Annotated in this window: 171 protein-coding genes, 1 other RNA gene, 1 pseudogene and 1 riboswitch (1 of these 174 only partly in view); of the genes and pseudogenes, 66 read left to right on the top strand and 107 right to left on the bottom strand. The window is 64.8% G+C overall.

The features are described 5' to 3' along the window. Positions 1–450 precede the first annotated feature (450 nt). Both ACNFBT_RS19690 and ACNFBT_RS19685 read right to left on the bottom strand, forming a co-directional pair. Positions 451–2,490, bottom strand: a complete 2,040-nt coding sequence (locus tag ACNFBT_RS19690; protein ID WP_416752183.1) for an acyltransferase family protein — start codon at positions 2,488–2,490, stop codon at positions 451–453. Positions 2,491–2,909: 419 nt separating this feature from the next. Beyond that, complete coding sequence (locus ACNFBT_RS19685) at positions 2,910–3,509, bottom strand: FMN-dependent NADH-azoreductase (RefSeq protein ID WP_416752181.1); 600 nt, start codon at positions 3,507–3,509, stop codon at positions 2,910–2,912. Between the two features lie 111 nt (positions 3,510–3,620). Here ACNFBT_RS19685 and ACNFBT_RS19680 point away from each other — a divergent pair, with 111 nt between their 5' ends. After that, positions 3,621–4,538 (top strand): LysR family transcriptional regulator, encoded by a 918-nt coding sequence (locus ACNFBT_RS19680; RefSeq protein ID WP_416752179.1) that lies wholly within the window; start codon positions 3,621–3,623, stop codon positions 4,536–4,538. Positions 4,539–4,556: 18 nt separating this feature from the next. Here the strand turns inward: ACNFBT_RS19680 and ACNFBT_RS19675 are convergent, their stop codons facing one another. Next, on the bottom strand, positions 4,557–5,006 hold the full coding sequence (locus ACNFBT_RS19675) for a nuclear transport factor 2 family protein (protein ID WP_416752177.1): 450 nt from the start codon (positions 5,004–5,006) through the stop codon (positions 4,557–4,559). Between the two features lie 255 nt (positions 5,007–5,261). Between ACNFBT_RS19675 and ACNFBT_RS19670 the strand changes: the two genes are divergently transcribed. The 3 genes from ACNFBT_RS19670 (at position 5,262) to ACNFBT_RS19660 (ending at position 9,275) form a co-directional block, all read left to right on the top strand. Beyond that, complete coding sequence (locus ACNFBT_RS19670; protein WP_416752175.1) at positions 5,262–6,422, top strand: aromatic ring-hydroxylating oxygenase subunit alpha; 1,161 nt, start codon at positions 5,262–5,264, stop codon at positions 6,420–6,422. 30 nt (positions 6,423–6,452) lie between these two features. Next, on the top strand, positions 6,453–8,114 hold the full coding sequence (locus tag ACNFBT_RS19665) for a choline dehydrogenase (RefSeq protein WP_416752173.1): 1,662 nt from the start codon (positions 6,453–6,455) through the stop codon (positions 8,112–8,114). 111 nt (positions 8,115–8,225) lie between these two features. Further along, positions 8,226–9,275, top strand: a complete 1,050-nt coding sequence (locus tag ACNFBT_RS19660; RefSeq protein WP_416752171.1) for a GlxA family transcriptional regulator — start codon at positions 8,226–8,228, stop codon at positions 9,273–9,275. 43 nt (positions 9,276–9,318) lie between these two features. On the opposite strand, the gene ACNFBT_RS19655 is transcribed toward ACNFBT_RS19660, so the two are convergent. Continuing rightward, entirely contained in the window at positions 9,319–10,080 is a 762-nt protein-coding gene (locus ACNFBT_RS19655; protein ID WP_416752169.1) for a class II aldolase and adducin N-terminal domain-containing protein, read from the bottom strand. 207 nt (positions 10,081–10,287) lie between these two features. Here ACNFBT_RS19655 and ACNFBT_RS19650 point away from each other — a divergent pair, with 207 nt between their 5' ends. Continuing rightward, on the top strand, positions 10,288–10,752 hold the full coding sequence (locus ACNFBT_RS19650; RefSeq protein WP_416752167.1) for a nuclear transport factor 2 family protein: 465 nt from the start codon (positions 10,288–10,290) through the stop codon (positions 10,750–10,752). Positions 10,753–10,877: 125 nt separating this feature from the next. Here ACNFBT_RS19650 and ACNFBT_RS19645 read toward each other — a convergent pair whose 3' ends face one another. Beyond that, a complete protein-coding gene (locus ACNFBT_RS19645) occupies positions 10,878–11,633 on the bottom strand; it encodes a DUF899 domain-containing protein (RefSeq protein ID WP_416752165.1) in 756 nt (251 codons plus the stop codon). A 105-nt stretch (positions 11,634–11,738) separates the two neighbouring features. Here ACNFBT_RS19645 and ACNFBT_RS19640 point away from each other — a divergent pair, with 105 nt between their 5' ends. Then, positions 11,739–12,959 carry a helix-turn-helix domain-containing protein gene (locus ACNFBT_RS19640; protein ID WP_416752163.1) on the top strand — a complete coding sequence of 407 codons (1,221 nt, stop codon included), beginning with the start codon at positions 11,739–11,741 and terminating at the stop codon, positions 12,957–12,959. A gap of 36 nt (positions 12,960–12,995) precedes the next feature. Next, a complete protein-coding gene (locus ACNFBT_RS19635) occupies positions 12,996–13,640 on the top strand; it encodes a DUF5074 domain-containing protein (RefSeq protein ID WP_416752161.1) in 645 nt (214 codons plus the stop codon). An 8-nt stretch (positions 13,641–13,648) separates the two neighbouring features. On the opposite strand, the gene ACNFBT_RS19630 is transcribed toward ACNFBT_RS19635, so the two are convergent. Genes ACNFBT_RS19630 through ACNFBT_RS19615 form a run of 4 tightly spaced genes read right to left on the bottom strand, consistent with a single transcriptional unit; the run spans position 13,649 to position 16,026 of the window. After that, a complete protein-coding gene (locus ACNFBT_RS19630; RefSeq protein WP_416752159.1) occupies positions 13,649–14,125 on the bottom strand; it encodes a DoxX family protein in 477 nt (158 codons plus the stop codon). A gap of 11 nt (positions 14,126–14,136) precedes the next feature. Next, positions 14,137–14,892, bottom strand: coding sequence for a putative DNA-binding domain-containing protein (locus ACNFBT_RS19625; RefSeq protein WP_416752157.1), 756 nt, complete (start codon positions 14,890–14,892; stop codon positions 14,137–14,139). Next, a complete protein-coding gene (locus ACNFBT_RS19620) occupies positions 14,889–15,704 on the bottom strand; it encodes a DUF692 domain-containing protein (protein ID WP_416752201.1) in 816 nt (271 codons plus the stop codon). The genes ACNFBT_RS19625 and ACNFBT_RS19620 overlap by 4 nt, the downstream gene beginning before the upstream one ends. 34 nt (positions 15,705–15,738) lie before the next feature. After that, the gene (locus tag ACNFBT_RS19615; protein ID WP_416752155.1) at positions 15,739–16,026 is read right to left on the bottom strand and encodes a DUF2282 domain-containing protein; all 288 of its coding nucleotides are present in this window, start codon (positions 16,024–16,026) and stop codon (positions 15,739–15,741) included. A 231-nt stretch (positions 16,027–16,257) separates the two neighbouring features. Here ACNFBT_RS19615 and ACNFBT_RS19610 point away from each other — a divergent pair, with 231 nt between their 5' ends. Continuing rightward, complete coding sequence (locus ACNFBT_RS19610) at positions 16,258–16,845, top strand: sigma-70 family RNA polymerase sigma factor (protein ID WP_416752153.1); 588 nt, start codon at positions 16,258–16,260, stop codon at positions 16,843–16,845. After that, positions 16,832–17,473: a DUF1109 domain-containing protein gene (locus ACNFBT_RS19605; RefSeq protein ID WP_416752150.1), complete on the top strand. Its 642-nt coding sequence runs from the start codon at positions 16,832–16,834 to the stop codon at positions 17,471–17,473. Before ACNFBT_RS19610 ends, ACNFBT_RS19605 begins: the two co-directional genes overlap by 14 nt. A 131-nt stretch (positions 17,474–17,604) precedes the next feature. On the opposite strand, the gene ACNFBT_RS19600 is transcribed toward ACNFBT_RS19605, so the two are convergent. Beyond that, positions 17,605–18,108: a Bro-N domain-containing protein gene (locus tag ACNFBT_RS19600; protein ID WP_416752148.1), complete on the bottom strand. Its 504-nt coding sequence runs from the start codon at positions 18,106–18,108 to the stop codon at positions 17,605–17,607. Positions 18,109–18,369: 261 nt separating this feature from the next. Here ACNFBT_RS19600 and ACNFBT_RS19595 point away from each other — a divergent pair, with 261 nt between their 5' ends. The 3 genes and pseudogenes from ACNFBT_RS19595 (at position 18,370) to ACNFBT_RS19585 (ending at position 19,035) form a co-directional block, all read left to right on the top strand. Then, entirely contained in the window at positions 18,370–18,576 is a 207-nt protein-coding gene (locus ACNFBT_RS19595) for a DNA-binding protein (protein WP_243434487.1), read from the top strand. Positions 18,577–18,625: 49 nt separating this feature from the next. Next, positions 18,626–18,853: pseudogene (locus ACNFBT_RS19590) on the top strand (transcriptional regulator); the annotation flags it as partial. A gap of 14 nt (positions 18,854–18,867) precedes the next feature. Further along, the gene (locus tag ACNFBT_RS19585) at positions 18,868–19,035 is read left to right on the top strand and encodes a DNA-binding protein (RefSeq protein WP_416752146.1); all 168 of its coding nucleotides are present in this window, start codon (positions 18,868–18,870) and stop codon (positions 19,033–19,035) included. Between the two features lie 39 nt (positions 19,036–19,074). Here the strand turns inward: ACNFBT_RS19585 and ACNFBT_RS19580 are convergent, their stop codons facing one another. Beyond that, positions 19,075–20,295 carry a cytochrome c biogenesis protein DipZ gene (locus ACNFBT_RS19580; RefSeq protein WP_416752144.1) on the bottom strand — a complete coding sequence of 407 codons (1,221 nt, stop codon included), beginning with the start codon at positions 20,293–20,295 and terminating at the stop codon, positions 19,075–19,077. Between the two features lie 89 nt (positions 20,296–20,384). After that, on the bottom strand, positions 20,385–20,657 hold the full coding sequence (locus ACNFBT_RS19575) for a DUF2790 domain-containing protein (protein WP_416752142.1): 273 nt from the start codon (positions 20,655–20,657) through the stop codon (positions 20,385–20,387). Positions 20,658–20,881: 224 nt separating this feature from the next. On the opposite strand from ACNFBT_RS19575, the gene ACNFBT_RS19570 reads away from it, so the two are divergent. The 4 genes from ACNFBT_RS19570 (at position 20,882) to ACNFBT_RS19555 (ending at position 24,305) form a co-directional block, all read left to right on the top strand. Beyond that, complete coding sequence (locus ACNFBT_RS19570) at positions 20,882–21,622, top strand: response regulator (RefSeq protein ID WP_015475989.1); 741 nt, start codon at positions 20,882–20,884, stop codon at positions 21,620–21,622. Further along, positions 21,619–22,926, top strand: coding sequence for an ATP-binding protein (locus tag ACNFBT_RS19565; RefSeq protein ID WP_416752140.1), 1,308 nt, complete (start codon positions 21,619–21,621; stop codon positions 22,924–22,926). The genes ACNFBT_RS19570 and ACNFBT_RS19565 overlap by 4 nt, the downstream gene beginning before the upstream one ends. A gap of 138 nt (positions 22,927–23,064) precedes the next feature. Then, entirely contained in the window at positions 23,065–23,712 is a 648-nt protein-coding gene (locus ACNFBT_RS19560; protein WP_416752138.1) for a hypothetical protein, read from the top strand. 77 nt (positions 23,713–23,789) lie between these two features. Then, on the top strand, positions 23,790–24,305 hold the full coding sequence (locus tag ACNFBT_RS19555; RefSeq protein ID WP_416752136.1) for a DoxX family protein: 516 nt from the start codon (positions 23,790–23,792) through the stop codon (positions 24,303–24,305). 143 nt (positions 24,306–24,448) lie between these two features. Here the strand turns inward: ACNFBT_RS19555 and ACNFBT_RS19550 are convergent, their stop codons facing one another. The 6 genes from ACNFBT_RS19550 to ACNFBT_RS19525 all read right to left on the bottom strand — a co-directional run bounded on the left by ACNFBT_RS19550 (position 24,449) and on the right by ACNFBT_RS19525 (position 29,092). After that, positions 24,449–25,096, bottom strand: a complete 648-nt coding sequence (locus ACNFBT_RS19550; protein WP_416752134.1) for an SGNH/GDSL hydrolase family protein — start codon at positions 25,094–25,096, stop codon at positions 24,449–24,451. Positions 25,097–25,596: 500 nt separating this feature from the next. After that, complete coding sequence (locus ACNFBT_RS19545; protein WP_416752132.1) at positions 25,597–26,019, bottom strand: organic hydroperoxide resistance protein; 423 nt, start codon at positions 26,017–26,019, stop codon at positions 25,597–25,599. A 12-nt stretch (positions 26,020–26,031) separates the two neighbouring features. Continuing rightward, positions 26,032–26,805 (bottom strand): DNA-binding domain-containing protein, encoded by a 774-nt coding sequence (locus ACNFBT_RS19540; RefSeq protein WP_416752130.1) that lies wholly within the window; start codon positions 26,803–26,805, stop codon positions 26,032–26,034. Next, positions 26,798–27,643 (bottom strand): DUF692 domain-containing protein, encoded by an 846-nt coding sequence (locus tag ACNFBT_RS19535; protein WP_416752128.1) that lies wholly within the window; start codon positions 27,641–27,643, stop codon positions 26,798–26,800. The genes ACNFBT_RS19540 and ACNFBT_RS19535 overlap by 8 nt, the downstream gene beginning before the upstream one ends. Positions 27,644–27,707: 64 nt before the next feature. Further along, entirely contained in the window at positions 27,708–28,178 is a 471-nt protein-coding gene (locus ACNFBT_RS19530; protein ID WP_416752126.1) for a hypothetical protein, read from the bottom strand. Positions 28,179–28,702: 524 nt separating this feature from the next. Next, complete coding sequence (locus ACNFBT_RS19525; RefSeq protein ID WP_152220920.1) at positions 28,703–29,092, bottom strand: RidA family protein; 390 nt, start codon at positions 29,090–29,092, stop codon at positions 28,703–28,705. A 445-nt stretch (positions 29,093–29,537) separates the two neighbouring features. Between ACNFBT_RS19525 and ACNFBT_RS19520 the strand changes: the two genes are divergently transcribed. The 5 genes from ACNFBT_RS19520 to ACNFBT_RS19500 all read left to right on the top strand — a co-directional run bounded on the left by ACNFBT_RS19520 (position 29,538) and on the right by ACNFBT_RS19500 (position 35,532). Next, positions 29,538–30,866, top strand: a complete 1,329-nt coding sequence (locus tag ACNFBT_RS19520; RefSeq protein WP_416752124.1) for an OprD family porin — start codon at positions 29,538–29,540, stop codon at positions 30,864–30,866. A gap of 375 nt (positions 30,867–31,241) precedes the next feature. Beyond that, positions 31,242–31,586: a hypothetical protein gene (locus ACNFBT_RS19515; protein WP_416752122.1), complete on the top strand. Its 345-nt coding sequence runs from the start codon at positions 31,242–31,244 to the stop codon at positions 31,584–31,586. A gap of 196 nt (positions 31,587–31,782) precedes the next feature. Then, positions 31,783–33,435 carry a diguanylate cyclase gene (locus ACNFBT_RS19510; protein WP_416752120.1) on the top strand — a complete coding sequence of 551 codons (1,653 nt, stop codon included), beginning with the start codon at positions 31,783–31,785 and terminating at the stop codon, positions 33,433–33,435. 373 nt (positions 33,436–33,808) lie between these two features. Then, positions 33,809–34,612: a gamma-glutamyl-gamma-aminobutyrate hydrolase family protein gene (locus tag ACNFBT_RS19505; RefSeq protein ID WP_416752118.1), complete on the top strand. Its 804-nt coding sequence runs from the start codon at positions 33,809–33,811 to the stop codon at positions 34,610–34,612. Between the two features lie 146 nt (positions 34,613–34,758). Beyond that, on the top strand, positions 34,759–35,532 hold the full coding sequence (locus ACNFBT_RS19500; protein WP_416752117.1) for an SDR family NAD(P)-dependent oxidoreductase: 774 nt from the start codon (positions 34,759–34,761) through the stop codon (positions 35,530–35,532). A 15-nt stretch (positions 35,533–35,547) separates the two neighbouring features. On the opposite strand, the gene ACNFBT_RS19495 is transcribed toward ACNFBT_RS19500, so the two are convergent. The 5 genes from ACNFBT_RS19495 to ACNFBT_RS19475 form a co-directional block, all read right to left on the bottom strand. Beyond that, positions 35,548–36,810 carry an RNA polymerase sigma factor gene (locus ACNFBT_RS19495; RefSeq protein WP_416752115.1) on the bottom strand — a complete coding sequence of 421 codons (1,263 nt, stop codon included), beginning with the start codon at positions 36,808–36,810 and terminating at the stop codon, positions 35,548–35,550. Between the two features lie 275 nt (positions 36,811–37,085). Next, entirely contained in the window at positions 37,086–37,526 is a 441-nt protein-coding gene (locus ACNFBT_RS19490) for a YybH family protein (protein WP_416752113.1), read from the bottom strand. A gap of 26 nt (positions 37,527–37,552) precedes the next feature. After that, on the bottom strand, positions 37,553–38,335 hold the full coding sequence (locus tag ACNFBT_RS19485) for a DUF899 domain-containing protein (RefSeq protein ID WP_416752111.1): 783 nt from the start codon (positions 38,333–38,335) through the stop codon (positions 37,553–37,555). A gap of 184 nt (positions 38,336–38,519) precedes the next feature. Then, positions 38,520–39,062, bottom strand: coding sequence for an SRPBCC family protein (locus ACNFBT_RS19480; protein WP_416752109.1), 543 nt, complete (start codon positions 39,060–39,062; stop codon positions 38,520–38,522). A gap of 27 nt (positions 39,063–39,089) precedes the next feature. Then, positions 39,090–39,458 (bottom strand): YciI family protein, encoded by a 369-nt coding sequence (locus ACNFBT_RS19475; protein WP_416752107.1) that lies wholly within the window; start codon positions 39,456–39,458, stop codon positions 39,090–39,092. Between the two features lie 298 nt (positions 39,459–39,756). Here ACNFBT_RS19475 and ACNFBT_RS19470 point away from each other — a divergent pair, with 298 nt between their 5' ends. Next, on the top strand, positions 39,757–40,089 hold the full coding sequence (locus ACNFBT_RS19470) for a DUF1508 domain-containing protein (protein WP_416752105.1): 333 nt from the start codon (positions 39,757–39,759) through the stop codon (positions 40,087–40,089). A 63-nt stretch (positions 40,090–40,152) separates the two neighbouring features. Here the strand turns inward: ACNFBT_RS19470 and recD are convergent, their stop codons facing one another. From recD to ACNFBT_RS19450, 4 genes are all read right to left on the bottom strand, one after another. Beyond that, a complete protein-coding gene (recD, locus tag ACNFBT_RS19465; protein WP_416752103.1) occupies positions 40,153–42,189 on the bottom strand; it encodes an exodeoxyribonuclease V subunit alpha in 2,037 nt (678 codons plus the stop codon). After that, a complete protein-coding gene (recB, locus tag ACNFBT_RS19460; RefSeq protein WP_416752102.1) occupies positions 42,186–45,893 on the bottom strand; it encodes an exodeoxyribonuclease V subunit beta in 3,708 nt (1,235 codons plus the stop codon). Before recB ends, recD begins: the two co-directional genes overlap by 4 nt. After that, positions 45,890–49,357: an exodeoxyribonuclease V subunit gamma gene (gene recC, locus ACNFBT_RS19455; protein ID WP_416752100.1), complete on the bottom strand. Its 3,468-nt coding sequence runs from the start codon at positions 49,355–49,357 to the stop codon at positions 45,890–45,892. The genes recB and recC overlap by 4 nt, the downstream gene beginning before the upstream one ends. Positions 49,358–49,473: 116 nt before the next feature. Further along, a complete protein-coding gene (locus ACNFBT_RS19450; protein ID WP_416752098.1) occupies positions 49,474–50,316 on the bottom strand; it encodes a DUF535 family protein in 843 nt (280 codons plus the stop codon). Between the two features lie 267 nt (positions 50,317–50,583). Here ACNFBT_RS19450 and ppk2 point away from each other — a divergent pair, with 267 nt between their 5' ends. Both ppk2 and ACNFBT_RS19440 read left to right on the top strand, forming a co-directional pair. After that, on the top strand, positions 50,584–51,402 hold the full coding sequence (ppk2, locus tag ACNFBT_RS19445) for a polyphosphate kinase 2 (protein WP_416752096.1): 819 nt from the start codon (positions 50,584–50,586) through the stop codon (positions 51,400–51,402). Positions 51,403–51,664: 262 nt separating this feature from the next. After that, positions 51,665–52,267 (top strand): glutathione S-transferase family protein, encoded by a 603-nt coding sequence (locus ACNFBT_RS19440; protein ID WP_416752094.1) that lies wholly within the window; start codon positions 51,665–51,667, stop codon positions 52,265–52,267. Here ACNFBT_RS19440 and ACNFBT_RS19435 read toward each other — a convergent pair whose 3' ends face one another. Beyond that, positions 52,268–53,470 carry an MFS transporter gene (locus tag ACNFBT_RS19435; protein WP_416752093.1) on the bottom strand — a complete coding sequence of 401 codons (1,203 nt, stop codon included), beginning with the start codon at positions 53,468–53,470 and terminating at the stop codon, positions 52,268–52,270. A 190-nt stretch (positions 53,471–53,660) separates the two neighbouring features. Here ACNFBT_RS19435 and ACNFBT_RS19430 point away from each other — a divergent pair, with 190 nt between their 5' ends. After that, the gene (locus ACNFBT_RS19430; protein WP_416752091.1) at positions 53,661–53,891 is read left to right on the top strand and encodes a DUF2789 domain-containing protein; all 231 of its coding nucleotides are present in this window, start codon (positions 53,661–53,663) and stop codon (positions 53,889–53,891) included. A gap of 9 nt (positions 53,892–53,900) precedes the next feature. On the opposite strand, the gene ACNFBT_RS19425 is transcribed toward ACNFBT_RS19430, so the two are convergent. Beyond that, positions 53,901–54,176, bottom strand: coding sequence for a metal/formaldehyde-sensitive transcriptional repressor (locus ACNFBT_RS19425; RefSeq protein ID WP_416752089.1), 276 nt, complete (start codon positions 54,174–54,176; stop codon positions 53,901–53,903). Between the two features lie 59 nt (positions 54,177–54,235). On the opposite strand from ACNFBT_RS19425, the gene dmeF reads away from it, so the two are divergent. From dmeF to ACNFBT_RS19410, 3 genes are all read left to right on the top strand, one after another. Further along, on the top strand, positions 54,236–55,201 hold the full coding sequence (gene dmeF / locus ACNFBT_RS19420) for a CDF family Co(II)/Ni(II) efflux transporter DmeF (protein WP_416752087.1): 966 nt from the start codon (positions 54,236–54,238) through the stop codon (positions 55,199–55,201). A gap of 83 nt (positions 55,202–55,284) precedes the next feature. Beyond that, on the top strand, positions 55,285–56,214 hold the full coding sequence (locus ACNFBT_RS19415) for a pseudouridine synthase (RefSeq protein ID WP_416752085.1): 930 nt from the start codon (positions 55,285–55,287) through the stop codon (positions 56,212–56,214). 78 nt (positions 56,215–56,292) lie between these two features. Beyond that, entirely contained in the window at positions 56,293–56,427 is a 135-nt protein-coding gene (locus tag ACNFBT_RS19410; protein WP_268173190.1) for a hypothetical protein, read from the top strand. A 335-nt stretch (positions 56,428–56,762) separates the two neighbouring features. Here the strand turns inward: ACNFBT_RS19410 and ACNFBT_RS19405 are convergent, their stop codons facing one another. Next, the gene (locus ACNFBT_RS19405; protein WP_416752083.1) at positions 56,763–57,068 is read right to left on the bottom strand and encodes a PsiF family protein; all 306 of its coding nucleotides are present in this window, start codon (positions 57,066–57,068) and stop codon (positions 56,763–56,765) included. A gap of 235 nt (positions 57,069–57,303) precedes the next feature. Here ACNFBT_RS19405 and ACNFBT_RS19400 point away from each other — a divergent pair, with 235 nt between their 5' ends. The 3 genes from ACNFBT_RS19400 to ACNFBT_RS19390 all read left to right on the top strand — a co-directional run bounded on the left by ACNFBT_RS19400 (position 57,304) and on the right by ACNFBT_RS19390 (position 60,561). Then, the gene (locus tag ACNFBT_RS19400; protein WP_416752081.1) at positions 57,304–58,380 is read left to right on the top strand and encodes a sigma-54 interaction domain-containing protein; all 1,077 of its coding nucleotides are present in this window, start codon (positions 57,304–57,306) and stop codon (positions 58,378–58,380) included. A 198-nt stretch (positions 58,381–58,578) separates the two neighbouring features. Continuing rightward, positions 58,579–58,800: a hypothetical protein gene (locus tag ACNFBT_RS19395; protein ID WP_416752079.1), complete on the top strand. Its 222-nt coding sequence runs from the start codon at positions 58,579–58,581 to the stop codon at positions 58,798–58,800. Between the two features lie 291 nt (positions 58,801–59,091). Continuing rightward, a complete protein-coding gene (locus ACNFBT_RS19390; RefSeq protein ID WP_416752077.1) occupies positions 59,092–60,561 on the top strand; it encodes an inorganic phosphate transporter in 1,470 nt (489 codons plus the stop codon). A gap of 54 nt (positions 60,562–60,615) precedes the next feature. Here ACNFBT_RS19390 and ACNFBT_RS19385 read toward each other — a convergent pair whose 3' ends face one another. Together ACNFBT_RS19385 and ACNFBT_RS19380 are read right to left on the bottom strand one after the other, a co-directional pair. Beyond that, positions 60,616–63,393 carry a PAS domain-containing sensor histidine kinase gene (locus ACNFBT_RS19385; protein WP_416752075.1) on the bottom strand — a complete coding sequence of 926 codons (2,778 nt, stop codon included), beginning with the start codon at positions 63,391–63,393 and terminating at the stop codon, positions 60,616–60,618. An 8-nt stretch (positions 63,394–63,401) separates the two neighbouring features. Further along, complete coding sequence (locus ACNFBT_RS19380; protein WP_416752073.1) at positions 63,402–63,869, bottom strand: TadE family protein; 468 nt, start codon at positions 63,867–63,869, stop codon at positions 63,402–63,404. A 209-nt stretch (positions 63,870–64,078) separates the two neighbouring features. Between ACNFBT_RS19380 and ACNFBT_RS19375 the strand changes: the two genes are divergently transcribed. Beyond that, on the top strand, positions 64,079–64,558 hold the full coding sequence (locus ACNFBT_RS19375) for an A24 family peptidase (protein ID WP_416752071.1): 480 nt from the start codon (positions 64,079–64,081) through the stop codon (positions 64,556–64,558). Positions 64,559–64,706: 148 nt separating this feature from the next. Further along, positions 64,707–65,528, top strand: a complete 822-nt coding sequence (locus ACNFBT_RS19370) for a response regulator transcription factor (RefSeq protein WP_416752069.1) — start codon at positions 64,707–64,709, stop codon at positions 65,526–65,528. Between the two features lie 15 nt (positions 65,529–65,543). On the opposite strand, the gene ACNFBT_RS19365 is transcribed toward ACNFBT_RS19370, so the two are convergent. The 9 genes from ACNFBT_RS19365 to cpaB all read right to left on the bottom strand — a co-directional run bounded on the left by ACNFBT_RS19365 (position 65,544) and on the right by cpaB (position 74,874). After that, complete coding sequence (locus tag ACNFBT_RS19365; protein WP_416752067.1) at positions 65,544–67,262, bottom strand: pilus assembly protein TadG-related protein; 1,719 nt, start codon at positions 67,260–67,262, stop codon at positions 65,544–65,546. 17 nt (positions 67,263–67,279) lie between these two features. Further along, a complete protein-coding gene (locus tag ACNFBT_RS19360; protein WP_416752065.1) occupies positions 67,280–67,561 on the bottom strand; it encodes a DUF3613 domain-containing protein in 282 nt (93 codons plus the stop codon). A gap of 20 nt (positions 67,562–67,581) precedes the next feature. Continuing rightward, the gene (locus ACNFBT_RS19355) at positions 67,582–68,406 is read right to left on the bottom strand and encodes a tetratricopeptide repeat protein (RefSeq protein WP_416752063.1); all 825 of its coding nucleotides are present in this window, start codon (positions 68,404–68,406) and stop codon (positions 67,582–67,584) included. Continuing rightward, complete coding sequence (locus ACNFBT_RS19350) at positions 68,403–69,311, bottom strand: type II secretion system F family protein (protein WP_416752061.1); 909 nt, start codon at positions 69,309–69,311, stop codon at positions 68,403–68,405. Before ACNFBT_RS19350 ends, ACNFBT_RS19355 begins: the two co-directional genes overlap by 4 nt. Positions 69,312–69,321: 10 nt before the next feature. Continuing rightward, positions 69,322–70,212 (bottom strand): type II secretion system F family protein, encoded by an 891-nt coding sequence (locus ACNFBT_RS19345; RefSeq protein ID WP_416752060.1) that lies wholly within the window; start codon positions 70,210–70,212, stop codon positions 69,322–69,324. Further along, positions 70,209–71,459 carry a type 4b pilus Flp biogenesis ATPase TadA gene (gene tadA / locus ACNFBT_RS19340; RefSeq protein ID WP_416752058.1) on the bottom strand — a complete coding sequence of 417 codons (1,251 nt, stop codon included), beginning with the start codon at positions 71,457–71,459 and terminating at the stop codon, positions 70,209–70,211. The genes ACNFBT_RS19345 and tadA overlap by 4 nt, the downstream gene beginning before the upstream one ends. After that, positions 71,456–72,640 (bottom strand): type 4b pilus Flp biogenesis protein TadZ, encoded by a 1,185-nt coding sequence (tadZ, locus tag ACNFBT_RS19335; protein ID WP_416752056.1) that lies wholly within the window; start codon positions 72,638–72,640, stop codon positions 71,456–71,458. Before tadZ ends, tadA begins: the two co-directional genes overlap by 4 nt. A gap of 65 nt (positions 72,641–72,705) precedes the next feature. Next, a complete protein-coding gene (locus ACNFBT_RS19330; RefSeq protein ID WP_416752054.1) occupies positions 72,706–73,944 on the bottom strand; it encodes a type II and III secretion system protein family protein in 1,239 nt (412 codons plus the stop codon). A gap of 15 nt (positions 73,945–73,959) precedes the next feature. Further along, entirely contained in the window at positions 73,960–74,874 is a 915-nt protein-coding gene (cpaB, locus tag ACNFBT_RS19325; protein WP_416752052.1) for a Flp pilus assembly protein CpaB, read from the bottom strand. A gap of 362 nt (positions 74,875–75,236) precedes the next feature. On the opposite strand from cpaB, the gene ACNFBT_RS19320 reads away from it, so the two are divergent. The 3 genes from ACNFBT_RS19320 (at position 75,237) to ACNFBT_RS19310 (ending at position 79,848) form a co-directional block, all read left to right on the top strand. After that, a complete protein-coding gene (locus ACNFBT_RS19320; protein ID WP_416752050.1) occupies positions 75,237–75,437 on the top strand; it encodes a Flp family type IVb pilin in 201 nt (66 codons plus the stop codon). A 168-nt stretch (positions 75,438–75,605) separates the two neighbouring features. Further along, positions 75,606–77,501, top strand: coding sequence for a methyl-accepting chemotaxis protein (locus ACNFBT_RS19315; protein ID WP_416752049.1), 1,896 nt, complete (start codon positions 75,606–75,608; stop codon positions 77,499–77,501). Positions 77,502–77,958: 457 nt separating this feature from the next. After that, a complete protein-coding gene (locus ACNFBT_RS19310; RefSeq protein ID WP_416752047.1) occupies positions 77,959–79,848 on the top strand; it encodes a methyl-accepting chemotaxis protein in 1,890 nt (629 codons plus the stop codon). A gap of 361 nt (positions 79,849–80,209) precedes the next feature. On the opposite strand, the gene ACNFBT_RS19305 is transcribed toward ACNFBT_RS19310, so the two are convergent. The 7 genes from ACNFBT_RS19305 to ACNFBT_RS19275 form a co-directional block, all read right to left on the bottom strand. Next, a complete protein-coding gene (locus ACNFBT_RS19305; RefSeq protein ID WP_416752045.1) occupies positions 80,210–81,697 on the bottom strand; it encodes a helicase HerA-like domain-containing protein in 1,488 nt (495 codons plus the stop codon). 82 nt (positions 81,698–81,779) lie between these two features. Then, positions 81,780–82,973, bottom strand: coding sequence for a nicotinate phosphoribosyltransferase (gene pncB / locus ACNFBT_RS19300; protein WP_416752043.1), 1,194 nt, complete (start codon positions 82,971–82,973; stop codon positions 81,780–81,782). A gap of 92 nt (positions 82,974–83,065) precedes the next feature. Beyond that, complete coding sequence (locus tag ACNFBT_RS19295; protein ID WP_416752041.1) at positions 83,066–83,290, bottom strand: hypothetical protein; 225 nt, start codon at positions 83,288–83,290, stop codon at positions 83,066–83,068. After that, positions 83,287–83,991: a lipopolysaccharide kinase InaA family protein gene (locus ACNFBT_RS19290; RefSeq protein WP_416752039.1), complete on the bottom strand. Its 705-nt coding sequence runs from the start codon at positions 83,989–83,991 to the stop codon at positions 83,287–83,289. The genes ACNFBT_RS19295 and ACNFBT_RS19290 overlap by 4 nt, the downstream gene beginning before the upstream one ends. Before the next feature lie 2 nt (positions 83,992–83,993). Continuing rightward, positions 83,994–84,665: a class I SAM-dependent methyltransferase gene (locus ACNFBT_RS19285; protein WP_416752037.1), complete on the bottom strand. Its 672-nt coding sequence runs from the start codon at positions 84,663–84,665 to the stop codon at positions 83,994–83,996. Between the two features lie 82 nt (positions 84,666–84,747). After that, positions 84,748–86,022 carry a sensor histidine kinase gene (locus tag ACNFBT_RS19280; RefSeq protein WP_416752035.1) on the bottom strand — a complete coding sequence of 425 codons (1,275 nt, stop codon included), beginning with the start codon at positions 86,020–86,022 and terminating at the stop codon, positions 84,748–84,750. Continuing rightward, on the bottom strand, positions 86,012–86,695 hold the full coding sequence (locus ACNFBT_RS19275) for a response regulator transcription factor (RefSeq protein ID WP_207883849.1): 684 nt from the start codon (positions 86,693–86,695) through the stop codon (positions 86,012–86,014). The genes ACNFBT_RS19280 and ACNFBT_RS19275 overlap by 11 nt, the downstream gene beginning before the upstream one ends. Positions 86,696–86,882: 187 nt before the next feature. Here ACNFBT_RS19275 and ACNFBT_RS19270 point away from each other — a divergent pair, with 187 nt between their 5' ends. After that, positions 86,883–87,632: a phosphatase PAP2 family protein gene (locus tag ACNFBT_RS19270; protein WP_416752033.1), complete on the top strand. Its 750-nt coding sequence runs from the start codon at positions 86,883–86,885 to the stop codon at positions 87,630–87,632. Positions 87,633–87,639: 7 nt separating this feature from the next. Here the strand turns inward: ACNFBT_RS19270 and ACNFBT_RS19265 are convergent, their stop codons facing one another. The 6 genes from ACNFBT_RS19265 to ACNFBT_RS19240 all read right to left on the bottom strand — a co-directional run bounded on the left by ACNFBT_RS19265 (position 87,640) and on the right by ACNFBT_RS19240 (position 92,063). Then, positions 87,640–87,960, bottom strand: a complete 321-nt coding sequence (locus ACNFBT_RS19265; RefSeq protein WP_416752031.1) for a DUF190 domain-containing protein — start codon at positions 87,958–87,960, stop codon at positions 87,640–87,642. Positions 87,961–87,976: 16 nt separating this feature from the next. Continuing rightward, on the bottom strand, positions 87,977–88,360 hold the full coding sequence (gene crcB, locus ACNFBT_RS19260) for a fluoride efflux transporter CrcB (protein WP_416752029.1): 384 nt from the start codon (positions 88,358–88,360) through the stop codon (positions 87,977–87,979). A gap of 65 nt (positions 88,361–88,425) precedes the next feature. Beyond that, a riboswitch (Fluoride riboswitch) is annotated at positions 88,426–88,488 on the bottom strand. Between the two features lie 73 nt (positions 88,489–88,561). Then, positions 88,562–90,202 carry a chaperonin GroEL gene (groL, locus tag ACNFBT_RS19255; protein ID WP_207883835.1) on the bottom strand — a complete coding sequence of 547 codons (1,641 nt, stop codon included), beginning with the start codon at positions 90,200–90,202 and terminating at the stop codon, positions 88,562–88,564. A gap of 49 nt (positions 90,203–90,251) precedes the next feature. Continuing rightward, a complete protein-coding gene (locus ACNFBT_RS19250; protein ID WP_009617968.1) occupies positions 90,252–90,545 on the bottom strand; it encodes a co-chaperone GroES in 294 nt (97 codons plus the stop codon). Between the two features lie 236 nt (positions 90,546–90,781). After that, a complete protein-coding gene (locus ACNFBT_RS19245) occupies positions 90,782–91,249 on the bottom strand; it encodes an FxsA family protein (RefSeq protein WP_416752027.1) in 468 nt (155 codons plus the stop codon). A gap of 76 nt (positions 91,250–91,325) precedes the next feature. Continuing rightward, positions 91,326–92,063, bottom strand: coding sequence for a HugZ family protein (locus ACNFBT_RS19240; protein ID WP_416752025.1), 738 nt, complete (start codon positions 92,061–92,063; stop codon positions 91,326–91,328). A 108-nt stretch (positions 92,064–92,171) separates the two neighbouring features. Here ACNFBT_RS19240 and ACNFBT_RS19235 point away from each other — a divergent pair, with 108 nt between their 5' ends. Next, positions 92,172–92,930 (top strand): SDR family oxidoreductase, encoded by a 759-nt coding sequence (locus ACNFBT_RS19235; protein ID WP_416752023.1) that lies wholly within the window; start codon positions 92,172–92,174, stop codon positions 92,928–92,930. A 98-nt stretch (positions 92,931–93,028) separates the two neighbouring features. Here ACNFBT_RS19235 and ACNFBT_RS19230 read toward each other — a convergent pair whose 3' ends face one another. Then, positions 93,029–94,030, bottom strand: coding sequence for a DUF481 domain-containing protein (locus tag ACNFBT_RS19230; protein ID WP_416752021.1), 1,002 nt, complete (start codon positions 94,028–94,030; stop codon positions 93,029–93,031). Positions 94,031–94,225: 195 nt separating this feature from the next. On the opposite strand from ACNFBT_RS19230, the gene ACNFBT_RS19225 reads away from it, so the two are divergent. Both ACNFBT_RS19225 and ACNFBT_RS19220 read left to right on the top strand, forming a co-directional pair. After that, positions 94,226–94,600, top strand: coding sequence for an MGMT family protein (locus ACNFBT_RS19225; protein WP_416752019.1), 375 nt, complete (start codon positions 94,226–94,228; stop codon positions 94,598–94,600). Between the two features lie 41 nt (positions 94,601–94,641). Next, on the top strand, positions 94,642–96,447 hold the full coding sequence (locus ACNFBT_RS19220; protein WP_416752017.1) for an AmpG family muropeptide MFS transporter: 1,806 nt from the start codon (positions 94,642–94,644) through the stop codon (positions 96,445–96,447). Positions 96,448–96,501: 54 nt separating this feature from the next. Here ACNFBT_RS19220 and ACNFBT_RS19215 read toward each other — a convergent pair whose 3' ends face one another. Next, on the bottom strand, positions 96,502–97,344 hold the full coding sequence (locus tag ACNFBT_RS19215) for a mechanosensitive ion channel family protein (RefSeq protein WP_416752015.1): 843 nt from the start codon (positions 97,342–97,344) through the stop codon (positions 96,502–96,504). A gap of 150 nt (positions 97,345–97,494) precedes the next feature. Then, complete coding sequence (locus tag ACNFBT_RS19210; RefSeq protein ID WP_416752014.1) at positions 97,495–97,974, bottom strand: YajQ family cyclic di-GMP-binding protein; 480 nt, start codon at positions 97,972–97,974, stop codon at positions 97,495–97,497. Positions 97,975–98,134: 160 nt separating this feature from the next. On the opposite strand from ACNFBT_RS19210, the gene ACNFBT_RS19205 reads away from it, so the two are divergent. Genes ACNFBT_RS19205 through ACNFBT_RS19190 form a run of 4 tightly spaced genes read left to right on the top strand, consistent with a single transcriptional unit; the run spans position 98,135 to position 102,738 of the window. Further along, complete coding sequence (locus ACNFBT_RS19205; RefSeq protein WP_416752012.1) at positions 98,135–99,100, top strand: response regulator; 966 nt, start codon at positions 98,135–98,137, stop codon at positions 99,098–99,100. A 39-nt stretch (positions 99,101–99,139) separates the two neighbouring features. Further along, entirely contained in the window at positions 99,140–100,051 is a 912-nt protein-coding gene (locus ACNFBT_RS19200) for a putative 2-dehydropantoate 2-reductase (RefSeq protein WP_416752010.1), read from the top strand. 59 nt (positions 100,052–100,110) lie between these two features. Next, entirely contained in the window at positions 100,111–102,162 is a 2,052-nt protein-coding gene (locus tag ACNFBT_RS19195) for an ATP-binding protein (RefSeq protein ID WP_416752199.1), read from the top strand. Positions 102,163–102,165: 3 nt separating this feature from the next. Continuing rightward, positions 102,166–102,738: a cob(I)yrinic acid a,c-diamide adenosyltransferase gene (locus tag ACNFBT_RS19190; protein WP_416752008.1), complete on the top strand. Its 573-nt coding sequence runs from the start codon at positions 102,166–102,168 to the stop codon at positions 102,736–102,738. A 291-nt stretch (positions 102,739–103,029) separates the two neighbouring features. Here the strand turns inward: ACNFBT_RS19190 and ACNFBT_RS19185 are convergent, their stop codons facing one another. From ACNFBT_RS19185 to secA, 4 genes are all read right to left on the bottom strand, one after another. After that, positions 103,030–103,980 carry a Nudix family hydrolase gene (locus ACNFBT_RS19185; protein ID WP_416752006.1) on the bottom strand — a complete coding sequence of 317 codons (951 nt, stop codon included), beginning with the start codon at positions 103,978–103,980 and terminating at the stop codon, positions 103,030–103,032. A 213-nt stretch (positions 103,981–104,193) separates the two neighbouring features. Next, positions 104,194–104,823 (bottom strand): glutathione S-transferase family protein, encoded by a 630-nt coding sequence (locus tag ACNFBT_RS19180; RefSeq protein ID WP_416752004.1) that lies wholly within the window; start codon positions 104,821–104,823, stop codon positions 104,194–104,196. Positions 104,824–104,971: 148 nt separating this feature from the next. Further along, positions 104,972–106,189, bottom strand: a complete 1,218-nt coding sequence (argJ, locus tag ACNFBT_RS19175) for a bifunctional glutamate N-acetyltransferase/amino-acid acetyltransferase ArgJ (RefSeq protein WP_416752002.1) — start codon at positions 106,187–106,189, stop codon at positions 104,972–104,974. 105 nt (positions 106,190–106,294) lie between these two features. Then, on the bottom strand, positions 106,295–109,045 hold the full coding sequence (gene secA, locus ACNFBT_RS19170) for a preprotein translocase subunit SecA (protein ID WP_416752000.1): 2,751 nt from the start codon (positions 109,043–109,045) through the stop codon (positions 106,295–106,297). Positions 109,046–109,348: 303 nt separating this feature from the next. On the opposite strand from secA, the gene ACNFBT_RS19165 reads away from it, so the two are divergent. After that, positions 109,349–109,804 (top strand): DUF721 domain-containing protein, encoded by a 456-nt coding sequence (locus tag ACNFBT_RS19165; RefSeq protein WP_416751999.1) that lies wholly within the window; start codon positions 109,349–109,351, stop codon positions 109,802–109,804. Positions 109,805–109,885: 81 nt separating this feature from the next. Here ACNFBT_RS19165 and lpxC read toward each other — a convergent pair whose 3' ends face one another. From lpxC to rsmI, 18 genes are all read right to left on the bottom strand, one after another. Continuing rightward, on the bottom strand, positions 109,886–110,797 hold the full coding sequence (lpxC, locus tag ACNFBT_RS19160; protein WP_416751997.1) for a UDP-3-O-acyl-N-acetylglucosamine deacetylase: 912 nt from the start codon (positions 110,795–110,797) through the stop codon (positions 109,886–109,888). Between the two features lie 112 nt (positions 110,798–110,909). After that, positions 110,910–112,094 carry a cell division protein FtsZ gene (gene ftsZ, locus ACNFBT_RS19155; protein ID WP_416751995.1) on the bottom strand — a complete coding sequence of 395 codons (1,185 nt, stop codon included), beginning with the start codon at positions 112,092–112,094 and terminating at the stop codon, positions 110,910–110,912. 53 nt (positions 112,095–112,147) lie between these two features. Next, positions 112,148–113,398, bottom strand: a complete 1,251-nt coding sequence (gene ftsA, locus ACNFBT_RS19150) for a cell division protein FtsA (RefSeq protein WP_152220768.1) — start codon at positions 113,396–113,398, stop codon at positions 112,148–112,150. A gap of 21 nt (positions 113,399–113,419) precedes the next feature. Beyond that, positions 113,420–114,283 (bottom strand): cell division protein FtsQ/DivIB, encoded by an 864-nt coding sequence (locus ACNFBT_RS19145; RefSeq protein WP_416751993.1) that lies wholly within the window; start codon positions 114,281–114,283, stop codon positions 113,420–113,422. 3 nt (positions 114,284–114,286) lie between these two features. Continuing rightward, positions 114,287–115,234 (bottom strand): D-alanine--D-alanine ligase, encoded by a 948-nt coding sequence (locus tag ACNFBT_RS19140; protein ID WP_416751991.1) that lies wholly within the window; start codon positions 115,232–115,234, stop codon positions 114,287–114,289. Continuing rightward, complete coding sequence (gene murC, locus ACNFBT_RS19135) at positions 115,231–116,688, bottom strand: UDP-N-acetylmuramate--L-alanine ligase (RefSeq protein WP_416751989.1); 1,458 nt, start codon at positions 116,686–116,688, stop codon at positions 115,231–115,233. Before murC ends, ACNFBT_RS19140 begins: the two co-directional genes overlap by 4 nt. After that, the gene (gene murG, locus ACNFBT_RS19130; protein ID WP_416751987.1) at positions 116,681–117,754 is read right to left on the bottom strand and encodes an undecaprenyldiphospho-muramoylpentapeptide beta-N-acetylglucosaminyltransferase; all 1,074 of its coding nucleotides are present in this window, start codon (positions 117,752–117,754) and stop codon (positions 116,681–116,683) included. The genes murC and murG overlap by 8 nt, the downstream gene beginning before the upstream one ends. Continuing rightward, the gene (ftsW, locus tag ACNFBT_RS19125) at positions 117,744–118,943 is read right to left on the bottom strand and encodes a putative lipid II flippase FtsW (RefSeq protein ID WP_416751985.1); all 1,200 of its coding nucleotides are present in this window, start codon (positions 118,941–118,943) and stop codon (positions 117,744–117,746) included. Before ftsW ends, murG begins: the two co-directional genes overlap by 11 nt. Then, positions 118,943–120,289 carry a UDP-N-acetylmuramoyl-L-alanine--D-glutamate ligase gene (gene murD / locus ACNFBT_RS19120; protein ID WP_416751983.1) on the bottom strand — a complete coding sequence of 449 codons (1,347 nt, stop codon included), beginning with the start codon at positions 120,287–120,289 and terminating at the stop codon, positions 118,943–118,945. Before murD ends, ftsW begins: the two co-directional genes overlap by 1 nt. Before the next feature lie 13 nt (positions 120,290–120,302). Next, complete coding sequence (mraY, locus tag ACNFBT_RS19115; protein ID WP_275610391.1) at positions 120,303–121,385, bottom strand: phospho-N-acetylmuramoyl-pentapeptide-transferase; 1,083 nt, start codon at positions 121,383–121,385, stop codon at positions 120,303–120,305. Next, positions 121,386–122,750, bottom strand: coding sequence for a UDP-N-acetylmuramoyl-tripeptide--D-alanyl-D-alanine ligase (locus ACNFBT_RS19110; protein WP_416751980.1), 1,365 nt, complete (start codon positions 122,748–122,750; stop codon positions 121,386–121,388). Then, positions 122,743–124,206, bottom strand: coding sequence for a UDP-N-acetylmuramoyl-L-alanyl-D-glutamate--2,6-diaminopimelate ligase (locus ACNFBT_RS19105; RefSeq protein WP_416751978.1), 1,464 nt, complete (start codon positions 124,204–124,206; stop codon positions 122,743–122,745). Before ACNFBT_RS19105 ends, ACNFBT_RS19110 begins: the two co-directional genes overlap by 8 nt. Next, positions 124,206–125,954 (bottom strand): peptidoglycan D,D-transpeptidase FtsI family protein, encoded by a 1,749-nt coding sequence (locus ACNFBT_RS19100; RefSeq protein ID WP_416751976.1) that lies wholly within the window; start codon positions 125,952–125,954, stop codon positions 124,206–124,208. Before ACNFBT_RS19100 ends, ACNFBT_RS19105 begins: the two co-directional genes overlap by 1 nt. After that, on the bottom strand, positions 125,951–126,244 hold the full coding sequence (gene ftsL / locus ACNFBT_RS19095) for a cell division protein FtsL (RefSeq protein WP_416751974.1): 294 nt from the start codon (positions 126,242–126,244) through the stop codon (positions 125,951–125,953). The genes ACNFBT_RS19100 and ftsL overlap by 4 nt, the downstream gene beginning before the upstream one ends. After that, the gene (rsmH, locus tag ACNFBT_RS19090) at positions 126,241–127,182 is read right to left on the bottom strand and encodes a 16S rRNA (cytosine(1402)-N(4))-methyltransferase RsmH (protein ID WP_416751972.1); all 942 of its coding nucleotides are present in this window, start codon (positions 127,180–127,182) and stop codon (positions 126,241–126,243) included. Before rsmH ends, ftsL begins: the two co-directional genes overlap by 4 nt. An 8-nt stretch (positions 127,183–127,190) precedes the next feature. Continuing rightward, a complete protein-coding gene (gene mraZ, locus ACNFBT_RS19085; RefSeq protein ID WP_371233446.1) occupies positions 127,191–127,646 on the bottom strand; it encodes a division/cell wall cluster transcriptional repressor MraZ in 456 nt (151 codons plus the stop codon). A 308-nt stretch (positions 127,647–127,954) separates the two neighbouring features. Next, positions 127,955–128,311, bottom strand: an RNA gene (gene rnpB / locus ACNFBT_RS19080) — RNase P RNA component class A. A 40-nt stretch (positions 128,312–128,351) separates the two neighbouring features. After that, positions 128,352–129,200, bottom strand: a complete 849-nt coding sequence (gene rsmI, locus ACNFBT_RS19075) for a 16S rRNA (cytidine(1402)-2'-O)-methyltransferase (protein WP_416751970.1) — start codon at positions 129,198–129,200, stop codon at positions 128,352–128,354. Positions 129,201–129,326: 126 nt separating this feature from the next. Between rsmI and ACNFBT_RS19070 the strand changes: the two genes are divergently transcribed. From ACNFBT_RS19070 to ACNFBT_RS19055, 4 genes are read left to right on the top strand one after another with little or no spacing between them, the layout of a single operon-like run. Next, entirely contained in the window at positions 129,327–131,141 is a 1,815-nt protein-coding gene (locus ACNFBT_RS19070; RefSeq protein ID WP_416751968.1) for a penicillin-binding protein activator, read from the top strand. Then, a complete protein-coding gene (locus ACNFBT_RS19065; RefSeq protein ID WP_416751966.1) occupies positions 131,138–131,515 on the top strand; it encodes a YraN family protein in 378 nt (125 codons plus the stop codon). Before ACNFBT_RS19070 ends, ACNFBT_RS19065 begins: the two co-directional genes overlap by 4 nt. A 28-nt stretch (positions 131,516–131,543) precedes the next feature. Continuing rightward, positions 131,544–132,137, top strand: coding sequence for a phosphoheptose isomerase (locus tag ACNFBT_RS19060; protein ID WP_017518113.1), 594 nt, complete (start codon positions 131,544–131,546; stop codon positions 132,135–132,137). Then, positions 132,134–132,712 (top strand): BON domain-containing protein, encoded by a 579-nt coding sequence (locus ACNFBT_RS19055; RefSeq protein WP_416751964.1) that lies wholly within the window; start codon positions 132,134–132,136, stop codon positions 132,710–132,712. The genes ACNFBT_RS19060 and ACNFBT_RS19055 overlap by 4 nt, the downstream gene beginning before the upstream one ends. 60 nt (positions 132,713–132,772) lie before the next feature. On the opposite strand, the gene ACNFBT_RS19050 is transcribed toward ACNFBT_RS19055, so the two are convergent. The 7 genes from ACNFBT_RS19050 to rplM all read right to left on the bottom strand — a co-directional run bounded on the left by ACNFBT_RS19050 (position 132,773) and on the right by rplM (position 137,560). Next, entirely contained in the window at positions 132,773–133,177 is a 405-nt protein-coding gene (locus tag ACNFBT_RS19050; protein WP_207883732.1) for a ClpXP protease specificity-enhancing factor, read from the bottom strand. An 11-nt stretch (positions 133,178–133,188) separates the two neighbouring features. Beyond that, a complete protein-coding gene (locus tag ACNFBT_RS19045) occupies positions 133,189–133,806 on the bottom strand; it encodes a glutathione S-transferase N-terminal domain-containing protein (protein ID WP_416751962.1) in 618 nt (205 codons plus the stop codon). A gap of 88 nt (positions 133,807–133,894) precedes the next feature. Next, on the bottom strand, positions 133,895–134,674 hold the full coding sequence (locus ACNFBT_RS19040; protein ID WP_416751959.1) for a cytochrome c1: 780 nt from the start codon (positions 134,672–134,674) through the stop codon (positions 133,895–133,897). Then, entirely contained in the window at positions 134,674–135,885 is a 1,212-nt protein-coding gene (locus ACNFBT_RS19035) for a cytochrome b (RefSeq protein ID WP_416751957.1), read from the bottom strand. Before ACNFBT_RS19035 ends, ACNFBT_RS19040 begins: the two co-directional genes overlap by 1 nt. Continuing rightward, complete coding sequence (petA, locus tag ACNFBT_RS19030; RefSeq protein WP_152220724.1) at positions 135,885–136,475, bottom strand: ubiquinol-cytochrome c reductase iron-sulfur subunit; 591 nt, start codon at positions 136,473–136,475, stop codon at positions 135,885–135,887. The genes ACNFBT_RS19035 and petA overlap by 1 nt, the downstream gene beginning before the upstream one ends. Positions 136,476–136,724: 249 nt before the next feature. Further along, positions 136,725–137,117 carry a 30S ribosomal protein S9 gene (gene rpsI / locus ACNFBT_RS19025; protein ID WP_259759389.1) on the bottom strand — a complete coding sequence of 131 codons (393 nt, stop codon included), beginning with the start codon at positions 137,115–137,117 and terminating at the stop codon, positions 136,725–136,727. A gap of 14 nt (positions 137,118–137,131) precedes the next feature. Further along, complete coding sequence (gene rplM, locus ACNFBT_RS19020) at positions 137,132–137,560, bottom strand: 50S ribosomal protein L13 (RefSeq protein ID WP_015475857.1); 429 nt, start codon at positions 137,558–137,560, stop codon at positions 137,132–137,134. A gap of 245 nt (positions 137,561–137,805) precedes the next feature. Between rplM and ACNFBT_RS19015 the strand changes: the two genes are divergently transcribed. Then, positions 137,806–138,843 (top strand): NADP(H)-dependent aldo-keto reductase, encoded by a 1,038-nt coding sequence (locus ACNFBT_RS19015; protein ID WP_416751954.1) that lies wholly within the window; start codon positions 137,806–137,808, stop codon positions 138,841–138,843. Between the two features lie 55 nt (positions 138,844–138,898). On the opposite strand, the gene ACNFBT_RS19010 is transcribed toward ACNFBT_RS19015, so the two are convergent. Then, positions 138,899–140,044, bottom strand: a complete 1,146-nt coding sequence (locus ACNFBT_RS19010; RefSeq protein ID WP_416751952.1) for an acyl-CoA dehydrogenase family protein — start codon at positions 140,042–140,044, stop codon at positions 138,899–138,901. Positions 140,045–140,296: 252 nt separating this feature from the next. Between ACNFBT_RS19010 and ACNFBT_RS19005 the strand changes: the two genes are divergently transcribed. Together ACNFBT_RS19005 and ACNFBT_RS19000 are read left to right on the top strand one after the other, a co-directional pair. Further along, positions 140,297–141,196, top strand: coding sequence for a GlxA family transcriptional regulator (locus ACNFBT_RS19005; RefSeq protein WP_416752197.1), 900 nt, complete (start codon positions 140,297–140,299; stop codon positions 141,194–141,196). A gap of 91 nt (positions 141,197–141,287) precedes the next feature. Next, positions 141,288–142,250, top strand: a complete 963-nt coding sequence (locus ACNFBT_RS19000) for a hypothetical protein (protein WP_416751951.1) — start codon at positions 141,288–141,290, stop codon at positions 142,248–142,250. A 149-nt stretch (positions 142,251–142,399) separates the two neighbouring features. Here the strand turns inward: ACNFBT_RS19000 and zapE are convergent, their stop codons facing one another. The 3 genes from zapE to ACNFBT_RS18985 all read right to left on the bottom strand — a co-directional run bounded on the left by zapE (position 142,400) and on the right by ACNFBT_RS18985 (position 145,616). Beyond that, positions 142,400–143,494 carry a cell division protein ZapE gene (gene zapE, locus ACNFBT_RS18995; RefSeq protein WP_243805402.1) on the bottom strand — a complete coding sequence of 365 codons (1,095 nt, stop codon included), beginning with the start codon at positions 143,492–143,494 and terminating at the stop codon, positions 142,400–142,402. A gap of 94 nt (positions 143,495–143,588) precedes the next feature. Next, positions 143,589–144,929, bottom strand: coding sequence for a tryptophan--tRNA ligase (locus ACNFBT_RS18990; RefSeq protein WP_416751948.1), 1,341 nt, complete (start codon positions 144,927–144,929; stop codon positions 143,589–143,591). A gap of 60 nt (positions 144,930–144,989) precedes the next feature. Further along, complete coding sequence (locus tag ACNFBT_RS18985) at positions 144,990–145,616, bottom strand: alpha/beta hydrolase (protein ID WP_416751946.1); 627 nt, start codon at positions 145,614–145,616, stop codon at positions 144,990–144,992. A gap of 139 nt (positions 145,617–145,755) precedes the next feature. Between ACNFBT_RS18985 and ACNFBT_RS18980 the strand changes: the two genes are divergently transcribed. After that, positions 145,756–146,196 carry a YhcB family protein gene (locus tag ACNFBT_RS18980; RefSeq protein WP_416751944.1) on the top strand — a complete coding sequence of 147 codons (441 nt, stop codon included), beginning with the start codon at positions 145,756–145,758 and terminating at the stop codon, positions 146,194–146,196. Between the two features lie 163 nt (positions 146,197–146,359). On the opposite strand, the gene cysN is transcribed toward ACNFBT_RS18980, so the two are convergent. After that, a complete protein-coding gene (gene cysN / locus ACNFBT_RS18975) occupies positions 146,360–148,261 on the bottom strand; it encodes a sulfate adenylyltransferase subunit CysN (RefSeq protein ID WP_416751942.1) in 1,902 nt (633 codons plus the stop codon). A 12-nt stretch (positions 148,262–148,273) separates the two neighbouring features. Further along, positions 148,274–149,191 carry a sulfate adenylyltransferase subunit CysD gene (gene cysD, locus ACNFBT_RS18970; protein WP_416751940.1) on the bottom strand — a complete coding sequence of 306 codons (918 nt, stop codon included), beginning with the start codon at positions 149,189–149,191 and terminating at the stop codon, positions 148,274–148,276. 359 nt (positions 149,192–149,550) lie between these two features. Between cysD and mltB the strand changes: the two genes are divergently transcribed. After that, positions 149,551–150,657, top strand: a complete 1,107-nt coding sequence (gene mltB, locus ACNFBT_RS18965) for a lytic murein transglycosylase B (RefSeq protein ID WP_416751939.1) — start codon at positions 149,551–149,553, stop codon at positions 150,655–150,657. 31 nt (positions 150,658–150,688) lie between these two features. Here the strand turns inward: mltB and ACNFBT_RS18960 are convergent, their stop codons facing one another. Further along, positions 150,689–151,447: a Nif3-like dinuclear metal center hexameric protein gene (locus ACNFBT_RS18960; protein WP_416751937.1), complete on the bottom strand. Its 759-nt coding sequence runs from the start codon at positions 151,445–151,447 to the stop codon at positions 150,689–150,691. A gap of 113 nt (positions 151,448–151,560) precedes the next feature. Between ACNFBT_RS18960 and algW the strand changes: the two genes are divergently transcribed. Further along, a complete protein-coding gene (gene algW, locus ACNFBT_RS18955; protein ID WP_416751935.1) occupies positions 151,561–152,709 on the top strand; it encodes a Do family serine endopeptidase AlgW in 1,149 nt (382 codons plus the stop codon). A 53-nt stretch (positions 152,710–152,762) separates the two neighbouring features. Here algW and hisC read toward each other — a convergent pair whose 3' ends face one another. The 10 genes from hisC to ACNFBT_RS18905 all read right to left on the bottom strand — a co-directional run bounded on the left by hisC (position 152,763) and on the right by ACNFBT_RS18905 (position 160,654). Then, positions 152,763–153,818 carry a histidinol-phosphate transaminase gene (gene hisC / locus ACNFBT_RS18950; RefSeq protein WP_416751934.1) on the bottom strand — a complete coding sequence of 352 codons (1,056 nt, stop codon included), beginning with the start codon at positions 153,816–153,818 and terminating at the stop codon, positions 152,763–152,765. A gap of 3 nt (positions 153,819–153,821) precedes the next feature. Then, positions 153,822–155,141: a histidinol dehydrogenase gene (gene hisD / locus ACNFBT_RS18945; RefSeq protein WP_416751932.1), complete on the bottom strand. Its 1,320-nt coding sequence runs from the start codon at positions 155,139–155,141 to the stop codon at positions 153,822–153,824. A gap of 175 nt (positions 155,142–155,316) precedes the next feature. Further along, positions 155,317–155,952 (bottom strand): ATP phosphoribosyltransferase, encoded by a 636-nt coding sequence (gene hisG, locus ACNFBT_RS18940; protein WP_416751930.1) that lies wholly within the window; start codon positions 155,950–155,952, stop codon positions 155,317–155,319. A 14-nt stretch (positions 155,953–155,966) separates the two neighbouring features. Further along, complete coding sequence (gene murA, locus ACNFBT_RS18935; RefSeq protein ID WP_416751928.1) at positions 155,967–157,235, bottom strand: UDP-N-acetylglucosamine 1-carboxyvinyltransferase; 1,269 nt, start codon at positions 157,233–157,235, stop codon at positions 155,967–155,969. A 19-nt stretch (positions 157,236–157,254) separates the two neighbouring features. Further along, entirely contained in the window at positions 157,255–157,494 is a 240-nt protein-coding gene (locus tag ACNFBT_RS18930; protein ID WP_207883669.1) for a BolA family protein, read from the bottom strand. A gap of 110 nt (positions 157,495–157,604) precedes the next feature. After that, positions 157,605–157,913: an STAS domain-containing protein gene (locus ACNFBT_RS18925; RefSeq protein WP_416751926.1), complete on the bottom strand. Its 309-nt coding sequence runs from the start codon at positions 157,911–157,913 to the stop codon at positions 157,605–157,607. Next, entirely contained in the window at positions 157,910–158,563 is a 654-nt protein-coding gene (locus ACNFBT_RS18920; RefSeq protein WP_416751924.1) for an ABC transporter substrate-binding protein, read from the bottom strand. The genes ACNFBT_RS18925 and ACNFBT_RS18920 overlap by 4 nt, the downstream gene beginning before the upstream one ends. Positions 158,564–158,574: 11 nt before the next feature. Beyond that, positions 158,575–159,048 carry an outer membrane lipid asymmetry maintenance protein MlaD gene (gene mlaD, locus ACNFBT_RS18915; protein ID WP_416751922.1) on the bottom strand — a complete coding sequence of 158 codons (474 nt, stop codon included), beginning with the start codon at positions 159,046–159,048 and terminating at the stop codon, positions 158,575–158,577. Continuing rightward, complete coding sequence (mlaE, locus tag ACNFBT_RS18910) at positions 159,048–159,845, bottom strand: lipid asymmetry maintenance ABC transporter permease subunit MlaE (protein ID WP_416751920.1); 798 nt, start codon at positions 159,843–159,845, stop codon at positions 159,048–159,050. The genes mlaD and mlaE overlap by 1 nt, the downstream gene beginning before the upstream one ends. After that, complete coding sequence (locus ACNFBT_RS18905) at positions 159,845–160,654, bottom strand: ATP-binding cassette domain-containing protein (protein WP_152220680.1); 810 nt, start codon at positions 160,652–160,654, stop codon at positions 159,845–159,847. The genes mlaE and ACNFBT_RS18905 overlap by 1 nt, the downstream gene beginning before the upstream one ends. A gap of 240 nt (positions 160,655–160,894) precedes the next feature. On the opposite strand from ACNFBT_RS18905, the gene ACNFBT_RS18900 reads away from it, so the two are divergent. The 10 genes from ACNFBT_RS18900 (at position 160,895) to ACNFBT_RS18855 (ending at position 167,993) form a co-directional block, all read left to right on the top strand. Then, positions 160,895–161,869, top strand: a complete 975-nt coding sequence (locus ACNFBT_RS18900) for a KpsF/GutQ family sugar-phosphate isomerase (RefSeq protein ID WP_416751917.1) — start codon at positions 160,895–160,897, stop codon at positions 161,867–161,869. Next, positions 161,870–162,394 carry a KdsC family phosphatase gene (locus ACNFBT_RS18895; RefSeq protein ID WP_416751915.1) on the top strand — a complete coding sequence of 175 codons (525 nt, stop codon included), beginning with the start codon at positions 161,870–161,872 and terminating at the stop codon, positions 162,392–162,394. A gap of 8 nt (positions 162,395–162,402) precedes the next feature. Further along, positions 162,403–162,975 (top strand): LPS export ABC transporter periplasmic protein LptC, encoded by a 573-nt coding sequence (lptC, locus tag ACNFBT_RS18890; RefSeq protein ID WP_416751913.1) that lies wholly within the window; start codon positions 162,403–162,405, stop codon positions 162,973–162,975. Beyond that, positions 162,962–163,498, top strand: a complete 537-nt coding sequence (lptA, locus tag ACNFBT_RS18885; protein ID WP_416751911.1) for a lipopolysaccharide transport periplasmic protein LptA — start codon at positions 162,962–162,964, stop codon at positions 163,496–163,498. The genes lptC and lptA overlap by 14 nt, the downstream gene beginning before the upstream one ends. Next, positions 163,498–164,223 (top strand): LPS export ABC transporter ATP-binding protein, encoded by a 726-nt coding sequence (lptB, locus tag ACNFBT_RS18880; RefSeq protein ID WP_416751909.1) that lies wholly within the window; start codon positions 163,498–163,500, stop codon positions 164,221–164,223. The genes lptA and lptB overlap by 1 nt, the downstream gene beginning before the upstream one ends. Before the next feature lie 244 nt (positions 164,224–164,467). Next, positions 164,468–165,967 (top strand): RNA polymerase factor sigma-54, encoded by a 1,500-nt coding sequence (locus tag ACNFBT_RS18875; RefSeq protein ID WP_416751907.1) that lies wholly within the window; start codon positions 164,468–164,470, stop codon positions 165,965–165,967. A gap of 78 nt (positions 165,968–166,045) precedes the next feature. Continuing rightward, entirely contained in the window at positions 166,046–166,354 is a 309-nt protein-coding gene (hpf, locus tag ACNFBT_RS18870; RefSeq protein WP_017518151.1) for a ribosome hibernation-promoting factor, HPF/YfiA family, read from the top strand. Positions 166,355–166,363: 9 nt separating this feature from the next. Next, entirely contained in the window at positions 166,364–166,828 is a 465-nt protein-coding gene (gene ptsN / locus ACNFBT_RS18865; RefSeq protein WP_416751905.1) for a PTS IIA-like nitrogen regulatory protein PtsN, read from the top strand. Positions 166,829–166,830: 2 nt separating this feature from the next. Beyond that, entirely contained in the window at positions 166,831–167,688 is an 858-nt protein-coding gene (gene rapZ, locus ACNFBT_RS18860; RefSeq protein WP_416751903.1) for an RNase adapter RapZ, read from the top strand. Between the two features lie 32 nt (positions 167,689–167,720). After that, a complete protein-coding gene (locus ACNFBT_RS18855) occupies positions 167,721–167,993 on the top strand; it encodes an HPr family phosphocarrier protein (RefSeq protein ID WP_416751901.1) in 273 nt (90 codons plus the stop codon). A gap of 65 nt (positions 167,994–168,058) precedes the next feature. On the opposite strand, the gene pmbA is transcribed toward ACNFBT_RS18855, so the two are convergent. Then, entirely contained in the window at positions 168,059–169,408 is a 1,350-nt protein-coding gene (gene pmbA, locus ACNFBT_RS18850) for a metalloprotease PmbA (protein ID WP_416751900.1), read from the bottom strand. Positions 169,409–169,529: 121 nt separating this feature from the next. Here pmbA and yjgA point away from each other — a divergent pair, with 121 nt between their 5' ends. Further along, a complete protein-coding gene (gene yjgA / locus ACNFBT_RS18845; protein WP_416751899.1) occupies positions 169,530–170,054 on the top strand; it encodes a ribosome biogenesis factor YjgA in 525 nt (174 codons plus the stop codon). 40 nt (positions 170,055–170,094) lie between these two features. Here the strand turns inward: yjgA and tldD are convergent, their stop codons facing one another. The 3 genes in view from tldD to ACNFBT_RS18830 are tightly spaced (at most 54 nt apart) and all read right to left on the bottom strand, a layout consistent with a single transcriptional unit that may run on beyond the window. Then, positions 170,095–171,537 (bottom strand): metalloprotease TldD, encoded by a 1,443-nt coding sequence (tldD, locus tag ACNFBT_RS18840; protein WP_416751898.1) that lies wholly within the window; start codon positions 171,535–171,537, stop codon positions 170,095–170,097. 2 nt (positions 171,538–171,539) lie between these two features. After that, complete coding sequence (locus ACNFBT_RS18835; protein ID WP_416751896.1) at positions 171,540–172,388, bottom strand: carbon-nitrogen hydrolase family protein; 849 nt, start codon at positions 172,386–172,388, stop codon at positions 171,540–171,542. Positions 172,389–172,442: 54 nt separating this feature from the next. After that, positions 172,443–175,709, bottom strand: the 3' portion of a protein-coding gene (locus ACNFBT_RS18830; RefSeq protein ID WP_416751894.1) for a YhdP family protein. The gene runs 540 nt beyond the window's last position; 3,267 of the gene's 3,807 nt are visible here — the last part of the coding sequence; the start codon falls outside the window, past its right edge — the gene reads right to left on this strand; it ends in the stop codon at positions 172,443–172,445.

The raw sequence follows: 175,709 nt of genomic DNA, 5'->3' as shown, positions 1-175,709 counted from the left end.
CTGATAATCAGTCGATCATCAGTCTTACATCACAAGCACCCACACGAATTGCTTGATTCGACTTGTTAAAGAGCAGTTGGTTGATTCTTTCGTCTCAACCGAGGCGCGCATCTTAAAGCTTCCATTTTTTTCGTCAAGCCCAAATTAAAAATTTCTTTTTAATTCAAGCCGTTACACCGAAAATCCCGGAGCTAGCTGCAGCGAGGTGCGAAATAATACAGCAATCGAGAATGCTGTCAACACCCCTCAGTGAAAATGCTGGGGACCACCGCCTCCTAGAACCAAACCTGCACATCGGCGCCAGCCAGGCTGTGAACAAGCCAGGAAGCAATGGCGACAAACCGTACTTCATGCCTAGTCAGCTAGCTGACTAGGCGGCCCATCGAGGCATGCTGGTCGTTACTCGTGAATGTCCGCTTCTGATAAGCGCCATAGCCGTGCTGCCAACAGTCAATTAGCAGCGATAGGGGCTGCTTCGGTATTTGGCGCAGTGCTGTTGGTTGCCACTGGCGTGTTGTTGTCATTCGCAGCCAATGGATTGCCCCATCGCTTCAGATATTGCTGGCCAAAATGACGTGATGCGTAATCGGTAAGATGGCCTACGTCGCGGTAAACCGGTACGTCATCGACGCTCGCGCTGCAGCTTCCCCCGACACATTGCACTCGTTTCGGATCTATGACCAACAGACGGGGGTGCTCCTTGGCTAACCGCCGGAACAATGCCGAAAGCCATACCTCATTGGCATCGTTGGAGGGCCGGCTCATGCAAGCGTCCTCTGGAAATTTCGTACGCAACTTGTAGTGCCCATAGAAGCAGTCTTCGTAGTTCGCCGGCATGCTACTGCTGGCTTCCACCAGCACTGGGCGCGCGCCACTGCTTTCAATGAGAACCAAGGCGTCCCGTAGCGCCTTCTCCAATCTCTTTCGTCCAAGCTCGAGGCTGCGTTCATCACCCGGCGCATTGACGACATGCTCACCGACGTAGTTTCCCCAGATCTGCCCAATGATCACGTACCGATAATGGGACTGGGTGATCTGCTGGTAATAACTGGCGGTGTTGTCATGGCAGCGCTGGTAGACGTCGTTCTTGTACCGCCACCAGTCGAACAGGTAGATCCCCGGAAGGGCGAGGCAGGAAGAATTGCCCTGAGCACGGATCGATAGTCCAGCGCTCTTGCCCAACTCGTCGAAGAAACCCATGTAGTGGTTGGAGAATGAGTCACCTATCAGCAAGGCGTCGGGCTCGGCCTTTTCTAGCCCCACCAGACAGGCGCGATCCGTACCCACTCCGTCTTCTTGCAGGCAGCGCTCTCGATCAGGAAGCTCGGCTCCGCGCAGCTTGGCTTGCATGTTAATGAAAGGGGCGCCAAAGCGAGCAGGGAAACCCTCTCGTGAATTGGCGAATGAGTACAACCCGCAACTCAATACGATAGGCAACAGTACGAGAGCCATCACCGCCCGCCCCAGCGAGGGGGTTAGACGGCGACAGGGTTGTTCAATCAGGCAGTAGGACAGGTAGCTGAGCCCAAAGGCCACTACCAGGTAGAGAAGGCTGAACGCGGCCGACTGTGGCAATCCCAGATAGCGCGTAAGTGCGAAAATTGGCCAATGCCAGAGATAGAGCGAATAGGACAGTCCGCCGACGAATACAAGTGGTCGAACCGTGAGCAGGCGGGTAGCCGGGTTGCCGTTGCTCCTTCCCAGATGCAGCAGCATTGCAGTTGCCAGGCAGACAGCTACTGCATGGTATTCAGGGAAGCCCAGCAGGATCTCGTTGCGGGTTGCGCAGTAGCCGATAACTGCCAGGCTGGCGATTCCTGCGGCAGTTCCAAGTCGGCCCTGCAGATGGGACGGTTCCGCGAAACGCGCGACGCATCCTCCAATCAGAAACTCAAACGCACGCGAAACGAAGAAGTAGTAGCTCTTGTCCGGAAAGTGCCGCGACAGCCACATCGCCACACACACCGATCCGAAGGTGAGCCCCACTAGCAGCACGCCTTGATAGCGCTGAGGCAGCCAGCGCAGCATCGCCCAGAGCATGAGAGGCAAGAACAGGTACCACTGCCACTCGATTGCAAGGGACCAGGTGTGCAGGAGCATCAGATACTCGGTATCCGGACCGGCGTAGGCTGTAGTGGTCCGCTCGAAGAACTGGTTCGCGGTCATCAGGCTGAGGTATTTGACGCTTTTCAGGTAGCGCAAGTAGTCATCGGGCAAGTAGAAGATCGTTGCCAGGACCAAGCTGAATAGCACGACTGCGAGAATCGCCGGCTGCAAGCGCAGGAGGCGACGCACGTAGAAGGCGCTGAATGAGAATGTCCCTGCGGCGTGCTGCCCAGTGATGATCGAGGTGATCAAATAGCCGGAAATAACGAAGAAGATATCGACCCCGATGAAACCAGAAGAAATCTGAGTGAAACCGGCGTGGAACGTGAGGACTAGCAGTACTGCGATAGCACGCAAACCATCAATGTCAGGCCTGTACTTCATGGACGAACCGAGCGCTCCGTGCAAAAGGCGCGGATTCTACATAGCGGCCATAAGCCATCAAAGCGCTATCAACACCAATTGCATGGAGAAATTGTGGGGATGCTCCGAAACCTCCTCATAGAGACTTCTTGAAGCTGACTGCCGTGATGCTGGCCGACGCCAAGCGCGCTATCCATTCGCAGAAGCAGTCGCCATGCGGTCTAGAGGGAATGGTTACATTTCCCTTCGCCCGCTCCAGAATCCCATGCAAAAGCCCCCGGCAGCGTTCGTTGCCGGGGGCTTTTGTTTTTCCAGGGCGCTGCCGCTGCTGGTCGGGACAATAGCCGCATCGCTACACCTCATTGCGCATACGGCGACCAGTTCCTAGTCAGGATATGCCCGAGCGCTCCAGGTGTTGCCATCCAGCGCCCCGCCTCCACTCAGGCGTGAAGTGCCTCCATCTGCCTGCGGGCGTTTGCCAATCCGGCGACGACGCCATGGGGTTTGATATCGAGCCCTTCGGCGTAGACGAACTTCACGTCGGTAATGCCCATCAGGCCCAGCACCGCCCGCAGGTATGGCGTGACTGCATCGGTGTCCTGGCCGACGTGCACCCCGCCGCGCGAGCTGAACGCAATGGCCTTCACGCCCTCGACAAGCCCCATCGGGTAGGTTTCGGTGTAGCGGAAGGTCATCCGCGACCGCGCCACCAGGTCGAACCAGTTTTTCAGCGGGGTCGGCACGTTGAGGTTGTACATGGGCGCGCCGATCAGCAGCAGGTCGCTGCCCTTGAGTTCGGCAATGAGTTGGTCGGACAGGGCCACCGCCTGCCGGATCCGTTCGCTGGATTGCTCGGCGCCTCGCAGCGCGTGGAACAGCTCACTGTCGAGAACCGGCAGGTCGAGGTTCGCGAGGTCGCGCACTTTCACTTCGTCCTGATGCCCCTTGGCCATGCGCTCCGCCAGGAAGCTGTCGATCAGGGCATTGGTTTGCGACTGGCTGCCGTTGATGCTGGATTTGAGCGCGAGAATACGGGCCATGCAGGGGCTCTCCGTTTCGATAATGGGGAATGGAAAGAATCCTAACATTCACCATTCCCTTCAATAACGGATAAAATCTACGCACAATGTAGACTTTTTATACCCACTGATATGCGCAACAACCTGAAAGGCATCGACGTATTCGTTGCTGCGGTGGAGGCGAAGAATTTCGCCCAGGCCGCCGAGAAGCTTCACATCACGCGCTCCGCGGTGGGCAAGAGCATTGCTCGCCTCGAAGAGAGGCTGGGCGTCGTATTGTTCCAGCGCACGACCCGCAGCCAGAGCCTGACGGATGAGGGCACGCTGTTCTACGAATACTGCCTGCGGGCCGTGGAGGAGATCCGGGCGGGAGAGACGCTGCTGGAAAGCGGCAAGTGGCAGATGAAGGGGCGCTTGCGGGTGTCCATGCCCGCGCTGTTCGGCCACCTGTGCCTGGCACCGATCCTGATGGAACTGGCGCTGGAGAACCCTGAGCTGAATCTGGACTTGTCGTTCAGCGACCGGGCCGTTGACCTGGTGGAGGAAGGCTTCGACCTGGCGATTCGCGTCGGCACGCTCCCCAACAGCAGTGCGCTCGTGGCGCGCCCGCTGGGTGAGCACACGATGGCATTCTGCGCATCGCCCACTTACTTGCAGCGATTCGGAGAACCCCGGACCGTCGAGGAGCTGTCGCAGCACAAGGCCCTGGCCTATGCGCGCTTCGGCCAGGTGTACCCGTGGCGAGTGCTGGTCGATGGGCAATCCGTGGAGCTTCAGCCCGAGGTTCGTCTGCTCTCCGACGACATGCAAGCGCTGATGGATGCCGCCCTCAGGGGCCTGGGGGTAGCCTGGCTACCGCACTGGCTGGCCCGTGATGCGCTGCGCGACGGCACCTTGCGAGAGCTGCTGCCTGACGCGCCGGGCGTCACCTACGCCATACATGCCGTATGGCCCTACACGCTTCACCTTCCGGTGAAGGTCCGGGTCGCCGTGGACGCCCTGTTGCAACAACTTCCCGCGCGACTGGCCGAGGTCGATGCCCGCGCCTGACGGGGGATAGCTGCCGCATCATCGCTGACTCGATCGGTCACGCAGATGGCCGCTCACGTTACCGACCCTATCCAGCAGGCTGTAGTCGCGAAACGAGAAGCGCCAGACGCCGTCGATGCGCTCGAAGGCATCGTGATAACGGCCCGTGGCAATCGGCTGGAGCGGCAGGCTATCGGTGCCCTGCAGGACGGTATAGTACGACCTTGCCGTGGCGCGGCCCGAGCCTTCATCGACTTCGATGATCGGGTTGGTGACCAGGTGCTTGGTACGGGGCGTGCCGCAGGGGTAGAGGGTTACCTGCTGGCGAAATATCCGCAGGAGTTCATCGGCTCCGACCTGCTCATCGCCGCTTTGCAGCTTGATTTGCGCGTGCCGGAACAACTCGGCCACGCCGTCCAGATTTCCACCATCCAGCAGCTCGGCATATCGATACAGCAAGTTGGCGATCTGTGTTGCGCTGCTACCCATGCATTCGCCCTCCCCCTGGGGTTGATGAGGCCAATGTAGGGGGCATGGATCATCCGTGGCTTCGTCCCGGTGGACTAAGCGCCGCCACCGGCAGAGAAAGCTCGCAGGACCGCCGGAAAGCACGCTTCTCAGTTGATCATTCCAGCCCGCGAAGTTGTCGCTTTTCATCAAGAGTCGCCTCCCGCCCTCCCCTAGATTAGGCCCCGAGCAAGCCCCTGATCGAACCCAGGGGGCAGAGTCTGGAGGAGACCAGCCATGCAATCCGTCGAGCAGATCAAACGCGGCACTTCCATTGCAGATTGGGCCCAGCAGCGCCCGGAAGAGGCCTTCACCCTGCCCTCGCGCTACTTCTTCGACGAGCAGATCTTCGCCGCCGAACGCGACCGCATCTTCATGAGCGCCTGGCACCTCGCCGGGCACCGCAACGAGTTCGCCGAACCGGGGCAGTTCGTGGTTTGCGACATTTTCGACCAGAGCGTGGTGGTCGCCTGCGGCAACGACGGCAAGATCAACGCCTTCCACAACGTCTGCCAGCATCGCGGCAATCGCCTGCTCGACGTCCGCCGTGGCAACAACACCCGCGTCCTGCGCTGCGCCTACCACTCCTGGTGCTACGAGATGGACGGCAGCCTGCGCAGCGCGCCCCGCAGCGAACGGCTGATCGCCTTCGACAAGCAGCAGTTCAACATTCCCAAAATCCGCGTCGAGGAACTCGGCGGCTTCGTCTACTTCAACTTCGACGCCGAAGCTCCCGCGCTGGCCGAGCTCTTCCCCGAGGCCGACGAGGAAATGCGCGCCGTGTTCCCCGACCTGGGCAAGATGCGCCTGATCGAGGAGCAGGACGTGATCGTTCCGGCCAACTGGAAAGTGATCATGGACAACTCCATCGAGGGCTATCACTTCAAGCTGTCCGGCCCCTGCCACATCGACCTGGCCAAGCTGATCGACTTCAAGGGCTACCGCCTGACCAAGCGCGACAACTGGTGGACCTACATCGCCCCGGCCAACCTGCAGGCCGAGGACGCCTACGGTGTGAAGCTCAGCGGCCCGCGCAACCCCGACGAGCGCTTCTTCAACATCGGCCTGTGGCCGAACAACACCTTCTACACCTTCCCGTTCTCCGAGTTCCTCGGCACCTTCATCATGATTCCGCTGGATGCCGAGCGCTCGCTGCTGCGCTTCGGCTACTACAGCCCGCACGAAGAAGTCCCGGCGGTCTCCCACGCCTGCATGAAGTGGATGAACGAGGAGCTCGGCCCGGAAGACATCGAGCTCAACATCAGCGTGCAGAAGGGCCTGCGCTCGCTCGGCTACGACCAGGGCCGCTACATGATCGATGCGGAGCGCAGCAACGAGAGCGAACACCTGGTGCACCACTTCCACAAGCTGGTGTTCGACGGCATCAGCGGTCGCTGATCTCACGACTTCAGGCCGTAGGAGAACCCTATGCTCGGGCATGAATACGACTACGTGATCATCGGCGCCGGCTCGGCCGGCTGCGTGCTGGCCAAGCGCCTGGGCGAGAACCCGGCGTTGCGCATCCTGGTGCTGGAGTCCGGCCCGGCGGACAGCAGCTGGACCATCGACATGCCCTCCGCCGTGGGCATCGTGGTGGGCGGCACGCGCTTCAACTGGAGCTACTCCAGCGAGCCGGAACCGGGCCTGGACAACCGTCGCATCGGCACGCCGCGCGGGCGCACGCTCGGCGGCTCCTCGTCGATCAACGGCATGGTCTACATCCGTGGCCATGCCCGCGACTACGACGGCTGGGCCGAGCGCGGCTGCGAAGGCTGGAGCTATCGCGAGGTGCTGCCCTATTTCATCCGCGCGCAGAACCATCGGAACGGCGCCGACGCCTACCGGGGCGCCGCCGGGCTGCTCCACGTCACGCCCGGCGACACCTCGCCGCCGCTGTGCCGGGCCTTCGTCGAGGCCGGCCAACAGGCCGGCTACGGCTTCAGCCCCGACCTCAACGGTTATCGCCAGGAAGGCTTCGGCCCGGTCGACCGCACCACCCGCGACGGCAAGCGCTGGAGCACCGCACGCGGCTACCTCGCAGAGGCGCTGAAGGGCGGCAACGTCACCGTGGCGACCTCGGCGTTGAGCCGGCGCATCCTCTTCGATGGCAACCAGGCCTATGGCGTCGAGTTCGAAATGGACGGCGAGCGGCATCAGGTGCGTGTGCGCCACGAAGTGCTGCTCAGCGCCGGCGCCATCAACTCGCCGCAACTCTTGATGCTCTCCGGCGTCGGACCGGCGCAGGAGCTGGAGCGCCTGGGCATCCCCGTGGTGCACGACCTGCCGGGCGTCGGCCAACGCCTCAACGACCACCCGGACAGCGTGGTGCAGTACCGCTGCAAGCGTCCGGTCTCCATCTATCCCTGGACCCGCGCCCCCGGCAAATGGCTGATCGGCGCCCGCTGGTTCGCCAGCCACGACGGCCTCGCGGCGAGCAATCACTTCGAGGCCGGCGCGTTCATCCGTTCGCGGGCCGGGGTCGAATTTCCCGACCTGCAACTGACCTTCATGCCCCTGGCAGTGCAGCCGGGCAGCGTCGACCTGGTGCCGGAGCACGCCTTCCAGGTGCATATCGACCTGATGCGCCCGACCAGCCTGGGCAGCGTCAGCCTTGCCAGCGCCGATCCCCATCAGGCGCCACGAATCCAGTTCAACTACCTCACCACCGAGCGCGACCGCGCCGACATGCGCGCCGGCGCCCGGCTGGTGCGCGAGATCCTCGCCCAACCGGCGATGCGCGCCTATGCCGGCGACGAACTGGTGCCCGGCGCCGATCAGCTCAGCGACGCCCAGCTCGACGCCTGGGCCCGGCGCGTCACCGAGACGGGCTACCACGCCAGCGGCACCTGCAAGATGGGCCTGGCCTGCGACCCCGAGGCGGTGGTCGACCCGCAGCTGCGCGTGCACGGCCTGCGCGGCCTGCGCGTGGTCGATGCGTCGATCATGCCGGAGATCGTCAGCGGCAATACCAACGCACCCACCGTGATGATCGCCGAGAAGGCCAGCGACCTGATCCGTGGCCACGGCCCACTGCCGGCCAACGATGCGCCGGTATGGATTCACCCGCGCTGGCGCGAATGCCAGCGCTGACACGCACTTGCCAAAGCCGGCCCGCTCCGCTTGCATAGGCGCAGCGGGCCTATCCATCGAACGAGACGCCGGCCGATGCAGCCGGCGTCCACTTCCGTGCCAGGTATCACCATGAAGCGAACCGAACCCCTCAGCCTGGATTGGCAGGCCCCCAGCCGGCCTCCGCTGCGCATCGGCATCCTGCTGCTGCCTTCATTCTCCAACTTCGGCCTGGCGGCGCTGATCGAGCCGCTGTCCATTGCCAACTGGCTGGCCCAGCGCAGCCTGTTCCAGTGGACCCTGCTGTCGGTGGACGGCCAGCCGGTGCCCGCCAGCAACGGCCTGCTGGCCAGCCCCCAGGCAAGCATTGGCGACCCCGGCGAGTTCGATACCTGCGTGGTGATCGCCAGCTTCGACGTGCACCGCCATGCGCGCAATCCCGCGCTCAAGGCCTGGATCAAGCGCCAGGCGGCCTTCGGTGCGGTACTGGTGGGCATAGAGACCGGCACCGAACTGCTCGCCGCCGCCGGTGTGCTAGACGGCCACCCCGCCGCGGTGCACTGGGACAACCTGCAAGGCTTCCAGGAGAGCTACCCGAAGGTGCAGGCCTGCGCGCAGCTCTACTACCTGGGCCGCACGCGCCTGACCTGCGCGGGCGCCACCGCCGTGCTGGACATGCTCCTCAGCTGGCTGGACAGCCTGGCCGGCGGCAACCTGGCGCGCGAAGTAGCCATGCACATGCTCATCGAACAGGTACGCGAGCCGCAGGTGCAGCAGGCCGAAGGCTATCGCCGCAGCCTGCACGCCCAGGCCGGCAAGATGAGCCGCGCCATCGAGCTGATGGAGCAGCACCTGGAGGAACCCTTGAGCTGCGAGGTCATCGCCGAGCGGGTCTCGCTGTCACGCCGGCAGCTGGAGCGACAGTTCATGCAGCACACCGGCCTGACCCCGCTCAAGTACTACCTCAGCCTGCGCCTGGCGCGCGCCCACAACCTGCTGCAGCAGACCCGCATGAGCGTTGCCCAGGTCGCCGCCAGCGCCGGATTCGGCTCGCTGGAACACTTTTCCCGCGCCTATCGCGCCAAGTTCGGCTGCCCGCCAAGCAACGACCGCTCGCAGAGCCTGAGTGCGCCGGTCATGCGCCAGCCACTGGCCCATGACCCTTCGTTGCTGCCGCACTAGCGGCGCCTCCCATTCTTGTCAGGAGCAGGCCTCTGACGACCCGTCAGGCGCGGTAATCGGGCTCTTCCTCATCGAGGATCCCCTGCAGCGCAGTGAAATGGCGGACGGCGAAGTCCGGGTAGTCCAGCCACTGGCGGCAGGTCTTGCGCGCCACCTCGTCGCTGGCGATGCGCAGCGGGCGGCCGGTGGAAAGCGCGGTGAGGTAGATCTCGCAGGCGCGCTCGAAGTAGTAGAGGTCGTCGAAGGCCTGGGCCACGCTCGGCGCGGCCACCAGCACGCCGTGGTTGCCCATCAGCAGGATCGGCTTGTCGCCGAGCTGGCGGCTGACCCGCTCGGCCTCGTCCCCCAGGCCCATGCCGTCGAAGCCTTCGTCGATGGCCACGCGCTCGAAGAAACGCATGGAGTTCTGCTCGATCGGCGGCAGGCGCGAATCGGCCAGGCAGGCCAGCGCGGTGGCGTACTTCGAATGCACATGGAGGATGCAGCGCGCATGCCGGTGACGACGGTGCAAGGCGCCGTGCAGGGCCCGGGCGGTGATGTCGGGCGCGTCCGGGCGGTCCAGCGCGGAAGGGTCGTCGGCGTCGAGCAGCAACAGGTCGCTGGCACGGACCCGCGAGAAGTGCCGGCCATAGGGGTTGATCAGGAAGCCCCGGCCATCTTCGGAAACCGCCAGGCTGAAGTGGTTGGCAATCGCCTCGTGCATCCCCAGTCGGGCGGTCCAGCGAAAGGCGCAGGCCAGCTCGGCGCGGGCCTGGGCATGATCCTGTGCGTGAGCGTCGAAAACGGCAACGGGGTCGGTGTGCATGGCAGCTCCTCGGAGGCGCGGGTACGCCTGGGTCACCTGCGAGTCTAAGGACGGCGTCGCCAGCGACTTGATGCGATGCGACCTGGCGTGCCGCAAATGGACGAGGCGCCGCCAATTTCCCAGCTCTAGAGTTGCCGCGAAGTCCAGATCGTGCGGACGCCAACCACCAGCCCCTGAATTCACACCACAGTGATCGGAGCCCGAGTCATGCCTGAAAACCACTGGATCGACCGTCTGGAAATCGAAGGCCTCTACGTCCGCTATTGCGACCTCGTCGACAGCAAGCGCTTCGATGAACTGGGCGACGTCTTCATGGAAGAGGCAACCGGGGACTACACCCAGGCCCTGGGCCCAGGCGTCATCAGCCCGAACCTCAAAAGCCTGATCGCCTCCATGCACCTGAACCTGGGGGAAGGCTCCAACTGCGGCGCGACGCACCACAATGTGGGCAACTTCACCATCGATATCGACGGCAACTCCGCCAGCACCAAGGTCCATTACTACGCCGTCCATCGCGGCATCAATGAATGTGCCGGGGCGCTCTATTCGATGTGGGGGCAGTACGAAGACCGGCTGGAAAAAACCGCGGTGGGCTGGCGGGTGAAGGCCAGGGTCTACAAGTGCTTCCTCTCCGAAGGACCGGCAGCTGTAGTGAGTGCGTCGGCACGCTGAACTTGCGGGCTCGACCTGAAACGCTTGCCGCAGGCATTGAGTTTCCTCCGCACATTACTGACTCCCCCAAAGCCCCCGAAAGCACCGTGCTCTTGGGGGCTTCGCGCTTTCAGCCCCCATCACTCTCAATACTCATCATGCCGCCTCCACCAAAGCCCGCTCTCGTTACGCCCCAGCGGCGCCCGGTCCAGCCAGGCGTACATGCCCCACAGGGCATCCAGCCCGCGCGCGTAGGTAGAGTAGCTGTGATAGATGACGCCGCCCTCACGGATGAAGCTGCTCAGGCCGGGTCGGTCGCGGGCGAAGGTCGGGGCGTCGGTGCCGCAGCGGGCGGCGAAGCGGGTCATGGTTTCGGGGATGCGTGAGGTGTCGAGGGCCGGCTCGCTTCGGCCGTAGTTGTAGTCGATGGCGCCGACGCGCTGCTGTTCCTGGGTGAAGGCGACGTTGAAGTCGAAGTTGAAGTCGCTGTCCTTCGAGGAGGCCCAGGGGAAGCGCCAGCCCATGCGCCGCTGGTATGCCTGCAGCTTTTCCAGCGGAGCGCGGGAGACGGCGCAGAGCGTCACGTCATGGTTGGCCAGGTGAACGACGCTGCCGTCGAAGCCGTCGGCGATGGCCGAGCAGGACGGGCAGCCGGCGGTGTAGTCCGGGCCGAACATGAAGTGGTAGACCAAGAGTTGCGAGCGCCCCTGGAACAGGTCCGCCAGGGTGGCCGGGCCGTCCGCCGTGTCGAAGCGGTAGGCCTTGTCGACCTTGACCCAGGGCAGCGCCTGGCGCCGGCGGGCAAGTTCGTCGCTCTGGCGGGTCAGGGCCTTTTCCGCTTCGAGCAGTTCCAGGCGGGCCGCCAGCCATTGTTCGCGGGTGGCGAGGGGGTGCGTGGCCATGGGGAAATCCTCCGGTCGCCGGGGGCGACAAGTCGGTCAGTGGGCGAGGGATAGGCTAGGCTCGGGGCCAGGCATGGCGGGAGTGACAAGTGTGGCGGGATTGCGATGGACTCTTCGGTAACGGCTGCGGCGCGGGCCCTGGCGGCGGGCGACCCGCTGGCGGCGCTGAACCGCATCAGCCTGCGCGATGATCCGCCGGCACTGGCGCTGCGCGGTATCGCCATGGCGCAGTTGGGCGACCTGGCCCGCGCCCGCCTGCTGTTGCGCCGGGCGGCCCGCGCCTTCGGGCCACGGGAGGCGATGTCGCGCGCCCGCTGCATCGTCGCCGAGGCGGAGGTGGCGCTCGCCAACCGCGACCTCGGCTGGCCGCCCCGCGCATTGGCCGCCGCACGGGCGACGCTTGAGGCCCATGGCGACCGGGTGAACGCCGCCCATGCCAGTTACCTGGAAATCCGCCGCCTGCTGCTGATCGGCCGTGTCGACGACGCCGAGCGGCATCTGGCGGACCTCGATCCCTCTGCCCTGCCCCCGGCCCTGGGCACGACCCACGCGCTGATCAGCGCCGGCATCGCGCTGCGCCGCCTGCAGAGTGCGGCAGCGCGGGAAGCCCTTGCCCAGGCGCTGCTCCTGGCACGGCGGGCCGGCATTCCCGCGCTGCTGGCGGAGGTCGAGCGGGCCGCGGCGCTGCTCGATGCGCCCGCCGCCCGCCTGGTCAACGGCAGCGACGAGCGACCGCTGCGGCTCGATGAAGTCGAGCGGCTGCGGGCATCCGATGCGCTGCTGGTGGATGCTTGCCGCTACGCGGTGTGCCGGGGCGAGCTGGTGATCTCGCTGGCGCGCCGCCCGATACTGTTCTGCCTGGTCCGGGTGCTCGCCGAAAGCTGGCCAGCCGATGTGCCGCGCAACACGCTGATCGCCCGCGCCTTCCGCACCCACTCGCCGGACGAGACCCACCGCGCCCGTCTGCGGGTGGAGATCGGCCGCCTGCGCAAGGCCCTCGCTGCACTGGCCGAGGTGAAGGCTACGCCACGTGGTTTCACTCTCGTGCCGCTGGCCACGCGGGAGGTCTGCGTGCTGGCCCGGCCGCTGGAGGAGCGCCACGCGGGAGTGCTGGCGTGCCTGGCCGATGGCGAGGCCTGGTCGAGCTCGGCGCTGGCCCTGGCGCTGGGCGCGAGCCAGCGCACCGTGCAGCGCGCGCTCGACGCCCTGGCGGCGGGCGGCAAGGTGCAGTCCTTCGGACAGGGCCGCGCGCGTCGCTGGACCGCGCCCACGGTGCCGGGTTTCGCGACGACCTTGTTACTCCCCACGCCCTGGTCGGGAAACTAGGCTGGAGTCTCGATCACTTCAGACGAGGACTACCCCATGAAACGTTCAACTGCCGAAATCGTCGGCGAATTCGGCCCCTTCCCTGGAGTCGACGCGGTCCACGGCGTCACCTTCGACGGCGAGCGCGTGTGGTTCGCCGTCGGTGAGCGACTGCTCGCCCTCGACCCGGACAGCGGCGAGACCGTGCGCACCCTGAACCTACCCGGGGATGCCGGCACCGCCTTCGATGGCCGGCACCTGTACCAGATCGCCGATGCGCGCATCCAGAAGATCGATCTTTCGACCGGCGAGGTGCTGGCCAGCATCCCGGCCCCCGGCAATGGCGCGGACTCGGGCCTGGCCTGGGCCGAGGGCACGCTCTGGGTCGGGCAGTACCGCGAACGGAAGATCCATCAGATCGACCCGGACAGCGGGAAGGTACTGCGCACGCTGGAGTCGAACCGCTTCGTCACCGGGGTCTCCTGGGTCGACGGCGAGCTCTGGCATGGAACCTGGGAGAACGAACACAGCGACATCCGGCGCATCGACCCCGGCACCGGCGAGGTGCTGGAGAGCCTGGAGATGCCGGCGGGCATCGGCGTCTCCGGGCTGGAGTCCGACGGTGGCGAGCGCTTCTTCTGCGGCGGTGGCGGGAGCGGCAAGTTGCGCGCCGTGCGCAGGCCCGCCCGGCGCACGGCTTAATGGAAAGATCAGTGCAGACGCAGCAGCCGATCCAGCGACCAGCCACCCGCCCCGCGCGCGATCAGCAGCAGCAACAGGCCGGCCCATGACAGGTGCGTGGGCCAGGCGTCCGGGTAGACGAAAACTTCGATCACCGTGGTCATGCCCAGCAGCGCCAGCGCCGAGAGGCGGGTGAACAGGCCGAGCACCAGCAGGATCGGGAACAGGTGCTCGGCGTAGGTCGCCAGGTGCGCCGCGAGGTAGGGCGAGATCAGCGGCAGCGCGTACTCGGTCTGGAACAGGTCGTAGGTGCTCGGGGTGATGGTCAGCAGGCCCTCGACCTTGGTCCGCCCGGACATGAAGAACACCGAGGCGATCCCCAGCCGCGCCACCAGGCACAGGAAGGACTCGCCAAGGCAACGCTGCAGGCCGTCCGCCAGCTGGTTCCAGAGCCGGCGCACGCGGGGAGACGAAGGTGACGAGGGAGAGGGATGGGCGATGTCCATGGCGGGCTCCTTCAATCAAGGCAAAGGGGGCGGAAGACGCCGGCCCGCAGCAGGCGGCCGAGCAGGTCGGTGAAGTCGAGATCGGACTGGACCTGCAGCGCCAGCGCCGAGGCCTGATCCAGGCTGTGGCCGGCGGCGCAGGCATCGAGGAAGGCGCAGCCGCCTTTCTCCAGCGGCAGCCCGACGACACCTTCGGGGCCGGCGGCCAGCAGCGCGCCCTCGCCGACCCACGGCAGTTCCTCCGGCCAGTCCAGGCCTTCGCGGCTGCAATGCCAGAGGCTGTACACCGGCTGCGTTTCGAACCAGCGCCAGCGCACCGCGCGACGGAGCCGCAGGCAGAACTCGCCAAGGTCACTGGCGGTCATGCCCAGCAGTGATGTCAGTTCCAGGCTCGGGTCGGCGGGGGCACAGAAGACGTCCAGCCAGTCGCGATCCAGCCGCGCCACGTCGGCCAGGTACGGCAGTTCACGCGCGCTTTCCAGGTCCGCGAGAAAGGCCGGGAACGCCGCGCCGTAGCGCACCATCCGCGCATCGGTCGGTGGCGAACGCCAGGCATATTCGGCCGCGGCGGCGCGCATCCACGGCGTGCCGACCAGCCGCTCGACGCTGGGGAAGTTGTCACAGAGGGCATCCACGCAACCCTTGAGCACGGTGTTGCGGTAGATGGCGAAAGCCGCCTGCGAAGTCAGCGCGTCCAACTCGGGGGCGGGACGCTGGTAGAGGGCGTCGATGAAGGCGTCCTGGAATTGGCCGAGGGTGTGTTTCATGGGCGGCCTCCTGCGAGATTCAGCGTGGCCTGGGCGATCTCGCGCTCGGCCAGCAGTTCGCCGAACGCCGGGAGGTGGTCGTCCCGCTCGATCAGCGTGGGCCGCGCCCCGACGCGCTGGACCAGGCGCTGGTAGAGCGCCCAGACGGGTTCGGCGATGGCGGCATCATGGGAGTCGATCAGCAGCTCGCCCGCTGCGTCGTGGCTGTATCCGGCGAGATGAACTTCGGCGATAGCCTCGGCAGGGACCCGGTCCAGGTAGGCAGCGGCACTGTAGTCGAGGTTGTGGGCGCTAACGTGTACGTTGTTGACGTCCAGCAGCAGCGCGCAGCCGGTGCGACGGGCCAGATCGGCGAGGAAGTCGATCTCGTCCCACTCATGACCGTCCAGGCGCAAGTAGTGGCTTGGATTTTCGACCGCGATGCGCCGGCCGAGGGCGTCCTGGGTGCGCTGGATATTGTCGGCGATGCGCACCAGCGCCTCGTCGGTGCGCGGGAAGGGCAGCAGGTCCGGGTGATACTTGCCGCGCCAGGCGGACCAGGCCAGGTGCTCGGAGACCAGCGCCGGCTCGACGAGGTCCACCAGCGCACGCAGGCGCTGCAGATGCTCCCTATCCGGCGGGGCGTCCGCCGCCAGCGACAACGACACGCCGTGCAGCGAGAGCGGGTGGCGCTCGGCCATCCGCTCCAGCCAGGCGCGGCGAGGGCCGCCGACCATGTAGTTCTCCGGATGGACCTCGAACCACAGGCCGTCGGCGGCGCACTCCCAGGCATCGACATAATGCTCGGCCTTCAGCCCCAGCCCGGCGCCCATTCGGTTGAACCCAGCCATGGTCGGTGCCTCCCTGTCAGGACTTCATCGGGGTCAGCGAGCCCATGCCGTGGGGCGTCTTGATGCTGGTGCAGGTGCCGGTCGGGACGTTCTTCCAGTGCATGCCGTCGTAGTCCTTCTTGGCGCTGCCCGCGCAAGTGGTGCCGGCGCCGGCCTTGCAGTCGTTCTTGCCGGCCATGGCCACGCCATAGCACTTCTCCATGGCCGCGCCGCTGCCGGCCGGGGTCTTCGTGTCGTCCGCCAGGGCAACGCCAGCCAGGGAGGCGAGAGCAAGGGCGGCGGTGGCGAGGGTGAGGCTTTTCATGATGTCGTCTCCACGAGGGTTGGAAGGAGTCGGCGATCTGCCGGGCTCGTGGAGTAATTCGTGGGTTGCGTGTCGGCGGTTACAGGTACCTGGAAATTTTTTTGAGATTTTTCCATCGGCCCCGCTAACGTTATGAAGTGCTGACGTTTTTCATGCCCGGGGATTGCCCGCCACTGACGGCGGGGCGATCCGGGAAAGAAAATCTCCTCATGGATGTAACCCAGGCGGCCGATGCAACGAACTACCCGAGAGGACGCATTGAGCGCACGCGAAGCGCAGTTGCAGGCCCTGCTGCTGCGCGGCATGGCAGGTGACGCGGTGGCCTATCGCGAATTCCTTGCGGCGTTGGCGATCCATATGCGCGGCTTCCTGCGGCGACGCCTGGAACGACGCCCCAGCGAGGTCGAGGACCTGCTGCAGGAAGTCCTGCTGGCGGTCCACAACGCCCGCCATACCTACCACGCCGACCAGCCGCTGACCGCCTGGGTGCAAGCCATCGCCCGCTACAAACTGGCCGACCACTTCCGCACCTTCGCCCGCCGCGATGCGTTGCATGATCCGCTGGACGAGGACGGCGACCTGTTCGCCGAGGGCGATGAGGAACCCGCGCAGGCCAGCCGCGACCTGGGCAAGCTGCTGCAGCACCTGCCCGAACGCCAGCGCCTGCCGATCGTCCACGTGAAGCTGGAGGGGCTGTCGGTGGAAGAGACCGCGCGCCTCACCGGGCTGTCCAGTTCGGCGGTCAAGGTCGGCATCCACCGTGGCCTGAAGGCGCTGGCCGGCATGATTCGAGGTAAACGTAACGATGAACACCCATGAACTGATCGACCTGCTCGCCAGCGGCGAAGGCCCCGTGGAGCGCCACGCCCTGGCGCGCCGCCTGGGCCTCGCCGTGCTCGGCGGCGCGCTCGGCGCGCTGCTGCTGACGGCGACCCTGTACGGCGTGCGCGCCGACCTCTCCGAGGTGGCGCGCACGCCGCTGTTCTGGGCCAAGGTCGCGCTGCCCGGCAGCCTGGCTCTGCTCGCCCTCTGGCTCACCCAGCGCCTGGCCCGGCCCGGCGTACGCGGTGGCGCCGCCTGGACGCTGCTCGTCCTGCCGCTGTTGCTGGTCTGGCTGGGTGCGGCCATCGCCCTTGCCGGCGTGCCACAGGAAGCCCGCGCCGACCTGATCCTCGGCCGCACCTGGCGCACCTGCGCGCTGAACATCACCCTGCTTTCGGTGCCGGCGTTCGCCGCCGTGTTCTGGGCCTTGCGTGGCCTCGCCCCTACCCGCCTGCGCCAGGCCGGCGCCGCCGGCGGCCTGCTCGCCGGCGCTACCGCCACCCTCGCCTACTGCCTGCACTGCCCGGAAATGGGCGTGCCGTTCTGGGGTGTCTGGTATCTGCTGGGGATGCTTGTACCCACGGTGCTGGGGGCGTTGCTGGGGCCTAGGTTGTTGCGGTGGTAGAGCACGCGGCCTTATGTAATGGGAGGCTTCAAAGCTTCGGCTTTTGTAAATAGACCGATCAGCATTCCTCAGTCAGATCGCAAGAGTTTGTTCGTGAGACGAGCTATGACCTCGTTGGCAATCACGACGCATCAATCTCTGTCGGTTTCCTTTCGTAGCTTCCCCAACAACCCGCCCAAACCTGGAGTAATCCGGCTGAAGGTCGGTACCTCGTCCCACGGCACCCAGAGTCGCCCCTGCCAGTCGAGGACCGCCACCCTCTTCGAGCGCCAGCCCATTGCTACCCGGCGGGGTCGTTGTGGGTCGGCACGCCCCTGGTCACGCAGCAACGGGATCACCTCATCTGCCAACCAACTCGCCACCGTGCGGTACTCCGGGTGGCCATAGCGGATCAGCGCCTTGTACAGCGCCGGTTCGTTGAGCACCTCCACCTTCTCCTCAGTGCCACGGGCGTGCAGTAGCCAGATGATCCGCACCTCATCTCCCGCCACCCGCCCCGCGAGGCTCTGCGGATGCCGCAGACCGAGTAGGCACGCAAGGTCGTGGGCGACGAACCAAGGCTGGTCATCGATCAACACACAACGCAAGCGACGGTTATGACGGGTAAAGGTGGTGGCGGTGTAGAGATCATCCATGGCAAGCCTCCGAGGGCTGGGAAGAGAGGTCCATTTCTTCGAGTCGCCAAACTCTAGGGTTAAGGCAATTTCAAACGGGCGAGCCAAGGCGCGGGGGCATGGCTTCCCGTTCAGCAGTGGTTGGGTCAGTATTTGAGGTCACTCAAAAGCGACAGAGCAATATTTGCTCAGTTGCAATATTGCCTAACCCATAAGGATTGAGCAACTATTGCTCAAAAATACTTTCCTATGACGGAAACGACTGCGGATAGAGTTCGGCTATTGATCAAGCTTCTAGGGCCCAAGAAAACCAGTCTGCATGGCGGCGACTACGACCGCTGGAGAAGCATCAGCAAAGGGGCAATCCGGGCCAGCACCGAAGAGGTCGACGTGCTGGTGAAGCTTTATCCCCAGTACGCTCTCTGGCTGGTGACTGGCACTCAAACCACCGAAATTGAGCAACTGACTCCCAATCAAGGCGATAAATAGCGCAAGTCGTCCCAAGGGTACGACCTCAATCAATGGAAGTGAGGTACGCATGAGTGCACTACTGAAACAGGCCGCAGAGCACTGGCACTTCGTCGCTCCGCTGCTCACCCCGCCAAAGACCGAGACGGACTACGACACCCTGGTCGAAGCGCTGGACGAACTGCTCGATGAAATTGGCGGCGAAGAGAACCATCCGCTCAGCTCTCTGGCCTCACAGATCGGCGACAGGATTGCGGCCTACGATGCTGAGCACTATCCATTACCGGGTATGACGGGGGATGGAGAGATTGAATGACCATTGAACTACGCGAATTCGATACCAGCGCCTATCTCGATAACGAAGAACTGATCGCTGAATATCTGGCCCAAGTACTGGCCGACGGTGATTCGGACGAATTGTTGGTGGCTATCACCAATATTGCCAAGGCGCGCAGCACGACCAAGACTGCACGCGACTGACGAAAAGAGGGGCAGATATCGCATCTGCCCCTCTTCGTTTCAGGCCCCTGCGGAGGTGCCATCTCGCTCCGTCAACAACGCCCGAATCACCTCTTCCTGCTCCCCATAGCCACCCTCCCCGATCGCCAGGTGGCGAATCCGCCCCTTGGCATCGATGAAGTAGTGCGCCGGCCAGTACTGGTTACCGAAGGCGTTCCAGATGCGGTACTGGTTATCCAACGCCACCGGGTAATGGATGTCGTGGCGTTTCACCGCGTCGCGGACATTGGCCGGGATCCGCTCGTAGGGGTATTCCGGGGTGTGCACGCCAATCACCACCAGGCCCTGGTCCGCATACTTCTTCGCCCAGGCATTCACATACGGCAGGCTGTGCTGGCAGTTGATGCAGTCGTAGGTCCAGAAGTCGATCAGCACCACCTTGCCGCGCAGGTCCTGCGCCTTCAGCTCGGGGCTGTTGATCCACTCCACCGCACCCTGGAGTTCGGGGGCGGCGCCGAGGTCCGGCAGGCGCTCGGCGCCGTGGGCGGCGTCACCGGGCATGAGCTTGCTGAGCAGCATCGGCACGCCATCGACGACCTTGCGCTCCAGGTTGTTCACCAGGGTGGACGAGCTGCCGGAAGCGAGTTGCGCGCTGGCACCGCTGGCGATGCCGACCACCGCCAGCAAGGCGAGCACACCGGTAGCACGGCGCAGACCTTCGATGACGGCCATGCGCGGGCGCAGACGCTGCATCAGGCGGCGGCCGGCGAAGAGGACGATGCCGAGCACGGTGGCGCTGCCCAGGCCATAGGCGAACAGCAGCAGGCTGGTCTGCGCGCTCGGGCCCTGGAGCATGGCGCCGGAGAGGATCAGGCCGAGGACGGGGCCGGCACAGGGCGCCCACAGCAGGCCGGCAGCAAAGCCGAGCAGCCAGGCGGAGAGCGCCGGCGGCAGGCGCCGGGCTTCTCCGTGCAGGCGGTCACCGAGCCAGGCCCAGGGTTTGCCCAACCAGTCACTGAAGCGCGGCCAGAGCAGCGCCAGGGCGGAAGCCGCGAGCAGCACCAGGGCGACGTATCGCCCCCATTCGCTGGCGGCGATCACCCAGTTGCTGGAGACCGTGGCCAGGCTCGCCAGTACGGCGAATCCGCTGGCCAGCCCGAGCAACGTGACCCACGGCGACCACGCCGGGCCTCCGGCGCGCTGCAGCAGCAGCGGAAGGATGGGAAGGATGCAGGGGCTGAGCAGCGTCAGCGCCCCGCCGAGAAAGGCGATAAGCAACATAGGCACCTCGATGGGCCACCGGCCCTTGGGCTTCGCGAGCGGGCTGAAAAGAAACGCCGCGGCCGTCCGTGGCCGGGGCCAAGGGGAAATCAGCCGCCGTCGTTGCAGTTCGTGGCGAACTTGCGGTACGCCAGGCTGTGCGCCTGGCCGTGGGAATCCAGATAGTCCATGCGGGCCTCGACGATTCCGCAGTCGAACGGCGAGCCGCTGTCTTCGTGGATGGCGATGACCTGCTTCACGTCCAGTGTCTGGCCATAGTGATACTGCTGGACCGGCGTGGAATCGGCGGCCTGGGCGCCAAGACTGGCGAAGGCGGAGGTAACTGCCAGCAGGCAGGCGCTGCCGAGATAGAGGGCTTTCATGATGAACTCCTGTCCTGTGATGGGTTTGCCGGCGGGAGGCGGTTTGCCTTGCCGTTGGTGCCCATTTCAGTGGCCGGAGGTATCGGGCTTGTGTCGCGTGCGGCGCAGGATTGCCGCGCCAGGTATCGGCGGCGGCGTGAGATACAGTGGAATACAAAGCGCGCGGGGCAAGCCTGGAACGGCGCTATACACTGCGCTCAACCCACCACGAACGAGGCACCGGCATGGACCACGTCGATCACGTACTCATCGTCGATGACGACCGCGAGATCCGCGAGTTGGTCGGCAACTACCTGAAGAAGAACGGCCTGCGCGTGAGCCTGGCGGCGGACGGCCGGCAGATGCGCGCCTTCCTCGACGGCAACACCGTGGACCTGATCGTGCTGGACATCATGATGCCCGGCGACGACGGCCTGAAGCTGTGCCGCGAGCTGCGCGTGGGCAAGCACAAGTCCACCCCGGTGCTGATGCTCACCGCGCGCAACGACGAGACCGACCGCATCATCGGCCTGGAGATGGGCGCCGACGACTACCTCACCAAGCCCTTCTCCGCTCGCGAGCTGCTGGCGCGGATCAACGCCGTGCTGCGCCGCACCCGCATGCTGCCGCCGAACCTGCAGGTCAGCGAGGCCAGCCGGCTGATCGGCTTCGGCCGCTGGAAACTGGACACCACCGCGCGCCACCTGCTCGACGAAGACGGCACCCTGGTCGCCCTGAGCGGCGCCGAATACCGACTGCTGCGCGTGTTCGTCGACCACCCGCAACGCGTGCTCAGCCGCGAGCAACTGCTGAACCTGACCCAGGGCCGCGAGGCGGACATCTTCGACCGCTCCATCGACCTGCTGGTCAGCCGCCTGCGCCAGCGTCTGCTGGATGACGCCCGCGAGCCGGCGTACATCAAGACGGTACGCAGCGAAGGCTACGTCTTTGCCCTGGCCGTCGAACTGCTCGAGCCCAACGAATGAAATCCGTCCTGCACTGGCCGCGCACGCTGGCCGCACGCCTGGCGCTGATCTTCCTCGCCGGGCTGGTGTTCGCCTACAGCCTGTCGTTCTGCTCGCAGTTCTACGAGCGCTACCAGAGCGCGCGCAGCATGATGCTGGGCAACCTTGAAACCGACGTCAGCACCGCCGTCGCCCTGCTCGACCGGCTGCCGGCGGACGAGCGCGAACGCTGGCTGCCGATGGTGCAGCGGCCCAACTACCGCTACCTGCTGAGCGACGGCCAGCCCGGGGAGCCGATGAACATGGCCCAGGCGCCCATGGCCGCGACCTCCATCGCCGACGTCGTTGGCCCGCGCTACCCGCTGCGCTTCGAGAACATTCCCGGTCCGATCCCGCACTTCCAGGTCCACCTCAAGCTGGCCGACGGCAGCCCGCTGACCATCGACGTGACGCCCAGGGGCGTACCGGTGGCGCAGTGGCTGCCGTGGGTGCTGCTGGTGCAACTGGCACTGCTGCTGTTCTGCACCTGGCTCGCGGTGCGTCTGGCGATCCGCCCGCTGACCCGTCTGGCCCAGGCGGTGGACCACCTCGATCCGGACGCCCCGGCGCCGGAGCTGGACGAGCGTGGCCCCAGCGAAGTCGTCTATGCCGCCCGCGCCTTCAATGCGCTGCAGGGCCGCATCAGCGCCTACCTCAAGGAGCGCATGCAGCTGCTCGCGGCCATCTCCCACGACCTTCAAACGCCCATCACGCGCATGAAGCTGCGCGTCGAGCAGATGGACGACTCGCCCGAACGCGAACGTCTGTGGAGCGATCTGGAAGAAATGCAGCACCTGGTCCGCGAAGGCGTGGCCTATGCGCGCAGCATGGACGGCGCCAGCGAGGCGCAGGTGAAGGTCAACCTCGATGCCTTCCTCGACAGCCTGGTGCTTGACTACCAGGACAGCGGCCAGGCCGTGGAGCTGCGGGGCAGCAGCAACGCGGTACTGGAAACCCGTCCGCACGCCCTGCGCAGGGTGCTCACCAACCTGGTGGACAACGCCCTGAAGTTCGGCGGCGCGGCGCAGGTGGAAGTCGAGCGCGACGTCCAGGGCATCGTGTGTGTTCGTGTACTGGATGAGGGCCCGGGCATTCCCGAGGAAGAGCTGGGCGAAGTGGTCAAACCCTTCTACCGCGTGGAAAGCTCGCGCAACCGCAGCACCGGCGGCACCGGCCTCGGGCTGGCGATCGCCCAGCAGCTGAGCCAGGCGCTGGGCGGCACGCTGAGCCTGTCCAACCGCGCCAGCGGCGGGCTGTGTGCGCAGCTGGAACTGCGCCCGGCCTGACACCTTGCTCGCGAACGAAATGTACAAAGGGATACACGACGGGCTTTACCGGACACATCCGAGATAAAGCCCGTTGGCAGCATGGCTCCACGAACAGCGGCGGCAACCCGCCCGCCGCGTTCCCCAAAGGAGCCTGCCATGAACCGTCCCGCCGAAAACGCCAGCCTGCATGGCTGGCGCCTGTTCTCCCTGCTGTCGCTGCTGGTGCTGCTCGTCACCGCGCTGGCCCTGTGGGCCCAGCCGCAGTGGGTGGAAGCCCTGCGCAGCGCGATCCGCACCACCGCGCGTACATCCTTCGCGCTGTTCCTCGCCGCCTTCCTCGCCTCATCCCTCGCGGCCCTGGTGCCCAGCGCCTTCACCCGTGGCCTGCTGCGCGAGCGAAGATTCCTGGGGCTGGCCTTCGCCTTTTCCCACGCCGTGCACGCGGTGCTGATCCTCCTCTACGTGAAGTTCTTCCCCGAGACCTTCTGGCACGGGCGTAGCGTCGCCGCGAACATCCCCGGCTCCGTCGGCTACCTGTTCATCATCCTGCTGACGATCACCTCCTTCCCCCCTGCGGTGAAGCTGCTCGGCTTCCGCCTCTGGAAGGGCCTGCACAGCACCGGCACCTGGGTGATCGCCGCAGTCTTCGTCCTGTCGTTCTACAAGCGCCTGCCACTGGGCTCCTGGTACCCGCTGGGTTTCGCGCTGATCAGCTCGGCGGTCGCCCTCAAGCTCACGGCAAAACTGGCCTTGCGCCTGCGCCGCGAGCATAGCCCCGCTGCCGCGCTGGGCGCTGCCCGCTGAATCCAACTCCGTCCACGACCGGGCGATGACGCCCAGCCGACACAACCTTGCCCACTGATTTGCACGTGAGGTGCGCCATGACTCTGCTTACCCTGAATCCGATCAAAGCCGCTTTCGACCAACTCGACCGTCTCGCCGCCTGGGGCTGGGACATTCCCCTGCGACTGTTCCTGGCCTGGGAATTCTTCGAGTCGGGCCTGGAGAAATGGCACGGCGACAACTGGTTCGAACAGATCCACGCCAGCTTCCCCTTCCCGTTCAACCACCTCTCCGCCGGCTTTGACTGGCAGGTGTCGATGTGGGCCGAGCTGATCGCGCCGGTGCTGTTGCTGCTGGGCCTGGCCACGCGCTTCGCCTCCGCCTCGCTGATCGTCGTGACCCTCGTCGCCATCGCCGCCGTGCATTGGCCGGCGCAGTGGTCGACGCTGTCCGAGCTGGCCCAGGGGTATTCGATCACCGACCATGGGTTTGGTAACTACAAGCTGCCGCTGATCTACCTGGTGGCGTTGCTACCGCTGGTATTGAAGGGGGCCGGGGCACTCAGTGCGGATGGGCTGCTACAGCGTGTGCTGGGCGCTTCCGCCCCCCGGTAATCCTCATCCGCCGGTTTGTGCCCTTCCGGGAGGTGCACAACCGGCGGAGGGCTCTACCTGGTACATCAATGTTCAGTGCAGCAATGTGGACATTGCATTAAGCCGAGTACACTGCCAACTGCCTCGATCTGCTGCATGAGAGATCAGCTCTCCAATCGCCAGCTGGCAATCAGCTGCGCCAAGACCTTCGCAGTTTCCTGCGCTTTCAATTGATACATGCGCTCACCGGGATGAACTGTATCGGACAGCATCCCCTGCCACCCTTCAAACTGCTGCAGTCGATAAAACTGCCGGACAACAGGACAACCCACCTGATCTGCAACTTCGTTGATGGCCTCAACATACGGGACCAACGCCGACCCTACGGCCAATCGACTTCCGGGATTAGGCTCCTGCAGCACCGGGATTATCCCGTGCTCCAGCGCAATCTTGCAGAGATGCTCGACGTTCCAGCGAAACTCGTGGAATCGCGTAACCCGTCTCCCTTCCTCCGGCCGCTCCAGGAATGCATAGTCATTGTGCGCAAAATTGATCAGCACGATGCTAGCCTTCGACTCCCTCATCTGCAGATGCCACGGCAACCTGTACCCCGCACTGCCGCAGATGAGATCAATTGCCTGCGCGCCACCGACGCCATAGTTGGGTACCGAGCATTCGATACCAAACTCGCTATCGAGAATTCGCTTCACCGCCCACGGCTCGCTCTGCTCCGGGAATACCAGCACCCGCTCTCCATCGAAGATCGCACCTTCCGTGGTCGAGTCGCCATAGGCCTCGATTAACACCGGCATCCTGACCGCCCTCCGGTCGCTAGCTCCGCTATTGCCCGAGTGGGAAAGCCCGAAGCGTCCGCCGAGTCGAAAAATCCTACGCAGCATCACATCCCCTTAACTGCCCTGATTCACCGCAACATACGTCCGCTTATGGAGTCACGGCGTGACACCACAACTCTAGTGCTGGCCGCATTCTTTCACGCTTTGCCGCACGACATCGCCTCAACGATCGATACATCGGCCGGCATCTTCCCTGCGAAGTGGAAAATCAACGGCCGATACCGCCCGAGGCGTTATTCGCCCTACACCCGGAATTCATGCCGCGTGCAGCGCCGTTCCGAACGCCGGAGGTGGGTAAAACTGTAGGAGCGAGCTTGCTCGCGAACGGATTTCCCGGCGCCTCCGAAGCCGCGCAGGTTCGCGAGCAAGGACTGGGCGTCCCCCCTCGGTCCTGCAGAACAGAAAAAAGCCCGCGCACCTTGGAAGGTGCGCGGGCTGGGCTGTGGATAAGAACGCGATCAGGGAATGACGAACCCCACCTCGATATTCCCGCGAGTGGCCTTGGAGTAAGGGCAGATCTGGTGCGCCTCGGCCACCAGCTTCTCCTTGTCCTCCATCGACAGGCCGGGCAGGTGGACGGTGAGCTGGGCGGCCAGGGCGAAGCCGCCGTCGGCGGTGTTGCCCAGGGAGACGTCGGCATCCACCGCCACGCCTTCGGGCAGGCGGACGTTGTACTTCTGCCCCGCGCGGCGCAGGGCGCCGATGAAGCAGGCGGACCAACCGATGGCGAACAGCTGCTCAGGGTTGGTGCCGGGGCGGCCCGAGCCGGGCGGGCTCAGCGGCAGGTCCAGCGCGCCGTCGCGGGTCTGGCCGCGTCCGTCGCGGCCGCCGGTGGTGTGGGTCTGGGCGGTGTAGAGAATGGTTGCCAGGGTCTGGGTCATGGTGCCTCTCCTTCAGTGCCGGGCCAGTGGCGGGCGGCGTGGGGTGGTGCAGTTGGGGCGGGTGCCGAGCACCACGCCTTGCTCTCTGAGGCTGCGCAGCAGGGCGATGCCCTGCCCTTCGATGGCGGCCAGTTCGACGCCGGCGATGTCCGCCAGCGCCTTGAGGTGTTCGCGTCCGGTGAGTTGCCACCGTTGCAGCGACACCAGCAGGGTATGGGCCAGGGGGGCGAGGCGCGAAAAGTGCACCTTCAGGTCCGCTCCACGGCGGGCCAGCAGCAGTGTGGGTTCGGTTGGCGCTGCCTGCGGGATGTTGTCAGGGCCGATGTGGCTGACCGGCCAGGCATAGGCCAGCGGTGCGGCGAGACTGGAGAGCAGCGGCACGCCGTCGAGCAGGTCGCCGTCCGGGTCATGGGCCGGCTCAGCCTTGTCGCTGAGCAGCAGCGCGGTCTCGATCCATTCGTAGTGCGCCAGTTCGGCGACCCAGCCGGGCTGCTCGGCACGGTTTTCCAGGTAGTCGACGAACTCGCCGGCCACTTCGGTGAACAGCGGCGTATGGCAGCGATAACGGGCGTAGAAATCTTCGGTGAGCGACTGCCATTGCCCGGCGGCAAGACTCGCGTGCAGCACCGGGAAGTTGCCGGCCAGCAGCGCCTGCAGGTTGCCGAAGAACAGTTGCCGGTACACCGCCAGGCGCCGCGCCTCAATGCCAGGCGGCGGCTCGTTGGCCTGCGGGTCGCGGATGAAGCGGGTCATGCGCAGTTGCTGTTCGCGAAGGGTCTCAGCCATGACGCACCTCCAGCGGGCGTGCGGCAGCTTGCAGGCCACGGATGCAGTCCACTTCACCGAGCAGCTCGTGCAGCGGCGGCAGGTTGAAGTCGCGCTCCAGCAGGGTCGGCACCGCGCCCAGGTGCTGGTAGGCGCTGGCCAGCAGGCTCCAGACATCCGGCTTCACGCTGGCGCCGTGGGTGTCGATCTTCAGGTCCGGCGCTTCGTCGTAGTGGCCGGCGACGTGCAGGCAGACGACGCGCTCGGCCGGCACGCGGGCCAGGAAGTCGGCCGCGTCGTAGCCGTGGTTGTGGGCGTTGACGTAGAGGTTGTTGACGTCCAGCAGCAGGTCGCAGTCGGCCTCGTTCAGCACGGCGCGCAGGAAGTCGATTTCGCTCAGCGCCTGGTAGGGCGCGGCGTAGTAGGAGATGTTTTCCACGGCGATGCGGCGGCCGAGGGCATCCTGCACGTCACGGATGCGTCCGGCGATGTGGCGCACGGCTTCGTCGGTGAAGGGCATGGGAATCAGGTCGTACAGGTGGCCGTCGTCGGAGCAGTAGCTCAGGTGTTCGCTGAACAGCGGCACCTTGTGCTGGTCGAGAAACTCGCGGACGCGGCGCAGGAATACGTGGTCCAGCGGCTCCGGACCGCCGAGAGACAGCGACAGGCCGTGGCAGGACAGCGGGAAGCGCTCGGCCAGGCGCGCCAGGCCTTCGCCGTAGGAACCGCCGACGCCGATCCAGTTGTCCGGGGCGACTTCGAGAAAGTCCACCGCGCCGTCGGCCATGGTCAGCAGGTCGGGCAGCAGCGCGCGACGCAGACCAAGGCCGGCACCTTGCAGGGATACGGGAAGGGTCATGGCGATCTCCTTTGGGGTGGAATGCCCTCCCCGGCCGACGGCGCGGGGAGGTTTTCGGCGCGGCTCAGTTCTTGGCCTGGCTCAGCTTGCTGTAGAGGTCGGACGGGAACGGCTTGCCGTTGGAGTCGAACTGGTTCTTGCGGAACTGGTAGGTTTCGCCTTCGGAAAGGAAACCGTCGTGGTTGGCGTCGATGGCGTCGAACTCCGCGTTGGCCTTGGGCGCCACAGCCAGCAGTTCGGCGCGGGAAACGCGGCCGTCATGGTCTGCATCGGTACGGGCGAAGGAGGCGTCGCCGCACTTGCCTTCACCGCATTTGCCTTCAGCCTGCGTGGCCTTGGTCTGGGCGGTCTTGGCCTGGGCGCCGCTGGCGCCACATTTGCCCTCGCCACACTTGCCCTCCCCGGCTTTTTCTGCCGATGCGAGCTGGTATCCCTGGGGCAGCGCTTCGACGGCGAAGGCGGAGGACGCCAGGTTCAGGCCACCAGCCAGAGCGACTGCGATGAAGCCGAGTTGGGTTTTCGAGATGCGGGTCATGGTGATTCTCCAGTTGCTTGGGCGCATTCACGCGCCGGGTCATGCCTTGATGGCGGAATCCCTGGAACGAAGCGCGCTGGAGGTTTTGCCCTGCCGTCGCGTTGTTCGTTCGGGTAGGGCTATTTCGCCTTGGCGATGTATCGCGGGCGTATCTGGAGCGGGAGTCTTTTGTATGTCTGTATCCAACCAGGGAATGGCGGATACAAAGAAATACATTTGCGGGGGCGGTACGGGGATATGGACGGGGCACAGTCCCGTAGAAGCGGACCTTGTCCGCGAAATCGGGGTGATGCGCGCGGTGTGTGCAGGAGAAAAAAGAGAGGACCGGAAACCTCCGTCGCTCCTACGAGATCAAGAGCCCCTCACCCTAAACCTCTCCCGCAAGCGGGAGAGGGGACCGTTCAGTGCAGGATGGAATGTCAGCGTCAGCCGGCACGTACTGCTCCCTCTCCCTGAGGGAGAGGGCTGGGGTGAGGGGGGGAGGCACAAACTGCCCAGAAGAAGACAGTTGCTCCTACGAAGAATCAGCCCGCGCGCTTGGCGGCGATGGCGGTGACTTCGACTTTCATGCCGTCGACGGCCAGCTCGGACACGCCCACAGCGGCACGCACCGGATAGGGCTTGCCGAAGAAGCTGCAATACACCTCGTTGAAGGCGGCGCGATCAGCCATGCTGGTCAGGTAGATGGTCAGGTGCAGGACGTGGTCCAGGCCGCTGCCGGCCTTTTCCAGCGCGACCTTCAGGCTGCGCAGGGTGGCTTCGCTCTGGGCCTTGATGTCGCCCAGCTCCAGGCTGCCGTCTTCGAGGGTGGGGATCTGCGTGGAGACCAGCAGGCCACCGAAACCGGCCACGTCGGAGGAGATGGATTCGGGGTCCGCGTCGGGAATGAAGAAGGGGCTGTCATTCTGCGCCATGGGAAACTCTCTGCTATCAGGGGCTATGAGCGGTGCACGTTCGGCCCGCCCGGGACGCGCAGCTTAGCCTCATCCCGTCCCCCACCGCCACGTCGACCGATCATTCTCCGCCGCGCCGCCATTCCCCTCGATTTGTCATCCGTCAATACATCCATCGTATGAGCGAGTGATATTTCCCAGGAACTTCACAGAGGGATTATTACAATCTGGGACATAGACCTTTTCATATTCCGTTATTTAAACCGGGCACTCTTTCGGCATTATGACGCTGGCTTTTTCCTGCCTGGATCGGGCAAGGGAAAGTTGATCGCAACAATGTCAACGCAACTTCCTGCGATTCCCGTCGTGGTTGATCCATGAGCGGACTCATTGTGCCTGCCTATAAAAATTCCGGCCCTCACGCAATTCAACGGGCCGGTTCTCCAAGACTCTAGGGGCAATATCCATGAAGCACCTCAAACGCAGCGCTATCGTGCTCGCCGTTTCCGCCGCCGCCAGCCAGTTCGCCGGCGCCGAACCCTTCGTCACCGACCAGGCCGATGCCAAGGGTTTCGTCGACGACGCCAAGTTCGACGTGCTGCTGCGCAACTACTACTACGACCACGACGGCAAGAACGGCTCCGGCGATAACCGCGACTGGACCCAGGGCATCCTCGCCAACTTCTCCTCCGGCTACACCCAGGGCACCGTCGGCTTCGGCGTGGACGCCTTCGGCTACCTGGGCCTGAAGCTCGACGCGGGCGGCGGCCGGGCCGGCACTGGCAACCTGCCGGTGGACAACCACGGCAATCCCGAGGACGACTACGGCAAGGCTGGCGCCGCGCTGAAGGTGCGACTCTCCAAGACCGAGCTGAAATTCGGCGACATGCAGCCGGTCGCGCCGGTCTTCGCCGCTGGCGGCAGCCGCCTGATCCCGCAGACCGCCTCGGGCTTCAACCTGCTGAGCAGCGAAATCGCGGGGCTGGACCTGGAAGCCGGGCACTTCACCGCCGGCACCAGCCCGATCACCACCAGCCATGACGGCAGCCTGTACGCGACCTACGCGAACGTCGAAGCCGACAGCGTGGACTACGTCGGCGGCAAGTACGCCATCACCGACAACCTGAACGCCTCGCTGTACGGTTCGGAGTTCGACGATATCTGGCGCCAGTACTACGCCAACGTGAACTACCTGCAGCCGCTGGGCAACGACCAGTCGCTGGGCCTGGACTTCAACATATACCGCACCACCGACTACGGCCAGGCCAAGGCCGGCGAGATCAGCAACACCACCTGGTCGCTGGCCGCCGCCTACTCCTTCCTGCAGGCGCACACCGTCACCCTGGCCTTCCAGAAGGTCAACGGCGATACCCCGTTCGACTATGTCGGCTTCGGCGACAACGGCGCGGGCGCCGGCGGCGACTCGATCTTCCTCGCCAACTCCGTGCAGTTCTCCGACTTCAACGGTCCGGGCGAGCGCTCCTGGCAGGTGCGTTACGACCTGGCGATGGACACCTATGGCGTGCCGGGCCTGAGCTTCATGACCCGCTACATCAACGGCAGCAACATCGACGGCACCCACGCCGACCCGAACGGCCAGTACGTCGGCCTGTACGGCGAAGACGGCAAGCACCACGAGACCGACTTCGAAGCCAAGTACGTCGTGCAGTCCGGCCCGGTGAAGGACATGTCGTTCCGCCTGCGCCAGGCCTTCCATCGAGCCAATGCCGACCAGGGCGAGTCGGACAACAACGAACTTCGCCTGATCGTCGATTATCCGCTGTCGATCCTGTAATTCGTTCGAACGTCATCACGGAACAACTTTCGGATTCGTCCGAGAGTTGTTCCGCTATTCATCCTGCATTATTGCACTGCGACAGAAAGTCTCTTCCCCGGATCGTGGTTTATCCACACCCTCAAACTTTCTAGAATTCCCGTCATCTCTCCCGCTTTCGATATCGCACATCGTCGATTATCGAAAGCTGACTCCTGACGTTGATATTGTGATTGCTCCTTCAACGTCCTTCGAGCCGCTCCCCGGAGCGGCTTTTTTTATGCCCATCCATCGCCGGAACAATATAGGTTGAATTACGCACCAATACGGGCGGTCAAAAGCAGTGACAGTTGCGGCAAACCCGAATGCCCGCACTGCTGAAGGAGGTGACTTCCCATGAGCGCGATGACTCTCGAAGGCTGGTGCAAGACCAGCGCCGACCAGAAACCCATTCCACTGGAAGACATCCATTTCTTCGTCAGCGACGCCGATCACCTGCGCCTGGAACAGGCCGAGGATTACCTGCAGAACAGCGGCAAGCGTGACGTCATGGTGGATGCCGACCTGGATAACCTCGACCTGAAGATGCCCGAAGGCTACGGCCCGCTCTCAGACTGCCAGTACCGCGTCTACCTGAGCCACAGCGACCAGCGCGGGCACTTTCACCTGGTGGGCCACCGGGCCAGCGATGGCAGCCTGATTTACACCAATGCCGTCCTGATCGATCAACTGTTGAGCTGAGTACCCGGGCCCGAGCGGTACGCAAGCGGCCGGTCCAGAGCCGGCCGCGAGTTCACTCGTCGCCCTTGCCTCACGGGGAGATTGTGGCGTATGCCCACGCCATGATTTCATAGAGCCATCTGTCGGGCACGCGACGTCATCGTGTGCGCCGCCAGACGGGCACGCCCCCATTCTCCGGTGAGGAAGCAGTCATCCGATGCGGACTTCCACTGATCCTGAAGTACAGGAATACGGGCGATTCGACAGTCTCCTACGCCTTGTTCGCCATCGGTTTGGCGCGGTCGCGGTATTGCTGGCCGACGCCCACGGCCGCCTGCTCGGCTTCGATGGCCTGATGCACGAGGCGGCGCAATCGTTCGCCACCCTGCTCTGCCTGAATGCCGCCGCAGCGCCCCTGCGCAGCCGCGAGGGCGATCTGCACCCGCTGGGCTCCGCGGCCCTGCGCGCCGCCGATGGCACCGCGCTGGGCTGGCTGTGCGTGCTGGACGACCAGCCACGCACGCTGGATGCCGCCGCGCGATGCGCATTGGACGATGCCGCCAGCATCGCCCAGGAACTGCTCGGCCGGGCCGACGAAAGTTGCCTGGCGCTGGCCATCGCCGGCAGCGGCACGGGCGTGTGGGACCGTCTCGTCCCCACAGGCGAGATTCACTATTCCTCCGGCTGGAAAGCCCTGCTGGGCTATACCGACGACGAAATCGGCAGTCGCATCGACGATGCTTACTTGCGCGTGCATCCCGACGATCTCGGCTACGTCCAGGCAACCATCAGCGCGCATTTCGAAGGCCGCACGCCGTCCTATGAAGTGGAGCACCGGCTGCGCCACAAGGCTGGCCACTACATCTGGGTCTGCAGCCGCGGCAAGGTCGTCGAGCGTGACGAGGCCGGCCGCCCGCTGCGCATGATCGGCACCACTACCGACATCACCGCGCTGCGGGGCGTCTCGGAACAGTTGCGGCAGAACGTCGAGCTGCTCACCGACCTGACCGATGAAATCCCCGGCATGGTCTTCCAGTTCCGCCATCTGCCCGACGGCACCGGCACCTTCCCCTACGTCAGTGCCGGCGTCGTGGAAATCTTCGGCATGACCGCCGAGCAGGTCAGCGGCAATTCGGCGATCCTGCGCAACCTGGTGCACCCGGACGACCTACCCGCCCTCCTCGCCTCGCTGGATATCTCCGCGGCGACACTGCGCCCGTGGCGGTACGAGTTCCGTGTGCTGCTTCCCGAGCGCGGCATGCTCTGGCGACAGGGCAATGCCCAGCCCAAGCGCCTGGCCGACGGCAGCGTGATCTGGCATGGCCTGTTCACCGACATCACCGAACGCAAGCGCATCGAAGCCGAATTGCAGGTGCTGGCAACGACCGACTTCCTCACCCAGTTGCCCAACCGGCGCCACTTCATGCAGCTGATCGAGGCCGAGCTGGGCCGCGTGCAGCGTTCGCTGGCGCGCAGCGCGGCGATCCTGATGTGCGACCTGGACCACTTCAAGTCCATCAATGATCGCTGGGGCCACGGCGTGGGGGACGAAGCGCTGCGCCATTTCGCCCGCATCCTCGGACGCGCGATCCGCCGCATCGACTTCGCTGGGCGGATGGGCGGCGAAGAGTTCGCCGTGGTGCTGGGCGACGCGGATGTCCGCAGCGCCGTGGCCTTCGCCAAGCGCCTGCAACAGCAACTGGCCGACCAGCCGCTGCTGCTGGGGTGCGAGCGCATTCCGCTGAGCATCAGCATCGGTATCGCTGCCCTGCAGGCCGACGATGTGTCCGCCGAGGCCGCCCTTTCGCGCAGCGACAGCGCGCTCTATTGCGCCAAGCAGAACGGCCGCAACCGCATCGAGTGCGACTGAGCGGCGAGCCGCGAGGCAGAGCGGGCCGTTGGGCGCGGGCTGTCATTCATCATGAAAAAATGTTCAGAATTTTTCACCATTATTTACGTGCGTTTTAAATAATGGACTTTTTGCTTCGATTGGATATTTACAAAAAACCTTATAAAACAATCACTTAAAAACATTGTTCGACAGAATTTCGGCCATTATTTTTGACGCCTTCCGCCGAAATCGTTTGACATATTTAACGGCTCTGGCAGGCTGATAGGCAGGTTTCGACCGGGAAACTTCGCCTTCTGTGCGTTCCCGGCAGTGCTCGGAACCTCAGGTAGCCCAGCCCAGAGCGGTGCGCCTGCACAAAAACGATGGGCTGCAGCCCGTCCACAGGTGACATATGTCCAACAGCAACATTGGCAACAAGAAACAGACCCTCCGCAAACCCGTCGTCCTGATGTCCATGGGCAGCCAAGAGCGCAAAGGCCACGACTATCAGGTAATGACCCACAAATACATCGTGCCCCTGGTCGAACAGTCCGATTGCGTGCCGGTACTGGTACCGACCTGCTGCGGCATCGAAGACCTCGAGCAGTACCTGGACATGGCCGACGGTGTGTACCTCACCGGCGCCGGCAGCAACATCGATCCGACCCTGTACGGCCAGGAAAACGAAACTCCCGGCAAGGGCCAGGACAAGGACCGCGACAACTTCGACATCCCGCTGATCAAGGCCGCCATCGCCCGTGGCCTGCCAATCTTCGGCATCTGCCGCGGCATGCAGGAAATCAACGTCGCGCTCGGTGGTGACATCTACCAGAAGGTCTATGCCGAGCCCGGCTTCAACGACCATCGCGAAAATCCCGAAGACCCGGTCGACGTGCAGTACAGCCAGGTCCACGGCGTGCGCCTGCAGAAAGGCAGCTGGCTGCAGCAGTTGCTGGGCGACGAGATCCGCGTGAACTCGCTGCACGGCCAGGGCCTGAAGAACCTGGGCAAGGGCATCGAGCCCATCGGTCATGCCGAGGATGGCCTGGTCGAAGCGATCCACGCTCCGAGCCTGTCGCCCTTCCTCTTCGCGGTGCAGTGGCACCCGGAGTGGCAAGCCGCGCGGAACCCCGACTCGGTGAAGATCTTCAAGGCCTTCGGCGATGCATGCCGCCAGCAGGTCCAGAAGAAGCAGGCCCGCGCCCTCGCCGCCTGAGCTTCACCCGCGTCATGAAAGAGCCCGGCCTTGCGCCGGGCTTTTTCATGTCCGCCATAAGCCTGCCGAATGGCGCATCCTGCACGCCCTTGAGGGCCTGGCGCGCTACCCTTGCCCGTCACGACTCTCTGACTTCGGGTGCAGCCATGAGCAACGACCTCTTCTCCCTGGCCGGCAAGACCGTGCTGATCACCGGCGCCTCCAGCGGCATCGGCGCCCATCTGGCGCGCGTCGCCGCCCGTGCCGGGGCACGGGTAGTGCTGGCGGCGCGACGCACCGAACGGCTGGCGCAACTGGCCGACGCAATTCGCAGTGACGGCGGCGAAGCCCTGGCGGTGGCGCTGGACGTGACCGACCGCGCCAGCGTGGAAGCGGCCTTCGACAGCGCCGAAGCGCAGTTCGGCGTGGTTGACGTGGTGCTCAACAATGCCGGTATCGGCAACGGCCAGCGGGCGCTGGAGATCAGCGAGGACGACTGGCGCGCCATGCTCTCCACCAACCTCGACGGCGTCTGGCGCGTGGCCCAGTGTGCGGCGCAGCGTCTGGCCAAGGCCCAGCGCGGCGGCAGCATCGTCAACATCGCCTCGATCCTCGGCCTGCGGGTGGGCGGCGGCTACAGCCACTACTGCGCGGCCAAGGCCGGTGTGGTGCAGCTGAGCAAGTCCCTGGCGCTGGAGCTGGCGCGCTACCAGGTGCGGGTCAACGCCATCGCGCCGGGCTACTTCAGGACGGAAATGAACGACGCCTACTTCGACAGCGAGAAGGGCCTGGCCTACATCCGCGACATAGTGCCCATGCGCCGCCTGGGCCAGCTCCGCGAACTTGAAGGCCCCTTCCTGCTACTGGCCAGCGACGCCGGCGCCTTCATGACCGGCGCCGTGCTGGCGGTGGATGGCGGGCACCTGGTGAGCAGCCTGTAAGTCTTCACCTGTGGGCTAAGTCCCGGCCTCGGCCAGTTCGCGCAGGCGTTGCTCCAGGAAGCGCCGTTCCGGCTCCTGCCGCACCAGTTCCAGGGCCCGGGTGTAAGACTCGCGCGCCTCGTCGCGGCGATCCAGGCGCCGGCACAGGTCGGCGCGGGCCGCGTGGGCCAGGTGGTAGTCCTGCAGTTCGCCTCGGGCCAGGATGGCGTCCACCTGTTCTAGTCCGGCGTCCGGGCCGTCGCGCATGGCCAGCGCCACCGCGCGATTGAGCTCGATCACCGGCGAAGGCTGGATACCCAGCAAGGCGTCGTACAGGCCGACGATCTCCACCCAGTCGGTGCTGGCGAAATCTGGCGCCACCGCATGCACGGCGGAAATCGCCGCCTGCAGGGTATAGGGGCCGACCTGGCGGGTGGCCAACGCCGCGACGATCAGTTGCCGGCCCTCGTCGATCTGTTCGCGGTTCCAGTAGCGGCGCTCCTGCTGCTCGAGCAGCACCATCTGGCCGTCCGGGCCGGTGCGCGCTTCGCGCCGCGATTCGTGGAGCAGCATCAGCGCCAGCAGGCCCATCACTTCCGCTTCCGGCAGCAGTTCAAGCAACTGTCGGCCAAGGCGTATGGCCTCGGCGGACAGGTCGGTGCGGGTCAGCGAGTCGCCCGCCGAGGCTGAATAGCCTTCGTTGAACACCAGGTAGATTACCCGCAGCACGCTGGCCAGGCGCTCGGGCAGTTCGGCGGCTTCCGGCACCTGGTAGGGAATCCTCGCATCGCGGATCTTCGCCTTGGCGCGGACGATGCGCTGGGCGATGGTGGACGGCGTGGCCAGGTAAGCGCGGGCGATCTCCTCGGTCTTCAGGTCGCAGACCTCGCGCAGGGTCAGCGGCACTTGGGCGTCCGCCGGCAACACCGGGTGGCAGCAGGTGAAGATCAGGCGCAGACGGTCGTCCTCGACGCTCTCGTCGGCCTGCTCCTCGACCGATTGCGCATCGATCTCCAGTTGCTCGGCGATCTGCAGCAGCGAAGCGTCGAAGCGCGCCCGGCGGCGCAGGCCGTCGATGGCCTTGAAGCGTCCGGCGGACACCAGCCAGGGGCGCGGATTGGCCGGCACGCCATCCCGCCGCCACTGCTCCACGGCGGCGACGAAGGCTTCGTGCAGCGCCTCCTCGGCCAGGTCGAAATCACCCAGCAGGCGGATCAGCGTGGCCAGCACGCGGCGCGATTCGCGGCGGTAGACATCGTCCACCACATCGCGCAGGGCCTGGGGGGCGTAGTCGTGCATGGCGGCCGATGGTCCTTGGGGTAGGAAGGGTCTGCCTATCCTGCACGGGTTTTCGATTGTGTGGGAAGCGGGCGGACGGGTGCGCGCAGTGAGAGCGTTGCGAGGTGTGTCGATCGGCCTGGAGAGGCCATGCCACCTGCTGCCCTCACCCTAACCCTCTCCCAAAGGGAGAGGGGACTGTCCGGATGTCGGCGGATACCAAGGTCTCCGCCGGCACGATCGGCTCCCTCTCGTTCGGGAGAGGATGGGGGTGAGGGGAATCGCAGCGCATGGATTCAGGGCCTGGCATCGAACAACAGTTGCCCGGTCGCCGGATCGAAGGGAATCGAGAAGTGCTCATGGGCGATCTTCCACTGCCCCTGCTCGCGGCGCAGGCCGAGCGTGGCGCGCGCCCAGGAGGCGTTGTGCACGCCGTCCTTGTCGGTGCCGCCGCAGTAGGCCAGGTAGTGGCCGAAGGCGATGTCGCCGGAGACCTCGAAACTCAACTGGTGCATGTCGAAGCTGTGCTGGGTGCACATCTGCAGGCACTCGGCCCAGTGCCTGGTGTAGGCCTCCACGCCCCGGAACTGCAACTGTTTCACCGCATCGAAGGCGTGGATGTCATGGCTGTAGTGGCCTGCAATGGCCTGGGCGTCGCACGCGTGCACGGCACTCAGCCAGCTTGCCAGCAGCGCCTGCAGCTCGGCGTTGGCCTGGGTGTTTTCGGCAGCGCTCATGGTGTTGCCCTCCTCTCCCGGCCAGCTCAGGACGCACAGCAGCTGTGCGGCCTGGCGGGCTCGTCGTACTCGTCGTGGAAGCGCGTCCAGTTCATGCCCTTGCCTTCGTAGTCGGGCATGCCGCCCCAGCCCTCGCCCCGCCCCAGCGGCGTGAGGTCGAGCAGGTGATAGGTGAACAGCGGCGCTTCCAGCCCACGCCCATAGGTCGAGTAGCAGTGGAACACCTGGTCGCCGTCGCGCAGGAACACGCTCAGGCCCGGCTGCTCGCCCTGCACGTGGTAGCCCTGGCCAAGCCGTTCGAGCTCCGCCTTGTCCCGGTAGTTGTACTCTACCGGCGCGACCTGCTCGTCGATGCTGACGTGGAAGTCGTAGTTGAAGTCGCTGCCGAACGAGGAGTACCAGGGCAAGGTCCAGCCCATGCGCTCGCGGAACGGCGCAATCTCCTGCAGTGGCGCACGGGAGACCATGGCCAGGGTGGTGCCGCGCGCATGCAGGTGCTCCAGCCGTCCCAGGTTGTCGATCAGGAAGGAGCAGCCCTCGCAGCCCAGGGCTTTGTCGCGGTGGAACATGAAGTGGTAGACGATCAGTTGCGGCCGTCCCTCGAACAGGTCCACCAGCCGCAAGGTGCCGCGGGGGCCTTCGAAGCGGTAATCCTTGTCGATGCGCACCACCGGCAGCGCCCTTCGCACGGCGCTCAGCGCATCGCGGGCGCGGGTGGCGGCCTTCTCCTGCTCCAGCAGATGCTTGCGCGCCTGCAGCCACTCGTCACGGGAGACCACGCGGGGGAAGGGTTGGTTGGCGAGACTCATGATGCACGCTCCTGGGCACGGCCCGGTTGCGGATTGGAGTTTGCGCGGCGTTTGCCGCGCAGGCGGGTGATTGCGAACGCGCTGGCGCCGCCGGCGCAGAGGAAGCCGGACACCGCCAGCGTCAGGGTGCCAAGGCACAAGGGGCACCTGGCGGACCTCCTCGACGGTTGCCCTGCCGGAAGACTCAGCCCTGCTCGCTGAGCCGCTTGAGGTTGGCCAGGCCCGCCTCGAAGTCCTTGCCGACCATGCTGTCCATGCTGAAGAACAGGTGCATGATCTTCGCCACGAAGGGCGTGGGACCGTACATCGCCCAGGTCACTTCGGTGGCACCGTCACGCGGCAGCAGGGTGAACTCGGCGGTGTTGCTGGCCTTGAACGGCTTGATGAACTCCAGCGCGATGTTCACCCGCGTGGCCGGGGTGCTCTCGATGATCTCCATGCGTCCTTCCCCGGCCTTGCTGTTGCCGGCCCAGGCGTATACCGCGCCACGCCCCTTGTCCGCTCCCGAGAAGCTGCGCTGCATGTCCGGGTCGAGCTTCTCGAAGGGTGACCATTGCGGCCAACGGTGGAAGTCCTCGATGTAGGCGAAGACCTTCTCCGGCGGCGCCTGGATGCGCGCCGTACGCTCCACCCTGAAGCTGTCCGGCCGGCTCGCCGCCAGAACCAGCACCACGACCACGGCCACGGCCACGGCCAGAACCACGACCACTGCAATCCACTTCAACATGACATCCTCCTGATGGTGTCGATGGGCTCATTGCCCGGCAAAGTAACGGTCCCAGTCGCGGACCGGTCGAACCTCGACGCAGCCTAGCCGCCCCGACGGCAAACGACCGGCGATCTGCAGCGCCTCGTTGAGATCACGCGCCTCCAGCAGCACGAAGCCGCCCAGGTGTTCCTTGGTCTCGGCGAACGGACCGTCGGTGATCACCAGCTCGCCGCCAGCATGGCGCAGCGTGGTGGCGCTCGCCACCGGCTCCAGCGCCTGCGCGGCCAGCAACTGGCCGTTCGCGCGCAGCCGCTCCTCGTTGCAGCGGCACTCGTCGATCACCTGGCGGAACACCGGCTTAGGCAGGCTGGCGACCCGGCTGTCGTCCACGTAGATCAGGCAGAGGTATTTCATGCTCGGCTCCCGGCTCGGCGAGTGCGTTCTATCCCTAGTCGAAGCACGGCAACGGAAATCGACAGCCGAGGGAAAATTTTTTCGCCAGGCTTCTCGAGCAGTGCGCGGAGACCACCCGTGGGCGATTCGCGCATCGCTCGCCACGGTAATGAAAGGCTGGAGGAGAAGACCGCGAAGACGACCCGTCCTACAAGCTATTAAGACTCGTCCTATCTACTCGCCCAGCCCATCTCCCTAGACTGGTCTGTCACCCTGCGCAAACCCGCAGGTCGTCGACACCGAGTAGTTGGAGCAACACATGCCCGGTTGGTATGAAATCAAGGAACTCAACAGCGGAAACCGTCGTTTCCTGCTCAAGACCACGGCCCATGGCACGCTTCTGGAAAGCGGGTACTACCCCAGCCAGGAAGCGGCCGAGCACGCCATCAACAGCCTGCGCGGCTGCTGTGGCAGCCCGGAGCGCTTCAAGCGGCAGATGGCCTCGAGCGGCAAGAACTTCTTCGTGATCCGCGACAACACCGGTGCAGAACTGCTGAAAAGCAAGCTGTACGATTCCGAAGCGACCCGTGACCAGGCGATCGCAACGATCGCCCAGGCCGGCCTCAGCAACGAGCTGCGCCCGCACGCCTGATGCTGAACGAAAAGCCCCGCCTGGTGCGGGGCTTTTCTTTGGGGGGGCTTCAGCCCTCGAGTCTTAGCGATCCAGCAATCCGCTCGCCCGTTGGACCCGCCGCTCCGTAGCCTGCTCCAGCACCTGCCAGCCGCGCCCGGCACTGGCCAGGGTGAACCAGCGGCGCGCGCGGGTGATGCCGGTGTAGACCAGCTCGCGGGTGAGGATCGGGTTGAGGCTGTCCGGCAACAGCAAGGCGGCGTGGGTAAACTCCGAGCCCTGGGACTTGTGCACCGTCATGGCGAACACCGTCTCCACCGCCTGCAGGCGGCTGGGCAGAATCCAGCGAATGGCATCGCTGCCGTCGCCCGCCGGGAAGGCCACCCGTGGCACCCAGCGCACGCTGCCGTCGTCCGCCGTCTGCGGTAGCGCCAGGGTGATGCCGATATCCCCGTTCATCAGCCCCAGGCCATAGTCGTTGCGCGTCACCAGTACCGGTCGGCCGAGGAACCAGGCGTGGGTCGAGGGGATCAGCCCTTCGCCGTGCAGCAACTCAGTGATCAGCGTGTTGAGGCCCTCGACTCCCCAGGGCCCGCGACGCAGGGCACAGAGCAACTGGAACTGCCCATGGGCCTCCAGCACCTGCCGGGCCCAGCCGTCCAGCGCCGCCTGGTCGGCATGCACGGCCGGCCGCTTGGCCGCCAGCACGCTGAGGTAATGGCGGTAGCCGACCGGCCCGAACAGGTCGCCGCCGCGTCCGCCGTCCACCACCAGGCCGCGCAGGTTGCGGGTCTCCTGGGCGTCCACGGCGATGCGGGTCAGGTCTTCATGGCGGGCCTTCCACACCTCGCGCAGGGCCGGGATGTCGCCGGCGTTCACCGCCTCCGCCAACTGGCCGATGCCGCTGTCGGCGCTGAAGCGGTGGCTGTGACGGAGCATGGCCACGACCTGGTCGAGATCGCTGCCCTGTTCGTCCAATAGCACCGGATCGATGTGCTCTCCCGTCACCGCTTCCAGCCAGTCGCGGGTGGCCGGTCGGTAGTGGCCCTCGCGGGCGCGGCTGCACAGCTCGCCAAGCACCGCGCCGGCCTCCACCGAGGCCAGCTGGTCCTTGTCGCCGAGGAGGATCAGGCGAGCGCGCGGCGGCAATGCGGCGAGCAACGAGGCCATCATTTCCAGGTCGACCATCGACGCTTCGTCCACCACCAGCAGCTCCAGCGCCAGCGGGTTGCCGGCGTGGTGGCGGAACTGGCGGCTGTCCGGGCGGCTGCCGAGCAGTCGGTGGAGCGTGGTGACCTCGGTGGGGATCGCCTCGCGCGCGGCCTCGCCGTTGGGCAGGCCGTCGAGCTGCAGGCGCTGCACGGCGCCGGCAATGGATTCGTTGAGGCGCGCGGCGGCCTTGCCGGTGGGCGCGGCCAGACGGATGCGCAAGGGCCGTCCACCCTCCCCCAGCGCCAGGCTCTGCAGCAGCGCCAGCAGCTTGACCACGGTGGTGGTCTTGCCGGTGCCGGGGCCGCCGGTGACGATGCCGAAGGCATTCCCCGCCACCAGCGCGCAGGCCAGCTTCTGCCAGTCCGCCGGAGCACCCGCTTTCTTCGGGAACAGCGCGTCCAGCGCCTGGCGCAATTGCGCGGCGGGCAGGCCGGCGCGCAAGGCCTCGCCCTGGCGCAGGCGCTGGTCGATCCCGGCGCGCACCGCGCATTCGTATTGCCAGTAGCGCCGCAGGTACAGGCGCCGGCCGACCCGCACCAACGGCGTATCGCCGGCACCTTCGCCGATCAGGCGCGGATCGTTCAATGCCGCCTGCCAGGCATCCAGCGTCAGGCCGTCGAGCAGTACGCCGGGCAGCTCGGGGGCGTCCTTAGCGGCGTCCCCTTCCGGCGGCAGCGACAGCGCGAAACGGCTATCGGCGAGGGTCGCCGCAAGGTCCAGGCAGACATGCCCGCGACCGAGCTGGTGGCTGGCCAGCGCGGCGGCCAGGATCAGCAGCGGATGCGCATCCGCCACCCGCTCCACGAGGAAGGTCGCGAAGGCACGGTCGAGCTCGCGCAGCCAGCCGCGACCGGCCCAGCGGCCGATCAGTTCGAGCATTTCACCGGCGGTTTTCTGCGGCGCGATCATGCCGGCATCTCCTCATCGACGGCGCGGAACAAGCGATCCAGTTCCTCCATCAAGGCCTTGGGCGGGCGCTCCAGGTACATGCCCTGGGTCGCCGACTGGCTGCCGCGCAGGAACAGGTACATAGCCCCGCCGACGTGGCGGTCGTAGTCATAGTCCGGCAGGCGCGCCTGCAGCAGGCGGTGCAGGGCGAACAGGTAGAGCGCGTACTGCAGGTCGTAGCGGTGCTCCAGCAACGCCTCGCGCAGGGCCGGCTCGGTGTACGCCTCGTCGTCGGCGCCGAGCCAGTTGGATTTGTAGTCGGCCACGTAGTAGCGGCCTTCATGTTCGAACACCAGGTCGATGAAGCCCTTGAGCATCCCGTTCAGCTGGTTTGCCTGCAGCGCCGGCCGGGCCGCGCCGCCGAGGGTATGGCGGGTGACGATGCGGTCCAGGCGCTGGCTGTCCACCCGGCGGGTGGAGAACCAGAACTCCATTTCCTTCTGGTAGCTGGAGAGCCCGGCGAGGCTGGCGGGCGCCGCATCGGGCAGGCGGAAGCCGGTGTGCAGCAATTGCATCAGCCAGCTGTGCAGCGGCTCGATCCAGGCCTCCCAGCCGCGCACCTGGCAACGCCGCGCCAATTGATCGCGCAACTGCTGCGGGTCGCAGGTGCCGAAGCCTTCGTCGGCCGCCCACTCCAGCAAGCCGTGGAGGAAGCTGCCGGGGTTGGCTCCGCGGGGGAAGGCGTGCAGGCTGCCCGGCGCCGGCACGGCATCGGCTTCGCGGGTTTCCTCCAGGCTGCTTTCGCGCAACAGATCTTCGCCGGCGCTGGTGGGTTCGTCCGCCGCCGGCGCGGGTGCGGGCGACTCGATGTCCTCGTCGCCGGCGAGGTTCGCCAACGCCGAGTAGCTGGCGATCCACCACTTCTCCGCCACCCGTCGACGCGGCTCGCGGGCCGCGCCCAGCTCGCCGGCCTGCGGGCCGACAAACAGTTGCAGGTCGGCAGGAGGCGCCGCTGCGAGGACGATCTCGCCGTGGCCGGCCTGCAATTCGCCCAGGCGCGCGGCGAGCTCGTCCACGCCCAGCGCATTGCCGCCGCCAAGCAGGTAGCCCATGGCGCCCTTGTGCAGTTCCGGGCTCTTGCTGTTGCTCATCACCAGCGGCGCAACGCCCAGCCACACGGCATGCCGCGCGCGGGTCAGGGCCACGTAGAGCAGGCGCATATCCTCGCTCAGGCGTTCGTCGTTGGCCTGTTGATAAGCCGCCTTGGCCAGCTCCTTGTCGCGGGACAGCTCCACCACCCGCGCATCCCCGGACTGGAAGCTCGGCGGCGTGCCGCTCTTGCCATCCAGTTCGCGCCAGCTGCAGATGAAGGGCAGCAGCACCAGCGGGTATTCCAGGCCCTTGGACTTGTGGATGGTCACCACCTTGATCAGGTCGGCGTCGCTTTCCAGGCGAAGGATTTCCTCGCTGGATGGGCTTTCCAGCTGCTCCGCCAGCACGCGCAGCAGCGCGTGTTCGCCGTCCAGTTCCACCGCCTCACGCTGCAGCCATTCGGCCAGGTGCAGCAGGTTGGTCAGGCTGCGTTCGCCGTCGATCTGCCGCAACAGGCGCGCCGGCAGGGCGAAGTCGGCGAGCAGGCGACGCAGCATCGGCAACACGCCCTGCTGCTGCCAGAGCACGCGGTAGTCGCGGAAGCGCAGCAGCATGTCTTCCCAGAAGCGCTCGTCCTGGTTCAGCCGCTCCAGGGTCGCCCAGTCCAGCGCCAGGCTGCGGGTGGCCAGGGCGATGCGCAGGGCGCCGTCGTCGCCGGGGTCGGCGCAGGCGCGCAGCCAGTGCAGCAGGTCCACCGCCTCAGGGCTGTCGAACACCGAGTCGCGGTCGGACAGGTAGACGCTGGCCAGCCGCCGTGCGGCCAGCTCGGCGCGGATCGCCTCGGCCTCGCTACGGCCGCGCACGAGGATGGCAATGTCCGCCGGGCGCAGGTCGCGCCAGCGGCCATCGGCCGCGCGGAAGCCGCTCTGCGCCGAACTCAGCCAGCGCTGGATGGCGCTGGCGCTGCGCGCGGCCATCTCCTGGCGGTAGAAGACGGAGCCGCAGACCTGGCCGTCGTTGTCCAGCTGCCAGAAGGTCATGGCCGATGCTTCGCTGCCTTCCAGCAGCAGGGTTTCATCACGCCCACGGGCGCCGACTTCGAGGAAGGGAACGGGGTTGTCCTGTCCTTCCTCGGCAAAGCGGAAGGCGCCGCGCAGGTGCCCCTCGGCGAACAGGAAGCAGCGGTTGGCCGCCGTCACCATGGCACGCGTGGAGCGGAAGTTGGTGCCCAGCGTGTAATGGCGCCCAGCGGTGGCGGCGCGAGCGCGCAGGTAGGTGTGGATGTCGGCGCCACGGAAGGCGTAGATCGCCTGCTTGGGGTCGCCGATCATGAAGAGGCCCAACTTCTTTTCTGAAGAACCTTCTCTCGGGTTTTCCGCGATGCGGTAGACGCGCTCGAAGATGCGGTACTGCAGCGGGTCGGTGTCCTGGAATTCGTCGATCAGCGCCACCGGGAACTGCTCGCGGATGCGCTCGGCCAGGCGTTCACCGCCACTGCCGGCCAGCGCGCGGTCGAGACGCACCAGCAGGTCGTCGAAGCCCAGTTCAGCACGCTTCTGTTTTTCCGCCTCCAGGCTCTGGCGCACTTCGTCCAGGGCGTGCAGCAACAGTTGCGGTGCAATGTCCGGACACTGGTCAGAGCGCTCCGCCCAGGCGTCGATAGCCCGCAACGCCGGGTGTTCCGGCACCACGGCCTTGGCCTTCACCTTGATCCGCGTCTGGCCGAACTTGGCCAGATTGTCCGGTGCGTCGGCGCCCGCACTCCAGGCGTCCAGCGCTTCGATCCAGCCGCCGAAGACGGCGTCGTCGTCCTTGCCGCGATAGCTGTTGCCGTTGAGGTCGCCGCGCAGGTTGCGCAGCAGTTCGGCGAGATTCGCGCGATCCGCCGCCCAGGCGTCGCGGGCGCGGGTTTCGGCGGCGGCGAGTTCGTCGTACCACTGGCCGGTGGACTCCAGCAGCTCACCCAGCGAGGCTGGGGCCTCGAGCGGCTGGTCGGCGTAGCGGAAGCCCGCCTCCTGCGCCGCCAGCAGCGGCTGCACGGCGCGCATCAGGGCCTCGGGGCCGGCGTAGCAGTGGCGCACGGCGTTGGCCGCGGCAACGTCCAGTGGATAGAAATTGCGTCGCCAGTAGTCGCGTACCGCTTCGGCGAGCAGTTCGCTCTGGTCGGCGGCCAGGTCCTGGGTGAACAGGCTGCCGCTGTCGAAGGCGTGCTCGCGCAGCATGCGGTAGCACCAGCTGTGGATGGTGGAGACGGCGGCCTCATCCATCCATTCGGCGGCCAGGCGCAGCAGGCGCGCGCAGCCCGGCCAACGCTCGGCGGGATAGCTGTCGCGCAGCTTCAGCAGCAGGCCATCGTGCTCGCCCTCGGGCTCGGCGAAGCAGTGCGCGGCTTCGCCCAGGCGCGCGCGGATACGTTCGCGCAGCTCCTGGGTCGCCGCTTCGGTGAAGGTCACCACGAGGATTTCCGGCGGGCTCAGTGGCCGGCCGAACGCCGCCTGCTCGCCGCCGTGGTCGAGTACCAGGCGCACATAGAGCAAGGCGATGGTGAAGGTCTTGCCGGTGCCGGCGCTGGCTTCGATCAGCCGGCTGCCATGCAGCGGGAAATTCAGCGGATTGAGCTCGACGGCGCTCATGCGGCCTCCTCCTTGCGCTGCAGCAATTCAAACAGGGGCCCGTAGAGCGCTTCGGCCCAGGCGGTGAATTCCTCGCTGGCGTCGAGCGTGGCGAAGTCCGGGTAGACCCGCGCCAACGCCGCCGAAGAGGCAGCCTCGCCGCTCAGGTTGAAGCCGCCGTCATAGCGCTTGGCGGCCTCGCGGGCGGCGCGCTCGGCGTCCTCGCCGGCGGCCAGCCAGGCGAAGGCGGTCTTGCAGGCCACCGGCAGCGGCCGGCTCATGCCCTGGAACCAGGCGTCCATCAGCGCATCCAGCTCGGCACGCGCCTGCTCGGCGGGCAGCGGCGGGAACTCGAGGGTGCCGGTCAGGCCGACCAGCACGCTGGTCACCGGCTCGCCGCACAGTTGCAGCGCGAGATGGCGCACCCACGGGCGCACCAGTCCATGCCATTTGTAGCCCTTGCCTTCGTGGAGCTTGCCGCTGACCAGTTGCAGGCTGGCGAGCTGGCCATCGGCATTGCGGCGCAGGCCGCCGAGCCAGTCGACCAGCTCGATGCCGGCGTGCCCATGGTTGAGTTCGCGCTGCTCCTCTTCCATCTGCGACCAGTGCTCCAACTGTTCGCGGTAGCGCGCCAGCAGATCGTGGAGCGGCGCCACCAGCGTCTGGGCGGAGAACTCACCGAAGGCGGCCAGGGGCAGACGGCCTTCGCGGCGCAGGCGCTCGACCTGCCGGGTCAGCTGTGCGTCCAGCTGCTCGGCCTGCCAATGCTGCTCCACCCAGGGCCGCAGGCGTTCGCAGAGTTCGAACTGCAGTTGCCAGACGTCCAGGCCATTGAGCTCGAAGGGCTCCTCGTCCTGGCCGGTGAGCTGCTCTTCGGCGAAGCGCACCTTGAGGCGCTGGACGAAGAAGGCGCCCACCGGATTGGCGAGGAAGTCGGACAGCACGCGCAGGCTGATCGGCGCGTCGAGCGCCAGCGGCGGCAGGGGCGCGTCATTTGCCTCGGCATGCTGTTCGCGGTGCACGTCGCGCCACTCTCGGGCGTAGGTGTAGAGGCCGTCGATGCCCTGGCCCGGCGCGTCGGCAAAGTAGGCACGGCTGAAGGGTTGCAGCGGATGCTCCAGGGTCAGGCCGTGCAACAGGTCGCCGCCGTCGGCGCGCCGCCAGCCATCGGCGAGGTGGTCGCGCAACTGGCCGATCAGCACCGAGGGCGGGCGCTCGCTGTTGTCGCGGATGCTCCGGCCAACCCAGCTGACGTAGAGCTGGCGACGCGCCGAGAGCAGCGCTTCGAGCAGCAGGTAGCGGTCGTCCTCTCGGCGCGAGCGGTCGCCGGGGCGGTAGTCGTTACGCATCAGGTCGAAGTCCAGCGGCGATTGCGGGCGCGGGTAGTCGCCGTCGTTCATGCCCAGCAGGCAGACCAGCTGGAAGGGAATCGCGCGCATCGGCATCAGGGTGCAGAAGCTCACCGCGCCAGCGAGGAAGCGCTGGTTCAGGCCGCCGGCATCCAGGCCGCTGAGCCAGGCCTCGCGCACCACCGAGAGCGGCAATAGATCGCTGAAGCCGGCGTGCTGGCAGGTCTCCAGCCATTTATCACGCAGCTTGAGCAGATCCTGCTGGAGCATTTCGTCATGTTCATCAGTGATCGAGAAGAATCGTTGCTGCAGTGCGCCGAGACGATTAACCCACTCTTCCGGAGTTGCTTCCTCCGCCAGCTCTTCGCAAGTCACTTCCAATGCTTGGAGCAACCCGGCCAGCGGCCCCAGCGCGGCAGCGTCGAGCCCGCCGATTTCCGCGTAGGGCTGGATACCCTGGAAGGCTTCGCCCTCGCCCACCGCGAAACCGAGCAGCATGCGCCGCAGGCCGAAGCGCCAGCTGTTGGCTTCGGCGGCGGCGGGCAGGCCGAGGCGTTCGCGCTGCTGGCCGTCGAGGCCCCAGCGCACGCCGGCGCCATCGATCCAGCGGCGCAGCAGCGGCAGGTCGGCGTCGGCCAGGCCGAAGCGCGCGCGCACGGCAGCAACATCCAGCAGGTCGAGGATTTCGCTTACGGCGAAGCGGCTGTCGGGTAGGCGCAGCAGGTGTTCCAGCGCCACCAGCAGCGGCTCGCGGCCGCGCTGGCCCTGGTCGGCCAGGGTGTAGGGGATGAAGCGCTTGTCGTCGCGCGACAGCTGGCCGAATACGGCTTCGATGTGCGGGGCGTAGGGGTTGATGTCCGGGACCATGACGATCACGTCGCGCGGGCGCAGCGTGGGGTCGGCATCGAATCGGGCGAGCAGTTGGTCGTGGAGGATTTCCACCTCGCGCTGGGCGCTGTGGGCGACATGGAAGCGCACCGAGTCATCCATCTGCGGATCGACCGCCGGCCAGTGCTCGCGGCTTTCGCCCAACGGGCGCAGTTCGAGGATGTCGTCCTGCAATTGGCCGAGCAGGTTGCGCGGCTCGTCCTCGCTGAACAGGTCGATGCGCCCGTTGCTCACCGCGCCCAGGCGCGCACGGTAGCTTTCCGGGTCGTCGTACTGGTCGAGCAGGTTGATGTAGTCGCGGCCCTGCTTGCCCCAGGCGGCCAGCAGCGGCTGGGCGTACTGGTGCTGCTGGTCGTCGCTGAGCAGCTCTGGGGTACCGGCGCGGCGGCGCTGGCGGCGGTATTCGTGGCGCAGCAGGTCCTTGTCGGCGACGATGTCGGCCCAGTGGTGGCGGCAGGGGTTATGCACGCAAAGCAGCACCTGGGCGTGGCGCGCCAGCACGGCGAGGGCCTCGACGGTCTGCGCCGGCATGGCGGAAATGCCGAACACCACCACCCGGCGCGGCAGGTTCGGCAGCGGCTGATCGGCGGCCTTGAGGCGTTCGATGAAGCGCCCGTGCACCCCGGCACGGCTGGTGGCCAGGCCCTCGGGGCCGACGTCGTCGAGCAGCGCGCGCCACAGCGCGGCCTGCCAGCGGTTGTCGGCCTCCAGCTCGCGCAGCGTGCCGTTGGCCAGCCGCAGCTGGTCGACGCCGCGGCTCCAGTCTTCCAGCCAGTCGGCGCGGTAGACCTGGTACTGGTCGAACAGATCGGCCAGGCGCTCGGCCAGCTGATGGCGCTTGCGCAGGTCGGCGTCGTCGGCGAGGAAGCGCTGCAGGGTGGAGAATTCGTCGCGCGCAAGCAAAGTCGGCAACAGGCGCATCAGGCGCCAGGTCAGCGGGCCCTTGTCGAGCACCGAGACTTCGGGAATCTCATCGCGGCCCAGCGCACCGCGATAGGCGCGCCAGAGGAACTGCGCGGGCAGTTGCACGTCCAGCGCGGCGGTCACGCCGCAGCCGCCCTCCTCAACGTCGCGCCCCAGCGCCAGCTTCAGCCACTGGGCGATGCCGTTGCTCTGCACCAGGATGACTTCGTTCTCCAGCGGCGCCAGCGGATGCAGGCTCATCCACTGCACCAGCAGGTCGCGCAGCGCTTCCGGATGGTTGCCGTGGATCACCATCAGGCCGGGGGTCAGTCGCTGATCGCTCATCGTCTCTCCTGGTGCGGAGCGGGCACCAGGATCGGCCCGCCGGGAATGACGGGCATTTCACCAAAAAAGCGCGGAAGGTGGAGGAGTTTTTTAAGGCCTGGGCCAGCCCCCGTGAGTCAGACCATTGCGCCCGCTTCGGCCACCGCCGAACTCCAGGCCGCCCGGATGTCCTGAACCAGCGTCTCGCGCAGGGCCTCGCGCCGGCGGAACTCGCCGCGCCGCTGACTCTTGACCTCGGCGATGTCCCGAACCGGTTCGGTATCGGGCAGCCGGTACCAACAGCGGTCGAGCGGCGCGCCCTGCGCCTCCTGCCAGAACAGGTCGTAGCTCGACTTGAGCCTGTCGGAGCAGACATGGGCCATATCGGTCACCCCCAGCAACTGCTTGCAGCCCGCCAGCTCAGAAAAGGCGTAGAGCGCGGTCAGCAGGAGATTCTTCGGCCTCATGCCGAACATCTCCTTGCCCAGCACCCGCAAGGTCCCCTCTTCGACCGTTGGCCGTGGTCCCTGGAGCCCGCCGATCAGGACCCGGTCGCCAGGAGCGAAAGTAAAGTTCATCGAATACATGCGCTCACCATCGGCGGCGCGCAGGTAGAAGCCCATCTCCCCTTCCTTGCCGAACTCCGAAGGTTCGAGGGACAGCAGCAGTGCACCGCCACTCTTCAAGGCCACCTCGCAGATGGCGATCGATTGATGGTCGAGCAGGCGATCGCTCCACACCCGCGGCAGCCTTTCGAGCCGGGCGTAGTGTGTCGAAAGCACCTGCAGCCGATCCCTGATCCCCCAGTCGCGGCAGAGATAGCTCTTGCGATGCCGTAGCGCCACCACGGCCTGGTTCTTGTAGGGTACCGAGAGCCGATTGTCACCCGCGACCCGCTCCTTCCATTGCAGGAACATGAACGGCGAGCGCGTCATGGCGATGCATTTGTCGACGGATTTGAAGAAGTTGCTCAATGCCATGGCCGAAACAGTCTCCAGCGAGTTCGTACGGCCCGCGGCAACTGAGTGCGCCGCTTCCTGGTTGGCCGCCATAAAACGCGGAAGGCTAGAGAGCAGGCTGCAGAGGAGATATAGGGATTACCATCAAGGACCGGGCGAAATTTCCGAACCCTGCGAACCTCCCTCGCACGTCTCAAACAATCTTTTTCGCAGAGGTTCGATGGCTTTCGTCCGCTATGCTCAACGAGCGCGCCATGTAATCGCGCACCGACTGGAATGGAGAACACGATGGGCAAGAAGATCAAGGCGAAGGTCGCCGAGCAGGGACCGAAGAAGAAGCTTGGCAACAAGGAATACGAAGAACAGCTGAAGAAACTGACCGTCGAACTGGTCAAGCTGCAGCAGTGGGTGGTGCACAAGGGGCTGAAGGTCTGCATCGTCTTCGAAGGCCGCGACGGCGCCGGCAAGGGTGGCACCATCAAGGCCATCACCGAACGCGTCAGTCCGCGGGTGTTCCGCACCGTGGCGTTGCCGGCCCCCACCGAGCGCGAAAAGTCGCAGCTCTACGTGCAGCGTTACATCAAGCACCTGCCGGCGGCTGGCGAGGTCGTGATCTTCGACCGCAGCTGGTACAACCGCGCCGGCGTCGAGCGGGTGATGGGCTTCTGCACCGAGGAGCAGGCCGACAAGTTCCTCTCTGTCACCCCGCTGTTCGAGCGGATGATGACCGAGTCCGGAATCATCCTGCTCAAGTACTGGCTGGAGGTAACGCCGGAAGAGCAGGCGCGCCGCCTTGAAGACCGCATCACCGACGGCCGCAAGATCTGGAAACTGTCGCCCATGGACGTGAAGTCCTTCACCCGCTGGGACGAATACACCCGCGCTCGCGATCTGATGTTCGCCAGCACCGATACGCCCTGGGCGCCCTGGTACGTTGCGCATTCCGAGGACAAGAAGCGTGTGCGCCTGAACATCATCGACCACCTGCTCAAGCATGTTCCCTACAAGGATGTGCCACGGGAAGAGGTCGATTTGCCCAAGCGCGGCAAGATCGGCCGCTACAAGAGCCCGGACTACCCCTACCGCTATGTAGAAGAAGTCCACTGATCCCCCGGGACCGGCGCGCCCACCGCGCCGGCCCAGGATCGACTCGCGACGAGCGGCATGTCCCCCTGCCGCTCCCGCCATCGAGCCATGGGCTGCGAGCGCCACGCTGCCGGTGAAGGGCGCCAAGGCACTCTGCCAGCACTTCTCACCGAACCGATCAAAGATCCTCTATTTTTCTGCGCGGCCAAAGCCGCTAGATTCGTGACCGTTGCGCGGAAAATTGCGCCAGCCTCCATGTGATCGCCAGAAACAGGATGCCCCCATGCAACTGATCGGAATGCTCGATTCCCCCTATGTCCGCCGCGTCGCCATCACCCTGCGTCTGCTGGATGTCGAATTCCAACACCGCCCGCTCTCGGTATTCAGCACCTACGACGAGTTTCGCGGGATCAATCCGGTGGTCAAGGCACCGACGCTGATCCTCGATGACGGCCAGACGCTGATGGACTCCTCCCTGATAATCGACCTGATCGAGCATGAGGCCGGACGCAGCCTGATGCCCGACGAATCCACCGCGCGGGTGCGCGCCACCCGCCTGCTGGGGCTGGGGCTGGCGGCTATGGAAAAGGCGGTACAACGCTACTACGAGCAGCAACGCCCGGAGGACAAACAACACATGCCGTGGCAAGGGCGGGTCGAGGACCAGCTGCACGCCGCCTGTGCCGCATTGGAGCGCGAACTCACCGAACAGCCGTTGCCGCGCGATGGGCGGCTCGACCAGGCCGGCCTGAGCATCGCCGTGGCCTGGACCTTCATCCAGTTGCTGCACGTCCAGTACATGCCGGCGGACACCTACCCCGCCCTGCACGACTGGACGCTCCACGCCGAGTCGCAGGAAGCCTTCAAGGCCTTCCCGCCGGTGTGATCAATCCTGCGGCAGCGCCTCATGGCGTTGCCGCGTCCAGCGCAGCAGGCCAAGGCAGATGACGAAGCCGCAGGCGGCAAGGCCGGCGGCGGCGAGGAAGGTCGATGCATAGCCGTGGCGTACGGCGATCAGCCCCATCAGCGGGCCGGCCACGCCCAGCGCCAGGTCGAAGAACAGCGCGTACGCCCCCAGCCCCGCACTGCGGCTGCTGGCCGGAATGCGCAGCACCGCCTCCACGCCCAGCGACGGGTAGACCAGCGACAGGCCACAACCGGTGAGTGCCGCGCCCAGCAGGGCGAAGCCCGGCCCGGGTGCCTGCCAGAGCAGCAGCAGGCCGCCGCTTTCCACCGCCAGGCAGACCACCGCGACCACGAAGCCGCCGAAGCGGTTGACCGTCCCCGAGAACAGCAGCCGAGTCCCGATGAAGCAGACGCCGAAGGCCGTCAGGCACCAAGCCGGATTGGCCCAGCCCTGGCTGCCGTAATACAGGGTGATGAAGGTGGCCAGGGTGCCGAAGCCGATGGATCCGAGCATCACGCACATTCCGTAGGGCAGTACGCGGCCGAGCACGGCATGGAAGGCCATGCGCGTACCGGCGATGATCGGCACCGCCGGCCGGCCACGGGCGACGAACAGGCCCAGGGCGGTGCACAGCAGGATGCTCGCCCCCAGACTCCACAACCCCAGCGCGCCGGACATGCTCACCCCCAACGGCGCGCCGATGGCGATGCCGCCGTAGCTGACGATGCCGTTCCAGGAAATCACCTTGGCGGTGTTCTGCGTGCCGACCTGGGCAATGCCCCAGCTGGCGGTGCCGATGCCCATCAGCCCCTGCGCCAGGCCGAACAGCAGGCGGCTGCCCAGTAGCAGCATCAGGCTCAGCCAAGGCACGCTCTCCAGGCTGGTGGAAAGCAGCACCAGCAGCCCGCCGGCGCCGAGCACGCCCAGCCCGTAGAGCACCGCGCGCTTGGCGCCGTGGGTGTCGGTCAGGTAGCCGGCCAGGGGACGCGAGATCAAGGTGGCGAGGTACTGCAGGCTGATCACCACGCCGGCGGTGACCGTGTCGTAGCCCAGGCCCGCGTGGACGAAACCCGGCAGTACCGGCAGCAGCAGACCGATACTGAGGTAGAGGATCAGCGTGAAGGAAACGGTCGCGAGTATCTGCCGGGTGACGGCGACAGTTCGCTGCTCGGGAGAGCTCATGGACAGGCCTGGCGGTGGGAGGGCTGCGCCCATCATTGCGCGGCGCCGGGGAAATTGAAAGCAGGCTATCTATTCTCCCTGCACGCGGCCCGATCCGGCGCTGCCATCGGGCAGATGCACCTATAGTTGATGCAGCCACCCGCGTCCACGGACGCGCCCCCTGCCCTCAACGGGTTTACCGGAGGTTCCCATGGATACCAGCCCGCACACGCTCGGCGCACTGTTCAAGCAACTCGGCCTGCCCAATGGCCGCCAGGACATCGACGCGTTTCTCGGCAGCCACCGGCTGGTCGCAGGCCAGGCACTGCCGGACGCGCCGTTCTGGAACCCCGCCCAGGCGGAGTTCCTGCGCGAGGCCCTGGACGATGACTCGGACTGGGCCGAGGAAGTCGACGAACTGGCGGTACGCCTGTCCGGCTGAGTCGCCAGGCTACTTCAGATAGGAGTGCAGCACGCCCACTACCTGCTCCAGGTCCTCCTGGCGCTCGGCCGCGGTGCGCTCTTCGGCACCCAGGTGGTCGCGCAGGTGGCCTTCCAGCACCTCGGCCATCAGGCCGTTCACCGCGCCGCGGATCGCGGCAATCTGCTGCAGGATCGCCGCACATTCGCTGCCCGCTTCCAGCGCCCGCTCCAGCGCCTCGCTCTGCCCCTTGATGCGGCGCACTCGGGTCAGCAGCTTCTTCTGGTCCTTGATGGTATGTCCCACGTCAACGCTCCAAAGTATACTGGGGTATAGTATCAAGACTCCTATTACGGACCATCATCATGCAGCACGCTGCACAGCCGCAAGACGGCCAGCACGATCACCAGTTCCATGAAGGCAATCCCCTGGCCGAACGCAACACCCTGCGCGCCGCGCTGCTGACCGTCGTGATGATGGTCGTGGAGATCGCCGGCGGCTGGGTCTTCAACTCCATGGCGCTGCTCGCCGACGGCTGGCACATGAGCTCCCACGCCCTGGCGCTGGGCCTGGCGTTCTTCGCCTATGTGGCGGCACGGCGCTTCAAGGGCGATGCGCGATTCGCCTTCGGCACCTTCAAGATCGAGGTGCTGGCCAGCTACACCAGCGCCATCCTGCTGCTGGGCGTGGCCGGGCTGATGCTGTTCGAGTCGGTGGCACGCCTGCTCACCCCCACACCGATCCACTACGAGCAGGCCATCGCCATCGCCGCGCTCGGCCTGCTGGTGAATCTGGTCTGCGCCTGGCTGCTGCGTGGCGAGCACCACCATCATCACCATGACCACGATCACCATGATCATGACCACCCTCACCATGGGCACGACCATCACCACGATCATGAGCATGACCTCAATCTGCGTGCAGCCTACCTGCACGTGCTCGCTGACGCCGCCACCTCGGTGGCCGCCATCGTTGCGCTGATCGGTGGGATGTTCTGGGGCGCGGCCTGGCTCGACCCGCTGATGGGCATAGTCGGCGCCGGGCTGGTGGCGGCCTGGTCGGTCGGCCTGCTCAAGCAGAGCAGCCGGGTGCTGCTGGATGCGGAGATGAACGATCCGGTGCTGGAGGAAATCCGCGAGGTGGTTGCCGAGCTGCCACAGCCGGCGCGCATCACCGACCTGCACCTGTGGCGCGTGGGCAAGTCGCGCTACGCCTGCATCCTCAGCCTCGCCACCGCCGGCGACCTGACGCCCGAACGGGTGCGCCAGCGCCTGCAGGTCCACGAGGAACTGGTGCACATCACGGTGGAGATCAACCCCGTCGCGGCCTGACACCGGAAGCCGCAGCGGCTTTGACGACCACCGCGCGGCTGCGGCCTAATGCGCAGCTTGTCGAACCCCGGTCGCCGCTTCCGATGTCCAGCTCCCGTTTCTCCGCCGCCCAGCAACGCGCCAGCACCCTGCACCTGCCCGCCGGGCCCTGGGCGACCGTGCTGGACTGCCTGTGCGCGCACTTCCCGGCGATCAGCCGTGATACCTGGCTGGACCGCATGGCGCGCGGCAAGGTGCTGGACAGCGACGGCCAGCCCATCGGCCCGCAGCATCCCTACCGCGAGGCGTTGCGCATCCACTACTTCCGCGAAGTGCCGCAGGAAACGCCGGTGCCGTTCCAGGAAAACATCCTGTACGCCGACGAGCACCTGGTGGTGGCGGACAAGCCGCACTTCCTGCCGGTGACGCCGTCCGGCCAGTACGTCGAGCAGACGCTGCTCGCGCGCCTGGCCAAGCGTCTGGACAACCCGCTGCTGGTGCCGCTGCACCGCATCGACCGGCTCACCGCCGGGCTGGTGCTGCTCTCCGCCAACCCCGACAGCCGCGCCGCCTACCAGGCGCTGTTCCGCGAACGGCGCATCGACAAGATGTACGAGGCCATCGCCCCGGCGCTGCCGCAACTGGCGTTTCCCCATGTGCGCAAATCGCGGATGGTGGATGGCGATCCCTTCATCCTGATGCAGGAAGTGGACGGCGCGCCCAACAGCGAAACGCGCATCGAGGTGCTGGAGCAGCGCGGCGAGCTATGGCGCTATGGGTTGTATCCGGTGACCGGCAAGCGCCACCAGTTGCGCGTGCACATGTCGGCCCTGGGCGCGGCGCTGTGCTTCGATCCGCTCTACCCCACTCTGCTGCCGCGCGAAGAACGCCCGCCGGAAGACTACGAGAAGCCGCTGAAGCTGCTGGCCCGCCGGCTGGACTTCATCGACCCGCTCACCGGCGAGCCGCGTCACTTCGAAAGCCAGCTCGAGCTGTCCTGGCCTTCCATCAATTTCATCGATGGTCACCCTTAAGGCTATCCATTTCCGTCGATAGTGGCCCCGATGTTTTCATAGCTCCACCCAACGGAGAGAAAGCATCAGGAGCCGAACATGAGCTACAGCGCCAAGTCCTTTTCCGCCCTCGTCAACGCCCTGCTGGCCGATGGCATCACCCGCCCCGAGCAGATGGCTCGCCAGCCGTTCCGTAATGCCCAGGGCTTCTGGTCCGCGGTGACCAGGAAATGAACCTGTCCCGGCGCTTGCCGCCCAGCCTGCGGATCGATGCGGCGATCGTGGCCTATGCCTTGATCAGCGCCTGGCTGGTGTTTTCCGGCGTCTGATCGACGTGGCCCGCGACCTGCTACTGGAGCAGGCGGATCGAACATCATCTTCAGGCAGGTTCGCGAGCAAGCTCGCTCCTACAAGTAGGCCCGGCTCTGGCGCGCCGCTCGTAGGGCCGAGGGACGCCCAGCCCGTGCTTGCGAACCTGCAGTCGGCCTTCCCCCGACGCCACCCGCACGAAAAAGGGCAGCCCCAGGCTGCCCTTTCAGCAAATCACGCGGCACTGCCGCGCTCCATCCTCACTTTTTCAGACAGGTGCTCATGAACGCCTTGCGTTCATCGCCCTTGAGGGCCTTGGCGGTAGCGTCGGCGTTGCAGGTTTTCATCTTCTCCTGCTGAGGCGTCATCGCCTTGGCGTCGCTGCCGGCCGAAAGGCACTTGCTCATGAATGCCTTGCGCTCATCGCCCTTGAGGGTCTTGGTGGTCGCTTCGGTATTACAGGTCTTCATCTTTTCCTGCTGCGCGGTCTGGGCGGCGGTAGCAGCGAACCCTTGCACCGAGAACAGAAGGGCCAGTGCAAGCAGCGGAATTCGAACGGTGGTCATGGAGAGGTCTCCTAGAATGAATTGCCTTTCTCAGCGTAGCTCGCGCGCCCGCATTGGCGACCCGGGACACCTGGCGCATGCGGAACACTCGAACAGAATCGCGGACGACGCACCGGCTGTCGTCACCCAGAAAAGAATTTAGGTTATATATAAATTCTAATTAATAATTTTTTGAAATAACAAAAATGCCGCAGTATGGCGCTGCCCACTCATCCGGTACGCCAGGAAGCCTGCCATGTCGCTCTTGACCCTCCCCAATGCCCGCGAGCAAACCAAGTCGGTCCGCGCCACGGTACTGGTGTTCAAGGACCCGCGCTCGCAGGAGTTGCTCAACCGGATCGAACGCCTCGCCCCCAGCGAGGCCAACGCCCTGATCATCGGCGAAACCGGTACCGGAAAGGAGCTGGTCGCCCGGCATATCCACAAGCTCAGCCGGCGCAGTGCCGCCCCCTTCGTCGCGGTGAACTGTGGCGCCTTCTCCGAGACGCTGGTGGAGAGCGAACTGTTCGGCCACGAGAAAGGCGCCTACACCGGCGCCACCAGCAGCAAGGCCGGCTGGTTCGAGGCCGCCAATGGCGGCACCCTGTTCCTCGACGAGATCGGCGACCTGCCGCTGAACATGCAGGTCAAGCTCCTGCGCGTGCTGCAGGAGCGCGAGGTGGTGCGCCTGGGTTCGCGCACGCCGGTGCCGATCAATGTGCGGGTCGTCGCCGCGACCAACGTCAACCTGGCTGACGCGGTGGTCGCCGGACACTTCCGCGAGGACCTGTTCTACCGCCTGCACGTCGCCACCATCCGCCTGCCGCCGCTGCGCGAGCGCCCCGGCGACATCCTGCCGCTGGCCGAATTCTTCCTCGAAGAACACTGCCAGCGCCTGGGCTACAACCGCGCATCACTCAGCCACGAGGCCGAACGCAAGCTGCTCGGCCACAGCTGGCCAGGCAACATCCGCGAACTGGAGAACGCCATCCACCATGCGTTGCTGGTGTGCCGCAACCAGCAGGTGCAGCCGGGCGACCTGCAACTGGCCGAGCTGCCGTCGGCAGCGCGCCACGACCTGCTGCGCCACGAGCACATCCCCCACGCCCTTGCCCCGCGCGTCGAGGCAACGCTGGAACAGGCGCTGCTGGAACTGTTCGAAAGCAACAAGCCCGACCTCTACGAGCACATCGAGGAAGTGCTGTTCCGCACCGCGTACCACTTCTGCCACGGCAATCAGTTGCAGACCGGCCGCCTGCTGGGCATCAGCCGCAACATCGTCCGCGCGCGGCTGGAGAAGATCGGCGAGCTGAATCTCAGCCGGACCGCCTGAGCCTCCCTGCAACCCTCGTCGTTGCTGGCCTTATGCCGTCCGTCGGCGGCGCTCGACCGTGCCACCCTGGCAAAAGGTTATAATCCGCGCCGCTTCCGGTCCTTCCGGCTATGTAGCGTCCAGCGACTACACTGTCTGGAGCGACGTCCAGGCAGGACGTCCGCCGGCAACGAACTCTCTCTGTCATCAGGACACATCGTGACCAAAGACGAACTGCGCGCGGAACTGGAGCGCCAGGAGCAACGCTACAAGGATGTTTACGGCGGCGAAGTCACCCGCTATGCCGCTCAGCCGGACCCCGAACGAAAGCCGTGGCGCAAGCGCCGCAACCTGCTCGATCAGGCCTTCGACCGGGAACTGGAAAAAATCGAAGAACAACGACTGAAAAGGGAACAGGAAGCCGCTTCCCCTAAACCGTAGGTCCGGGTACGAACGTTCCTCCAGTAAGCCGACCAGGCAGATTTTTTGCCGTAGGAAGGTCACAGCTTTCGGGTGGGATGGGCTCCGAGGGGGAGTCCGGTACTGACCTCAGAACATTCATCAGACGGGCGGGCCGCCCGACGTGGAAGCATTGCAAGTTTTTTCCACCCGGCCTGGAAGCAGCGTGCGACGAGGCGTCGCGCAAATTCGAGAAACCGTTTCAGGCTGAATACGGTACTCATTGCTTCTGGCATAATCGCCGCCCCGTCTCCGACCGGTCATAGAAACTTCATGTTCGATCTCTTCAGCGGACTCGATATCTGGGTGGGTGTCAGCCTGGTGCTGGCACTGGCATTCGTACTCGCCTTCGAGTTCATCAACGGCTTCCACGACACCGCCAACGCGGTGGCCACGGTCATCTACACCAAGGCCATGTCGCCCTACCGCGCGGTGATCCTCTCCGGCATCTTCAACTTCCTCGGCGTATTGCTCGGTGGCGTCGGCGTCGCCTACGCGATCGTCCACCTGCTGCCGGTGGAGCTGCTGATCAACGTGAACACCGGCCACGGTCTGGTCATGGTGTTCTCGCTGCTCGCCGCCGCCATCACCTGGAACCTCGGCACCTGGTACTTCGGCATCCCCGCCTCCAGCTCGCACACCCTGATCGGCTCGATCCTCGGCGTGGGCCTGGCCAACGCGCTGATCACCGGCGTACCGCTGGCCGACGGGATCAACTGGGGCAAGGCGATCGACATCGGCCTGTCGCTGATCTTCTCGCCGCTGGCCGGCTTCCTGGTCGCCGCCGGCCTGCTGATCGGCCTGAAGTGGATGTACCCGCTGTCGAAGATGCACAAGACTCCGGAGACCCGCCGCGACGTCGACGAGAAGAAGCATCCGCCGTTCTGGAACCGCCTGGTGCTGGTGATCTCGGCCATGACCGTGAGCTTCGTGCACGGCTCCAACGACGGCCAGAAAGGCATCGGCCTGATCATGCTGGTGCTGATCGGCATCGTGCCGGCCCAGTTCGTTCTCGACCTGAACAGCACCACCTACCAGATCGAGCGTACCCGCGACGCCGCCACCCACCTGCAGCAGTTCTACCAGCGCCACTCCGAGACCCTCGGCGAGATGCTGGCCCTGGGCAAGGCCAATGACGCCGAAATGCCGGACCTGTACCGCTGCGATCCGAAGCAGACCGAGGCTACCCTCAACGGCCTGCTGGGCGACCTGCGTGGCGTTTCCAGCTATACCGAACTGAGCAACGACGCCCGCGTGCAGGTGCGCCGCTACCTGCTGTGCCTGGACGACACCGCGAAGAAAGTCGGCAAGCTGTCCGAGCTGCCGGCCCGCGAAAAGGCCGACCTGGAGAAGCTGCGCAAGGACCTGACCACCACCACCGAATACGCACCGTTCTGGGTGATCATCGCCGTCGCCCTGGCCCTGGGCATCGGCACCATGGTCGGCTGGAAGCGCGTGGTGCTCACCGTTGGCGAGAAGATCGGCAAGCAGGGCATGACCTATGCCCAGGGCATCAGCGCCCAGCTCACCGCCACCGCCGCCATCGGCCTGGCCAACATCTACAGCCTGCCGGTTTCCACCACCCACGTGCTGTCCTCGGGTGTGGCCGGCACCATGGTGGCCAACCGCAGCGGCCTGCAAGGCGGCACGGTACGCAACATCCTCATGGCCTGGGTGCTCACCCTGCCCGCCTCGATGGGCCTGGCCGCCGGTCTGTTCTGGCTCACCTCGAAATTCATCTGAGCCTGACCCAGCCCAAGGAAAAACGCCTGCATCCGCAGGCGTTTTTTTTGCCGCTCAGTCTGCCGCCGGCTGCAGCGGCAAGCGCACCCGGAAGCGTGCCCCGCCCTTGTGGTTGTCCACTGACAGGCTGCCGCCCATGTTGCGGATCAGGTCATGGCTCACCGACAGCCCAAGGCCCGTGCCCTTGCCGATCGGCTTGGTGGTGAAGAACGGTTCGAAGATCCGCTCCATCAGGGCCTCGTCGATGCCGCCGGCGTTATCCCGAACGTGCAGCTCGACCCATCCCGCATCGGCGCAAGGCTCCTGCGACAGGCCGATCCAGCGCGCGCCCTCGCTCCCCCGTCCGAGCAGCGCATCGCGCGCGTTGGCCAGCAGATTGATCAGCACCTGCTCCAGCTGATCGGCGAAGCCGTAGACCCTCACCCGCTGCGGCGGTGGCCGGCACTCCAGCAGGATGCCCTGCTGCGTCAGGCTCTCGCCCAGCAGTTCCAATGCGCCTTCGCAGGCCGCGAAGGGATCGAAGGGCGACATCTCCAGCTCGGAGGTGCGGCTGAACACGCCCATATGGCCAACCACCCGGGACAGGCGGTCGATCTGGGCGTCCGCGCGCTCGATCTTGTCCTTCAGGTAGTCGGCATCGGCCAGGCGCTGGCGGGCGTTGTACAGCGCCATGCGCATCACATGCAGCGGCTGCTTCATCTCATGGGTCATGCCGCTGACCATCTCGCCCAGGCTGGCCATCTTCGCGCCCTGCGCCAACTGCTGCTGGGCACGGCGCACGGCGGTGTTGTCGCGACCGACCGCCTGGACTTCCACCAGTTTTCCGTCGGCATCCAGCAGGGGGCGGTCCGCCCATACCAGCCAGAGGTTGCGCTGACCGGCCAGCGAGAAGCGCAATTCCCAGGAGTCGTCACTGGCCGCCTGCGCGCCGCCCACCAGGCGGGCGCGCAGGGCACTGCAATCCTGGGCGGACAGCCACTCGTCCAGGCGCCGCCCGAGCAGCGCCTCCACCGGCTCGCCCAGTACCTGGGCGAAGGTGTGGTTGACGAAGGTCAGGGCGAGATCCGGGGCGTAGCGGCAGATCAGCGCGGGCGAGTCTTCTACCAGCACCCGGTAGCGTTCTTCGCTTTCGGCGATCTGCAGCGCCGCCAGATGCTGCTCGGTGACGTCCAGCCAGAGGCCGACCGCCTCCTGCGGGATGCCCTGGATATCGCGCAGCAGCTTGGCCTCGTCGTAGAGCCAGTGCCATTCGCCGGCGGCGTCACGCAGACGGTATTCGGTGCGCACCCGGCCCTCGCGCAGCAGCTCGCGGCCGCGGGCGAGGAAGATCTCCAGGTCCTCCGGGTGCACCCGTTCGGCCAGCGCCTGCCAGTTCTGCCCCTGAAGGTCGAGCCCCAGCAGGTTGCCGGCGCTCTCGCTGTAGAACTCGGGAATCAGGTGCCCTTCTTCCACCCGCTGCACATAGATCACCACTGGCGCGCTATCGATCAGGTTGCGCAACCGGGCGTGAGCCGCCAGGGCCTGCTCCTCCTGCGACTTGCCTTCGCTGATATCCAGCAGCACGCCATCCATCATCTGGTCGCCGGCCCGTGCCTGCATCCGCCCTTGCAGGCGCAGCCAGCGCCGCGTCTGCGTGGATGCATGGCCGCGCAGGCGCAGGTCCTGCACCAGGCGCGCACCGGGCTGCAGATTGCGCAGGCGCAGGCGGAGTTCATCGGCGTCGGCCGGGTGCAGCATCGGCAGCAGGTCGGCCAGGGCCAGCTCGCCCTGCCCGGCGCCGAGCCCGAGACAAGCCGCCACGGCCGGCGACAGCTCGAACACCTCATCCTCCAGACGCATCCGCCACCAGCCGCCGCCGACCATGTCCTGCAGCAGACTCAGGCGCCTGCTGCTGTCGCGCAGGCTGTGCAGCTCGGAGCGCTCGTGTACCAGGTTGGCGAGGATTTCCGCCAGGTATTGCCAGTCGCTGGGCGTCGGCCCCTGGCCACCTCCACTCGGCGCCGCCGGTTCGGCCAGCAGTCCGGCCAGGCGTCCGCCGCGAACCGGCGCCGGCACCAGGTACAGGCAGTCGCAGCAGAGCATCCGCAACAGCTCGGAATGGCCTGCGCCGCTCTCCAGCAGATAGGCGCCGGAGGCCCGGCGCAGTTCACCATCGGGCAGCGTCAGCCCTTCGCGCATCAGGCTGTCGAAACCGGGCTGGACGTGGCAGGCGAAGACCTTCAGCACGCTATCGGCCGACTCCAGGAGCAGCGCCATCGAGCGCATCTGGAAAGTGCCACAGAAGGACTCCAGCACCTCGCTCACCGCGTCGCCCAGGCGCCGCTGCGAGCTGTGGCGCAGGCGCGCCAGCAGCAGCTTGCTGAGGTTCAGGCACTGCAACTTGTGCTGTTGGCTGTCGGACTGCCAGTTCAGGTCGGAGATATCGGTGCCCAGCAACAGGCAATGCTCGTCGGCCTGCAGCACCGCCTGGAAGCGGCACACCAGCGGCAGGTCGCCGGTGCTGCGCAGCGCCAGATCGACCCGCTCGCCGCCACGCAACCCCGTGAGCGGCATGCTGCCGGGCACCCGGCGCTCCAGGTAGTCGCCCAGCGCAGGCCACTCCGCGCCACCGGAGGGCGTCAGCAGCCGGTGCGCCTGCCGGCCGCCATGGGCCACCACCCGGTCGCGGCCGTCCAGTTCCAGCCAGATGTCCCAGTGCGCCACGGCGGTCGGCGGCGCCACGGCCTCGGCCGACAAGGCCGGACGCTGCCGCGCAGCCAGGGGACGGTTGGGCGCGGACGGTTCGGGTTCGTCGTCCTGCGTCCCGGTCAGCGAGCGGAAGAAATCGAACATCACCTTCCTTAGAGCAGCAGGCTGGCCTGGCCGGTCAAAACGTCCGGCAGGTGCGGGATGGTGCCGATGCCCGGCAGGGTGAGCAACGGCACAATGGGCGAAGCGGCATAGGGATAGTTGATACATACCTGGATACGGGTGAAGTCACGTCCGTTCACCCGCTCGATGACCGGCTGATCCAGATAGGCGCCGTTGTAGCAGCCCTTGTGCCAGGCATCGGGCATCCAGCGCAGGCGCGTATTCACTTCGTTGGTGACCGCCTGGAGCAAGGCTCCGTTGTAGTCGTTGGCCTGCGGATTGACCGAGATGGCGACGCGCGCCCCGGACGCGGCGGCATCGTTGAAGGCCTGAAGCATCAGCAGTGGCACGCAGTAACCCAACAAGCCGTAGAGCACCGCAAAGAACAGAACGAAAACCCCAGCGAACTCGATCGCCACTGCTCCGCGTTGCATCTGGAAACTGCCGATTCCTTTCATACGCGGCACTCCTCGGAAAACTTCGATAATTGATTGTTCGCTCAGGTTTTTGATAATTGATTGACCGTTCAGTTAGTCGGCTGCACGAAAGATTCCTGAAGAAACTTATGGCGAAGTCCGGCACTGATTGATTAATACTAGATCCTGCCGGCGAAGAGACATTCCCGGCATAAGGTATTAACTCTTTCGTGTGAACAGGGAAGCTCCCGATGCTGGTCCACTTCCTGCTGCTGGGCTGGTTCGCAGTGTGTGCCTACCAGGACCTGACACGCCTGCGAGTGAGCAATCTGCTGACGCTCGGCGGCGCGCTGATCGCCGCCGCCTTCCTGCTGATCGAGGGTCACACGCTGACCGGCCATCCGCCACAAGCCGCGCTGGTCGCGACGTTCCTGGCGCTGCTGCTGAGCGTGCCAGGCTACCTGCTGGGCAAACTGGGGGCAGCCGACGTCAAGGCACTGGTAGCCCTGGGCATCGCCAGCGAACCAATGCTGCTGCTCTATGTGCTCGCTCTCGCCAGCCTGATCAGCCTTGTACTGATGCTTTCCAGCAAACTTTTGATTGATTCGGATCGGCTTCCAGTTAATTCCAAATCGAAATTAGCAAGAATGTTGCCGTCAAGCCGCAAGTCGTTCCCCTTCATATTTTCGATTTTCGCCGGACTTCTGGCGTATAGCGCGCTCTTCCCCTGAACAAATTCTTCACATGGCGAGTCACAGACTTAACGACTATATGCTATGGGTTAATACCATCCGTCACGAGATGGAGTAGGCGACTGTGGAAGACCGGAAGCCTGACGATAAGAACAGTGCAATATGCCTTCGCTAGGAGCGTGCAGTCATGGAAAAACCGGCCAATCGTCGTTTCAGCGTGCTGGTCATCGACGATGAACCCCAGGTCACCGCCGAGCTTTCCGAGCTACTGGAAAACAGCGGCTACCGCTGTGTCATCAGCGACGGCAAGGACAGCGCCCTGCAGAAGTTCCGTGACGACAACTCGATCGGCCTGGTGATCTGCGACCTGGGCCTGGGACGGGACAATGGCATCCGCGTGGTCGAGGCACTCAAGGAGATCGCCGGCAACGGACGCTTCTTCGAAACCATCATCCTCACCGGCCAGCAGGGCAGCCAGGAAGTGATCGAAGCCATGCGCGTCGGCGTCGCCGATTACTACCAGAAACCAGTCGCACCGCTGGACCTGCTCAATGGTCTGGAGCGCCTGGAAACACGCCTGCATGAGCGTATTCGCAGCCAGCTCAGCCTGAGCCAGGTGAACCAGCGCCTGGAATACCTCGCCGAGTCGCTCAACTCGATCTCGCGGGATATCCACAAGATCAAGTACGAGGTGCACGGCGGCCAGCCCAGCAGCGCCCTCAAGCAGGAACAGCCGGAAGCGGCGGAAAGCGCGCCGAACAATGCCGAACAGATCGCGCCGGTGGTGAACAATCCGCTGTTCAACAAGCTCTCGCCGCGCCAGCAGGCGGTTGCGCGGCTGGTCAGCAAGGGCCTGACCAACTACCAGATCGCCTACGACCTGGGCATCACCGAAAACACCGTGAAGCTCTATGTGTCCCAGGTGCTGCGGCTGATGCACATGCACAACCGCACCCAACTGGCACTGGCGCTCTCTCCCAGCGCCTCGCACAGCAGCGCGGTGCACTGAGCACCGCGCGGAGCTTCAGATCAGCAACTCCGTGCCGCTGGTCTGGAGGTCGATCAGGCGGACGTCGATGGTTCCCAGGCTGATCCCGAGCAACTGCAGTAAAGGGTCGAGCACGACATCGGCGAGGGCAGTCAGTGCGGGGCGGAGCGCCCCGAGAATTGTGCTGACCAAAGAGCTGGGGTTGAGCCCGAGCACCGACAACAGGCCCAGAATCCCGGTGGGTGTCACGTTGATCGACGAAGACAGCGTGCCGATGGCATTGTCCAGCGACTGGGAAATGTCGCTGGCGGCGGTTTGCGGCTCGCTTGGCAGATCCGCGGGGCTGGAGACCCGATAGTCCAGGGAGGTGCCGGTGACACCGCCAACCACGGTAGCCGCCGAAACATCCGCGCCAACCAGGCCACCAACGATTTTGACGCTGATCGGATCGACCGTAGCGCTTTGTCCATCCCGGAATGTCCCAAGGTGCAGCTGCGCGATGCCGGGCTGAGCATGGACGGTAACATCCACGGGTCGTCCCAGCCCCCCGCAGGCAATACTCTCCAATGCAGCCGTTCCCTGTGCCACATCCAGCGCCAGGCCCAGATCGATGCTGAGCACACCGGGCAAAGTAACGCTGCCCGTGACATTGGTCCGGATCGCAGCCGTTCGAACCTGCGTGCGCCATTGACCATTGCTGTCCTTGCCGGGATAACCGAAAGCGATCTGTGGCGGCTCGACGATCCAGAGCTGGACCTGTGCCGAAGTCAAACCACCCAGATTGACGCCGGTATTGAGTGTCACCGCATGCTGCCGGTTGGCAACGAACGCCAGCGCCGAGATCAGGTCCAGGGCATTGACCGAGCCCTGCAACGCCTGATCCCGCACCGAGTCAGGTGCCACCACCGAAAGCACGCTACCCAGCGTGACGGTCGCCGTCTTCACTCCAGCTCCCAGCAACTGCTGCCCCAGCAGTGCGGTATTCAGGTCTGTGACCTGCGTCGGATCGATGGCGTTGAGCGTCGCTCCCAGCAGTTGGGCCAGACTGGCCTGCGCCCCCAGCAACGAGTCCACGGAGCCGGCCTGCACATTGACCCCGAGTGCACGCATCTGGTCCGACAGCCCGAGCAGGCTGACGTTGGCATTGGCCAGCCCCCGGTAACCCACCGCATTCAGGGAGAGATGGCTACCGAGCAATGCATTGAGCAGGTTGTTGAGTAGTCCGGCCTGCTGATCGTCAAGCGAGGCCAGGGTAGTCCCCGCCGATATGCCCGCCATCGCCGTACGCCGCGCCACTGCTTCGGCGCTGAGGCGTGTTTGCGCTTTCGCGCCGCTGAACAGGCTGGCGACATTGAGAATCAGGCTGGAAGGAACGGTACGGCCGACGCTGACCTTCACCGAGTCCTGATCGTCACCGCCTGGTGTGAAGATCCGGCGCGATTCTTCGCCGTATGTGTCATCGAAGGAAATGCTGCCCAACGTGGCGACCAGATCGCCATTGGCGACTGGCACGAAACCGTTCTTCGCCGCACTGGCGAGGGCGTAGTCCTGCGGGCTGCTCCCGCTTGCGGGTGCGGCGCACATCCCACTCTGCGACGCCGCCTCCAGCGCGGACATATCGGCGACCCGTTGCAACTTGCGCTGCTCGTAGTACAGGCGCCCGGTGTCGATCACCAGCGCCAGGCAGATCAGCGCCAACAGCAGCGTCCCCGCCGCCATGATGCCGATCGCACCTCGTTGCCGTTCGCGTCCCATGATCCGCTCCCGAAGAATCAGTTCTTCCCGGTGCTGAAATCGTTGTTGTCGTCCAGAAGATGCTCGGGAATTTCGCGGGTATAGCTCTTCAGGTAGCGCTGGTAGGCGCGGTCACGCTCGGCCGCCGTGGCGCTCTGCGGATAGGGCGAGGCGACCTGTCCGCTACGTTGCAGGTCCAGCCAGCTGAGCACTTCCTGCTGGTCGCGTTCAACGGTGCCCGGTTGCGCAGTGGGAGACTCCAGGGCCTGCGCCAATAACGGAGCGGCCAGCAGTGCGCCGGCGAAGATCCATGCCTTCATCGTCGTTCTCCTTACCCGCCTCAGCGGGCCTTGACCAGCAGCCCGGCGTCACGCGCCGCCGCAGAAGTGTGATCCTGCGCCACGGCATCGACACTCACGACCGGGGCCTGGACCTGCACAACGGCATCGACCTGTTCGGTCGCGGGCGCTGGCTGTTGGTGACTCAGGCTCTCTGCCGGCGCGGGCGAAGAATTTGGCGAGCGCAGCGCATCGGCGCGCTCATGGGCCTCGCGCACATCGTCAGTGGACAGGCCGGTGCGCTGGATCAACCCCTCGGCCTGGCTGTTCTCGCCTTCCAGGTACATCAGGCTGAGCAGGTTGGTGGCCGGCAGCTTGCCGCCCTCACTGAGCTCCAGCGCGGTGATGAACTCGAAGCGCGCGCCGCTGCGGTCGCCTCGATCCAGCAGCACGACACCCAGATCGTTGCGGAAGGAACTGTCGGTAGGCTGCAACCGAGCCGCTTCGCGCAGTTCGCGCTCGGCCTCGATCCGGTTGCCGCTGCGCATGGCGATCAGGCCCAGGCCGTGATGGGCCTCGGCGGCCTTGCAGGTGCTCAGCAGCGACTGGTACTCGGTCCGCGCCAACGGGCTGCCGATGCGTCGCAGGGCCAGCGCCTTGCTCTCGCGCACGTCCAGCGAGTCCTGCGGCAGGGTCTCCAAATTGGCCAGGGCCGCATGGGCACGGCCCTGGTCGAGCATTTCCCGCGCCAGGTTGAGCTGCAGTTCCACTGTTTGTCCCAGGTGCTCGCTGCACGACTGGCCGACCGGACTGCCGCCCAGCGTGCCCAGGCTGGCGCAACCGCCGAGCGTCAGGCTCAGCAGACCGACTGCGACTGCGTTTCTCATTTCATGCCCCCCAAAGCCTTGGTAATCGCAATGAACCCCGGTCCGGCGAGGATGATCAGCAGCGCCGGGAACAGCAGCAGCATCATCACCAGGCTCATCTTCGCCGACAGCTTGCTGACCTTTTCCTGCAGGCGGGTCAGCCGGCGGTCCTCGAACAGTTGCTTGAGGGTCAGCAGCGAGCTGCGCGCACTGCCGCCCTGGCGCACCATCTGGCGCAGCACGTTGCAGCAGTCGCTGAGCTCGCTCACGGCCAGGCGCTTGTTGAGCAGCTCCAGCTCGTCGGCCAGATCCAGGCCGCTGTCGATATGCGCCAGTACGGTTTCCAGTTCCTCGGCCAGCACCGGCACGATGTTCTGCCCTTCCTGGCGCACAACCCGCAGGCTTTGCTCCACCGTCAGGCCGGAGTCGAACAGGATACGGATCAGCTGGATGAACACGATCACTTCCTCCGCCAGGCGCTCTCGGCGTTTGGTGGCGAAATGCGCCAGCACACGTTTGGGCAGGAGGAATCCGACTCCGGCGGCGAAGACCACCGGCAGCAACGGCGACTCGAACAACGGTTTGGGCATCAGGCTGACGGCCAGCGCCAGCCCCACCAGCAACAACGGGCACAGCAGAAGCGACATCAGGTAGATGCTGCGCGGCATGCCGCCGCTCCAGCCGGCCTGCTCCAGCAGGATGCGCACCTCGTGGTCACGCAATTGCAGTCGCTGCGCCAGCCCGCTGCCGCCCACACGCCCCAGCAAGCCGGCCAGGCGCCGTCCGCCGGCGCGCGGCAATGGGCCGCTGCCCAGGCGCTGTTCGATCAGACGCTGCTCGCGCCCGGCGGCGCGACTCTGCGACAAGGCCACCAGCGCCGCAGCCAGTATCAGGATCACCACGAGCAGACCATAGGTCATTGGCATTGCCCGCCTCCTAGATGCTCTTGAGCATGCGCCAGAGCGTGTAGCAGCCCAGCACCTGCAGTCCGAGGGAGGTCAACAGCAGCCAGCGTCCGCTGCTGTCGAGCCACATGTTCATGAGGTAGCTGGGATTGGTGAACAGGATGTAGGCCCCCAGGCTCACCGGCAGGACTGCCAGCACCAGGGCGCTCAGGCGAGTCTCGCCGGTCATGGCATGCAGCTGGCGACTGAGTTTCTCCCGCTCGTGGATCACCTTGATGATGTTTTCCAGCAGGTCGGTGGTATTGCCGCCGTAGCGGTGGTTCACCGCCACGCCGAGGGAGAACACGTGGAGCTCTTCCTGATCGTAGAGTTCCGCCACTTCCTGCAGTGCTTCAGGCAGGCTGATGCCGAGTTGCACATGGTTGTTGGCCAGGGAAAGGATTTCCCGCAGCGGATCATCCGCGGCATTGACCGCCTGGGCGATGGCATCGCCCAGGGTGCGTCCGGAATGCAGGCTGCGCACTACCTGGTCGAGGAAGTTCGGCATCTGCCGGATCATCCGCCGCAAGCGACGCTGGTACAGCACGTTGAGCAGCACATGCCCACCCGCCACTGCCAGCAGCAGGGCTCCCGCGACACCGAGCGCGCCCCCCACATGGGCGCCCACCAGCCCCATCAGCAACGCCGCCGCTGCGAAGCACAGCAGCCAACGACGCATGTCGGAGACGCCCGCGCGACGCATGCGCCGGGCCAGCCAGTGGCTGCTGCGGCCGCGTGCCGTCTCCGCCGGCAGTGTGCCGCTGCCGCTCAGGCGCTGCAGCACCTGCTCGTTGTGCCGGGTGCGCCAGGCCATGACCCCGGTCAGCACGCCGAACAGGCCCAGCGCCAGGCTGACCGCGCCCAGCAGCAGCGCACCGTTCATACCAGCACCTGGCGGAACTTCAGCCCGCCCGGCTGGGCGGTGCGAACGAACTGTCCGCTGCCTCGCCGGTCGAGGCTGAACAGGGAGTTGGTGACGTACACCCCGTCGCGCACCTCCAGCACTTCGAGGATCTCGCTGATGCAACGCCGGCCGCTGGCCAGGCGGGTGATCTGCACGATGATGTCCAGCGCCGAGCAGAGCATCTGCCGCAAGGTCTGCTCCGGCACCCGCTGACCGGTGAGGCCGACCAGCATCTCCAGGCGCAGCAGCGAGTCCATGGCCGAGTTGGCGTGCACGGTGCTCATCGAGCCATCGTGGCCGGTGTTCATCGCCTGCAGTACGTCGAGAACCTCTACCCCACGGATCTCGCCGAGGATGATGCGGTCCGGGCGCATCCGCAGGGCGTTGCGGATCAGCTCGCGGGCGGTGACCTCGCCGAAGCCCTCGGCGTTCGGTGGCCGGGTCTCCAGGCGCACCACGTGGTTGTGGCCCAGCTGCAGTTCGGCGGTGTCCTCGATGGTGACGATACGTTCGCGCTCGTCGATGAAGCTGCTCATCACGTTGAGCAGCGTGGTCTTGCCGGTGCCGGTGCCGCCGCTGATGAGGATGTTGCAGCGGCTCTCCACCGCCTGGCGGAGAAACGCCAGCATCGGCTCGTCGACACTCTGGTAGCCCAGCAAGTCGGCGCTCTTGAGCAGTTCCTTGCTGAATTTGCGGATCGACAGGCAGGGCCCGTCCAGCGCCACCGGCGGAATGATCGCGTTGACCCGGCTGCCGTCGGGCAGGCGCGCATCGACCATCGGGCTGGACTCGTCCAGGCGCCGGCCCAGCGGCGCCAGGATGCGCTGGATCACGCGCTGCACATGATGATCGTCGATGAAGCGCAGGTCGCTCTGGTACAGGCGGCCACCGTGTTCGACGAAAACACGGTCGGGGCCGTTGACCAGGATTTCCGAGATGTTCGGGTCACGCAGCAGGATTTCCAGCGGACCGAAGCCGGTCAGCTCATCCACCACCTCTTCGGCGAGGCGATCGAGCTCGTAGCGGGAAATCGCCAACTGACGACGTGCGGCGTATTCGCAGACCTTCTCCGAGACGTACTGGGCCACTGCCGGGCGGGCGCCCTCCAGCAGGTTCATGCCGTCTTCGTCGATCTCGTCGATGATGTAGCGGTGCAGGCGCATCTTCAGCGCTTGCAGGTCCTGATCGTGCTGGCCGGAGAAGCCGTTTCCGCTGCCGTAACTCATGACCGTGCCGCCTTCGGCCAGCCCAGCCAGGCGAAGCGCCGCGGACGCTCACCGACGTTCGCCCCCAGGTTGTCCGCCAGGTCGCGCAGCTTCACCGTCAGCGGGTCGCGCGGTGACAGGTCGAACAAGCTCTGGCCGATATTCTTCGCCCGCAGCCGCGCTTCGGGCGATGCCGGCAGCACGCCGAACAGCTCCAGGCCGAACATCTTGCCCAGGGCCGACGAATCCGGCGGCACGGACGGCCAGTAGCGCTCGATCAGCAGCTCGATGCGTGGCAGCGATGGGCTGCGCTCACGCAGCCGACGCAGGCGTTCCAGGCCCTTCTTGCAGGACGGTACGCTCTGGTCCACCAGCCAGAGGACGCGATTGGCCTGCGCCAGCAACTGGCTGCTGAGCTCGCCCTCGGCGACACCGGTGAGGTTGATCAGCACATGGGTGAACGCACTGCGCAGGTTGCCCAGCAGCAGATAGATCTCGGCGGTGGTGACGCGCTCCAGGATGCCGGGCTCATCCGACAGGCTGAGGATGCGCAGCCCGGAATCATGGCGGGTGAACGCGCTGTCGATCAGCGTCTGGTCGAGACGGCGCAGGTTGCGCATGGCATCGGCGAAACTGAAGGCCGACTCCATGCCAAGGATCGCCAGCGCCTCAGCGCTGGGCTGGCCGATGTCCACCAGCAGCACGCGGTTATCGGCCTGGCGTTGCAGCGCCAGCGCCAGGTGCAGCGCTACGAACGCGCCATCGGCGTCCGGCCGGGCACTGACCAGGCTCACCAGCTCGCCCTGCCGCGCGGCACTCACCGGCACGCTGGGCAGGCGTCCGCCCAGGCGGCGAATCAGGCCGCTCAGTTCGCTGGCGCGGGCGCCGTAGGTGACGAAATCGCGGGCACCGGCGCGCATCGCCGCCAGTACCAGCTGATTGTCCAGGCCATCGCCCACGGCCACCACCGAGAGCAGCGGCCGGGCCGACACCAACCCCTCGATCAATGAACTCTGCGCCACCACGTTGCCCTTGTTCAGGCTGGTGAACAGGACGCTGGCGCCCGTGACATCGAGCAGCGCCAGCACCTCCTCCAGGGTTCCGCTGTTGGCCACCACCACCTGTCCGCAGTTGGCCAGGCTGTTCTGCAGCCACTCCTGCTCGCCGGGATGCTGTACCAGTGCGACGAATGTCTGACTCATGCTGTCGCTCCCTTCCCGTTCCCTGCGGCCCGTTTTCTGGCGGGATGCCGCGTCATAGATGTCCATCAGCGCGACATCCCGCTGCTGGCCTTGCGCTGGTCGAAGCGGCCGTCTTCGAGGAAATAGAACTCGCCAAAGCCGGGGTCGTACTTGCGCAGCCCCTCGCCCGGCAAGGTCGGCAGGGACGCAGTCGCGGCCAGCGGCTGGACCAGGTGCGGGGTGACGATCATCAACAGTTCACGGTCGTCCTTGTCCAGGCTCGAGGATCGGAACAGCGCGCCGATCACCGGGATGTTGCCGAGGAAGGGAAACTTGTCGATGTTGCTGATGGTGCTGCTGCTGATCAGCCCGCTGATCACGAAGCTCTCGCCGTCGGCCAGCATCACGCTGGTGTCGGTACGCCGCACGGTCAGGGCAGGCACCGCGATGTCGTTGGTGCGAATGCCGCTGGAGAAGTCCAGCTCGCTGACTTCCGGCGCCACCTTCAGAGCGATGCGCTTGTCGTTCATCACCGTGGGCGTCAGGGTCAGGCGGACACCGAACTCCTTGTACTGGATCGTGATGGTGTCGTTATTGCCGTTGGGCACCGGAATGGGGAACTCACCGCCAGCCAGGAACGAAGCACTCTGCCCACTGGTCGCCACCAGACTCGGGCGCGCCAGGGTGTAGGCGAAGCCGCTACCTTCCAGCGCATTGATGAAGCCCAGCCACTTGCTGCTGCCACCGCCCCAGATGATGTTGAAGCCGCCGTTGGCGTTGCCGAAGGTGCTATCGGCCCCCAGGCTGCCATCGAGACCGATCTTCAGTCCGCCCAGGCTGCCTGGAGAGCCCAGAATAAAGGTATTGGAGCCTTTGCGGACCAGCGAGGTACTGGCCTGTTTGAGTTTACTGCGGCTTACCTCGACGAAACGGATGTCGGTCTGCACTTGATTGGACAGGCCGGCGGCAAGGTTGCTAGGCGCTCCGCCCGCATCGGCGATCGCCCGCGAACCGACTCGCACCACACTGCTCATCGGCTTGTCGCTACAGGGGGTCCAGATCAGCAGGCTGGTCAGGCCCTCGGCCTTGCCAGTGACCAGGAAATCACGTTTGTCGACCACCTGTACGTCGGCAATGTTCGGGTCGCCAATGGCCAGGCGCTTGATCGGCACCGGCAGTTGCTGGTCGAGCTGCGCCCCCTGCTGAACGTCGAGGTTCAACTGCTGGCCGACAAATCCGGCGCAGGCGCTCGGCACCGCCTGCGCGGCGGAGTGGACGGCACAGGCCAGAAGTGCGGCCAGCGACAGAATGAAGCGCTTGGACATCGATGCACTCCTTGCTCAATGTGCTTCACGGGTAACAGTGGTACCGCGGTAGACCACGACGCCCGGACTCACATCCGGCGCCGAAACCTGGCGTGCGGCCGGCGCAGAACGGGCCTTGCCGAGCAATTGTTCAAGGGTGATAGGCTGACTACCCGACGCATTCAGCGAGGCCTGTATATAGCGCCCCTGCTGCTCTTTCTCGTAGAGGTTCTCATCCTTGCTGCGCACTGCCAGGCGCAGCGAACCGGCTTGGCTGGCCAGCATCAGGCGCGAGGCCGCCTCGGCCGGCACGGCCAGCACGGCGGTACGCGGAGGACGCGGCGTCTTGTCCTTCGGATCGCCGCCGTTGCGGACCTGGCCATCGTTGGCAACGGCGATCTGCTCGCCATAGGTGAGAACGCGTACCCCAGGCAGCACAACCTGGGCACTGATGACCCGATCGGTACCCTGTTGATCCTTCACGAAGAGCATCACGTCGACGTAATCACCGGGCAGCACGAACCCACCGCCGCCAATCACCTCGTCCACCGCGATGGCCATGGCCCGCTCGTCCGGGCGGATGGTCCGCGCCAGTGGGCCGCCCGGCTCCATCAGCGCGGCGGAAAGAATGCTGCCGGCCGGTACCGCCACCCAGACACGCTGCCCGATCAGCGCCTCGGGCTTGGGATAGCTCCCTGCCGGAGCCGTGTGCAACAGCTCGATGGCGAGATCGTCCTTGCCGATCACCGTCAGCGCCGCAAGCTCACGGCGAGCCACCACCACTGGCGTACGTTGCAGCTTGTCCGCCTCGGCCACCGCCGCGGGCGCCACCTCCTGCATGGCGCCGGCGACCGGAGCCGCCGGCTTGCCCACCGATAACCCCAGATAACCTACAACCCCCGCACACAACAGCAACAGCCCGGCGAAAACCATCAGCACCTTGCTATTCATGTCCACGTCCTTGCGCGTTATCGGGATGAGTGAACCTGTGGTCCACAGCCTGATCGGAAGTCACAACACCGGCTATTCCGGTATACGCCCTTCAGACCCTTATTTTTGTTTCGGCCCGACGAGGAACTTTGATAAGAAGCATTCCTCATAATTAGTTCCTGCTTGTTCCAAAGCAGAATTTAGTAGCTGCGGTAATAGCGTCAAATGCCGGTGTGAAAATTCCAATCCTCAGATAGTTCTACTTCGCCATGACTATAACTTTGGCATTAGCACTATTTGATCAATTGCATTCCGCCATACCGAGCCTAGCCTGACGGTGAAGTCGGGGCGCCGCCCCGGTGGTACCGCTAGGAGCAATCGCGATGAACCTGAACACCAAAGATCTGACGTTGAAGCTGTACTGCAAGGCAAAAGCTTTCGTTGCCGACAAGGAAGGTGCTACCGCCATCGAATATGCGGTAATCGCCGGTCTCATCGCGGTAGCCATCGTGGCAATGGCCAGAACTCTCGGCACTGATATCGGTGGAGTATTCACCAAGATAAGCGGCGAACTTCCCAAGTAGCCCCTGATAATTGCCCGAGCGGTCAACAAACAGAACATGAAATACCCGCGAAAATTCGCGGGTATTTCATGTTGGGCGCTGAAAAAAACCTGCGCCCGCTAAAGTTACGCCACTCGCTGCCGACACATCCTGCCTACCCCTTCGTGTCATCTGCAGGATGCTTTACCGATGCTTCGCTCGCTGTCCTTCGCCAAGAAGATTCTTCTGGCGGCCTCCCTCGTGGTCATCTTCGCCTTCGCCTGCTTCATCCTCTTCAACGATTTCCGCCAGCGCGAGGCGATCCACGACGCCACCGATTCCAAACTGACCGAGGTCGGCAGCCTGACCGCCAGCAACATCCAGAGCTGGCTGGAGGGCCGCATCCAGCTGGTGGAAAGCGAAGCCGCGCAACTGGCGGACCAGGACCCGACGCCCGAGCACATCCAGCACGTGCTGGAGCAGGCGGTGTTCAAGAAGAACTTCGAATCGGTCTACCTGGGCGAAGCCGCCAGCGGCGTGTTCACCATGCGCCCCTATGCGCCGATGCCCGATGGCTATGACCCGCGCCAGCGCGGCTGGTACAAGGATGCCGTGGCCGCAGGCCGGCTGATCGTCACCGAGCCGTTCCTCGACGCCGGCACCAACGAGCAGATCCTCGCCATGTCCATGCCGGTGATGCGCAACGGCCAATTGATCGGCGTCGCCGCCGGCGACATGAAACTGGAAACCATCACCGCCATCATCAACTCGCTGAAATTCGACGGTAACGGCTACGCCTTCCTGGTCAGCGACGCCGGCAAGATCCTGCTGCACCCGGACAGCAAGCTGGTGTTCAAGAACCTCACCGAGATCTACCCGCAGGGCGCGCCGAAAGTGCAGCCGGGCGTGCAGGAAGTCAGCGTCAACGGCGACGACCAACTGGTCTCCATGACGCCGGTGAAGGGCCTGCCGGGTGTGACCTGGTACGTCGCCCTGGTGCTGGACAAGAGCGCGGCCTATTCGATGCTCAGCGACTTCCGCACCTCGGCCATCATTGCCACGGCCATCGCCATCGTCGCCATCCTGCTCCTGCTGGGCATGCTGATCCGCGTGCTGATGGCCCCGCTGACCGACATGGGCCGCGCCATGCAGGACATCGCCCTGGGCGACGGCGACCTCACCCAGCGCCTGAAGGTCGCCAGCAACGACGAGTTCGGCGTGCTGGCCAATGCCTTCAACCGCTTCGTCGAGCGCATCCACGAATCCATCCGCGAAGTGGCCTCCACCGCGCGCAACCTGCATGACGTCTCGCAGCTGGTGGTCAACGCCTCCAACTCGTCCATGAGCAACTCCGACGAGCAGGCCAACCGCACCAATAGCGTGGCCGCCGCGATCAACGAGCTGGGCGCCGCCGCCCAGGAAATCGCCCGCAATGCCGCCGACGCCTCCCACCATGCCACCGATGCCTCGCACCAATCGGCAGACGGCCGCCAGGTGGTCGAGCAGACCATCAGCGCGATGAACCAGCTGTCGGATAAAATCAGCTCCGCCTGCGCCAACATCGAGGCACTGAACAGCCGCACGGTGAACATCGGCCAGATCCTCGAAGTGATCAAGGGCATCTCCGAGCAGACCAACCTGCTGGCCCTGAACGCCGCCATCGAAGCGGCCCGCGCCGGTGAGGCCGGCCGTGGCTTCGCCGTGGTCGCCGACGAGGTGCGCAACCTGGCGCACCGCGCCCAAGAGTCGGCCCAGCAGATCCAGAAGATGATCGAGGAGCTGCAGGTCGGCGCCCGCGAAGCCGTGGACACCATGACCGAAAGCCAGCGCTACAGCCTGGAAAGCGTGGAAATCGCCAACCGCGCCGGCGAGCGCCTGGCCAGCGTGACCCACCGCATCGGCGAGATCGACTCGATGAACCAGTCGGTGGCCACCGCCACCGAGGAGCAGACCGCCGTGGTCGACTCGCTGAACATGGACATCACCGAGATCAACACCCTGAACCAGGAAGGCGTGGAAAACCTCCAGGCCACCCTGCGCGCCTGCGCCGACCTGGAAAACCAGGCCGGGCGTCTGCGTCAGCTGGTGGACAGCTTCCGCATCTGACGCGGAATGCTTCAACGAATAAGGCGCCTTCGGGCGCCTTTTTCGTTCGCGGACAAGGGCTGGGCGCCCCCGGTCGGTCCTACAGGTCAGCTCGAACCTTGTAGGAGCGAGCTTGCTCGCGAACCACACCAGCGACAGATCCGCCCGTGAATCCGCCTTCATGGGAGCAGACCCTATCCACGATGGGCAGGCGCGCCCGCCCTACCGTTCGTCCACCGGCCTCAAGCTTTTACCCAACATGCCGACAGCAAGGATGAAGGCCCACGAGAACAACGAATCCAGTCGGGCCGGATATCACTGCTGGCACATGGGAGTGCCGGCCCCGCCCGCCCGGCTACCCGCCGCGCCGGCTTCGTCCGCTCCGTCACCACACGGACGGGCGCGCCCTGGCGACATCGGATCTGTCGCCCGGACCCACGCCGTTCTGGCATCCCACTACCTCCGGACTCGACGCAGCATGATCAAGAGCCTGAAATTCAGCCATAAGATCCTCCTGGCCGCCTCGCTTGTGGTTTTCTCCGCTTTCGCCCTCTTCACCCTCTACAACGACTACCTGCAGCGCAACGCGATCCGCGACGATCTCGAAGACTACCAGCGGGAAATGGGCACGGTGACCGCCAGCAACATCCAGAACTGGCTGAGTGGCCGGCTGCTGCTGATCGAAAGCACCGCGCAGACCATCGCTCGCGACAACGCCCCGGAAAAAATCGCCGCACTGCTGGAGCAGAACACCCTGCGCAGCACCTTCAACTACACCTACCTGGGGCAGGAAGACGGCACCTTCACCATGCGTCCGAACGATGCCATGCCCGACGGCTACGACCCGCGCACCCGCCCCTGGTACAAGGACGCCCTGGCCGCCGGCGGCACCACGCTGACCGAACCGTACATCGACGCGGCGACCCAGCAGTTGGTCATCACCGTCGCCACCCCGGCCCGCAACGGCGGCAAGACCGCCGGCGTGGTCGGCGGCGACCTTGGCCTGCAGACCCTGGTACAGATCATCAACTCGCTGAACTTCAGCGGCATGGGCTACGCCTTCCTGGTCAGCGGCGACGGCAAGATCCTCGTGCACCCGGACAAGAACCTGGTGATGAAGACCCTGGCCGAGGTCTACCCGCAGAACACCCCGAGGATCGGCGGCGGCTTCAGCGAGGCCGAACTCAACGGCCAGACCCGCATCCTCAGCTTCACCCAGGTGAAGGGTCTGCCATCGGTGAACTGGTACATCGGCCTGTCCATCGACAAGGACGCCGCCTACGCCATGCTGAGCAAATTCCGCACCTCGGCCATCGTCGCCGCGGCCATCGCCATCGTCGCCATCCTGCTTCTGCTGGGCATGCTGATCCGCGTGCTGATGCAGCCATTGACCACCATGGGTCGCGCCATGGAAGACATCGCCCAGGGTGAAGGCGACCTCACCAAGCGCCTGAAGGTCGCCAGCAACGACGAGTTCGGCGTGCTGGGCAACGCCTTCAACCGTTTCGTCGAGCGCATCCACGAATCCATCCGCGAAGTGGCCTCCACCGCACGCCAGTTGCACGACGTATCGCAATTGGTGGTCAATGCCTCCAACTCGTCCATGAGCAACTCCGACGAGCAGGCCAACCGCACCAACAGCGTGGCCGCCGCGATCAACGAGCTGGGCGCCGCCGCCCAGGAAATCGCCCGCAACGCCGCCGACGCCTCGCACCATGCCACCGATGCTTCGCACCAGGCCGGCGATGGCCGTCAGGTGGTCGAGCAGACCATCAGCGCGATGAACCAGCTGTCGGACAAGATCAGCTCCGCCTGCGCCAACATCGAGGCACTGAACAGCCGCACGGTGAACATCGGCCAGATCCTCGAAGTGATCAAAGGCATCTCCGAGCAGACCAACCTGCTGGCCCTGAACGCCGCCATCGAAGCCGCCCGCGCCGGTGAGGCCGGCCGTGGCTTCGCCGTGGTCGCCGACGAGGTGCGCAACCTGGCCCACCGCGCCCAGGAGTCGGCCCAGCAGATCCAGAAGATGATCGAGGAGCTGCAGGTCGGCGCCCGCGAAGCCGTGGACACCATGACCGAAAGCCAGCGCTACAGCCTGGAAAGCGTGGAAATCGCCAACCGCGCCGGCGAGCGCCTGGCCAGCGTGACCCACCGCATCGGCGAGATCGACTCGATGAACCAGTCGGTGGCCACCGCCACCGAGGAGCAGACCGCCGTGGTCGACTCGCTGAACATGGACATCACCGAGATCAACACCCTGAACCAGGAAGGCGTGGAAAACCTCCAGGCCACCCTGCGCGCCTGCGCCGACCTGGAAAACCAGGCCGGGCGTCTGCGTCAGCTGGTGGACAGCTTCCGCATCTGACGCGGAATGCTTCAACGAAAAAGGCGCCTTCGGGCGCCTTTTTTGTTCGCGGACAAGGTCCGCTCCTACGAGATACATCGGCGCTCGCGGCGGCCCTCCCCCTAACCCTCTCCCAGGGGAGAGGGGACCGTTCGGGGCAGGAGGTAAGGCGACGCAGAATGCCAATGCCGCGGTTGGGGTGAGGGGGAAAACGCAGGCACAGACTAGACAGTTGTTCCTACAGGTCAGCTCGAACCTTGTAGAAGCGAGCTTGCTCGCGAACCACCCCAGCGACAAAACCGCCGGTAAATCCGCTCTCGCAGGAGCGATGGGGGCGCCTAGCCCTTATCCGCGATAGGCGGGCATGGCACACCCCACTCCATCAGCGCCGCTTGCTCCCACCCAACAGAGCGCCCATCAACCCGCGCACCAATTGCCGGCCAATCTGGTTGGCCGCCTGGCGTACCACGGTCTTCGCCGTCTGGCTGGCCAGGGTGCCGAGCAACTCGCCGGCCAACCCGCCCAGATCGCTGCCGAAACCCTTCTCTTCCGGCTTGGTTTCAGTCGGCGCCATCTTGTCGTCAGCGCGCCCCGTGAGCCTCTCATAGGCCGACTCACGGTCGATCGGCTGGTCGTAGCGCCCCGCCAGCGGAGAGCGACGGATCACCTCGGCACGCTCAGCGTCGGTCAGCGGGCCGATGCGTGATTGCGGCGGCGCCACGGCAACACGCTGGACCACGGCCGGCGTGCCCTTCTCCTCCAGCGTCCCCACCAGCGCTTCGCCAATGCCCAGCTCGGTCAGCACCTTGAGGCTGTCGAACGCCGGATTGGGACGGAAGCCATCGGCCACCGCGCGCAGAGACTTCTGCTCCTTGGCGGTGAAGGCGCGCAGGCCATGCTGGATGCGCAGGCCAAGCTGTGCCAGGACGTCGTCGGGCAGGTCGCTTGGCGACTGGGTGACGAAATACACGCCCACACCCTTGGAGCGAATCAGCCGCACCACCTGTTCCAGGCGGTCCTGCAGCGCCTTGGGCGTGCCGTTGAACAACAGGTGCGCCTCGTCGAAGAACAGCGCGAGGATCGGCTTGTCGGCATCGCCGCGCTCGGGCAACTGCTCGAACAGCTCAGCCAGCAGCCAGAGCAGGAAGGTGGCGTACACCTTGGGCGCATCGTGCACGAGCTTGCTGGCGTCCAGCAGATGGATGCGACCACGGCCATCAGCCTCGGGGCGCAGCAGGTCTTCCAGTTGCAAGGCCGGCTCGCCGAAGAACGCCTCCGCGCCCTGCTGCTCCAGCAACGCGAGACGGCGCAGCAAGGCCTGGGACGAAGCCGCGGTGAACAGCGCACGGTCCTCGCCAAGGACCTCCGGATGCTCCTTGAAGTGGTTGAGCAGCGCCTTCAGGTCCTTGAGGTCGAGCAGCAATAGACCTTCACGATCCGCCACCTTGAACGCAGCGAACAGCGCGGCCTGCTGGCTCTCGGTCAACTCCAGCAGGTTGGCCAGCAGCAGCGGCCCCATCTCCGACAGCGTGGTGCGCAGCGGATGCCCGGACTTGCCGGCCACGTCCCACAGGCTCACTGGATAGGCCTTGGGGCTGTAATTCAGCCAGGGCATGCTGGCGATACGTTGGGCCACTTTGCCCTGCGGGTTGCCGGCAGCGGCGATGCCACACAGGTCGCCCTTGATGTCGGCGGCGAAGACCGCGATGCCGGCGTCGCTGAAGGACTCGGCCAGGCGCTGCAGGGTGACCGTCTTGCCGGTGCCTGTTGCGCCGGCGATCAGGCCGTGGCGGTTGGCGAGCTTCCAGCCCTGGCCGACCGGCTGGCCGTCGGGACCTGCGCCAATGATCAGTTCGTTCGTTGCTGGCATCCGTCATTCCTCTGAATGGATGGTCGCGATGGGTCGTCCATCAAGATTGGTGCGTCACGCAGAGCTGTGCAAACCGGCGCGCTCAGACCTTGAAGACGTGGTTGAGATAGTGCAGGAAATTCTCATCCTTGCATTGGGTCTTGCCCGGCGTATCGGAAATCTTCGCCACCGGGTGCCCGTTGCAGGCGGTCATCTTCAGCACGATGTTCATCGGCGTGACACCGGGCACATCGCAGGTGAATTGGGTGCCGATGCCGAAGCTGACGTCGATACGACCGCGCAGCGCCCGGAATATCTCCAGCGCGCGCTGCAGGTTCAGGCCGTCGGAGAACACCAGGGTCTTGCTGCGCGGGTCGATGCCCAGGCGCTCGTAGTGTCGGATGGCCTTTTCCGCCCACGCCAGCGGGTCGCCCGAGTCATGGCGCAGGCCATCGAAGAGCTTGGCGAAATACAGGTCGAAATCGGCCAGGAAGGCATCCATGGTGATGCAGTCGGTCAAGGCGATGCCCAGCTGGCCACGGTACTCGCGGACCCAGCAGTCCAGCGCGGCGGCCTGGCTGTCGATCAGTCGCGGGCCGAGCTGCTGGTGCGCCATCAGCCATTCGTGGGCCATGGTGCCCAGCGGTTTCACCCCCAGCAGGCGCGCCAGGTGCACGTTGCTGGTGCCGACGAAGTGTCCGGGGAAGCCATCGCGCAGATCCCGTACCACCGCTTCCTGCACTGAATAGGAGAAGCGCCGGCGAGTGCCGAAATCGGCCATCTTGAAACCGGCCAGCTCCTCGGCGCTGGCCTCGCCGCGCAGCCAGTGGAGCTTCTCCTGCAGGCGATCGCGCACCGCAGTCAGCGAGGCCCCCGGATAACGGTGGCGATTGCGCACCTCGCTGATGGTCGCCAGCAGCGGCACCTCGAAGAGGATCACGTGCAGCCAGGGGCCTTTGAGGCGGAGGAAGAACTCGCCATTCTCGACGCCCAGCTGCACATAACAGGGATTGAAGCGGAACAGGCCGAGGAAGCGGATGAAGTCCGGCTTGAAGAACGGAATGCGTTCGAGGAAGGCCAACTCCTGGGGCGCGAACGACAGCTGCGACAGGTACTCGACCTGCTCGCGCACCGGGTCGAGATAGGCGCGCAGGTCTTCCTCGTTGCGGCAGCGAAACTCCCACTCCACTTCGGCGTTGGGATAGTTGTGCAACACCGCCTGCATCATGCTCAGCTTGTAGAAGTCGGTATCCAGCAGGTTCTGCACGATCCGCCGGGAAAATACGCTGTCGCTCATGCTCGTCTCGTTGCAGGCTTCGAACCGGCAGTCTAAACCCGTCGCCCACAAAAAACCCCGCCGAAGCGGGGTTCTTGTCAGATACGCGAAGCTCAGCGCGATTGCGCCACGCCGCCCTGCGACATGCCGAACAGGAACAGCAGCAGGTCCTGGTCCGGGCTGGCCGTCTGCTTGTGACGCATGTTGGGCGGAACCGGACAGGAGTCCGCCCGGCTCGAAATGACCGAGGGAGAGGGTTCATGCCAAGCGGCTGCCGCCAGGGTTGCCACCCCGAGCGCGCCGACCAGGAGCAAACTTCGCGTAACTTCTAATTTCATGTCTGCAACCCTTTGATGGCGCTGCCAAACGCCGCTTGGTAACCATAGACAAAGGCCTGCCACTGCGCCTCTGTCCACGACGAACGGCGTTTCACCTGGCGAAGGTCATGACGTGCAGCACGCTGGGCGCTGAAACGTCGGCGGGCCTTCTCCATGTCGATCAGCGCCACTTCAATCTTGTCGCCGTCCACCCGCACGAAGACGTGCTTGAGGTACAGGCAGCCATGCTGCCAATGACCGGCGTTAAGTTTGGCGAGGGTACTACCGTATTGTTGCAGAATGCGTTGATGCAGCGCTTCGCCCCAACGTTCGTGGTCGCCACGGGCGTAGCAGTCTTCCAGGCTGGAAAAACCGTCGAGGGATTCGGTGACCAGCAGCGCCTGCCATTCGCCGTTGACCTTGCGGCAACCGGCGTAGACCAGGGTCGGCACCTTCACGCCCAGGGCCTCGGCGGCCTTGAGCGCATCACGCTCACGAATGGCGGTGGGGTAACCGAAGGGATGCAGCAGATCGCGATAGATGTGCCCCATCTGCTGCTTGCGGTACAGCATGCGCCCATCGGCGGTCAGCACGCGCTGCACACCGCTTTCGCCGCCGCGACGCCGATTCGGTTCCTCTACCCATTTGCCGGGAATCTGCAACCAGCGATCGATAGCGTTTTCACCGGAAATTTGCTGCAGAGATGCCAGATCAGCGGCCATTGTTATTCCTTACGCAGAATGTAGACCCGCCACATGTGGATGAACGGGACGAAATCAATGTGATCCTGAACCTTGAAACCTGCTTGGCGGAACTCCGCCTCAATGGTCTTGGCCGGAATCACGAAACGGTTCTGGTAGGCGTGCTTATTGCGAGAGGCTTCGGCGCGCGCACGTTTCCAGGACTTGAAGTTGCCATCCACCCACAGCGACAGGATCACTGAGTCACGGGTGACGCGGTGAAATTCGCGCAGCATGGTCAGTCGGTCGCCCACTTCGCCGATGTGGTGCATCAGGCGCATCGAGAAGATGCTGTCGACGGCGTTGTCCGGCAAATCGATGGCAAACGCGGAAGTCTGCAAAGGTCGAACGCGTTTTACAACCTCTTCCGGCTGGCCGGCACAGGCAACCGCGATCATGTCCGGCGAATTGTCGGCGCCGATGATCACGCGATTTTCCTTTTCGGCCAGCATCGGCCAGAAGCGCCCTGCGCCGCACGGCAGGTCGAGCACCAGGTTGGGCTGACCGGCGAGTTTGAGTGCCTGGCGAGCTACTTGGACATCCCGCCAGTGGGAAAGTTTCCGCGACAGCCCGGCCTGGTGTTTACGCAGATAGCGCTCGGCATGCTTGCGGTCGTATTTCTGGGAAAACTCCAGATCGACGGGTTTGTCACTCATTGGATGGTTACCTATCCCAATTTCAGGTCGAACGATACGAACCAGCCTGTCACAGCCGGGTCACCCACTTGTGAAGTTTTCGTCAAGAAACGGCTAGGCAAACTTCGAAGCGACAGCCGTGTGGTTCAACCGGATGAAGGCTGACGTCCCAGTTCTCAGAAGCGCAGATGCGCTTGACCAGCGACAACCCCAGCCCAAGCCCCTCGCCACGTGGGTTCACTCCCCGCACGAATGGCTGGAACACGCGTTCGCGCTGCTCTTCAGGGATTCCAGCGCCGGTGTCCTCGACCCAGAACCCGGTCCCGGAAAGTTGTAAGCGGATGCTGCCGGTTTCGGTGTAATGCATCGCATTGCGCAATAAATTGCTCATCACCGAACGCAGGAACGGCGCATTGAACTGGCCGGGCATGCTCTCCCCGCCAGCGAATTCCAACCGCAACCCCTTCGCCTCGATCGGCCCGCGCCACTGTCCGACCAGCTCCTCGGCGATCTGCCGCAACCCTGCCTGCGGGACGATCCCCATGTCCTTGCGCTGCGCGCGCGCCAATAGCAGGAAGGTCTGGACCAGGTCGCGCATCTCCTCGCAGGCGCTGGTCATCCGCGCCAGCTGGCTACGCGCCCTGCTGCTCAACCCGGGCTCTTCGGCCAGCAGTTCGCAGCTGGTGGCGATCACCATCAAGGGCGTGCGCAACTCGTGGCTGACGTCACTGGTGAAGAGCTTTTCCCGGGTCAGCACGTCATGCAGTCGCCCCATGGCGTAATCGAAGGCCGCCGCCAGCTCGCCCACCTCGTCGCGGGCGTAGTCGGGCGCCATCGGCGGCGCCAGTTCCAGCAACTGGTCGCGGTGTCGCACCTGCCGCGCCAGGCGGGCCACAGGCTCCATGACCTTGCGCGACAGCAGCCAGCCCAGCAGGCCGGCCAGCGTCAGGCTGAGTACATAGCCGGTGACCACGGAAGCGTAGAGCACCTGCTCGCGCGCCTCGAAATCGCTCTGATCCTGCAGCAGCACGAAGCGCCGCCCACCCTCGTCGCGCACCAGCGCATGGAAGGACAACTCGCCGTCGAAGACTTCGTGGAAACCTTCATCCAGGCGACGCAACGCCGGCGGCATGGCATACACGCCCTGGCCATCGCTGATGAAGAAGCGCATGCCGGGATCGAGCTTCGGCGCCTGGCCGATGGCCAGGTCCGCCTGGAGAATCCGATCGAGCTCGCCGCCCAGATCGTGGGAGATCAGTCGTTCCTCGACGACGTGGACCACCCCGACGATCCCTACCGAAAAAAGTCCGCCGACCGCGGCGGTCATGAGTACGAAGGCAAAGACAATCCGTCGGGAAAGGCTCTGCTTATACTCCATTCGCTTCCTCCGCCAGGCGGTAGCCGACGCCGTGCACGGTGTGCAGCAGCGACGAATCGAAAGGCTTGTCGATCACCTGGCGAAGTTGATGGACATGGCTGCGCAGGCTGTCGCTGTCGGGGCAGTCATCCCCCCAGACTGCCTCTTCCAGTACGTCGCGGCGCACCACGTGGGGGCTCTTCTGCATCAGCACGGCGAGCAGTTTCAGGCCGATGGGGTTGAGCTTGAGCGGCTTGCCGCTACGGTTCACTTCCAGCGTGTCGAGGTTGTAGCTCAGGTCACCGACCTGCAGCTCGCGGCGTCCACCGCCCTGGCTGCGGCGCAGCACGGCCTCGATGCGGGCCGCCAGCTCCGACAGGGCGAACGGCTTCAACAGGTAATCGTCGGCACCGGAGCGGAAGCCCTGCAGGCGGTCGTCCAACTGGTCGCGGGCGGTGAGCATGATCACCGGGGTGTCGCGCCGGGCGTCCTCGCGCAACCGGCGGCACAGCGTAAAGCCGTCCAGCCCCGGCAGCATGACGTCGAGCACGATCAGGTCGTAATGGGATGTCGCGGCCAAGTGCAGCCCGGAAAGCCCATCCTGCGCGCAATCCACCGTATACCCCTTGAGTCCGAGGTAGTCGGCCATATTCGCCAGAATGTCCCGATTGTCTTCAACCAACAGAATGCGCATGAACTCTCCTCCGAAGTGCACCCTAGCCTATCTTCCTTAAATGGAACTTAAACGGGTTTGACACAAATTTCACATTCGAATGACGGCGCGGCAACACCGGCGAGTCGACCATGACGGCCGCCGCGCCGCATCGCGACGTCATCCATCCGCAGGACGCCGTGGGCCGCAATACCTTTCTGGAGCCCCCATGTCCGCCCCGATCCCCCTGCCCCGCTCTCGTCCACTGAATCTCTGGCTGATGCTGGCCCTGCCCCTGGCGCTGGCCGCCTTGCTGCTGACCTTCGAGCCGGTAACCCTCGACCTGTCGCTCGCCCAGTGGATGTATCAGCCCGGCGAAGGCTTCATCGGACGCCATAGCTGGTTCCTCGAGAATGTCCTGCATGACCGCGCCAAGCAGTTGGTCATCTTCCTCTGTGCGGCGGCGCTGATCGCCTGGGCGGTCGGCTTCTTCCACGCCCCGCTGCGCTCGTACCGCCGGACACTGGGTTACCTGGCGCTGGCGATGCTCGCAGCGGCGAGCATCGTCACCCCGCTGAAGGCGCTCACCGCCGTGCAGTGCCCCTGGGACCTGACGCAATTCGGCGGCAAGGAAACCTACAGCTCGCTGCTCAGCCCGCGCCCGCCGACCGAGCATCCCGGCCGCTGCTGGCCGGGCGGCCATGCGTCCTCGGGCTTCGTGCTCTTCGCCCTGTACTTCGCCCTGCGCGACCGCAAGCCGCGCCTGGCCCGCTACGCCTTCTGGTTCGCCCTGGGCCTGGGCAGCCTGTTCTCCATCTCGCGCATGCTGCAGGGCGCGCACTTCCTGTCCCACAACATCTGGACGGCGCTGTTCGACTGGCTGATCTGCCTGGGCTTCTATGCCCTGCTGCTGTATCGGCCGGCCACGCAGCCGAGCGCGGAGTCTTCCACCGGCCTGACGGCAGCGGAGAGCCGCTGAACGCGGCTCACTCGTCCTCGCCGACGACCCCGAACTCGATCGGTGTCTTCACGTAGAACAGCTTGACCCCGGCCTGGCGGATCACCGAGAAGATCCGCTCGGACTCCTCGGCGGTCACCGCCATGGTGACCTCCTGCGGCTGATCGGCCAGCTCGAAGAAGTGGGTGTAGTGAATCCGCCCGGTCTTGCCGAAGCCTTGGCTCGCGGTCATCAGGGTCGCGCCGCGCACACCCTGGCGCCGCGCCTCCTCCAGCAGCCACTGGGCCACCGGCAGGCCGGCATGCTTACGGTCCTGCTGGGTGAAGAACTTCAACTGGAAACCGTTCATCTTTGCCTCCCCGTCCTCATCGACCCATCAGCCAGTGGACCGACAGCAGGCCCAGCATGGTCATCAGCAGCGAACCCACCAGGTGCGTGGCGACCGCGCCCAGCGCCCAGACCAGGCGGCCCTGCTGAAGCAGCACCACGACCTCGGCAGAAAAGGTCGAAAACGTGGTCAGCCCGCCACAGAAGCCGGTAATGATCAGTAACCGCCATTCTGGGGCCAGGCCCGGCGCATTGGCGAAGAAGGCGATGGCCGCGCCGATGATGTAGCCGCCAATCAGGTTGGCGACCACCGTGCCCGGCGGCAAGGAAGGCAGCAGCGTGTTGAGCTTGAGCCCGAGCACCCAGCGCAGCAGTGCGCCGAGGGCGGCTCCGAGGGATACGGCGAGAATGGATTTCCACATGATCCTGTCCTGGGGCGGGATGTTTGGGACAGGCTGCAGGCGAGCGCCTACGCGCCTTTCCAGGTCTATGCGTAGGCATCGTCAGCCACGAGGGCGGTTGAAGGAGGAATGCCATCTCCTGCGGCGCAGTCTGGCATAACCCTCACGCATGAAAAAGCCCCGCCTAGGCGGGGCTTCTTCTTACAGCGGGTGCCGGGTGGCTTACATCATGCCGCCCATGCCGCCCATGCCGCCCATGTCCGGCATGGCCGGAGCAGCCTTGTCGTCGACCACTTCGGCAACCATGGCCTCGGTGGTGACCATCAGGCCGCCGATGGAAGCAGCAGCTTGCAGGGCCGAACGGGTGACTTTGGCCGGATCGAGGATACCCATCTCGATCATGTCGCCATACACGCCGGTAGCAGCGTTGTAGCCGAAGTTGCCCGAACCTTGCTTGACCTTGTCGACTACTACGCTCGGCTCGTCGCCGGAGTTGGCAACGATCTGGCGCAGCGGAGCTTCAACGGCGCGACGCAGCAGAGCGATACCGACGTTCTGGTCTTCGTTGTCGCCCTTCAGGCCTTCGATGGCTTGCAGAGCACGAACCAGAGCGACGCCGCCGCCAGGAACCACGCCTTCTTCCACCGCAGCACGGGTAGCGTGCAGGGCGTCTTCAACGCGGGCTTTCTTCTCTTTCATCTCGACTTCGGTGGCAGCGCCAACCTTGATCACGGCAACACCGCCGGCCAGCTTGGCCAGACGCTCTTGCAGCTTCTCACGGTCGTAGTCCGAGGAGGTCTCTTCGACCTGCTTGCGGATCTGCAGAACGCGGGCTTCGATGTCAGCCTGAGCGCCAGCGCCGTCGATGATGGTGGTGTTTTCCTTGCTCAGGACGACGCGCTTGGCGTTGCCCAGGTGCTCCAGGGTGGCGCCTTCCAGGCTCAGACCGACTTCTTCGGAGATGACGGTACCGCCGGTCAGGATGGCGATGTCCTGCAGCATGGCCTTGCGGCGGTCGCCGAAGCCCGGAGCCTTGACGGCCGCGACCTTGACGATGCCACGCATGTTGTTGACGACCAGGGTAGCCAGGGCTTCGCCTTCGACGTCTTCAGCCACGATCAGCAGCGGACGGCCAGCTTTGGCAACGGCTTCCAGCACCGGCAGCATTTCGCGGATGTTGGAGATCTTCTTGTCGACCAGCAGCAGCAGCGGGCCATCAAGCTCGGCAACCATGGTGTCCGGCTTGTTGATGAAGTAGGGGGACAGGTAGCCACGGTCGAACTGCATGCCTTCTACGACGGACAGTTCGTTTTCCAGGCCCGAGCCTTCTTCAACGGTGATCACGCCTTCTTTACCGACTTTTTCCATGGCTTCGGCAATGATGTTGCCGATGGATTCGTCGGAGTTGGCGGAGATGGTGCCGACCTGGGCGATGGCCTTGGTGTCAGCGCACGGCTTGGCCAGGTCTTTCAGCTGGGCAACGATGGCCACGGTGGCCTTGTCGATGCCGCGCTTCAGGTCCATCGGGTTCATGCCGGCAGCGACGGCCTTCAGGCCTTCGTTGACGATGGCCTGAGCCAGAACGGTAGCGGTGGTGGTGCCGTCACCGGCAGCATCGTTGGCCTTGGAGGCAACGTCTTTCACCAGCTGGGCGCCCATGTTCTCGAACTTGTCTTTGAGTTCGATTTCCTTGGCGACGGAAACGCCGTCCTTGGTGATGGTCGGAGCGCCGAAGCTCTTGTCCAGGATGACGTTACGACCTTTCGGGCCGAGGGTAGCCTTGACGGCGTCGGCCAGGACGTTCACGCCGACCAGCATTTTCTTGCGAGCGGAGTCGCCGAACTTAACTTCTTTGGCAGCCATGTTCTGTTTCCTCTAAATCGAATTCAGTGGGGTTGGGGGACGGACTGGATCAGTCTTCCAGGACGGCGAGGATCTCGGACTCGCCCATCACCAGCAGTTCTTCACCGTCGACCTTGATGGCGTTGCTGCCCGAGTACGGGCCGAAGACCACCTTGTCACCCACTTTCACTGCCAGAGCGCGAACTTCGCCGTTGTCCAGCACGCGGCCGGCGCCGACGGCGACTACTTCACCGCGGTTCGGCTTCTCGGCGGCGGAACCCGGCAGCACGATGCCGCCTGCGGTCTTGGTCTCTTCCTCGCTGCGACGGATGACGACGCGGTCATGCAGAGGACGAAGCTTCATAGTCGTAACTCTCCCAAACAGTGATTTCCAACGGCCGGATCGATGCCCGGCGGGTTTTGTTGAATCCGGCGGTGCCGGTTTGCGACCCGGTTGGCGAGTCGCGTAAAGAGCAGCCTGTCCGTGTGACAGGGACCTTGCGGTGTCCGGAACATAAGGTCACTGCAAGGCATTTCAAGTGTGTGAAGAAAAAATTTTTACTCGGACGGGTGCCGCGGGCAGCCGGGGCCGCTCGCAACTCAACGCAGACGGTCGCGGTTTTCCTCGCGGCGCTGGTATTCGCCTTCGATCACATTGGGGCCACCGCGCTGCTGGGCAGAGGGATCGTCGGCGAAGGCGCGGCGGCGCATGGCCTGCTCCTGCATGCGCTGACGCACGCGACCGAGCATCAGGTGACGGGTGAAGGGAATCAGGCAGAGGATGCCGATGATGTCGCTGATGAAGCCCGGTAGCATCAGCAGGCCGCCACCGACGGCGATAACCAGGCCATCGAGCATTTCCTGCTCGGGCAACTCGCCGCGGCTCAGGCGCTCACGGGCACGCATCGCGGTCGCGAAGCCGGCCACGCGCAACACTGCGGCGCCGATGAAGGCGCCGGCGATGATCAGCAGAAGGGTCCAACCCACGCCGATCACGCTGCCGACCTTGATCATCACGGCCAGCTCGATCAGCGGGAACAACAGAATCAGAAACAGGGGTACTCGCATCGGTGAATCCTTGGCGGGGCCATTGCCCGGGTAACAGCCTAGGTGGCGACGCCCCGCTCTGATTTCAAGGGATAACTCAAGCCTGGATCACTTCGTTGCCCGGCCAGACCTCCGCCCGGGCGAGCTGCACCAGCGCCTGGCGAACCTCGCCAGGATCGCCGCACGGCGCGGGGAACGGCAGCCAGTGCAACACCTGGCCGATACGCAGGTGGAAACCTTCTGTATCAATTCCCGCCAGTTCCGGCGTCGCGTCGCCCGGCAGTCCGGCCAGTTGGACATAGTGCGCCACGGCATTGGCATGGTCGCTGTTCATGTGCCCGACCATGCTCCGCTCCACTTCACCGACGAAGGGGTTGGCCAGCGGCACGCTCTCGGCGCTCAGCCAGTGGATGTCGCCGAAACCGCCGATGTAGCGCCATTGCACCGGCTCCAGCACCCAGAAATCGAAGTCATGGACGATGTGGTAGTCCTGCGACCCGGGGAAATAGCGGTAGTAGCGTTCGGCGGCGTCGGCGATGGCGTCCACGTCCTCGATCTGCCGTGCCTCAGCCAGCAGGGTCAGGCGGCCGGCGGCCTGGATGTCGTCGGCGCTGCGCTCGCCGATCAGCAGCGAACACTTGCCGTCCTGCAGCAGGTTATGGGTGTGCTGGGCGATACGGCTGATCAGGATCAGCGGCCGGCCCGCCGGGTCCAGGCAGTAAGGCACCACCGAGCCGAAGGGGAATCCCGGCCACTTTTTCGAATGGGTGGAGAGGACGGCGCGGTATTCCTTGAGCAGCAATTCTCGGGCATTCTTAGCGGCTTTCACGCTCACCTTTATGACTCCTCGCAAAGAATCCGTCGCAGAACGGACGGGCAGGATGACTCTGTTCTCAGCTGCCGGCGAGGCCTCTCACCAGAAACTGCTCGTGGGGTTGTTCAGATGCAATTGAAAGACAAGGTCATCATCATCACCGGCGGCTGCCAGGGCCTGGGGCGCGCCATGGGCGAGTACCTCGCTGCCAAGGGCGCCCGTCTGGCGCTGGTTGACCTCAACGCCGAAAAACTGGACGAAGCCGTGGCTGCCTGCAAGGCCGCCGGCGGTGACGCCCGCGCCTACCTGTGCAACGTCGCCAATGAGGAACAGGTTACCCATATGGTGGCCCAGGTCGCCAGCGACTTCGGCGCCATCAACGGCCTGGTCAACAACGCCGGCATCCTGCGCGACGGCCTGACCATCAAGGTCAAGGACGGCGAGATGACCAAGATGAGTCTGGCCCAGTGGCAGGCGGTGATCGACGTGAACCTGACCGGCGTGTTCCTCTGCACCCGCGAAGTCGCCGCGAAGATGATCGAGCTGAAGAACGAAGGCGCGATCGTCAACATCTCTTCCATCTCCCGCGCCGGCAACATGGGCCAGGCCAACTACTCCGCAGCCAAGGCCGGCGTCGCCGCCGACACCGTGGTGTGGGCGAAGGAACTGGCGCGCTACGGCATCCGCGTGGCGGGCGTTGCGCCGGGCTTCATCGAAACCGACATGGTCGCCAGCATGAAGCCTGAAGCCCTGGAGAAGATGACCTCCGGCATTCCGCTCAAGCGCCTGGGCAAGCCGATGGAGATCGCCCACTCGGTGGCCTACATCCTCGAGAACGACTACTACACCGGCCGCGTGCTGGAGCTGGACGGCGGTCTGCGCCTGTAATCCGCTTCGCCCAATAAAAAGCCCCGCCAAGTGCGGGGCTTTTTATTGGGCGTGCCGGCGTCGAAGCCCGTTCGCACCAAGCTAGCCGGGAGGTGGCACTACCAGCCCACCCCCAGGCCCAGGGTATAGCGGCGCTCGTTGACGTCACCGTCGTGGCCGCTGAGCTTGTCCCACTCCGCTTTCATGCTCAGGGACGCCCAGGAGGTCAGCTTGTAGCGCACGCCCGCCTCGCTATCGAGCTCGTATTCGACGTTGGACTCCAGCGGTTTGCTGACCTCGCCGTTGGTGAACACCTCGAACTGCTTGGCCAGCAGGTAGCGGTTGTAGTCCCACTTCAGGCTGCTGGAATAGAAGTGGTCCTTCTCGTTATCGGTGAATTCGTAGTCGTTGCGGTTGATCAGGGTGGCGAGGGAGAACGCGCCCAGCTCGTTGTCCCAGAACTGATAGCCCGGACCGGTACCGACGGTGCGCTTCTTCTCCAGGTCCTCGACCCAGTCGCGCTTGTACTGTGCCTGGCCCTGCCAGAACCAGTGTTCGTCGAGGAAGCGGTCCAGCGCGTACTCGGCCGAGTAGTTGTTGGTGCTGACCGAGTCGTTCTTCTTCTCGCGGTTGTATTCGCCCTGCAGGTTATGCCGCCAGCGGCCGTGGCGGGCGTTGGTCTTGAAGTCGATGTCGTAGTCCTCGACATCGTTCTCGGCCTGCTTGTGGTCGAGGGAGAAGTCGACGTTGCCGGTCCACACCCAGTCTTCGAGGATCGGCTTGGGCGGCATCATCTGTTCGATGCTGGCCACGTCCACCGTGCGCGGCGAACCGTTGACCAGGGTGACCTTGCCAGGCTCCGCGGCCTTGATGCCCTTGGAGTGCTCGCCGGTCTCCTCGTCGTATTTCACCAGCAGGTTCTGGTCCGTCTCGAGGGTGGCGATCTGGTCGCCCTTGAGGGTGATGTCGCCGCCGTACTGGGTACTGAGCAGCAATTTGCCGCCGTCATAGAGCTTGATCGTACCGGTGAGGCGATCACCGTTCTTCAGCCAGACGGTGTCGGCAACGGCGGAGACTGAACAACTGGCAAGGACAACGAACAACAGGTTTCTGGACAGCATGAGTCTGGGTCAACGGGCTCTGAGGGCAAAAAAGCCGGGCATTATCCAGACACCCGACGCTTGAGCAACGACTGACCGGCCCCTTCTACGCAGAGTTCACCCGCACCGACAGATGGGCCATGACGCAGACGGACGATTTGCCCGCCACCGACATCCCGATATGCTGCCCGGTAAGCCGCGAAACGTGATCACGCCATGCCCAGACGCAAGACCGACTCCCCCGCGCCGCCCGCCGACCTCGGGCTGGAAAGCCTGCAGGTGCGCCGCGAAGCGATTTTCCTGGTGCTCGCCCAGGTGCCCGAGGGCTGCGTCGTCAGCTACGGCGAACTGGCCCGCCTGGCAGGACTTGGGCGCGCGGCCCGTCTGGTCGGACGCATTCTCGGACAGTTGCCGGCCGATACCCGCCTGCCCTGGCACCGGGTGATCGCCGCCGGCGGACGCATCAGCCTTCCGCAAGGCAGTCCGTCGGGAAACGAGCAGCGCGCACGATTGCGTGCGGAGGGTGTCAGAATCCATAACGATAGGGTGGACATACGTCGGCACGGCTGGCCTAGCAGCGAGCAGTCCTAGTAGAGTTCGCGTAATTTTCGATCTGCTGGAATACAACCCCCATGAAAGAGCATTCCTGGCGAGAGGCATGGATTGCCTACAAGTCTCCCGCCAGCCTCGCGCTTTTGCTGCTGGGATTCGCCGCCGGCCTGCCGTACATGCTGGTGCTCTCCACCCTCTCGGTGTGGTTGCGTGAGGCGGGTGTCGCTCGGGAAACCATCGGCTTCGCCAGCTGGATCGGGCTGGTCTACGCCTTCAAATGGGTGTGGTCGCCGATGCTCGACCAGTGGCGCCTGCCCGTCATCGGCCGACTCGGTCGCCGCCGCTCCTGGCTGGTGTTCTGCCAGGGGCTGATCGCCCTGGGCCTGCTCGGCATGGCCCTGTGCAATCCACAAGCGCACCTGAACTGGCTGATCTGCCTGGCCATGGTGGTGGCATTCGGTTCCGCCACCCAGGACATCGCCATCGACGCCTATCGCCTGGAGATCGCCGAGAACACCCGCCAGGCGGCGCTGGCCGCCTGCTACATGACCGGCTACCGGGTCGCCGTGCTGTTCGCCACCGCGGGCGTGCTGTTCCTCGCCGAGTGGGCGGGTTCCAGCGTCCTGCATTACAGCCAGTCGGCCTGGGCACTGACCTACGCGGTGTGCGCGCTGGCCATCCTCCCCGGCCTGATCACCACCCTGCTGATGAAAGAGCCGCAGGTGAACGTGCAGCCGCAGGCCGGCAGCTCGGCGTTCGCCTTCAACCACCAGGTGCTCTCGGTGCTGCAACTGCTGGTGCTGCTGATCTCCGTGCCGGCGATGCTCACCGCACTGACCAACCAGGCCTGGCCACGCGCCGCGCTCTACGCCATCTTCATCGGCATCTGCATGACCCCGCACGGGCGGCGGCAGATCCGCCCGGTGCGCGAGCTGCTGTCGAAGGTGCGCCGTCCGCTGTTGCTCGCCGTGCATGGCAAGGGCCTGCCGCAGTTCGACTTCGTCCACCAGGCGGTGTCGGTGATGGTGCTGATCATCCTGCTGGTGACCGGTACGGCGTTCTACACCATGGCCAGCACCGGCAAGTGGTGGCTGGCCACGCTGTACCTGTTGATCGCCCTGAGCTGCATTTCCGCGCCGGGGCGCCTGCTGATGGCGCCGGTGCTCACGCCGATCACCGAGTTCGTCCGCCGCTACCGCTGGCAGGCGCTGCTGCTGCTCGGCCTGATTTCCACCTACCGGATGTCGGACACCGTCATGGGCACCATGGCCAGCGTGTTCTACATCGACATGGGCTTCACCAAGGACACCATCGCCACCGTCAGCAAGCTGTTCGGCGTGATCATGACGCTGGTCGGCGCGGCGGCCGGTGGCGTGCTGATCGCCCGCTTCAGCATCCTGCCGATCCTGTTCGTCGGCGGCGCAGCCTCGGCGGCCACCAACCTGCTGTTCGCCATGCTGGCGCAGATGGGTGCCATCGACGATCCGCAGCTGATGGGCCAGAACGTGTTCGCCCTGCTCAAGGTGCTGGAACCACACGTCACCATGCTGGTGGTGACCATCATGCTCGACAACTTCAGCGGCGGCCTGGCCACCTCGGCCTTCGTCGCCTACCTGTCGAGCCTGACCAACCTGAAGTTCTCCGCCACCCAGTACGCCATGCTCAGCTCCACCATGCTGCTGCTGCCGCGCTTCATCGGCGGTTACTCCGGAACCATGGTCGAAGGCATGGGTTACGAGCGGTTCTTCTTCTTCACCGCCCTGCTCGGCGTTCCGACCCTGCTTCTGATCGGCTGGCTCTGGCTGCGCAATCGCGGCGACATGACCAACGGCGCGCCGGACGAGCCGCCCGAGCCCCGGGCGCAGCCCAGCGCGGAGCGTCACTGAGCACAATGAAAAAGGCCGGCGAATGCCGGCCTTTTTCGTGGGGCGCTGAACGCCTCAGTCGACCTCGACCGCCTCGCCCTTCACCACCTTCACCAGACGCTGCTGGAACGGAATGCCGATGCCCTGCTTGCCCAGCGCATCGCGAGCACTCTCGTTGAACAGGAACATCACGTCCCAGTAGTCGGCGTTCTTCACCCACACGCGCAGGGACAGGGTGATGGCGCTCTCGCCCAGGTTGCTCACCACCGCCACCGGCGCCGGATCGCGCAGCACGCGCGAGTCCTTGGCCAGCTCCAGAAGCACGGCCTGGGCGCGCTTGAGGTCCGCCTGGTAGTCCACGGTGATGTCGAACACCACCTTGCGCTGCGGTTCGGCGGAGTAGTTGGTGATGGTGCCGTTGGACAGCGCGCCGTTGGGCACGATCACCCGCTTGTTGTCACCGGTGCGCAGCACGGTGTGGAAGATCAGGATGGTGTCGACGGTGCCGGACACCCCCTGCGCCTCGATGGTGTCGCCCACCTTGAACGGGCGGAACAGCAGGATCAGCACCCCGCCGGCGAAGTTCGACAGGCTGCCTTGCAACGCCAGGCCGATGGCCAGGCCGGCGGCACCGATGGCGGCGACGAAGCTGGTGGTCTGGATGCCGATCATCGACGCCACGCTGACCAGCAGCAGTACCTTCAGGATGATGTTCACCAGGCTGCCGACGAAGCCGCGCAGCGTGCGGTCGACGTGTTGGGTGGCGAGCAGGCCGCCGACCCGGGTGGTGAGGGTGTTGATCAGCCACCAGCCGATCAGCAGCGTGAGCAGCGCCAGGACGATCTGCCCGCTGTAGGCGAGCACCACCGGCAACCAGGCCTCTGCTGCCTTCATCATCCCGTCGTAATTGATATCCATGGATTCATTCCCCTTTTTCAGCTGGCCGGCAATACGCCGGCCGATTTCCGACTACCGGAAACGAAACCGCCATGGCCTGGGCCATGGCGGCTTGAACCGGTATTGCGCCGTAACCTGAGACGGCACAATCCGTGTCAGGTTCCCTTCGCGTCAGTCGCGGAAGTTGTTGAACTGCAGCGGCATGCCCAGCGACTCGCCACGCAGCAGCGCAATGGCTTCCTGCAGGTCGTCGCGCTTCTTGCCGGTGACCCGCACCTGCTCGCCCTGGATGGCGGCCTGGACCTTGAGCTTCTTGTCCTTGATCAGGGCAACGATCTTCTTCGCCAGGTCCTTGTCGATGCCCTCGCGGAAGTTCACTTCCTGCTTGACCACCTTGCCGGACGGGAAAGCGTCCTTGATCTCCATGCACTGGCTGTCGATCTTGCGCTTGATCAGGCTGGCGCGAAGGATGTCGAGCATCTGCTCGAGCATGAACTCCGCCTCGGCGGTCAGGGTGATGGACTTGTCCTTGGACTCGAAACTGCATTTGCCCTTCAGGTCGAAACGGCGGTCCAGTTCCTTGGCGGCGTTATCCAGGGCGTTGGTCAGTTCGTGTTTGTCCAGTTCGGACACCACGTCGAACGAAGGCATGACATCTCTCCAGATGGACGGCGCGACCCGGTTCACAGACGTGATCGCACCTGGCTTGACGATAAAAATGCGCGGTCATTATAACTGACAGACAAGACCGCACCCGACCTCTGACGTCGAGACTCGGCATTTCCCACCCGATTGCGAGACATTCCTTTCCATGCCAACCAACCATCTCAGCATCCTGGTGGTCGACGATGCCAAGTTCTCCAGCGCCATGATCGGCCGCGCGCTGAGCCAGGCCGGCTACCAGAATGTGCGCTTCGCCAGCAGCGCCAGCGAAGCCCTGCAACTGCTGGAGAAGGAACCGGTCAGCATCCTCCTCGCCGACTGGCTGATGCCCGAGATGGACGGCCTGGAACTCACCGCCCGGGTGCGCCAGCTCGACGAGAGCGGCGACCACTACACCTACATCATCCTGCTCACCGGCAAGGAAGGCGACAACGCCCTGGCTGAAGCCTTCGACCGTGGCGTGGACGATTTCGTCAGCAAATCGGCGATGAACGAACAGCTGGTACCCCGCGTACTGGCCGCCGACCGTCTGAGCAACACCCTGCTGCGCCTGCTGATGGAAAAACGCCTGCTCACCGAGAACATCACCAGCCTGGAAGAACGCAACCTGGTGGACAGCGCCACCGGCCTCGGCAATCTGCGCTACCTCAAGCAGAAGCTGGCCGACAGCATCCGCCAGGTGGAGTCGCGCGGCGGCGCGGTGTGCTACATGCTAATCGGCATTCCGGAGCTGGCTGCCCTGGGTCAGCAGCACGGCCCGTCGTTCCACAGCGAACTGCTGCATGGCGTCGCCCGGCGTCTGCAACAGCTGGTGCGCCCGCTCGACGTCCTGACGCGCGTGGACGACCAGCACTTCGCCCTGATCACCCTGCTCGAAGACCTGCAGGAGTGCTCGCCGAGCAGCTTCCGTCGCCTGCACGACGGTCTCAACCTCAAGGCATTCAAGACCAGCGAAGGCTTCATCACCCTCAAGGCCGGCATCGGCCTGGTCGGCCTGGACGCCAAGGCGCTGCCGCTGGACGCCGAGGAACTGATGCAGCAGGCCCGTACGCTGCTGCCCGACGCCTACGCCAGCGGACGAATCAACGCCAGTCGACTGACCGGGCTGCGCTAGACTTCAGGCTAAGCCCTCGACGTTCGCGAAGTTCTCCCCATGACCTGGTACATCCTCGGCGCCGGCAGTCTCGGCTGCCTGTGGGCCGCTCGCCTTTCCCGCGCCGGCCTGCCGGTGCGCCTGCTGCTGCGCGACCGCCAACGCCTCAACGCCTATCGAGCTCTGGGTGGCGTCACCCTGGTGGAAGACGGGCGGGAAAGCCTCTATCCGATTCCGGCGGAAACCGCCGCCCAGGGCGGGCCGATCCAGCGCCTGCTGCTCGCCTGCAAGGCCTACGACGCCGAACCGGCTGCCGCCAGCATTGCGGCGCGGCTGGCCCCGGGCGCTGAGCTGATCCTGTTGCAGAACGGCCTGGGCAGCCAGCAGGCGGTCGCCGCCCACCTGCCCCGCGCCCGTTGCTTGTACGCCTCAAGCACCGAGGGTGCGTTCCGCGCGGCCGATTTCCGCGTGGTGTTCGCTGGCCAAGGGCAGACCTGGCTGGGCGACGAACTTGGAGGCCCCGAGCCGGAGTGGCTGACGGAGCTGCGTAGCGCGCAGATTCCCGCGCAATGGAGCGGGGACATCCTCGAGCGCCTGTGGCGCAAGCTGGCGCTGAACTGCGCCATCAACCCGCTCACCGTCCTGCACCAGTGCCGCAACGGCGAGCTGGCAGGCCATCCGGCGGAAGTGGCCGGCCTCTGCGACGAGCTGGGACAGCTGCTGCACGCCAGTGGCTTCGAAACCGCCGCCCGGGAACTGCAGGGCGACGTCGAGCGCGTGATCGCCGCCACCGCCGCGAACTTCTCCTCCATGTACCAGGACGTCGCCAACGGTCGGCGCAGTGAAATCGCCTACCTGCTCGGCCACGCCTGCCGCGAGGGCGACCGCCTGCGACTGGGCCTGCCGCTGCTGCGGGCGCTGCACGAGCGGCTGCGCGGGTATCTGCGCGCTCGCGGATTGCCCGACACCTGATCGCGGGCTACCCTGCCCGCCTTCCCTGTTTCCCTGCGGTTCCGCCCATGCCTTCACCCCTGAACCTGCGCAAGCGCCTGGAAGACCTGCCCGTCGGCCAGAAGATTCTCGCCGCCCTGCTGGTTCTGCTGGCCACCGTGATGCTGGTGGCCAACCTGGCCTTCATCAGCGCGGCCTACTGGATCTCCCAGGACAGCGTGGCGCCTCAGGCCCTGCAGACCATCGGCAGGCTGATCGCCAACCCCGCGCTGAGCCAGCCGGCGCTGGCGTCCCCGACCCAGGCCCAGGTTCTGCTCCAGCAGCTGGACGACTATCAGCCGCTGCGCGCAGCCGCTCTCTATGACAGCAATGGCCAGCGCATCGCGCAATCCCCCAGCGATGGCCCGATGGCGCTGCCCGAGCGACTGGACCACCTGGAGCGCTGGCGGGAGCACGAATACCGCCTCAACGCCCTGTTCGAACTGCCCCAGCCCGGCCGCAACAGCGGCTACCTGCTGCTGGTCGCCAGCAGCGAGCTGCCCGGCGCCTTCTACACCGGCACCCTCACCGCCAGCCTGGTGATCCTTGCCGTCTCCGTGCTGCTCTGGCTGCTCATCGCCCAGCAGATCCGCCGCCTGATCACCCGGCCGATCCGCAGCCTGGAAGAGTTGTCCCGGCAGGTCACCCGCGAAGAGAACTACGCCCTGCGCGCCGAACGCGGCAACGCCGACGAGATCGGTCGCCTGGCCGACGCCTTCAACACCATGCTGACCCGCATCGAAGCCCGCGAGCAGCAGCTCAAGCGCGCCCGCGACGACGCCCAGGAAGCGGTGGAACAGGCGCAATCGCTGGCCGAGGAAACCCGCCGCTCGAACCGCAAGCTGGAGCTGGAAGTCCAGGTCCGCAGCAAGATCGAGAAGAAACTCACCGGCTTCCAGCACTACCTCAACAGCATCATCGACTCGATGCCCTCGGCGTTGATCGCGGTGGACGAACAGCTCTACGTCACCCAGTGGAACCAGGAGGCCAGCCGGCTTTCCGGCACCAGCCTGGACGACGCGGTGAACCAGCCGGTATTCCTCGCCTTCCCCTCGCTCAAGCACTTCCTGCCGCAACTCACCCGCGCCGCCGAGCAGCACAAGGTGGAGCGCGTCGAGCGGGTGACCTGGGCCCTCACCGACGCCCCGCGTCACTACGCGCTGACCTTCTACCCGCTGATGGGCGGCACCGGCCGCGGCGCGGTGATCCGCATCGACGACATCACCGACCGCCTGGGCATGGAAGAACTCATGGTGCAGTCGGAGAAGATGCTCTCCGTCGGCGGCCTGGCCGCCGGCATGGCCCACGAGATCAACAACCCGCTGGGGGCCATCCTGCACAACGTGCAGAACATCCGCCGGCGCCTGTCGCCGGAGCTGCCGAAGAACCTGGAGGTCGCGGGCGAAGTCGGCGTGCACCTGGAAGATCTCAATCACTACCTGGAAGCGCGGGAGATTCCCAAGCTGATGGACGGCATCCAGTACGCAGGCTCGCGTGCCGCGAAGATCGTCAGCCACATGCTCTCCTTCAGCCGCCGCAGCCACCGCCAGATGACCGCCTGCGAACTGCCGGCGCTGCTGGAGCAGGCCGTGGAGATCGCCGGGAACGACTTCGACCTCACCGGCGGCTTCGACTTCAAGTCGCTGCAGATCGTCCACGAGTTCGATGCGCGCCTGGGGCCGGTGCCGGTGATCGCCAACGAGGTGGAGCAGGTCCTGCTCAACCTGCTGAAGAACGCCGCCCAGGCCATCCACCAGCGCGACGACGAAGAGGAAGGCGAACTCGGCCGCATCATCCTGCGCACCCGTCTTAACCCGCCGTGGGCGGAAATCCAGGTGGAGGACAACGGCTGCGGCATGCCGGAAAAAGTGCGCAAGCGCATCTTCGAACCGTTCTTCACCACCAAGGAAGTCGGACAAGGCACTGGGCTGGGCCTGTCGGTGTCGTACTTCATCATCACCAACAACCACAAGGGGCAGATGGAGGTGCAGTCCGAACTGGGCCAGGGCACCTGCTTCACCCTGCGGCTGCCCCTGGGCGCCGAAGTCACTTCCCCCGCGCCCCGGCTGGATGGCGGCGATAAGGAGCACTGAGTCATGGGCAACCGGCTATCGAAGATCTATACCCGCACCGGCGACAACGGCGAAACCGGCCTGGCCGATGGTCGCCGGGTACCCAAGCACCACCCCCGGGTGGAGGCCATGGGCGCGGTGGACGAACTGAACAGCCATCTTGGCCTGCTACTGGCGGGGCTGAACGAGGCGCGCAGCAGTGCGCTGGAAGAGGTGATCAGCGTGCTGGTACCGATCCAGCACCGTCTGTTCGACCTCGGTGGCGAACTGGCGATGCCGGAATACCGCGCGCTGAACGATGCCGAAGTGGAACGCCTGGAGCAGGTCATCGATCGCTGGAACGAAGAACTCGGGCCGCTGAAGAACTTCATCCTGCCCGGCGGCTCGCGTCTGGTGGCCCTGGCCCACCTGTGCCGCGCCCAGGCGCGCAACGCCGAGCGGCGCTGCCAGCAGCTCAATGCCGAGGAGCCGCTGGAAGGTGCCGGGCTGCGTTACCTGAATCGTCTGTCCGACCTGCTGTTCGTCGCCGCGCGCTTCATCGCACGGCGTCAGGGTGTGGAAGAGATTCTCTGGCAGGCCGCGGAAAAGCCGGCCTGATCGACGTACCGGGCCGCTTCTATAGGGAAACTCAGGCACAGGCGGTTGTTGTAGGAGCGGACCTTGTCCGCGAAATCCATCGCGGAGGAATTCACGCCGTCAGGCAATCCTTCCTGCATCGCGCCCGCCCAACCCAATGGCTGTCATCCTTTAGCACCAAAGTGGCGGCGGGACTTCGCGGACAAGGTCCGCTCCTACATGAAGGGAAATGACGAAGCCAACCTGTAGGAGCACACCATGCGCTCAAATCGTGGGCATGGCCCGCTCCTACAGGGAGTACACGACGCCGGATCAGCCCTCGGCTTTCGGCCAGAACGCGCGGATGCCCGCCACGCCCTGTGCCCCGGTCTCCCAGGCGCGCTCGACGTCCTGCGGACCGACGCCACCGAGCAGGAACACAGGTTGATTGAAGCCCTGGATCAGTTCGGCGGCCGCCTCCCAGCCCAGCGCAGGCTCACCCGGATGGCTCTCGGTCGGCTGCACCGGCGACAGGGTGACGAAGTCCACGCCCATGCGGGTCGCCAGCTCCAGTTCCTCGGCGCTGTGGCAGGAGGCCGCCAGCAGGCGCTCGCGGGGGAACGGACGGCCGTTGGGTGCGTATTTGCGCAACTGTTCGGAGGTCAGGTGCCAGCCGGCCGCCGGGAAATCGCCCAACCACTCCAGCGGGCCCTTGAGCATCAGTTGCGCCTTGCCGGCGCAGAGGCCCTGGATATCCACCGCCAGGTCGCGGTACTCGGGGCTGTACATGTTCGGCGCGCGCAGCTGGATCAGGCGGATACCGCTGGCAACGGCGGCGCGCACGCCCTGCACCAGCTGCGGAATTTCCAGGCCATCCGGGGTGATCAGGTAGCGATCGGGCAGGCGTGCGGCATGCAGGATGGGCTCGTTGGCGGCCGGGAACTCGTAATCCGGCAAGTCACGCGGGGCGACCCAGGCCAGCGGCTGGCCTTCGGCGCCATGGGGCGCGCCGGAGAACGCGGAAACCTCCCAGACATCCAGCAGCACATGCTTGTCACTGTAGTCGTGCTGGACGCGGATCAGCGGACGCGCCCGCTCGACCTCGATACCCAGTTCTTCCTTCAGCTCGCGGGCCAAGGCGACCTGCACCGCTTCGCCCTCTTCCACCTTGCCACCGGGAAACTCCCAGAGACCGCCCTGGTGCTTGTCGTCCGGACGGCGGGCGATCAGCACCCGGCCATCGAGTCCGCGAATCACGGCGGCGGCGACATGTACTCGTTTCACAGTGCTACTCCTCAATCCGATTCAGGCAGGGCCCGCGCACAGGGCCTGTTTACGATCTCGCGAGCTAGAAAAGAGCAAGGCGAAATTGGTTGAGGGAGCGCAGTTTACAGGCAGTAAATGAGCATCCCGAAACCGATTTCAACGCAGCTATTTCGACGCGCAGCAGATCGTAAATGGGTACTGCGGGCATTCTACCGTCATTGGCGGCCTGGTTCAGGCGCGTTCGACCATCGCCGCTTCCAGCCAGGGACGGAACGCCGGCCAGGCGTAGATCGCGTCGACGTAGTTCTGCGCCTCGATGGGCAGCATCACGCAGTAGCTGCGCAGGCGCGTGGCCACCGGGGCATAGAAGGCATCGGCGATGCTGGCGTGGCCGAAGAGGAAGGGGCCGTCCTGGCCGAACTGCTTGCGACACAGGCTCCAGAGTTCGACGACGCGGGCGATGTCCGCCTCCACCGCCTCCGGAACCTCCGCCAGCGGCTGGTTGCGCTGGATATCCATCGGCATGTGCGAGCGCAGCGCCATGAATCCGCTGTGCATCTCGGCACAAACCGAGCGCGCCAGGGCGCGGGCGGCTTCGCCTCGTGGCCAGAGATGGGCTTCGGGGAAACGCTCGGCGAGGTATTCGGCTATCGCCAGGGAGTCCCAGATTACCCCGTGCTCACACTTGAGTGCCGGCACCTTGCCGCTGGGCGAGTGCTCGCGAATGCGTCGCGCGGTGTCCTGGCCGCCCAGGGGAATCAGGATCTCCTCGAAGTCAACGCCGGTGAGCGCCATGGCCAGCCAGCCACGCAGGGACCAGGAGGAGTAATTCTTGCTGCCGATAACCAGGGAAAGGGACATGGACGCGGTGCTCTTGAGGGTCAGTCAGAAGACCTTAGAGCGCGGAAGCCATGAAAACAAATTCCCGATTTTCATCCTTCGATGAAAATCGGGAATCCGAGTGAAGCGAAGCACCGGCACGGGGCCGGCACTGGACCTTACGGCGCGATCAGGTGCGGTATTCCGCGTTGATCTTCACGTACTCATGGGACAGGTCGGTGGTCCAGATTGTCTCGCTGCAGGTGCCGCGGCCGAGGTCGATGCGGATGGTGATCTCTTCCTGGGCCATGACCTTGGCGCCCTGGTCCTCGGTGTAGCTGGTGGCACGGCAGCCACGGCTGGCGATGGCCACGTCATCCAGGAACACGTCGATCAGGCTCACATCCAGCTCCGGTACACCGGCGCGGCCGACGGCGGCGAGGATGCGGCCCCAGTTCGGGTCGGAGGCGAACAGCGCGGTCTTGATCAGCGGCGAGTGGGAGACGGCGTAGCCGACGTCCAGGCACTCCTGGTGAGTCGCGCCGCCGTTGACCTGTACGGTGACGAACTTGGTGGCGCCTTCGCCGTCACGGACGATGGCCTGGGCCAGCTCCATGGAGACGTCCAGCACGGCCTGCTTCAGCGCGGCGAACAGCGCGCCGCTGGCGGCGGTGATTTCCGGCAGTGCGGCTTGGCCGGTGGCGACCAGCATGCAGCAGTCGTTGGTGGAGGTGTCGCCGTCGATGGTGATGCGGTTGAAGGACTTGTTCGCCGCGTCGCGCAGCAGGTCCTGCAGCACGCCCTGGGCGACCTTGGCGTCGGTGGCGATGTAACCGAGCATGGTGGCCATGTTCGGCTTGATCATGCCGGCGCCCTTGCTGATACCGGTGACGGTGATGGTCACGCCGTCATGCTGGAACTGGCGGCTGGCCCCCTTGGGCAGGGTGTCGGTGGTCATGATGCCGGCGGCAGCGTCGGCCCAGTTATTCACAGACAGGTTGGCCAGCGCGGCGGGCAGCGCGGCTTCGATCTTCTCGACCGGCAGCGGCTCACCGATCACGCCGGTGGAGTACGGCAGCACGGCGCTTTCCGGCACACCGGCCAGCTCGGCCAGCTTGGCGCAGGTACGGCTGGCATTGGCCAGGCCCGCTTCGCCGGTGCCGGCGTTGGCGTTGCCGGTGTTGGTCAGCAGGTAGCGCACCGGTCCGAGGAAACGCTTGCGCGCCAGGATCACTGGCGCCGCGCAGAAGGCGTTGGTGGTGAATACACCTGCCACGCTGGAGCCTTCGGCACAACGCATCACCACGATGTCCTTGCGGCCGGGACGCTTGATGCCGGCGGACGCGATGCCGAGTTCGAAACCGGGGACCGGGTGCAGGGTGGACATGGGGCCGAGACCAACAGCCATGTGGTGCGCTCCTATCTAGTCAGTGAAACGAATCAGTGATTCAGATGAGAAAAACGCCGCGAGCGGCAGGGCCGGTCGCGGCGTCGGTATCAGGGTCGGGAGAGGTTATTCCACCTGACCGTGGCAGTGCTTGTACTTCTTGCCCGAACCGCAGGGGCACGGCTCGTTGCGGCCGATCTTCGGCTCGTTGCGGATGGGTTCCATCGGCACCACGTTGTCAGCCGGTACTTCGCCCTCATCCTCCGGCTCGCCGGTCACCTGATCCATCGACGGTGCGGCGGCATGCTGGAACTGCATGCGCTTGGCCATTTCCTCGGCTTCGCGGCGCAGGCGGGCTTCTTCTTCGGCCGGGTCTTCGCGGCGAACCTGGACGAAGGACAGCACGCGGATGGTGTCGCGCTTGATGGAGTTCAGCAGTTCCTGGAACAGGTTGAAGGACTCGCGCTTGTATTCCTGCTTCGGGTTCTTCTGCGCGTAGCCACGCAGGTGGATGCCGTGACGCAGGTGATCCATGGTGGACAGGTGGTCCTTCCACAGGTCGTCCAGCACGCGCAGCAGCATCTGCTTCTCGAAGGTACGCAGGGCTTCGGCGCCGGCGAGGTCTTCCTTCTCGTTGTAGGCCGCCACCAGCTCGGTGAGGATCTTCTCGCGCAGGGTCTCTTCGTAGAGCTTCTCGTCGTCGTCCAGCCACTGCTGGATCGGCAGCTTGAGGCCGAAGTCGCTGTACAGGGCAGCTTCCAGGCCGGCGACGTCCCACTGTTCGGGCAGCGACTGCGGCGGGATGTGTTCGCTGACAGTGTTGTTCAGGGTCTCTTCGCGGAACTCGACGATGGTCTCGCCGATGTTGTCGGCCGCGAGCAAGGTGTTGCGCATGTGGTAGATCACCTTGCGCTGCTCGTTGGCGACGTCGTCGAACTCCAGCAGTTGCTTACGGATATCGAAGTTGCGACCTTCGACCTTGCGCTGGGCCTTTTCGATGGCGTTGGTCACCATGCGGTGCTCGATCGCTTCGCCCGGCTGCATGCCGAGGGCCTTCATGAAGTTCTTCACCCGGTCGGAGGCGAAGATGCGCATCAGGTGGTCTTCCAGCGACAGGTAGAAGCGGCTGGAGCCCGGGTCGCCCTGACGGCCGGCACGACCGCGCAGCTGGTTGTCGATACGGCGGGATTCGTGGCGCTCGGAGGCGATCACATGCAGGCCGCCGGCTTCGATGACCTGCTGGTGGCGCTTCTGCCAGTCGCCCTTGATCTGCGCGACCTGCTCGTCGGTGGGGGTCTCCAGCGCGGCGACTTCCACTTCCCAGTTGCCGCCCAGCAGGATGTCGGTACCACGGCCGGCCATGTTGGTGGCGATGGTGACCGAGCCCGGACGACCGGCCTGGGCGATGATCTCGGCTTCCTTCTCGTGGTACTTGGCGTTCAGTACCTTGTGCTCGATGCCGGCGTTCTGCAGCAGCTGCGAAACGTACTCGGAAGTCTCGACCGAGGCGGTACCCACCAGGATCGGACGGCCCAGCGCCTGGCACTGCTGCACGTCGGTGATGATGGCGGCGTACTTCTCGTCCTGGGTCAGGTAGACCAGGTCGTTGAAGTCCTTACGGGCGATCGGACGGTGGGTCGGGATCACCACCACGTCCAGGCCGTAGGTCTGGCGGAATTCGAAGGCCTCGGTGTCGGCGGTGCCGGTCATGCCGGCCAGCTTTTCGTAGAGGCGGAAGTAGTTCTGGAAGGTGGTCGAAGCCAGGGTCTGGCTCTCGGCCTGGATCGGCAGGTTTTCCTTCGCTTCGATAGCCTGGTGCAGGCCTTCGGAGAGGCGGCGGCCCGGCATGGTACGACCGGTGTGCTCATCGATCAGCAGGACCTGGTCGCCCTGGACGATGTATTCCACGTTGCGGTGGAACAGGGTGTGGGCGCGCAGCGCGGCATAGACGTGGGTCAGCAGGCTGAGGTTGTGCGCCGAGTAGAGGCTCTCGCCCTCGGCCAGCAGCCCGTTCTGGGTCAGCAGGTCCTCGACGAAGGCATGGCCCTGCTCGTTGAGTTCGACCTGGCGGGTCTTCTCGTCGATGCTGTAGTGGCCCTGCTGGGTCACCTGGCCTTCGACTTCCTCGATGTGGCGCTTCAGGCGCGGGATCAGCTTGTTGATCTTGATGTACAGCTCGGAGCTGTCTTCGGCCTGGCCGGAGATGATCAGCGGAGTCCGCGCTTCGTCGATGAGGATGGAGTCCACTTCGTCGACCACGGCGAAATTCAGCTCGCGCTGGAACTTGTCTTCCAGGCTGAACGCCATGTTGTCGCGCAGGTAGTCGAAGCCGAATTCGTTGTTGGTGCCGTAGGTGATGTCCGAGGCGTAGGCTGCGCGCTTCTCTTCGGGCGGCTGGAACGGGCTGACGATGCCGACGGTCAGGCCGAGGAATTCATACAGCGGACGCATCCAGTTGGCGTCGCGGCGGGCCAGGTAGTCGTTCACGGTAACCACGTGCACGCCTTTGCCGGCCAGTGCGTTCAGGTAGACGGCCAGGGTACCCACGAGGGTTTTACCTTCACCGGTACGCATCTCGGCGATCTTGCCTTCGTGCAGGGTCATGCCGCCGATCAACTGGACGTCGAAGTGGCGCATGCCCATCACGCGCTTGCCGGCCTCACGGGCGACGGCGAAGGCTTCGGGGAGGATCTGGTCGAGGGTCTCGCCCTTGGCCAGGCGCGCCTTGAATTCTTCGGTCTTGGCCTTCAGTTGCTCATCGGAAAGCGGAACCATCTGGGGCTCGAGTGCGTTGATGGCCTGGACCTGCTTGACCATGCGCTTCACTTCGCGCTCGTTCTTGCTTCCAAAGAGTTTTTTCAACAAAGGCGCAAACATATCGACTGGGTCATCCGAACTGGAGAATTGGAGGGCTGCCCGACTGGCTGGCCGCGGCGCGGAACGGCAACGAAGCGGGCATTCTACCCGGAAACGTGTACGAAAAAAGTGCCGAAGTCATCCTTGGAAGCTTCGCACTCCACGACATTTCGGGCAATGCATGGACGAACAACTTTCGATCCGCCTGGTTGATATGGTGGCACTGCCGCACAACTTCAAGGCTGCGCTGGGGCAAGCATCCTGCAACCGGATGAATCCCCCATCTGCTACCATCGCTCTTTATTCACCCCCGGGGTTTCCGTCATGGCCTTCCGCCCCCTGCCCGCCCAGGCATCGACCAAGCTGCTGCGCGAAGCCAAGCCCCTGCAATCGCTGTTCGTCGAGGCGCAGCGTCTTTCGCGCCTGCAAGAACTGCTCGACTCGCAGCTGCAGCCCGCCGCACGCCCCTACTGCCGCATCGCCTCCTGGCGCGAAGGCAGCCTGCTGCTGATCGTTACCGACGGCCACTGGGCCACGCGGCTGCGCTATCAGCAGAACCGCCTGCTCCGGCAACTCGCTGCTTACGAGGAGTTCAGGGGACTTGCCCGCATCCTGTTCAAGGTGCAGCCACGCAGCGAGTCCAGCGCACCAGTACGCAGCGTTAGGCTGACGGAATCCGCCGCCGCCACGCTCCATGAAGCCGCCGAAGGCATCGACAACCCACAACTGAAGGCAGCCCTGGAGCGCCTCGCCAGCCGTAGCCGTAAACCGGCGGAATGAGCCAAGGAAGCAAACAGCGGGAATAAAAAAAGGCCACCCGAGGGTGGCCTTTGAATGTATTACTGAAGGAAGGAGGTTCCTTTATACGGCCGCAGCGGGTCGCATATAGGAGATCGGCGCAGTCTTGGCGTCCTCGAAGGTCACCACTTCCCAAGCGTCCTTGTCTGCGATGAGGGTACGCAGCAGACGGTTGTTCAGGGCATGACCGGACTTGAAGCCGATGAACTCGCCGATGAGGCTGTTACCCAACAGGTACAGGTCTCCGATGGCGTCCAGGATCTTGTGCTTGACGAACTCGTCCTCATAACGAAGGCCATCTTCGTTGAGCACACGATACTCGTCGACCACGATGGCGTTCTCCACACTGCCACCGAGCGCCAGGTTCTGCGAACGCAGCATCTCGATGTCACGCATGAACCCGAAGGTACGCGCGCGGCTGACTTCCTTCACGAAGGAAGTGCTGGAGAAGTCCACAACGGCCTTCTGGGTGCGACCACGGAAAACCGGGTGATCGAAGTCGATTTCGAAGCTCACCTTGAAGCCATCGAAGGGAACGAAAGTGGCGCGCTTGTCGCCCTCTTCCACGGTCACTTCGCGCTTGATGCGGATGAACTTCTTCGCCGCGTCCTGCTCTTGCAGGCCGGCGGATTGGATCAGGAATACAAAGGGACCTGCGCTGCCGTCCATGATCGGTACTTCCGATGCGGACAGCTCGACATAGGCGTTGTCGATACCCAGGCCAGCCATGGCCGACAGCAGATGCTCCACGGTATCCACCTTGACGTCACCCTTGATCAGGGTGGTCGACATGGTGGTTTCACCCACGTTCGAAGCTCGAGCGGGGATTTCCACTACCGGGTCGAGATCGGTCCGGCAGAACACGATACCGGTATCGACTGGGGCCGGCTTCAGGGTCAGGTAAACCTTCTCCCCGGAGTGCAGGCCGACACCGGTCGCCCGGATGATGTTCTTCAAGGTGCGTTGTCTGATCATGGCTTTGGCCGCTTTCGCGCTAGTTGCGAACTGTTTTCAACAATGGGCGGCGATGATAGCAGAACCGCCCTTTGCTGAACACCAATCACATTGATACTCCTGATAAATCGACTCAATCGGCCTGGCGACGCAGGAAGGCCGGGATGTCCAGATAGTCCAGATCGTCCTGCGGATTCAGCTTGGCCGCGGTGGCAGCGCCGCCGTGGGACTGGTTGCGCATGACGGTCGGACGGTCCAGGTCGCGGTAGTTCACCGACTGCTGCTCACGCTGAACCGGAGCCTGGGTGCTGACGGTCTGGGTCTGCACGGTGTTGTCGACGACCTTGACCGGCTTCTCCAGGCGCGCGCCCAGACCCGTGGCGACCACGGTGACGTGCAGCTCGTCGCGCATGTCCGGATCGATCACGGTGCCCACCTTCACGGTGGCGTGCTCGGAAGCGAACTGCTCGATGATGTTACCCACGTCGGAGTACTCGCCCAGGGACAGGTCGGGACCGGCGGTGATGTTCACCAGGATGCCGCGGGCGCCCTGCAGGTTCACGTCTTCCAGCAACGGGTTGCGGATCGCGGCTTCGGTGGCCTCGCGGGCGCGGTTCGGGCCGCTGGCGCAGCCGGTACCCATCATGGCCATGCCCATCTCGCTCATGACGGTTTTCACGTCGGCGAAGTCGACGTTGATCATGCCCGGACGCTTGATGATGTCGGAGATACCGCGAACGGCGCCGGCCAGCACATCGTCGGCCTTGGCGAAGGCGGCCAGGAGGCTGGCGTCCTTGCCCAGGATGGTCAGCAGCTTCTCGTTGGGGATGGTGATCAGCGAGTCGACGCTTTCAGCCAGCGAGCGGATGCCCTCGTCGGCGATCTGCATGCGCTTGCGACCTTCGAACGGGAACGGACGGGTCACCACGGCAACGGTGAGGATGCCCATTTCCTTGGCAACCTCGGCGATGATCGGAGCAGCGCCGGTGCCGGTGCCGCCACCCATGCCGGTGGTGATGAAGACCATGTCGGCGCCTTCCAGCACCTCGGCGATACGCTCGCGGTCCTCGATCGCCGCCTGACGACCGATTTCCGGGTTGGCGCCAGCGCCCAGGCCCTTGGTCACGCCCGGGCCGAGCTGCAGCACGGTACGCGCGGCGATGTTCTTCAGTGCCTGCGCATCGGTGTTGGCGCAAATGAATTCGACGCCATCAACGTTGTTCTTGGCCATGTGGTTCACGGCGTTGCCGCCGCCGCCACCTACGCCAATGACTTTGATGACTGCTGTTTGCGGGACGTTATCAACCAATTCAAACATTTCCCCTCTCCTTCCTTTCTAGTTGTGTCGCCTACGTTTACCGCGGTGGTAAATCAGAAATTGCCCTGGACCCAGCGTTTGAGCCGCTCCAGTACCGGTGCCTTGGGTTCGTCGCTGAAGCTGCTGCTGCCGCTGGACATGGAGATGCCGTCGGACTGCTTCTGCAGCCCGTACATGAGCAGGCCCACGCCCGTGGAGTAGATTGGATTGCGCACGACGTCGGTCAGTCCTTTGACGCTGTGCGGTACGCCCAGGCGCACCGGCATGTGAAAGATCTCTTCGGCCAGTTCGACCGCGCCTTCCATCTTGGAAGTGCCACCGGTCAGGACGATCCCCGCAGGAATCAGGTCCTCGTAGCCACTGCGGCGCAACTCCGCCTGAACCAAGGTGAACAGCTCGTCGTAACGAGGCTCGACCACTTCGGCAAGCGCCTGGCGCGACAGTTCCCGCGGCGGCCGGTCCCCTACGCTGGGCACCTTGATGGTTTCGCCCGCACCGGCCAGTTTGGCTAGGGCGCAAGCATAACGAATCTTGATCTCTTCGGCATATTGTGTCGGGGTGCGCAGCGCCATGGCGATGTCGTTGGTGACCTGATCGCCGGCGATCGGGATCACCGCGGTGTGCCGGATGGCGCCTTCGGTGAAGATGGCGATGTCGGTGGTGCCGCCGCCGATGTCCACCAGGCACACGCCCAGTTCCTTCTCGTCCTCGGTGAGCACGGAGTAGGCCGAAGCCAGCTGCTCGAGGATGATGTCGTCCACTTCCAGGCCGCAGCGGCGCACGCACTTCTCGATGTTCTGCGCGGCGTTCACCGCGCAGGTCACCACGTGCACCTTGGCTTCCAGGCGCACGCCGGACATGCCCAGCGGCTCGCGCACGCCTTCCTGGTTGTCGATCACGTAGTCCTGGGCCAGGGTGTGCAGCACACGCTGGTCGGCCGGGATGGCCACGGCCTGGGCCGCATCCAGCACGCGCTCGATGTCCGCACCGCTGACTTCGCGGTCGCGGATCGCCACGATGCCGTGGGAATTCAGGCTGCGGATATGGTTGCCGGCGATGCCGACGAAGGCCGAGTGGATACGGCAGCCCGCCATCTGCTGGGCCTCATCGATGGCGCGCTGGATCGACTGGACGGTGGACTCGATGTTCACCACCACGCCCTTCTTCAGGCCACGCGACGGGTGCGTCCCGATACCGACGATCTCCAGCTTGCCATCGGCCGCTACCTCGCCCACCAGCGCCACCACCTTGGAGGTGCCGATGTCCAGGCCTACGACCATTTTGCCGCTCTGCACGCTTGCCATGTTTATCGAAGTCTCCTCAACTCACTGCACGGCGGTGGTCTGGGCCACCGTCGTTTCCGGCACCGGATCGCGCCACGCCACGGCCAGACCGTTGGGGTAGCGCATGTCGATGCGCGCAATTTTCGAAATCTGATCTTTCAGCGCCTTGTCGTAGATGGTCACGAACCGGCGAATCTGTTCTACCGCGTGATCGCGGCCCAGCATGATCTCCACGCCCTGCGCGGTGCCCAGGGTCCAGGCGCCGCGCGAACTCATGTCCAGGCTGGAAATGGTGAAGCCCAGTGGACGGAGCATCTGGCTGAGAATCTGGTACTGCTGCATCACTTGTTGCTGAGCGCGCTGCGGGCCGGACAGGCGCGGCAGGTGCTCGTAGTTGGCCACTTCGCGCGGGGCAAAGGCCTGGCCCTGGTTGTTCAACAGCGCTTCGTTGCCCCAACGGGCGATCGGCAGTTGCTCGTCCAGGCGGATCACCACCTGGTCGGGCCACACGCGACGCACTTCGGCGTGAGCGATCCAGGGCATTTGCTCCAGCTCCTGGCGCATCCCGGCCAGGTCGATGGTGAAGAAGCTCGCCGACACGTAGGAGCTGATCCGCTGCTGCACCGCCTGCTGGCTGATGTAGCTGAGGTCACCTTCCACACTGACCTTGGCGATCGGGCGGTCGGCATAGGGCAGCGCGTACTGCGCGCCGTAATAAGTGCCGACGCCGAGTACACCCAGCACCAGCGGCCACAGCAGCACCTTGAGGAAGCCGAAGCTGGGCTTGGGCATGCGCGCGCTCAGCGGCTCCTTGGCCACCAGGCGACTGGCGCCACGGGCCGCCGGCTTGCGCGCGGGCGCACGGCCGATACCGGGTTGCTGGTGACGAAGCTGCGCGCCATTCATGGCTTACCCCCTTGCCTCGACGCTGTCGGCGAGGATGGCCAGCACCAGTTGCTGGAAATCCAGGCCGGCCGCGCGCGCGGCCATGGGCACCAGGCTGTGGTCGGTCATGCCCGGTGCGGTGTTCACTTCCAGGAGCCAGAAACGCCCTTCGGCGTCCTGCATCACGTCGGCCCGGCCCCAGCCCTGGATGCCAAGGGCATCGCAGGCGCGCGCGGTCAGGTCCTTGAGTTCCTCTTCCTTGGCGGCGTCGAGGCCGCAGGGAATCTGGTACTGGGTATCGCTGGCGAGGTACTTGGCGTCGTAGTCGTAGAAGGTGTGCGGAGTGCCCAGACGGATGGGCGGTAGCACCTGGCCACGCAGGACGGCGATGGTGAACTCCGGCCCGCTGATCCACTGCTCGACGAGGACCTGCGAGTCGTACTGGGCTGCGCCCTGCCATGCAGTGATCAGCTCTTCCACGCTGTTCACCTTGGCCATGCCGATGCTGGAACCTTCATGGGCCGGTTTGACGATCAGCGGGAAGCCCAGCTCCGCAGCGGCGGCGCGGCAATCGGCCTCGCTGCTGAGCACGGCATAGTTCGGGGTCGGCAGGCCGAGGCTGAGCCACACACGCTTGGTGCGCAGCTTGTCCATGGCCAGCGCGGACGCGAGCACGCCGCTGCCGGTGTAGGGAATGCCGGCGACTTCCAGCAGCCCCTGCATGCTACCGTCTTCACCGCCACGGCCGTGGAGGATGATGAAAGCGCGATCGATCTTCTCGCTGATCAGACGCTGCAGCAGGTCATCGCCCACATCGATGCCGAAGGCGTCCACGCCAGCGGCCTGCAGTGCCTGCAGGACCATGGCGCCGGACTTCAGCGATACCTCGCGCTCGGCACTCTTGCCGCCGTAGAGCACGGCGACGCGACCGAAGGCGCGGGGATCGAGGGTGGATTTGAGGACGTCACTCATGGCTTCTTCCCCTCGGCGCCGGCATCAGCGGCAGCACCGAACATCGGATTTTTGATCAGTTGCGGAGCCAGCCCGCCGATATCGCCGGCACCCTGGCAGAGCAGGATGTCGCCGGGACGCAGCAGTGGCTTGAGCAGCGACGCGAGGTCGCCGCCGCGCTCCAGGTAGATGGGGTCAAGCTGGCCGCGCTGACGAATGCTGTGGCACAGATGACGGCTGTCGGCACCGGGAATTGGCTCCTCGCCGGCCGGGTAGACCTCCATCAGCATCAGCACGTTGGCCTCGCCCAGCACTTGCACGAAGTCGTCGTACAGGTCGCGGGTACGGGTGTAACGGTGCGGCTGGTAGACCATGACCAGACGGCGCTCCGGCCAGCCACCGCGCACGGCCTTGATCACCGCCGCGACTTCGCGCGGGTGGTGGCCGTAGTCGTCGACCAGCATCACGCTGCCGCCTTCCACTTGCAGGTCGCCATAGACCTGGAAGCGCCGGCCCACGCCCTGGAAGCCGGAAAGGCCCTGGACGATGGCCTCATCGGAGATGCCTTCGTCGGTGGCGATCACGATGGTCGCCAGGGAGTTCAGCACGTTGTGCAGGCCGGGCATGTTCACCGAGACGTCCAGCGGCTCGCGCTCGGGGCGCAGCACGGTGAAGTAGGTACGCATGCCTTCCTGGCGAATGTTGATGGCGCGGACGTCGGCGTCGTCGCTCAGGCCATAGGTCACGGTCGGACGGGCAACCTGCGGCAGGATCTCGCGCACTACCGGGTCGTCCACGCAGAGCACGGCCAGGCCGTAGAACGGCAGGTTGTGCAGGAAATCGACGAAGGTGCGCTTGAGCCTGTTGAAGTCGCCGCCATAGGTGCTCATGTGGTCGGCGTCGATGTTGGTGACCACCGAAACCATCGGCTGCAGGTGCAGGAAGCTGGCATCGCTCTCGTCGGCCTCGGCCACCAGATAGCGGCTGGTGCCTAGCTGTGCGTTGGTGCCGGCGGCGTTCAGGCGGCCGCCGATGACGAAGGTCGGGTCCAGGCCGCCGGCGGCGAATACCGAGGCGATCAGGCTGGTGGTGGTGGTCTTGCCGTGGGTACCGGCCACTGCAATGCCGTGGCGGTAGCGCATCAGCTCGGCGAGCATCTCGGCGCGGGGCACCACCGGCACGCGGCGATCCAGCGCTGCGGCGACTTCCGGGTTGGCCTTGTTCACTGCGCTGGAAACCACCAGCACGTCGGCGCCGTCGGAGTTTTCCGCACGGTGGCCGATGAAGATTTCGGCGCCGAAGTTCTCCAGGCGCTCGGTCACGGGCGAGGCCTTGAGGTCGGACCCGGACACTTCGTAGCCGAGGTTCAGCAACACTTCCGCGATGCCGCACATGCCCACGCCGCCGATGCCGACGAAGTGGATGCGACGGATGCGCCGCATGGTACGGGTAACGCCGGTGGGTTCTTTAACCACGGGCCACCTCCAGGCAGGCATCGACCACCGTACGGGTAGCCTCGGGCTTGGCCAGACTGCGAGCGCGGTCGGCCATGCGGGTCAGGGAATCGGGATGCATCAATACCTCGGACAACTGCGCGGCCAGATCGGCGGCGCTGGTAGATTTCTGTGGCAGCAGGTGGGCGGCGCCCTCCCGCACCAGGAATTCGGCGTTCTTGGTCTGGTGGTCGTCGATCGCGTGGGGCAGCGGCACCAAGAAGGACGGCAGGCCGGCGGCGGTCAGCTCGCTGACGGTCAGCGCGCCGGCGCGGCAGATCACCAGGTCCGCCCAGGCGTAGGCGGCAGCCATGTCGGCGATGAACGGAGCGACGTCGGCTTCGACACCGGCCGTGCGATAACGCTCCGCAGTGACCTGATCGTGCTGACGACCGGCCTGATGGCGAATCGCCGGACGCGCGTCGGCGGGAATCTGCGCCAGCGCTTCGGGGATCAGTTTGTTCAACGGCTCGGCGCCCAGGCTGCCGCCCAGCACCAGCAGGTTGACGCGGCGCCCCGGCAGCGGCGCGCGGGTACCTTCTTCCAGGAACAGTTCGGCGCGCACCGGGTTGCCGGTGGTCAGGCGCTTGGCGCTGGCGTCGAAGGTGTCCGGGAAGGCTTCGCAGACCCGCTTGGCCAGTGGCGCAAGGCTGCGGTTGGCGGTGCCGGCGACGGCGTTCTGTTCATGGATCACCAGCGGTACGCCGGACAGCTTGGCGGCCAGGCCACCGGGGCCAGTGACATAGCCGCCCAGGCCCAGCACGCAGACCGGCTTGAGCTGGCGAACCACGCCGATGGCCTGGAACAGCGACTTGAGCAGATCGAACGGCGCGCGCAGCAGCGATTTGATGCCCTTGCCGCGCAGGCCGCTGACATTGATCAGGTGCAGCGGCAGGCCGGCCTTGGGTACCAGGTCGTTCTCGATGCCGCGCGGGGTGCCCAGCCAGTGCACGCTGTAGCCGCGTGCCTGGAATTCACGGGCGCAGGCCAGGGCCGGGAACACGTGTCCGCCGGTGCCGCCCGCCATGATCAGGACGTTACCTTTCATCGGCAAAGTCCTCTTCGCTGAACTCATATTCCTCGCTACCCATCACGGTGCGACGTTCCCATTCGATGCGCAGCAGCATTCCCAGCTGGGCGCAGCAGATCACCAGCGAGCTGCCGCCATAGCTGAGGAACGGCAAGGTCAGGCCCTTGGTCGGCAGCAGGCCGACGTTCACGCCCACGTTGATCAGGAACTGGCCGATCCACAGGAAGGCCAGGCCGTAGGCGACGTAGGCGGAGAAGTACTGCTTGGACTGCTCGGCCCAGATGCCGATGTACAGGGCGCGCAGGCTGACGAAGACGAAAAGCGCCACGGTGGCCATGGCGCCGACGATGCCCAGTTCCTCGGCGAGGACTGCGAACACGAAGTCGGTGTGCGCCTCGGGCAGGTAGAACTGCTTCTGGATGCTGTTGCCCAGGCCCATGCCGGTCCAGCCGCCACGGCCGAAGGCGATCAATGCCTGGCTGAGCTGGTAGCCGGCGCCGAACTGGTCGGCCCAGGGGTCGGTGAAGTTGGTCAGGCGCGCCATCCGGTAGGGCTGGGTCTGGATCAGCAGCACCACGGCTGCAATGGCCAGGGCCACCATCAGGCCGAAACGGAACAGGCCGACGCCGCCGAGGAACAGCATGGCGGCAGCGGCGCCCATCATTACCACGGTGGCGCCGAAGTCGGGCTCGCGCAGCAGCAGGCCGGCCATCGGCAGCAGCACCACGAAGGGTTTGAAGAATCCGAGCCAGCTCTCGCGCACTTCTTCCTGACGGCGCACCAGGTAGCCGGCCATGAAGATCACCACGAAGACCTTGGCGATCTCCGAGGGCTGGATGTTGAACAGGCCGAAACCGATCCAGCGCATGGAACCGTTCACCTCGCGGCCGATGCCGGGGGTGATCACCAGTACCAGCAGTCCGAAGGCGATGGCCAGCAGCTTCCAGCCCAGGCGCTGCCAGGTTTCCATCGGGATCATCATGGTCAGGCCGCAGGCGACGAAGCCGATGGCCAGGTAGATCAGGTGACGAACCGAGAAGTACAGCGGGTTGCCGGACTGCGCCGCGGCGACTTCGGACGACGCCGAGGTGACCATCACCAGGCCCAGGCCGAGCAGTGCCAGGCAACCCGCCAGCAGCGGGAAGTCGATATCGATGCCGTGGCGGCTGATCAGCGGGGACGGATAGGGGCGCAGGAAGGAGAACATCAGGCGAGCTCCTCCACGGCCTTGGCGAACAGGCGTCCGCGCTCTTCGTAGTTCTTGAACATGTCCAGGCTCGCGCAGGCCGGCGACAGCAGCACGGCATCGCCCGGCAGCGCCAGGTCGGCGGCATGCTCGACGGCTTCGTCCAGGGTATTCACGCGGACCTTGGGTACGCTATTGCCGATGGCGGCGCCGACCAGCTCGGCATCACGGCCAAGCAGCACCACGGCGCGGCAATGCTGCGCGACGGGGCCGCGCAGGTCCTGGAAATCGGCACCCTTGCCGTCGCCACCGGCGATCAGCACCAGCTTGCCGTCGATATCGGCGCCCAGGCCCTCGATGGCGGCCAGGGCGGCGCCGACGTTAGTGGCCTTGGAGTCGTCGTAGTAGTTCACGCCGTTGCGTTCGCGCACCCACTGGCAGCGATGGGCGAGACCCGCGAACTCGCGCAGGGTCTGCAGCATCGGCTCGAACGGCAGGCCGATGGCATGGCCCAGAGCCAGCGCGGCCAGGGCGTTGGACTGGTTGTGCGCGCCACGGATTTTCAGTTCACGGGCCGGCATCAGCTTGTCGAACTGGAAGGCCAGCCACTTTTCGCCGTCTTCCTCGATCAGGCCGAAGGCCTTGAAGTCCGGCTTGTTGATGCCGAAGGTCCAGCAGGGAACGGTGTCGGCGATCAGCGGGCGGCTCAATGCATCGGCACGGTTCACCACGACCTGCTTCGCCCCCCGGAAGATGCGGTGCTTGGCCAGGTGGTAGTCGGCCATGCCGTCGTAGCGGTCCATGTGGTCTTCGCTGACGTTCAGGCAGGTGGCGACTTCGGCGTTGAGACGCTCGCAGGTTTCCAGCTGGAAGCTGGACAGCTCCACGACATACAGCTCGACGTCGTCGGCCAGCAGGTCCAGCGCCGGGGTACCCAGGTTGCCGCCGACGGCGACGCGCTTGCCGGCGGCCTTGGCCATGTCGCCCACCAGGGTGGTGACGGTGCTCTTGGCGTTGGAGCCGGTGATGGCGACGATCGGCGCCTTCGCATTACGCGCAAACAGGTCGACGTCACCGGACATGCGTACGCCACGGGCGGCGGCTTCCACCAGCGCCGGGACGCGCAGCGACAGGCCCGGGCTCACGTAGAGCTCCTGGGCGCGGCAGAGGAAATCGGCATCGAGGTCGCCGCAGCGCACCTCGACCTGCGGGTACTGCTCGCGCAGGGTCGCCAGCTCCGGCGGATTCGCGCGCGTATCGGCCACGGCAAAGGGCACGCCCTGGCGCGCCAGGTAGCGCACCAGGGACATGCCGCTCTTGCCGAGACCGACAACGATGCGGAATTGGTCGGAAGCGATCAGGCTCATGCTCGATCAGTCCTCAACGCAGTTTCAACGTGGCCAGGCCGATCAGCACGAGAATCACCGTGATGATCCAGAAGCGCACGATCACGCGCGGCTCCGGCCAGCCCTTGAGTTCGAAGTGGTGGTGGATCGGCGCCATGCGGAACACCCGCTTGCCGGTCAGCTTGAAGGAGGCGACCTGGATCACCACCGACAGGGTTTCCATGACGAACACGCCGCCCATGATGAACAGCACGATTTCCTGGCGGACGATCACCGCGATGGTGCCCAGCGCGGCGCCCAGGGCCAGCGCGCCGACGTCGCCCATGAAGACCTGTGCCGGGTAGGTGTTGAACCAGAGGAAGCCCAGCCCCGCGCCGACGATGGCGGCGCAGAAGATGATCAGCTCGCCCGCGCCCGGAACGCTCGGGATCAGCAGGTATTCGGCGAATTTGATGTTGCCCGACAGGTAGCAGAAGATGCCCAGCGCCCCGCCGACCATCACGGTGGGCATGATGGCCAGGCCGTCGAGGCCGTCGGTCAGGTTCACTGCGTTGCTGGAGCCGACGATCACGAAGTAGGTCAGCACCACGAAGAAGATGCCCAGCGGGATCTCGACGTTCTTCAGCATCGGCACGATCAGGGTGGTTTCGATCGGCGTCTCGGCGGTCATATAAAGGAAGATCGCAGCGCCCAGGCCGAATACCGACTGCCAGAAATACTTCCAGCGGCTCGGCAGGCCGCGGGAGTTCTTCTCGATCACCTTGCGGTAGTCATCCACCCAGCCGACGGCGCCGAACAGCAGGGTCACGGCGAGCACAACCCAGACATAGCGGTTCGACCAGTCGGCCCACAGCAGGGTGCTGATGGCGATGGCGGTGAGGATCAGCGCACCGCCCATGGTCGGGGTGCCTTTCTTCGACAGGTGCGATTGCGGACCGTCGTTGCGCACCGCCTGGCCGATCTGGCGGATCTGCAGGGTGCGAATCATCCACGGCCCCAGCCACAGGGACAGGACGAGCGCGGTCAGCACGCTCAGGATGCCGCGCAGGGTCAGGTACTGGAAGACGCCGAAGCCCTTGTAGAACTGTTGCAGGTACTCGGCGAGCAGCAGCAGCATTTAGTGACTCTCCTCGGAGGATGCGCACAACGCCGCGACGACTTTGTCCATCGCCGCGCTGCGGGAACCCTTGATCAAAATGGTGGTTGTCGATGCTTCGTCGGCCAGGGCACTGATCAGGCTGGCCTGATCGGAGAAATGCCGGCCCGAGGAACCAAACGCCTGCACGGCGTGGCTCATCAGCGGTCCGACGGCATAGAGCGCGGTGACTTTGCCAATGGCATAGGTTCCCACTTCACGGTGGGAAGATTCTGCCCAGGCCCCCAGCTCGCCCATGTCTCCGAGGACGAGGACGGTCCGGCCGGGAAAGCCGGCGAGTATATCAATCGCCGCGCAAATTGAAGCCGGGTTGGCGTTGTAGCTGTCGTCGATCACCCGCATGCCGTTCGTCGCCAGTTGGGCTACGGCGCGGCCTTTGACCGGCTGCAGGCTCTGCAGGCCGGAAACGATCCCGACCAGCGGCACGCCGAGGGCATGAGCGGCGGCGGCGGCGGCCAGTGCGTTCGTGACGTTGTGCTCACCGAGCAGATTCAGCTGAATGGCAGCCTCGCCGGCTGGGCCCTGAAGGGTGAAGCCCGGGCAACCACGGGCATCACGTTTCACATCGCTGGCGCGGAAGTCGGCACGGGCATCGTGCAGGCCGAAGCTGGAAACGCGGCGGCCGACGGCGCGGGCCTGCCAGGTGTCGAAAGCCTTGTCGTCACGGTTGAGAATGGCCACACCGTCGGCGGCCAGCCCTTCGAGAATTTCACCCTTGGCCAGAACGATCTTGTCCTGACCACCGAACTCCCCTACATGGGCGGTGCCGGCATTGGTGATGATGGCAACCTGCGGGCGGGTCAGCGCGACGGTGTAGGCGATCTCGCCAACACGGTTGGCGCCCAGCTCGATGACCGCACTCTTGTGCTCCGGGGCCAGCTGCAGCAGGGTCAGCGGCGCACCGAGGTCGTTGTTCAGGTTACCGCGGGTCGCCAGGACTTCGCCCTGGGTCCGCAGGATGCTGGCAAGCATCTCCTTAACGGTGGTCTTGCCGCTGGAACCAGTAACGGCAGCAACTCGGCCGGTGTAGGCATTGCGATTCAGCGCGCCGAGCTGGCCCAGCGCGATACGGGTATCGTTCACGACCAGTTGCGGCAGCGGCGCACCGGCCACTTCACGCTCCACCAGCGCGGCGACCGCGCCCTTGGCGGCAACGTCGGCCAGGTAGTCATGACCGTCGAAACGCGGCCCGGTCAGGGCAATGAACAGCTGGCCGGGCACGATGGCGCGGCTATCGGTGCTCACGGCGTCGAAGCTGGCGTCGGCGCCGACCACACGGCCCTGCAGCGCACCAGCGACTTCATTGAGCGAAAGGGGCTTAAGCACGCTTCACCTCCCAGGCAGCCAGCGCCTTGGCGGCTTGATCCAGATCGGAGAACGGATGGCGAACGCCGTCGATCTCCTGGTAATCCTCATGTCCCTTGCCGGCCAGCAGCACGACGTCATCGACGTCGGCGGAGGCGATGAGGCGGGCGATGGCCTCGCCACGACGGGGGATGAACTCGACAGCGTCAGGCTTGGCGAAACCGGCACGGATGTCGGCGATGATCGCTTCGCTCTTCTCGGTGCGTGGGTTGTCGTCGGTGACCAGCACACGATCAGCGTGCTGCTCGGCAATCTGCGCCATGATCGGACGCTTGCCGCTGTCACGGTCGCCACCGCAGCCGAACAGGCAAAGCAGTTGGCCATGCACGTGCGGGCGCAGGGCCAGCAGGACTTTTTCCAGAGCATCCGGGGTGTGGGCGTAATCCACCACCACCAGCGGCTTCTCGCCGCCACCCAGGCGCTGCATGCGTCCGATCGGACCTTCCAGCTGCGGCAGCACGGCGAGCACTTCGCCCAGCGGGTAGTCCAGACCCAGCAGCGCGCCGACCACGGCCAGCAGGTTGCTCAGGTTGAACTTGCCCAGCAGCGAACTGCGCAGCAGGCCTTCGCCTTGCGGGGTAACGATCTGCGCCTGCACGCCGGCATCGCTGAACTTGGCTTCGCGGCAATAGAGGTAGGCCGACGGGTCGGTCAGGCTGTAACCCATCAGGCGGGATTCGTGGGACTCGGCGGCCAGCTGACGACCGAAGTCGTCGTCCAGGTTGATCACCCGGCAGCGCAGCCCCGGCCAGGCAAGCAGCTTGGCCTTGGCAGCACCGTAGGCTTCCATCGAACCGTGGTAGTCCAGATGGTCGCGGGACAGGTTGGTGAACACTGCCACGTCGAAGCCCAGCGCGGCGACACGGCCCTGCTCCAGGCCGTGAGACGACACTTCCATCGCCACCGCCTTGGCACCGCCCTGCTTCAAGCGCGCCAGGGTCGCCTGCACGGCGAGCGGGTCGGGCGTGGTGTGGCGGCCGCTTTCCAGCGCGCCATAGAAACCGGTGCCAAGGGTGCCGACGATGCCGCAGCGCTCGCCGAGCAGGTCGAGAGCCTGGGCCACCAGCTGGCTGACGCTGGTCTTGCCATTGGTGCCGGTCACGCCGACCAGTTCGACGCCACGGCTCGGTTCGCCATAGAAGCGCCCGGCGATGGCCGACAGCTGCTTGGCCAGGCCCTTGATGGCGATCATCGGCACATCACTGGGCGGCAGGTTGGCAGCGCCTTCAGCTTCATAGGCAACCGCAGCGGCACCCTGCTTGAGCGCAGCAGCGATGTGCGCGCGGCCGTCCTGGCGACCACCTGGCACAGCCAGGAACAGATCGCCCGGCTTGACGGTACGGCTGTCCAGGGTCAGTTCGCGGATCAGTTCACCGCTTTCGGCTTGCGGCAGCAGTTGATTGAGGCTCATCGGCATCAGCCACGCCCTCCTTTGGTAGCGGGCGCAGCATCGGCTTGCTGCTGCGGAGTCGCCGGCAGATTGTCCGGCGGCACATTCATCAGGCGCAGCGTCCCGGACATCACCTTGCTGAACACCGGCGCGGAAACCAGACCACCGAAGTAGCCGGCCTTGCTGGGTTCGTCGATGACGACCACGGCGACATAACGCGGATTGCTCATCGGCGCGAAGCCGGCGAACAGGGAACGGTAGGAATTCTCGGCGTAGCCCTTGGTGCCGACCTGGGCCTTGCGCGCGGTACCGGACTTGCCGGCCACGTGATAGCCCGGCACCTGGGCGCGGTACACGCCGTTGGGCGCCTCGATGACCTGCTGCAGCATGCCCTGCATGGTCTTGGCGACCGGTTCGGGAATGACCTGGGTGGCTTCCGGCTGGCGATCGGCGCGGACCATGGTCAGCGGCACGCTGCGGCCATTGTTTGCCAGCGCCGCGTAGGCATGGGCCAGCTGGATGGCAGTGACCGACAGGCCGTAGCCGTAGGACAGCGTTGCCGTCTCGGCCTTGCGCCATTCCCGGTAGTTCGGCAGGTTGCCGACGCGCTCGCCGGGGAAGCCCAGGCCGGTGTCCTGGCCGAGGCCGACCTTCTGCATCAGGCTGTAAATGGCTTCGCCGCCGATATCGAAGGCGACCTTGCTCATGCCTACGTTACTGGAGCGGATCAGGATGCCGGTCAGGTCCAGCACCGGGCCTTCGGTGCGGGATACGTCGCGAATGGTGTAGCGGCCAATCTGCAGGGTGCCCGGGTAGACCTCGACCTTGTCGGTGGGCTTCCAGCGGCCAGTTTCCAGCGCCGCGCTCATGGAGAACGGCTTCATGGTCGAACCCGGTTCGAACACGTCGATCATGGCGCGATTGCGCATCATCGCCGGCTGCAGGTTGCGGCGGTTGTTCGGGTTGTAGGTCGGCTGGTTGGACATGGCCAGCACTTCGCCGGTCTTCACATCGAGGATCACCAGGCTGCCGGCCTTGGCGCCGTTCTCCACCAGAGCATTGCGTAGCTCGCGGTTGGCGAGGTACTGCAGGCGCAGGTCGATGGACAGCGCGAGGGTCTTGCCAGCCTTGGCGTTGCGGGTGACCTGCACGTCGCGGATCAGGTGGCCACGGCGATCCTTGAGCACCTGGCGCTTGCCCGGCACGCCTGCCAGCCAGCTGTCGAAGGCCAGTTCCACGCCCTCGCGGCCGCGATCGTCGACGTCAGTAAAGCCCACTACCTGGGCAGCCACTTCACCGGCAGGATAGAAGCGGCGGAACTCTTCGACCGAGTACACGCCGGGAATGCGATGAGCCTTCACCTGAGCCATCACGGCTTCGCCCTGCTCCGGCGTCAGGCCACGGACCAGGTAGATGAACTCCTTGTCGGCATTCTGATCCAGGCGTTCGGTCAGGGCCGCTTGCGGCTGACCCAGCGCCTCGGCGAGGAAGCCCCATTTGTCACGCTCGAGCACCAGCTCCTTGGGGTTGGCCCAGAGCGTGGCAACCGGCGTACTGACGGCCAGAGGCTCGCCGTTGCGGTCGGTGATCAGGCCACGATGCGCGGGGATGGAAATGTGGCGCACGCTGCGCGCGTCGCCCTGCCCCTTGAGGAAGTCGTGATCGATGACGTGCAGGTCGACGATGCGCCAGGCAATCGCCGCCACCATCGCCAGCAGCAGGCCGATGACGACGCGGAAGCGCCAGGGGTAGCGGGCTCCGGGAAGATGCTTCATGGCGCCACCATGATGACTTCGGTCGGATCGGGCACGCGCATCTTCAGCTGGTCGGTCGCCAGCCCTTCGATGCGACTATGCGCGGTCCAGGTACTCTGTTCGAGGATCAGCCGGCCGTACTCGGCCTGCGCCTTGTCGCGCACGCTGAGCTCGGTGTACAGGGAATTGAGCAGCTGGCGATTCCAGTACGCGCTGTAGGACACGGAGATCGCCGACAACAGTACGCCAATGAACAGCAGCAGCATGAAGAAGCTGCCGGTCGGCAGGCGTTTGGCGAAGAGGCGGCTCATCGCACTTTCTCCGCAATGCGCATGACTGCGCTGCGCGAGCGCGGATTGGCCTTCAGCTCGGCCTCGGAGGCATAGACCGGCTTGCCGATCAGCTTCAGGCGCGGCTCGAAAGGTTTCACCTGAATCGGCAGGTTGCGCGGCAGCTTGTCCGCCTCGCCCTTGGCGTGCTTGCGCATGAACTGCTTGACGATGCGGTCTTCCAGCGAGTGGAAGCTGATCACCACCAGGCGACCGCCCACGGCCAGACCTTCCAGCGCGGCGTCGAGGCCACGCTCCAGATCGCCCAGTTCGTTGTTGATGAAGATACGCAGGCCCTGGAAGGCACGGGTTGCCGGGTTCTTGCCCTTCTCCCAGGCCGGGTTGGCCTCGGTGATCACGGCGGCCAGGTCGGCGGTGCGTTCGAAAGGTTGCTCCGCACGGCGCTGCACGATGGCACGAGCCATGCGCTTGGCGAAGCGCTCTTCGCCGTAGTCCTTGAACACGCGGGCAATCTCGTCTTCGGCGGCGGTGGCGATCCACTGCGCGGCGCTGACGCCCTGATCCGGATTCATCCGCATGTCCAGCGGACCGTCATTGAGGAAGCTGAAGCCGCGCTCCGGGTCATCCAGCTGCGGCGAGGACACGCCCAGGTCCAGCAGCACACCATTTACGCCGCCCTGCAGGCCGCGCGCGGTGAACTCCTCCGCCATCTCGGCGAAGGACCTTTGCACAATGACGAAGCGGCCGTCTTCGGCCGCCAGTGTTTTTCCCGTCGCGATCGCTTGGGGATCCTTGTCGAATCCGAGCAGCTGGCCGCCCGGACCGAGCTTGCCGAGCAAGGCGCGGCTGTGCCCTCCCCTTCCGAAGGTTCCGTCCACATAACGGCCGCCCTCCACGGGGGCCAGCGCTTCGACGGCCTCCTCGAGTAGAACGGTGATGTGTTGGAAGGTACTGGTCACAGGCAGGCTCACAGAATAAGGTCGCGCAATTCATCCGGCAGGCCGCCGGGTTCTTTAATGGCTGCGAGGTCGGCCTCGGCAACCGCATTCCACTTGTCTTCGTCCCACAGCTGGAACTTGTTCAACTGGCCGACCAGCATCGCCCGCTTGTCCAGGCCGGCGTATTCGCGCAGGCGCGGAGGAACGAGAAAACGCCCGGCGCCATCCAGCTCCAGGTCCACGGCATTGCCAATCAGCAAACGCTGCAGGCGCCGCGTTTCTTCACGCAGCGACGGCAGTTCGCGCAGCTTGGCTTCGATGAGTTCCCATTCAGGGAGGGGGTATACGGTCAGGCAGGTGTCGACGGCGTCGATGGTGACGATGAGCTGGCCATTGCAACGCGAAACGAGCTCGTCACGATACCGACTCGGCATCGCGAGGCGCCCTTTGGCGTCAAGACTAATGGCGTTAGCTCCGCGAAACACGTCAGCGCTTCCCCTGTGGTTGGCTATCCATGCCTGTTGATCCCACTTTTACCCACTTCGTACCACTTCCGCACACTATAGAAATCCGCGCTCCCCACCGTCAAGGCGAGCCAGATGGGAAAAATCCTTACAGGACCGAGATTTAGCGTGCTTTTGGAGGGTTTCGGGAGGAAATTTGACGCGATCAGAAAGAGAAAAGCCCAGTGTTTTCAAAACACTGGGCTTTCATACTTAAAGTGATTTCTCAACTTTGTAACTTCTTCCAATCAGCGACAAATGGTCATAGTGGGAAGAAGTGGGGGAAATGAGCTGAGAGTCGGTCTGTAAGCCGGGTTCTGTCGAGGACAGCCATTCCTCTGGGACATTCATCACTGAATGCCTCAAGCGACCTACCCGAATCCAACGCGGGCCGCGCCAATGGATTCCTATTTGGTCTTGCTCCGAGTGGGGTTTACCTAGCCACGAACTGTTGCCAGCCGTGCGGTGCGCTCTTACCGCACCTTTTCACCCTTACCGGCGCTGTTGCGCTTAGGCGGTTATTTTCTGTGGCACTTTCCGTAGGCTCGCGCCTCCCAGGCGTTACCTGGCACTCTGCCCTATGGAGCCCGGACTTTCCTCCATCCCGTGATGGAACATCACGAAACAGCGACTGTCCAACCAACTCTCAGTCCGTAAGGTTAGCGGCTGACGACGCTCAGAACAAGCTCAAGCCTTGCCTTGGCGCTCCAACGCGATCTGGTACAGCTGGTTCTTGCGCGCCCCGGTGATCTCAGCCGCCAGCGCCGCCGCGCGCTTCACAGGCAACTCGGCCAGCAGCAGATCGAGCACACGCAAGGTCTGCGCATCCACCACCTCATCCCCTTCCGGCGCAGGCTTGCCCGCCACCAGCAGTACGCATTCGCCACGCTGCTGGTTGCTGTCGGCGGCGACAAACTCGCGCAACTCGCCCAGCGGCAGCCCTTTCAGGGTCTCGAAGGTCTTGGTCAGCTCACGCGCCAGCACCGCAGGGCGCTCATTGCCAAAAATCGCCGCCATGTCCTCGATGCACTCCAGCACACGGTGCGGTGCCTCATAGAAGATCAGGGTGCGCGGCTCCTCCAGCAGCGCTTCCAGCCGACCGCGACGCCCAGCCGCCTTGGCCGGCAGGAAACCTTCGAAGACAAAACGGTCCGACGGCAACCCCGCGGCGGACAGCGCAGCGATCAGCGCACAGGCACCCGGCACCGGAACCACCGGTATCCCCGCAGCACGCGCCTGGCGCACCAGGTGATAGCCCGGATCGGAGATCAGCGGGGTGCCCGCATCGGAAATCAGCGCCACGTCCTCGCCGGCCTGCAGCTTGGTCAGGAATCGACCGCCCTGCTCGCGCTCGTTGTGCTCGTGGCACGCCGCCAGCGGAGTCTCGATGCCGAAATGCTGCAGCAGGCGCACCGAATGCCGAGTGTCCTCGGCAGCGATGAGCGACACGTTGGCCAGCACCTTGAGCGCCCGGGCGCTGATGTCATCCAGGTTGCCGATGGGGGTAGCCACCACATAAAGAGTGCCAAGTGTCACGCGCTAACCTCGCCGGAAGTATCTGAAAAAGCCGCATTGTATCCCGATTCCGGCAGCCGCCATCGCGTCACCCTCGCCGCTTGGGTACAATCGGCAGCTCTTTGAATGCGTCACGAGAAGCCCGATATGATCGCTCGCCTGCGTCCGCTTTCCGCTCTGTTCCTTGCCGGCATGCTCGCCGCCTGCGCCTCTTCCCCGTCGTCCAACCTCGGCGAACTGCCGCGCACCCCGGACGCCAGCATCGAACAGCTGCTACAGCAGGCCTCCACCGCCAAGCCCGACGAAGCCGCCGTGCTGCGTCTTTCCGCCGCTGACCTTGCGTATAAGCAGAAGGACTTCGGCCGCTCCACGCAGATCCTCGACCAGACGCCAATGGACAGCCTGAAGCCGGCCCAGCAAGTCTTCGCCAGCACCCTGCGCGCCCAGCTCGAGCTGGCCCGCAACAAGCCCAAGGCCGCCCTGAAGGCATTCGAGAACCCGAGCTTCCAGCGCCTTGGCGAAATGCCGGTGGACCTGCAGGCCCGCGCCGGCATGGTCAAGGCACTGGCACTGGCCGCCGATGGCCAGGCCCTGAGCGCCGCCCGCGAGCGCGTGTTCATCGACCCGCTGCTCAACGCTGAAGCCAGCAAGAGCAACCATGAAGCCATCTGGGGCCTGGTTTCCAGCCTGCCGGTCGAGCAACTGCAGGCCAGCGGCAACGACGGCGACATGAACGGCTGGCTGGAACTGGCTCGCATCACCAAGACCTCGTCGACCCTGAAGGAACAGCAGTCCAACATCGACAAGTGGGTCGCCCAGAATCCGGACCACCCGGCCGCCAAGCAACTGCCTGACGCCCTGACCAAGCTGAAATCCCTGGCCGCCCAACCGCTGAACACCATCGCCCTGCTGCTCCCGCAGCAGGGCCAGCTTGCCTCCGTCGCCCGCGCCCTGCAGGACGGCTTCCTGGCCGCCCACTACCAGGCCCAGCAGAGCGGCCAGGCGCAACCGGCGATCAAGCTTTACGACAGCAGCCAGGTGCGCTCGCTGGACGAGTTCTACCGCCAGGCCCAGGCCGACGGCGTGCAACTGGTCGTAGGCCCGCTGGAGAAGAACCTGGTCAAGCAGATGAGCAGCCAGCCGCAACTACCGATCACCACCCTGGCCCTGAACTACGCCGACGGCAACCAGGAAGGTCCCGCCCAGCTGTTCCAGTTCGGCCTGTCCGCCGAGGACGAGGCCCGCGAAGTCGCCAACCGCGCCTGGAGCGACGGCATGCGCCGCGCCGTGGCCCTGGTGCCGCGCGGCGAGTGGGGCGACCGCGTCCTGGCCTCCTTCAGCCGCAACTGGCAGGCTGCCGGCGGCACCCTGATCGCCGCCGAGCATGTCGACCAACCGGTCGAACTGGCCCGCCAGATCGCCGACCTGCTGCAACTGCGCCAGAGCGAAGGCCGCGCCAAGCGCCTGCAGGGCGTGCTCGACAGCAGCGTCGACACCCAGCCCTCGCGCCGCCAGGACATCGACTTCATCTTCCTTGCCGCCACTCCACAGCAGGCTCGCCAGATCAAGCCGACCCTGGCCTTCCAGTACGCGGGCGACCTGCCGGTCTACGCCACCTCCAACCTGTACACCGGCGTGAACAACCCGGCCCAGGACCAGGACCTGAACGGCATCCGCTTCTGCGAAACCCCCTGGCTGCTGGAGCCGAACAACCCCCTGCGCCAGCAAGTCGCTGCACAGTGGCCGGCCGCCAACGGCAGCCTGGGCCGCCTGTATGCCATGGGCGCCGATGCCTACCAACTGGCCCCGCGCCTGCCGGAGCTCAAGGCCGTGCCGAGCATGCAGGTCGACGGCCTGACCGGCACCCTGACCGTCAATGCCAACCAGCGCATCGAGCGCCATCTGCCCTGGGCCGAGTTCCGCAATGGCCAGGTGCAGCCGCTGGAGAACAGCGGTATTTGATCGGCAACAGCCCTTCCCAGAAGGCCGGGCGCGAGGCGGAAGCCAGCGCCCGCGCCCATCTCGAACAGCATGGATTGCGCCTCCTGGCGCAGAACTGGTCGTGCCGCCGAGGCGAGCTCGATCTGGTCATGCTGGACGGCGATACAGTAGTATTCGTCGAAGTTCGCTCCCGCCGGCATGACGCCTGGGGAGGAGCGCTGGAAAGTGTGGACTCGCGCAAGCGTCAGCGCCTGGCCGCCACCGCTGAACACTTCCTGCAACAGAACGCCCGCTGGAGCAGACACCCCTGCCGGTTCGACATCGTCGCCATCGACCATCGCACCCCAGGCTCCGCAGGGCACTTGAACTGGATCCCCAACGCCTTTGACACCTGATCAGACGCCCGACGAAAGGTCATCCCTGATGGACATGCAATCCCGTATCCGCCAGCTCTTCCATGCCAGCATCGAGACCAAGCAACAGGCCACCGAGGTGCTCATTCCGCATATCGAGCAGGCCAGCATGGTGATGGTCAACGCCCTGCTGAACGAGGGCAAGATTCTCTCCTGCGGCAACGGCGGCTCCGCCGGCGACGCCCAGCACTTCTCCTCCGAGCTGCTGAACCGTTTCGAGCGTGAGCGCCCGAGCCTGCCGGCGGTCGCCCTGACCACCGACAGCTCCACCATCACCTCGATCGCCAACGACTACAGCTACAACGAAGTCTTCTCCAAGCAGATCCGCGCCCTGGGCCAACCGGGCGACGTCCTGCTGGCGATTTCCACCAGCGGCAACTCGGCGAACGTCATTCAGGCAATCCAGGCCGCACATGATCGCGAAATGGTTGTCGTAGCACTGACCGGCCGCGACGGCGGCAACATGGCATCGCTGCTGCTGCCCGAAGACGTGGAAATCCGCGTCCCGGCCAAGGTCACCGCACGCATCCAGGAAGTCCACCTGCTGGTCATCCACTGCCTGTGCGACCTCATCGACCGTCAACTGTTCGGGAGTGAAGAATGACCCGCACCCCTCTGATCGCGGCCATGTTGGCCGTGACCATGGCTCTGGGTGGCTGCACCAGCTTCGTCAGCGCCACCCGCGACAAGCCGATCGACGATGACAAGGGCACCCGCACCCTTGGCAGCAAGATCGACGACTCGCTGATCGAAACCAAGGTGGCGGTGAACATCGCCAAAGCCGATGCGGACCTCGACCGCAATTCCCACGTCGTAGTGATCAGCTACAACGGCGTGGTGCTGCTGGCCGGCCAGACTCCGCGCTCCGACCTGAAGAACAAGGCCGAACAGGCCGCCAAGGAAGTGCAGAAGGTCAAGACCGTGCACAACGAGCTGCAAATCCTGCAGCCCTCCTCCCTGGCCGCCCGCAGCAACGACACCTGGCTGACCACCAAGATCAAGAGCCAGATGCTCGCTGACGCCAACGTCCCCTCCACCCGCATCAAGGTCCTGACCGAGAACGGCATCGTCTATATGCTGGGCCTGGTTACCCGCAAGGAAGGCGACCTGGCCACCCAGGTGGTCCAGAGCGTGGACGGCGTGCAGAAGATCGTCCGCCTGTTCGAGTACATCGACTGAGCGAGCTATTTATTGCAGGATGCAGGCATGAAAAAGGCGACCCTCGGGTCGCCTTTTTCATTATTTCACCACCTTGAGGCTTGGCCGGCCACTGGGGCGCGGCGGCTCGTCGGACGGACCATCGTCCGGCAAGTCCTCATCGTCGGTCGGCACCGGCGGCTCCAGGTCGAAGACCATGCCCTGGCCGTTCTCCCGCGCATAGATGGCCATTACCGCCTGGGACGGGATGTACAGGCTCTGGGCAACCCCACCGAAGCGGCCTTCGAAGCTGACCGCCTCGTTGTCCATCTGCAGATGGCGAACCGCGGTGGGCGATACGTTGAGCACGATCTGGCCGTCACTGGCATAGCCCGGCGGCACGCGCACGCCCGGATACTCGGAATTGACCAGGATATGCGGGGTGCAGCCGTTATCGACGATCCACTCATAGAGGGCTCGCACGAGGTAGGGACGACTGGAGTTCATCATCAGGCTCCTTAGCGCATATCGCGTTCGATAGAGGACAGGCTCGCACGGAAAGTTTCCCGCGCAAACTGCCGCTCCATGTAATCCAGCAGCGGCTTGGCCGGGCGCGGCAACTCGATGCCCAGGACCGGCAACCGCCAGAGGATCGGCAACAGGCAGCAGTCCACCAGACTGAGCTCCTCGCTGAGGAAGAAGGGCTTGTCGGCGAACAACGGCGATACCCCCGTCAGGCTCTCACGCAATTCCTTTCTCGCCAAGGCACGCTCGGCGTCCTTCTGCCGCGAGTCGAGAATGCGATCCACCAGAGCGCACCAGTCCCGCTGAATGCGGTGCATCAGCAAGCGGCTGTTGGCACGAGCCACCGGGTAGACCGGCAGCAACGGCGGGTGTGGATAACGCTCATCAAGGTACTCCATGACCACTGTCGACTCGTAGAGCGAAAGATCGCGATCCACCAGGGTCGGCAGGCTGCCATAGGGATTCACTTCGGCGAGCCTGGCCGGAATGTTGCCGACCGGTACGTCGATGATGTCGGCAACGACACTCTTCTCCGCCAGCACCAGGCGTACGCGATGGCTGTAGTGGCAGGAAGGGTCGGAGAAACAGGTGAGCTTATTGATTGCGGCCATGCCGCGCGCCTCCTCGCAGAATCTACTTGTGGGAGGTAGAAAGACGCGCGCGCCCCGTAGGGCGCGCGCTTGTTACAGCTGGCAGTGCTTAGTGCACGTCCTTCCAGTATTCGCGCTTGAGCAGGTAGGCGAACACGAAGAAGAAGGCCAGGAACAGCAGGACGTAGGTGCCGATACGGTGGGATTCCAGCTTGTTCGGATCAGCCGAGTAAGCCAGGAAGGTCACCAGGTTCTTCACCTTTTCGTCGAACTGGGCTTCGTTCAGCTGACCGGTCTTCGGAACGACGGTCAGTTGATCGCAGGCCTCGTGGGTCAGCGGGGTGCCGGTCAGAGGATCGTACTGCTTCTTGCCATGCTCGACGACCTGAACCTGCTTGCAGCCGACGACCTGACGGCCCTGGACGCTGGCCAGCACGTTCGGCATGCCGACGTTCGGGAAGACCTTGTTGTTCACGCCCCACGGACGCTTGGGATCTTCGTAGAACGAACGCAGGTAGGTGTACAACCAATCGGTACCACGCACACGGGCTACCAGGGTCAGATCCGGCGGAGCAGCACCGAACCACACCTTGGCGTCAGCCGGCTTCATGCCGACTTCCATGTGATCGCCGATCTTCGCACCGGTGAACACCAGGTGGCTCATCATCAGCTCTTCGGGGATACCCAGGTCCTTGCCGACGCGCTCATAGCGCTGGAACTTGGCGCTGTGGCAGCCCATGCAGTAGTTGGCGAAGGTACGTGCGCCGTCCTGCATGGCGGCCTTGTCGGTCAGGTCGATATCGACGTGATCGAGCTCAGGCCCCGCTTCGTTGGCGAATGCGAATACCGGCAGGAAAGCCAGAATCAATGCTGCGAATTGCTTTTTCATCAGCCAGTCACCCTTTCCGGAACCGGTTTGGTCTTCTCCATCCGGGTGTAGAACGGCATCAGGATGAAGAACGCGAAATACAGAATGGTGCACAGGCGCGACAGCGTAGTGCCCAGCGGCGACGGCGCTTGCGAGCCGTAGTAGCCGAGGATCACGAAGGACACCGCGAAGATCACCAGCCAGATCTTGCTCAGCCAACCCTTGTAACGGATCGAGCGAACCGGGCTACGGTCCAGCCACGGCAGCACGAACAGGATCGCGATGGCGGCGCCCATGGCAACCACACCCATCAGCTTGTCCGGAACGGCACGCAGAATGGCGTAGAACGGAGTGAAGTACCAAACCGGCGCAATGTGCGGCGGGGTCTTGAACTGGTTCGCCATCTCGAAGTTGGGCTTCTCGAGGAAGTAGCCGCCCATTTCCGGGAAGAAGAAGATCACGGTGCAGAAGATGAACAGGAAGACCACGACACCGACGATGTCCTTGACGGTGTAGTACGGGTGGAAGGCAATGCCGTCCAGCGGTACGCCGTTCTCGTCCTTCTTCTTCTTGATGTCCACGCCGTCCGGGTTGTTCGAGCCGACTTCGTGCAGCGCCAGGATGTGCAGCACGACCAGGCCGAGCAGCACGATCGGCAGGGCGATCACGTGCAGGGCGAAGAAGCGGTTCAGGGTGATGCCGGAGATCAGGAAGTCACCGCGGATCCACTGGGCCAGGTCGTTACCCACGACCGGAATGGCGCCGAACAGCGAGATGATCACCTGGGCACCCCAGTAGGACATCTGGCCCCAGGGCAGCAGGTAGCCCATGAAGGCCTCGGCCATCAGGGCGAGGTAGATCAGCATGCCGAAGATCCACACCAGCTCACGCGGCTTCTGGTAGGAGCCGTAGAGCAGGCCGCGGAACATGTGCAGGTAGACCACGATGAAGAACGCCGAGGCGCCGGTGGAGTGCATGTAGCGGATGATCCACCCGTAGTCGACATCTCGCATGATGTACTCGACGGAGGCGAAGGCCTCTTCCGCCGACGGGGTGAAGCTCATGGTCAGCCAGATACCGGTGAGGATCTGGTTGACCAGGACCAGCAGCGCCAGCGAACCGAAGAAGTACCAGAAGTTGAAGTTCTTCGGGGCGTAGTACTTGCTCAGATGGTCTTCCCACATCTTGGTCGCGGGGAAGCGCGCATCGACCCAAGCCATGAACTTGTTCATCAGGCTTTCTCCTGGTCCACACCGATGGTCAACTCATCACCATCGAGCGTATAAGGCGGAATCGGCAGGTTCAGGGGCGCGGGCTGTCCCTTGTAAACGCGGCCGGCAAGGTCGTAATGGGAGCCATGGCAGGGGCAGAAGTAGCCACCCTTCCAATCCGGACCGAGGTCCGCGGGAGCGACTTCAGGACGGAAGGTCGGCGAGCAGCCCAGGTGGGTGCAGATACCGACGATCACGGCCAGCTCCGGCTTGATCGAACGCAGCTTGGGATCGACGTAGGCAGGCTGCTCCGAAGCCTTCGACTCGGGGTCGGCCAGTTGCCCGTCAAGGGTCGGCAGGGCATCCAGCATTTCCTTGGTGCGATGCACCAGGAACACCGGCTTGCCGCGCCACTCAGCGATAACCTGCTGGCCCGGCTCGATCTTCCCTACGTTGACCTTCACCGGCGCGCCAGCGGCCTTCGCCTTGGCACTGGGGAACCATGACCCCACGAACGGGACCGCAGCTCCGACCGCTCCTGCCGCACCAACCACCGAAGTGGCCGCGACAAGGAAGCGACGCCGGCCTGCATTCACGCCGTCATTACTCATTCAGTCGTCTCCCATCAGCTTCAAGCCTGTTCAATTCAGGCTTTTAAGTAAAAATTCGAGCCGCGCAAAAAATTCGCCAAATGGTAAAGAAAAGCCCTTGTGCTGACAAGGTAATAGCCAGATACGAAGTTAGCGAAACCCTTGCGGGACGGGGCCCGCGCGGATGCGACACCTTGCCGCACGAACAAATTACAGACATAAAAAAACGCCCAGTCCAAAGGATCTGGGCGTTTTTTTCGAAGCGTCGTATTAACGCTTGGAGTACTGCGGACGCTTACGCGCTTTACGCAGACCGACTTTCTTACGCTCAACTTCGCGAGCATCGCGAGTGACGTAGCCGGCCTTACGCAGCGGGCTGCGCAGGGTCTCGTCGTATTCGATCAGAGCGCGGGTGATACCGTGACGGATCGCACCAGCTTGACCGCTCACGCCACCGCCAACAACGGTAACGTAGATATCGAACTTCTCGGTGTTCTCGGTCAGCTCGAGCGGCTGACGGACAACCATGCGAGCGGTCTCACGACCGAAGAACTGCTCGATAGTGCGGTTGTTGATGGAGATCTTGCCAGTGCCCGGACGCAGGAAGACGCGAGCGGTAGCGGTCTTACGACGGCCAGTGCCGTAATTTTGAGTCGCCGACATAATGAGCTATCCCGTTAAATCTTCAGTTCTTGAGGCTGCTGAGCGGTGTGCGGGTGGTTGGCACCCTTGTACACTTTCAGCTTGCGGTACATGTCGCGGCCCAGCGGGTTCTTCGGCAGCATGCCTTTGACGGCAGTCTCGATAACACGCTCAGGAGCCTTGGCGATCAGCTTCTCGAAGTTGATCGACTTGATACCGCCCGGGAAGCCCGAGTGATGGTAGTACATCTTGTCGGTAGCTTTGGCGCCAGTGACACGAACCTGCTCGGCGTTGATGACGACGATGTAGTCGCCGGTGTCAACGTGCGGGGTGTATTCCGGCTTGTGCTTGCCGCGCAGGCGGGTAGCAATCTCGGTAGCCAGACGACCCAGGGTCAGGCCAGCAGCGTCGACGACGAACCAGTCGCGCTTAACAGTTTCTGGTTTCGCGGTATAAGTTTTCATTCGTTATAGCCTCAGGGGCCGCCTGAAAATAAGACGGCGAATCTTACTGGACAGTGGTTGCCTTGACAAGTCAAGGACAGCCGAAGACAGACACGAATTGGGGCTCGGGTCGGTGTGCGTCCGTAACGACTAGATGTATCGATCGGCAGGCGTGGCATCCCCCACCGATGAAAGGCTGCGGAATTATGCAGATTCCGGCAGAATTTTCAACCATGTCACGCACTTGTTTTGATGAGGAGACCTGCATGGAGTACCGCCCGCTCGGCCGCACCGATCTGAATGTCAGCGCACTCTGCCTGGGGACCATGACCTGGGGCGAGCAGAATACCCAGAGCGAAGCCTTCGCCCAGATCGAGCGGGCCAAGGCCGCCGGTCTGAACTTCATCGATACCGCCGAGATGTACCCGGTGCCACCGCGCGCGGAAACCTACACCCGCACCGAGCAGATCATCGGCAACTGGTTCCGCCAGCACGGCGACCGCGCCGACTGGGTACTGGCCAGCAAGATCGCCGGCCCCGGCAACGCCATCAGCCATATCCGCGACGGCCAACTCAGGCACGATCGCAAGAACATCGTCGAAGCACTCGAGGGCAGCCTCAAGCGCCTGCAGACCGACTGGATCGATCTCTACCAACTGCACTGGCCCGAGCGCAGCACCAATTTCTTCGGCCAACTGGGCTACCAGCACAAGGAAGAGAGCTTCACCCCGCTGGAAGACACGCTGGAAGTACTCGACGAACAGGTTCGCGCCGGCAAGATCCGCCACATTGGCCTGTCCAACGAGACGCCCTGGGGCACCATGCGCTTCCTGCAGATCGCCCAGGAGCGCGGCTGGCCGCGCGCCGTATCGATCCAGAACCCCTACAACCTGCTCAACCGCAGCTTCGAGGTGGGCCTGGCTGAGATCGCGGTCCGCGAGCAGATCGGCCTGCTGGCCTACTCGCCGATGGCCTTCGGCATGCTCTCGGGCAAGTACTTCGGCGGCGCGCGCCCGGCCAATGCGCGAATCACCCTGTTCAGCCGCTTCACCCGCTACACCAACCCGCAGAGCGAGGCCGCCAGCGACCGCTATGTGATGCTGGCCCGCGAACACGGCCTGGACCCTGCGCAGATGGCCCTGGCCTTCGTTACCCGCCAGCCGTTCGTCACCAGCAACATCATCGGCGCCACCAACCTCGAACAGCTGGAAGCGAACCTCGGCAGCTTCAAGCTGAAGCTCTCCGACGAGGTGCTTGCCGGCATCGAAGCGATCCACAAGGACCAGCCGAACCCGGCGCCCTGATCTGCGACGCAACGAAAAAGCCCGGCCGATGCCGGGCTTTTTTCATCCGCACTGGTTACAGCGAGCGGGCGATGATTTCCTTCATGATCTCGTTGGTACCGGCGTAGATTCGCTGCACACGCGCATCCGCCCACGCACGGGCGATCGGGTATTCCCACATGAAGCCGTAGCCGCCGTGCAGTTGCACGCACTCGTCGAGCACCTTGCACTGCAGATCGGTGGTCCAGTACTTGGCCATCGCCGCCGTGGGCACATCCAGCTTTCCTTCCAGATGCTGCTCCAGGCAGCGGTCGACGAAGACCCGGCCGACCTGGATCTCGGTGGCCATCTCCGCCAGCTTGAAGCGAGTGTTCTGGAAGTCCGCCACGGATTTGCCGAACGCCTTGCGCTCGCGGGTGTAGTCCAGCGTCCACTTCAGCGCCGCCTCGGCGGAGGCCAGTGCGCCCAGGGCCACGGTCAGGCGCTCCTGGGGCAACTCCTGCATCAAGTAGATAAAGCCCTGCCCTTCCTTACCCAGCAGATTCTCCTTGGGAATACGGACGTCCTGGAAGAACAACTCGGAAGTGTCCTGCGCCTTCATGCCAACTTTCTCCAGGCGCTTGCCCTTGGAGAAACCCGGCGTGCCCGCCTCCACCAGGAACAGGCTGGTGCCCTTGGCGCCGGCCTTGGGATCGGTCTTGGCGACCACGATGACCAGGTCGGCCAGCCAGCCGTTGGTGATGAAGGTCTTCGAGCCGTTGATCACATACTCATCGCCATCCAGCACGGCAGTGGTCTTCACGCCCTGCAGGTCGGAGCCGGCGCCCGGCTCGGTCATGGCGATGGCCGAAACCATCTCGCCGGAGACCAGCTTGGGCAGGTAACGCTGCTTCAGCTCCTCGCTGCCGTAATGAAGGATGTAGGGCGCGACGATGTCCGAATGCAGGGAGAAACCGATACCGGTCAGCCCCAGGCGACCGATCTCTTCGATCACCACCGCGCTGTAGAGGAAGTCGGCCGCCATGCCGCCATAGGCCTCGGGCAGGTGGGAGCAGAGCATCCCCGCATCGCCGGCCTTGTTCCACAGCTGGCGGTCGACGTGACCATCCTTCTCCCACTGGGCGTGGAAGGGCACCGCCTCCTGTTCGAGGAACTTGCGGACGCTGTCGCGGAACAGCTCGTGGTCGGAACTGAACAGGGTTCTTGGAATCATGCGGCGCACCTGCGGATCGATTGTAGGAATTATTGGAAGGCCGACTGTAGGACAGCGCGAACCGCTCTGCACTGGACACTTTCGCCAAAAAATAAGACGATCCAGCCGCATCATGACCACTTTAGCGTCATGCCAAGACATCCATAAGAAGTACAAGAATCGATGCCCACCCCAGCTTCCAGCGTGCTGCGCCGCGTCAGCATTCTCGCCACCCATGGCGTCTTCGGCTCCACCCTCATGCAGGCCAAGGACTTCTTCCACATGGCCAGCCTGCGCCATGGCCGCCAGCAGGGCCTCGGCCTGCAACCTAGCTTCGAGATCCGCATCATCAGCCCGGACGGTAAGCCGGTGGTCAGCTTCAGCGGCGATACGCTGCCGGTGCAGGGCCCGCTGGACGAGCCGGAACTGGTGATCCTTCCCGCCTTCTGGGGCGACTTCGACGAACTCCTGAGCCACTACCCCGAGGTGCTGCCCTGGCTGCGCGAGCGCCATGCCGCCGGCAGCGTGCTCTGCGGCGAGGTGTCCGGGGTGTTCTGGCTGGCCGAGGCCGGCCTGCTCGATGGCAAGGAGGCAACCACCTACTGGCGCTTCTTCCGCGAATTCGCCGAGCGCTACCCCAAGGTGCTGCTCAACCAGGAAAAGCACATCGCCGACGCCGACAACATCTACAGCGCCGGCGGCCTGACCTCGGTCCGCGACCTGTACATCTACCTGATCGAGCATTTCTGCGGCGCCGCCGTGGCCCAGGGCGTGGCCCGCGACATCCTCTACGAGGTGCAGCGCAGCTACACACCCGGTCGTCTCGGCTTCGGCGGGCAGAAACTGCACCACGACCCGGCAATCCTGCAGATCCAGCACTGGCTGGAAGAACACTTCTCGGACAAGTTCCGCTTCGAGGACGTGGCCCGCGACCACGGCATGAGCATCCGCAACTTCATGCGGCGCTTCCAGGCCGCCACCGGCGACAAGCCGCTGCACTACCTGCAGCGCCTGCGTATCGAAACCGCGCGCAACCTGCTGTCCACCACCCGCAAAAGCATCAAGACCATCAGCTACGAAGTCGGCTACGACGATGCCAGCTTCTTCGCACGACTGTTCCGCCAGCACACCGGGCTTTCGCCGAACCATTACCGCCGCCAGTACGAACAGAAGGAAGGCTGAAACACGCCATCCCTAGGATGGGTTCGCGGACTCGGGTGCCGCCCTATGATCGGGGCAGCAACCGACAACAAGAACCCAACGGGATATCGCCATGCGCCGCTTTCTGCTTGCCCTGCTGGCCGTCTTCAGCCTGACCGCTGTGGCGGACGACACCTGGAAACCCTTCCCCTACGACCAGAGCGCCTTCGACTACAGTGGCGACAAGCTGCGCGCCGCCTGGCCGAAGCTGACCCGCGGCTTTGGCAACTACCCCTTCCCCGACGCCGACTGGGTGGTGACCATGGCGACCCGGCATCCCGAAGCCCTGGAGAAGACCGTGGCCGCCGGCACCGGCTTCACCGGCAAGCCGGAGGAAGCGCAGGTCTATGCCGAGAAGTTGCAGGACGTATGGCGCAAGGTGTTCCGCGGCGACTTCGCCCAGGCCAAGAAGGACGGCCTTGCGCTGGGCGTCGGCGGCCAGGTGCCGGCGATGTTCGCCCAGACCCTCTATGCCCTGTTCCTGGCACCGAACCAGGAGGAGAAGGAGCGCCTGCTGGAAGAAGTAATCAGCTACACCGACCAGGCCGGCCCACTGCTCAACGCCGACCCCATCGCCCAGTTCGGCCGGGCCTACGCCAAGGCGCGACTGGCCGAAGACCTGCCCGTACCGGTGGTACTCAAGCGCGGCTATACCGGCGACATCCCCAAGGAACTGGATGCCCTGCTGGCCAAGCAGCCCAACCAGCCCTTCGCCCTGGCGCTCTATGGCGGCTATGAAGCCGGCGTGATCCGCAAGGTCGGCAAGCTGGTGGGCAAGATGACCTACGGAGTCAGCGCCGACCAGATGGAGCAGTACTTCGCCCGCTCCTTCCGCGCCGCCAGCGACCTGCCGATCGGCCACTACGAATACGCCAATGCGCTGGGCTATGTGTATGGCGAAGATGAAGAGCAGAAAGCACTGGAACAGTTGAAGAAAGCGGTGGCGATCAAGCCGATCAACGCCATGGAAGCGCTGGAAGTCGCCCATGCCCAGCAACTGCTGAAGAAGGCGCAGCAGGAAATGGCGCAGCGCTGAGCTTTATCTGTAGGAGCGAGCTTGCTCGCGAACCGCCCAGCTTCCGAGCTACCTGTGAAATGTTCGCGAGCAAGCTCGCTCCTACAGAACAGAAAAGAGCCCAAACGAAAAAGGCTGCCCTTGGGCAGCCTTTTTCGTTCGCCGTACCATCAGGGACGGTGCGGGCGGCTCAGGTATTCGTGGGACTGCATTTCCAGCAGACGGCTCAGGGTGCGCTGGAATTCGAACTCCAGGCGGCCGCCGGTGTACAGGTCCTTGAGCTCCACCTCGGCGGAGAGGATCAGCTTGACGTTGCGGTCGTAGAACTCGTCCACCAGGTTGATGAAGCGGCGGGCCATGTCGTCCTTGGCCACGTTCATCTGCTCGACGTTGGAAATCAGGATGGCGTGGAAGATCTTCGCCAGCTCGATGTAGTCGTTCTGGCTGCGCGGGCCGTCGCACAGCTCGCGGAATTCGAACCAGGCCACGTCATCGCAGGTGATGCGCGCGCGGATTTCGCGGTTCTCGATCATCAGCGCGTCATCGCGGGTGGCGGCGGCGCACTCGGGGGTCAGGGCCTTGAAGTCACGGGTCATGGCCTGTTCGGCCTGCTCGGAGAGCGGCCAGTGGTACAGCTCGGCCTGTTCCAGGGCGCGCAGGCGGTAGTCCACGCCGCTGTCGACGTTGACCACTTCGGTGTACTGCTTGACCAGCGCGATGGCCGGCAGGAAGCGGGCGCGCTGCAGGCCGTCCTTGTAGAGACCGTCCGGCACGATGTTGGAGGTCGCCACCAAGCTGACGCCGTTCTTGAACAGCTCTTCCAGCAGGGTCGCGAGGATCATCGCGTCGGTGATATCGGAGACGAAGAATTCGTCGAAGCAGATCACCCGGGCCTCGTCGGCGAAACGCTTGCCGATGATGGTCAGCGGGTTCTTCTCACCCTTGAGGGTTTTCATTTCCTCGTGGACGCGCTTCATGAAGCGGTGGAAGTGCGTGCGCATCTTCTGCTTGAAGGGCAGCGCTTCGAAGAAGGTATCCACCAGGTAGGTCTTGCCACGGCCAACGCCGCCCCAGAAATACAGCCCCTTCACCGGCTCCTGGGATTTCTTGCCCAGCAACCTGCCGAACAGCCCGGACTTGCCCTTTTCAGCGGCGACCAGATCGTCGTAGAGGCGTTGCAGATGCTTCACGGCGTTCGCTTGTGCGGCGTCGTGGAAGAAATCGGGGCGTTTCAGGTCTTCCTGGTAGCGCTGAAGAGGCGTCATGATCGGTAGCAAGGTAACGAAAACGGGGGCGCACACTTTAGCGGCGCCCCCGTTGCTTGGCAATTGGCCGGTAGTCGGACCGGCCAGCCAACCCTCACTCCTGGGGAGCGAGCGCCTCGCGCAGACGCTGCATGGCGGCGTCGCGCTCCGCGTCGGTGGAGAATTCCGGGCTGTAGGCCACGGCTTCGCCATCCAGGCGCACGCTGAAGGCGTTCAGCTCGGCGTGCAGGTCCAGGTCTTCGGATTGCAGGCGCTTGGTCACCTGGCCGGCAGCCTTGCCGTCGGCGAAGGCCACGGAGAGCAGCAGTTGCTCGCCAGCAGCGTCCAGCAGGCGGAAGCGGAAGCCGTCTTCCTCGCGGAAGCTGACGAAGCGCGCGGCCTTGGCAGTCTTCTTCTTGCCTTCGGTGGCCACTTGCACCTGCTCACGGAACGAACGCAGGCCAACGGCCTCGCGCAGTTCGCCGAGGAACGGGGTGGCGATGCGGCGGGCCTTGGCGGCGCCGGCCAGGAGAATGTCTTCCAGGTCGGCCGGGCGGGTGATCAGCGCCTGGTAGCGCTCGCGGGCCTCGCCCAATTCGTTATCCAGCAGCTCGAACAGGCGTTGCTTGGCTTCACCCCAGGCCAGGCCACCCAGCAGGTCGGCGCGGAACGCAGCCTGTTGCTCGTGGGTGGAGAACGCCTGGTAGAGGGTGAACAGGTGGGAGTTGTCCGGGTCCTTCGGCTCGCCCGGCGCACGGGAGTCGGTGACGATGCGCGCCACGGCGTCCTTGAGCTGCTTGGCGCTGCCGAACAGCGGGATGGTGTTGTCGTAGCTCTTGGACATCTTGCGACCGTCCAGGCCCGGCAGGGTGGCCACGTCTTCCTCGATCACCACTTCCGGCAGGGTGAACAGCTCCTTGCCATTGCCGAACAGATGGTTGAAGCGCTGGCCGATGTCGCGGGCCATTTCCACGTGCTGGATCTGGTCACGGCCGACCGGCACCTTGTGCGCGTTGAACATCAGGATGTCCGCGGCCATCAGCACCGGGTAGCTGTACAGGCCCATGGTGACGCCGGCGTCCGGGTCTTCGCCGGCCTCGACGTTCTTGTCCACCGAGGCCTTGTAGGCGTGAGCACGGTTGAGCAGGCCCTTGGCGCTGACGCAGGTGAGCAGCCAGGTCAGTTCCGGGATTTCGGGAATGTCGGACTGGCGATAGAAGGTCGCCTTTTCAGCATCCAGGCCGCAGGCCAGCCAGGTGGCGGCGATCTCCAGGCGCGAACGCTGGATGCGCGCCGGGTCATCGCACTTGATCAGCGCGTGGTAGTCGGCCAGGAAGTAGAAGGAATCTGCCTGCGGATCGCGGCTGGCGACGATGGCCGGGCGGATGGCGCCGGCGTAGTTGCCCAGGTGCGGAGTACCGGTGGTGGTGATGCCGGTCAGGATACGGGTCGTCATGGGAATCCAGGAATCAACACAAATGAAATGGCGGGCCGGATGGTAACGCGGCGCGGCGCCCTAGGCGAGCCGGGCCTGAATCAGGTCCTTGAGCTCGATCAGCTTGCCGTGGAAGAAATGGCTGCACTCGGGGATGCGGATCAGTTCGTGCGCCTTGCTCAGCTCGGCGCTCCAGGCGTAGACGCGCTCAGGCGTGACCACTTCGTCGGCTTCCGGCTGGATCACCGTCAACGGGCAGCGCTCAGGCAGGTCGACGTCGAAACGCTCCACCGGCGGCGCCAGCATGAACAGTTGCGCCAGCGCGACGCCCTCCTCTTCCAGGCGCTCGGCGGCGTTGCCGGCCACGCAGGAGCCGAAGGAGAAGCCCATCAGCGTCAGCGGCAGGTCCGGATGCTGCCCAGCCAGCCAGCGCGCGGCGGCCAGCGCATCTTCGATTTCGCCGCGCCCTTCGGCGTAACTACCTGCGCTCTGACCCACGCCACGAAAATTGAAACGCAGGGTGGCGTATCCTGCATCCCGTGCGGCACGCTGCAGGGTGGCGACCACCTTGTTCTGCATGGTACCGGCGAACAGCGGATGCGGATGGCAGATCAGCGCGACGCCCTTGGCGTCGGGTGTGGCGAGGTGCAGGGCTTCCAGCTGGCCGTCGGGGCCGTCGAGGAACAAGGGGATTTCGCGGGTGGTCAAACAACAGCTCCGTGACCCCGTGGCGGGTCGTCTCGTCTAGCACAATACCTGCGCAGGCGGCGATGCATTCGCCACGGTATACAAGCACAGGTGCAAGCCGCTAACGTAAAGCAAAGCCGTCTATAGAGGAAGGATTCGCGTGGAACAGTCCCTCACCACCTGGTTACTGCCGCTACTCGCCCTGATCGTCGGGGGCGCCATCGGCTTCCTGATCGCCCGCCTGCTCCCCAACGCCGCGCCGAACAAGCTGCAGCGCCAGGTGGACGACATGCAGGATCGTTTCGACAGTTACCAGCGCGAAGTGGTGACCCACTTCAACACCTCCGCCAGCCTGATGAAGAAGCTCACCCAGAGCTATCAGGACGTTCAGGATCACCTGTCCGAAGGCGCCGAGCGCCTGGCCCTGGACGAGCAGACCAAGCAGCGCCTGCTGGCCGCCCTGCACACCGACGAATACCCCGAGCGCCGCGAGCGCCTGACTCCGCCGGCGAATAACGAAGCGCCGCGCGACTACGCGCCCAAGCCCAGCGAAGGGCCGGGTACGCTGGATGAGACTTATGGTCTGAAAGGCAAATATTGAGTCTTGGCTCCATCAAAAAGGCCCCGCATCTGCGGGGCTTTTTTGTTCACGCGTCAATGCTCCCGTAGGAGAGACAGGCACTTCCGCGTCAGATGTCAGGATTGCCGGGAACCCGAAAAGAAAAAGCCCCGCAAATGCGGGGCTTTTCGTCAGCGCCTGGCGATCAGATCGCGCCGCGCTGGCGCAACAGGTCGAGCACCGCCTTGACGCCCTCATCCACCGACTGGGTCTGGGTGTCGATCACCAGATCGGCATCCAGCGGCACGTCGAACGGGAAGGACTCGCCCGGGATGTTGTCCTGGCCGGCAGCGTACAGGCCCTGCGGATCACGTTCGCGGCAGACCTGCGGGGAAGCCTGGACGTAAACGGTAACCAGACGCTCGGCGCCGATCAGCGCCTTGGCCTGCTCGCGGCCTTCGGCGCTCGGGGCGACGAAAGCACACAGGCTGACCAGGCCGGCCTCGTTGAACTGCTTGGCGACATGCGCGGTGCGCAGCCAGTTCTCGGTGCGACCGGCGCGATCCTGCGGCAGGCCCTTGTTCAGGTCATGGCGCAGGTTCTGGCCGTCCAGCACATAGACCGCGCGCCCCATGTCGAACAGCTTGCGCTCCACGGCGTAGGCCAAGGTGCTCTTGCCGGCGCCGGAGAGGCCGCTGAACAGCACGGTGGCCGGCTGCTGGCCGAAGCGAGCAGCGCGCTCTTCACGAGCAACATGGGCATTGGCGCCATGATGCGTGGCGGTGCCGTGACTGGCCTGCGGCGCGGCGATGATCATGCCGGCGCCGACGGTGCCGTTGGTCAGGCGGTCGATGACGATGAAGGCACCGGTGGTGCGGTTCTGGCCGTAGCCGTCCAGCGCGATGGGCGCATCCAGGCTGACCTTCACGCGGGCGATCTCGTTGAGCTTGAGTTCGCTGGCGGCGGTCTCTTCCAGGGTGTTCACGTCCACCTTGTGGGTGATGCTCGGGATGGAGCCCGGCACATAGCTGGTGGCGCGCTTGATGTCGTACTTCTTGCCCGGCAGCATCGGCTCTTCGGCCATCCACACCAGCATGGCGTCGAAGCCGTCGGTGACCTGCGGGCGGTTGTCGGCGTGCACCAGCATGTCGCCGCGGGAGACATCGATCTCGTCTTCCAGGGTCAGGGTGATGGCCTGGCCCGGGCCGGCATGCTCCAGCTCACCCTCGAAGGTGACGATGGACTTGACTTTGCTGCCCTTGCCCGACGGCAGGGCCACGACTTCGTCGCCCTTGCGCACGATGCCGCTGGCAAGCGTGCCGGCGAAGCCGCGGAAGTTCAGGTTCGGGCGGTTGACGTACTGCACCGGGAAGCGCATGTCGTCGAGGTTGCGGTCGCCCGCGACCTCCACGGTCTCGAGGATTTCCATCAGCGACTGGCCGGTGTACCACGGCGAGCGCTCGGACTTGTTGACCACGTTGTCGCCCTTCAGCGCCGACATCGGCACGAAGTGCAGGGAGTTGGTCTTCAGGTTGATCTTGTCGGCGAACTGCAGGTAGTCGGCCTTGATCTGCTCGAATACGCCCTGGTCGAAGCCCTTGAGGTCCATCTTGTTGATGGCAACGACGATGTGCTTGATGCCCAGGAGCGAGGCAATGAAGCTGTGCCGGCGGGTCTGGGTCTGCACGCCGTAGCGGGCGTCGATCAGGATGATGGCCAGGTCGCAGGTGGACGCGCCGGTAGCCATGTTGCGGGTGTACTGCTCATGGCCGGGGGTGTCGGCGATGATGAACTTGCGCTTGGAGGTACTGAAGTAGCGGTACGCCACATCGATGGTGATGCCCTGCTCGCGCTCGGCCTGCAGGCCATCCACGAGCAGCGCCAGGTCGACGTCGTCGCCGGTGGTGCCGACTTTCTTGGAGTCCTTGGTGATGGCCTCGAGGTGGTCCTCGTAGATCATCTTGGAGTCATGCAGCAGGCGCCCGATCAGGGTGCTCTTGCCGTCGTCGACGTTGCCGCAGGTGAGGAAGCGCAGGAGTTCCTTGCGCTCGTGCTGGGCCAGGTAGGCGAGGATGTCCTCGCTGATCAGATCGGATTGATGCGACATGGTGCGAGAACCTTAGAAGTAGCCCTGACGTTTCTTTTCTTCCATCGAACCAGCGGCGTCGTGGTCGATGACCCGGCCCTGGCGTTCGGAAGTTCGCGTCAGCAGCATTTCCTGGATGATTTCCGGCAGCGTGGTGGCAGTGGACTCCACCGCGCCGGTCAGCGGGTAGCAGCCCAAGGTGCGGAAGCGCACCATCTTCTTCTGGATGCTGGCCTTCTGCTCGGGCGTGAGGTGCTCGAGGATGCGCTCGTCGTCGATCATGATCAGCGCGCCGTTCATCTCGATGACTTCGCGCTCTTCGGCAAAGTACAGCGGCACGATCGGGATCTGTTCCAGGTAGATGTATTGCCAGATGTCCAGCTCGGTCCAGTTGGACAGCGGAAAGACGCGGATCGACTCGCCCTTCTTCACTTTGCCGTTGTAGACGTTCCACAGCTCCGGACGCTGGTTCTTCGGGTCCCAGCGGTGCTTGCTGTCGCGGAAGGAGTAGACGCGCTCCTTGGCGCGGGACTTCTCCTCGTCACGGCGGGCACCACCGAAGGCGGCATCGAAGCCGTACTTGTCGAGGGCCTGCTTGAGGCCTTCGGTCTTCATGATGTCGGTATGCTTGGCGCTGCCGTGGGTAAACGGATTGATGTCCTGCGCCACGCCATCGGGGTTGATGTGGGTGATCAGGTCCAGGCCGTATTCGCTGACCATCTTCTCGCGGAAGCGGTACATCTCCTGGAATTTCCAGCGAGTGTCGACGTGCATCACCGGGAACGGCAGCTTGCCGGGGAAGAAGGCCTTGCGCGCGAGATGCAGCATCACCGCGCTGTCCTTGCCGATCGAGTACAGCATCACCGGGTTATCGAACTCGGCGGCGACCTCGCGGATGATGTGGATGCTCTCCGCTTCCAGCTGTTTCAGATGCGTCAGTTTGTCGACCATGGCTACTCACGGAATTGCTTATGGACGGCCGGCGGGCCGTAGACGAGGGCGCACTCTAACACAGCGCGAGACTCTAACCGGCGCGCCTTTTATACCGAAAAAATATACACATATAGCCGTCCGCGCTCACTGATGGAGCCCGCGGGATTGCCGGCCTGCGTGGCATTCCCGCACTTGTATGGCGAAGACTGGAGCACGTCGTCAGCACAGCCCGAATGAATCCCGCCAGGCGCTCTGCCGATCATCCGGAAAACGCTTCCTGATACAGATTGAGAGCCAGTACTTCGCGACTTGCGCTTGCCTGGAAAGCGCTCTGCGCTAGCATAGCGAGCACTTTTACCCGCCCCAGAAGATTTCCCATGCGCCGCATCGCTTTCGCTCTGCCTTTGCTTGTCCTGATTTCAGCGTGCAGCAGCAAACCCACTCCCGCTCCGCAGTCGGCCGCCAAGCCGCAGGCCCCCACCCTGATCAGCCCCAGCGCCCACCCGGCGTTCGGCTCGGTGCAGCCGATCGCCCCGCTGCGCGGCGATTACGCCAACAATGCCAACGCCAATCGCTTCATCGACATGATGGTGAGCAAGCACGGCTTCAACCGGCAGGACCTGCACGACCTGTTTGCCCAGACACAGGAACTGGACTGGGTAATCCGCCTGATGGACCGCCAGGCACCGACCTACGCACCGCCCAGCGGGCCGAACGGCGCCTGGCTGCGCTACCGCAAGAAGTTCATCACCCCTGAGAACGTGCAGAACGGCGTGCAGTTCTGGAACCAGTACGAGGGCGACCTGATGCGCGCCTACCGTACCTATGGCGTACCGCCGGAAATCATCGTCGGCATCATTGGCGTGGAAACCCGCTGGGGCCGCGTGATGGGCAAGACGCGGATCATCGACGCGCTGGCTACCCTGTCCTTCTCCTACCCCCGCCGTGCCGAGTTCTTCAGTGGCGAGCTGGAGCAGTTCCTCCTCCAGGCACGCAAGGAAGGCGACGACCCGCTGGCGTTGCGCGGCTCCTACGCCGGCGCCATGGGCTACGGACAGTTCATGCCCTCTTCCTTCACCCAGTACGCGGTGGACTTCGACGGCGACGGCCACATCGACCTGTGGAACCCACGCGACGCCATCGGCAGCGTGGCCAACTACTTCAAGCAGCACGGCTGGATCAGCGGCGATGCGGTGGCGGTGCCCGCGAGCGGCCAAGCGCCGTCGCTGGAGAATGGCTTCCAGACCATGTACCCGGTCGCCACCCTGTCCGCCGTCGGCCTGCGCCCGCAGGGCTCGCTCAACGGCCACCAGCAGGCCAGCCTGCTGCGCCTGGACATGGGCAGCAACTACCAGTACTGGTACGGCTTGCCGAACTTCTACGTGATCACCCGCTACAACCACAGCACCCATTACGCCATGGCGGTGTGGGAGTTGGGCAAAGCCGTGGGCCAGGCGCGCCAGCGCTACGCCAAGACCCCGTAAGTGCTCCAGCCGAGACCGGCAGCTGCCGGTCTCAGGCGGGGTTCGGACAATCGATGAACAGATGCTCGATGGCGAAGCGCTTGGCCAGGTAATCGCCCAGCGCCTGCACGCCGTAGCGCTCTGTGGCGTGATGGCCGGCGGCGATGAAACTGATGCCGTTTTCCCGCGCGCTGTGCACGGTCTGTTCAGAGACCTCACCGGTCAGGTACGCATCGACGCCAGCGGCGATCGCCTGGTCAATGTAGCCCTGGGCGCCGCCGGTGCACCAGGCGATGCGCCGTATCGGCCGATCGCCCTCCACCAGCAGGGGCTCGCGCCCCAGAACGTCACGCACATGGATCGCCAGGTCGCTGGGCAGCATGGGTTCGGGCAGCGAACCGACCAGCACGATGGAGCGCGGATTGCCCGGTTCCAGCGGCCCTTCGATCTCGAAGCCGAGCTGACGACCGAGTTGCACGTTGTTCCCCACCTCGGGGTGCAGGTCCAGCGGCAGGTGATAGGCCAACAGGCTGATATCGCGGTTCAGCAGGGTTTTCAGACGGCGCTGCTTCATGCCGACCACGCAGGGATTCTCGCCCTTCCAGAAATAGCCATGGTGCACCAGCACCACATCGGCGTCGGCCTCCACGGCGGCGTCCAGCAATGGCTGGCTGGCAGTGACGCCGGAAACGATGCGTCGCACCTGCGGGCGCCCCTCGACCTGCAGGCCGTTGGGGCAGTAATCCTGGACCTTCGCAGCGTCCAGATAGCGGTCGGCTTCCTCGACCAGAGTGCTCAGTGCGATTGCCATCGAAATTCCTCCAACTACGGCTACGAGCGTCTATTTTCTTGGCTCGCCGCCCGTATAATGGCCGCCACCCTATCGGCCATCCCCCGGCCAAGCAACCCCAAGGATTTTCTTCGATGCTGAAGGCCCTGCGTTTCCTCGGCTGGCCCGTGCTGGTTGGCGTCCTGTTGGCGCTACTGATCATCCAGCATAACCCTCAGTGGGTCGGCCTACCGCAACAGGAAGTGCATCTGCAGCAGGCGCCGCTGCTCAGCCGTCTTCAGCAGGGCCCGGTCAGCTACGCCGACGCCGTGACCCGCTCTTCGCCCGCCGTGGCCAACCTGTACACCACCAAGATGGTCAGCAAGCCGAGCAACTCGATGCTCGACGACCCGCTGTTCCGCCGCTTCTTCGGCGATAACCTGCCGCAGCAGAAGCGCATGGAGTCGAGCCTGGGTTCGGCGGTGATCATGAGCCCGGAAGGCTACCTGCTGACCAACAACCACGTGACCGCCGGCGCCGACCAGATCATCGTGGCCCTGCGCGACGGCCGCGAGACCATCGCCCGGCTGGTCGGCAGCGACCCCGAGACCGACCTCGCGGTGCTGAAGATCGACCTCAAGGATCTGCCCTCGATCATGCTCGGCCGCTCCGACGGCATCCACACCGGTGACGTCTGCCTGGCCATCGGCAACCCCTTCGGCGTCGGCCAGACCGTCACCATGGGTATCATCAGCGCCACCGGCCGCAACCAGCTGGGCCTGAACACCTACGAAGACTTCATCCAGACCGACGCGGCGATCAACCCGGGCAACTCCGGCGGCGCGCTGGTCGACGCCAACGGCAACCTGATCGGCATCAATACCGCGATCTTCTCCAAATCCGGCGGCTCCCAGGGCATTGGCTTCGCCATCCCGACCAAGCTGGCCCTGGAAGTCATGCAGTCGATCATCGAGCACGGCCAGGTAATCCGCGGCTGGCTCGGCGTGGAAGTGCAGCCGCTGACCCCGGAACTGGCCGAATCCTTCGACCTCAAGGACAAGGCCGGCATCGTCGTCGCCGGCGTCTACCGCGACGGTCCCGCCGCCAAGGCCGGCCTGCTGCCGGGCGACATCATCCTGAACATCGATGGCGAGGCCGCCAGCGATGGCCGCCGCTCGATGAACCAGGTGGCGCGCACCAAGCCGGGCGAGAAGATCGCCATCCAGGTGCTGCGCAACGGCAAGCCTTTGACGCTGAACGCCGAAGTTGGCCTGCGCCCGCCGCCGGCGCCCAACGGCAACTGATTCCCCAATGAAAACGGCGCCCTCAGGCGCCGTTTTTCATGACCGCAAAAGCTTTACAGCTTCAGGCGCAGGGCATCCAGCAACGCCTGGTTCTGCTCCTCGGTGCCGATGCTGATACGCAGGAACTGGTTGATCCGCTGCTGCTTGAAGTGACGCACGATAACGCCCTCTTCGCGCAGGGCGGCGGCCAACTCGGCGCCATCACGCTGCGGGTGGCGGGCGAAGATGAAGTTCGCCGCCGACGGCAGCACGTCGAAACCCAGGGTCTTGAGTTCGGCGACCAGCTTCTCGCGGCTGTGGATAACCGCGTTGCAGGTCTGCTCGAAATAGGCCTGGTCCTCGAAGGACGCCACCGCGCCGGCCAGCGCCAGGCGGTCCAGCGGATAGGAGTTGAAGCTGTTCTTCACCCGTTCCAGCGCCTCGATCAGGTCCTCGTGGCCGACTGCGAAGCCAACCCGCAGGCCCGCCAGGGAGCGCGACTTGGACAGAGTCTGCGCCACCAGCAGGTTCGGGTAGCGGTTGACCAGGGAAATCGCGGTCTCGCCACCGAAGTCGACGTAGGCTTCGTCCACCAGCACCACGCTGTCCGGGCTGTCTTGCAGCAGGCGCTCGATGGCTTCGAGCGGCAGCAGGCAACCGGTGGGCGCGTTGGGGTTGGGGAAGATGATGCCGCCGTTGGGCCGCGCGTAATCCTCGACACGAATCTGGAACTGCTCATCCAGCGGCAGCGCTTCGAAGTCGATGCCGTAGAGGCCGCAGTAGACCGGATAGAAGCTGTAGGTCACGTCGGGGAACAGCAGCGGCTTGCCGTGCTGGAACAGCGCGTGGAAGGCGTGGGCCAGGACCTCGTCCGAGCCGTTGCCGACGAACACCTGGGAAACCTTCACGCCGTGGTACTCGGCGATGGTCTGCTTCAGGCGGTCGGCATTGGGGTCCGGATACAGGCGCAGCGTGTCGTTCAACTCGGCCTGGATCGCGGCGACCACCTTCGGCGACGGGCCGTAGGGGTTCTCGTTGGTGTTCAGCTTGACCAGTTTCGCCAGCTTCGGCTGCTCGCCCGGAACGTAGGGCACCAGTTCCTTGACGAAGGGACTCCAGAATTTGCTCATGCGTTACTCACCCTTATCCAGAATACGGAATTCGGCACTGCGCGCGTGGGCGGTCAGGGACTCGCCACGGGCCAGGATCGACGCGGTCTTGCCCAGCTCGGAGGCGCCCGGCGCGGAGCAGAAGATGATCGAGGAGCGCTTCTGGAAGTCATACACGCCCAGCGGCGAGGAGAAGCGCGCGGTGCCGGAGGTCGGCAGCACGTGGTTCGGGCCGGCACAGTAGTCGCCCAGTGCCTCGGCGGTATAGCGGCCCATGAAGATGGCGCCGGCGTGGCGGATCTTCGGCAGCCAGCTTTCCGGGTCGGCCACCGACAGCTCCAGGTGTTCCGGGGCGATGCGGTTGGCAACCTGGCAGGCACGGTCCTGGTCCGCGACCAGAATCAGCGCACCACGGTTGGCCAGCGAGGTACGGATGATCTCGGCGCGCTCCATGGTCGGCAGCAGTTTCTCGATGCTGGCGGCAACCTTGTCGAGGAACTCGGCGTCCGGGCTGACCAGGATGGCCTGGGCGTCTTCGTCATGCTCGGCCTGGGAGAACAGGTCCATGGCGATCCAGTCCGGATCGGTGCCGCCGTCGCAGACCACGAGGATCTCGGACGGGCCGGCGATCATGTCGATGCCGACCTGGCCGAACACGTGGCGTTTGGCGGTGGCGACATAGATGTTGCCCGGGCCGACGATCTTGTCCACTTGCGGCACGCTCTCGGTGCCATAGGCCAGCGCGGCCACGGCCTGGGCGCCGCCGATGGTGAAGACGCGGTCGACACCGGCGATGCAGGCGGCCGCCAGGACGATTTCATTGATCTCGCCACGCGGAGTCGGCACCACCATCACCACTTCGGCAACGCCGGCGACCTTGGCCGGAATGGCGTTCATCAGCACGGACGACGGGTAGGACGCCTTGCCGCCGGGCACGTACAGGCCGGCACGGTCCAGCGGGGTGACCTGCTGGCCGAGCACGGTGCCGTCGGCCTCGGTGTAGCGCCAGGAGTCCTGCTTCTGCTTCTCGTGGTAGCTGCGCACGCGCTCGGCGGCAACTTCCAGCGCCTCGCGCTGGGCCGGGGTGATGCGGGTCAGGGCCAGTTCCAGGCGCTCGCGCGGCAGGATCAGGTCGGCCATGGCCTTGGCATCGACGCCATCGAAGCGCTGGGTGAACTCCACAACGGCGGCGTCACCGCGGCTGCGCACGTCGGCAATGATGTCCAGCACGCGCTGGTTCACCGCATCGTCGGACACGCTTTCCCAGGAGAGCAGATGGTCCAGATGACGCGCGAAGTCCGGATCGGCGGCGTTGAGTCGACGGATAGCGAAGGGTGCGGTCATAGCTGGCCTCTTTAATTGGCATGATCTCGGGCGCCGCAAGACTATCAAGCCTTCCGTGCGGGCACCCGAGAAAATTTGGCTATGACACGGATAGGGCCGAAAAGCTGCTCCTGCATTTTCGGCATTCCCGCCATCCATGGCGGTCACGGGCGCGGCGGGAAGGCCGCGCTAGGAATTACGCCCGGTGTCGTGACTCGACAGCTTCACGCAGGGTGTCGATCAGGGCCTGGATGCGAGCATGCTGCATCTTCATCGAGGCCTTGTTCACCACCAGGCGCGAGCTGACGTGCGCGATCAGTTCCTGGGGCTCCAGGCCGTTCGCACGCAGGGTGTTGCCGGTATCGACCACGTCGATGATCTTGTCAGCGAGGCCGACCAGCGGCGCCAGCTCCATGGAGCCGTACAGCTTGATCACGTCGACCTGACGGCCCTGTTCGGCATAGTAGCGCTTGGCGACGTTGACGAACTTGGTGGCCACGCGCAGGCGGCCCTTGGGCTCCGGCGCGCCGACCGCACCGGCGGTCATCAGCTTGCAGTTGGCGATCTTCAGGTCCAGCGGCTCGTACAGGCCCTGGCCACCGTACTCCATGAGCACGTCCTTGCCCGCGACGCCGAGGTCGGCGGCGCCGTGCTCGACGTAGGTCGGCACGTCGGTGGCGCGCACGATCAGCAGGCGCACGTCATCGAGGGTGGTGGGGATGATCAGCTTGCGGCTCTTGTCCGGATTCTCGGTCGGCACGATGCCCGCCGCTGCGAGCAGCGGCAGGGTGTCGTCGAGGATGCGGCCCTTGGACAGGGCAATCGTCAGCATTGTCTGGCTCAGCCCTAGCCCGGCACGCGGCGAATCTTCGCCCCGAGCAGTTGCAGTTTCTCTTCGATGCACTCATAGCCACGGTCGATGTGGTAGATGCGGTCGATCATGGTGTCACCTTCGGCCACCAGGGCGGCGATGACCAGGCTGGCGGAAGCACGCAGGTCGGTCGCCATGACCGGTGCGCCCTTGAGCTGCGGAACGCCGGTGACGATGGCGGTGTTGCCTTCGACCAGGATCTGCGCGCCCATGCGGTTCATTTCGTAAACGTGCATGAAGCGGTTCTCGAACACGGTCTCGATGACCGCTCCGGTACCTTCGGCGATGGCGTTCATGGAGATGAACTGCGCCTGCATGTCGGTGGGGAATGCTGGGTACGGCGCAGTGCGGATATTCACCGCCTTCGGCCGGTTGCCCTTCATGTCCAGCTCGATCCAGTTGCTGCCGGTGGTGATGTGCGCACCGGCTTCGACCAGCTTGGCCAGCACCGCTTCGAGAATGGTCGGATCGGTGTCCTTGAGCTTGACGCGGCCACCGGTAGCGGCAGCGGCGGCCAGGTAGGTGCCGGTCTCGATGCGGTCGGGCATGACGCTGTACTTGGCGCCGCCACCCAGACTTTTTACACCGTTGATCACGATGGTGTCGGTGCCGGCACCCTGGACATCACCGCCCATGGCGTTGATGAAGTTGGCCAGGTCGACGACCTCTGGCTCGCGCGCGGCGTTTTCCAGCACGGAGCGGCCATTGGCCAGCGCGGCGGCCATCATGATGTTCTCGGTACCGGTCACGCTGACGGTATCGAAGAAGAAGTGCGCGCCACGCAGACCGCCGGCCGGAGCCTTGGCCTTGATGTAGCCGCCTTCGACGGTGATCTGCGCGCCCATGGCTTCCAGGCCGCGGATGTGCAGGTCAACCGGACGCGAACCGATGGCACAGCCGCCAGGCAGCGCGACTTCGGCCTCGCCGAAGCGGGCGACCATCGGGCCGAGCACCAGGATCGACGCACGCATGGTCTTCACCAGCTCGTAGGGCGCCACCAGGGTCTTGATGGTGCTGGCGTCGACTTCGACGTTGAGCTTCTCGTCGATGATCGGCTGCACGCCCATGCGGCCGAACAGCTCGATCATGGTGGTGATGTCGTGCAGGTGCGGCAGGTTGCAGACGGTCACCGGGGTGTCCGCCAGCAGGGTCGCGGCGAGGATCGGCAGCGCGGAGTTCTTGGCGCCGGAGATGCGGATCTCGCCATCGAGACGAGTGCCGCCGGTAATGATCAGTTTATCCATTGCAATATTCCCCGTGGGCTCAGGAACGCTCGGCCCAGGCGGCGCGGCTGAAGAATTTCATGGTGACGGCATGGATGGCGCCCGAGGCGATCCACTCGTTCAGGTGGGCATAGATCTGCTGCTGGCGCTTTACCGGGCTCAGGCCGGCCAGCTCGTCGCTGATCAGGTTCAACTGGAAGTTGCAGCCTTCACCTTCCACTTCAACCTGGGTACCTGGCAGTTTCTCTTCCAGGAAGTTTTTGACTTCTACGGCCTGCATGCTCAACCTCGTTCGGCGCCCTACGCGCGCGGGTCGGCCATGATACAAAAAAGCCCCCCGCCTGCGAACCCCGGCAGGGGAAGTCGCGGACGGAGGGCTTCTTCAGTGTTTCAATGCTGTAACGGCAGGATTTCCAGAAGACCACCAACCTTGGCGATTTCCTGCATGTCCTTGGGCATTCCAACGATCTGCAGCGATTTACCCGCCTTGCGTGCATCACGGGTGAAGGACAGCAGCAGCGACAATCCGACGCTGCTGGAGCGCTCCACCGCCGAGCAATCCAGGCGCAATGCACCAGCCTTGCTCGCGGCGATCAGGCAACCGCCCTGCTCGCGCAGCGCTGGCCCGGTGCTGTAGTCCAGCACACCAGCCAGCGCGAGCTCACCGTCGGCGCGCTGCGTGACGCTGCCTTGACTCATTGGGCGCCGCCTTCCGGCTTCTGGCCCTTGGCCGATTCCTGCGCACGGGCAACCACCTGACCCCAACCGGCGATGGTCTTCTCCAGGTCATTGCCGTTCTTCTGCATGGAGTCTGCGAACTGGTCACGGAACAGCTTGCCGATGTTGATGCCGTTGATGATCACGTTACGCAGGCGCCAGTTGCCGCCCTGGCTGATCATGGTGTATTGCACCGGATAGACGGCACCGTTGGTACCGACCACTTCCATGTTCACCGCAGTACGCTCCGGGTCCTGCTTGCCAGTGGACGGCAGCACGCGGATGGTCTGGTTGTCGTACTCGAGCAGGGCGTTGCCGTAGAACTGGAACAGGCTGCCCTTGAAGGTCTCCTCGAAGCGCTTGATCTGCTCCGGAGTGGCACCACGCGAATACTTGACGGTCATCACGCCCTTGGCGATGCCCTCGGAGTCCACCACCGGACCGAGAATGCGGTTCAGGGTGTCGTAGAAGGCCTGGGGATTGGCCTTGTAGTTGGCCTTGTTGGTTTTCAGATCGCTCAGCAGGCTGTCGACGGTCTGCTGTACCACTTGCTGGGCGGTCTGCTCGGCCTGAGCGAACAGCGGCAGCATGGCGAGCACAACCAGAAGGCCACGACGCAGGGTTTTCAACATGGAATGAGTCCTCATTTCTTCGAGTCGTCTTTGTTGACTGAATTCAGCAGGAATTTGCCGATCAGGTCTTCGAGCACCAGGGCGGACTGGGTGTCCTTGATGGTATCGCCGTCCTTGAGCAGCGCTTCGTCGCCACCGACGCTGATACCGATGTACTTCTCACCCAGCAGACCGGCGGTGAGAATGGAGGCGGTGGAGTCGTCGGGCAGGTTGTTCACCTGGCGATTGATCTCCATGGTCACGCGCCCGCGGTAGGTGTCGTGATCCAGATCGATCGCGGTGACCTTGCCGATGGTCACGCCCGCCATGGTCACCTTGCCGCGCACGGTGACACCGGAAATATTGTCGAAATAGGCATACAGCCTGTAGGTGTCGCCCGTATTACCGATTGTCAGGCCACTGACCCGCAGGGCCAACAGCAACAGGGCCAGCAGACCGGCCAGAATGAACAGGCCTACACCGATTTCCAGGGTGCGGGTTTGCATCAGAAGTCTCCAAACATCAAAGCGGTCAGGATGAAGTCCAACCCCAGCACGGCCAGGGAGGCATAGACTACGGTGCGCGTCGTTGCGCGACTGATACCTTCCGAGGTGGGCTCGCAGTCATAGCCCTGGAAGACGGCGATCCATGTCACCACGAAGGCGAACACCACGCTCTTGATCACACCATTGAGGACGTCCTTGGTGAACAGCACACTGTTCTGCATGTTCGACCAGTAGGAACCTTCGTACACACCCAGCCAGTCCACCGCGACCATCGCCCCGCCCCAGATGCCGACGACGCTGAAGATGGTCGCCAGCAGAGGCATGGAGATGAAGCCGGCCCAAAGGCGCGGCGCGATGATGTACTTGAGCGGATCGACACCGATCATTTCCAGGCTCGACAGCTGTTCGGTGGACTTCATGTTGCCGATTTCGGCGGTCAGCGCCGAACCGGCACGGCCCGCGAACAACAGACCCGTGACCACCGGCCCCAGTTCACGCAGCAAAGTCAGTGCCACCATCTGGCCGACAGCCTGCTCGGAACCATAGCTCACCAGGATGTTGTAGCCCTGCAGGGCCAGCACCATGCCAATGAACAGGCCGGACACCACGATGATCGCCAGCGAGAGCACGCCCACGGAATACAGCTGCTTGACCAGCAACTGGAAAGCGCCGCTATGAACACCGCGACCGAAGATCGCGTGCACCAGGAACAGGGTCGAACGGCCGAGCGCCTCGAGGACATCGAGGCCTGCGCGCCCGAGCAGACGAATTCGCTCGAGCTGTGAAGTCTTGCGCATCAGCGTTCTCCCAGCAGATCGACGCGATAATCGCGGGCAGGATAATGGAACGGCACGGGGCCGTCGGGGATGCCCTTCATGAATTGGCGCACGCGCGCATCGTCAAGCTGCTGCAGCTGATCCGGCGTACCGTGCCCGAGCACCCGGCCGTCGCCGACGATATAGATGTAGTCGGCGATGCTGGCGGTCTCCGCCAGGTCGTGCGAGACCACGATGCTGGTGATGCCCAGGGCATCGTTGAGCAGGCGGATCAGGCGCACCAGAACGCCCATGGCGATCGGGTCCTGCCCCACGAAGGGCTCGTCGTACATGAGGATCTGCGGGTCCAGCGCGATCGCCCGCGCCAGCGCCACGCGACGTTTCATGCCGCCGGACAGCTCGTCCGGCATCAGTTCCACCGCCCCACGCAGGCCCACGGCCTGCAGCTTCATCAGGACGATGTCGCGAATCATCTCTTCAGGAAGCTGGGTATGCACCCGCAGTGGGAAGGCGACGTTCTCGAAGACATCCAGGTCGGTGAACAACGCACCGCTCTGGAACAGCACGCCGAACTGCTTGCGCATGTCGAACAGGTCGCTGCGCCCCAGAGTGGGGAGATTCTGCCCGTTGACCCACACCTCGCCCTTCGACGGGCGCAGCTGGGCGGCAATCAGGCGCAGCAGGGTGGTCTTGCCGCAACCCGAGGGCCCCATGATCCCGGTGACCTTGCCGCGCGGGATACGGATGTCCACGTTATCGAAAATCGCACGCTGGCCGCGCTTGAAGGTCAGGCCCTTCAACTCGACAGCGTATTGGTCGTTCGTGCTCATAGAACTCCTTGCATCACGGCACTGTCCCTGTGGCCCGCCCCCACGACGAAGGCACGGCCCGGCGTGACAGGCCGAACGGCCGCGAACTATAGCACTCCGGCAGGCGCCGCCCCAAGGCCCGCCAGGGGGTCGTTAAGGCAATGTTCAGCAAAATACGTTCACATTAGGAATGTGTGTGATGAGCGTTTGCCGCTTTCCCGTTATAATCTCGCCCTTCTTTTCGCCCCACGCCTTTCGAACATGAGCCAGAAACACGATTTCATCCACTCGGCGCAACGCACTATCCGTCTTGAGCGCGACGCCGTGGACTCACTGCTGGCGCGCATCGGCGCGAACTTCACCCAGGCCTGCGAACTGCTGCTGGACTGCAAGGGTCGCGTGGTAGTGGTCGGCATGGGCAAGTCCGGGCACGTCGGCAACAAGATTGCCGCCACCCTGGCCAGCACCGGCACGCCCGCGTTCTTCGTGCACCCGGCCGAGGCCAGCCATGGCGACATGGGCATGATCACCCAGGACGACGTGGTCATCGCGCTGTCCAACTCCGGCTCGACCGCTGAAATCGTCACACTGCTGCCCCTGATCAAACGCCTGGGCATCACCCTGATCAGCATGACCGGCAACCCCGAGTCGCCGCTGGCCAAGGCCGCGGTCGTCAATCTGGACGCCAGCGTCGAGCAGGAAGCCTGCCCGCTGAACCTCGCCCCCACCTCGTCGACCACGGTGTCGCTGGTGCTCGGCGATGCCCTGGCCATCGCCCTGCTGGAAGCCCGCGGCTTCACCGCTGAAGATTTCGCCTTCTCGCACCCGGGTGGTGCGCTGGGCCGCCGCCTGCTGCTAAAAGTCGAAAACGTGATGCACGTAGGCGAGGAACTGCCCCAGGTACTGCTGGGCACCTCGCTCAGCGGCGCGCTGCTGGAAATGACCCGCAAGGGCTTGGGCATGACCATCGTCCTGAACGATGCGGGAACCCTGGCCGGCATCTTCACCGACGGCGACCTGCGCCGCACCCTGGACAAGGGCCTGGACGTACGCCATGTGAGCATCGACCAGGTCATGACCCTTCACGGCAAGACCGCGCGTCCCGACATGCTGGCCGCCGAAGCCCTGAAGATCATGGATGACCACAAGATCAGCGTGCTCGTCGTGGTCGATAACGAGGACCGTCCGGTAGGCGTCCTGCATATCCACGACCTGACCCGCGCGGGAGTGATCTGAATGAGCGCCGACCTGCTGCAGCGCGCCAAGGCCGTTCGCCTGGCGGTCTTCGACGTCGATGGCGTGCTGACCGACGGCAAGCTCTACTTCCTGCCCGACGGCAGCGAGTTCAAGACGTTCAACACCCTGGACGGTCACGGCATCAAGATGCTCATGGCCTCCGGCGTGCGCACCGCTATCATCACCGGCCGCTCCAGCCCGGTGGTCGAGCGCCGGGCGAAGAACCTGGGTATCACCCACCTGTTCCAGGCTCGTGAAGACAAGCTGGTCGCCCTCGACGAACTGCTCGCCGAACTCGGTCTAGGCTATGAGGAAGTCGCCTACCTGGGTGACGACCTGCCCGACCTGCCCGCCATTCGCCGCGCCGGCCTGGGCATGGCGGTGGCCAGCGCCGACCCGTTCGTCCGCCAGCATGCCGACGGCGTCACCCAGGCACGTGGCGGCGAAGGTGCGGCCCGCGAGTTCTGCGAGCTGATCCTGCGCGCCCAGGGCAATCTCGAAGCTGCCCAGAACGCGTACCTCTAGAGCCGAACATGCCCAAGACACTCCGCCAGAAGCTGTTGCTCGCCCTGATTGCAGTCTTGCTGATCGCACTCGGCTATTACTGGAACGTCCGCCTGGACTTCAACGAGCGCCAGCTCAAGTCGCAAGGCAACGACGCCATCGATTTCTACGCGGTCAACGCCCACAGCGTGCAGTACCGCGTCGACGGTACGCTCGCCTACGAGATGACCGCAGACAAATTGGAACACCTGAAAGCAACCGACGTGACCATGGTCACCACGCCGGACCTGTACTTCTACCGCGTACAGGAACCGCAGCCATGGCATGTCCAGAGCGTGCGCGCCGAAGTGGGCCCCGAGGGCAAGCAGGTCGAGCTGATCGACGACGTGCGCGTGGCGCGCACTGATGCGCAACAGCGCTCGCTGCTGCTCAACACGACCCGGATGACGGTGTTCCCGGACAAGGACTATGCGCAGACTGACCAGCCCGTGAAAATCACCGAACCCAACGGTGTGACCACGGCCGTTGGAATGAAAGCGTATCTGAAAGACAGCCGGATGCTCCTGCTGTCCAACGTAAGAGGTCAGCATGAGGCTCGTTAACACCCTCCCCCTTCTCTTCAGCCTCGCTGCCGCCATCGGCAGCCACGCCGCCTGGGCTCTTCCCACCGACCGGGAACAGCCCATCCGCGTCCAGGCCGACAGCGCCGAACTGGACGACAAGCAGGGTGTGGCCGTCTATCGCGGTGACGTGGTGGTAACCCAGGGCAGCATGAAGCTGACCGGCAACACCGTCACGCTCAAGCAGAACAAGAACGGCGATATCGAGGTCGTGACCTCGGTGGGCAAGCCCGCCTACTTCGAACAGAAGCCCGCGCCGGAGAAAGAGATCACCAAGGCCTACGGCCTGACGATCCAGTATTTCGTCACCCAGAACCGCGTCGTGCTGATCGACCAGGCCAAGGTGATCCAGGAAGGCAACACCTTCGAAGGCGAGAAGATCGTCTATGACACCCAGCGCCAGATCGTCAACGCAGGCCGCGCCACCGGCGCCCAGGTGACCACACCGCGCCCGCGTATCGACATGGTCATCCAGCCCAAGAAAAAGCAGGATCAAGCGCAGTAATGGCTACGCTCACCGCTCAACACCTCGCCAAGAGCTACAAGAGCCGGCAAGTGGTCCGCGATGTCAGCATGAGCATCGACAGCGGACAGATCGTCGGCCTGCTCGGCCCCAACGGAGCGGGCAAGACCACCTGCTTCTACATGATCGTCGGCCTGGTCCGCGCCGACCAGGGCGTGGTCCGCATCGACAGCCAGGACGTGACCCACCTGCCCATGCATGGTCGCGCGCGCGCCGGCATCGGCTACCTGCCGCAGGAAGCCTCGATCTTCCGCAAGCTGTCGGTGGCCGACAATATCAGCGCAATCCTCGAAACTCGCAGCGACCTGGATCGCAGCGGCCGCCAGGAGGCCCTGGAGAGCCTGCTCGAGGAATTCCACATCCACCACATTCGCGACAACCTCGGCATGAGCCTGTCCGGTGGTGAGCGGCGCCGCGTGGAAATCGCCCGTGCCCTGGCCAGCTCGCCGAAGTTCATCCTGCTGGACGAACCCTTCGCCGGCGTCGACCCGATCTCCGTGGGCGATATCAAGCAGATCATCCATCACCTCAAGGCCAAGGGCATCGGTGTGCTGATCACCGACCACAACGTCCGCGAGACGCTGGATATCTGCGAAACCGCCTACATCGTCAACGACGGTCAACTGATCGCCGAGGGCAGTGCCGAGACCATCCTCGCCAACGACCTGGTGAAGGAAGTCTATCTGGGTCACGAGTTCCGCCTCTGACCCAGCGGCGGCCGCCCTCCTGGCCGCGCTCCATCCCCGCCACCCACGGCCCGGACCTGCATCCGGCGCCGCGCCTCGGGCCGCCTGGCAGTTGCCCGATAATCAGGTTGTAACGAAAGGTCGACAGCCCCTAGGCAAAGCGTCCAGACTCAGGCATATAATTTGCTTCCTCGCGGCGCTCCGGCGTCCGTAGTCGTGGATATGGCGCTTGCTGCGCCAGCGAACAAGGTGCCTAGTTCCAGCCATGAAACCATCGCTCGTCCTCAAGATGGGCCAGCAGCTGACGATGACTCCGCAGCTGCAACAGGCCATCCGACTGCTCCAGCTCTCCACGCTGGACCTGCAGCAGGAAATCCAGGAAGCCCTGGAGTCCAACCCCATGCTGGAGCGCCAGGAAGACGGCGAGGACTACGACAACAGCGACCCTATGGCCGATGGCGCAGAGTCCGCCCCCACCGCCAACAGCAACACCCAGGACAGCTACCAGGAAAGCACCACCCCCTCCGCCGACAGCCTCGACGAGGACCAGTGGGCCGAGCGCATTCCCAGCGAGTTGCCAGTCGACACCGCCTGGGAAGACATCTACCAGACCAGCGCCAGCAGCCTTCCCGCCAGCGACGATGACGAGTGGGACTTCACGTCCCGCACTTCCGCCGGCGAAAGCCTGCAGAGCCACCTGCTCTGGCAACTCAACCTGGCGCCGATGTCCGACACCGACCGCCTGATCGCCCTGAGCATCATCGACGGCATCAACGACGACGGTTACCTCGAAGAATCCCTCGACGACATCCTTGCCTCCATCGACCCCGAACTGGGCGTGGAGATGGACGAAGTGGAAGTCGTCCTGCGCCGCGTGCAGCAGATGGAGCCCGCCGGCGTCGGCGCGCGCAACCTGCGCGAATGCCTGCTGCTGCAGCTGCGCCAGATGCCGGCCAACACCTACCTGCTGGCCGAGGCCCAGAAGCTGGTCGCCGACCACCTCGACCTGCTCGGCAGCCGCGACTACAGCCAGCTGATGCGGCGCATGAAGCTCAAGGAAGACGAGCTGCGCGAAACCATCGAGCTGATCCAGTCGCTGCACCCGCGCCCCGGCTCGCAGATCGAGTCCGGCGAAGCCGAATACGTGGTGCCGGATGTCATCGTTCGGAAACATAACGAGCGCTGGCTGGTGGAGCTGAACCAGGAAGCGGTGCCGCGCCTGCGCGTCAACTCGCAGTACGCGGGCCTGGTGCGCCGCGCCGACTCCAGCGCCGACAACACCTTCATGCGCAACCAGCTGCAGGAAGCGCGCTGGTTCATCAAGAGCCTGCAGAGCCGCAACGAAACGCTGATGAAAGTGGCGACCCAGATCGTCGAGCATCAGCGTGGCTTCCTCGAATACGGCGAAGAGGCGATGAAGCCTCTGGTCCTGCACGACATCGCCGAAGCCGTGGGCATGCACGAGTCGACCATCTCGCGCGTCACCACGCAGAAATTCATGCACACCCCGCGTGGCATCTTCGAGCTGAAGTACTTCTTCTCCAGCCACGTCAGCACCTCCGAGGGCGGCGAATGCTCGTCCACCGCGATCCGCGCGATCATCAAGAAACTGGTCGCGGCGGAAAGTCCGAAAAAGCCATTGAGCGACAGCAAGATCGCTGGTTTACTGGAGGCACAGGGCATTCAAGTGGCACGTCGCACCGTCGCCAAGTACCGGGAGTCCTTAGGGATTGCTCCCTCCAGCGAACGTAAGCGACTGGTATGACGTTGATCCACGCCAAAGTGTTCCGGCGGCAGGCCACCTAACCTGCCACTTACACACGGGCAATAAGGAGAAAGCGGTATGCAAGTCAACATCAGTGGACACCAACTGGATGTGACCGACGCCCTGCGCGACTATGTCGGCGAAAAACTCGGACGACTGGAGCGCCACTTCGACAAGATCACCAACGTTCAGGTCATCATGGAGGTCGAAAAGCTAAAGCAGAAAATCGAAGCCACCCTGCACATCGCAGGTGGCGAAGTGGTGGCCTGTGCCGAACATGAGGACATGTACGCGGCCATCGACCTGCTCACCGACAAGCTCGACCGCCAACTGATCAAGCACAAGGAAAAATACCTCGAACGCCAGCAGGGTGTTGGTGTTCGTTAAACCCTCCCTATGATTCGACTTGAGCAAATCCTGACCCCCGGCCGTTCCCTGGTGAACGTGCCGGGCGGCAGCAAAAAACGCGTCCTTGAACAAATCGCAAACCTGGTAGCTCGAGAGCTGCCAGGTTTCGACGCGCAAGACATCTTCGAAAATCTGGTGGCCCGGGAACGCCTGGGCTCCACCGGATTCGGCAATGGCATCGCCATACCGCACTGCCGCCTTCCCGGCTGCCAGTCTCCCATCAGCGCCATCCTGCACCTGGACCACCCGGTTGACTTCGACGCCCTCGACGGTGCGCCGGTCGACCTCGTGTTCGTCCTGCTGGTGCCCGAGGCCGCCACCGAAGAGCACCTGGAACTGCTCCGCCAGATCGCCTCCATGCTCGACCGTTCCGACGTCCGTGACCGCCTGCGCCACGCCGCCAACGGCGAGGAGCTGTACCGGATAGTCGTGGACTTCCAGAACGGCCACTGATCATGCGCCTGATCATCATCAGCGGACGCTCCGGCTCGGGCAAGAGCACCGCGCTCAACGTGCTCGAAGACAACGGTTTCTACTGCATCGACAACCTGCCCGCCAGCCTGCTCCCGGACCTTGCGCAGCGCGCGCTGCTGCACACCGAACTGCTGCACCCGCAGGTTGCCGTCTCCATCGATGCACGCAACCTGCCCAGCCAGCTGCAGCGCTTCCCCGAACTGCTGCAGGAGGCACGCGACAAGCACATCCAGTGCGATGTGCTGTACCTCGACGCCGATGACGAAACCCTGCTCAAGCGCTTCTCCGAGACGCGCCGGCGGCACCCGCTGACCACCGACACCCGCTCGCTGGCCGAAGCCATCGCCGACGAGACCCATCTGCTGGCGCCGATCGCCGACCTGGCCGATCTCAAGCTCAACACCACGCACCTGAACCTCTATCAGCTGCGCGACGTGCTCAAGCTGCGTCTGCTGAACAAGCCTGAACTGGGCACCGCCTTCCTGGTCGAATCCTTCGGCTTCAAGCGCGGCATGCCGGTGGACGCCGACCTGGTGTTCGACGTGCGCTGCCTGCCCAACCCGTACTGGAAGCCCGAACTGCGCGAGCACACCGGGCTCGATGCGGATGTCCAGGAGTACCTGGCCGCGCAACCCGACGTCGAGGAGATGTACCAGGATATCCTCGGCTACCTGAACAAATGGCTGCCGCGCTTCGCCGCGAGCAACCGGGCCTACGTCACCGTCGCCATCGGCTGTACCGGTGGCCAGCACCGTTCGACCTACCTGGCCGAGCGCATTGGCAAGGCCCTCAAGGAAACCCTCACCAACGTGCAGATTCGCCACCGCGACCTGAGCTAGTAGCAACACACAACAAAGGACAGCCCCTCGCGATGCCCGCCCTCGAAATCACCATCATCAACAAGCTTGGTCTGCACGCCCGTGCGGCGGCCAAATTCGTCGGCGTGGCGGGACGTTACCCCTGCCAGATTCGCGTAGGGCGCAACCCGGAAAGCACCGTCGACGGCAAGAGCATCATGGCGGTGATGATGCTGGCCGCCGGCAAAGGCACCAACCTGCATATTGCCGCGGAAGGCGAGCAGGACACCGAGGCGCTGAACGCACTGGGCGAGCTGATCAATAACTACTTCGACGAAGGCGAGTGAACGCCAGCGAATGACTCTCCATGAAAAAGCCCGCCAGATGGCGGGCTTTTTCATGGGCAGCGATATCAGTTGCCAGCGACGGTCATGCGCTCCACCAGCACCGAGCCGGTGTGCAGGTTGCCGCGGAATTCCACGTCATTGCCAATGGCCACGATGTTGCGGAACAGATCGCGCAGGTTGGCCGCAATGGTGACTTCCTGTACCGGGAACTGGATCTCGCCATTCTCCACCCAATAGCCGCCGGCGCCACGGGAGTAATCGCCGGTCACCAGGTTCACGCCCTGCCCCATCAGCTCCGTCACCAGCAGCCCGCGCCCCATGCGACGGATCAGCGCCGCCTGGTCCTCGTCGCCATGACTGACGAACAGGTTGTGCACGCCACCGGCATTCGCGGTGCTCGGCATGCCCAGCTTGCGGCCGGAATAGGTACCGAGGATATAGGAGACCAGATCGCCACCTTCGACGAAGGGCTTGGCATAGGTGGCCAGGCCGTCGTTATCGAATGACGCACTGCCCAGCGCGCCGGCCAGCAGCGGACGCTCATCGAGGGTCAGCCACTCGGGGAACAGGCGCTGCCCCAGGGTGCCTTCGAGGAAAGACGACTTGCGGTACAGGCTGCCGCCAGAAATCGCCGACAGGAAATGGCCGAACAGCCCCACCGCCACTTCCGGCGCGAACAGCACCGGAACCTCGGCGGTATCCACCGGCCGTGCGCCCAGGCGGCTGGCGGCGCGTTCAGCGGCACGGCGGCCGATCGACTCGGAGCTTGCCAGTAGATCGCCACGACGGTTCACGTCATACCAGTAATCCCGCTGCATCTGGCCCTGGCCTTCGGCGATCATCACGCAGCTCAGGCTGTGCCGGGTGCTGGCGTAGCCGCCGATGAAGCCATGGCTGTTGCCGTAGACCCGGCAGCCCTGGTGAGTGTTCACCGTGGTGCCGTCGGCCTTGGTCACCCGCGCATCCGCGGCGAACGCTGCCGCCTCGCAGGCCAGCGCGCGCTCCACCGCCTGGTCCGGGGTGATCGACCAGGCATGATAGAGATCCAGGTCCGGCAGATCCCGGGCCATCAGCGCCGGATCGGCGAGCCCGGCGCAATCGTCCTCGGAGGCGTGCCTGGCGATGGCCAGCGCCGCCGCCACGGTTTCGCGAATGGCGTCGGCACCGGTGGCCGAGGTACTGGCCGAACCCTTGCGCTGGCCCACGTACAGGGTGATGCCAAACCCCTGATCGCGGTTGAACTCGACGGTTTCCACCTCGCCCTGGCGTACCGAAGTGGACAATCCCTGCTCCACCGAAACCGCCACCTCGCAGGCGCTGGCGCCCTGCCGGGAAGCCTCGGCGATGATCCGCTCGACCTGCTCGCGCAGCTCGGGAAGGACGTCCGGGCTGACCGCCGGGTTGTGTTCGCTCATTACGTGCCTCTCCTGTTCATATGCCAGCCGCTACACCCTATTGGGCTTCGGCGGCCTGCTCGGGCCGGACAAGCGGCCCTCGACTCGTTATCATGGCGGCGTTTTCAACGAGACCCCCGCCATGGCTGAAATTCACGATGACGACTCCCTCTTCGACGAGAAGAGCAAGTCGCAAGTCAAACGCGAGCTGCATGCCCTGCAGGACCTCGGCGAGCGCCTGACGACGCTCAAGCCCGACCTGCTGGACCGCATGCCGCTCACCGATCCGCTGCGCCGCGCACTGGACGAAGCACCCAAGCACAAGGCCAATGCCGCCAAGAAGCGCCACCGGCAGTTCATTGGCAAGCTGATGCGCGACCAGGACATCGACGCCATCGTCGCCGTGCTGGATCAGGTAGACAGCTCCACCCGCCAGTACAACGAACGCTTCCACGCCCTGGAGCGCTGGCGCGACCACCTGATCAGCGGCGGCGACGCGGCGCTGTCCGCGTTCTTCGGCGAATACCCGGAAAGCGACCGCCAGCACCTGCTCCAACTGATCCGCCACGCCCAGCACGAGGCCGCTCACAACAAGCCTCCGGCAGCGGCGCGGAAGATCTTCAAGTACATCCGCGAACTGGACGAGATCAAACGCGGCCTGCGCTGAGCGGCCGCGCTCCTCCCTCCCAGCGCCACCGGCAACGGCCTCAGGCGCCCGTGCCGCCGACGGTGATCGCGTCGATCTTCAGGGTCGGCTGACCGACACCGACCGGCACGGACTGGCCGTCCTTGCCGCAGGTGCCCACGCCGCTGTCCAGCGCCAGGTCGTTACCGACCATGGACACCCGGCTCATCACTTCCGGACCATTGCCGATCAGGGTCGCGCCCTTCACCGGGCGGGTGATCTTGCCGTTCTCGATCAGGTAGGCCTCGCTGGTGGCGAAGACGAACTTGCCGCTGGTGATGTCCACCTGGCCGCCGCCGAGGTTGGCGCAGTAGATGCCGCGCTCGACGCTGGCGATGATCTCTTCCGGCTCGCTCTGCCCGGCCAGCATGTAGGTGTTGGTCATGCGCGGCATCGGCAGGTGCGCATAGGACTCGCGGCGACCGTTGCCGGTGCGCGCCACGCCCATCAGGCGGGCATTGAGCTTGTCCTGCATGTAGCTCTTGAGGATGCCGTTCTCGATCAGCACGTTGCAGTGGGTCGGCGTACCCTCGTCATCCACCGACAGCGAGCCACGACGCCCGGCCAGGGTGCCGTCGTCCACAATGGTGCACAGGCTGGAAGCGACCTTCTCGCCCATGCGGCCGCTGTAGGCCGAGCTGCCCTTGCGGTTGAAGTCGCCTTCCAGGCCGTGGCCCACCGCCTCGTGCAGCAGTACGCCCGACCAACCGGCGCCCATCACCACCGGCAGGCTGCCGGCTGGCGCAGACACCGCCTCGAGGTTGACCAGGGCCTGACGCAGCGCCTCGCGGGCGTAGCTCATGGCGCGGTCTTCCTGGAGGAAGTATCTGTAATCGGTGCGACCGCCGCCGCCGTGACCGCCGCGCTCGCGACGGCCGTTCTGTTCAACGATGACGCTGACGTTGAAGCGCACCAGCGGACGGATGTCCGCCGCCAGCGAGCCGTCCGCCGCGGCGACCAGCACCTGGTCCCAGACGCCGGCGAGGCTGACGGTAACCTGCTGGATGCGCGGATCGAGGGCACGGGTGGCGACGTCGATCTTCTGCAGCAGCTCCACCTTTTCCGCGCGGCTGAGCACGTCCAGCGGATTCTCGCCGGCATACAGGCGCTGCGGCACCACGGCGCTGAACGCCTGCACCTTGCCGTTCTGCCCGGAGCGGGAAATCGAGCGTGCGGCGCGGGCGGCCTGGATCAGCGCTTCGTGGGTGATCGCGTTGCTGTAGGCGAAGCCGGTCTTCTCGCCGGACTGTGCACGCACACCGACGCCCTGGTCCATGTGGAAGCTGCCTTCCTTGACGATGCCGTCTTCGAGCATCCAGGACTCGGAAACCTGGCTCTGGAAGTACAGGTCGGCCGCATCGATGCCCGGGCCACTGAGTTCATGCAGCACCGGCGACAGCCGCTCGATGTCCAGACCACCTGGGGCCAGCAGGTGCTGACTGACGGATGACAACAGTTCGCTCATATCTACTCCGTACGCGCCGGTCGCGGTTCGACCGGCGGGAAAAATCGTCTGTGCCGGGCAATCGGCATACGCTGCCGGACCGCCGCCTGTTCCTCGCTGTCGCGCTCGGCCAGCAGCACGGCCTCGCCCTTGGCCTGTTCGGCCAGGATACGCCCCCAGGGATCGACAATCGCCGATTGTCCCCAGGTTTCCCGACCTTTGGGGTGGGTGCCGCCCTGTCCGGCCGCCAGCAGGTAGCACTGGGTTTCGATGGCGCGGGCGCGGATCAGCACTTCCCAGTGCGCCGCGCCGGTCACCGCGGTGAAGGCCGCCGGTGCGCTGATCAGTTCCGCGCCGGCCTCGCGCAGCGCGGTGTAGAGCTCGGGAAAGCGCAGGTCGTAGCAGACCGTCAGTCCCAGGCGCCCGACCGGCGTGTCGGCCACCACCACACGCTGGCCGAAGGCGTAGTCATCCGACTCGCGATAGCGGCCACGGGCGTCGGCGACGTCCACGTCGAACAGATGCAACTTGTCGTAGCGCGCCACTACCTCGCCCTGGTCGTCGATCAGCAGCGAACAGGCGTTGGCCTTGGCCTCCGGCTGGCCGGCCGGCGGCAACGGCAGGGTTCCGCCGACTATCCACAACCTGAGGTCGCGGGCGGTGCTTTTCAACCAGGGCAGGATCGGGCCATGCCCTTGCGCCTCGGCGCGGCCGAGATCGGCGAGATCGCGACGGCCCATGGCGGCGAAGTTTTCCGGCAGGACGGCAAGGCGCGCGCCATCACGGGCGGCCTGTTCGAGCAGGCGACGAGCGGCGGCGAGATTGGCCAGGACGTCGTCCTGGCTGACCATCTGGATGACAGCGATGGACATTGTGAGCTCCGGCTGAGTACTGGGTTCATGCTAACCGAAGCCCAGGCACTCTGCTCAGTGAGGTTTTTCGAAGGGCTTCTCGAAGGTGATGGCAGGACTCTGCCACGGACCTTTCACGCTGTACTGCACACTGGCGAAGCGCGATACCTTGTCGCCCAGCAGCTTGTCCACCACGAACAGCGCGCCGCCCACGGCGGGAGCACCGACGATCAGGGCCGCCAACGGCAGGTTGTTGGTCACCGGCAAGGTCACCAGCAACTTGGCGTCGATCTGGTCGTGGGCCAGGTCCAGCGTACCGTTCAACTCCAGGTTGCTCGACGGACCGTCCAGGCGCAGCGGCTCGCGGGTGAAGTAGACGCCATCGGTGGCCGTGAGCACGCCCTTCACCCGGTCATAGCTCAGGCCCTTGCCCAGCAGGTCGGAGAAGTCCAGGCGCAGGCGACGGTTGATGGCGTTGAAGTTGAGCAGGCCGAACACCCGCAGGGCGTTGGCACCGCCCTCCACTTCGACGAACTGGCCCTTGCGCAGGCTGGCATCGATGCTGCCGCCGAAGCGCCGCAGATTCAGCGCTGCCGGCGATCCCGGCCAGTTGCCGTTGATGTCGACGCGGAAGCGCTCGCTGGTGACGCTGGGTGCAAAGTCCCAGGCCTTGAGCACATCGGCGAGGTTCTTGCCATCCAGGCGCCCATCGAAGCTGCTGCGCGATGAACCGGCCGCGCCGTCCCAGCGCAGCGTGCCCTTGAGCGCCAGGCCGCGCAGGTCGAGCGCCACATTGTTGAAACTGGTGCCGGTGGGCGTCGGCCGCAGGTTGAAGCTCCAGGCGCCGACCGGCTTGCCGGCCTTGCTGACCTGGCGGATCGATACGTCCATCGCCGGCAGCGAGCGTGGGTCAATGTTGGCCATGGGATCGGGTGCTTCCACCGCACCGGGCGAGTCGATGGCCTCGCCCTTGGGCAGATCGATGCGATCGAGCTGGACCTGGATCGGCCGGCTACCGCCATCGGGCAGGATGATCTTGCCGGACACCAGCGAGCTGGCCAGCCCCAGCTGCCAGCTGCTATCGGCCCGCGAAAGATCAACACCGAGATTATCCAGGCTCTGGCCGAAGCCCTTGAAGCGCCCGATCTGCAGATCAGCGCCGCGCAGCAGGCCGGATGCTCCTTCGACTCCGGTGTTGGCGTACTTCCTGGCGACTGCCTGCCAGGCATCGGCATCCACTTCATCGATGCGGCCGCGCACCTGCACGCCATTCCAGTTCGGCAGTACCGCCGGATCGCCGCCCAGGCGCAATACGCCCCGTCCGGCGAGCGGCTTGTCCGCCGGCGCGGCATAGGCCAGGCTGGCGCGGTCACCGTAGGTCGCCCAGTAACGTCGCTCGGCGCCGTCGAGGGTCATGCGCCACTCGCTTTCGCGGGTCTCGGCGGCCGACTTGCCCAACGGCGCCGGCAGGTCGATGGCCACCCCCTGCAGATTGGAGGCGACCTGCAACAGGCTGTCCTTGCCCGCCAGCAGGAGATTGAGCTGGAACGGCACGCGGCCGTCGACTGGCAACTGCTTTTGCACCTTGCCCCAGTCCAGCAGCGCCTTCACCGGCACCTGCCCACCCACCAGTACCCGGGTGCGCGGATCGCCATTGCGCCCTTCAGCGCGGATGCTGCCGGTGATCCGGGTTCCCAGGGCCTGAGCCGAGACATTCTGCGCGCTCAAGCCAGTGTCGGTGTCGTAGCGGAACTTGCCCTTGAGCTGCTCGAGATTGAGCTCGGGCTTGGCGATCTTCAACCGCGCGGAGTCGGCGGCGAAGTCGACAATGACCCGCGCCTGCCGGGCCTGTTCCTTGGCCAGTGGGATATCCAGCTTGAGGTGGCCGGCCAGCTTGCCGTCGCCGGTCCAGCCCTCGAAGGTGTGCTGAGCGCCGATGGGCGAGTCCTGGAGGATCTTCAGGCCGTCGCCGAGGCTGCTGTCGATATCGCCGTCGACGTACAGGTGGGAAACCTCGCCGCTCGGTACGTGGGGAATCTCTACCGACACGTCGCGCACCTGACTTTGCAGGATCTGGCCGGAACGCGCGGTGATGCTCACGCCGCTGTCCTCCACCCGCACTTCGCCCTCGGCCTTGCTCAGCCCCGGCCAACCCGGCTGGTAGTCGAGCACGCCGTCGTGGACCTTGAAATACAGGCTCATCGCATGTGCTTCGGGCGCCGCGCCCTTCTGCAGCGAGCCCTGCCAGAGGAAGTAGCCCTGCTCGATGCGTCCACTCTTGATCGAGCCCTTGAGCCAGGCGGCGAGGTCCTTGCTCATCTGCGGGATGACCGTGGGCAGATACTTGCTGGTGAAGCGCGCATCGCCATTGCTCATGCCGACGCGCAGGTCCATGTAGTCTTCCAGCGCCGGATCGCGCATCAGGCGGATCAGCATGTCGCCGGCAAGGGTGCCCTCCTCGCCCTCGACCTTCATCAGATGGCTGCCGAGGGTGAAGGCCTCGTCGTTCAGCTGGAAGAACAGCCGGGCATGGGCGGTACGGTAATGCCAGGGTTCGGGGAACAGGGTCGCCAGGTGCAGCATGAAGTCCTGGGCATTGGCATCCAGCTGGCCGCCTTCGAGATTCCCGCTGAATGTACCGTCAACGTTGGCAACCGCAGGCACGTCATGGAAAGCGCTGACGCCGACCTTTTCCAGGTTGGCGGCGTAGGCCACGCGCTCGGCGCCGGTCCGCTGCGGCCAGTAGTCGAAATTGACGTTGTGCAGCACGCCACGCGGCTTCAGGCCCTGCAGCCAGGTGATGGCGGCATCCGGCAGAGGCGCCAGGGCGGTGATCATCGGACCCAGCGGGGTCAGCTCAAGGCGATCGGCCTGCAGTTGCCAGTGCTCCTCGCCCTTCATCCGCCGCGTCAGCGACAGTTCCACCTCGCCCCAGCGGGTATCGCCCAGGTTGGCCGCAAGGTCAGCGACGCGCACGTCGAAGTCCTCGCCATTGCGCTGGAAATACAGGCTCAGGCCCAGGTCACTCACACTGACCGGCTTCTGCTCGCCCAGCCGAGCCTTGATCGACGGCGCATTGAGGCGCGCGACGCCCGACACCGGCACGCCCTTCTCGAGGGTTGCCCAGAACTCGCCGCCGGCCTTGAACTCGGAGAGCTTCCAGGCACCAGTCAGGCGCTCGGGCAGCCACTTCGACCAATTCGTCTGCGGCAGACTCAGGTAGGCCTGCGCCGTGCTCTGCCGCCAATCGTCGCGATTCAGGCGAGCGTCCAGACGGGCCGCGACCGGCTCGCCGCCCGGCAGCGTCAGGCGCGCGTCGAGATGCTGACTGCTGCCGCTATG

The sequence above is a fragment of the Pseudomonas sp. NY15181 genome, from assembly GCF_048068055.1.
GTDB lineage: Bacteria > Pseudomonadota > Gammaproteobacteria > Pseudomonadales > Pseudomonadaceae > Pseudomonas.
This window is presented reverse-complemented; position numbering and strand designations above follow the sequence as displayed.

Excerpts from the sequence above, each read along its gene's own strand:
- mltB (WP_416751939.1), top strand. The coding sequence starts at position 149,551 with ATGCGCCGCATCGCTTTCGCTCTGCCTTTGCTTGTCCTGATTTCAGCG.
- lptA (WP_416751911.1), top strand. The coding sequence starts at position 162,962 with ATGAGGCTCGTTAACACCCTCCCCCTTCTCTTCAGCCTCGCTGCCGCC.
- ACNFBT_RS19055 (WP_416751964.1), top strand. The coding sequence starts at position 132,134 with ATGACCCGCACCCCTCTGATCGCGGCCATGTTGGCCGTGACCATGGCT.
- ftsW (WP_416751985.1), bottom strand. The coding sequence starts at position 118,943 with ATGTTCTCCTTCCTGCGCCCCTATCCGTCCCCGCTGATCAGCCGCCAC.
- murD (WP_416751983.1), bottom strand. The coding sequence starts at position 120,289 with ATGAGCCTGATCGCTTCCGACCAATTCCGCATCGTTGTCGGTCTCGGC.
- ACNFBT_RS19105 (WP_416751978.1), bottom strand. The coding sequence starts at position 124,206 with ATGCCGATGAGCCTCAATCAACTGCTGCCGCAAGCCGAAAGCGGTGAA.
- ACNFBT_RS19655 (WP_416752169.1), bottom strand. The coding sequence starts at position 10,080 with ATGCACACCGACCCCGTTGCCGTTTTCGACGCTCACGCACAGGATCAT.
- ACNFBT_RS19320 (WP_416752050.1), top strand. The coding sequence starts at position 75,237 with ATGAACCTGAACACCAAAGATCTGACGTTGAAGCTGTACTGCAAGGCA.
- ACNFBT_RS19385 (WP_416752075.1), bottom strand. The coding sequence starts at position 63,393 with ATGTTCGATTTCTTCCGCTCGCTGACCGGGACGCAGGACGACGAACCC.
- petA (WP_152220724.1), bottom strand. The coding sequence starts at position 136,475 with ATGAGTAATGACGGCGTGAATGCAGGCCGGCGTCGCTTCCTTGTCGCG.
- pmbA (WP_416751900.1), bottom strand. The coding sequence starts at position 169,408 with ATGAGCGAACACAACCCGGCGGTCAGCCCGGACGTCCTTCCCGAGCTG.
- ACNFBT_RS19470 (WP_416752105.1), top strand. The coding sequence starts at position 39,757 with ATGCCCGGTTGGTATGAAATCAAGGAACTCAACAGCGGAAACCGTCGT.
- hpf (WP_017518151.1), top strand. The coding sequence starts at position 166,046 with ATGCAAGTCAACATCAGTGGACACCAACTGGATGTGACCGACGCCCTG.
- tadA (WP_416752058.1), bottom strand. The coding sequence starts at position 71,459 with ATGAGTTACGGCAGCGGAAACGGCTTCTCCGGCCAGCACGATCAGGAC.
- ACNFBT_RS19525 (WP_152220920.1), bottom strand. The coding sequence starts at position 29,092 with ATGGCGCAGAATGACAGCCCCTTCTTCATTCCCGACGCGGACCCCGAA.
- ACNFBT_RS18900 (WP_416751917.1), top strand. The coding sequence starts at position 160,895 with ATGAGCCAGAAACACGATTTCATCCACTCGGCGCAACGCACTATCCGT.
- ACNFBT_RS19220 (WP_416752017.1), top strand. The coding sequence starts at position 94,642 with ATGAAAGAGCATTCCTGGCGAGAGGCATGGATTGCCTACAAGTCTCCC.
- hisG (WP_416751930.1), bottom strand. The coding sequence starts at position 155,952 with ATGCTGACGATTGCCCTGTCCAAGGGCCGCATCCTCGACGACACCCTG.
- ACNFBT_RS19535 (WP_416752128.1), bottom strand. The coding sequence starts at position 27,643 with ATGACCCTTCCCGTATCCCTGCAAGGTGCCGGCCTTGGTCTGCGTCGC.
- recC (WP_416752100.1), bottom strand. The coding sequence starts at position 49,357 with ATGAGCGATCAGCGACTGACCCCCGGCCTGATGGTGATCCACGGCAAC.
- ACNFBT_RS19645 (WP_416752165.1), bottom strand. The coding sequence starts at position 11,633 with ATGGCCACGCACCCCCTCGCCACCCGCGAACAATGGCTGGCGGCCCGC.
- tldD (WP_416751898.1), bottom strand. The coding sequence starts at position 171,537 with ATGAGCGAACTGTTGTCATCCGTCAGTCAGCACCTGCTGGCCCCAGGT.
- groL (WP_207883835.1), bottom strand. The coding sequence starts at position 90,202 with ATGGCTGCCAAAGAAGTTAAGTTCGGCGACTCCGCTCGCAAGAAAATG.
- lpxC (WP_416751997.1), bottom strand. The coding sequence starts at position 110,797 with ATGATCAGACAACGCACCTTGAAGAACATCATCCGGGCGACCGGTGTC.
- murA (WP_416751928.1), bottom strand. The coding sequence starts at position 157,235 with ATGGATAAACTGATCATTACCGGCGGCACTCGTCTCGATGGCGAGATC.
- ACNFBT_RS19290 (WP_416752039.1), bottom strand. The coding sequence starts at position 83,991 with ATGGCCGCTGATCTGGCATCTCTGCAGCAAATTTCCGGTGAAAACGCT.
- ACNFBT_RS19245 (WP_416752027.1), bottom strand. The coding sequence starts at position 91,249 with ATGCGAGTACCCCTGTTTCTGATTCTGTTGTTCCCGCTGATCGAGCTG.
- ACNFBT_RS19275 (WP_207883849.1), bottom strand. The coding sequence starts at position 86,695 with ATGCGCATTCTGTTGGTTGAAGACAATCGGGACATTCTGGCGAATATG.
- rpsI (WP_259759389.1), bottom strand. The coding sequence starts at position 137,117 with ATGTCGGCGACTCAAAATTACGGCACTGGCCGTCGTAAGACCGCTACC.
- ACNFBT_RS19040 (WP_416751959.1), bottom strand. The coding sequence starts at position 134,674 with ATGAAAAAGCAATTCGCAGCATTGATTCTGGCTTTCCTGCCGGTATTC.
- ACNFBT_RS19435 (WP_416752093.1), bottom strand. The coding sequence starts at position 53,470 with ATGAGCTCTCCCGAGCAGCGAACTGTCGCCGTCACCCGGCAGATACTC.
- ACNFBT_RS19230 (WP_416752021.1), bottom strand. The coding sequence starts at position 94,030 with ATGCTGTCCAGAAACCTGTTGTTCGTTGTCCTTGCCAGTTGTTCAGTC.
- ACNFBT_RS19370 (WP_416752069.1), top strand. The coding sequence starts at position 64,707 with ATGGAAAAACCGGCCAATCGTCGTTTCAGCGTGCTGGTCATCGACGAT.
- ACNFBT_RS19345 (WP_416752060.1), bottom strand. The coding sequence starts at position 70,212 with ATGAACGGTGCGCTGCTGCTGGGCGCGGTCAGCCTGGCGCTGGGCCTG.
- ACNFBT_RS19550 (WP_416752134.1), bottom strand. The coding sequence starts at position 25,096 with ATGCCGGTGTTAATCGAGGCCTATGGCGACTCGACCACGGAAGGTGCG.
- ACNFBT_RS19360 (WP_416752065.1), bottom strand. The coding sequence starts at position 67,561 with ATGAAGGCATGGATCTTCGCCGGCGCACTGCTGGCCGCTCCGTTATTG.
- ppk2 (WP_416752096.1), top strand. The coding sequence starts at position 50,584 with ATGGGCAAGAAGATCAAGGCGAAGGTCGCCGAGCAGGGACCGAAGAAG.
- ACNFBT_RS19505 (WP_416752118.1), top strand. The coding sequence starts at position 33,809 with ATGTCCAACAGCAACATTGGCAACAAGAAACAGACCCTCCGCAAACCC.
- rplM (WP_015475857.1), bottom strand. The coding sequence starts at position 137,560 with ATGAAAACTTATACCGCGAAACCAGAAACTGTTAAGCGCGACTGGTTC.
- ACNFBT_RS19485 (WP_416752111.1), bottom strand. The coding sequence starts at position 38,335 with ATGAGTCTCGCCAACCAACCCTTCCCCCGCGTGGTCTCCCGTGACGAG.
- ACNFBT_RS19560 (WP_416752138.1), top strand. The coding sequence starts at position 23,065 with ATGAACCGTCCCGCCGAAAACGCCAGCCTGCATGGCTGGCGCCTGTTC.
- ACNFBT_RS18925 (WP_416751926.1), bottom strand. The coding sequence starts at position 157,913 with ATGAGTCAAGGCAGCGTCACGCAGCGCGCCGACGGTGAGCTCGCGCTG.
- ptsN (WP_416751905.1), top strand. The coding sequence starts at position 166,364 with ATGATTCGACTTGAGCAAATCCTGACCCCCGGCCGTTCCCTGGTGAAC.
- ACNFBT_RS19100 (WP_416751976.1), bottom strand. The coding sequence starts at position 125,954 with ATGAAGCATCTTCCCGGAGCCCGCTACCCCTGGCGCTTCCGCGTCGTC.
- cysN (WP_416751942.1), bottom strand. The coding sequence starts at position 148,261 with ATGTCGCATCAATCCGATCTGATCAGCGAGGACATCCTCGCCTACCTG.
- ACNFBT_RS19670 (WP_416752175.1), top strand. The coding sequence starts at position 5,262 with ATGCAATCCGTCGAGCAGATCAAACGCGGCACTTCCATTGCAGATTGG.
- ACNFBT_RS19575 (WP_416752142.1), bottom strand. The coding sequence starts at position 20,657 with ATGAAAGCCCTCTATCTCGGCAGCGCCTGCCTGCTGGCAGTTACCTCC.
- ACNFBT_RS19545 (WP_416752132.1), bottom strand. The coding sequence starts at position 26,019 with ATGACCCAGACCCTGGCAACCATTCTCTACACCGCCCAGACCCACACC.
- ACNFBT_RS19365 (WP_416752067.1), bottom strand. The coding sequence starts at position 67,262 with ATGGGACGCGAACGGCAACGAGGTGCGATCGGCATCATGGCGGCGGGG.
- ACNFBT_RS19285 (WP_416752037.1), bottom strand. The coding sequence starts at position 84,665 with ATGAGTGACAAACCCGTCGATCTGGAGTTTTCCCAGAAATACGACCGC.
- ACNFBT_RS19585 (WP_416752146.1), top strand. The coding sequence starts at position 18,868 with ATGACCATTGAACTACGCGAATTCGATACCAGCGCCTATCTCGATAAC.
- ACNFBT_RS19250 (WP_009617968.1), bottom strand. The coding sequence starts at position 90,545 with ATGAAGCTTCGTCCTCTGCATGACCGCGTCGTCATCCGTCGCAGCGAG.
- ACNFBT_RS19605 (WP_416752150.1), top strand. The coding sequence starts at position 16,832 with ATGAACACCCATGAACTGATCGACCTGCTCGCCAGCGGCGAAGGCCCC.
- ACNFBT_RS19685 (WP_416752181.1), bottom strand. The coding sequence starts at position 3,509 with ATGGCCCGTATTCTCGCGCTCAAATCCAGCATCAACGGCAGCCAGTCG.
- cpaB (WP_416752052.1), bottom strand. The coding sequence starts at position 74,874 with ATGAATAGCAAGGTGCTGATGGTTTTCGCCGGGCTGTTGCTGTTGTGT.
- crcB (WP_416752029.1), bottom strand. The coding sequence starts at position 88,360 with ATGTGGAAATCCATTCTCGCCGTATCCCTCGGAGCCGCCCTCGGCGCA.
- mraY (WP_275610391.1), bottom strand. The coding sequence starts at position 121,385 with ATGCTGCTGCTGCTCGCCGAGTACCTGCAACAGTTCTACAAGGGCTTC.
- zapE (WP_243805402.1), bottom strand. The coding sequence starts at position 143,494 with ATGACGCCTCTTCAGCGCTACCAGGAAGACCTGAAACGCCCCGATTTC.
- ACNFBT_RS19140 (WP_416751991.1), bottom strand. The coding sequence starts at position 115,234 with ATGAGTGACGTCCTCAAATCCACCCTCGATCCCCGCGCCTTCGGTCGC.
- ACNFBT_RS19200 (WP_416752010.1), top strand. The coding sequence starts at position 99,140 with ATGACCTGGTACATCCTCGGCGCCGGCAGTCTCGGCTGCCTGTGGGCC.
- ACNFBT_RS19280 (WP_416752035.1), bottom strand. The coding sequence starts at position 86,022 with ATGGAGTATAAGCAGAGCCTTTCCCGACGGATTGTCTTTGCCTTCGTA.
- ftsL (WP_416751974.1), bottom strand. The coding sequence starts at position 126,244 with ATGAGCCGCCTCTTCGCCAAACGCCTGCCGACCGGCAGCTTCTTCATG.
- ACNFBT_RS19490 (WP_416752113.1), bottom strand. The coding sequence starts at position 37,526 with ATGAGCGCTGCCGAAAACACCCAGGCCAACGCCGAGCTGCAGGCGCTG.
- ACNFBT_RS18875 (WP_416751907.1), top strand. The coding sequence starts at position 164,468 with ATGAAACCATCGCTCGTCCTCAAGATGGGCCAGCAGCTGACGATGACT.
- ACNFBT_RS19190 (WP_416752008.1), top strand. The coding sequence starts at position 102,166 with ATGGGCAACCGGCTATCGAAGATCTATACCCGCACCGGCGACAACGGC.
- ACNFBT_RS19650 (WP_416752167.1), top strand. The coding sequence starts at position 10,288 with ATGCCTGAAAACCACTGGATCGACCGTCTGGAAATCGAAGGCCTCTAC.
- ACNFBT_RS19515 (WP_416752122.1), top strand. The coding sequence starts at position 31,242 with ATGAGCGCGATGACTCTCGAAGGCTGGTGCAAGACCAGCGCCGACCAG.
- ACNFBT_RS19215 (WP_416752015.1), bottom strand. The coding sequence starts at position 97,344 with ATGGATATCAATTACGACGGGATGATGAAGGCAGCAGAGGCCTGGTTG.
- ACNFBT_RS19315 (WP_416752049.1), top strand. The coding sequence starts at position 75,606 with ATGCTTCGCTCGCTGTCCTTCGCCAAGAAGATTCTTCTGGCGGCCTCC.
- ACNFBT_RS19450 (WP_416752098.1), bottom strand. The coding sequence starts at position 50,316 with ATGGCATTGAGCAACTTCTTCAAATCCGTCGACAAATGCATCGCCATG.
- ACNFBT_RS19440 (WP_416752094.1), top strand. The coding sequence starts at position 51,665 with ATGCAACTGATCGGAATGCTCGATTCCCCCTATGTCCGCCGCGTCGCC.
- ACNFBT_RS18990 (WP_416751948.1), bottom strand. The coding sequence starts at position 144,929 with ATGACGACCCGTATCCTGACCGGCATCACCACCACCGGTACTCCGCAC.
- ACNFBT_RS19475 (WP_416752107.1), bottom strand. The coding sequence starts at position 39,458 with ATGAAATACCTCTGCCTGATCTACGTGGACGACAGCCGGGTCGCCAGC.
- ACNFBT_RS19415 (WP_416752085.1), top strand. The coding sequence starts at position 55,285 with ATGTCCAGCTCCCGTTTCTCCGCCGCCCAGCAACGCGCCAGCACCCTG.
- ACNFBT_RS19675 (WP_416752177.1), bottom strand. The coding sequence starts at position 5,006 with ATGGGTAGCAGCGCAACACAGATCGCCAACTTGCTGTATCGATATGCC.
- ACNFBT_RS19380 (WP_416752073.1), bottom strand. The coding sequence starts at position 63,869 with ATGAAAGGAATCGGCAGTTTCCAGATGCAACGCGGAGCAGTGGCGATC.
- ACNFBT_RS19500 (WP_416752117.1), top strand. The coding sequence starts at position 34,759 with ATGAGCAACGACCTCTTCTCCCTGGCCGGCAAGACCGTGCTGATCACC.
- ACNFBT_RS19665 (WP_416752173.1), top strand. The coding sequence starts at position 6,453 with ATGCTCGGGCATGAATACGACTACGTGATCATCGGCGCCGGCTCGGCC.
- ACNFBT_RS19410 (WP_268173190.1), top strand. The coding sequence starts at position 56,293 with ATGAGCTACAGCGCCAAGTCCTTTTCCGCCCTCGTCAACGCCCTGCTG.
- ACNFBT_RS19680 (WP_416752179.1), top strand. The coding sequence starts at position 3,621 with ATGCGCAACAACCTGAAAGGCATCGACGTATTCGTTGCTGCGGTGGAG.
- ACNFBT_RS19660 (WP_416752171.1), top strand. The coding sequence starts at position 8,226 with ATGAAGCGAACCGAACCCCTCAGCCTGGATTGGCAGGCCCCCAGCCGG.
- ACNFBT_RS19580 (WP_416752144.1), bottom strand. The coding sequence starts at position 20,295 with ATGTTGCTTATCGCCTTTCTCGGCGGGGCGCTGACGCTGCTCAGCCCC.
- dmeF (WP_416752087.1), top strand. The coding sequence starts at position 54,236 with ATGCAGCACGCTGCACAGCCGCAAGACGGCCAGCACGATCACCAGTTC.
- ACNFBT_RS19350 (WP_416752061.1), bottom strand. The coding sequence starts at position 69,311 with ATGCCAATGACCTATGGTCTGCTCGTGGTGATCCTGATACTGGCTGCG.
- ACNFBT_RS19165 (WP_416751999.1), top strand. The coding sequence starts at position 109,349 with ATGGCCTTCCGCCCCCTGCCCGCCCAGGCATCGACCAAGCTGCTGCGC.
- lptC (WP_416751913.1), top strand. The coding sequence starts at position 162,403 with ATGCCCAAGACACTCCGCCAGAAGCTGTTGCTCGCCCTGATTGCAGTC.
- ACNFBT_RS19555 (WP_416752136.1), top strand. The coding sequence starts at position 23,790 with ATGACTCTGCTTACCCTGAATCCGATCAAAGCCGCTTTCGACCAACTC.
- mlaD (WP_416751922.1), bottom strand. The coding sequence starts at position 159,048 with ATGCAAACCCGCACCCTGGAAATCGGTGTAGGCCTGTTCATTCTGGCC.
- ACNFBT_RS19050 (WP_207883732.1), bottom strand. The coding sequence starts at position 133,177 with ATGAACTCCAGTCGTCCCTACCTCGTGCGAGCCCTCTATGAGTGGATC.
- ACNFBT_RS19265 (WP_416752031.1), bottom strand. The coding sequence starts at position 87,960 with ATGAACGGTTTCCAGTTGAAGTTCTTCACCCAGCAGGACCGTAAGCAT.
- ACNFBT_RS19375 (WP_416752071.1), top strand. The coding sequence starts at position 64,079 with ATGCTGGTCCACTTCCTGCTGCTGGGCTGGTTCGCAGTGTGTGCCTAC.
- pncB (WP_416752043.1), bottom strand. The coding sequence starts at position 82,973 with ATGAGCGACAGCGTATTTTCCCGGCGGATCGTGCAGAACCTGCTGGAT.
- ACNFBT_RS19060 (WP_017518113.1), top strand. The coding sequence starts at position 131,544 with ATGGACATGCAATCCCGTATCCGCCAGCTCTTCCATGCCAGCATCGAG.
- hisD (WP_416751932.1), bottom strand. The coding sequence starts at position 155,141 with ATGACCGCACCCTTCGCTATCCGTCGACTCAACGCCGCCGATCCGGAC.
- ACNFBT_RS19015 (WP_416751954.1), top strand. The coding sequence starts at position 137,806 with ATGGAGTACCGCCCGCTCGGCCGCACCGATCTGAATGTCAGCGCACTC.
- ACNFBT_RS18835 (WP_416751896.1), bottom strand. The coding sequence starts at position 172,388 with ATGTCCATCGCTGTCATCCAGATGGTCAGCCAGGACGACGTCCTGGCC.
- ACNFBT_RS19270 (WP_416752033.1), top strand. The coding sequence starts at position 86,883 with ATGTCCGCCCCGATCCCCCTGCCCCGCTCTCGTCCACTGAATCTCTGG.
- ACNFBT_RS19620 (WP_416752201.1), bottom strand. The coding sequence starts at position 15,704 with ATGGGCGCCGGGCTGGGGCTGAAGGCCGAGCATTATGTCGATGCCTGG.
- ACNFBT_RS19225 (WP_416752019.1), top strand. The coding sequence starts at position 94,226 with ATGCCCAGACGCAAGACCGACTCCCCCGCGCCGCCCGCCGACCTCGGG.
- ACNFBT_RS19330 (WP_416752054.1), bottom strand. The coding sequence starts at position 73,944 with ATGTCCAAGCGCTTCATTCTGTCGCTGGCCGCACTTCTGGCCTGTGCC.
- ACNFBT_RS18855 (WP_416751901.1), top strand. The coding sequence starts at position 167,721 with ATGCCCGCCCTCGAAATCACCATCATCAACAAGCTTGGTCTGCACGCC.
- algW (WP_416751935.1), top strand. The coding sequence starts at position 151,561 with ATGCTGAAGGCCCTGCGTTTCCTCGGCTGGCCCGTGCTGGTTGGCGTC.
- ACNFBT_RS19630 (WP_416752159.1), bottom strand. The coding sequence starts at position 14,125 with ATGGACATCGCCCATCCCTCTCCCTCGTCACCTTCGTCTCCCCGCGTG.
- ACNFBT_RS19690 (WP_416752183.1), bottom strand. The coding sequence starts at position 2,490 with ATGAAGTACAGGCCTGACATTGATGGTTTGCGTGCTATCGCAGTACTG.
- ACNFBT_RS18960 (WP_416751937.1), bottom strand. The coding sequence starts at position 151,447 with ATGGCAATCGCACTGAGCACTCTGGTCGAGGAAGCCGACCGCTATCTG.
- ACNFBT_RS19145 (WP_416751993.1), bottom strand. The coding sequence starts at position 114,283 with ATGAATGGCGCGCAGCTTCGTCACCAGCAACCCGGTATCGGCCGTGCG.
- argJ (WP_416752002.1), bottom strand. The coding sequence starts at position 106,189 with ATGGCTGTTGGTCTCGGCCCCATGTCCACCCTGCACCCGGTCCCCGGT.
- yjgA (WP_416751899.1), top strand. The coding sequence starts at position 169,530 with ATGGCTGAAATTCACGATGACGACTCCCTCTTCGACGAGAAGAGCAAG.
- cysD (WP_416751940.1), bottom strand. The coding sequence starts at position 149,191 with ATGGTCGACAAACTGACGCATCTGAAACAGCTGGAAGCGGAGAGCATC.
- ACNFBT_RS19180 (WP_416752004.1), bottom strand. The coding sequence starts at position 104,823 with ATGTCCCTTTCCCTGGTTATCGGCAGCAAGAATTACTCCTCCTGGTCC.
- ACNFBT_RS19480 (WP_416752109.1), bottom strand. The coding sequence starts at position 39,062 with ATGTTGAAGTGGATTGCAGTGGTCGTGGTTCTGGCCGTGGCCGTGGCC.
- ACNFBT_RS19355 (WP_416752063.1), bottom strand. The coding sequence starts at position 68,406 with ATGAGAAACGCAGTCGCAGTCGGTCTGCTGAGCCTGACGCTCGGCGGT.
- secA (WP_416752000.1), bottom strand. The coding sequence starts at position 109,045 with ATGTTTGCGCCTTTGTTGAAAAAACTCTTTGGAAGCAAGAACGAGCGC.
- ACNFBT_RS19570 (WP_015475989.1), top strand. The coding sequence starts at position 20,882 with ATGGACCACGTCGATCACGTACTCATCGTCGATGACGACCGCGAGATC.
- ACNFBT_RS19520 (WP_416752124.1), top strand. The coding sequence starts at position 29,538 with ATGAAGCACCTCAAACGCAGCGCTATCGTGCTCGCCGTTTCCGCCGCC.
- ACNFBT_RS19610 (WP_416752153.1), top strand. The coding sequence starts at position 16,258 with ATGCAACGAACTACCCGAGAGGACGCATTGAGCGCACGCGAAGCGCAG.
- mlaE (WP_416751920.1), bottom strand. The coding sequence starts at position 159,845 with ATGCGCAAGACTTCACAGCTCGAGCGAATTCGTCTGCTCGGGCGCGCA.
- ACNFBT_RS19235 (WP_416752023.1), top strand. The coding sequence starts at position 92,172 with ATGCAATTGAAAGACAAGGTCATCATCATCACCGGCGGCTGCCAGGGC.
- ACNFBT_RS19310 (WP_416752047.1), top strand. The coding sequence starts at position 77,959 with ATGATCAAGAGCCTGAAATTCAGCCATAAGATCCTCCTGGCCGCCTCG.
- ACNFBT_RS19035 (WP_416751957.1), bottom strand. The coding sequence starts at position 135,885 with ATGAACAAGTTCATGGCTTGGGTCGATGCGCGCTTCCCCGCGACCAAG.
- ACNFBT_RS19305 (WP_416752045.1), bottom strand. The coding sequence starts at position 81,697 with ATGCCAGCAACGAACGAACTGATCATTGGCGCAGGTCCCGACGGCCAG.
- ACNFBT_RS19615 (WP_416752155.1), bottom strand. The coding sequence starts at position 16,026 with ATGAAAAGCCTCACCCTCGCCACCGCCGCCCTTGCTCTCGCCTCCCTG.
- ACNFBT_RS19405 (WP_416752083.1), bottom strand. The coding sequence starts at position 57,068 with ATGACCACCGTTCGAATTCCGCTGCTTGCACTGGCCCTTCTGTTCTCG.
- ACNFBT_RS19070 (WP_416751968.1), top strand. The coding sequence starts at position 129,327 with ATGATCGCTCGCCTGCGTCCGCTTTCCGCTCTGTTCCTTGCCGGCATG.
- rapZ (WP_416751903.1), top strand. The coding sequence starts at position 166,831 with ATGCGCCTGATCATCATCAGCGGACGCTCCGGCTCGGGCAAGAGCACC.
- ACNFBT_RS19430 (WP_416752091.1), top strand. The coding sequence starts at position 53,661 with ATGGATACCAGCCCGCACACGCTCGGCGCACTGTTCAAGCAACTCGGC.
- ftsZ (WP_416751995.1), bottom strand. The coding sequence starts at position 112,094 with ATGTTTGAATTGGTTGATAACGTCCCGCAAACAGCAGTCATCAAAGTC.
- tadZ (WP_416752056.1), bottom strand. The coding sequence starts at position 72,640 with ATGAGTCAGACATTCGTCGCACTGGTACAGCATCCCGGCGAGCAGGAG.
- ACNFBT_RS19390 (WP_416752077.1), top strand. The coding sequence starts at position 59,092 with ATGTTCGATCTCTTCAGCGGACTCGATATCTGGGTGGGTGTCAGCCTG.
- ACNFBT_RS19565 (WP_416752140.1), top strand. The coding sequence starts at position 21,619 with ATGAAATCCGTCCTGCACTGGCCGCGCACGCTGGCCGCACGCCTGGCG.
- ACNFBT_RS19295 (WP_416752041.1), bottom strand. The coding sequence starts at position 83,290 with ATGAAATTAGAAGTTACGCGAAGTTTGCTCCTGGTCGGCGCGCTCGGG.
- ACNFBT_RS18895 (WP_416751915.1), top strand. The coding sequence starts at position 161,870 with ATGAGCGCCGACCTGCTGCAGCGCGCCAAGGCCGTTCGCCTGGCGGTC.
- ACNFBT_RS19205 (WP_416752012.1), top strand. The coding sequence starts at position 98,135 with ATGCCAACCAACCATCTCAGCATCCTGGTGGTCGACGATGCCAAGTTC.
- ACNFBT_RS18930 (WP_207883669.1), bottom strand. The coding sequence starts at position 157,494 with ATGCAGGCCGTAGAAGTCAAAAACTTCCTGGAAGAGAAACTGCCAGGT.
- ACNFBT_RS18920 (WP_416751924.1), bottom strand. The coding sequence starts at position 158,563 with ATGTTGAAAACCCTGCGTCGTGGCCTTCTGGTTGTGCTCGCCATGCTG.
- ACNFBT_RS19625 (WP_416752157.1), bottom strand. The coding sequence starts at position 14,892 with ATGAAACACACCCTCGGCCAATTCCAGGACGCCTTCATCGACGCCCTC.
- ACNFBT_RS19210 (WP_416752014.1), bottom strand. The coding sequence starts at position 97,974 with ATGCCTTCGTTCGACGTGGTGTCCGAACTGGACAAACACGAACTGACC.
- recB (WP_416752102.1), bottom strand. The coding sequence starts at position 45,893 with ATGAGCGCCGTCGAGCTCAATCCGCTGAATTTCCCGCTGCATGGCAGC.
- ACNFBT_RS19005 (WP_416752197.1), top strand. The coding sequence starts at position 140,297 with ATGGCCAGCCTGCGCCATGGCCGCCAGCAGGGCCTCGGCCTGCAACCT.
- ACNFBT_RS19510 (WP_416752120.1), top strand. The coding sequence starts at position 31,783 with ATGCGGACTTCCACTGATCCTGAAGTACAGGAATACGGGCGATTCGAC.
- ACNFBT_RS19495 (WP_416752115.1), bottom strand. The coding sequence starts at position 36,810 with ATGCACGACTACGCCCCCCAGGCCCTGCGCGATGTGGTGGACGATGTC.
- ACNFBT_RS19530 (WP_416752126.1), bottom strand. The coding sequence starts at position 28,178 with ATGACCCGCATCTCGAAAACCCAACTCGGCTTCATCGCAGTCGCTCTG.
- lptB (WP_416751909.1), top strand. The coding sequence starts at position 163,498 with ATGGCTACGCTCACCGCTCAACACCTCGCCAAGAGCTACAAGAGCCGG.
- hisC (WP_416751934.1), bottom strand. The coding sequence starts at position 153,818 with ATGAGCAAATTCTGGAGTCCCTTCGTCAAGGAACTGGTGCCCTACGTT.
- ACNFBT_RS19640 (WP_416752163.1), top strand. The coding sequence starts at position 11,739 with ATGGACTCTTCGGTAACGGCTGCGGCGCGGGCCCTGGCGGCGGGCGAC.
- ACNFBT_RS18905 (WP_152220680.1), bottom strand. The coding sequence starts at position 160,654 with ATGAGCACGAACGACCAATACGCTGTCGAGTTGAAGGGCCTGACCTTC.
- ACNFBT_RS19540 (WP_416752130.1), bottom strand. The coding sequence starts at position 26,805 with ATGGCTGAGACCCTTCGCGAACAGCAACTGCGCATGACCCGCTTCATC.
- recD (WP_416752103.1), bottom strand. The coding sequence starts at position 42,189 with ATGATCGCGCCGCAGAAAACCGCCGGTGAAATGCTCGAACTGATCGGC.
- ACNFBT_RS19000 (WP_416751951.1), top strand. The coding sequence starts at position 141,288 with ATGCGCCGCTTTCTGCTTGCCCTGCTGGCCGTCTTCAGCCTGACCGCT.
- ACNFBT_RS19400 (WP_416752081.1), top strand. The coding sequence starts at position 57,304 with ATGTCGCTCTTGACCCTCCCCAATGCCCGCGAGCAAACCAAGTCGGTC.
- ftsA (WP_152220768.1), bottom strand. The coding sequence starts at position 113,398 with ATGGCAAGCGTGCAGAGCGGCAAAATGGTCGTAGGCCTGGACATCGGC.
- ACNFBT_RS19635 (WP_416752161.1), top strand. The coding sequence starts at position 12,996 with ATGAAACGTTCAACTGCCGAAATCGTCGGCGAATTCGGCCCCTTCCCT.
- ACNFBT_RS19045 (WP_416751962.1), bottom strand. The coding sequence starts at position 133,806 with ATGGCCGCAATCAATAAGCTCACCTGTTTCTCCGACCCTTCCTGCCAC.
- murG (WP_416751987.1), bottom strand. The coding sequence starts at position 117,754 with ATGAAAGGTAACGTCCTGATCATGGCGGGCGGCACCGGCGGACACGTG.
- ACNFBT_RS19600 (WP_416752148.1), bottom strand. The coding sequence starts at position 18,108 with ATGGATGATCTCTACACCGCCACCACCTTTACCCGTCATAACCGTCGC.